General features: G+C 65.8%; 161 protein-coding genes, 1 rRNA gene and 2 pseudogenes (1 of these 164 only partly in view). 89 read left to right on the forward strand and 75 right to left on the reverse strand.

Annotated features, from left to right (window positions below):
- The 11 genes from FHS96_RS17745 to FHS96_RS17795 all read right to left on the reverse strand — a co-directional run.
- Window positions 1–136: the 5' portion of a YncE family protein gene (locus FHS96_RS17745; protein WP_429594518.1), read on the reverse strand. It extends 962 nt beyond the left edge of the window; the window shows 136 of its 1098 coding nt (coding positions 1–136); its start codon is at window positions 134–136; its stop codon lies beyond the left edge, outside the window.
- Window positions 137–168: 32 nt separating this feature from the next.
- The gene (gene qhpC, locus FHS96_RS17750; protein ID WP_429594520.1) at window positions 169–498 is read right to left on the reverse strand and encodes a quinohemoprotein amine dehydrogenase subunit gamma; all 330 of its coding nucleotides are present in this window, start codon (window positions 496–498) and stop codon (window positions 169–171) included.
- On the reverse strand, window positions 495–1946 hold the full coding sequence (gene peaB, locus FHS96_RS17755; RefSeq protein ID WP_429594523.1) for a quinohemoprotein amine dehydrogenase maturation protein: 1452 nt from the start codon (window positions 1944–1946) through the stop codon (window positions 495–497). The genes qhpC and peaB overlap by 4 nt, the downstream gene beginning before the upstream one ends.
- Window positions 1943–3790 carry a quinohemoprotein amine dehydrogenase subunit alpha gene (gene peaA / locus FHS96_RS17760; RefSeq protein ID WP_429594526.1) on the reverse strand — a complete coding sequence of 616 codons (1848 nt, stop codon included), beginning with the start codon at window positions 3788–3790 and terminating at the stop codon, window positions 1943–1945. The genes peaB and peaA overlap by 4 nt, the downstream gene beginning before the upstream one ends.
- 141 nt (window positions 3791–3931) lie before the next feature.
- Complete coding sequence (locus FHS96_RS17765) at window positions 3932–4453, reverse strand: cytochrome C (RefSeq protein WP_429594529.1); 522 nt, start codon at window positions 4451–4453, stop codon at window positions 3932–3934.
- Between the two features lie 28 nt (window positions 4454–4481).
- Window positions 4482–5027: a methylamine dehydrogenase light chain gene (locus FHS96_RS17770; protein ID WP_429594532.1), complete on the reverse strand. Its 546-nt coding sequence runs from the start codon at window positions 5025–5027 to the stop codon at window positions 4482–4484.
- A gap of 24 nt (window positions 5028–5051) precedes the next feature.
- Window positions 5052–5654, reverse strand: coding sequence for a thioredoxin domain-containing protein (locus FHS96_RS17775; protein WP_429594535.1), 603 nt, complete (start codon window positions 5652–5654; stop codon window positions 5052–5054).
- A complete protein-coding gene (locus tag FHS96_RS17780) occupies window positions 5651–6205 on the reverse strand; it encodes a MauE/DoxX family redox-associated membrane protein (protein ID WP_429594538.1) in 555 nt (184 codons plus the stop codon). Before FHS96_RS17780 ends, FHS96_RS17775 begins: the two co-directional genes overlap by 4 nt.
- A 2-nt stretch (window positions 6206–6207) precedes the next feature.
- Entirely contained in the window at window positions 6208–7395 is a 1188-nt protein-coding gene (locus FHS96_RS17785) for an amine dehydrogenase large subunit (protein WP_429594541.1), read from the reverse strand.
- A gap of 172 nt (window positions 7396–7567) precedes the next feature.
- Window positions 7568–8218, reverse strand: coding sequence for a TetR/AcrR family transcriptional regulator (locus FHS96_RS17790; protein ID WP_429594544.1), 651 nt, complete (start codon window positions 8216–8218; stop codon window positions 7568–7570).
- Window positions 8219–8738: 520 nt separating this feature from the next.
- Window positions 8739–10541, reverse strand: coding sequence for an amidohydrolase (locus tag FHS96_RS17795; protein ID WP_429594547.1), 1803 nt, complete (start codon window positions 10539–10541; stop codon window positions 8739–8741).
- A gap of 446 nt (window positions 10542–10987) precedes the next feature.
- Here FHS96_RS17795 and FHS96_RS17800 point away from each other — a divergent pair, with 446 nt between their 5' ends.
- The gene (locus FHS96_RS17800) at window positions 10988–11407 is read left to right on the forward strand and encodes a YybH family protein (protein ID WP_429594550.1); all 420 of its coding nucleotides are present in this window, start codon (window positions 10988–10990) and stop codon (window positions 11405–11407) included.
- A gap of 207 nt (window positions 11408–11614) precedes the next feature.
- Here the strand turns inward: FHS96_RS17800 and FHS96_RS17805 are convergent, their stop codons facing one another.
- The 6 genes from FHS96_RS17805 to FHS96_RS17830 all read right to left on the reverse strand — a co-directional run bounded on the left by FHS96_RS17805 (window position 11615) and on the right by FHS96_RS17830 (window position 17721).
- Window positions 11615–12505 (reverse strand): LysR family transcriptional regulator, encoded by an 891-nt coding sequence (locus FHS96_RS17805; RefSeq protein ID WP_429594553.1) that lies wholly within the window; start codon window positions 12503–12505, stop codon window positions 11615–11617.
- Window positions 12506–13472: 967 nt separating this feature from the next.
- Window positions 13473–13943 (reverse strand): hypothetical protein, encoded by a 471-nt coding sequence (locus FHS96_RS17810; protein WP_429594949.1) that lies wholly within the window; start codon window positions 13941–13943, stop codon window positions 13473–13475.
- Window positions 13850–14152: a hypothetical protein gene (locus FHS96_RS17815; protein WP_429594556.1), complete on the reverse strand. Its 303-nt coding sequence runs from the start codon at window positions 14150–14152 to the stop codon at window positions 13850–13852. The genes FHS96_RS17810 and FHS96_RS17815 overlap by 94 nt, the downstream gene beginning before the upstream one ends.
- A 347-nt stretch (window positions 14153–14499) precedes the next feature.
- Entirely contained in the window at window positions 14500–15132 is a 633-nt protein-coding gene (gene leuD / locus FHS96_RS17820; protein WP_429594559.1) for a 3-isopropylmalate dehydratase small subunit, read from the reverse strand.
- Window positions 15129–16538, reverse strand: a complete 1410-nt coding sequence (locus FHS96_RS17825) for a 3-isopropylmalate dehydratase large subunit (RefSeq protein ID WP_429594561.1) — start codon at window positions 16536–16538, stop codon at window positions 15129–15131. Before FHS96_RS17825 ends, leuD begins: the two co-directional genes overlap by 4 nt.
- 1 nt (window position 16539) lies before the next feature.
- Window positions 16540–17721 carry a CaiB/BaiF CoA transferase family protein gene (locus tag FHS96_RS17830; RefSeq protein ID WP_429594564.1) on the reverse strand — a complete coding sequence of 394 codons (1182 nt, stop codon included), beginning with the start codon at window positions 17719–17721 and terminating at the stop codon, window positions 16540–16542.
- A gap of 94 nt (window positions 17722–17815) precedes the next feature.
- Here FHS96_RS17830 and FHS96_RS17835 point away from each other — a divergent pair, with 94 nt between their 5' ends.
- Genes FHS96_RS17835 through FHS96_RS17850 form a run of 4 tightly spaced genes read left to right on the forward strand, consistent with a single transcriptional unit; the run spans window position 17816 to window position 21313 of the window.
- Window positions 17816–18784: a hydroxymethylglutaryl-CoA lyase gene (locus tag FHS96_RS17835; protein ID WP_429594567.1), complete on the forward strand. Its 969-nt coding sequence runs from the start codon at window positions 17816–17818 to the stop codon at window positions 18782–18784.
- On the forward strand, window positions 18781–19461 hold the full coding sequence (locus tag FHS96_RS17840) for an isochorismatase family protein (protein WP_429594570.1): 681 nt from the start codon (window positions 18781–18783) through the stop codon (window positions 19459–19461). The genes FHS96_RS17835 and FHS96_RS17840 overlap by 4 nt, the downstream gene beginning before the upstream one ends.
- Complete coding sequence (locus FHS96_RS17845) at window positions 19461–20387, forward strand: polysaccharide deacetylase family protein (RefSeq protein WP_429594573.1); 927 nt, start codon at window positions 19461–19463, stop codon at window positions 20385–20387. The genes FHS96_RS17840 and FHS96_RS17845 overlap by 1 nt, the downstream gene beginning before the upstream one ends.
- Window positions 20387–21313, forward strand: a complete 927-nt coding sequence (locus FHS96_RS17850; protein ID WP_429594575.1) for a polysaccharide deacetylase family protein — start codon at window positions 20387–20389, stop codon at window positions 21311–21313. The genes FHS96_RS17845 and FHS96_RS17850 overlap by 1 nt, the downstream gene beginning before the upstream one ends.
- Before the next feature lie 86 nt (window positions 21314–21399).
- On the opposite strand, the gene FHS96_RS17855 is transcribed toward FHS96_RS17850, so the two are convergent.
- The 3 genes from FHS96_RS17855 to FHS96_RS17865 are packed head-to-tail and all read right to left on the reverse strand — an operon-like array spanning window position 21400 to window position 24844.
- A complete protein-coding gene (locus FHS96_RS17855; protein ID WP_429594578.1) occupies window positions 21400–22866 on the reverse strand; it encodes an aldehyde dehydrogenase in 1467 nt (488 codons plus the stop codon).
- Window positions 22866–23639, reverse strand: coding sequence for a maleate cis-trans isomerase family protein (locus tag FHS96_RS17860; protein ID WP_429594581.1), 774 nt, complete (start codon window positions 23637–23639; stop codon window positions 22866–22868). The genes FHS96_RS17855 and FHS96_RS17860 overlap by 1 nt, the downstream gene beginning before the upstream one ends.
- Window positions 23639–24844, reverse strand: a complete 1206-nt coding sequence (locus FHS96_RS17865; protein ID WP_429594584.1) for an FAD-dependent oxidoreductase — start codon at window positions 24842–24844, stop codon at window positions 23639–23641. The genes FHS96_RS17860 and FHS96_RS17865 overlap by 1 nt, the downstream gene beginning before the upstream one ends.
- A 205-nt stretch (window positions 24845–25049) precedes the next feature.
- Here FHS96_RS17865 and FHS96_RS17870 point away from each other — a divergent pair, with 205 nt between their 5' ends.
- The 3 genes from FHS96_RS17870 to FHS96_RS17880 all read left to right on the forward strand — a co-directional run bounded on the left by FHS96_RS17870 (window position 25050) and on the right by FHS96_RS17880 (window position 28406).
- Window positions 25050–26237 (forward strand): class I SAM-dependent methyltransferase, encoded by a 1188-nt coding sequence (locus FHS96_RS17870; RefSeq protein WP_429594587.1) that lies wholly within the window; start codon window positions 25050–25052, stop codon window positions 26235–26237.
- Between the two features lie 76 nt (window positions 26238–26313).
- Window positions 26314–27627, forward strand: a complete 1314-nt coding sequence (locus FHS96_RS17875; RefSeq protein WP_429594590.1) for an MFS transporter — start codon at window positions 26314–26316, stop codon at window positions 27625–27627.
- 8 nt (window positions 27628–27635) lie between these two features.
- A complete protein-coding gene (locus tag FHS96_RS17880) occupies window positions 27636–28406 on the forward strand; it encodes an IclR family transcriptional regulator (protein WP_429594593.1) in 771 nt (256 codons plus the stop codon).
- 69 nt (window positions 28407–28475) lie between these two features.
- On the opposite strand, the gene FHS96_RS17885 is transcribed toward FHS96_RS17880, so the two are convergent.
- The gene (locus tag FHS96_RS17885; protein WP_429594596.1) at window positions 28476–29432 is read right to left on the reverse strand and encodes an alpha/beta fold hydrolase; all 957 of its coding nucleotides are present in this window, start codon (window positions 29430–29432) and stop codon (window positions 28476–28478) included.
- A 231-nt stretch (window positions 29433–29663) separates the two neighbouring features.
- Here FHS96_RS17885 and FHS96_RS17890 point away from each other — a divergent pair, with 231 nt between their 5' ends.
- The 7 genes from FHS96_RS17890 to FHS96_RS17920 all read left to right on the forward strand — a co-directional run bounded on the left by FHS96_RS17890 (window position 29664) and on the right by FHS96_RS17920 (window position 38323).
- Window positions 29664–31079 (forward strand): FAD-dependent oxidoreductase, encoded by a 1416-nt coding sequence (locus tag FHS96_RS17890; RefSeq protein WP_429594599.1) that lies wholly within the window; start codon window positions 29664–29666, stop codon window positions 31077–31079.
- Window positions 31079–31900 carry an alpha/beta fold hydrolase gene (locus tag FHS96_RS17895; protein WP_429594601.1) on the forward strand — a complete coding sequence of 274 codons (822 nt, stop codon included), beginning with the start codon at window positions 31079–31081 and terminating at the stop codon, window positions 31898–31900. Before FHS96_RS17890 ends, FHS96_RS17895 begins: the two co-directional genes overlap by 1 nt.
- Window positions 31897–32490 carry a glutathione S-transferase family protein gene (locus FHS96_RS17900; protein WP_429594604.1) on the forward strand — a complete coding sequence of 198 codons (594 nt, stop codon included), beginning with the start codon at window positions 31897–31899 and terminating at the stop codon, window positions 32488–32490. Before FHS96_RS17895 ends, FHS96_RS17900 begins: the two co-directional genes overlap by 4 nt.
- Window positions 32491–32730: 240 nt before the next feature.
- Window positions 32731–35076, forward strand: a complete 2346-nt coding sequence (locus FHS96_RS17905) for a TonB-dependent receptor (RefSeq protein WP_429594607.1) — start codon at window positions 32731–32733, stop codon at window positions 35074–35076.
- A 79-nt stretch (window positions 35077–35155) separates the two neighbouring features.
- On the forward strand, window positions 35156–35455 hold the full coding sequence (locus FHS96_RS17910) for a hypothetical protein (RefSeq protein WP_429594610.1): 300 nt from the start codon (window positions 35156–35158) through the stop codon (window positions 35453–35455).
- 28 nt (window positions 35456–35483) lie between these two features.
- Window positions 35484–37460 carry an oxidoreductase gene (locus FHS96_RS17915; RefSeq protein ID WP_429594613.1) on the forward strand — a complete coding sequence of 659 codons (1977 nt, stop codon included), beginning with the start codon at window positions 35484–35486 and terminating at the stop codon, window positions 37458–37460.
- 11 nt (window positions 37461–37471) lie between these two features.
- Window positions 37472–38323 carry an SDR family NAD(P)-dependent oxidoreductase gene (locus tag FHS96_RS17920; protein WP_429594615.1) on the forward strand — a complete coding sequence of 284 codons (852 nt, stop codon included), beginning with the start codon at window positions 37472–37474 and terminating at the stop codon, window positions 38321–38323.
- Window positions 38324–38382: 59 nt separating this feature from the next.
- Here FHS96_RS17920 and FHS96_RS17925 read toward each other — a convergent pair whose 3' ends face one another.
- Window positions 38383–38781: a GlcG/HbpS family heme-binding protein gene (locus FHS96_RS17925; protein WP_429594618.1), complete on the reverse strand. Its 399-nt coding sequence runs from the start codon at window positions 38779–38781 to the stop codon at window positions 38383–38385.
- A 74-nt stretch (window positions 38782–38855) separates the two neighbouring features.
- On the opposite strand from FHS96_RS17925, the gene FHS96_RS17930 reads away from it, so the two are divergent.
- The 4 genes from FHS96_RS17930 to FHS96_RS17945 all read left to right on the forward strand — a co-directional run bounded on the left by FHS96_RS17930 (window position 38856) and on the right by FHS96_RS17945 (window position 42130).
- Window positions 38856–39617 (forward strand): GntR family transcriptional regulator, encoded by a 762-nt coding sequence (locus tag FHS96_RS17930; RefSeq protein WP_429594621.1) that lies wholly within the window; start codon window positions 38856–38858, stop codon window positions 39615–39617.
- Window positions 39618–39738: 121 nt separating this feature from the next.
- On the forward strand, window positions 39739–40674 hold the full coding sequence (locus FHS96_RS17935; RefSeq protein ID WP_429594623.1) for a VOC family protein: 936 nt from the start codon (window positions 39739–39741) through the stop codon (window positions 40672–40674).
- Window positions 40671–41810: a class I SAM-dependent methyltransferase gene (locus FHS96_RS17940; protein WP_429594625.1), complete on the forward strand. Its 1140-nt coding sequence runs from the start codon at window positions 40671–40673 to the stop codon at window positions 41808–41810. The genes FHS96_RS17935 and FHS96_RS17940 overlap by 4 nt, the downstream gene beginning before the upstream one ends.
- A complete protein-coding gene (locus FHS96_RS17945) occupies window positions 41807–42130 on the forward strand; it encodes a hypothetical protein (RefSeq protein WP_429594627.1) in 324 nt (107 codons plus the stop codon). The genes FHS96_RS17940 and FHS96_RS17945 overlap by 4 nt, the downstream gene beginning before the upstream one ends.
- A 61-nt stretch (window positions 42131–42191) precedes the next feature.
- Here FHS96_RS17945 and FHS96_RS17950 read toward each other — a convergent pair whose 3' ends face one another.
- The gene (locus tag FHS96_RS17950) at window positions 42192–43241 is read right to left on the reverse strand and encodes a LacI family DNA-binding transcriptional regulator (RefSeq protein WP_429594630.1); all 1050 of its coding nucleotides are present in this window, start codon (window positions 43239–43241) and stop codon (window positions 42192–42194) included.
- Between the two features lie 216 nt (window positions 43242–43457).
- Here FHS96_RS17950 and FHS96_RS17955 point away from each other — a divergent pair, with 216 nt between their 5' ends.
- Window positions 43458–44462, forward strand: coding sequence for a glycoside hydrolase family 43 protein (locus FHS96_RS17955; protein WP_429594633.1), 1005 nt, complete (start codon window positions 43458–43460; stop codon window positions 44460–44462).
- Window positions 44463–44507: 45 nt separating this feature from the next.
- Here the strand turns inward: FHS96_RS17955 and FHS96_RS17960 are convergent, their stop codons facing one another.
- Together FHS96_RS17960 and FHS96_RS17965 are read right to left on the reverse strand one after the other, a co-directional pair.
- Complete coding sequence (locus FHS96_RS17960; protein ID WP_429594636.1) at window positions 44508–46055, reverse strand: glycoside hydrolase family 43 protein; 1548 nt, start codon at window positions 46053–46055, stop codon at window positions 44508–44510.
- Window positions 46055–47701 (reverse strand): glycoside hydrolase family 43 protein, encoded by a 1647-nt coding sequence (locus FHS96_RS17965; RefSeq protein ID WP_429594951.1) that lies wholly within the window; start codon window positions 47699–47701, stop codon window positions 46055–46057. Before FHS96_RS17965 ends, FHS96_RS17960 begins: the two co-directional genes overlap by 1 nt.
- Before the next feature lie 166 nt (window positions 47702–47867).
- Here FHS96_RS17965 and FHS96_RS17970 point away from each other — a divergent pair, with 166 nt between their 5' ends.
- On the forward strand, window positions 47868–49790 hold the full coding sequence (locus FHS96_RS17970; protein ID WP_429594639.1) for an NPCBM/NEW2 domain-containing protein: 1923 nt from the start codon (window positions 47868–47870) through the stop codon (window positions 49788–49790).
- Here FHS96_RS17970 and FHS96_RS17975 read toward each other — a convergent pair.
- Together FHS96_RS17975 and FHS96_RS17980 are read right to left on the reverse strand one after the other, a co-directional pair.
- Entirely contained in the window at window positions 49787–50791 is a 1005-nt protein-coding gene (locus tag FHS96_RS17975; protein WP_429594642.1) for a cupin-like domain-containing protein, read from the reverse strand. The two genes, FHS96_RS17970 and FHS96_RS17975, sit on opposite strands and share 4 nt — an antisense overlap.
- Window positions 50788–51483, reverse strand: a complete 696-nt coding sequence (locus tag FHS96_RS17980; RefSeq protein WP_429594645.1) for a SapC family protein — start codon at window positions 51481–51483, stop codon at window positions 50788–50790. The genes FHS96_RS17975 and FHS96_RS17980 overlap by 4 nt, the downstream gene beginning before the upstream one ends.
- Before the next feature lie 257 nt (window positions 51484–51740).
- Between FHS96_RS17980 and FHS96_RS17985 the strand changes: the two genes are divergently transcribed.
- The 5 genes from FHS96_RS17985 (at window position 51741) to FHS96_RS18005 (ending at window position 62574) form a co-directional block, all read left to right on the forward strand.
- Window positions 51741–53714 (forward strand): sialate O-acetylesterase, encoded by a 1974-nt coding sequence (locus FHS96_RS17985; protein ID WP_429594647.1) that lies wholly within the window; start codon window positions 51741–51743, stop codon window positions 53712–53714.
- Window positions 53715–53797: 83 nt separating this feature from the next.
- Complete coding sequence (locus FHS96_RS17990; protein WP_429594650.1) at window positions 53798–56326, forward strand: glycoside hydrolase family 9 protein; 2529 nt, start codon at window positions 53798–53800, stop codon at window positions 56324–56326.
- 291 nt (window positions 56327–56617) lie between these two features.
- A complete protein-coding gene (locus tag FHS96_RS17995) occupies window positions 56618–59593 on the forward strand; it encodes a TonB-dependent receptor (RefSeq protein WP_429594652.1) in 2976 nt (991 codons plus the stop codon).
- 67 nt (window positions 59594–59660) lie between these two features.
- A complete protein-coding gene (locus tag FHS96_RS18000; protein WP_429594654.1) occupies window positions 59661–61208 on the forward strand; it encodes a tryptophan halogenase family protein in 1548 nt (515 codons plus the stop codon).
- A 391-nt stretch (window positions 61209–61599) separates the two neighbouring features.
- A complete protein-coding gene (locus FHS96_RS18005) occupies window positions 61600–62574 on the forward strand; it encodes an alpha/beta hydrolase (protein WP_429594657.1) in 975 nt (324 codons plus the stop codon).
- A gap of 95 nt (window positions 62575–62669) precedes the next feature.
- Here the strand turns inward: FHS96_RS18005 and FHS96_RS18010 are convergent, their stop codons facing one another.
- Window positions 62670–64802 carry an alpha-N-arabinofuranosidase gene (locus FHS96_RS18010; RefSeq protein ID WP_429594659.1) on the reverse strand — a complete coding sequence of 711 codons (2133 nt, stop codon included), beginning with the start codon at window positions 64800–64802 and terminating at the stop codon, window positions 62670–62672.
- 9 nt (window positions 64803–64811) lie between these two features.
- On the reverse strand, window positions 64812–67721 hold the full coding sequence (locus FHS96_RS18015; RefSeq protein ID WP_429594662.1) for a TonB-dependent receptor domain-containing protein: 2910 nt from the start codon (window positions 67719–67721) through the stop codon (window positions 64812–64814).
- Window positions 67722–68223: 502 nt separating this feature from the next.
- Here FHS96_RS18015 and FHS96_RS18020 point away from each other — a divergent pair.
- Complete coding sequence (locus FHS96_RS18020; RefSeq protein ID WP_429594664.1) at window positions 68224–69474, forward strand: MFS transporter; 1251 nt, start codon at window positions 68224–68226, stop codon at window positions 69472–69474.
- A complete protein-coding gene (locus FHS96_RS18025; protein ID WP_429594666.1) occupies window positions 69471–71081 on the forward strand; it encodes a glycoside hydrolase family 43 protein in 1611 nt (536 codons plus the stop codon). Before FHS96_RS18020 ends, FHS96_RS18025 begins: the two co-directional genes overlap by 4 nt.
- Window positions 71082–71255: 174 nt before the next feature.
- Here FHS96_RS18025 and FHS96_RS18030 read toward each other — a convergent pair whose 3' ends face one another.
- Window positions 71256–72212 carry an alpha/beta hydrolase gene (locus tag FHS96_RS18030; RefSeq protein ID WP_429594669.1) on the reverse strand — a complete coding sequence of 319 codons (957 nt, stop codon included), beginning with the start codon at window positions 72210–72212 and terminating at the stop codon, window positions 71256–71258.
- Window positions 72213–72625: 413 nt separating this feature from the next.
- On the opposite strand from FHS96_RS18030, the gene FHS96_RS18035 reads away from it, so the two are divergent.
- Entirely contained in the window at window positions 72626–74398 is a 1773-nt protein-coding gene (locus tag FHS96_RS18035; protein ID WP_429594671.1) for a CocE/NonD family hydrolase, read from the forward strand.
- Window positions 74399–74431: 33 nt separating this feature from the next.
- The gene (locus FHS96_RS18040) at window positions 74432–77134 is read left to right on the forward strand and encodes a TonB-dependent receptor domain-containing protein (protein ID WP_429594674.1); all 2703 of its coding nucleotides are present in this window, start codon (window positions 74432–74434) and stop codon (window positions 77132–77134) included.
- 17 nt (window positions 77135–77151) lie between these two features.
- On the opposite strand, the gene FHS96_RS18045 is transcribed toward FHS96_RS18040, so the two are convergent.
- Complete coding sequence (locus FHS96_RS18045; protein WP_429594677.1) at window positions 77152–77634, reverse strand: MarR family winged helix-turn-helix transcriptional regulator; 483 nt, start codon at window positions 77632–77634, stop codon at window positions 77152–77154.
- A gap of 110 nt (window positions 77635–77744) precedes the next feature.
- On the opposite strand from FHS96_RS18045, the gene FHS96_RS18050 reads away from it, so the two are divergent.
- From FHS96_RS18050 to FHS96_RS18100, 11 genes are all read left to right on the forward strand, one after another.
- Window positions 77745–78236, forward strand: a complete 492-nt coding sequence (locus tag FHS96_RS18050; protein ID WP_429594679.1) for a TRAP transporter small permease — start codon at window positions 77745–77747, stop codon at window positions 78234–78236.
- On the forward strand, window positions 78233–79537 hold the full coding sequence (locus FHS96_RS18055) for a TRAP transporter large permease (RefSeq protein ID WP_429594682.1): 1305 nt from the start codon (window positions 78233–78235) through the stop codon (window positions 79535–79537). Before FHS96_RS18050 ends, FHS96_RS18055 begins: the two co-directional genes overlap by 4 nt.
- Entirely contained in the window at window positions 79534–80601 is a 1068-nt protein-coding gene (dctP, locus tag FHS96_RS18060) for a TRAP transporter substrate-binding protein DctP (protein ID WP_429594685.1), read from the forward strand. Before FHS96_RS18055 ends, dctP begins: the two co-directional genes overlap by 4 nt.
- A complete protein-coding gene (locus FHS96_RS18065) occupies window positions 80598–81851 on the forward strand; it encodes a CaiB/BaiF CoA transferase family protein (RefSeq protein ID WP_429594688.1) in 1254 nt (417 codons plus the stop codon). The genes dctP and FHS96_RS18065 overlap by 4 nt, the downstream gene beginning before the upstream one ends.
- Window positions 81851–84163, forward strand: coding sequence for a 2-hydroxyacyl-CoA dehydratase (locus FHS96_RS18070; protein ID WP_429594691.1), 2313 nt, complete (start codon window positions 81851–81853; stop codon window positions 84161–84163). The genes FHS96_RS18065 and FHS96_RS18070 overlap by 1 nt, the downstream gene beginning before the upstream one ends.
- On the forward strand, window positions 84160–85353 hold the full coding sequence (locus FHS96_RS18075) for a CaiB/BaiF CoA transferase family protein (RefSeq protein WP_429594694.1): 1194 nt from the start codon (window positions 84160–84162) through the stop codon (window positions 85351–85353). Before FHS96_RS18070 ends, FHS96_RS18075 begins: the two co-directional genes overlap by 4 nt.
- Window positions 85350–86531, forward strand: a complete 1182-nt coding sequence (locus FHS96_RS18080; RefSeq protein ID WP_429594696.1) for a CaiB/BaiF CoA transferase family protein — start codon at window positions 85350–85352, stop codon at window positions 86529–86531. Before FHS96_RS18075 ends, FHS96_RS18080 begins: the two co-directional genes overlap by 4 nt.
- Window positions 86528–87709 (forward strand): CapA family protein, encoded by a 1182-nt coding sequence (locus FHS96_RS18085; RefSeq protein WP_429594699.1) that lies wholly within the window; start codon window positions 86528–86530, stop codon window positions 87707–87709. Before FHS96_RS18080 ends, FHS96_RS18085 begins: the two co-directional genes overlap by 4 nt.
- 438 nt (window positions 87710–88147) lie before the next feature.
- A complete protein-coding gene (locus FHS96_RS18090) occupies window positions 88148–89359 on the forward strand; it encodes a zinc-dependent alcohol dehydrogenase (RefSeq protein WP_429594702.1) in 1212 nt (403 codons plus the stop codon).
- A gap of 2 nt (window positions 89360–89361) precedes the next feature.
- A complete protein-coding gene (locus tag FHS96_RS18095) occupies window positions 89362–91122 on the forward strand; it encodes a thiamine pyrophosphate-dependent enzyme (RefSeq protein WP_429594705.1) in 1761 nt (586 codons plus the stop codon).
- Window positions 91123–91241: 119 nt separating this feature from the next.
- The gene (locus FHS96_RS18100; RefSeq protein WP_429594954.1) at window positions 91242–93587 is read left to right on the forward strand and encodes a membrane-bound PQQ-dependent dehydrogenase, glucose/quinate/shikimate family; all 2346 of its coding nucleotides are present in this window, start codon (window positions 91242–91244) and stop codon (window positions 93585–93587) included.
- Window positions 93588–93611: 24 nt separating this feature from the next.
- Here the strand turns inward: FHS96_RS18100 and FHS96_RS18105 are convergent, their stop codons facing one another.
- Window positions 93612–93851: a hypothetical protein gene (locus tag FHS96_RS18105; protein ID WP_429594968.1), complete on the reverse strand. Its 240-nt coding sequence runs from the start codon at window positions 93849–93851 to the stop codon at window positions 93612–93614.
- On the opposite strand from FHS96_RS18105, the pseudogene FHS96_RS18110 reads away from it, so the two are divergent.
- The 8 genes and pseudogenes from FHS96_RS18110 to FHS96_RS18145 form a co-directional block, all read left to right on the forward strand.
- Window positions 93772–93951, forward strand: a pseudogene (locus tag FHS96_RS18110) (hypothetical protein); the annotation flags it as partial. The gene FHS96_RS18105 and the pseudogene FHS96_RS18110 overlap by 80 nt on opposite strands.
- 28 nt (window positions 93952–93979) lie before the next feature.
- Complete coding sequence (locus FHS96_RS18115) at window positions 93980–96574, forward strand: glycosyl hydrolase 115 family protein (protein ID WP_429594708.1); 2595 nt, start codon at window positions 93980–93982, stop codon at window positions 96572–96574.
- Between the two features lie 312 nt (window positions 96575–96886).
- Window positions 96887–98503, forward strand: a complete 1617-nt coding sequence (locus tag FHS96_RS18120) for a GMC family oxidoreductase (RefSeq protein ID WP_429594711.1) — start codon at window positions 96887–96889, stop codon at window positions 98501–98503.
- A gap of 87 nt (window positions 98504–98590) precedes the next feature.
- On the forward strand, window positions 98591–99340 hold the full coding sequence (locus tag FHS96_RS18125) for a (2Fe-2S)-binding protein (RefSeq protein ID WP_429594714.1): 750 nt from the start codon (window positions 98591–98593) through the stop codon (window positions 99338–99340).
- On the forward strand, window positions 99340–100356 hold the full coding sequence (locus FHS96_RS18130; protein WP_429594717.1) for an FAD binding domain-containing protein: 1017 nt from the start codon (window positions 99340–99342) through the stop codon (window positions 100354–100356). Before FHS96_RS18125 ends, FHS96_RS18130 begins: the two co-directional genes overlap by 1 nt.
- Complete coding sequence (locus tag FHS96_RS18135) at window positions 100356–102527, forward strand: xanthine dehydrogenase family protein molybdopterin-binding subunit (RefSeq protein ID WP_429594720.1); 2172 nt, start codon at window positions 100356–100358, stop codon at window positions 102525–102527. Before FHS96_RS18130 ends, FHS96_RS18135 begins: the two co-directional genes overlap by 1 nt.
- Window positions 102528–102579: 52 nt before the next feature.
- The gene (locus FHS96_RS18140; protein ID WP_429594956.1) at window positions 102580–103569 is read left to right on the forward strand and encodes an AraC family transcriptional regulator; all 990 of its coding nucleotides are present in this window, start codon (window positions 102580–102582) and stop codon (window positions 103567–103569) included.
- Between the two features lie 251 nt (window positions 103570–103820).
- Window positions 103821–104687 carry an alpha/beta hydrolase gene (locus FHS96_RS18145; RefSeq protein WP_429594723.1) on the forward strand — a complete coding sequence of 289 codons (867 nt, stop codon included), beginning with the start codon at window positions 103821–103823 and terminating at the stop codon, window positions 104685–104687.
- 92 nt (window positions 104688–104779) lie between these two features.
- Here the strand turns inward: FHS96_RS18145 and FHS96_RS18150 are convergent, their stop codons facing one another.
- From FHS96_RS18150 to FHS96_RS18175, 6 genes are all read right to left on the reverse strand, one after another.
- Window positions 104780–106183 carry a glycoside hydrolase family 43 protein gene (locus FHS96_RS18150; protein WP_429594726.1) on the reverse strand — a complete coding sequence of 468 codons (1404 nt, stop codon included), beginning with the start codon at window positions 106181–106183 and terminating at the stop codon, window positions 104780–104782.
- The gene (locus tag FHS96_RS18155; protein ID WP_429594728.1) at window positions 106183–109122 is read right to left on the reverse strand and encodes a glycoside hydrolase family 31 protein; all 2940 of its coding nucleotides are present in this window, start codon (window positions 109120–109122) and stop codon (window positions 106183–106185) included. Before FHS96_RS18155 ends, FHS96_RS18150 begins: the two co-directional genes overlap by 1 nt.
- Window positions 109123–109231: 109 nt before the next feature.
- On the reverse strand, window positions 109232–110692 hold the full coding sequence (locus FHS96_RS18160) for a DUF1593 domain-containing protein (RefSeq protein WP_429594731.1): 1461 nt from the start codon (window positions 110690–110692) through the stop codon (window positions 109232–109234).
- A gap of 51 nt (window positions 110693–110743) precedes the next feature.
- Window positions 110744–112348, reverse strand: coding sequence for an alpha-N-arabinofuranosidase (locus tag FHS96_RS18165; protein WP_488168727.1), 1605 nt, complete (start codon window positions 112346–112348; stop codon window positions 110744–110746).
- Window positions 112349–112563: 215 nt separating this feature from the next.
- Window positions 112564–113352 (reverse strand): SDR family oxidoreductase, encoded by a 789-nt coding sequence (locus tag FHS96_RS18170; protein ID WP_429594736.1) that lies wholly within the window; start codon window positions 113350–113352, stop codon window positions 112564–112566.
- Complete coding sequence (locus FHS96_RS18175; RefSeq protein ID WP_429594739.1) at window positions 113349–113678, reverse strand: nuclear transport factor 2 family protein; 330 nt, start codon at window positions 113676–113678, stop codon at window positions 113349–113351. Before FHS96_RS18175 ends, FHS96_RS18170 begins: the two co-directional genes overlap by 4 nt.
- A gap of 96 nt (window positions 113679–113774) precedes the next feature.
- Between FHS96_RS18175 and FHS96_RS18180 the strand changes: the two genes are divergently transcribed.
- A complete protein-coding gene (locus FHS96_RS18180) occupies window positions 113775–114686 on the forward strand; it encodes a LysR family transcriptional regulator (RefSeq protein WP_429594742.1) in 912 nt (303 codons plus the stop codon).
- Window positions 114687–114811: 125 nt separating this feature from the next.
- On the opposite strand, the gene FHS96_RS18185 is transcribed toward FHS96_RS18180, so the two are convergent.
- From FHS96_RS18185 to tssB, 6 genes are all read right to left on the reverse strand, one after another.
- The gene (locus FHS96_RS18185; protein ID WP_429594745.1) at window positions 114812–115342 is read right to left on the reverse strand and encodes a VOC family protein; all 531 of its coding nucleotides are present in this window, start codon (window positions 115340–115342) and stop codon (window positions 114812–114814) included.
- 113 nt (window positions 115343–115455) lie between these two features.
- The gene (locus tag FHS96_RS18190) at window positions 115456–115854 is read right to left on the reverse strand and encodes a DoxX family protein (RefSeq protein ID WP_429594747.1); all 399 of its coding nucleotides are present in this window, start codon (window positions 115852–115854) and stop codon (window positions 115456–115458) included.
- A gap of 45 nt (window positions 115855–115899) precedes the next feature.
- Window positions 115900–116655, reverse strand: a complete 756-nt coding sequence (locus FHS96_RS18195) for a hypothetical protein (RefSeq protein ID WP_429594750.1) — start codon at window positions 116653–116655, stop codon at window positions 115900–115902.
- A gap of 65 nt (window positions 116656–116720) precedes the next feature.
- Window positions 116721–117203: an Hcp family type VI secretion system effector gene (locus FHS96_RS18200; RefSeq protein WP_429594753.1), complete on the reverse strand. Its 483-nt coding sequence runs from the start codon at window positions 117201–117203 to the stop codon at window positions 116721–116723.
- A 34-nt stretch (window positions 117204–117237) separates the two neighbouring features.
- Window positions 117238–118731 carry a type VI secretion system contractile sheath large subunit gene (gene tssC, locus FHS96_RS18205; protein WP_429594756.1) on the reverse strand — a complete coding sequence of 498 codons (1494 nt, stop codon included), beginning with the start codon at window positions 118729–118731 and terminating at the stop codon, window positions 117238–117240.
- A 14-nt stretch (window positions 118732–118745) separates the two neighbouring features.
- A complete protein-coding gene (gene tssB, locus FHS96_RS18210) occupies window positions 118746–119294 on the reverse strand; it encodes a type VI secretion system contractile sheath small subunit (protein ID WP_429594759.1) in 549 nt (182 codons plus the stop codon).
- Between the two features lie 170 nt (window positions 119295–119464).
- Between tssB and FHS96_RS18215 the strand changes: the two genes are divergently transcribed.
- Window positions 119465–120553, forward strand: a complete 1089-nt coding sequence (locus FHS96_RS18215) for a peptidoglycan DD-metalloendopeptidase family protein (protein WP_429594762.1) — start codon at window positions 119465–119467, stop codon at window positions 120551–120553.
- A 107-nt stretch (window positions 120554–120660) separates the two neighbouring features.
- Here the strand turns inward: FHS96_RS18215 and FHS96_RS18220 are convergent, their stop codons facing one another.
- Entirely contained in the window at window positions 120661–121659 is a 999-nt protein-coding gene (locus tag FHS96_RS18220; protein ID WP_429594767.1) for a type VI secretion system protein TssA, read from the reverse strand.
- Window positions 121660–121728: 69 nt separating this feature from the next.
- Here FHS96_RS18220 and FHS96_RS18225 point away from each other — a divergent pair, with 69 nt between their 5' ends.
- The 3 genes from FHS96_RS18225 to tagH are packed head-to-tail and all read left to right on the forward strand — an operon-like array spanning window position 121729 to window position 125614.
- Window positions 121729–123720, forward strand: a complete 1992-nt coding sequence (locus FHS96_RS18225; protein ID WP_429594769.1) for a type VI secretion system Vgr family protein — start codon at window positions 121729–121731, stop codon at window positions 123718–123720.
- Window positions 123717–124265: a DUF6931 family protein gene (locus FHS96_RS18230; protein ID WP_429594772.1), complete on the forward strand. Its 549-nt coding sequence runs from the start codon at window positions 123717–123719 to the stop codon at window positions 124263–124265. Before FHS96_RS18225 ends, FHS96_RS18230 begins: the two co-directional genes overlap by 4 nt.
- The gene (gene tagH / locus FHS96_RS18235) at window positions 124262–125614 is read left to right on the forward strand and encodes a type VI secretion system-associated FHA domain protein TagH (protein WP_429594775.1); all 1353 of its coding nucleotides are present in this window, start codon (window positions 124262–124264) and stop codon (window positions 125612–125614) included. Before FHS96_RS18230 ends, tagH begins: the two co-directional genes overlap by 4 nt.
- A gap of 87 nt (window positions 125615–125701) precedes the next feature.
- On the opposite strand, the gene FHS96_RS18240 is transcribed toward tagH, so the two are convergent.
- The 15 genes from FHS96_RS18240 to FHS96_RS18310 all read right to left on the reverse strand — a co-directional run bounded on the left by FHS96_RS18240 (window position 125702) and on the right by FHS96_RS18310 (window position 145361).
- Window positions 125702–126220, reverse strand: a complete 519-nt coding sequence (locus FHS96_RS18240; protein ID WP_429594778.1) for a DUF1097 domain-containing protein — start codon at window positions 126218–126220, stop codon at window positions 125702–125704.
- Window positions 126221–126260: 40 nt separating this feature from the next.
- Window positions 126261–127004: an SDR family NAD(P)-dependent oxidoreductase gene (locus tag FHS96_RS18245; RefSeq protein WP_429594781.1), complete on the reverse strand. Its 744-nt coding sequence runs from the start codon at window positions 127002–127004 to the stop codon at window positions 126261–126263.
- Window positions 127005–127015: 11 nt separating this feature from the next.
- Window positions 127016–127753 carry an SDR family oxidoreductase gene (locus tag FHS96_RS18250; RefSeq protein ID WP_429594784.1) on the reverse strand — a complete coding sequence of 246 codons (738 nt, stop codon included), beginning with the start codon at window positions 127751–127753 and terminating at the stop codon, window positions 127016–127018.
- A gap of 90 nt (window positions 127754–127843) precedes the next feature.
- Window positions 127844–128767, reverse strand: coding sequence for a helix-turn-helix domain-containing protein (locus FHS96_RS18255; protein WP_429594787.1), 924 nt, complete (start codon window positions 128765–128767; stop codon window positions 127844–127846).
- 99 nt (window positions 128768–128866) lie between these two features.
- On the reverse strand, window positions 128867–129631 hold the full coding sequence (locus FHS96_RS18260) for a PP2C family protein-serine/threonine phosphatase (protein WP_429594791.1): 765 nt from the start codon (window positions 129629–129631) through the stop codon (window positions 128867–128869).
- The gene (gene tagF, locus FHS96_RS18265; RefSeq protein WP_429594794.1) at window positions 129631–130215 is read right to left on the reverse strand and encodes a type VI secretion system-associated protein TagF; all 585 of its coding nucleotides are present in this window, start codon (window positions 130213–130215) and stop codon (window positions 129631–129633) included. Before tagF ends, FHS96_RS18260 begins: the two co-directional genes overlap by 1 nt.
- Window positions 130185–133634, reverse strand: coding sequence for a type VI secretion system membrane subunit TssM (gene tssM / locus FHS96_RS18270; RefSeq protein WP_429594797.1), 3450 nt, complete (start codon window positions 133632–133634; stop codon window positions 130185–130187). The genes tagF and tssM overlap by 31 nt, the downstream gene beginning before the upstream one ends.
- Window positions 133631–134971 (reverse strand): type IVB secretion system protein IcmH/DotU, encoded by a 1341-nt coding sequence (gene icmH / locus FHS96_RS18275; RefSeq protein ID WP_429594800.1) that lies wholly within the window; start codon window positions 134969–134971, stop codon window positions 133631–133633. The genes tssM and icmH overlap by 4 nt, the downstream gene beginning before the upstream one ends.
- Window positions 134947–136290 (reverse strand): type VI secretion system baseplate subunit TssK, encoded by a 1344-nt coding sequence (gene tssK, locus FHS96_RS18280; RefSeq protein WP_429594802.1) that lies wholly within the window; start codon window positions 136288–136290, stop codon window positions 134947–134949. The genes icmH and tssK overlap by 25 nt, the downstream gene beginning before the upstream one ends.
- Before the next feature lie 14 nt (window positions 136291–136304).
- Complete coding sequence (locus tag FHS96_RS18285; protein WP_429594805.1) at window positions 136305–138641, reverse strand: serine/threonine-protein kinase; 2337 nt, start codon at window positions 138639–138641, stop codon at window positions 136305–136307.
- Window positions 138638–141265, reverse strand: a complete 2628-nt coding sequence (tssH, locus tag FHS96_RS18290) for a type VI secretion system ATPase TssH (RefSeq protein WP_429594808.1) — start codon at window positions 141263–141265, stop codon at window positions 138638–138640. Before tssH ends, FHS96_RS18285 begins: the two co-directional genes overlap by 4 nt.
- On the reverse strand, window positions 141262–142305 hold the full coding sequence (gene tssG / locus FHS96_RS18295) for a type VI secretion system baseplate subunit TssG (RefSeq protein WP_429594811.1): 1044 nt from the start codon (window positions 142303–142305) through the stop codon (window positions 141262–141264). The genes tssH and tssG overlap by 4 nt, the downstream gene beginning before the upstream one ends.
- Window positions 142269–144116 (reverse strand): type VI secretion system baseplate subunit TssF, encoded by a 1848-nt coding sequence (tssF, locus tag FHS96_RS18300; RefSeq protein WP_429594813.1) that lies wholly within the window; start codon window positions 144114–144116, stop codon window positions 142269–142271. Before tssF ends, tssG begins: the two co-directional genes overlap by 37 nt.
- Window positions 144116–144646, reverse strand: a complete 531-nt coding sequence (tssE, locus tag FHS96_RS18305) for a type VI secretion system baseplate subunit TssE (protein ID WP_429594816.1) — start codon at window positions 144644–144646, stop codon at window positions 144116–144118. The genes tssF and tssE overlap by 1 nt, the downstream gene beginning before the upstream one ends.
- Before the next feature lie 79 nt (window positions 144647–144725).
- A complete protein-coding gene (locus FHS96_RS18310; RefSeq protein ID WP_429594818.1) occupies window positions 144726–145361 on the reverse strand; it encodes a LysE family translocator in 636 nt (211 codons plus the stop codon).
- 299 nt (window positions 145362–145660) lie between these two features.
- Between FHS96_RS18310 and FHS96_RS18315 the strand changes: the two genes are divergently transcribed.
- The 4 genes from FHS96_RS18315 to FHS96_RS18330 all read left to right on the forward strand — a co-directional run bounded on the left by FHS96_RS18315 (window position 145661) and on the right by FHS96_RS18330 (window position 151308).
- On the forward strand, window positions 145661–146980 hold the full coding sequence (locus tag FHS96_RS18315) for a glycosyltransferase (protein ID WP_429594819.1): 1320 nt from the start codon (window positions 145661–145663) through the stop codon (window positions 146978–146980).
- 95 nt (window positions 146981–147075) lie between these two features.
- Window positions 147076–147834, forward strand: coding sequence for a response regulator (locus tag FHS96_RS18320; protein ID WP_429594822.1), 759 nt, complete (start codon window positions 147076–147078; stop codon window positions 147832–147834).
- On the forward strand, window positions 147809–148858 hold the full coding sequence (locus FHS96_RS18325) for a cytochrome-c peroxidase (RefSeq protein ID WP_429594824.1): 1050 nt from the start codon (window positions 147809–147811) through the stop codon (window positions 148856–148858). Before FHS96_RS18320 ends, FHS96_RS18325 begins: the two co-directional genes overlap by 26 nt.
- Window positions 148855–151308 carry a DAHL domain-containing protein gene (locus FHS96_RS18330; RefSeq protein WP_429594827.1) on the forward strand — a complete coding sequence of 818 codons (2454 nt, stop codon included), beginning with the start codon at window positions 148855–148857 and terminating at the stop codon, window positions 151306–151308. Before FHS96_RS18325 ends, FHS96_RS18330 begins: the two co-directional genes overlap by 4 nt.
- Before the next feature lie 921 nt (window positions 151309–152229).
- On the opposite strand, the gene FHS96_RS18335 is transcribed toward FHS96_RS18330, so the two are convergent.
- The 3 genes from FHS96_RS18335 to FHS96_RS18345 form a co-directional block, all read right to left on the reverse strand.
- Entirely contained in the window at window positions 152230–152544 is a 315-nt protein-coding gene (locus FHS96_RS18335; protein WP_429594830.1) for a DUF6678 family protein, read from the reverse strand.
- 8 nt (window positions 152545–152552) lie between these two features.
- Window positions 152553–153304, reverse strand: a protein-coding gene (locus tag FHS96_RS18340; RefSeq protein ID WP_429594833.1) for an IS5 family transposase whose coding sequence is annotated in 2 segments (ribosomal slippage) — window positions 152553–152966 and window positions 152969–153304 — 750 coding nt in all. Because the reading frame shifts where the segments join, the coding sequence is not laid out codon by codon here.
- Window positions 153305–153588: 284 nt separating this feature from the next.
- Window positions 153589–153900, reverse strand: coding sequence for a hypothetical protein (locus FHS96_RS18345; protein ID WP_429594836.1), 312 nt, complete (start codon window positions 153898–153900; stop codon window positions 153589–153591).
- A 1310-nt stretch (window positions 153901–155210) separates the two neighbouring features.
- On the opposite strand from FHS96_RS18345, the gene FHS96_RS18350 reads away from it, so the two are divergent.
- The 3 genes and pseudogenes from FHS96_RS18350 (at window position 155211) to FHS96_RS18360 (ending at window position 159119) form a co-directional block, all read left to right on the forward strand.
- Window positions 155211–157454: an acyl-CoA dehydrogenase gene (locus FHS96_RS18350; protein WP_429594839.1), complete on the forward strand. Its 2244-nt coding sequence runs from the start codon at window positions 155211–155213 to the stop codon at window positions 157452–157454.
- A gap of 13 nt (window positions 157455–157467) precedes the next feature.
- Window positions 157468–158229 (forward strand): annotated as a pseudogene (locus FHS96_RS18355) (histidine phosphatase family protein).
- Window positions 158226–159119 carry an NAD(P)H-hydrate dehydratase gene (locus FHS96_RS18360; RefSeq protein WP_429594841.1) on the forward strand — a complete coding sequence of 298 codons (894 nt, stop codon included), beginning with the start codon at window positions 158226–158228 and terminating at the stop codon, window positions 159117–159119. The pseudogene FHS96_RS18355 and the gene FHS96_RS18360 overlap by 4 nt, the downstream one beginning before the upstream one ends.
- A gap of 47 nt (window positions 159120–159166) precedes the next feature.
- On the opposite strand, the gene FHS96_RS18365 is transcribed toward FHS96_RS18360, so the two are convergent.
- The gene (locus FHS96_RS18365; protein ID WP_429594844.1) at window positions 159167–159559 is read right to left on the reverse strand and encodes a hypothetical protein; all 393 of its coding nucleotides are present in this window, start codon (window positions 159557–159559) and stop codon (window positions 159167–159169) included.
- 37 nt (window positions 159560–159596) lie between these two features.
- On the opposite strand from FHS96_RS18365, the gene FHS96_RS18370 reads away from it, so the two are divergent.
- Window positions 159597–159836: a DUF3072 domain-containing protein gene (locus tag FHS96_RS18370; protein ID WP_429594959.1), complete on the forward strand. Its 240-nt coding sequence runs from the start codon at window positions 159597–159599 to the stop codon at window positions 159834–159836.
- A gap of 145 nt (window positions 159837–159981) precedes the next feature.
- On the opposite strand, the gene FHS96_RS18375 is transcribed toward FHS96_RS18370, so the two are convergent.
- The 3 genes from FHS96_RS18375 to FHS96_RS18385 are packed head-to-tail and all read right to left on the reverse strand — an operon-like array spanning window position 159982 to window position 164247.
- On the reverse strand, window positions 159982–161049 hold the full coding sequence (locus FHS96_RS18375; RefSeq protein WP_429594847.1) for a lipocalin-like domain-containing protein: 1068 nt from the start codon (window positions 161047–161049) through the stop codon (window positions 159982–159984).
- On the reverse strand, window positions 161049–163577 hold the full coding sequence (locus FHS96_RS18380; protein WP_429594850.1) for an FtsX-like permease family protein: 2529 nt from the start codon (window positions 163575–163577) through the stop codon (window positions 161049–161051). The genes FHS96_RS18375 and FHS96_RS18380 overlap by 1 nt, the downstream gene beginning before the upstream one ends.
- The gene (locus FHS96_RS18385) at window positions 163567–164247 is read right to left on the reverse strand and encodes an ABC transporter ATP-binding protein (protein ID WP_429594852.1); all 681 of its coding nucleotides are present in this window, start codon (window positions 164245–164247) and stop codon (window positions 163567–163569) included. The genes FHS96_RS18380 and FHS96_RS18385 overlap by 11 nt, the downstream gene beginning before the upstream one ends.
- Window positions 164248–164465: 218 nt before the next feature.
- Between FHS96_RS18385 and FHS96_RS18390 the strand changes: the two genes are divergently transcribed.
- Entirely contained in the window at window positions 164466–166100 is a 1635-nt protein-coding gene (locus FHS96_RS18390) for an FMN-binding glutamate synthase family protein (protein ID WP_429594962.1), read from the forward strand.
- A gap of 99 nt (window positions 166101–166199) precedes the next feature.
- Here the strand turns inward: FHS96_RS18390 and FHS96_RS18395 are convergent, their stop codons facing one another.
- From FHS96_RS18395 to pdxA, 5 genes are all read right to left on the reverse strand, one after another.
- Window positions 166200–166826: a carbonic anhydrase gene (locus tag FHS96_RS18395; RefSeq protein WP_429594855.1), complete on the reverse strand. Its 627-nt coding sequence runs from the start codon at window positions 166824–166826 to the stop codon at window positions 166200–166202.
- Between the two features lie 157 nt (window positions 166827–166983).
- The gene (locus FHS96_RS18400) at window positions 166984–168117 is read right to left on the reverse strand and encodes an iron-containing alcohol dehydrogenase (RefSeq protein WP_429594858.1); all 1134 of its coding nucleotides are present in this window, start codon (window positions 168115–168117) and stop codon (window positions 166984–166986) included.
- Window positions 168114–170501 carry an SUMF1/EgtB/PvdO family nonheme iron enzyme gene (locus FHS96_RS18405; protein WP_429594861.1) on the reverse strand — a complete coding sequence of 796 codons (2388 nt, stop codon included), beginning with the start codon at window positions 170499–170501 and terminating at the stop codon, window positions 168114–168116. The genes FHS96_RS18400 and FHS96_RS18405 overlap by 4 nt, the downstream gene beginning before the upstream one ends.
- A complete protein-coding gene (locus FHS96_RS18410) occupies window positions 170498–171442 on the reverse strand; it encodes a dihydrodipicolinate synthase family protein (protein WP_429594864.1) in 945 nt (314 codons plus the stop codon). Before FHS96_RS18410 ends, FHS96_RS18405 begins: the two co-directional genes overlap by 4 nt.
- Window positions 171439–172443 carry a 4-hydroxythreonine-4-phosphate dehydrogenase PdxA gene (pdxA, locus tag FHS96_RS18415; RefSeq protein ID WP_429594867.1) on the reverse strand — a complete coding sequence of 335 codons (1005 nt, stop codon included), beginning with the start codon at window positions 172441–172443 and terminating at the stop codon, window positions 171439–171441. Before pdxA ends, FHS96_RS18410 begins: the two co-directional genes overlap by 4 nt.
- Before the next feature lie 205 nt (window positions 172444–172648).
- Here pdxA and FHS96_RS18420 point away from each other — a divergent pair, with 205 nt between their 5' ends.
- Genes FHS96_RS18420 through FHS96_RS18445 form a run of 6 tightly spaced genes read left to right on the forward strand, consistent with a single transcriptional unit; the run spans window position 172649 to window position 180395 of the window.
- Entirely contained in the window at window positions 172649–173728 is a 1080-nt protein-coding gene (locus FHS96_RS18420) for a four-carbon acid sugar kinase family protein (RefSeq protein WP_429594870.1), read from the forward strand.
- On the forward strand, window positions 173725–175080 hold the full coding sequence (locus tag FHS96_RS18425; protein ID WP_429594873.1) for an Nramp family divalent metal transporter: 1356 nt from the start codon (window positions 173725–173727) through the stop codon (window positions 175078–175080). Before FHS96_RS18420 ends, FHS96_RS18425 begins: the two co-directional genes overlap by 4 nt.
- Window positions 175077–177026 carry an MGH1-like glycoside hydrolase domain-containing protein gene (locus FHS96_RS18430; protein WP_429594876.1) on the forward strand — a complete coding sequence of 650 codons (1950 nt, stop codon included), beginning with the start codon at window positions 175077–175079 and terminating at the stop codon, window positions 177024–177026. The genes FHS96_RS18425 and FHS96_RS18430 overlap by 4 nt, the downstream gene beginning before the upstream one ends.
- Window positions 177023–178006: a pectinesterase family protein gene (locus FHS96_RS18435; RefSeq protein WP_429594879.1), complete on the forward strand. Its 984-nt coding sequence runs from the start codon at window positions 177023–177025 to the stop codon at window positions 178004–178006. The genes FHS96_RS18430 and FHS96_RS18435 overlap by 4 nt, the downstream gene beginning before the upstream one ends.
- Window positions 178003–179427, forward strand: a complete 1425-nt coding sequence (locus FHS96_RS18440) for a glycoside hydrolase family 28 protein (protein WP_429594882.1) — start codon at window positions 178003–178005, stop codon at window positions 179425–179427. The genes FHS96_RS18435 and FHS96_RS18440 overlap by 4 nt, the downstream gene beginning before the upstream one ends.
- The gene (locus FHS96_RS18445; RefSeq protein ID WP_429594885.1) at window positions 179424–180395 is read left to right on the forward strand and encodes a pectinesterase family protein; all 972 of its coding nucleotides are present in this window, start codon (window positions 179424–179426) and stop codon (window positions 180393–180395) included. The genes FHS96_RS18440 and FHS96_RS18445 overlap by 4 nt, the downstream gene beginning before the upstream one ends.
- Window positions 180396–180434: 39 nt before the next feature.
- On the opposite strand, the gene FHS96_RS18450 is transcribed toward FHS96_RS18445, so the two are convergent.
- Together FHS96_RS18450 and FHS96_RS18455 are read right to left on the reverse strand one after the other, a co-directional pair.
- Window positions 180435–182042: a rhamnogalacturonidase gene (locus FHS96_RS18450; protein ID WP_429594888.1), complete on the reverse strand. Its 1608-nt coding sequence runs from the start codon at window positions 182040–182042 to the stop codon at window positions 180435–180437.
- Window positions 182042–183622 carry an apiosidase-like domain-containing protein gene (locus FHS96_RS18455; protein ID WP_429594891.1) on the reverse strand — a complete coding sequence of 527 codons (1581 nt, stop codon included), beginning with the start codon at window positions 183620–183622 and terminating at the stop codon, window positions 182042–182044. The genes FHS96_RS18450 and FHS96_RS18455 overlap by 1 nt, the downstream gene beginning before the upstream one ends.
- A 467-nt stretch (window positions 183623–184089) precedes the next feature.
- Here FHS96_RS18455 and FHS96_RS18460 point away from each other — a divergent pair, with 467 nt between their 5' ends.
- The 20 genes from FHS96_RS18460 to FHS96_RS18555 all read left to right on the forward strand — a co-directional run bounded on the left by FHS96_RS18460 (window position 184090) and on the right by FHS96_RS18555 (window position 207459).
- Window positions 184090–184866: a FadR/GntR family transcriptional regulator gene (locus FHS96_RS18460; protein ID WP_429594893.1), complete on the forward strand. Its 777-nt coding sequence runs from the start codon at window positions 184090–184092 to the stop codon at window positions 184864–184866.
- Window positions 184867–185118: 252 nt separating this feature from the next.
- A complete protein-coding gene (locus FHS96_RS18465) occupies window positions 185119–186021 on the forward strand; it encodes a LysR family transcriptional regulator (protein WP_429594896.1) in 903 nt (300 codons plus the stop codon).
- A gap of 103 nt (window positions 186022–186124) precedes the next feature.
- Window positions 186125–187021, forward strand: a complete 897-nt coding sequence (locus tag FHS96_RS18470; RefSeq protein ID WP_429594899.1) for a LysR family transcriptional regulator — start codon at window positions 186125–186127, stop codon at window positions 187019–187021.
- A 76-nt stretch (window positions 187022–187097) separates the two neighbouring features.
- Window positions 187098–188330, forward strand: a complete 1233-nt coding sequence (locus FHS96_RS18475) for an amidohydrolase family protein (protein WP_429594902.1) — start codon at window positions 187098–187100, stop codon at window positions 188328–188330.
- Between the two features lie 15 nt (window positions 188331–188345).
- Window positions 188346–189851, forward strand: coding sequence for a bifunctional 3-(3-hydroxy-phenyl)propionate/3-hydroxycinnamic acid hydroxylase (locus FHS96_RS18480; RefSeq protein WP_429594905.1), 1506 nt, complete (start codon window positions 188346–188348; stop codon window positions 189849–189851).
- Window positions 189848–190279: a GlcG/HbpS family heme-binding protein gene (locus FHS96_RS18485; protein ID WP_429594908.1), complete on the forward strand. Its 432-nt coding sequence runs from the start codon at window positions 189848–189850 to the stop codon at window positions 190277–190279. The genes FHS96_RS18480 and FHS96_RS18485 overlap by 4 nt, the downstream gene beginning before the upstream one ends.
- Window positions 190276–191184 carry a VOC family protein gene (locus FHS96_RS18490; protein WP_429594911.1) on the forward strand — a complete coding sequence of 303 codons (909 nt, stop codon included), beginning with the start codon at window positions 190276–190278 and terminating at the stop codon, window positions 191182–191184. Before FHS96_RS18485 ends, FHS96_RS18490 begins: the two co-directional genes overlap by 4 nt.
- Window positions 191184–192017: a fumarylacetoacetate hydrolase family protein gene (locus tag FHS96_RS18495; protein ID WP_429594914.1), complete on the forward strand. Its 834-nt coding sequence runs from the start codon at window positions 191184–191186 to the stop codon at window positions 192015–192017. Before FHS96_RS18490 ends, FHS96_RS18495 begins: the two co-directional genes overlap by 1 nt.
- A 35-nt stretch (window positions 192018–192052) precedes the next feature.
- Window positions 192053–194374 carry a TonB-dependent receptor gene (locus tag FHS96_RS18500; protein WP_429594917.1) on the forward strand — a complete coding sequence of 774 codons (2322 nt, stop codon included), beginning with the start codon at window positions 192053–192055 and terminating at the stop codon, window positions 194372–194374.
- 36 nt (window positions 194375–194410) lie between these two features.
- Window positions 194411–195400 carry an MBL fold metallo-hydrolase gene (locus FHS96_RS18505; RefSeq protein ID WP_429594920.1) on the forward strand — a complete coding sequence of 330 codons (990 nt, stop codon included), beginning with the start codon at window positions 194411–194413 and terminating at the stop codon, window positions 195398–195400.
- Window positions 195391–196242: an alpha/beta hydrolase gene (locus FHS96_RS18510; RefSeq protein ID WP_429594923.1), complete on the forward strand. Its 852-nt coding sequence runs from the start codon at window positions 195391–195393 to the stop codon at window positions 196240–196242. The genes FHS96_RS18505 and FHS96_RS18510 overlap by 10 nt, the downstream gene beginning before the upstream one ends.
- Before the next feature lie 15 nt (window positions 196243–196257).
- Window positions 196258–197577 (forward strand): glycoside hydrolase family 1 protein, encoded by a 1320-nt coding sequence (locus FHS96_RS18515; RefSeq protein ID WP_429594925.1) that lies wholly within the window; start codon window positions 196258–196260, stop codon window positions 197575–197577.
- A gap of 2 nt (window positions 197578–197579) precedes the next feature.
- Complete coding sequence (locus FHS96_RS18520) at window positions 197580–198005, forward strand: hypothetical protein (protein WP_429594928.1); 426 nt, start codon at window positions 197580–197582, stop codon at window positions 198003–198005.
- Entirely contained in the window at window positions 198002–198931 is a 930-nt protein-coding gene (locus FHS96_RS18525) for an alpha/beta hydrolase (RefSeq protein ID WP_429594931.1), read from the forward strand. The genes FHS96_RS18520 and FHS96_RS18525 overlap by 4 nt, the downstream gene beginning before the upstream one ends.
- A gap of 15 nt (window positions 198932–198946) precedes the next feature.
- Window positions 198947–202270, forward strand: coding sequence for a glycosyl hydrolase (locus tag FHS96_RS18530; protein ID WP_429594934.1), 3324 nt, complete (start codon window positions 198947–198949; stop codon window positions 202268–202270).
- Between the two features lie 84 nt (window positions 202271–202354).
- A complete protein-coding gene (locus FHS96_RS18535; protein WP_429594937.1) occupies window positions 202355–203197 on the forward strand; it encodes a MipA/OmpV family protein in 843 nt (280 codons plus the stop codon).
- Between the two features lie 3 nt (window positions 203198–203200).
- Entirely contained in the window at window positions 203201–203620 is a 420-nt protein-coding gene (locus tag FHS96_RS18540; RefSeq protein ID WP_429594940.1) for a hypothetical protein, read from the forward strand.
- Window positions 203621–204172, forward strand: coding sequence for an RNA polymerase sigma factor (locus tag FHS96_RS18545; protein WP_429594943.1), 552 nt, complete (start codon window positions 203621–203623; stop codon window positions 204170–204172). It abuts the gene before it with no gap.
- A 40-nt stretch (window positions 204173–204212) separates the two neighbouring features.
- Window positions 204213–205163, forward strand: a complete 951-nt coding sequence (locus FHS96_RS18550) for a FecR family protein (protein ID WP_429594946.1) — start codon at window positions 204213–204215, stop codon at window positions 205161–205163.
- Between the two features lie 4 nt (window positions 205164–205167).
- Window positions 205168–207459: a TonB-dependent receptor gene (locus FHS96_RS18555; RefSeq protein ID WP_429594965.1), complete on the forward strand. Its 2292-nt coding sequence runs from the start codon at window positions 205168–205170 to the stop codon at window positions 207457–207459.
- Window positions 207460–207674: 215 nt separating this feature from the next.
- Here FHS96_RS18555 and rrf read toward each other — a convergent pair.
- Window positions 207675–207789, reverse strand: a 5S ribosomal RNA gene (gene rrf / locus FHS96_RS18560).
- Between the last annotated feature and the right edge of the window lie 124 nt (window positions 207790–207913).

The following is a 207913-nucleotide window of genomic DNA, read 5'->3' on the forward strand; positions in this document are numbered from 1 at the left end:
GCTTGCCCGTCGCCTCGTCGAACAGGATCAGCACATTGGGATAGCCGCCCATATACATGGTGCCGGCCTGCGCCGACACAGGCAGCAGCGACAAGCAGGCGGCCAGCGCCGCGCGCATCATCCTCTTCACCCGCATCCTCCCCCGCGGCCGGCCCGTTTCTGCTACGATCATGGGAACACCAGATCGAGGTTACGCCAGTCCTTGGTGGCGACGGCGCAGTTGCTCGCCCAGTCCGGCGAATAATTGACATGATCGGGCACCTGCACCGGCCAGAAGCAGGTGACGTAGCAATCATAGATGTCGCGCTCGACCGGCTGGCACAGCCCCGCGGTGCCGCCGCCGGCATCGACTTCCCAGCCCGGCGAGAAAGCGAGCGAGCAGCCCATCGGCACGTGCGGGCGCGGTTGCTGCTGCAGCGCGACGACATTCTCCTCCAGCATCGCCGCCGCTTCGTCGATCTGCGCCGCCTTTTTGTTGAGCGGTTTGAGGTGCTTCATGACAACGCCTTTCGTTCCGCAAAGCGTTCGAGAAATGCGGGGTTCTTCACCGCCAGCTCGCCGTAAATGTTGAGGCAGCGGTCGGTCCAATCGCGGATCCAGTCGCAATAATGCAGGTTGGCGTGGCCGGTATCGCCATAGCGCACGAACGCCTCATGATGGCATCCGCCCGCGCACAGCGGCCGCACCCAGCAGCTCTGGCATTCATATTTCGCGTCGACATGGCCGCGCGCGAGGAAATCGCCCTGCTTCTCGCGATCGATGCCCGAGGAGATATGCCCCATCGTGTGCGTGTCGGCATCGGTGAAGCGATGGCAGGGCGAGAGATCGCCCGACGGGCTGACCCCGAGCAGGCCGAGCCCGGCGCCGCAGGGATGCGATTTGTGGACGCCCTGGATCAGTTCGCTGATCGTCTCGCTGACGTTGGAGAAGCCGTGGCTGCGCCCCTGCAGCGCATGCGCCAGCCATTCGTCGGCCAGCGCGTGGAACTGCGCGAGCACGCCGTCCATCCCCTCGGCGCCGATCGTATAGGCGCGCTCGTCCGCGCTGGTAACAGGCGCGAAGCCGACCTCATGGAAGCCGAGATCATCCTTCAGGTGGCGATAGATGCGGATCACATCGGTCACGCCGTCGGTCAGCGTGACGCGCGCGGTGATCGCCCGCGTCCGGTGATTGGCGATCAGCGCGCGCAGCCGCGGCTCGATGACGGCATAGCTGCCGCGACCGTTCTTGTAGACGCGGCGCTTGTCCTGCAGGTCGGGCGGGCCATCCATGCTGACGGTGACGCCGATCGCATTGTCCGAAAGGAAGGCAATGATCTCCGCCGTCAGCAATGTCGCGTTGGTGGTGAGGCTGAAGCCGATCGTCTTGCCCGCGGCCGCCGCCTTTTCCGTCGCATAGGCGACGACCTGCTTCAGCAGCGGGAAGTTCATCAATGTCTCGCCGCCGAAGAAGGTGATGTGCACACCCTTGCGGCCGGCGGATTGATCGAGCAGGAAATCGACCGAGGCCATCGCGGTCTCGATCGACATATATTTCTTCTTGCCCTGCGGCGTCGCGATCTTGTCCGCGCCGAACTCATAGCAATAGGTGCAGGCGAGATTGCACTGGTTGGTGATGTTGAGCACCAGCGCCTGCAGCGGGAAATCCTTGGGCGGGTTCGACGGGCGCGGCGCATGGCGCTGGTCGTCGGAGACGATCACACCGGCGAAGCGCAGTTCGCGGATCAGCTCGTCGGCGTCCGCCTCCGCCATGCCCTGCGTAACGAGATGGCCGGTCAGCGCGGCATGGCCCGCCGCCCCTTCCTCCAGCCGGTCGAGCAGGCAGCGCGAGGCATCGTCGAGCTGGAAGATCGCGCCGGCGGAGACGAGATAGATGAAGTCCGCGTCGCCGACTGCGAAGGGATGATATTCCGCCGGCCGATAGCCGATCGCGGTCATGACCGTCATTGCGACACCTCCGGCTGATCCCAGCGCTGATAGGCAGGCACGGTGACGACCAGATAGGACCGGCCGGTCAGCGGCTGGCCGAACTTGTCCTTCTCCGCCTTCGCGGTCGCGACCACCCAGACCTCGCCATAATTGTTGCGGCCGAAGCGGCGATCGGGGTTGGGCCCGTCGGACGCCGGCGTGAACAGCGCATTGGGCCCAAGCGCGCCGACGAAATCCTTGTCGTCATCATTATAGACCGACATGAATTCATCGATCTTCCACGTCACGTCGACCGGCCCGATCTTCACATCGTCGGGCGTGCCCGGCTTGCCGTCCACGCCATTGTCATAGCCCAGCGCCTCGAACTGGCCATATCCCTTGGGATGCTTGCCGCCGCCCAGCCGCGCGAGGCCGGTTTCGGGCACGACCTTCAGATAGTCGATCTTCGCATAGACCGGCAGCGCCTGCGCCAATGTGGCGCCACGGATGCCGACATCGTGACGACCGGGAACGGCATCCGTCGCGACATCCGCGGTGACGACCGCCTCGCCGGCGGATGCGGAGACGATCTTCGTCACCGTCACGCCCTCACCCAGGCTGATCTCGGCGGGCTTGAGGTCGGCGGGCAGGTTGACGCCGACGATGCGCACCTGCGCGCCCTTCGCGCCGGCCTTCAACAGCACCGGGCCGACGCCGAGGATCGCGGGTTCGGCGCCCGCGCGGGTCAGCGCCACGTCGAAGCCGAACTCATGATATTCGCCCCAGAACCAGCGCCCCTCGCCGCTCTTCTGGTCGGGCGCGAACCACATCGTCTCGCGCGTTTCGCGGTTGGGATCGTCGGGCGCCGTGCCAGCGGCAGGCCCCTTCGACCGGCCACGCCACGAATAGCCGCCATAGACGAGGCCGGTGCCGGTGCGCGTCAGCGTCTCACCGGTCGACAGCGACCGCAAGGTCGCGCCGGTGGTGAACGCGTCGGCCGACTTGCCCGGCGCCACCACCAGTTCACCGACATAATCGCCGCGCGCGGGCAGATGCGCCGACACCAGCCATTTGCCCGCAAGATACGGCGTACGGATGCGCGGGCGCCAATTGCCCCACTCTACCGTGTGGAGCGGCGCCGCCTTCTGCATATACTCAAGCGCGAGCGCGCCGTTGGTGACGGGCGGCGTGCCCGGCGCGGGCGGCGCGGCGCCCGGCTGGGGTTCGGCGGGGCGGCGATATTGCGCCTCCGCCTGCGAATAGAGCGCGACGTGCAGATCCTGCAGCAGCTTCCATTCGGTCTTGGATCGGCGCCACGACATCGGCTGCGCGAAGGCGTGGCAGGCGGCGCAGGCCTGGCGGACGGTGTCGTTGGGGATCAGCGCCTCGTCGACGATGCGCCGTTCGGGCAGGTACATGACCGGCTTGGCTTCTTCGGGCGAAAGCCCGTGCCAGGTCGAAAGATATTTCACGACCGCGCGCGATTCATCGGGCGTGATCTCGAGCGCGTTCAACCGCACCATTCGCTTGATCGCTTGCGACCAGCCTTCGGGCGTGGTGCGCGACCAGGAGATGCGCGACATATTGCCCTTCTCGTCCTGCTGGTGGCAGGCGCCGCATTTCTCGATCGTCAGCCGATCGGTAACGGGAATGCCATCCTCGGTCTCGACCGCGGCCTTGTCCTCCCCCGCCGGCGTCGCCGCCGGCTTGCCGGCCTGCGCCATCACCATCGAGGCCGAGAACAGGCCGAGCACGGCAAGCCGCCAGCCCGATCGCCCGAATGGCTTCATCAGGAAGCGGAAAGGATCACGCGCACCGGTTCGCGGCGGCGTGCTGCATTCGCAATAGGTGTCGGCGCAATCAAGTATGGCTGGCTTATTCATGCCCGGGATTTCCCCCTTCTCGCCGGCGCGCTGTGGCTCGTCCTGGCGATGCTGCGGAATGAAGGTTGGACAAACGTCAAGGATCGGTCAAGCAGAATTGTGCGCTGCGAAATAAGAGTTTTTGCAACGCATCATTACGATTCAACGAGGCGGTTCGGGATAGAGCGCGCGCAGCGTAGCGGGCGCCCGGCAGTTGCGGATCGCCGCCTCGACATGGCGCGTGCGCTCGGCCTTGAGCGACACGGATGACAGCGCCAAACGCCGCTCACGCGCCACCTCTTCGGCGGTAAAGGGACGCGCGTCCCCCGGGGTGCTTGCCCCGCCCAGCCCGAACACCACGAAGTTGACGAGATCGGCGAGTTGCTGGTTGTCGGTGATGCGGCTGTGCGCGATGTTGGGCAGCCGCAGCAGATAGGCGCGCGTCGCCGGGGTACACATGAAATAGCCGACGCGGTCGCGCAGTTGCGGCAGTTGCGCCGGCGCGGATACGCCCTGCACGCCGTGGCAGCCGCCGCATTGCTCGACATAGTCGGAACGCGCGAGCACCGGATCGGTGATCGCGGCGGGCAGCGGCCGCGCGTCCGGCCGCCCCGCCACGGCACCCGCCGCCACGGTCAACACGCCGAGCGCGAGCAGCGCGCACCGCCATCGCCGCCTCAACACCGTGCCGCCGCCGCCACGCCGCGCACGTTCAGCCGGCCGCGCCGACCAGCACGGCGGTGGAGCAATGATATTCCATGCTCGACGTGCCGAAGCACCAGATCACGTCATTGTTGAGCTGCGGGTTGTAGAGCTGGGTCTCGCGATCGGTATTGTCGCACGGGCACTGGCCGCAGGGCGGTTTGCCGCAGCAATCGCGATAGGCGATCAGATAGGCCTTGCCGTCCGCCGGGTTGATGCAGGTGCCGACCCACGAAACGGGTGACGGCTCCGCCCCCGCGGGGCAGCTATGGATGCCGCCGCCGCAGCAGGTGCACAGCGCGCCATCGATCGCGCAATAGCGCCAATAATCGCACTTCGTATCGTCGGTGATCTGCGCCTTCCGCGCGAAGGCGGTCTTGCCCTCGGGCGAGCGATCGGGCTTGGCGGCCTGCGCGCGGCTGACCGGCAGCAGCGGAAAGGCGGGTGCCGCGACCAGCGCCGCACCGAGGCGGGAGAGGATGCCGCGCCGCGAGGTGCGCCCCGCAAACTTGCGGAGGAATGTTTCGCCGATGGCATCCGCGTCGAAATGCTTCATGTGACTGCCCCCTCTCGAACCGGTTCAGGCCGCCTCAGCCTTCAGCGTCGCCAGATAATCCTGCACGGATCTCACCCCCATCTCGTGCGCGACGACGAGGCTCTCCAGATGCTCGCGGCTGTTGACGAGCCCCTTGGAAAGGATCGTGCCATCGGCATCGAGCAGCACCGCGAAGGGCAGCTTGGCCACGCCGAACGCCTGCCCCGCCTCCGGCCCGTTGACGAACGGATAGGCCTCCAGCCCCTGCTGCGCGACCAGCGCCTTCTGCGCGGCGACCTCATCGTCGCCGACGAAGGTCAGCGCGACCCGCTCATCGCGGGCGAAGGATTTCGCCATCGGGATCATCGCCTTGCACAGCGGGCACGCCGCCGACACGAACATCAGCAAGCGCAGCCCCGCACCCGTAGCCGGGCCGCCGACCAGCGCGTGCGATCCATCGAGCATGTGCGCGGCGATCGGCTTGGACTGGTCCCCCACGGCCAATCCGCCGGCGGTGGTCAGCGCGCCCGCGGGGGCGACGCGCATGTGCAGCACGCCCACCTGCCGCGCGAGCGCCAGCAGCGCCACGCCCATCGCCAGGATGATGATCCAGGAGATGATCTGGGACACGATCAGTGCAGTCATCATCGTGCTTGTCTCCGAAAGGCGGCAGCGGTGGGCGATCGCGTGAGTGCGCCGATCGCGCCGAACAGCAGGTGGCACAGGAAGAAGGCGATGCCGCCGGCGGCCGCGACCGCCCATTGCGCGGCGGAGAGGCCCGGTGCGGGCAGCAGCGCCGCCGGCAGCAGCAGCGCCGCGAAGGTCAGGTTGCGCGCGACCAGCGGCCAGCCCAGCGACTGGTGCAGCCCGGAAAGCCCGCAGCCGCAATCGATATGCGATCGCCCGCGCCGGATGTTGACCGCCATCGCCGCCGCGAAGCCCGTCAGCAGCAGGATCGCGGCCAGCGCCGGAACCCGCCCGAGCCCGGCGATCAGCGCCGCGCCGACCGCCAGTTCGGCATAGGGCAGGATCGACGCCACGACGGGCACCAGCGGCGACGGCAGCACGCGATAATTGGCGACCACCGCCGCCAGCAGCGGGCGATGGCGCAGCTTCGTCCAGCCCGCGACGAGGAAGATCAGGCCGATGCCGATCGCGGCGGCAAGGCCGCATATCGCAAGGCCGGCCGCGCCATCCATGCTCAATTGGCGGTGGCGACGGTGATCAGCCCGCCGCCGGCGTTTTCGATCTTGTGCTTCTCTTCCCAGCTCGTCGCGTCGATGACGATGCCGTTCTTCTTCTCGTCATTGGCGACGATCATCGGCTTGTCGGTCTGCGTCACCTCGATATTGGTGATCGCTTCTTCCAGCGGCAGCCGCTTGACCACCTTCTGCGTCGTCAGGTCGACTTCCCAGATCTCGGTGCCGGGCGCCTTGTGAGACCAATATTCGCCCATGTGCATCAGCACGAACAGCCGGCCGGTGGCGCGGTGCAGCGCCATCACCTGGCGGCCGCCGGGCAGCCAGTTGATCTCCAGCGGCTTGGTCTCGCCCGGGCGGATGCCCGCCGCCGCCTGGATCGAGAAGGGCTTGGCGACCACCACCGTCTCGCCGACCGTCGCGGTGTAGATGAGGCCGGTATAGCTCAGCATCACCGCGCGCTTCTTCGTCGGATCATAGATGTAATTGTCGAAGATCGGATCGTCGGTGGCGGAGAAGAAGGGTTCGGTGCGGCTGATCTGCGGCGTCGCGCCGGCGACCTTCACCGTCGCCAGCGACCCGTCCGAACAGAGCGCGGAAAAGCCGACACCCGGGTTCGGGATCATGCTCGCGCAGCCGGGCAGTTCGATATTCTTGAAGAATTTGCGCTTTGCCAGATCGACCACATTCACCGACGAGGCCGGATCGAGATTATAGACGAAGCCCCATTTGCCATCGTCGCTGACGATGAAGTTGTTCTTGCGCATGCCGATGAGGATGCGGCCCGGGATCGCAATCTCCGACACCAGCTTCATGTCGCGGCTGTCATAGACCGAGACCATATCCTGCCGCGTGCCGCGATTGGCCTTCGACCAGATCGATTCCGCGACATAATAATATTTGCCGGCGGGATCGATCGCAAAGTCGGTGAGCCGGCGCGTCACCACCATGCCCTTCATCTTGCCGCTTTCGGTGTCGAAGATGCTGGTGCCCTCCATGTCCCAGCCGCCGTCGACATAGAACCAGTTGGGGTTGGGCGCCGCCAGCGGCATGACATCCGAGGTTTCGGAGTCGCTGATCGGGTTGGGATCGGTCGCGGGTGCGGGCGCCGGAGCAGCGTGGGCTGCGCCGGCGGCAAGCACGGCCGCGGCGCTGGCGGACAAGATCCGGGCAAGGAAAGCGCTCTTCATCCGCTGATCCCCCTTTTTGCGATGCAGGCCGAATATCGGTCCGGCCGCCGGCGGTCCGCACGATGATTTCGTCCGCATCCCGCCCCGGTGAAAGATTTGACACACGTCCAGGATTGGTCAAGGGGCATCCGCCCCATTTGAGCAACTATTTTTGTGCGCCGCAGCGTGGGTATCAGTCGGCGGGCATGGCCAGCCGCGCAATATCCTCCGACGTGACCGTCATCGCCAGCTCGAGCAGCGATTTGATCGCGAGCGAAGTGAACGCGCCCATCTTGTGCGCCCACGGCTTGGCATGGCCGAGGAAGGGCGTGGATCCCTCCATCGACGCGCTGATGTAAAGCGCCACCGTGTGGACCTCGTCCGCGCTCAGCGCCGGATTCAGTTGCGCGACATATTCTCCGATCACGTCGTGCACACGCTGGTAGAAGGTCCGCACGCGGTCGGCGACGAACTCGTCATGATTGGCGAGCGCCCAGAGTTCGGTGAACAGGTGCGTCGTCCGCTTGGACTGGATATCGTCGAGGCACATGATGATGATGCGGCGCAGCCTTTCCCCGGCATCCAGCCCAGGCTTGCGAACGGTTTCGTCCATCACCCGCGCATAGCCCTCGACCAGTTCGTCGAGCAGCACCTGGATGAGCATTTCCTTGCGGGGGAAATGATAGCTGACATTGCCGACCTTCATGTCGCAACGCGCGGCGATCCGCCGGATCGTGAACGCGGTCGCGCCCTCGTCCACAAGCACGGAAAGGGCCGCCTTGAGGATCGCATCGACCGTTTCGGTGCCGCGCACGTAGACGCCGGGCCGCGGGACAGCGCTCATCTCGTTCATCGGAACAACCTTATCCTGCTCTCCTGCCCGCTGGCCCTAGCCGCCTGCGCCGCTGGTCTCAACCCTTCGCACCTCGTCGGAGGCAAGCATCGCCGCCTGCGCGACGAATAGCGAGCCATAATCATCGAATTCGGGGCACGCCGATCGGGGCTGAACCAAGCCAATCGGATGGGAAATCGCTGGATTACGGCAAATGACGGCGACTGATCAGACCGCAGATTAGGCGTGCCGTATCGTCAGCTCCAAGAAATGCTTTTACGCATTGCAACATATCGAACGGATGCCGCGGACATAAACCGGAAACAATCCTGATCGTGACCTACTGAACTTTCGCGGGTTCCAAGCATACGCGCGAAGCCCCGCTGTCCCCACCCCGAGCCATTTTAAGGGCGTGGACCGCCGGCAACCCTGCGCGAGTATCGAGGAGCGAGTGGTCAACAAACCCGCTGCACGCGCTGTCTCAATCTTTTTGGTCACCGCCGGAACGGAAACAGCCACGCCGCAGGATTGGTCATTTCTCCCCGTGGTAGCTGCCGAACGCCTTGACAGGCGACCAGCCCGGCAAGATTGTCGGCAGCTTCGGCGACATTGCTTCATAATCCTGGGCGCCAAAGACGACCTTGCCGTTCACAACCGTCAAGACCGATGTTACGGATTTGATCTGCTCTTCCGGCACGGAGAAATAATCGCGGTCAAGCAATGCGAAGTCCGCAAGATAGCCAGGGGCAAGGATGCCGAGTTCCGTGTCGGCGTTCATAAACCACGCGGCGCCCCTGGTGAAGAGTTTAAGGGCTTCGACACGGGACAGGCGGTTGTCCTTGGCGAGAATTTCGGACCCGGAGACCGATTTCCCGGTCACCATCCAGCTGATACCGATCCAGGGATCGAACGTGGCCGCCCGGAAGGCATCGGTGGACATGGCCAATGGGATGCCACTATCGACCAGCATGCGCAGACGCGGCGTGAGCAGGGCTTCCTTACGGCTGTGGCTCTTGATGAATGCATCGCCGTGCAGCGCCATCTTGGCGTCCAGAGCGATGCCACCGCCCAGCCTTTTGACCCGAGCAATGTTTTCGGGACTGATCGTCTCGGCATGTTCGAGGCTCCACCGCAGGCCGTCGAGCGGGCTAGCGGCGTTCAGCTTCTCCAGCGCATCGAGGAACGGGGTGATGTTTTCGTTGTAGCTGATGTGCATGCGAAACGGGATCCGCCGTTTTACCAGCTTGGCCACATCCTCTTCAACAAGGCGGCGCATCTTATCGGGCTCGATGACGATCGCCGGCCGGTCGAAATTCTCATGATCGTGGGTTTCCGCCTGCAGCACCTCGCCGGCTCCCCGATACTCGTGCCCATGCGCAAGGGCGGGATAAAGATTGTGGCCGGGGCTGATCGGCGCGATCCTGGTGATCGCGTCGAGCTGAGCGTCCACCATGTTCACCGGGCCGCCTTCGCCGAGTTGCAGAACGACGAAGGGCAGGCGGACGTTGAGACGATTGCCTCGCGCCAGCCCGTCGATCATCCGCTCCGCCTTGGGGTAGCCCCACCGGCTGCCATTGTCGACAACCGAGGTGATGCCGAACCGGTTCAGACCATGGATGCTGTAGACCAACGAACTGACCTCTTCGTCCGGCGTCAGTTGCGGGACCATCGTCTCCAGCGCGACGAAGGTCCATGTGTTGCCGTAGACGATACCGGTGGGCTTTCCGCGACTGTCCTTCTCAAACTTGGTGTCCGGCAGCGCGGGGAAGCGGTCCGTTCCAACGCCCAGTGCCTCCAGTGCGCGCTTGTTCAGAAAGGCGCGATTATAGGCATATTGCACGATCAACGGACGGTTCGGTACGGCTTTGCCAAGCTCGGCCAACGTCGGAAAGCGGTTTTCCTTGAATTGATAGGGTGACCAGCCGCCGATGACTTTGACCCACTGACCATCCGGAGTGCGAGCGGCCTGTTCGCTGAGCATGCTCAGGGCCCGGCTGAGCGTCGGTACGCCATCCCACCTTATGTTGTAGTTGTAGCCGCTGTCATTCAGCACGTGCGAATGAGCGTCGATGACGCCCGGGATCAGGATGCGGCTGTGCGCATCGATCACCACGGTCCTGGCATTTTTAAGTGCGAGAACGTCGGCGTCCGAGCCCACCAGATAGATCCGGCCGTTCTTCACGGCCAATGCCGAAGCATCCGGCTGCGCCAGATTACCCGTATGGATTCTGGCATTGAAGACCACCAGATCAGCGGCCGATTCTTCCGAAGACTGGGCCCGGGCCGCAGAAAACGCCGAAATGGCCGCCAGAGCCACGAATATTTTCTTGATCATGTGATGCCCCAATCTGCTTTCATATTCGCGATCAGCGGCTGAGGATTTGCTCAGCAGGCGCCGGCTCTGCGATCATAGTGTTCGAGTTAGTGCCACCCCGATCTGGTGCCCGATAGTTCGTCAGACCGGGACAAGGTGTCGCAGAAGCGGGAACAGCAGGTTCGGATCCATCATGCATCGATCGCGGATGTTGCTGCTCGCCACGGGTCGCAATCAGCGCGTGCCTGCCGAAGCTTCGGCAACATCGAATTGCAATGGCCCATCAGAGCCACGGCCGGCGGCAGCGCATGCTTCGCTCCTTTGGGCATCGGCATTCCCGCTGCAATGCCGCGTTCCGGAAACTGCAACACAGTTCCACGGAAACCCAGACTACTCCCTACGGCGGGAGGCAATAGGATTCCGACGCAGCTATTCGATCGAAACGGAGGACCACAGTTATGATAGGATTGGAAAATTCAACCGGGATGGCATCGGCGGAGGCGGCTATCGAGAAAGTACTGGCAGCTTACGAAACGGCGTTGAACGCCTCCGATACAAGTACCGTGCTCAGCCTATTTGCGCCCGATGGCGTTTTCATGGCACCGAACAACGCCTCTGCAGTCGGTGCCACGGCGATCCGGCAAGCGTATATGGGCATTTTCCAGGCAATCACCTTCGATACCGAGCTGACGGTGCAGGAGATCGTGCAGATCGCACCCGATTGGGCGTTTGTCCGGACGAACTCGAACGGGCATGTGACCATCAGTGCGATCAACCAGCGTGTCCCCGACGCCAACCATGAACTGTTCGTGTTCCAGAAAGATAGCAACGGCATCTGGAAGATTGCGCGATACTCGTTCGCGACGACGCTGCCACTGCCTCACTAAGCTTAAGGTTCGCGCACCTCGGGATCATTGCCGCGCGTGACGTCATCAGAGCACCAAGGCAACGGTCACGGGGCCGCTTCGGGAAATCCCACACTCTGACTATCAGCCGGATCTCGGATGATGTGCAGCGAGGACCGCATCCGCGCTTCATGGCGATGAGGTCAAGCGCTCTCCGGACGCATCTGACCGCGCGGCTGACCGATGGCCTCACGCTTCGGCGGGCAACGAATCTCCCGCCCCGTAGAGCTCGATCAGCATTTCAGTGAGAATTCTCACTTTTCTTGCGGGATGCGGGCTCGGCGGCCTGACGACGAAGATACCGGCGGGCGGAATCGGAAAGCGCGTCATGATCGGCACCAGCGCTCCGGATCGGATATGCTCCTCGGCGAAGTGGCTTGGCAGATATGCGATCCCTATGCCTTCGAGCGCCGCGGAGACATGCGATATGCCATTGTCCGCTTTGAAGCGACCGTTGGGACGGATCTTCACGATCTTGTCGCCGTCCATGAATTGCCATGTCTCGGTGCCCTGCATGATCGCATCATGATTCAGGACCTCCTCCGGTGTTTCGGGGGCGCCGTGAGCCTCGATATAGGCCGGACTGGCAACGAGCGTGCCATAGGTCGGCCCGACACGCCTGGCGATCATGATCGAATCTTGAAGGAAGCCACACCGGATCGCGCAGTCAAAACCTTCCGCAACCAGGTCCACGAACCGGTCCGTATAGCTGGCATGGATGTTAAGCTCCGGATGGAGCCGGGCCATCTTCGCCAGGACGGGAGCAAAATGTGAGGGGCCGAAGGTGAGCGGGGCTGCAACACGCAACCGGCCACGAAGATTTCCCAAGGGAAGAACCATTTCCCTGGCATTGTCGATCTCGCTGCAGGCACGCGCCGCGTAGTCGCGAAATGTCGCGCCAGCCTCGGTCAGTGCAACGCCGCGGGTGGTTCGCGCCAGCAACTGGATACCCAGATCCTTTTCGAGGCGAGCGAGCTGCCTGCTGACGATCGACTTCGAGACACCAAGCCGGCGCGCCGCCGGCGTGACGCCCAGTGCATCGGCCACCTCCACGAAGGTGCGCAGTTCCTCGATGTCCATCCAGCACTCCCATTCTGCAACACAGAATGTGGTTGCAGAAGCCCGCCTCAGCCCAAATTGCAATGGCATCGTCCGCGAAGACGGGGTCAAGCGGTCGGCGGACTTCACCGTTCGGTGTCCAACACGGGAAAGATAGATCGTCGCGCCTTCGCACAAAGACGCCAAATCCCTTAACCTGCCCGAATGCGCTGCCACCTTCTCGGCGAGCGGCATTATTAGCGCACTGCAACCGCAATCCGTCCCAACGCGTCGACTTCAATCCACTCTACTACCGCACCAACGCCTCCGGAGAATGCCTCGAGGGAGCAGGCCTTGCGGGAGGGCCAGGTCAACCGTTGCGAGCGTCCGCGCCAAGTTTCGAGGACACAATCGGAAATAGCTATGCCGAAGGCATCAATGTGCGTGGCGATGGTAAGTTTAGTTTTATGTCCCCGACACTTCTGAAGTTCATGATGGACCGAACTACCGCTGAAATTGTCGAACGATGTGCGTTAGGGGGGTGTTGAGGGCGCGTTGGGGGTGCGTACGGGGGGTGCTGGCCGCCCTTCCGCCCCTACTGGCTTGTCGTCGCGCTCACCGACCTCGCCCGGAGTTGACAGGAAAGCTGTGGCCGCTCCCCGGCGCCCCCGGTTGGAACCGACGATTCACGGCAGCCGGGGGAGCAGCCATGCGATGGCGCCGGGTACCATCGGCGATATCAGCCCGCGCGCCCGGTCGGCAACAAGGAGATTGCGATGATGACGACCATGACCAAGCCGGTTGCCGGGATCTCCGGAATGATCGGCCGCAAGAGGCTGGCGCACCCGCGGCCCACCGCAACGCCAGGCACCGGGGAACACGTGGTGGCGGCGGTCGGCGGCCACCACCTGTCTCTCACCCCCTCGGGCGCAGGATCAGGCACGTTTCGCTGTAACCTTTGTCACCTTCGCGCGCCCCTGGCCCCTCCCGCAAGTGGAAGGGGGACCGGTCAACAGTCCAGCGTGGTCTCGCGTTCCCAGCTCGTCAGGTGGCGGACATAGTCGTTCCACTCGCCAAACTTGAGCTTGAGGTAGCTCGGCACGAGCGGCCCCAGCGCGTTCTTCAGGTCCGAGGCTTCCAGTGCGCGGAGCGCGTCGAGCAGGTTGAGTGGCAAAGTCTTTACGCCGGTGACGGTATGACCCTCCGTATACATGTTGATGTCGAGCCGAGGGCCGGGATCGCGCTGCTGCTCGATGCCGTCGAGACCGGCCGCGAGGACGGTGGCGCCCATCAGATAGGGGTTGGCGGCACCATCGGCGAGGCGGAGTTCGAAGCGGTCGCCCTCGGGCACGCGCACCATGTGGGTGCGGTTGTTGCCCGTCCACGTCACCGATTGCGGCGCCCAGGTCGCGCCCGAGGTGGTGCGCGGCGCGTTGATCCGCTTGTAGCTGTTGACGGTGGGGTTGAGGAACGCCGCCAGCGCATCCGCTTCGCGAACAGGTCCGGATCGGCCGGGGTCATGTCCAGCCAGGTCGCGAAGCCGGCGAACCCCGCCCCGGCCTTCTGCATGCCGCCGATCGCCTGTGCGGGCACCAGCTTCGCGCGCTGGTTGCCGAAGAGATCGGTGAACGAAATCAGGAAATATTTGATCCCCAGCTTACGCGCTGCCGCTTCAAGGTCCTGCGCCATCGAATGTCCTCCCGATCAGCGCGCCGACCCGCGATAGAGCAGCGGACGTTGCTGGTTGGCCCGGAGGCAGAGTCCGGTTTCGGGCGGTGCATCGGGCGGCCCAGACGGCGAGGTGTGGCGCATAGCCGACATCCATGTGCGAAGATCGCGCGGAGGAATTCGCGACCAACTGCATCAGTCAGCATCGAATGAACCGTGACCGAACCAAGTTCGGGTTATCGCTATTCCCAGGAAATGATAGTGCGCAATCCGCGAAAGAATCGAAGCCGAAGTTGCTGCGCTCGGCCTCGACATCATCGGCCCACTGCGCCCTGACAGGTGACAGGGTACCATTCGACCGCCTGCGCCTATTCCGATCGTTCGAGATAGACCCAGGGCCGCCGCTCCTCATCGGCGTGGCGGAAGGCTTCGATCTCGGCGCGTCGCTTGAAGGTCAGTTCGATCGCATCCTTGCCTTCGAGCAGCATCTCACGCGATTCGTCTTCCAGCGCGAAATTCCAGCGCTCTGCGCCGAAGGCCACCAAGCCCTTTTCGAGATCGACCTCGACCGTCGCCGCTTCATCCGCGTCCACTCCGGCGGCGATCGCTTCCACCACCGCGCGCGGAAGTTCGACGGGCACGATGCCGTTGCGGATGCAGTTGCCGCGGAAGATCGGGTTGAAGCTGGGGGCGATGATCGCGCGGAAGCCTTTTTCGGCGAGCGCCCAGGCGGCATGCTCGCGGCTCGATCCGCAGCCGAAATTCGCACCGCCGAGCAGGATCGCGGCATCGCGATAGCGCGGCTGGTTCATCACGAAATCGGGATTGGGATCGCGCCCGCCGACGGTGCTGTAGCGCCAGCCAGCGAACAGCCCGTCCGCCAGCCCCTTCTTGGAGACCGACTTCATCTCCCGCGAGGGGATGATCGCATCGGTATCGATATTGTCGCGGACCAGAGGCAGCGCGACGGCGGCGAGGCGGATGAAAGGTTGCGCGCTCATGCTGCCCCCAGGCGGCGGGGATCGGCGATCATGCCCGCGATCGCGGAGGCGGCGACCGTTTCGGGCGATGCGAGATGCGAGCGCGTCTCGGGGCCCTGCCGGCTCTCGAAATTGCGGTTGGTGGAGGTGACGACGCGCTGGCGGTGGCCGAAGCTCTCTCCGCCGGCGAAGAAGCACATCGAGCAGCCCGCCTCACGCCATTCGAAACCGGCGTCGAGGAACACGCGGTCAATCCCTTCGGCTTCCGCCGCCGCCTTGACGCGGGTAGAGCCGGGCACGCAGATCGCCTTCACATGCGGTGCCACATGCCGACCCTTGAGCACCGCGGCGGCGCGGCGCAGATCCGACAGGCGGGCATTGGTGCAGGATCCGATGAACGCCGCGTCGATCGGCAGCGCTTCGAGCGGCTGCCCCGCTTCGAGCCCCATATAGGCCAGCGCGCGATCATAGGCGGCGCGGGTGTCACGCGAACCGGTCGCCTCGAACGCGGGCACGGCCTGGCCGATCGGCACCGCGTGTTGCGGGCTGGTGCCCCAGGTGACCATCGGCGCGACATCGGCAGCGTCGACGACATGGTCGACATCGAACACGGCATCCTCGTCCGACCGCAGCGCGCGCCAGTCCCCAAGCGCGGTATCCCAGTCGGCGCCTTTGGGCGCATAGGCGCGGCCCTGCAGATAGGCGAACACCGTCTCGTCCGGCGCGATGATCGCCGAAAAGGCGGCCATCTCGGTCGCCATGTTGCACAATGTCAGCCGGCCCTCGACGTCGAGAGCGCGCACCGCTTCGCCGGCATATTCGAGGATGCAACCGTTTGCGCCGGCGGCGCCGAAGCGCGCGAGCATGTGGAGTGCGAGATCCTTGGGCGTCACTCCGAGCCCGAGCCGGCCCTCGACCGCGATCCGCATCGTCCGCGGCTTGCGCACGCGCAAGGTGGAGGTGGCGAGCGCATGTTCAGCCTCGGTCGAACCGATCCCCCAGGCGAGCGCGCCCATCGCGCCCTGCGTGCAGGTGTGGCTGTCCGGGCAGACCAGGCTGACGCCGGGCAGCACGATCGCCTGTTCGGGCGAGATCACATGGACGATTCCCTGGCCGATATCGCCGATGTCGAACAAGGTCAGCCCGGCCGCCTGCGCGGCCTTGCGGGTCGCAGTGATGAACTGGGTGCCGGTCGGCATGATCGTGCGATCGCTGCGGCCGGGCAGCGTGTCGACGATATGGTCCATCGTCACGAAGGTCTGCGCCGGGGCCATCACCGGCCGCCCCGCCTCGGCCAGGCTTTCCAGCGCGACGCTGCCGGTGCGCTCATGCAGCATCACCCGGTCGATCAGCAGCAGCGCCACGCCGTCGCCCAGATCGGCGATGGCGTGCGCATTCCAGATCTTGTCGAACAGCGTCAGGCCCATCTCAGCCGATGCTCCCCGCCGCGCGCATCTCTGCCATCCGCTCGGGCGTGAAGCCGAGTTCGGTGAGCAGCGCATCGCCATCCGCGCCGATCTGGGGAATGTCCCGCTGCAAGTCTAGCCGCTGGCCGTCGATCTCCACCGGCAGGCCGGGAAGTCGGGTCGGCGTGCCGTCGGGAAGGTTGAGGTCGAGCAGGCCGCCGGCGTTGAGGTGGGAATCGTCGAACAGATCCTCGGGCCGGGTGATCGGCGCGAAGGGCAGGCCGATCGTCTCCAGCTTCGCGACGAGATCCTCACGACGCATGGTGGCGAACAGCGCGCGCACCTGCGGCAGGATGATGTCGCGGGCCAGCACGCGCTGGTTGTTCTTCGCATAATCGGCATTGTCGCCGAGTTCGGTCAGCCCGAACGCGGTGCAGAAGGCCGCCCATTGCTGGTCGCTGACGACGCCGACAAACAACTGCTCGTCGGGCAGCATCGTATCGAACACGTCGTAGATCGCCCAGGCGGAGATGCGGACGGGCATCGGCGCCGCCGCCTTGCCGGTCACCGCCTGCTGCGCCATGTGCTGGCCGACAAGGAAGGCGGTTGTCTCGTAGAGCGAACAAAGCACCTCTCCGCCCTTGCCGGTGCGGTGGCGCCGTTCCACCGCGGCGAGGATGCCGATCACGCCGAACATGCCGCCCGTGATGTCGATCACCGAAGCGCCCGCACGCAGCGGCCGGCCCGGGGGGCCGGTCATATAGGCGAGGCCGCCCATCATCTGCGTCACCTCGTCCAGCGCGGTGCGCTTTTCATAGGGGCCCGAGAGGAAGCCCTTGGCGGAGCAATAGATGAGGCCCGGATTAGCCTCGGCCAGCGTCTCGTAGGAGAGGCCGAGCTTGGCGAGCGTGCCGGGGCGGAAATTCTCGATCAGGATATCCGCTTCCTCCGCCAGCCGGCGCGCGACGGCGAGGCCGTCCGCGGACTTGAGGTCGAGGCAGATGCTGCGCTTGTTGCGGTTGAACATCGGGAAATAGCCGGCGCCGGAGCCCAGCAGTCGGCGGGTCTGGTCCCCGCCGACCGGCTCCACCTTGATCACTTCGGCGCCAAGATCGCCAAGAATCACGCCGACCGCAGGGCCCATCACCATATGGGTAAATTCCACGACTTTCAGGCCGGCGAGCGGCAACGCGTCCTTGTCCATCTTGATTCCGTTTATGGCCCCACGCCTTGTATGGCGCGACTTATTTGATATAGAAATAGGACAAATAAGGCAACAGAGTCGGAATGCACAGCAGATGAGCGCCATGGACGGCATCGACATCCTCGTCAGCGAGGTCGGCCCGCGGGACGGGCTGCAGAGCATCACCCCGATCATGCCCATCGAGGCGAAGAAGGCGTGGATCACCGCCGAAGCCGCGGCCGGCGTGCGCGAGATCGAGGTGGGCAGCTTCGTGCCCGCCAAGATCCTGCCGCAGCTTGCCGACACGCGTGAAGTCGTGGCGCACGCCCTCAAGATTCCCGGCCTGACGGTGGCCGTGCTCGTGCCCAATGCCCGCGGTGCCGAAGCGGCGCTGGAAGCGGGCGCGCACAAGATCACCCTGCCCCTCTCGGTATCGGAGACGCATTCGCTGCGCAACCTGCGCCGCACCCATGTGCAGGTGCTGGAGGAAGCGCGCAGCATCGCCGGCATGATCGCCGCGCTGCCCGCCGAGCGCCGTCCGCATTTTGAGGGCAGCCTTTCCACCGCCTTCGGCTGCACATTGGAAGGTGCGATCCCGGATGCGCAGATCGCGCGCCTCGCCGAAGGGCTGATGGCGGCGGGCTGCGACGAGGTTGGCCTTTCCGACACCACGGGCTATGCCGATCCGGCAGCGGTCAAGCGGCTGATCGCGCTGGTGCGCGGCACGGTTGGCGATGGGGCGCTCACCGGCATCCATCTGCACAACACCCGCGGGCTCGGCCTTGCCAACGCGCTCGCAGCACTCGAATGCGGGTTGACGACGCTGGACAGTTCGCTGGGCGGCCTCGGTGGCTGCCCGTTCGCGCCCGGCGCATCGGGCAATATCGTCACCGAGGATCTGGTGTTCATGCTGGAGGCGATGGGCCTCCGCACGGGCATCGACATCGAGCGGCTGGTGGCGGTGCGGGAAATCCTGGCGGCTGCGGTGCCCGGCGAGCCGCTCTACGGCTTCATTCCGGACGCGGGGGTTCCGCTGGGGTTCAACAGGGCGGCGGACGGCCAGCCGATCAAGGAGGTAGCATGACGATCATCGGCACGAAGATGGTGTGTGAGGACAAGACGGCACGCCAGCTCTTCGAAGAGGTGATGGCCAACCCCGCGCGGCGCAAGTTCGGCTTCGGCGAGAAGCTGGCGATCGTGAATGTCGACTTCCAGCAGGCCTACACCCGGATCGACATGTTCAAGACGGCTTATGAGACCGATCCGCGCCAGATCGAATATACCAACACCCTCTCGCGCCTCGCCCGCGCCAAGGGCATGCCGGTGATCTGGAGCCATGTCGCCTACAAGGACGATGCCGGCGACGCCGGCGTGTGGGGCACGCGCACCAACACCGAGGATTCGCTGCAGAACATCAAATATGGCAGCGAGCGCCACGCCTTCGATCCGCGCTGCGAGATCGACGCGAACGACCTGCAATACACCAAGCGCATGCCCTCCGCCTTCTTCGAGACGCCGCTCAATTCCTATCTGCGCTGGCACAAGGTGGATACGGTCGTGGTGACCGGCGGCAGCACCTCCGGCTGCGTGCGCGCGACCGCGGTGGATGCGCTTGCCTATGGCTTCCGCGCGATCGTGCCGATCGAGACCTGTGCGGACAAGCATGAGAGCTATCACTTCGCCAACCTCACCGACCTCCAGCTCAAATATGCCGATGTCGAGCCGGTGCAGACCGTGATCGACTGGCTGGAGGCGCGTTGATGCGCGAGGGGGAGGCCGATCCCGGCCTGTACGACTTCCGCCCCTATCGCGACCGCGCGAAGATCGCTTGGCCGGAAGGCAAGACGGTTGCGGTCTGGGTATCGCCCAACATCGAATTCTATGAACTCGATCCGCCGGCGAACCCGCACCGCAAGAGCTGGGCGAAGCCGCACCCGGACGTCGTCGGCTACAGCCACCGCGACTATGGCAACCGCGTCGGCCATCAGCGTCTCGTCGATGCGATGGAGCGGCACGGCTTCAAGGGATCGGTGTCGCTGTCGATCGCGATGTGCCAGCACCATCCCGAGATCGTCGAGCAAGTGAACGCGCTGGGCTGGGAATTCTTCAGCCATGGCGCCTACAACACCCGCTATTCCTATGGGATGGACGAGGCGCAGGAGCGCGCGCTGATCGAGGATTCGATTCAGACGGTGCGCGCCGCGACCGGGCAGACGATCAGGGGCTGGCTCGCCCCCGCCCTCACCCACACGCCGCGCACCCTGGACCTGATCGCGGAATATGGCCTGACCTATACCTGCGATCTCTATCATGACGACCAGCCGGGGCCGGTGCATGTGAAGACCGGCAAGCTGATCTCGATGCCCTACAGCCTCGAGGTCAACGATCATTACGGCTTCTCGGTCTACAATATGAGCCCGCGCGCCTATGCCGAGACTTTGATCCGTCAGTTCGAGCGGCTTGCGGCCGAGGGCGAGGCCTCCGGCACGGTGATGTGCATTCCGCTGCACGCCTATCTGGTCGGCCAGCCGCACCGCATCGCGCCGTTCGAGGAGGTGCTGCGCCACATCGCCGCCGACGGCCGCGCGTGGATCACCCGCTCCGGCGACATCGCCGAGCATTATCTCGCCAATTGCTACGATGCGGCGGCGGCCGATGCGGCCCGCTATGCCAGGGAGGCCCGCTGATGGCGCTTGATCCCGCCTATCTCGACTATCCGAAACGCCACCACGGCATGGACCATGATCATTATCGCTGGTCCAACCTGTTCGAGCGGCCGCCGGTCACCTGGCCGAACGGCAAGCGCGTCGCGCTGTGGATTCTGGTCAACCTCGAATGGTTTCCGATCACGCCGGAAGACAAGCCGTTCCGTGCGCCAGGCCACATGCAGACCGCCTATCCGGACTATCGCCATTACACCGCGCGCGAATATGGCACGCGGGTGGGCTTCTATCGCCTGCTCGACGCCTTCGCCAAGGTCGGCGCGCGGGTATCGGTCGCGGTCAACGCGGCGATCGCCGAGCGCTATCCCTCGATCATCGCCGACATCGTCGCGGGCGGGCATGAGATCGTCGCCCATTCGACCGACATGAACGCGACCATCGCCAGCGGCATCGACGAAGCGGTGGAGCGCGACCTGATCCTGCGTTCGCTGGATACGCTGGAGAAGGTTTCCGGCACGCGCCCGCGCGGCTGGCATTCGATCGCGCGCTCGCAATCGTTCAACACGCCGCGGCTGCTGGTCGAGGCGGGCCTCGACTATATGTGCGACTGGGTGAACGACGAACTGCCCTATCGCTTCGCAACCGAGGCCGGCGAGATCGTCAACCTGCCGCTCAACCATGAGCTTTCGGACCGGCAGATCCTGGTCAACCAGCAGCATTCGGTTGATGGCTATGCCGAACAGATGCGCGACGCCTATGCGCTGCTCGACAGCGAGGCGAACCGCTTCGGCGGCCGCATGCTGCCGCTGAACCTGACGCCCTACATCATCGGCCTGCCCTATCGCATCGACATCTTCGAGGTTCTGCTGACCGATCTCGCCGCAAGGTCGGGCACGTGGGTCGCACGCGGCGACGAGATCGTGGACGCGGCGCGGCCGGCGCTGGGCTGACCCAGCCGGGCATCCGCTGACGGACGAAATTAAGGCTGCGAGCGGACGCCGCGCCCGCCTGGATTACCGGGCGGGCGCGGCGAGGCTCAACCGCCGAGCTTCTTCAGTGCAATCGGCCGGCGCGGGATCGTGACCGTCTTCTGCCGCGTGTAGAAGGCCTCGCAAGCGGCACCGCCATCCGCGCCGACGCCCGAATCCTTGTAGCCGCCGAACGGTGCGCGCAGTTCGCGCATCATCGGCGTGTTGCACCACACGATGCCCGCCTCGATCCGCTCCTGCGCCTCCATGATCCGCGCGATGCTCTGCGACCAGACGTACGAGACCAGCCCGAAGCGGCTTGCGTTGGCGATGCGATAGGCTTCCTCGTCGGTGTCGAACACGATCAGCGCCGCGAACGGCCCGAAAATCTCCTCCTGGCAGACGCGCGCATCGTTGGAGGAGGCGCGGACAACGGTGGGCTCGACATAGCAGCCGCGCTCGAACTGCGGGGCGCGGCGGCCGCCGGTGAGCAGCGCGTCGCCCGATCCCGCCTCGGGCACGAAGCTCAGCACATGCTGCATGTGGCGTTGCGAGACGAGCGGGCCGATCTCGGTCGACAGATCGAGCGGATCGCCGACGCGGATCTTGCGCGTGCGCTCGACGAACGCCTCAATAAAGCGATCGGCGATGCCGCGCTGGACGAGGATGCGTGAGCCGGCGAGGCATTGCTGGCCATTGTTGGTGAAGATGCCGAGCAGCGCGCCATCGACCGCAGCCTCGAAATCGGCATCGTCGAAGATGATGTTGGCGGATTTGCCGCCCAGTTCCACCGTCGCCGGCTTCAGCAATTCGCCGGCGGTGCGCATGATCACCCGGCCGGTCGGCGTGCCGCCGGTGAAGGTGACGACATCGACGCCGGGGTTGCGGATCAGCCGGTCCCCGGTGGTGGCGCCGCGGCCGTTGACGAGGTTGACGACGCCCTCCGGCAGCCCGGCCTCGCCGAGCAGCGCGACCAGCCGGCTGATGCCCAGCGGCGCCTGTTCGGAGGGCTTGAGAACGCAGCTATTGCCGAACGCGATCGACGAGGCGATCTTCATCGATCCCAGCGCAAGCGGCGAATTCCACGGCGAGATCAGCGCCGCGACGCCCACCGGTTCGCGCCGCACGAAGGTGAGATAGTCGGGATTCTGTTCGTAGAGGTCACCGACGCTCTGGCCGATATAGTCGGCGAAGAAGCGGAAATTGTCGGCGGCGCGCAGGATCGAGCGGTTGCGGAGCTGGCTGCGCGGAATGCCGGTGTTGGCGGTCTCGATGTCCGCCAGTTCGTCGGCGGCGCCGTCGATCAGCTCAGCGCATCGCCGCAGCACCGCTTGGCGCTTGTCGACCGCCATCTTGCGCCATGCGCCATCGTCGAACGCGCGGCGCGCGGCGGCGACGGCGCGGTCCACCGTCGCGCCGTCGGCTTCGGGCAACTCGGCGATCAGGCTGTCGTCGGCGGGGTTGATCACGGGAATCGGCGCGTCGCCGGTGGTGATCGTCTCGCCGGCGACCAGCGCGGTTATAACTTCGGTCACTAGTCTCTCCCCGAAACGGCAACGCGGCAGCGCGCGCGCCAGGCTTGGCCCGGCGCCCCGGCCGGATCGATCGGATCGCCCAGGCCGAGCCGCGCGCACAGCGCGGCGGCGAGGCACAGGTTGGACGAAAGCAGCGGCACGCCGATGTCGACATCGGCAATCAGCGGCAGCGAGGGCATGCCGGTGCCGCTGAGCAGCACCGCATCGACACCGGCCAGATCGGCGTGCGCGAGCGCGGCGCCGGCATCGGCGCTGCCCAGCGCATAGATGCCGCGCGTATCGCCACCGGGGCCGAGATCCCCCGCGGTGCCGGTCGCGGCGACCTCATAGCCGCGGCCTTCCCAATAACGGACTGCGGCGGTCGCGAGTTCGGGCGGATAGGGCGAGAGCAAGGCGATGCGCCGCGCCCCGATTCGGCTCAACGCAAGGTCGATCGCGTCGGCGGCGGTGACGATCGGATAGCCATAGCGATCCTCGCAGAAGTTGAGCACCGCGCGCTCGTCCCCGCCATTGACCAGATAGGCGGAGGCGGTGCAGCCGAACCCGAACACGTCGGGGCGGAAGCTGTCGAACGCGGTGAGCTGCTCGCACAGCCCGAGCAGATAGGCGCGCAGCCGATCTGCCGGCGATGCCGCGCTGCTGGTGAGCCGCAGCACCGTCAGGCTCGTCGTCGGCGGCATCAGGATGCGCAACTCGGTCTCGACCGTGGGGTTGGCCTGCGGCGTGCCGACGCCGATCCGCCCCGCGCGGCCATAATCATAACCGCCGACCATCAATCGATCGCCGCCGCGCGGCGCAGGCCAGCGATCATCGAGCTGCGCAGCAGATGCTCGCGCGCCGCTTGCCGATCGCGTGCCGTCTTCTGCAGCGCCGCCAGCATCTCCTGCCGCTTGGCTCCGTCCCGCTCCTGCATCCGCGCGCGGTTGCGGTCCGCCTGCGCCAGCACCTCCTGCTCGGCGATCGGCCGGCGGCGGCGGGTGTAACGATCGAGCAGGTCGAGCGATGCGCCCGCGCGGATCTCGGCGAGCGTCGCGACCAGTTCGAACGCGTCATGGACGCCGCCGTTCATGCCCATGCCGCCCGAAGGCGAGTTGAGGTGCGCGGCGTCGCCCGCCAGCACCACGCGGCCGCGGCGATAATCCTCGGCGATGCGCATGTGGATGCGATAGGCACGCGTCTCCAGCACCTCATGCCCGGCGGGATCGGGCGCGATTTCCTGAAGCTTGCGCGCGATGCTTGCCGGCTGCAGCCCATCCTCGATCGTCTCGTCATGATCGGGATAGAGGCTGCAGCGCCAGAGATGCGGCAGCCGTAGCAGGCTGAAGGTGCCGCCCGCCTTCCAGACATAGTTGACGTTGGAGAGGTCGGGCAGCCGCTCATGGAAAGGGAAGCTGGTCGTCGCGAGGATCGTCGTCTCGGGATAGGTCTTGCCCTCGAACGCGATCCCAGCCTCGCGCCGGACGACGCTGCGCGCGCCGTCCGCACCGATCAGGAAGCGTGCGGTGAAGGCCTGCGGTTCGGCATCTTCGGACGCGTCGGCGGGCCGCGCGAGCAATGTCACACCATCCTCATCCTGCCGGAGGCCGGTGGCGCGCATGCCCAGCAGCACGCGGCCGTTGCGATCCTGCGCCAGCCGGTCGAGCAGCAGGGCGCACAGTTTCGACTGTTCGCATTGCAGCCGGAACGGATGGTCGGTGTCCCCCGCAATCGCGGAGAGATCGAACTCGGCGCGTTCGCCGGTCTCATGCATGCGGATCTGCCAGGTCGGGCTGCGCAGCCCTTGCGCGACGAGCGGCTGGGCCAGCCCGAAGCGGTCTAGCAGGTCGAGCGTCGGCGGGTGGAAGGTAGACGCGCGCAGGTCTGTCGCCAACACCGCCTCTTCGGCAATCAGCGTCCAGGCTATGCCATGCTGGCCGAGCAGGAAGGCAGCCGTCAGCCCCACCGGCCCCGCGCCCACGACGATGACTTCGCTGTCCATGTCCACCCATCGGTAAGAAACGATTTATTTGTACTATCTCTAATAGTAATCGGCCCATGCAAGCGGATTTTGCACGGGACCAGAAACCTTCGGGATAAGCGCATTGGGCGATTGCTGGCGGGCGATCCGGGTGATACGCTCCGATTCGGAACACTGTTCTGCATTTCAGAACAGCCGAGAATGGTCGTCCAACGAGAGGGTCGCAATGCAAGATCGCACCATCCCCAATTCGACGATCGCGGACATCGAGGCGGTCACCCATGCCACGCATGACGAGGTCGCGCGCCAGCGCTTCTGCAGCGTGCTGCGTCGCCATGCGATCCAGGATTTCGCCAACGCGCTGGAGAGCGACTATCGCGGCCGCGTCGCGCCGAAGCTGCCAGCGGCGCCCGAAAGCTGGCGCGAGATCGACCGCGCGATGGAGAAGGAAGCGAGCTACCGCTTCTATTCCACGCTGCGCTATAACGCCCAGGAGATGTGCTTCCTTTCGGTGCAGCCCGAGGTGGAACGCGGCCTTCCCGAGCTGGTCGCCGTCGCGCGCGACGCCGCGGAACGCAATCCGGCCGGCGGCTCGCTGACGCTTGATCCCGCGTTCGAGGTGCCCGCCTATGTCTCCACGCTCGACGTCCATCTGACGCCGGGCTGCTTCCACAGCGAATTCACCGCGGATGATGTCGCGCAGGGCGCGGTGGTCAATCTCGGCGCACGCGTCTTCACGGCGCAGCAGAGCCACCGTTCATGGGGCGGGGTCGCCCGCGTCATCAGCCGCTGGATCAAGGCGACCTATCCCGACGTCCGCCCGCTGCGCATGCTCGATATCGGCACGACCTCGGGCAAGAATCTGCTGCCCTATGTTGAGGCATTCGGGGGCGTCGAGGCACATGGCATCGATGTCGGCGCGCCGCTGCTGCGCTATGGCCATGCCGTGGCCGAGCATCATGGCCTGCCGGTGCACTTCAGCCAGCAGAATGCCGAGCGGACGAATTTCCCGGACGGCCATTTCGACCTGATCGTCTCCAGCTTCTTCTTCCACGAGATCCCGGTGTGGGCGACGAAGAAGGTGCTGGCCGAGTGCCAGCGACTGCTGAAGCCGGGCGGGCTGATGGTGCACCAGGAACTGCCCGCGCACGATCTGGTCGACGCCTGGGAGAATTATTTCTGGAACTGGGACACGCGGAACAACAATGAACCGGCCTACACCGCGTTCCGCAGCCAGGATCCGATCGAGCTGATGGCCAATGCCGGCTTCGACCGGGCGGCGAGCTTCGCGCACATTCTGCCGGACATCAACGCCTATCCCGATCGCGCGTCCGCCTTCGCGTGGGACGAGCCGGGCCGGCCGCGCCACGGCAAGGGCGGCTGGTATGTGTTCGGCAGCCGCAAGCCCGCCTGAGCCGGCAGCACCATCACCACACTGACATTCTGAAACACCCGGCGGGGCAGGGCCCGCCGCATCGGGGGATTGCGACGTGATACTCGACAGACATGGCGCCGGCTACCGCTGGTACGTCGTCATCCTCCTGCTGCTGATCTTCATCCTTTCCTATTTCGACCGCTTCATCCTCAGCCTGCTGGTTGAGCCGATCAAGGAAGCGCTGAAGCTCAGCGATTTTCAGATCGGGCTGTTGCTGGGACCGGCCTTTTCGCTGTTCCACATTATTGTCGCGATCCCGCTAGGCTGGTACGCCGACCGCTCCAACCGCAAATATCTGCTTATCGCGGGCATCCTGCTGTGGTGCACGATGACGGCGGGCAGCGGCCTCGTCGCGACCTTCCTGCCCCTGTTTCTGATGAGGCTCGGCCTCGGCCTCGGCGAAGCGGTGGTCAGCCCCTGCTCCGTCTCGATGATCAGCGATTATTTCGATCGCAAGGAAAGGCCGCGCGCGATCAGCGTCTATATGGCTGGCCCCTATCTGGGTGCGGGCCTGGCCTTCCTGCTCGGCGGCTTCCTCGTTCGCGAGCTTCAGGAACTCGGCCATGTCACCTGGCCGCTGTTCGGCACGCTGGCACCCTGGCAGGCAACCTTCGTGCTCGTGGGCATCCCCGGCTTCATCTTCGCCGGGCTGATGATGACGGTGCGTGAACCGCAGCGGCAGGAAAAGACCGCCATCGGTCGCAACGGATGGTACGCCTTCCAATATATCTTCGCGCGCTGGCGCGGTTTCGGCTCGCTGTTCGTCGGCTCAACCTGCAATTTTGCGCTGAGTGCGCTGACCCTGTGGAACGTGCCATTGTTCTCGCGCGTGTGGGGCTGGGGCGTGGCCGAAACCGGCCTTGTCACCGGCGCATTCTATTTCACCGCGGGGCCGATCGGCACCGCGGTCGCGGTGTGGGCGCACAAACAACTGGGTCCGAAGCATGTCGATGCCTCGATGCGCGTGCTGCTGCTCGGCCTGCTGATCTGCGTGCCAGCAAGCGCGCTCTACCCGGTGATGCCGACGCCGGAGATCGCGGTGATCTTTATGTTCATCGCCTTCATCGGCAAGTCGGTGGCGACCGCGGGCGGCCCCGCATCGATGGCATTGATCACGCCGGGCGAAATCCGCACCCAGTCGATGGCGATCTTCAACACCGTCATCTCGCTGATCGGCCCATTGCTCGGCCCACCGATCATCGGTGCGGCCACCGACCTTTCGGGCGATCCCAAAAATATCGGCATCGTACTCACCGGCTACGTGATCCTGCTTGGCGCACCGGCGATTTTGATTACATGGCGCGGACTGACATATTATCGCCAGGCGGCGCATGATCTGGACGCATCGCTCGCATCGTCGAAGGGTTGAGTAGCAGTATGGACAAGACGATCGTGAAGGGCATGTCGGTGCTCGAGGCGCTGATCGCAGCGCCCGAGCCGATGGGCGTGTCCGAACTGGCGCGCCAGGTGGGGCTGACCAAGAGCAATATTCACCGCTATCTGCAGACCTTCGTCGGCCTCGGCTATGTCTCCAGCATGGACGGCCGTTATTCGGCGACGCTCAAGGTATGGCAGCAGGGCTCCAAGGTGATCGAAAGGCTCGACATTCGCCGCTCGATCCGCCCGATCATGGACCGGCTGGCGCGCGCCACGTTGGAAACCGTCCACCTCGCCATCTCGGCCGGACCCGACGTGATCTATGTCGACAAGTCCGAGGGCGTCCATTCGGTGCGCGCCTTTTCCGAGATCGGCGAACGCGCACCGACGCATTGTTCGGCGACCGGCAAGGTCTTCCTCGCCTATCACCCGACCGCGATGCAGGAAACGCTGGCCAAGTCGCTGCGCTATTATACGCCGCGCACCATCGTCGACCCCGATGCGCTGATCGCCGCCGCGGAGGAGGTTCGCGCCTCCGGCATCGCGATCAACCGCGGCGAATGGGAAGTCGCGGTCGGCGGCATCGCCGCGCCGGTGTGGGGGCCCGACGACCAGATCATCGCCGCAATGGGGCTGACCTTGCCGCTCGTCCGCTTCACCGAAGATGGGGCCGCAACCTTGATCGCGCAGATCCGCGCGGCGGCGGCGGAAGCCTCCCGCTCGCTGGGTGCGTCGACGCGGCTGATTGCGGAGGATCGCCTCGTCGCGTGACGATGTAAGAAACTTCCCTCTCCCCAAGGGGAGGGGGGCAATTCGGCGCCCTTCTCTAGCCGCAACCCGTTACCGCTTCACCGCCTCCCGTAGGAACTCCGCGGCGATATCCGACCAGCGCGCGGGCTCGACCATCAGCATATGCGCCGAACCGTCGGAGAATTTCTCGTATCGGAAGTTCGGTTTCATTGCCCCCGTCCGCTCGTCGATCGCGTTAAGGGCATCCTTGCCGTCGGACAGCACCAGCAGCGGCGCTTCGATCCGCTTGAGGTCGCCGGCCATGTCATTGGCATAGACCGCTTCGTGCGCCACGTCCGACGCACCGGCGAGAAACATATTCAGGGTCGACCAGTTGATCGTCGCGAGGTTGCGCGGATAGGCGCCCTGCGCCTTGAACAGCTTGTCGTAATAGGCGCTGAGATGGCTGCCGTCGGGCTTCAGCGAGAGATCCGGGTGCGGCAGCGCGCGGCGCTGGGCGCGCTCGGCATCGTTGTAATTGGGCGCACCGTGGAGGATCACGCCGGTTACCCGGTCGCCATGGCGCGCAGCGAAGGCGGCAACGATGGCGGCACCGGTGTGGTGACCTGCGAACGCCGCCTTGCGGATGTGCAGCGCGTCGAGCACCGGCAGCATGTTCTCGGCATAGGCGGCGATCGTCGGCTTGCCCGCCGGCGCATCGGACATGCCATAGCCCGGCGTGTCGATCGCCAATGTGCGAATGCCGCGCGCCGCGAGGCAGGGCTGGATGTCGGCGAATTCGATGATCGACCATGGCGTCTGGTGGATCAGCACCAGCACAGGCCCGTCCTCGGGCCCCATAAGCCGATAATGCACCTGCCCCATCGGCGTGGCGGCATAGCCCTTGCCGCCCTTGAGCACGCCCAGCCCGTCCCACCGCGAATCCTGCGGAGAGGGCGGCACGCAACGCTCGGCGCGCACAGTCGGCGGCTCGGCCGCATCCTCAGCGGCGGCGGGGCCCGCCAGCACCATCGCCATCAAACCGGCCGCGACCGTCACTTTGAACATTTCACCACCCCATGTTCTATTATTCGGAACAACGTTCCAATATGCAGCGTGATTGTGATGGGGTACCGAGTCAATGCTTATCGAATGTCGACCAGAGAAACGGGGATTTCCGGCACGCACTGCGTCAATCGCTGCGTCGCAAATACCCGCTTGACGACCAGTAAAACCCGGCGCTAGCCTCAATTATAGAACACCGTTCTGAATATTAGAACACAGGGAGTCGCGGGGGTCATGTGGGATGTCATCATCGTCGGCGGGGGCTCGTCAGGCTTGCCGGCTGCGATCTTCGCGGCCGAGCGTGGCGGGCGCGTCCTGCTGATCGATGCAGCCGCCGAATTGGGCGGCACCCTGTGGGTCGCGACCGGCCAGATGAGCGCGGCAGGCACGCGGCTGCAGCAGGCGCGCGGCATCACCGACAGCGCCGACGCCCATTTCGAGGACGTCATGCGGATCAGCCGCGGCACCGCCAATCCCGGCCTCGTCCGCCTGGCGATCGACAATGCCGCCGACACCTTCGACTGGCTGATGGATGCCGGCTTCGAACCGCTGCCAGAGCATCCGGTGACCGGCTTCGGTCATGAGCCCTATCGCGAGAAGCGCTATTACTGGGGCGCCGAGGGCGGCATCACCGTCAAGAATGTTCTCGTCCCCCGCGTCGAGGCGCTAGTGGCCGCGGGCCGGATCACGCTGAAGCTGCAGCATGAGGTGACCGCGCTGCGCAGCGATGCCGACGCGCGGGTGATCGGCGTCACGGTGCGTGACGCCGATGGCGCGAGCCATGACTTCGACGGCCGCAACACCGTGCTGGCGACCGGGGGCTACGCCGCGAACGCCGAGATGTTCGAACGGCTGAGCGGCTATCCGCTCTACAACGCCGCGCCCTACCCCTTCTCTCAGGGTGCCGGGCTGGTGCTTGGCGAGGCGGCGGGCGGCTATCTGCGCGGCCAGGAGAACGTCTTCAATAATTTCGGCACGCTCTACAACAGCGATACGTTCCCGGCGCGGTCGCTTGGCGTGGTCGAGACCTTTCCCGAGCGGCGCGAGCCTTGGGAAATCTACGTCAACGCGAACGGCCAGCGCTTCATCCGCGAGGATATCCGGAGCGTGGACGCGCGCGAGATGGCGCTGATGGACCAGCCCGACCGCCGCTACTGGATCGTCTTCGACCGGGCGATCCTCGACACGGCGCCGCCGATCATCGTCGGCTGGAGCCGCGAGGACATGGCGCGCGCCTTCGCCGAAGATGGCCCCGCTTTCTCCAGCGCGCCGACGATCGAGGCGCTCGCCGAGCGCGCAGGCATCGACGCCGCCGGCCTCGCCCGCGCGGTCGCAGGGTTCAATTATGGTGTGCTGACCGGCAACGATTTTCTCGGCCGCGTGCACGCGCCGCAATCGATCGGCACCGGCCCGTTCTACGCCATCCGCATGCAGGGTAGCTCGATTTCGAGCGCGGTGGGCCTCGCGGTAGACGACGACCTGCGCGTCGTCCGCCGCGACGGCCAGCCGATCGGCAATCTCTATGCGATCGGCGAACTGCTTGGATCGGGACAGACGATGGGCAAGGCGGCGTGCGGTGGCATGATGGTGACGCCGGCGATGACCTTCGGTCGCCTGCTCGGCCAGCGCCTGCCGGTGGAGAACGCCTGATGCTGCCTTCGGTCAACCTGCTCGCCGGCGAGCGCCGCGGCTATCTTTCCGGCCCGTGCGGCCAGGTCCATTATCGCGACCTCGGTGAGGGGCCGGCGATCGTGCTGGTCCACCAGGCGCCATGGGGATCGATCCAGTACCGCAAGGCCGCGCCCGAACTCGCCGCCGCCGGCTATCGCGTGATCGTGCCCGACCTGCCCGGCCACGGCATGTCCGATCCGCCCGCGGCTGGCGGTGCCAGCGTACCGCTCTATGCCGATGCGGTGGCGGCCGTGATCGATGCGCTTGGTCTCGGCACGGTCGCGATCGTCGGCCATCACGGCGGCGCGCTGGTCGCGGCGCGGGTGGCGGCGACCTATCCCGGCACGGTCCGCGCGCTCGCGACCGACAACATGCCATATTACACCGCCGAGCAGCGCGCCGCGCGCGCCGCCTCCCTCAACGATGTGCAGGAGATCAAGGCGGACGGCAGCCACTTCACCGATCGCTGGGCCGCGGTGCGCCGCATCGCCGATCCGACGTGGAGCGACGAGACCGTGCATGTCGGCATCGTCGCCTATTTCGCCAATGGTCCGTGGAAGGAGGACGGCCATCGCGCCGCCCCGGCCTATGATCTGGAGCCCGATCTCGACCGGATCGCGTGCCCGGCCCTGATCCTCGCAAGCCACAAGGATCCGCTGTTTCCGATGGGTCGCAAACTCGTCGAGCGGCGGCCGCGCTGGGCCTATGCCGAATATCCGGGCGGTGCCGGCATGGTCTTCGAACGCGCGGGCGAATGGGCAGCGCCCATCCTTCATTTCCTCAAGGGTCTTCCGAAATGACGATCACGATCTACGGCCGCCCCGGTTCGCGCGCACGCCGGCCCTTGTGGGTGGCGCGGGAACTCGGGCTGCAGGTGAGCAACATCGAGCCGGCGCCGGGCGACATCAAGCAGCCGCCCTATCTGGCGATCAATCCCAACGGCAAGGTGCCGGCGCTGATCGACGGGGAACTGACCTTGTTCGAATCGTTCGCGCAGAGCCTCTATCTCGCCAAGAAATATGGCACCAGCACGCTCTATCCGAGCGCGGTCGAGGATGAGGCGCGGGTCTGGCAGTGGACCTTCTGGGGCCTCAACGAACTTGAAAAGCCGCTGACCACCTGCCTGTTCGAACGCGTCATCAAGCCGGAGGCGGAGCGCAACGCCGCGCTGGCCGATGCCGCCGAGCGCGATCTGCAGGCGCCGCTGGCAGTGCTGGAACAGGCGCTCGGTGGTCGCGACTGGCTGCTCGGCAGCGATTTTTCGGTCGCCGACATCAATGTCGCTGCGGTCGCCGCGCTCACGCGGTCGACCCGCGTCGACCTGTCAGCTTTTCCCGATGTGGCCGCCTGGCTGGAGCGTGCCGTGGCGCGCCCGGCGTACAATGGCTGAGTGTTGCACAACGATCACAAACCCCGCCGGGATCGGGCGAAAACGATAAAAGTCACGTGACATCGGCGGGAATTATGTCATACTCCTATAACAAATAATAAATTGCCGTTCGCAGGGCATCCCGCTGGTCAAATGCCGGGGGGATTGAGTGGGGTTTTGTCCGGATTTCGCCGGGCAGAACGCGAGTTGGGCAGGGATCGGCCGGCGCAGGACCGGCCGCGAAGGATTGGAAAGGACGACATGTTGACCAGAGCAAAGCTGGGGACGCTCGCGGGGTTGAGCTTGTATGCGTTGGCTGCGGGGGCGGCACAGGCGCAGGACACGGCACCCGCTGCCGACGCCGTCGAGACACCGCAGGAAGGCGTCGGCGACATCGTCGTCACCGCGCAGCGCCGCGAACAGCGGCTGCAGGACGTGCCGATCGCGGTCAGCGCCTTTTCCTCCGCAGACATGCAGACGCGCCAGATCAGCCGCACGATCGACCTGCTGAACTATGTTCCCAACCTGATCGGCCACAACAATACCTCGGTCGGCACTGCGAACAGCTATTCGATGCGTGGTCTCAACAACAATGAGACCATCTCGACCTTCGACCTGCCGGTCGGCACCTATGTCGACGAAGTCTATATGTCGCGGCAGAGCGCCAACAATTTCGCCTTCTTCGATGTCGAGCGGATCGAAGTGCTTCGCGGGCCGCAGGGCACCTTGTTCGGCCGCAACACCACCGGCGGCGCGATCAACGTGATCATGAAGAAGCCGGGCGAGAATTTCGGCGGGTTCGCCGAGGTCGGCTATGGCCGTTTCGATCGCGTCACCGCCCGCGCGTCCGTCGATCTGCCGATCGTGCCCGGCAAGGTGCTGAGCAAGATCCAGGGCTATTACGTCAACGACGACGGCTACGTGAAGAACCGCGTCACCGGCGATCGCCTGAACGACGAGAAGAGCTATGGCTTCCGCGGCGCGCTGCGCGTGTTCGGCGGCGATACCGTGACGTGGGACGGCACGGTCGATTACAATTACCAGAGCTACGCCAACTTCCCGAACTTCTACGATCCGGCCACCAAGGATCGCGTCAGCTACACCCGGCTGCGCAAGGGCCAGACCGTGTCCGACGTGTTCGGCGGCCGTTCCTACCTGTCGTCCGGCCTGTCGGACAACACGCTGGGCAATGTCGCCGAGAGCTGGTCGTTCACCTCGAACCTGCAGATCGACGCGGCCGACGATCTGACGGTGAACATCATCACCGGCTATCGCCACATCTATAACGAATATCTGACCGACAGCGCGATGAGCCTCAACAGCGCGGCCACGGTCTATACCTTGCCGGCGGATGTCGTCACGGTGGTGCCGGGTTCCACCTCGGTGCTGGCCAATGACAGCTGGCATGGCCAGTTCAGCCAGGAAATCAAGGCGACCGGCAAGGCGTTCGACAACAAGCTGACCTACACCGGCGGCCTCTATTACATCCGCGAAGACAACAAGACCAACTTCGCAAACCTCGCGATTACCGCGGCCGGCGCGCCCACGCTGTTCGCCGATCGCACGATGTCCAACAACACCGATGCGATCGCCGCCTATTTCCAGGCCGATTACGAGGCGATCGAGGGCCTGACCCTGACCGCGGGCATCCGCTATACTGAGGAATATAAGGACATCGCCTTCCAGGCGAACGACAGCCCGCTGCCGCCGGTCGGCCTCAACCAGCCGTTCAACACCGACGACATCATCGCCGCCGGCCTGCCGATCAAGCAGACCGCCAAGGTGTGGACGCCGCGTTTCGCGATCAACTACAAGATGGCGCCGGACGTGTCGGTGTTCGCATCGGCCACCAAGGGCTTCAAGTCGGGCGGCTGGGTCTCCCGCTCCTACAACGCGGCGGGCATGTTCCCCTTCTCGCGTGAGACGATCTGGTCATTCGAAGGCGGCCTGCGTTCCGAATGGTTCGACCGCAAGCTGCGCGTCAATCTGACGGGCTTCTACTTCAACGACATGGACAACCAGCTTCCCGCGGGCCGCGAGAACCCGCTGGTGCCGGGCCAGATCATCTACGTTACCCGCAACTTCGCCGACCTGCGCAACTATGGCCTCGAATCCGAGATCACGCTGGCGCCGGTCCGCGGGCTCAACATCTACTGGACCGCGGGTCTCCAGCACGCGCGTTTCAAGAACATCGATCCGTCGGTGATCGCGCAGGCGGCGAACTGCCGCAACGGCGTGGCTTCGGCCTGCAACCAGGGCATCGTCACCGCCGCCGGCGAGATCGCGCTGCCCTCGCGCGTGGCACCGTTCAACTCGACGGTAGGCGCCAACTACACCGCGGAGTTCGGCGATTTCCGCCTGACACCGTCGGTGAGCTGGGCCTATACCGATGGCAGCTGGCCATCGGCGCAGAACGACGCGCGCGGCTATCAGGAAGCGCATGGCCTGTGGAACGGCGGCATCTCGCTGCGCAACGTAGCGCAGGGCTGGACGCTGTCGGCGGAGTGCACCAACTGCTTCGACCGCCGCTTCGTGTCTTCCTTCCTGATCTTCCCGTATCTCAACGAGCCGGGTCGCTGGACAGTGCGCGCGCGCTACGACTTCTGATTTGCCAATCCCGGGCGGCGGGGCGCACAAGCGCCCGGCCGCCTTTTCCATTTTCCGCGATCCATCCAGGAACATCGCCATGGCCGAACTTCCCAGCGCCGATCAGGTAAAACTGCCGCGCAGTAGCAAGGGCCGCCGCCCGAACTTCTTCGAGGATCCGGCGATCGACCAGGTGATGACCTTCTTCCTCGAACTGATGACCGAGGTGGCGGTGATGCGCGAACGGCTCGACACCGTCGAGCGACTGCTCGAAACCAGGTCCAGCATCACCCGCGCCGATATCGAGGCCTATCGCGCCGACGAGACGGTGGAGGCGGAACGCCTTGCCTGGCGCAACGCCTATGTCCAGCGGGTCATGCGGATGCACGCGCCCGAGTGACACGCGCCGACCCGCGAGCAGCCCAGCGATGACCGCCTATCCCAACCTCTTCTCTCCGTTCATGGTGGGCAGGCGGACGCTGAAGAACCGCGTTGTCCATGCTTCCATGTCGACGCATTATGCCGATCGCGGCCGCGTCACGCCGCGGCTGATCGACTATTATGTCAACCGCGCGCGCGGCGGCACGGCGATGCTCGTGACCGAGCCGATGGCGATGCTGAGCCATCACAAGCTGCCGACGCGCCCCGCGGTGCTTTCCGGCATCAACGAGGGCGAACTCACCCGCTGGGCCGATCTGGTCGGCGCCGAGGGCGGGCTGATGCTCGGCCAGATCCAGGACAATGGCCGCGGCTTCCGCGCCGGCTTCCGCAACCCGGATGCGATCGGCCCCTCCGCGCTGCCCGACGATCTGAGCTGGACGGTGCCGCACGCGCTTTCCGCCGACGAGATCCGCCGGATGATCGACGAATTCGCCTTCTGCGCCACGCGGCTGCAGGCGGCGGGCTTCGCCGGCGTCGAGATCTCCGCTGGCCATGGCCACCTCTTCCACCAGTTCCTGGCCGCGCGCTCTAACGTGCGCGACGACGACTATGGCGGCGACCTCCCCCGCCGCACCCGCCTGCTGACCGACCTGATGCTGGCGCTGCGCGACGCGTGCGGCGACGATTTCATCATCGGCGTCAAGCTGCCCGCCGAGGATGGCATGGAAGGCGGCATCGACCTCGACATCGCGGCGCAGATCACCGATCGCGTCCACGCCACCGGGGTGATGGATTATCTCACCTATTGCTGGGGCGCGCACGGCCACACGCTCTACGAGCATCTGCCCGACCTGCACGGGCCGCGCACGCCCTTCGTCGATCGCATCGCCGCGCTCGGCAAGCATGCGCCGGGCGTGCCGCTGGGCGCGCTCGGGCTGATCACCGATCCCAATGAGGGCGAACGCATCGTCCGTGACGGGCTGGGCGACCTCGTGATGATGGGCCGGCCGCTGGTGACCGACCCGGCCTGGGCGGTGAAGGCCGAGCAGGGCCGCGAGGCGCAGATCCGCTATTGCGTGTCGTGCAACACCTGCTGGCACATGATCAACATCGGCCGCGGACTCCACTGCGACAACAATCCCCGCGTCGGCGCGCCCGACGAGGCGGACTGGCGCCCCGAGCCGGTGGCGGCGCCCAAGCGCGTCGTCGTGGTCGGCGGCGGCATCGCTGGCATGGAGGCGGCCTGGGTCGCCGCCGCGCGCGGCCACACGGTAACGCTGTTTTCCGCCGGCGACGAGGCGGGCGGCAAGACGCGGCTCCACGCCCTGCTCCCCGGTGGCGAGAATCTCAGCAGCATCTATGATTATCAGCGGCTGTCGGCGGAGCGCGCCGGCGCGGTCTTCCACTGGGGCACCACTGCCGGTGCCGACGACATTCTCGCGCTCGCGCCCGACCATGTCGTGCTCGCGACCGGCGCGACGCCGGGCTGGCCGGACTATCTGCCCGCCGAATATCGTGGCGAGGGCTTTTTCCCCGACCTCCGCCAGGCGATGGCCGATCTCACCCGGCTGACCGCGCGACAGGCGGGCACCGCGGTGATCCATGACGCCGATCATGGCGCCTTCACCTATGCCGCGGCCGAACTGCTCAAGACGCGCTACGACCGCGTCATCATCCTGACCGAGCGGGAGCGGATCGCCAGCGACGAGGCGATGGTGACGCGGCAGGGCGTCTATGCCCGCCTCTACGCCAAGGACATCGAGATCGTCACCTCGGTCCGCCCCCTCGCCTCCTCGCGCTTCGAGGAGGGCGAGGTCGCCTATGCCAATATCTTCAGCGGCCGCGAGACGGTGATCGCCGACGTCGCGCTGTTCACCTATGCCACCGCGCGCATCCCCGACGATGCGCTCGCCGCGCCGCTGCGCGCGGCGGGGATCGACGTCCGCACCATCGGCGATGCGCACGCGCCGCGCACTGTGCTGGTCGCGACCGCCGAGGGCTATCGCACCGCCATGGAATTCTGAGGGAGAAACCAATGTATCCGGATCTCGCGGGCAAGGTCGCCATCGTCACCGGCGCCGGCCGCCACGGCGGCCTAGGCGCCGCCATCGCGCGCAAGCTGGCGGAAGACGGCGTCCATGTCGTCCTCCACGATCTCGGCCAGACCAAGGGTGCGATGGCGCCCGAACATGGCGTGGGCCAGGCGAGCGAGCTCGAACAGATCGCCGACGAACTGCGCACCCTCCATCCGAACATCGCCACCTTCGCCGCCGACATGCGCGTCGAGGCCGAGGTCGAGGCGCTGGTCGCCTTCGCGGTCGAGCGGTTCGGCAAGCTCGACATCCTCGTCAACAATGCCGGCGTCGGCTTCCTGTTCGGCCCCTTCGTCGACCAGACGCAGGAGATGTGGGACACGGTGCTGGACGTGAACCTGCGCGGCTCCTTCTTCGCGATGAAGCATGCGATCCGCCAGATGCTCAAGCAGGACGAACTGCCGGACTGGGGCCGCGGCCGCATCGTTTCGATCGGCAGCCGCGGGTCGAAGTCGGGTTCGGCGCTGACTTCTTCCTACATCGCCTCGAAGCACGGCCTCGTCGGCCTGACCCGCTCGGTCGCGATCGAGATGGGGCCACAGCAGATCACCGTGAACGCGGTCTGCCCGAACCATGTCACCACGGGCCTGGGATCGTGGCAGAACGAGTATATGGCAGGCATGCGCGGCCAGACGCTTGACGAATATATGGCAGCGATGCGCGGCCGCATTCCGCTGGGCCGCGTCGGCACGCCCGAGGACACCGCAAATGCCTGCGCCTTCCTGTGCTCGGGCCAGGCGCGGTATATCACCGGCGAGGCGATGAACGTGTCCGGCGGCGAGGAAATGCACTGAATCGATGATCTATTTTCCTCCCCGGCGCGCAGCGTCGGGGAGGACAAAAAAGCGACTTATCACCCCAACGCAGCAATCCCCGCCTCGGCGATCGCCACATCCTGCTCGGCATTCCCCCCGGAAATCCCGATCCCGCCGATGCACACACCATCCCACCGGATCGGCAGCCCGCCCGGCATCGGCAGATAATCGGTCAGCCGCAGCAGTTCCGGCTCCTCCTTCAGCCGGCTGGTCAGCACCCCGCTCGGCGCGCGCATCAGTGCGGCGGTGCGAGCCTTGGCGGTGGCGACCGCGGGGGTCATCACGCCGGCGCCGTCGGCGCGCTCCAGCCGGAACAGATAGCCGCCATCATCGACGATCGCGATCGTCGCTACGATGCCGATCTCCTGCGCCTTGGCGCGCGCCGCCGCCAGCATGGCATCCAGTTCGGCACCGCCGAGCACAGCCTTGGTCTTCATCTTCCTTTTCCTCCGTCTTCGATCATGATTAAGGGACGATATCGCGCCACACCGGGCGTCGAGGGGAGCAGGGCTTGACCAAACGCAGCGAAGAGATGGCATCGGTCGACCGGTTCCAGGCCACGCCGCTGTATCACCAGATCTTCATGCAACTGCGCGAGGAGATCATCAGCGGCAGCCGTGCCTTCGGATCGCGCATGCCGACCGAGGAGGAACTGTCCGACAGCTTCGGCGTCTCGCGCATCACCGCGCGGCGCGCGCTGGCCGAACTGGCCGAAACCAACCTCGTCGCCCGCAAGCGCCGCGTGGGCACCCACGTCACCTACCAGTCGCCCGCGAAGCCGATCCAGGGCAGCATCGACCAGGCGGTCGAATCGCTGATCAGCTTCGGCCGCAACACGCAGGTGAAGATCCATGATTTCGAGACCGTGCCGGCGCGCCCGCCCGTCACCGACGCGCTCGACATCGCCGCGGGCACGCCGGTGCTGCGCGTCACCCGCGTCCGCTGGCTCGACGATGCGCCGCTCAGCTACATGGTCAGCCATGTGCCCGATGCGCTGGCCGGGGCGATGACGCCCGCGGCGCTGAAATCCACGCCGATGCTGAGCCTGCTTGAACAGGGCGGCGCCAAGATCGGCGCGGCGAGCCAGACCATCTCCGCCTCGCTGGCCGACGCACAGCTTTCGAACCTGCTGGAGGTCGATATCGGATCGCCGATCCTGCGCGTCAGCCGCACCGTTATGGATGTCGACAAGCGGCCGATCCAGCATGTGCTCGCCCATTTCCGGCCCGATCGCTACCAGATTAAGCTCGACCTCCAGTCGGCCTATTCCTGACTGCTGCGACGTGACTCTCTGGCTGAAACCCGGCATGGACGCTTCCTGCCACGCCGCGCTCATTTGATTTAGAAATAAGTGTAATTGGCGCTAAGCTGCCCTTCATGGACGAGAGGGCGAGATGAGCGACTGGACCTCACATGGCGATCCGCTGCTGACGCGGTTCCGGTTCGCGACGATCGGCGCGCCCAATATTGGCGTGATCGAGGATCAATATTGCAACTGGCTCGGCTATCATGTCCGCGAACGCGGCACGGTCGATGCAGATCTCGCCGCCAGTTGGGGCACCCCGGCCTCCGCCGGCCGCCCGTACATCGTGATGAGCACCGAGGGCGCCTCGACCGACTATATCCGCGCTGTGCAGGTGGGCGCCGTGCCGGGCTATCGGCCGCTCACCACCTTTGGTTGGGCGGCGTTCGAAATCATCGTCGATGATGTTCATGAGGTGCACGCGCGGCTGCGCCAGTCGGGGTTCGAGATTCTCGCCGAGCCCAAGCCGCTGCAATTCATGCCGTCGATCGTCGCGATGCAGGCGGCGGGGCCTGCCGGCGAATGCCTTTATTTCACGATGGAGAGCGGCGATCGCGCGACCTCGATCCTGCCCAGTCCACGCTCGTTGATCGACCGGCCTTTCATCCTCGTCGTCGCCGGCTCCGATTTCGATTCGCTGCGCAACTGGTATTGCGACCTGTTCGATCTCAAACGCCGGCCGCTGCGCGACAGCAAGATCCAGCTCGTGCAGGATGCACAGCGGCTGGACCATGACCATGTAATTCGCATGACCACCGCGGGCCTGCGCGAGCATGGCTATTTGTTCGAGTTTGACGAATATCCGACCGGGCCGGGGCTGATTGCGGCGTCGCGTCCGCGCATACAAGGAGACTTGCCGCCGGGCTGCGCGATGGCGAGCATCGCCACCGTCGCGCTCGATCGCGTCGCCGACCAGGCGATCACGCCACCGGTGCGGCGCGACGGCATCGGCTATGAAGGCCGCCGCGCCTGCACCGTGCTGGGGCCGGCCGGCGAACTGGTGGAATTCATCGAGGAGGCTGAATGATGAATGTGCGCGACGTCCAGCACCCGATGCTGCCGCAGGCGACCGAGGAGGAACTGAGCCGGCAGCGCGCGGTGGTGTCGCTGCGCAAGCTGCTCAACGCACGGGTGCGATCGCAGAATGTCCGCCGCTTCGCCGAGGAAGGCGCCCCCGCCTTCGCCGCGCGCCATGGCCGCCAGCCGCAATCGCCCGACGAGATCGAACAGGCGCTGTTCGAGTCGGTCGGCTACCGGATGTGGAGCGCAGCCAACCGCGCCGCCCAGGAAATGATCTGGGTCTCGGTGGGCGAGCCGATCTTCCGCGATCGTGACCGGATGCAGGCCGCAGCCGCAGCGCTGGCCGGCGCCGCCGACCGCAAGGGATCGCTGACGCTTCACGCCGATTATGATCCATCGCCCGAGATCGCGAGCACCGACGTCCACCTCCAGCCCGGCGGCTATGCGCGGGACGACAGCCCGGAGGATATCGTCGCCGGCGCCTTCTACGAGACCGGCGGCAACGTCTTCTCGTTCGGGCAGGGCGCGGGCAAGAGCGACAGCAAGGCCGGCGTGATCTTCCGCCTGCTCGAGGAGCGCTTCGGCGGCTTCACCCCCGGCCGGGTGCTCGATCTCGGCTGTTCGGCGGGCGCCGCCTCGGCCGCCTATGCCGATCGCTTCCAAGATGCCGAGGTTCACGCGGTCGACATCGGCGCGGGCATGCTGCGCTATGCCCATGCCCGCGCCGAGGCGCTGGGGGTCGCGGTGCATTTCCATCAGATGGACGCGGCCGAGTTGCGCTTCCCGCACGATCATTTCGACCTCGTCGTCTCGCACAACATGCTGCACGAGATCGGCGCCAACAAACGCCGGCGCGCGATGGCCGAGGCGCTGCGCGTCGTCCGCCCCGGCGGGCTGGTGATCTTCCAGGATGTCGACACCCGCTTCGCACCGACCGACGTCCATCGCGTCGAGAAGAATTGGGACACCAGCTTCAACGGCGAACTGTTCTGGAAGACCTACAACGATGCCGACCTGCTGGCGGACATGCGTGCCGCCGGCTTCGCCGAGGGCAGCATCGAGGAGCATAATGTGTCGGCGGTGAGCAATCTCAACCGCTGGTATGTGATCAGCGGCGGCAAGCCTGTGGGTGGCGCCAAGTGACGACCGCCGCCGACGCCATTTCCGCGGTGATCGCCGGCCAGCGCGGCGACCGCCCGTTCAGCCTCGACAGCCAGGAGGCCGAACAGGTGCTCAGCGTCGCGCTGGCGCTGATGGTCGAACTCGCCGCTTCCAACGACCGCATCGACCGGCTGGAACGCGAGGTCGCATCCCTCCGCGGCGTGCCGCTCGACGAACTGCGCAATGCCCCGCTCGATGGGGCTGCCCGCAGCGAACGGCAGGAGGCACTCGATGCGATGCAACTTCGCGTGATGCGCATCTTCCTCGATCCACGGGGCAAGACGGAGCGCGGCGGCGCCTGACAGGGCACCCTTCACGGGAGAGAAAGGGGGCGGGGAGCGCCACCTGTCCCCTCACGCTGCATTACGCCCCGCGGTCCCGCTCCGAAGGCGGAGGCGCGACAGATTGGCGCAGGACAAGCTCGTGATCCAGAATGATCTCACGACGTTGTCGGGGCGTGCCCCCCTGCGCGATGCCCGCAACCAGCAGCGAGAGCGCTTCGGCCGCCAGCTTGTGCACAGGCTGGCGCACCGTGGTCAGCGGCGGCCAGAGCATGACGGCAGCTGGGGTATCATCAAAACCGACCACCGTGAGTTCGCGCGGCACATCGAGTTGACGCCGATGCGCAACTGACACGGTTGCCGCCGCCATATCGTCATTGCTGGCGAAGATTGCCGTTGGCGGCTTGGCATGATCCAGCAACTGTTCCCCTGCGACCAGCCCCGACGCGTAGCTGAAATCGCCCTGCGCAACCCTGATGTCGACGTCGCCCACTTCCCGTACCGCGTCGTAGAAGCCGGCCATCCGTTCGGCGCTTGCCGCCTGATCGGGATTGCCCAGGATGAAGCCGACACGGCGGTGGCCCTGATCGAGCAGCAGCCGCGACATTTCGTAAGCGGCGCGGCGATCGTCGACGCGGACGCAAAGCGCGTCCGTCACCCTGTAAGCGCCGACCGCCGCGATCGGGAGACCAGCGGCGTGCACTATGTCCAGAACGCCCTGCGCCTCACCTAGCGGGGGAGCAAGCAGCGCACCCGATATGCCCGAGGCAATCAGATTCTCGAGCGCCTCGCGCGACGGTGGGCGCCCAGCTTCGCCTTTCAACAGGATGAGGCGCGCGCCGTGTGTGGACGCCTCCTCGAACACACCCGTCAGGAAATCGCTCATAAACGCGGCGCTCGGGTTCGAATAAACGATCCCGATGCGCAGTTCGGTCGAAGTAACGAGGCTTCGCGCAGCGACGTTGGGGGTGTAGGCGAGCGCGTCGATAGCCCTCTGCACCGCCTCGCGCGTTCGCGGTCTGACACCTTCATGGCCATTGATGACCCTTGATACGGTCATTGGCGACACGCCCGCGCGCGCTGCAACATCGATGATGGTCGCGCCCCGCTCGGCTCGAACCGGCTTGTTCACTCGCAATCCCTGCCTCGAAGCTTCTGCCAAGCCACGTACGTCAATTGGGGCTTCGGCGCAAAGCTCTCGTCGTGCGGGGATGCGAGACGCGAGCCTGCCAGGATGTGAGGACGGCAAAATTGTCCACCCAGCCCCTCGACGTGGCGCCTTTTGTCGGAGTAGAACAGCTCAGGGCTCGCGAATGATAACGCACGAGCAACCAACAGGAGTCAGGGCATGCGGAAGGCGTCTTTCGGTTCATTGGCAATGGGCAGTCTCCTCATGCTGATGTCGACGCAGAGCCTGGCGCAGTCCGGCACCCCGGGATCGAACCCGCTGATCCGCGACAAATTCACGGCCGACCCCGCCCCGCTCGTCGTCGGCGACCGCCTTTATCTCTATGTCGGGCACGACGAAGCGCAGCGCGACGAGATGTTCAACATGCGCGAGTGGCTTGTCTACTCCACGACCGATATGAAGACCTGGACGGACCATGGTGCGATCATGAAAGTCTCGGACTTCAAGTGGGCCAAGAAGGATGCCTGGGCATCTCAGGTCATCGAACGTAATGGCAAGTTCTGGTTCTATGCCGCCGTCGAGCACGACAACTCTCAGCCGGGCAAGGCAATCGCCGTTGCCGTCTCCGACAAGCCGACGGGCCCATTCGTCGATGCGAAAGGTTCCGCGCTCATCACGAACGCCATGACCCCGAAAGGTCCGCACAGCTGGGAGGATATCGATCCGACCGTGTTCACTGACAAGGATGGGACGACATGGATCGCGTGGGGCAATCGCAACTGTTATATTGCCAAGCTCAAACCAAACATGATCGAAATCGACGGCGCTATTCGCGAAATCACGCCGCCCCATTTCGAAGAGGGGCCATGGATACACAAAAGAGGCTCGCTCTATTATCTCACCTATGCCTCATTGGACAGAACTGCGCATCGCGATGAGCGCATCTCTTATTCCACCGCGCCGTCGATCCAGGGACCTTGGACGTATCGCGGCGAGCTGACCGGATCGGGAAAGTATAGTTTTACGATCCACCCCGGCATCGCCGAGTTCAAGGGCCAATGGTATATCTTCCTGCACAATGCGGCCCTGGCCATCGGCGACCAGAATGGCGCGATCGGCCGCCGGGCCGTGACCGTCGAGCATCTCCGCTATAACGCGGACGGAACGATGAAGCCGGTCATCCAGACGGAAGCCGGGGTGACCGCCCCTCCGGCGGCTGAGTGAAAAGGGTGCGGCGGGCCGGCCAGCGCAGTCTGGACCGCCCGGATGTCAATAGCGAGAAAGGCTGAACCCGTTGATGTCGAGATAGCCGCCCTTCCCCTGCGCGCGGTAACAGGAAATGGCGAACTGAACGCCCTGAAAGGTTCCGGTTCTCCAGTCGTAGATAAGCGGGACTTCGGCGCCGAGCGGCACGAACCGTTTGCCATCCTCACTGTAGGACAGCACGGCCTTCTTTGCGGGGAAATCCATGTCCGTACGGAGCCAGATCCGATCGGCTCGAACAGACTGCCTCTCCACCTGGACATCCACCTTCGGCCCATCCGTGGCGGCCTCGGTTACACGCATCGTCAGCGCGCGGCCTCCATCCGGCAGCCCAAGCACGGAGATCTGGCCACTATATTTGCCGAATGTACCAAAGCCGCAGACGTCCCCTGACCGGATAGCCGAGGCGTCGACCTCGACCTCACCACGTGCCCGCGGCGCCTGCCCCTTCTGGACCAGCGTGTTGCGCGCCCACCAAAGCTGATCGCCCGGCGCGGCCCTCAATCGAAGCCAGCCGGGGCGTTCCGTCAGCGACCATAGTTCCGGCATGGGATTGTGGTTCCACTGCCATTGCCGTCCGAGGACGGCCCCGCCGAACTCATCGGAGGCGGGCGGCTCCACGAAGCCGCGCCCCGCAACCGGTATCGGGGCGCGATCCGGCACGCGTCCGGGCGCCTCGGGTGTTCCCCAGACCGGCCAGTCATCCCGCCAGAAGATCGGACTGATATTGGTCACGCGGCCGATGGCACCGGCGTCAAGCATCACAAAGCCGTAATAGTCCCCGTTCGGAAGATCGACGATCGCGCCTTGATGGCCGCCGGTGGTATCGTCGATCTGCGGGCGCACTTCCCACGGGCCGGTGAGCGCTCTGGCTCGGGAGACCGTCAGCGCCAGCTTGCCCGGCAGCGCATTGAACAGATAGTACCATCCACCGCGCTTGACGATCTTGGTACCTTCCGCGCCCTTGTTGTAATGAATGACGCGGGAGCCGACGATCCGGCCCACGCCCTCGTCCAGCGTGTACAGCGTGACGGTGCCGTCGGAGCCGATCGAGGACGCCAGGTAGGCCTGCCCGTCATCATCGAAGAACAACGCCGGATCGAACGCTTCGCGATCCAGTTCCTTATAGGTCCAGGGACCTTTGGGGTCGGCGGCGCTGTAGATGCGGGTCTTCTGGCCGACGGGCGTGACGGCGACGTAGAATGTGCCGTCGCGATAGCGCAGGCTCGGTGCGTAGATCCCGCGGCGATACGCGCCGCCCTGCTGCAGATCATATTGCGGGCGGCCGTCCAGGCGCTCGACGAGGTGCGAGACGATGTCCCAATTCACCAGGTCGCGGGAATGGAGCATCGTCAATCCGGGCGCGTTGGCGAAGGTGGTGCTGACGAAGTAGAATTCCTTGCCGACACGGATGATGTCGGGGTCCGGATAGTCCGCGTTGAGCGGCGGATTGCGATAGGTTCCATCACCCTGGTCGGACCGCCAGACCTGAGCCGAAGCGGCGCTTGCCCCGATGATCGCGACGGCGGCGCAGACAGCCAGCCGGCTGCGCATCACTGAAACCACGCGTACGGACCGACGACGGTGCCCACGAAGCCGGTCGCGACCTTGGTCGAGAGAAACCCGACGTCGAGATTCTCGTGCAGAACGCGCCTGCCTGCCGGGGTGACATAGTCGAACGCCATACGCCCCCCGTCCGCGCGGATGGTCAGGGTCAGCGGAGCGCTTCCCTCCAACGGTGCCGAAGCGATGAGCTTTTCGTCGCCTTTCTCTGTCGTGTAGAGCGCGACCACGTCCTTCCCGCCAATGCGTGTGACGCCGAAGAAGAGGAAGTTCAGGTCGCTTTGCATTGCGGCCAGCCCCGCGCGTTCGCCATCGCGGGACGGCCTGAAGCTGACCGTCGTGCTCATTGTCGCACGATGATGTTGCTGCCTGCGCCCGACGAATGCCGGAGTTCCGCTCAGATCGCCAATCGGCGCGCCGCGCCCGAGAACAAGATCGCCCCGGTCGAGATGATAGACAGGCGATCGGGGCGTTCGCACGCCAACCCACTGCATCGCGAGCCTATCACCGTCAAACTCGTCCGCGTAACTGAAGTCGCCTGTCGTAGGCAGTGCGGACGGGGGCTGGAACGGCAGCTTGGGCGCCGCCACCGCAAACGGTATTGATGCGCCGGCCGGGAGAATAACGGGCCAGCCATCCTTCCAGCGTACCGGCAGCAGGAAAGTCTCGCGACCGATATTGTAATAGTCTCCCTCGTACGGCCTCACCGCCAGGAACGTCGCCCACCATTCCCCCGCCTGGGTTTTGATGAGCGTCGCATGGCCTGCGGAGGTGACAGGGTCGGCACGCGAGGGATCGAGATCGCGCTGTGTGAGGATCGGATTGCCGGCATAGGGGACGAACGGCCCCTTGAGGCTGCGCGACCTGAACACCACCTGCGAATGATTGACGCTGGTGCCCCCCTCGGCGGCGGTCAGATAATACCAGCCTTTCTCGAGGAATATATGCGGACCCTCGATCCAGACGGGTTTCTTGCTGATATCGACGCCGCCGTTGATGAGTTGGGTGCTGTCGCCGATCATCCTGCCCGTGCGCCAGTCAAACTCCTGGATCCAGATTGCCCGATGGCCGGGATAGCGGGGCGGCTCCGACGGCGCACGATTGTTGACGATATAAGCCCTGCCGTTTTCCCAATAGATCGAAGGATCGATCCCCTCGAACGGCAACCAGATCGGATCGGACCATGGGCCGGCTGGATTCCGCGCGGTGATGACGAAATTGCCTCGGCACTCGACGCAGGTGTTGACGATGTAAAAGACACCGTCGTGATACGAAATATCTGGTGCGAACACCGCCTGCGACGTTCGCAGGCCGGTGAAATCGAGTTGGCCGGGCCGATCGATCGCATTGCCGATCTGACGCCAGTTCACGAGATCACGGGACGTGAAGATGGGCAGCCCGGGGAAGTGCGCGAATGACGACAGAACGAGGTAGTAATCGTCCCCCACCCGGGTGACGGACGGGTCAGGATAATAGCCCGAGAGGATCGGATTTCGGTACTGCCCGCTCTTCACATCCACCTGCTCAATCGCGCGCCCCTCATAGGTAAAGCGGCTGAAGCGGGGCGGGTCGGCTGCTGCCGCCGCTGATCCTGTCGCGAGACCGGTCAGTATCAACGCAAGCCTGCGAATGCTCATATCCATCTCTCTCCCATCCCTCCGGCCGCTGACTGCCCTTGGCCTGACAACCGGCGTTCCCTGCCGTCGCGCAGACGCGAGCGCCGCGATGGAGCCGTTCTCAGTCAATTCGCGCTGGACAAGCCAGTTCTACTCCGACAATTGATAACGTCAACAGGAGGGCACAGTGAAAACTGTTTCGAAGAGCGTCTGGCTGGCTGCGTCCGCGCTGCTTTTGATCGCGGCGAACGATCCCCCTCCGACGCGCGACACCCCGCTGCAACCGACCGGTCGCTGGAGCGCCAATGAAAAGGGCGAGGCGTCGTTGCCGCCGATGGGCTGGAACAGCTGGAATGCCTTCAACAGCGACGTCGATGAAGAGAAAGTGATGGCGTCTGCCAAGCTGCTGATCGACAGCGGCCTGGCGCGCCTCGGCTATCGATATGTCAACATCGATGACGGTTGGTGGTTGCGCCGCCGACAGCCGGACGGCCGGATGGTTATCCGAACGGACCGCTTTCCCTCTGCAAAAGCCGGCCCGAACCAGCGCACGAGCTTTCGTCCGCTCACCGACCGGCTTCACGCGCTGGGCCTGAAGGCCGGCATCTATTCGGATATCGGCCGGAACAGCTGCGGACAGATCTACACCCCATCCTTCGCCAATCAGCCGGAGGGGACGATAGCGGAACGCGAGGTCGGCCTCTACGGCCATGTCGATCAGGACATCGGTCTGTATTTCGCAGAATGGGGGTTCGATTACATCAAGGTCGACGCCTGCGGGATCCGGGGTCTTGGGCGCGATGCCGATCATGTCAGGAAGGGAGATTATCGGGAACTCACGCCGCTGATCGACATGGCAGCGTTGAGCCGGACGGACATTCCGGCCGTTCGCCGCCTGTACGACGACGTCGCCGAAGCGCTAGAACGCCACAATCCCGATGGCGCATACCTTTTCTCCTTGTGCCTGTGGGGTTCGGCCGATGTCCGATCATGGGCGAAGGATGTCGGCAACGCGTCCCGCACCAGCGACGACATCACCGCGAGCTGGACGCGGATGCTGACCAATTTCGACAGCAGCGTCACGCGCGCGCTCTACGCGCACCCCGGCTCGTGGAATGACCCCGATATGCTGTTCGTCGGTTCGGGAGACTTCGACGCCAACCATATGACTGAAGCGCAATCGCACTTTGCGCTGTGGGCGATCACGAACGCGCCGCTTCTGATCGGCATGGATCTGCGCAAGGCAACGCCGGAGCAACTGGCGCTCCTCGGCAATCAGAGCATCGTCGCGCTCAACCAGGATCCGGCGGGCAACCAGGCAGTGCCGGTCTATCTCTCGGATGACGCGCAGATCCTGGTCAAGACGCTCTCGAACGGTGACAAGGCGGTCGCGCTGTTCAACCGCGGAGCCGCGCCTCTCGAGATGGTTCTTACCGCCGACCATCTGAAGATGCGGGGCGATCAGGACATTGCGGTCACCGACCTGTGGACCGGTGCACGCAGCGGCTTCACCAAGGAAATCAAGCTTGCGGTCGCGCCGCGCGAGACGCTGATGTTCAGGGTTCGCGGCACCCCCAGCCTGTCCGACGGCATGTATCTCTCTGAAATGCCGGGAAACGTGAATCCCGCTGAGGACGGCGTCACCGTTCCGCAGGCCGATCCCACGATCTACCGGTCGGTCATTCCCTGGACGGGAACGCGCGGCCCCGGCGAGCAGCCGCAATATGGCGGCTGGGGTGGCGCTCAGGCGGATCGGAGCCCCTATGGCGAACCACTGCGGATCGCGGGGAAGCGGTTCGACACCGGCATCGGCGTTCTCGCGAATTCGCGGCTGGAGGTTCGCAACCGCGGCTTTAGCCGGTTCACCGCCACAATCGGGGTCGACGATGCCGCCATGACGGCTGATCGCGCCGTGACATTCCTGGTGTATGGCGACGGTCGTCTGCTCGCCCGCTCCCCGACACTTCGCCGGGGAGACAAGCCGATCGAAATCGCGGCGGAATTGCGTGGCGCCGCGCTCGTCGAACTCGTCGCCGACGCGAACGGCCCCTTGCGCGAAGCTCTGCCGGTCGTGTGGGGCAGCGCCCGCTTCGAAGGCAAAGGCCGCTAGCGACCGCGCAGCATCTGCAGGACCCAAGCGCGGATGCGGCCGTAATTTCCCCCGGCGAGGGGGCCAAGCACGCCGTGCTGCTCCGAAGGCAGGTGCGCCAGAGGGTGCCCCTGGGGACGGAAGACGTAATGATCGAACCAGGCGCGCCAGGCAGCGCGCTCCTGCGCAGGGCGTTCGGCCATCGTGATCATGGCAAGCATCATCGCGGTCATGGGTGCATCGGGGCCGGCACTGAACGCGTCCCACCAGTAGTTCACAAGGCAGTTCACGGTGCCTTCCGCATCGACCTGGTGCCACCACAGTTTGGGAATGTATACCGCATCACCGGGCATGAGCGTGGCGCCCACCGCCAGTGCATGCGCTCGTGCCACGCGCGGGTAACGCGCATCGTCGAGCGCCGCGTCCGCAGCCAGCGCGACCGGCTGTCCCGCCATCGTATGGTCGACCGGCCCGACGTAAAGATCACCGATCGCTGCAGGCGGATAGAGGGTGAACCGGCGGCGGCCGGCGACGCAGCAGGCGAGATTGTCGAAGGCATCATAATGACAGGCGATGCCGGACGCATTGCCGATCCAGACGCGTGGCGTCACGCTGCTGGCGACAAGCGGCATCGGGTGCGCTTCGGCAAAGCCCGGAAAATAGCTGTCGGTTGGGAGCGACCCGGCATAGACCGTCGGTGCATCCGGATCACCGGCGGCTTCGGATATGCGCCGAAACGCGTCTGCGAGACCGATCGTCTCGCGCTTGAAATTGAAGTGCCGCAAATCACCCGTGTAACGATAACGACCTGCGTTCTCCCCTTCCCCGACGAAAACCTCCGCGAGCCGCGCTGACGCGAAGCGCAGCAGGAACGTCAGCAGATCGGGCCCTTCGAGACGGGTGACCGGCCAGTGGCGACAGGCTCCCCGCAGCACCACTGGTTCGCATCGGCTGACGACAAGCGCGTGGAAGGCCTCAGCGTCCGCTATCGCCGTAGCCGAAACCTCTGGCAGGGGCGTCATCGCACAGGCAGCGCCAGGCGGGCGTTGCGGCGTTGTGCCAGACGCGGGAACTGCCGGATCGAGCCCGCCAGGGCATGAGCGATTTGGAGATGGCCTGTACGAAACAGGCTGAGAACCTGATCATCCTCAAGATCGGCCAATGCATCGAGGCTGATGGTATAAAGCCCCGCCAGCGTCAGTTTCTCGCCATCATCGAAGTTCAAGGAGATGTCGATCGGCTGGACGAGCTTCATTGCCAGGATCGACGCGATGAACGCATCCGTCTGCTGCAGTTCAACATGCAGGGTCTGAACGATGGCAGACATACGCTGCAGGGCGGCCCCCGGCGCGCCGTCCGCCGCGAACAGTGGTTCGGCAGCCTGATCGGCGAAACGAGGGTCGTTTTGATCGATCGCGAGACCATCATCCGTCAGGTAGAAACCACGTCGCTCGAGATCGAGCGGGCGGAAGCTGGCTGAAAGTTCTTCGCGCGTCACCAAAGCTGGCTCGTCCGGCTTCAATCCCAGCAACGCCGCCATGTAGAACGCTCCGGTGTCCGGATGCTTGGTCAGCATGACGGGGCACAAAGCCACCGCTGCCGCGACCTCGCCGGCGACGATCTGCACGAACGATGGAATATATGCCGCCAGCGCCTCCCCCATGCGCAGTGCGCCATGTCGCTTCGGATCTGGCAGTTCCACCGTCATTGCCATGCGGAATCCTCTCACATCTTTTCTATGTCCCGCGGCCGGCATTGAAACCGATCCGCGTCACAGGCTCGACTTGCTGATCAGGCCTGGCGGGGTAGGGCAAGGCGTATGCCCTGCCGCGCACGGTGCCACAAACCGACAGTGCCATCCCGTTCTGCAGTCTTCAACATCATTGGCAAATTTACCTTTCTGGACGCTTGCACGAGAAAGCGATTCGGTGATAGCGCTATCAACATAATAGATAATGATGGGTGAGGAGCATGGAACGCCTAAGGCGAAACCTGCGTCATGCGCGAAAGCTGTTGCCGGCATGGGCAGTGATCGGCGTGGCCGGAACCGGCTTTGCCGAGCCACCCCGTGTCCAGCTACCGATGAGCGATCATGCCGTCGTCCAACGTGAGCGCCCGATCGCCGTCAGTGGCACCGCGTTGCCAAATGAGCGGCTTTCGATCAAGTTGGCTGGACGTCAGAGCGTCGTGGTTGCCGACAAGCAGGGACATTGGCGCACCGATCTTCGGCCGCTACCGGCGGGCGGCCCCTATCGCCTCGAAGTAACCGCGGCGACTGGCGAGACCACGACGCTCGACGATCTGCTCGTCGGGGACGTGTGGCTGTGCTCTGGACAGTCGAACATGGAATATCCGCTCAAGGCTGCCCTCAACGGCAGTCTTTTGGTCGAGAATGCCGCGGATCCACACATCAGGCTTTTGAGCATGGCGCAACGCGTCGCGTACGCGCCGGAAACACCGGCCGCAGCGCAGCCGGGCTGGATGGTCGCAAGCCCGGAGAGTGCGGCGGAGTTCTCGGCGGCATGCTTTCTCATGGCCAAGGCGCTCAAGACCGAGCAACACGTGCCAGTCGGTGCGATCGATTCGAGCTGGGGCGGCACCCGGATCCGCCCCTGGATCCCGGCGCAGCAGGCCCGCCGACTGCCGGGCGCCGCTGACGATATCGCATTGCTTTCGCTGTACAACCGCGATCCCGCCGCGGCGATCAACCGCTTTGCGGATCGCTGGGGCACCTGGTGGCGCGGTGCAAGCGGCGATGCGCGGGGTAGCGAGCCCTGGAATGCCCCCGACCGACGCAATTGGCGCGCCGTCCCCCGGATATCGGCCTGGGAGGATTGGGGATTATCGGAAACGGCCGCGTTGAATGGCATGGTCTGGTTCCGGCAGGCGTTCGATCTCGCAGATCCTCCCTCGGGCCCTGCCGTGCTGGACCTGGGCGGTATCGACGAGCTGGACATCGCTTGGGTCAACGGGATTCCCGTCGGCTCCAGTTTCGGGTGGGGGACGCAGCGGCAATACAACGTGCCCGCCTCTGCCCTGCGCGCGGGAAGGAACGACATCATCGTGGCGGTCAGCGATAGCTGGGGCACGGGCGGCATGCTGGGGCCAGCGGCGCAGATGCAGGTCCGAGCCTCCGGTGGCAGACCGATTCCGCTCGCTTCGGGTTGGCGCTTCTCGTTGGAAAAGCCGCTTGCCGAGCCTGTCCCGCGGATGCCGTGGGAGAGCCATGCCGGCCTGTCGACGCTGTACAACGGCATGGTGGCGCCGCTGGGAAACGCGCCCATCAAGGGGGTCGCCTGGTATCAAGGGGAGTCCGACGCGGGCATCGCCGGTTATGACGACCGCCTCAAAGCGTTGATGGCGGGGTGGCGTCAGCAATTCGGGGATCCGGCGCTTCCATTCATCATCATCGGACTGGCGAATTACGGAGAGCTCGCATCGGCCCCGGGTGAGAGTGGCTGGGCGACCGTTCGCGACGAACAGCGACGTGTCGCCATGCAGGACGAGCATGCCGCGATCGTCACCACCGTCGATATCGGCGAACAGACGGACATTCATCCCGCCAACAAGAATGAACTGGCGAAAAGGATGGCCCGCGCAGCTACGGCTCTCGCTTATGGAGGCAATCTCCCGGCGTCGGGCCCGCTGGCGACCCAGGCGAAGTCTGACGGCGATGACGTGCTCGTCTCCTTCGCGGGCGTCACAGGCCAGTTGCGAGCGTCCAGCGCGGCCGGACCCATCGGCTTCGAGTTGTGCAACGCCAACCTCTGTCGCTTCGCACAGGCCAGCATCGACGGAAGCAGCGTGCGCCTCAGGGGCGATGGCGCGGCCGTGGACCGGGTCCGATATGCCTGGGCGGACGCACCGATCGCAAACCTCTTCGACGATGCCGCGCTTACGCCGGCACCGTTTCAGATCATGATCGAAAAGCCGAGTGCGCGGTGATGCCGTCCTCATCCCATTGCTAGGCCAAGATGTTGTTACAGCACACAGCGTTCGACCGATCAGGCCCGTTGCGGAGAATAGTCGTGCAGAGTTCATTTTCGACGATCGTGCTGGCTTTGGCGCTGGCGCTCTCCGCCAACCCCGTACGAGCGCAGGAGGACGTGAAGCCCGACGTCATTACCCTGAATGCGAAGGAATATTACGAGGCCCCTGCGACGAACCTGCTGGTCTTCAGCAATCGCGCCGACGGCCTCTTCGCCGATGCCAAGATCAGCGGCGTCGAAATCATCCAGCGCGACCAGCGCATCGCGACCAATGGCGATGTCCGACTATCCGCAACTCCCGGGCAGTGGGATCCGATGGCGCGCATGGTCGCACGACGGGTGGACCGGTCGACTGGGGTGATCGAAGTCGATCTCGAATATCCCACAGAAGGTTTTCGCTACACCATCCGCTCCGAGCCTGCCGGAGCGGCGGCGGTCCGCATCACTCTGTCCCTGCCGGCGGCCCTGCCGCCCGCGCTCGTCGGCAAGGCGGGGTTCACCCTGGAATTCCTGCCAGCGGCCTATTTCCACCAAGGCTATCTGGCCGACGATGCCACCGGCATCTTTCCGCTGCACCCGACCAGCGACATGACAGCGGCGGCGCAGCGCAACGCAGCGAGCGGTCGCAGCGACGGCGCGGGTGCCGAGCCGCTCCCGATGGCAACCGCACGGCGCTTCGTCCTCGCGCCATCGGACCCTGCGCGACGCATCATGGTAAGCTCTGCGGGCGATCCGATCGGGCTCTATGACGGCCGCGCGCAGGCCCAGAATGGCTGGTTCGTGCTCCGCGGGTTGCTGCCGGGCGGCCGCAGCGGACGCGTGCTCGACTGGACCGTCAGCCTCACCGCGGCGCCTGACTGGCGGCGTGAACCTGTCATCGGCCATTCCCAGATCGGCTACACGCCGGACCAGGCAAAGGTCGCCACGATCGAGGTCGGCCAGCAGGATGACGGCGCGGGCGTGGTGAAACTGTTGCGCGTGGCCCCGGATGGCAGCGAGAGCGTCGCGACGTCCGCCTCGCCGACGCTGTGGGGATCCTATCTGAGATATCGATACTATGCGTTCGATTTCTCCCGGATCCGTCAGCCCGGCCTTTATCTGCTCGAATATCGCGGCAAGCGAACAGCACCGTTTCGCATCGATCCGACCGTCTATGCCGAAGCATGGCATGCTTCGCTCGGCATCTTCCTGCCGGTGCAGATGGACCATATGGCGGTGAACGAGGCCTATCGCGTGTGGCACGGCGATGCTCATCGCGATGATGCCCGCCAAGCGCCCGTCAATCACGAGCATATCGATCTCTATCGCCAGGGCCCCACCACCGACACGCGCTTCGCCCCCGGCGAGCATATCCCTGGTCTGAACGTCGGAGGCTGGCTGGACGCCGGCGACTTCGACATCCGCACGCAAACCCAATATGCCGTGGTGCGCTCGCTCGTCAGAAGCTGGGAACAGTTCGGGCTGAGGCGGGACACAACCAGCATCGATCCGGCAACCCGACGTGTTGAGATTCATGTGCCGGACGGCACGCCCGACATTCTGCAGCAGATCCGGCATGGTGCCGTGCAGCTGGTGGCGCAGTTCGATGCGGTCGGGCACGCCATTCACGGAATTGTCGAGCCGGACGTCGGCCAGTACACCCATCTAGGTGATGCCGCGAGCAAGACCGACGGGCTGATCTACGACCCCGCTGTGGAGCCCGGATCCTCCCTGGCGGATCGCAGCGCGACACCCGATGACAGGTGGGCCTTCACCAGCAAGTCGTCCGCGCTCAATTACGGCTCGATCGCCGCGCTTGCGGCGGCGTCGCGTGCGCTCAGGGGAACGGACGATCCGTTCGCAGCCCGCTGTCTCGAAATTGCCCTGCGCATCTGGTCGGATGAGGAAGGCCGCCGCCCCGACATGTTCCGGCATGGAAACACGACCGGCGGCCCTCTGCAAGCCGAACGGCTGGGTGCTGCCGTCGAGCTGCTCGCAGCGACGCGCGATGCGCGATTTGCGCGAGCGATCGATGGCCTGCTGCCTGCGATCGAGAAACTGTTCGATCGCGAAGCGGTCACGGCGCTCGACGCGATTCCATTCATGCCGCCACGCTATCGCGACGCGCTCAAGCCGCTGGCGCGCAAATGGGCGGCAGCAGCGGCAGCAACCGCCGCCGCCAACCCCTATCGCGTTCCCATCACGGAAGGCGGATGGGCCGGCAACGGCGCGGTGATCGATTTCGGAATCACCGCGTATCGGCTCCATCGCGCCTTTCCCGACATCGTGCCTTCGCGACATGTGCTGGATGCCATGGCCTATCTCCACGGCAACCATCCCGGCTCGGACCTGTCGTTTGTTTCCGGCGTCGGCACTCGGTCCAAGGAGGTCGCCTATGGCAGCAATCGTGCGGATTTCAGCTTCATTGCAGGCGGTGTGGTGCCCGGCGTTCTGATCCTCAAGCCCGACTTCCCCGAGAACCACGAGGATTGGCCCTTCTTCTGGGGCGAAAATGAATATGTGGTGGATCTGGGAGCGGCCTATGTCGAACTGGCGAACTCAGCGTCGGCGGTATCTGCGGCTCCCTGAACCAGGTGGCCCGCCAGAACCTCGGCGCGCCGGCTTCGCCTTGCACTAGTCGACATCGGCGGGACGTGGCTATCGCGACATTGAAGCATGCACTCAATGGTTCGCAGGCGCCATGGACATTCACCAGGATGCGGTCGCGTTTTAGATAAAACAGTTCATTACCCCTACAAATAGTTTTGCGCTTATGCACATCGATGTTAGCTTGCAGTTGCCGATCAAAGAATCGGATCGAAAAATGCGGGTGCACGCAGCAACTTGCTGCCGATGCGCTTTGCGAGGGATGGGAGAGTGATGATGTGGGCACTCCGACTAAACACTGATGGTAGCGGTACCAGCACTATCCGCCGTTTATTGGTTAGCGGTGTCAGCGTACTGGCTTTTTCGGCTTCCGCACCAGCCTATGCGCAGCAGGAAGGCAGCAGTTCTGGTGGCGGTACCACTTCGGAGCAGACGCAGGGCGGCGCCGACGGGGCCGCGTCGGCGGACCAGCGGCAGGCGGAAGACATCATCGTTACAGGTTTGCGGGGATCGCTCCAGCGCAACCTCGATATCAAACGCACATCACCAGGTGTCGTCGATGTCATCTCATCGGAAGATATCGGCAAATTTCCCGACTCCAACGTCGCCGCTTCCTTGCAGCGCCTTCCGGGCGTCTCGATCAATCGATCCGGATCACGCGGTGAGCCCCAGGGTATCACCGTGCGCGGGTTCGGCGGTGACTTCAACGAAACCCTGATCGACGGCCGCCGACTCTCGACGGCCACCGGAGGGCGATCGATCGACTTCACGACGGTCGGTTCGGACTTCATCGGGCAACTCGCGGTCTTCAAGACGCCCGACGTCACGCTCTCCAGCAGTTCCATCGGCGCCACCGTCAACATTTCCTATCCGAAGCCCTTCGACCGCCCCGGTACGCGCATTGCGGCTACCGCTGCCGGATCGATCCAGGACGATGCCGGGAAAGTCGTGCCGACCGTGGGTGCGCTGATCAGCCACACCTTTGCTGACGACACGATGGGTATATTGGCCGATGTCATCTATACCCGGCGAGACACGCAGACCAACCGGGTGTTTGTCTCTGGCTGGCAGGGCGGTCTTTATGCGCCCTGCCAACTTGCCGGCAGCACGGCCGCGAGTTGTTCGCCGACCAGCGACGCTACAGCGCCAGCATGGGCCAGCCCGGCAAACCGCCGCTCCGTGACGGGGTGGTACCAGCAGCAATATGGTGCAGACCAGCGCTACACCAAGGACGAGCGCATCGACGGCCGCATCGCGCTGCAATGGCAGGCTTCCGACGATGTGCTGCTGACGATCGACGACAATTATTCGCGTCAGACGGTGAGAACGGACATCGCGGGTTTCGGCGTGTGGTTCAACCAAGGCGATCTGCGCAATGTGCAGCTCGACGAGAACGGCACGACCGTCGATTTCACGCAAGCGGGCACCCCGACGGACTTTGTCGCCGGTACAGACAGTTCGCTGCTGGAAACCAATCAAGTCGGCGTCAATCTGAAGTGGGACGCGACGAGCAACCTCAAGTTCGAACTGGATGGCAACTATTCCAAGAGCCGTCTCAATCCGGACGATCGGGTCTCCAGCGAGAACGGCGATATTGGCTATGGCGGTGATCTGGGCACGACGCTCGGCGTTCGTGTTACCGGCAACAGCAAGAACAGCTTCCCGGTCTTCACGACCTATGGTCCAAATGGCGATGAGTCGCGTTGGATCGATCCTTCGATCATCGGTTCGCACGTCACGGTGCGGCAGGCCCAGAAGAACAGCGACGAGATCAAGCAGCTGCGCTTCAACGCCGCTTGGGAGCAGGACAACCTGACGATCAAAGCCGGCGCCATGTACATGGAAGACCGGTTCAAGATCCAGAACCGCAACACGTTCGTCAACAATTACTGGCAGGCTTATGCCGGCTACGGGTTGCCATCGGGGCGCACAACCGGCGTACCGATCCCGACGAGCCTGTACCAGGGCACAATCAAGACGGACAATTGGATACCCGGTTTCTCCGGATCATTGCCATCGCCGCTAATCGTCTATGATGCGCGCGCCTACCAAGAGTATCTGGAGGGCCTGGGCAATCCGCAGACGCAGAACATCCCGGGGTTCAACGAAGGTTGCTGTACTCCCCCGTTTGCGGGCATGTTCGATCTCGCGCTCGACCCCGGATCCGTGCAGGACATCCGGGAAAAGACCTGGGCCGCCTACATGCGGGTCGATTTCAATACTGAGATTGCCGGTATGCCGTTCCGGTTCAATGCCGGTCTGCGCCAGGAGAATACCAGGATTTCGTCGAGCGGTCTCGGTCGCCTGCCGCTTTCGATCACGCCGAGCACGGCAGATCCGACGCTGCTGACGGTGTTGTTCGGCGATACGCAGCAGATCACGACGCGCAGCAGCTATTCCTATCTTCTGCCCAGCATCGACATGAAGCTGGAGGTGACGGACAAGCTGCATCTTCGTTTCGATGCGTCGCGCACCCTCACCCGTCCAGCACTGAACACGTTGACGCCGGTGCTGAATGTCGGCTCGGGCCAGCGGATCGGTGCGCTGACCGCAACCGGCGGCAACCCCGCGCTGCGGCCATATCTTGCGGATAATTTCGATGCTGCCGTGGAATGGTACTATCAGCGCAACTCCTATCTTGCGGTCAACTTCTTCCTGAAAAATGTCTCCAATTTCATCGTTGCCGGCACACAGCGGCAGTCGATCAACGATGTCGTCGATCCGAGTACCGGCCAGCCGGCCGTGTTCACCGTCTCTCAGCGGGTCAATGGCCCCGAGGCGACCGTTCGCGGCGTCGAGATCGCGCTTCAGCATGTGTTCGGCGACAGCGGCTTCGGCTTCAATGCGAACGCGACATTCGTGAACACCAACAAGCCCTATGACGAGACGGACCTCTCGACGAGCGGCTTCGCGGTGACCGGCCTCGCCAACTCGGCCAATTTCGTGGGCTTCTACGACAAGAACGGCTTCCAGGCGCGCGCCGCCCTCAACTGGCGGGACAAGTATCTCTCCCAGTTCGGTCAAGCCCAGAACAATTCCGCCTTCGGAGCTGAGCCGACGTTTGTGAACTCCGCGCTGCAAGTCGATTTCAGCACAAGCTACGACTTCAATGAACATTACAGCGTTTTTCTTGAGGTTCTGAACATCACCAATGAGACGCAGAGCACACATGGCCGGTTCTCCAACCAGCTGCTCGACGTCTATGCCTATGGCAGGCGCCTGACTGCCGGCGCGCGCGTGCGCTTCTAGCCTCCCCTCTGCCGGGGAAGTCGGCTAGCCTGGCTTCCCCGGATTTTTTAGTCGGTTGGACACGCTCATGGTCGCTCCCGTTCGCAGCATCGTCATCGTCGGCGGGGGCACCGCCGGCTGGCTCACCGCGGGGGTTATCGCCGCCCGACACCGGAGCCGGATCGAAGCGGGCGAATTCTCGGTCACGCTTATCGAATCTCCAAACGTGCCGATCATCGGCGTTGGCGAGGGAACCTGGCCGACCCTTCGGACGACCCTGTCGAAGATCGGCGTTTCGGAAACGGATTTCTTCCGGGAATGCGATGCCGCATTCAAGCAGGGCGCCAAGTTCGCCCGTTGGACGACGGGTGCGCCGGCCGATGCCTATTACCACCCGCTGATGCTCCCGCAGAACTTCAGTCAGATCAATCTCGCGCCGCACTGGCTTGCAGCAGATGATGGCAAGAGCTTCTGCGACGCGGTCTGCCCGCAGGGGCTCATCTGTGACGATGGGCTCGCGCCCAAGACGATTGCCACGCCCGAGTTCGACGCAGTGGCGAATTATGCCTATCACCTCGATGCAGGAAAGTTCGCCGATTTCCTGCGCCGTCACTGTTGCGGAACTCTCGGCGTTCAGCATGTGCTCGCAGATGTCCGGGAGGTGCTCCAGACCGAGACCTGCGACATCGCCCACCTTGTGACAGAGCAGGCCGGGACAATCGGCGGCGATCTCTTCGTCGACTGCACCGGGTTCAGGGCGCTGCTGATCGGGCAGACGATGGGCGTCGGTTTCAAGCCGCTCGGTGACACGCTGTTTTGCGATACCGCTCTTGCCGTGCAGGTGCCGTACGCCGATCCGCACGCGCCGATCGCGTCCCACACCATTTCCACCGCTCAATCGGCCGGATGGATCTGGGACATCGGCCTTCCGACGCGCCGCGGCACTGGCTATGTCTATTCCAGCGCGCATATCGACGATGAGGCGGCCGAACGTGAGTTGCGCGCCTATCTCGGTTCGGCGGCCGACGGCCTCGACGTGCGCAAGATCCCCATCCATGCCGGCCACCGCGAGACGTTCTGGCGCGGCAACTGTGTGGCTGTGGGCCTGGCCGCAGGCTTTCTCGAGCCGCTCGAGGCATCTGCGATCGTGCTCATCGAACTGTCCGCAAAGCTCATTGCCGAACAGATGCCAGCTTGCCGCGAGGTGATGGACGTGATCGCTTCGCGCTTCAACGCGACGACCCATTATCGTTGGGGGCGGATCATCGATTTTCTGAAGCTGCATTATGCCTTGAGCCAGCGGCAAGACAGCGACTTCTGGCAGGACAATCAGCGCGAGGAAACGTGGCCGGACCGCCTGCGCGAGCTGATGCTTCTCTGGCGCCATCATTCGCCATGGTTCCACGACGAGTTCGATCGGGTCGAGGAAGTCTTTCCGCCCGCCAGCTATCAGTACGTGCTTTACGGGATGAACTTCCGAACTGAAGTCGATCGAACGGCGCTCGCGCAGGATGCCCGTGTGGCGGTCAAGGCCATGAACGACAACGCCGCTCAGGCCCAACGGCTGCTGGGGCGCCTGCCGCGTCACAGGGATCTAATCAACAAGATCGTGACCCATGGCCTGCAGGCTATCTGACCGGAATCGCTGATCCGGTCAGCAAGCGCGCAAGCATGAGATCTGGAAGTGGGCTGCATGGTGTCCTGCAAAGACCCGTGCCTCCTGCAGGGACGCTTCGCGGTAGCCGCCGAAGCGGTGCCGACGCTTTCCGCATCAAGCCGCTGGCGGCCGGCGGCGAACGCTTCGAACGACAGGGAGACGATCTTCATGAGGAAGGATTGGGCAGTGATGGCAGACGCCTCCAGCGCGAGCAGGACGTTTTTGTCCGGCCTCGTTTCGCGCAAGTCCGGCAATGGGGGGCGGAGCCTTACCGCGGCGTGCGCCGCGATTGCGGTAATGGGCCTTTCCAGCGTCGTATCCCAGCCGGCAGCGGCGCAGGTCACGACCTGCCGTTCCGGGCGCCAAGCCGGTGCGGATCGAGCGCATCAAGGTTCATTCGGCGGCCATCGAAGGCAGTCTTGAAGGTGAAAATCCCGATCGCGACGTCCTGGTGGTCCTTCCTCCGAGCTATGGCACCAACACCAATCTCCGTTATCCCGTGATCTACGCGCTGCACGGCTATTCGGTCGGGGCCGAGCAGTGGAGCAAAGAGATCCATGTGGCGCTGTCGGTGGAAGGCGCCTTCGCGAAAGGATCGAAAGAGGCGATCATCGTTCTGCCAGACAGCAAGACGGTCCACAACGGATCGATGTATTCTCGCTCGATAACGACGGGCGACTTCGAAATGTTCGTGGCGCGCGATCTTATTCGATATGTGGATTCACATTACCGCACGATTGCGCGCCGGGAGAGCCGCGGTCTCGTCGGCCATTCGATGGGCGGTTACGGCGCGGCACGGATCGGCATGAACCACCCGGATGTCTTTGGCGCGCTGTATCTGATGAGCCCATGCTGCCTTGCGCCCCGACTGGCGCAGCCAGCGAATGCCGAGACGGAGGCGGCACTAGCGGCCGTCAAGTCGCTGGACGATGCGAAGAAGCTTCCCTGGGGGTTGCGCGCGACGCTTGCGGCTGCCGCAGCATGGTCGCCCAATCCGGAAGCGCCGCCGCTTTATCTCGATCTGCCGGTCAAGAACGGCGATGTCGATCGCGATGTCGAGGCGCGCTGGGCAGCGAATGCGCCCCTGGCGTTCGTCGACCAGCATATCGCAGACCTGCGGCAATATCGCGCAATTGCCATGGATGTCGGCGACAAGGACGGCTTGAAGGCGGATACAGAGAAGCTTCACGCGGTTCTGACGCGCTACAAGATATCGAATACGCTGCAGATTTATGCCGGAGACCATACCAGCCACATCGGCGTGCGGTTCCAGGATAAGGTGCTGCCCTTCTTCAGCCAGAACCTGGACTTCGGAAACGCAGCAAATTCTCGCGCCAACCGATAGCACCGCTCAAAGCCGGTTCGTTATTGACGAACCGGCTTTGGGCCTGACTGCGGCGCTACATCGGCGTCCTGCTCATGCGTGTCGGCACATCGGCTTCACTGGCCGATCGGCAACTCATAGATGGCGACCGAAATGGGCGGGACAAAGATCTGGCTCCCGGCGCGGACCTTGCTCTCGCTTATCGACACACCCGCCGGTTTTCCGACCTTGTTCTGCGCCGCGAGCGATTTACCACTGAGCAACCATCTCACGCCACGTCCGGAAAGCGTGATGTTGGCGGTCGACAGGTCGAGCCGCTGCGTATCGAAGGTCGCATTGACGACGCCGAGCCGTAGCGACTTGCCGTCGGGCGAGATGCCCGCGATCACATCCAGGGGGTAGGTCGCGCTGCCGGCGCGAACCTTGGGATGAGCATAGCCGACAGGGTACTTCGGTTCGGGCTGAGGCGATTGGCCTTCGATCGCGACCGGCACGGTGCCCGTACCAAAATGCTCACCATAGAGTTTAAAGACGAGCCCCGTACTGTTCAGGGTAGATGCTGTCGGCGTGATGTCCATCGTCGATGCTCCAGTGGTGAAAGCCGACATCTTGAGAAAGTTGGTGTGCCGCAACATCTCCTGAAGCACCATGGCATATGCCAGGGACGACTTGAGGTTGATGTCCTTGACCATATAGGCGTATTCGTCGATCGCCAGGAAGATCTTGGATGATTGCAGATTCGGGAATCGTTTCTGGTAGATCGCCCATTCTTCCGCCTCCATGCGAACATGGTTGGATGGCGAACGAGCGAACTCCATCAGTTCGTCTGAAGGCGGCGCATCGGGCCGAACCTCCGCGCGATCATACCAGTGCTCGGTGATCCCCTCGAAATCGCCCCAGGCTTTGGCGAAAAAGCCTCCCGTCCAATCCTCTTCGGTTCCAAACTTGGGCTGGATACTTTCAAGCGTCGCATTTTCCTGCACGCCCTTCGGGTGCAATTGATCAGGCATCGCGCCCGAGGCGATCAAGGTGATCGACGGATCCTTGGCCCGCATCGCTGCCGCGAATTCGCGGTGCTTGATCATGTAATAATCGAGGCTGGTCTTTCCGATCTGCCACCAGCCATAGGGCTCGTTGCCGATGTTCCACCACCGAACACCGTAGGGCTCCGGATGTCCATTCGCGGCACGCTTCGCGCCCCACGCGCTCGTTGCCGCGCCGTTGAGATATTCGACTTCCTCGGCCGCAGAATTGGCATCACCCAGCCCGGCATTGACGGTGACATAGGGCTCGACGCCGAGAAGCCGGGTCAATTCCATCCACTCGTCCATGCCCAGGTCGTTCGTCTGCATGGCGCTCCATGCATGATCGAACATCGGCGCGCGCCGGTCCCGCGGGCCGATCGCCTGGTGCCAATCCCAGTTGGACAGGAAATTGCCCCCGGGCAGCCGCCAGAAGCCGGAGTTCAGCGAGCGTGCGAGCGCCGTCGTATCGGCACGCCAGCCGTTGATATTGTCAGACGGCATCAAGGAGATCGCGCCGACCTTGAACCGCCCCTGTCCCTTGCCGGTGATCTCAAGCCGCGCGTTGAGCGAATTCTGCGTCGGTTTGAAGGAGAAGGCCGCCTGTTGCCAGGATGACTGAGGCGCTGCCAGCACGACCGATTGCCGATCCGCCGTGCCGCTGCCCCAGATCAGCGTGACCGTCACTGTCGCGCCGGCGTCGCCACTGAGCCAGAGATGACCGGTATAGGTCTTGCCGCGGGCCACGCCGATGCCGTCCTGGCCGAAACCGCGCAGCGTTTCGCCAGCAACAGCGACGCTGGCGCTTTGCACGCCGACGAATGGCGCATCGCGATCCATCATCACGGCGTCATCGCCGCCGATAGGCCGCCATTTGCGATAGCTGACACCCGGACGCCCCTCCGCATTCAGGGGCGGCGGCACATCATGCTGGGCAGTAACCACAGGGTAATAGAATTTCCGATCGTCGAGCATCTCGGCCCACAGCGTGCGCGCGACCAAGCCGCCGATCGGCTCGATGAACATGCCATATTGATGCGCCGTCACCGCGTCCGACCGGCGCACGGTGTCGACATGAACCTTCACTGGGCCGGCCGGGGGCGCCGCGTCGGCAGCGCTCGTGCCGAGCATCATCGCCAGTAGTGCAGTACCGGTTCCACGCTTCATGATCCCCTCCCCTGTTCGTTGAAAGGCCGGTGCTGGACGAGCAGTCACTTCATCCAGCACCGACGCGGTTCAGAACTTGAAACGGACGCCTGCCCGGTAGGTGCGACCGAGTTGATCATAAAGCGCGGGATTGCTGAAGATGGTCGAACGCGCCGGATCGCGGTCGAACAGATTATCCACCTTGAAATAGGCCGTCACCTGCTCGGTGAGATTATAGGTGCCGCCGATGTCGAGATAGAATGCGCCTGGCATGAAGTTGTTGTCGATCGTCGGGCGGTTGGCCGTGGACGCCGGGCAGTCGCCGGGCTGGCAAACGACATATTGGTTGCCGAACGTGCCGTCGGTGAACCAACGTTCCTGCACGAGCAGCGAAAAGTCGTCATTCTCATAGCTCTGGACCGCCAGCCACTTCCAGTCGGGCGTGTTTCCGTTGTTCACACCGGCCGAGTCGAGGGGAATCGTGCCCGGCAAGCCGGTGTCCGTCACGAACTTGCGGACATGGGTCGCCAGCACCCGCACCGTGAAGTTACCCGGCAGCCCCAGCGGCCGCTGCCAGCGATAGCTTGCCTCGATGTCGAAGCCTTCGGTGTCGATCTCAGCCAGGTTGAAGGCCTGAACGTTGATGAAGTTCGGCCCGCCGGTATTGTTGAGATTGAAGGCGTTGCAGGTTTCCGGAAGGACGTTCTGGAAGCAAAGCTGCACGATGTCCGCCGGCGCGATGCTGGAGATGACATCCTTGATCTTGAGTGTGTAGTAGTCGAACGACAGGCTGAGACCCGGCATCCACGACGGGCTGACCAGCGCGATACCCGCCGTCGTGTTCCGCGCCAGTTCCGGGGTAAGGTTGGTGTTGCCGATCGTGTTCTGGATGACCAGAACGTTGGTGTTGCGGAACGGATCGAAGAAGTTCGGCAGCGTCGTCGTGACCGGCGCCGCGAAGAGTTCGGACAGGTTCGGTGCGCGCACGTCACGCGATGTCACGCCGCGGATGCGGAGGCCGTCAATCGGTAGGTCCCAGGTGCCGCCGACCTTCCAGGCCCAGACCGTGCCGGAAGTCGTGTAATCGGTCACGCGAACCGCGCCATTGATGTTCGCGCGTCCCAAGCTGTCCGAGTTCAGGATCGGCAGATTGGCTTCGAAGAACGCCTCCTTCACGCTGTAAGCGCCGCGGCCGTTCTTGTAATTGCCCGCATACCAGTTGTTGCCCCCGGGGATCAGCAGGGGATCCTCGGGATAATCGGTGTTTGCCGGTGTCGCCGCGAAGCCCGCGCCATACGGGTCCGCCCGCACGGTGTAGAATTCGTGACGATACTCGCCACCGAACGCGATCGACAGCGGTCCGGCCCATAGATCCACGGGCGCTCCGGAGAAGTTGACGCTGACCACGTCCTGCGTCTGGCGCGTTCTCTGATACGGCCCGTTATCGGGCATGATGTAGCGCAGCGCCGCTTCCGATGGATTGCCGCCAAAGATGTTGAGCGGCTGGCAGCCATTGGCACGGGCGGTGGCGCTGCGGCAAACGATGGCTCCGTCCAGCGTCACTGCGTCGATCGCCTGGTTGAACCGGTTGCTCAGCAGGATGTTGTCGACGTCGATATCGGTGTAGTTGGTGCCGTGCTGGTAATAGGCATCGTAGTTCCAGTCGGTGCCGGCCAAAGCGAACTCACCCTTGGCGCCGACGACCCCGCGATACTGGCGGCGGTCGGTATGTACCCTGGTGTTCCCGAGCGCCGCGTTGCTCGTGCCGAACTGGAAGCTCGTGATGCCCGCGGTCGCGCACGCTGCCTGCACCGAACCGGGAACGAACGGGTTAGAGCATTGCATTGTCAGGTTCGGCCGGTTCTGGCCGTTCACGGGCTGGTTGCTGGTTTTCACCTGGCCGAAGTTGAACGACACATAAAGCTCGTTCTTGTCGGCAAAATCGAAGCCCACGCGGCCGTAGCCGTTCAAACGCTCGATGCTCGACTTCAACGATCGACCGGCATCCACGTTACCGGAAAGGTCGCCGCCAAGGCAGAAGCCGGGGAAGCAGCCTGAGACGGTGCCGGACGCATTCCGCGACGGTACCCCATTCGATCCGTACTGGAATTGGAACGGGCTGCCGTTCTGGTCGAAGGCGATGCCCTGGAGGGGGCCGGCGGTGATCAGGCCGTATTTCGCAAAGGTGATCGACTGCGCGAAGTCGCGGACGATATATTGCGGCGAGCCATCATTCAGAACGCCGCGATTGATGAGCGTCGTCTGGCGGAACCAGTCTCTGCCGCCTGCGAGTTCGGTGCCAAATTCGCCCCCACCAACGCCATCCTCGTTATCATATTCGCCGCTGACGACCACGTGCAGCCGATTGTCGAGGAAGCTCTTGCCGGCCGCGAGCTGAACCAGCACTTGTTCATCGTCGCCATAACGGGTGATGCCGCCCTGGACGTTGCCCTTGATGCCTTCAAAACGCGTGTCAGTGATGAAGTTCACCACACCGCCGACCGCGTCTGATCCGTAGGAGGCCGATGCGCCGCCATTGACGACGTCGACGCGACGGACGAGCAACTGCGGAAACAGGCTGATGTCGGGCACGCCGGTGACGTTGGCGCCCACGATGCGCTGGCCGTCGAGCAGCGTCAGAGTTCGAATGGCGCCCACGCCGCGGAGCGAGAAGGAACTCAACCCCTGCTGGCCGCTCGACGTGCTGAAGGTGTTGACCGATGTGCCGGACGACCCTTGGAGCGACGGCAACTGAGCGATCGTCGTGAAGATGTTCGGCTGCGCATTGGCGGCGATGTCCGCTTCGCCGATCACGGTGGTCGGTGTCGGCGCGTCGAAGCCGCCCGCGGCAATACGCGTACCCGTGACGACGATATCGCGCTCGGCAGCCTGCGTCGGGCTTGTCTGTGCAACGCTCTGGTCGGCAACGGCCGGCGACTGGGCAGGCGCGGCGGGGTCCGCCGGTTCCGCCTCCTGCGCATGGGCAACGGCCGGAAGCATACATGCGATGACCGCCGCGAGGCTGGCCGACCGGCTCAGCGAACGCAATTGGTGACGGACTGAATTCTTTCCTGACATTTCCCTCTCCCTGTTCCCCTAGCGAGGCCGTGCCCTTTCGGCACTGCTCTCAAATCAACTGTCACTCTTAGCGAAGAAACTACTGCATGAATCGGGTTGAATCCCGGTAGTTCTATAAAATGTTGCAGACTTGACGTTACCGATACTTTACAAATCCTTTGATGCGCTCAATTAAATTTACGCTTATGGATATTCTCTTGAGATGGACTGGCACCAGCGCGATGCACAAAATTTTCAGTCACCGCATGATGATAACGTTATCATTCTCTGCATATGCAGCAAACGGGGCCTTGTCAATACTCTGACAAATAGGTAGCGTTCGACGACGGCCATCTCCTGTCGGTCAAGCGGCCGCTCTTCTTCATCCTGCGCCTGCGCGATAGGGTACCATTCCCTATCCGCTCTGATCACGTTACCGGAGGCAATGTTGCGCACCGTTGGCATTCCTGGCCTCAGATGGACCATCATCGCCCTCTTCGTTGGCGCGATGATCATCAACTATCTCTCCCGCTCGGTGCTGGGCGTGGCCGCACCCGTCATCCTGACGGAGCAGGGCATCAGCAGCGAACAATATGGGTGGATAACCGGCGCCTTTCAGATCGGCGTCATGTTCCAGCCGCTCATCGGCTATGTGCTTGACGGCGCTGGTCTGCGGATCGGCTTCGCGCTCTGCGTCACGATCTGGTCGCTCATCACGATGGCGCACGTCTTCGCGCAGGGCTGGTTCGGCTTCGCCGCATTGCGCGGCGCGCTTGGCCTGGCCGAAGGTTCGGCACAGCCCGCCGGCCAGAAGCTGATTGCCGAATGGTTCCCGGCGAAGGAGCGCGGCGCCGCCGGTGGCATCTACAACATCGGCGCCTCCTTCGGCGCAGTTTTCGCGCCGCCGCTGGTGGCGTGGGCGGTGCTGACGCAGAGCTGGCGACTCGCGTTCCTCGTCGCGGGCGGCCTCGGCCTCGTGTGGGTGGTGGTTTGGCTGTGGTGGTACGAAACGCCGACGCGTCATCGCGCCATCCGTGCCGCGGAGCAGCAGCACATCCTCGATGGGCAGGAAGCGCGACTCGCGGCCACCGCGGAGCGCCCCTCCATCTTGACAATGCTGAAGCGGCGGGATCTTTGGGGCATCGCCCTCCCCCGCATGCTGGCGGATCCGACGTGGGGCATGCTTTCCTTCTGGATGCCCCTCTACCTCGCGCGGGAGCGCGGCTTCGATCTGACGCAGATCGCGCTCTTTGCGTGGCTGCCGTTTCTGGCAGCGGATGTCGGTTGCCTGTTCGGCCCGGCCGTCGTCGCCTTCCTCCAGCGTCGCGGCATCCATCTTGTCGACGCCAGGCGCGGCGCATTCACCCTGGGCGCCGTGATGATGACCGGAATGGCGCTGGTCGGCTGGGTGACCAACCCCTATGTCGCGATCGCCCTGCTGTGCCTCGGCGGCTTTGCGCACCAGACGCTGTCGGTCACGGTCATCACCATGGCGTCGGACCTGTTTCGGCGAAACGAGGTGGCGACTGCCACGGGCTTCGCCGGACTGGCGGGCAATCTCGGCGTCCTCGTCTTCTCACTGCTGATCGGCGGGCTCGTCGACAGCGTCGGCTATGAGCCGTTCTTCATCCTGCTCGGCGTCTTCGATCTCGTCGGCGCCGCCATCCTCTGGACATTGGTTCGCAAGCCAGCATGACGCACATCCACAATCCGATCCTCCGTGGCTTCAATCCCGATCCGTCCATCGTCAGGGTGGGTGAGGATATCTTCATCGCAACATCCACCTTCGAATGGTATCCCGGCGTACAGATCCATCATTCCCGGGATCTGTTGCATTGGCGTCTCGCCGCGCGGCCGCTGAACCGCGCGGCGCAGTTGGACATGCGGGGCAATCCGGATTCGTGCGGCGTCTGGGCGCCCGACCTGAGCTATGCGGACGGGCGCTTCTGGTTGATCTACACCGATGTGAAGCGGTACGGCCAGACCACCGTCGATGGCGCCACGGGCGCCTCCCTGCGCGACTTCCACAATTATCTGGTGACGTGCGAACAGATCGATGGCGTGTGGTCGGATCCCGTCTATCTCAACAGCAGCGGTTTCGACCCCGCCTTGTTCCACGATGACGACGGTCGCTCATGGCTGCTGAACATGTCGTGGGATCATCGACCAGGTCGGAACCGCTTCGCAGGCATCGTGATCCAGGAAATCGATCGGGCGTCAGGCCGGCTGGTCGGCACGCCGCAGCAAATCTTCTCGGGCACCGCGCGCGGGTTTACCGAGGGACCTCACCTCTACAAGCGCGACGGCTGGTATCATCTGCTCGTGGCGGAGGGTGGCACGAACTGGGACCATGCGGTGGTGATGGCGCGCTCGCGATCACTGTTCGGTCCGTATGAGATCCACCCCGATGGGGCGGTGCTGACCGCCGCGGGACGGCGCGACGGCGGGCTAACGCGCGCCGGTCACGGCGATCTCGTCGAACTCGCGGATGGCACGACCTGGATGGCTTATCTTTGCGGTCGCCCGCTGCCCGGGCGAGAGCGCTGCGTGCTCGGACGCGAGACGGCCATTCAGCCGATGCGCTGGGGCGAAGATGGGTGGTTGCGGACGGTGGACGGCAGCGGCGATCCCGCGATGACGGCACCTGCGCCGTCGCTACCGCTCCAGCCTTGGCCCGAGCAAGAATGGGATGGATGCTTCGATAACGGAACGCTGCCGGACGCGTTCCAGTGGCTGCGTACCCCACGGCCCGAGACGCTGTTCAGCCTGTCGGCGCGTCCGGGCCATCTCCGCCTGTTCGGTCGCGAAACGATCGGGAGCGCCTTCGAACAGGCGCTCGTGGCCCGACGGCAGACGGAGATGCGCTTTACTGCGACGACCAGCGTAGATTTCGCTTCGACAAGCTTCCAGCAGGCGGCGGGACTAGTCTGCTACTACAACAGCACCAAATTCTATTATCTCAATGTCACGTTCGATGAAGGTGTCCGTCAGCTACATGTGCTGGCCGCGCGGCCCGACAGCAGCGGCTGCACCAATGTGGTCGCCGTCACCGCGCTTCCCGATGGCCCCATCGAATTGCGTGTGGATGTCGACGAGGATGTGCTTCGCTTCGCATGGCGGACCGAAGTGGAAGGCACCTGGACAATGCTCCCCGAGGTCTTAGACGCCAGCATCCTGTCGGACGAGGCGACTCTGCCCGGACTGCCAAATTTTACGGGCACGTTCGTGGGGATGGCCTGCCAGGATCTCGCGGGTGCGGGCGCGTTCGCAGACTTTGCGTGGTTCCGCTACCAGGGCCGCTGAGGTCACCGCGCTTTCACACGGGTCGGTAGTCCCGAGCATGGGGATCGTTATTGCGTTTCCATGCAGCCGCGCGCCGTGCCTCTCGTCGCCCCAACCGCTGCTACGGATGGAGCCGAACGCGGCGCCGCCGATCCGGGGGGCTCGCCGCCCGGACCGCCGACGCCGCGGGCATGATCAGCTTGCCGGCGCCAGAAAACCATGCGTGCCGATCCAGTGCGAGAATGCCTCGAACCAATCCGTGCTGGTGGTCTTCTTCTGATACATCCCGAAGCCGTGACCGCCTTTCTCGTAGTAGTGAAACTCGACAGGCCGCTTCGCCGTCTTCCAGCTCTCGATCAATCCGAAACCGCTGTTCGCGAACAGAGGATCGTCGGCGGCAAGTGCAACAAACATCGGTGGGGCGTCTGCAGGCACCGTAACGGGTGCAAGCGGGCCATAGATGTTGGCAATGAATGCGGGCCTCGCCTCTTTGCCAGCCAGGGTCGTCGCCATCGTCAACATCGCGCCGGCCGAGAATCCGATCATGCCGATACGGTCAGGGTCGATCCGCCATTTGCCTGCGTTGCGCCGGACCAGCGCAAACGCTGCCCGCGCATCGGCGATTTGCGGCGCGAGCCCCTTGATTGCATCGTCTGCGTTCATCCTCGGTCGCTGTGCGGCGGTCTTGAACATGTCCTGCATCGACCGTTCGAAGGCAGCCATGTCATTGGGCGTCTGGTTGAGACGGTATTTCAGGACAAATGCTGCGACACCTTTCTGGGCGAGCGCTTTGGCGACGTCCCACCCCTCATTCTGCATCGACAATGTTCGAAACCCGCCTCCTGGTGCCACGATCACGGCGGCGCCCGTGGCCTTCCCCGGATCCGGGAGGAAGGGCGTCAATGTAGCGACAGTCACGTTGCGCGCGAACAGGCTGCCATATTGGCTGTGCCAGGATTCTTGGGCCTTGGCATCGGGCAACGCCCCGGTGCCAAGCTCAACCGCGGCCGGCTGGTCGGGGATGGGTATGGGCGCCATCTTATCGTCTTGCGCGAGAGCCGGGCTGGATAATGCCAACGCCACGGCGCTGCTGAGCAAGATGGTGCGGTTGACCAGCCGGGCGAGATCGTGATTTCGAGGTGTGAAGCGCATATCCCTCTCCAACATTATTATGATAACGCTATCATATTATCGAATCGAACAGCTATGAGAAGTAGCAGAATCGCTCACGGAACGGATTTTTCTCCAGCAGTTCAATAATCCCCGTGATGCGTCCGCCGCCGCTGTCAGCCGGCGGACCACGGCGGACCGGAAATGCGCAATCGCTGCCTTCACCGCAGCGCAATGTCGGCCGCAACCTCAAGCCAGCCGTGCACCGCAGCATGCGCCGCATTGTGTGCGCACGGGCGTGCGACCGCGCGGGATTGTGGTGCCCCCTTCATCGACATCGCCCGCAAACGGTCCAATAAGTTTTTGAACATAACAGTTGAATATCACCACTGATTAGGTTTACACCCATTTCAGCGGCGCAAGAGACGCCGTTCGGAGATGGAGAGGAGAGCATCGTGGCGACCCGTCGCTTGCCGTCCGTGCGGCTGCGCATTGCTGCATCCGTTGCTGCCGCCGGGCTCACGATCACGCCGGTGGTCGGTCAGACGGACCGCATGACAGCCGTCGCCGACGATCCGGCGGTTGTCCGCATTTCTTTCTATCTGCCTGTGCGCGACGGAACGCGGCTTGCGGTGAACCTGTACCGCCCCGCCGAGCGCGGCATCATTCGCGACGGCCGTTTTCCGGTGGTGTTCGCCTTCACCCCCTATCGCGCGCGCTACCGCAAGGATGGGCAGGTTGTGGACCTGATCGACTCGACCACCTTCGGCCTGCGCCAGTTGGTGCATGCCGGCTATGTCGTCGCCACAGCCGATGTGCGGGGCAAAGGCGCGTCCTTCGGTTCACGGCGCGGTTTCCTCGACCAGACCGAGGCGCGCGACGGCTACGACATCGTCCAGTGGCTCGCGGCCCAGCCCTTTACTACCGGTAAGGTGGGCATCACCGGCTGCTCCTATCTGGGAGGGAGCGCAATGCTCGTCGCCGGCACCCGGCCGCCGGCGCTCAGAGCGGTGTTCGCGGCAGCAACCGACCTCGACAAATATGCCTTCGTCCGCAACGGCGGCATCACGGCCCAATTCAACACGCGCCCGGACGAACCGCTCGACGTAGACCTCGCCAGCGTGCCGGTCGATGCCGACACCGATGGCAGCCTGCTGAAAACGGCGGTCTCGGAACATGCGCGCAACACGCCGATGGCGCCGCTGTGGGCGGGCATGCCCTATCGCGACAGCATTTCGCCGCTCACCGGAACGCGTTTCTGGGAAGAGGTTGGCCCGTACACGCATCTGGCGGCGCTGCGCAGCCCGCAACTTGCCTGGTATCTGTGGAGCAACTGGAACGACGAGCCCACCGAGCAGATCATCAAGGCGGCGGCCAATCTGAACGCGAAGATGATCGTCGGCCCGGGCAGCCATTGCGAGCCGCCCAAGGTGTTCGACATCGTCGGCGAGCAGCGCCGTTTCTTCGACCATTATCTGAAGGGCATCGATAACGGCATCGACCGCGAGCCTCGCTACGCCTGGTGGCGCGAGCAGGGCGAGGGCGGAGCGATGGTCCATCGCGCGACGCTCCCCGGCGTCGGGGTGAAGCGCACCACGCTCTATCTGTCACCGACCGTCAACGACGCCCCGGCGGCGGTCGATCGCGGCAGCCTTGCGGTTGGTGCGAACGCCGCAAAGGCACTGCCCTTCGCCGCAGACTATGGCGTTGCCACCAAGGACTATTTCCAGTTCTGGCCGAGCCCGCTCGACGGCAAGGGCGTGACCTTCACCAGCCGCCCGCTCGCTACCGATGCCACGATCGAAGGCTATCCGGTGCTCACCGTCCGCGCCGCTGCCGATCGGCCCCAGGCCAATCTGTTCGGCTATCTCGAAGAGGTGGACGCCGCCGGCAAGGTGACGATGCTGGCGTTCGGCCGCCTCGCCTTCAGCCACCGCAAGACCGGCAAGGCGCCCTACGATCATCTCGGGCTGCCCTATCATTCCGGCCGCAAGGCCGATGTCGCGCCGGTCACGCCCGGCCAGCGGGTCGAGCTTTCCTTCGCGCTGTCCCCCCGCGCCTACACGATCGCTGCAGGCCATCGCCTGCGCGTCACGCTGACCGCTGCCGATCCGCGCCAGCGCAACCTCGCCGAGATCCGCGACGGCCTCGCCCGCACCCTTACCGTCTACGCCGGGCCCGCCTCGCACATCGACATTCCCTTCACGACACCCGTCCGCTTTCGCTGAGGCCCTCGCCCCCGCGCACCAAGGAGCCGCATCATGTCCAAGCTTCGTCAGCGCCCTCTGCTTCTCGCCACCGCCGCCACGCTCGCCTGGAGCAGTGGTGCTGCCGCACAGACCACGCCCGAAACGGCACAGGATGCGGCTGCAGCCGCCGGCCCGGTCACCATCGGCGCACAGGACGCGCTGGAAAAGGATATCATCGTCACCGGCAGCCGCATCCGCGGTGCTGCGCCTGTCGGTTCGACCGTGATCGCCGTCGATCGCCGCGCGATCGAAGCCTCCGGCGCGGTCACCACCGATCGCCTGCTCAAAGAGATCCCGCAGGTCTTCGACCTCGGCACCTCGGAGAATTCGCGTGGCCAGTCGGGCGGCAACAGCAACATCACTTTCGGCAATGCGATCAACATCCGCGGCATCGGCCCCTATGCGACGCTGACGATCCTCGACGGGCACCGGGTGGTGAACAACAGCCGCTCGGTTGACCCCTCGATCATCCCGTCTCTCGGCCTCGAACGCGTCGAGGTGGTCGCCGATGGGGCCTCGGCGGTCTACGGCTCGGACGCGATCGCCGGCGTGGTCAACCTGATCCCGCGCCGCAGCCTCGACGGTTTCGAGACGATCGCCCGGATGGGTGTGGCGAAGAATTTCCACGAGAGCCAGTTCGGCATTGCCGGCGGCAAGACCGGCGACTGGGGTCAGGTCATGGTCGCCTATGAGCATGTCTTCCGCAGCAACCTGTCGGGCGACGACCGTGACTTCTTCACCAGCGACCAGCGCCGGTTCGGCGGTCGCGATTTCCGATCCAACCAGTGCAATCCCGGCACGCTCGTGGTCGGGGGCGTCAACTACGCCATTCCAGCCGGCGGCATCACGCCGGCCAATGCCGCGGCGCTCACGCCGGGGACAACCAACCTTTGCGAAGGCTTTCGCGGCCAGGACCTGTTCCCGGAAACCCGCTACGACAGCGTCAACGGTACTTTCACCGTGCACCTGACAGACTGGCTCGATGCGTTCGGCGATGGATATTTCTCCAAGCGCCGCTTCCGCCGCCTCAACGGCTATACTGGCGCAACCGTGACCATTCCGTCGACCAATGCCTTCTTCGTGCGGCCGGCGGGCACCACCGGTGCGGAGACGGTGCAGATCCGGCTCGACGACTTGCCCAACAACGAGAGTTACGGCTTCACCCGCAGTTGGCAGGGCGCCGGCGGCCTGAGGGCGCGGTTCGGCGGGTGGGAAGTTCAGGGCCAACTGATCTATGGCCGTTCGAACGACAGTTCATTCACGCCGAACGGCATCAACACGCCGGCGCTCAATGCCGCGCTGGCAAGCAGCAATCCGACCACCGCCTTCGATCCCTACGGCCAGGGCAGGACGTCCGCGGCGGTGCTCGCCGCGATCAACGACCAGGTGTTCGACGCCCCGACGCTCAACCGCTTCACCGGAGCGGAAGCAACCGTCAACGGGACGTTGTTCGATTTGCCCGGCGGCGGGGTGAAGCTGGCGGCAGGCTATGAGCGGCAGGAACTGGAGGTATCGCTCGGCATCCGCCGCGGTGCACCGACCACCCCCCTCACCTTCCGCAACTTCAGCCGCAAGGTCGAATCCGGCTATGCCGAGCTATTCGTGCCGCTGTTTGGGGCCGACAACGCGATCCCGCTGCTTCAGCGGCTCGAAGTCAGCGCGGCGATCCGGCACGACAAGTATAGCGACGTCGGATCGACCACAAATCCCAAGATCGGCGCCAACTGGTCGCCCGCCCGTGGCCTCGTGTTCCGCGGCAGCTACGGCACCTCGTTCCGCGCGCCGCTGTTCTCCCAGATCTACGGCAACAGCTCGAACATCTTCGTTCAGCCTTATGCCGATCCAGCACTCGGCGGCACGATTGTGCAGGGCGCGGCGCTTTCGGGCGGCAACACGGCGCTCAGGCCGGAGGAAGCGAAAACCTGGTCAGCGGGCGTCGATTGGGATCCCTTGCCCAATGCGCGGATCAGCCTGACCTATTGGAACGTCAACTATACGGGCCAGGTCGACAGCTATCTGGGCGACCTCGCGATCCTCAGCCGCGAAGGGCAGTTCGAAGGTACTGGCGTGATCCTTCGCGGCGCGGAAGCGGCGGCCCGGGTGCAGCAGCTACTGGCGCAGGGCATCACGGTGGCCCGCGGCGTTCTGCCCGCCAATCCCGTCCTCTTCATCGATGGCCGGACGCAGAATCTGGGGCGTTCCAACACCAGCGGCATCGACCTGGTGGCGAGCTACACGCTGGAAACCATCAACGCCGGCATCTTTTCGCTCAACGCAAACGCAACTTACCTCACCCGATACCGCGCAGCGATCACGCCCACCGGCACGCTCGTCGATCGTCGCAACACGGTCTTCAACCCGCTGAAGTTCAAGGGCCGCGGAAGCCTGAACTGGCAATATGAGGGGGTAAACACCCGCCTCACCGTTACCCATGTCGGCGGATACGACAACAACACGCTACCGAACGGAGGCATTCAGAAAGTCGACAGCTACACCGTCGTCGACCTGGGTCTGACCTTCAACGTCGGCGATCCGCACGCCACGCGGTTCTTCGACGGCGGCCTCAGCATCTCGTTCGACGCGCTCAACCTGCTGGACAGGAAGCCGCCCTTCCTCGATTTCGCCCCGACCGTGAACGGCAGCGGTGGCTATGACGCCACGGTCGCCAATCCGATCGGTCGCGAGATCGCAGTCACCGTTCGCAAGCGGTTCTGATGCAGACCAGCGACGTTTTAACCGCGGAAGCAGGCCTTGTAGACGCGGTCGAGGATGCCGTTGAGCAGGATCCGGTCGGCCTCGCCGAGGGCGTCGAGCACGTCATGCTCGACCATTTCCAGCGCCGCGAACATCTCTTTCAGCCAGGCCTCGCCGGCTTCGGTGGTGTAGAGCGCGTGGCGGCGCCGGTCGACGGGCGAGCGGCGGCGTTCGGCCCAGCCGCGCGCCTCAAGTTCGTCGACCACCATCACCGCGAGCGACTTGTCGAGCCCGACCTCGCGCGCGAGCATGATCTGCGACAAGCCCGGATTGGCCGAGATGATCGCAAGCGCGGAGAACAGCCCCTGACGGAGCTGATATTTGTCAGTCACCTTGGCAAATTCGCGCGACAGCTGGTTCTGGATCCGCCTGAGGCGGAAGCCGACGAAGTCGCCGAGGCGGCCAAGGTCCAGATCCCCCTCGGTTTGGCTCTGCACAGGGGCAATCGAAGCGTCATCCATGCCGTTCCGCCTAGCGCATGGACGGCCTGAATGGAAACGCCCAGACGATCGGTCTCGACGATGGTTGAAGAAAGCAATCAAATGCGGCCGGCTGCCGTCAGGGGCATGCCGTGACCCCCGATACTGCGCAGGAACCCCCTCCACCGGCTCGCCCGCTGCTGACGCGCGGGATGCTGGCGATCGGGTCGGCCGGACTGCTGTCGGCGATGGCAACGGATGCGCTTGCGGTGGCAGGGCGGCATGCCGGCGTTCGCCTGCTCGGCGCAATCGAGATCGTTCAGGCGTGCATCGTGCTGATCGCGACCAGCGCCATCGTGCTGGCGACACTGGTGGACGGCCATGCCCGCGTCCATATCCTGCTCGAGCGGCTCGCGTCCGGCCGTGCAAACCGGCTGCTCCGCGTCGCCGATGCGCTCAGCGCGCTGGTCTTCCTGGGCCTGGCGATCGGGTCCGCATGGCTGGCATCCGACCTCTGGGATGCCTTCGAGTGGACCGAAATACTGCATCTACCGCTCCGCTGGCTTCGGCTTGCCTGGATCCTGGGCGCGCTGGCGGCGGCAATCATGTTCGCCCGGCGTGCGGTGACGAGGCGTGCCGCATGATCTCTCCCGAATGGGTCGGCCTCGCCGGCATCCTCGTCCTGCTGGGGTTGCTTGGCCTCGGCGTGCCGATCGGCGTCGGGCTGGCGCTGGTCGGTGGCGTTGGACTGGCGCTGCTGCTGTCGCCGGAGGCGGCGCTGATCAAGGCCGGTGTCATCGCCTTCGACACCATCTCCCGCTACGAACTCGGCGTGCTGCCATTGTTCGTGCTGATGGCGCACCTGTGCTTCGCCGCGGGCGCGAGCCGGGACTTCTTCGATGCGGCGGCGCGGTTCGTCGGGCATCGTCGCGGCGGCCTGGCAATGGCCTCGATTGGCGGCTGCGCGGGCTTCGGCGCGATAAGCGGCTCGAGCCTCGCGACCGTCGCCACCATTACCTCGGTCGCGCTGCCTGAGATGCGCAAGGCGGGCTATGCGCCCTCCTTCGCCACCGGCGCGCTGGCAGCAGGTGGCACGCTCGGTTCGCTGATTCCTCCGTCTGGCGCGCTGATCGTGTTCGGCATCGTCGCGGAACAGTCAATCGGCAAGCTGTTCGCCGCCGCGATCGTGCCGGGGCTCACCCAGGCGCTGTTCTACATCGGCATGATCGCCATCCTCTGCCGCCTGCATCCGCAGCTCGGCCCGCCGGCCGCGCGTGCACCGTGGCGGGAGCGCTGGTCATCGCTGCGCTCGATCCTGGACGTAGCGCTGCTGATCCTGTTCGTGATCGGGGGATTGTTCGTCGGCTGGTTCACGCCGACCGAAGCTGCGTCGGTCGGCTGCGTGACGGCGCTGTTGCTGTGCTGGCGGCGCGGACGCTTGCGCTGGCAAGCGGTTGCGGCGGCGCTGGAAACGACGCTGCGGACAACCGGCATGATCTACATCGTCGTGATTGGCGCCTTGCTGTTCGCCACCTTCATCAGCGCGACGGGTATCGCGGCCATGCTGTCCAACATGGTGATCCAGCTCGACGCCGGCCCCACGGTGGCGATCGTGGCGATGGCACTCGCGCTGCTGCTGCTCGGCTCGTTCCTCGATGGATTGGCGCTGATGCTGCTGACCACCCCGATCTTCCTGCCGATCATCGATCAGCTGGGGCTGAGCCCGATCTGGTTCGGCATCTTCCTCGTCCGCACGATGGAGATCGGCTTTGTCCACCCGCCGCTCGGCCTCAACGTGTATGTCATCCAGGGCATGGCAGGAGACATTCCGCTGGGTACGATATTTCGCGGCATCGTGCCGTTCCTGCTGGCGGATTTCCTGCATCTGGCACTGCTGATCGCGGTGCCTGCGCTGGCGCTGTGGCTACCGGGGGTGCTGGCATGATCGCCCGTCTGTTTGCCGCGATATTGATCGCGCTGCTCGCGAGCTGTGGTCCTGCCGCCGAGCCTGATGGCAGCACGGTGCTGACCTATGCCAGCCCCTATCCGCCGACCCATCCTTTTAGCCGGGCCGACATCCGCTGGATGGACCATATCCGGCAGGCATCGGGCGGTCGGTTGCGGATCAAGCCATACTGGGCGGGCGCGCTGCTTTCCAGCGACCAGAGCATGGCCGAGATCCGTCACGGCCTCGCCGATATCGGCCTGATCACGCCGATCTATACGCGGGGTGGTGCGCATGCCCAGCGCGCGCAGGCGGGTTTCTATGGCGGCGTGCGTTCGATGGCGGAGCAGATTGCGGTCTACCAGTGCATCGCAGCCCGCTTCCCCGCGCTGCGGGCCGAGGTTGACGGCCTGCGCGTGCTGGCCGTGCAGCCCGGCAATTTCCCCGGCATCCTCACCCGCACCCGGCCCGTGCGCAGCCTTGCCGACCTTGAGGGGCTGCGGCTGCGCGCGCCGGCCGAAAATCTGGAGGTGCTGCGCGCGCTTGGGGCCGATCCTGTCGATATGCCGATGAACGACGTCTATTCCGCGCTCGCCAAGGGCGTGATCGACGGCGTCATCGCCCCCGCCGATACGCTGCGGAGCCTTCACTTCGCGGAGGTCGCCCGCTTCTTCACCACGCTGCGGGTCAGCCGCGGAGCCTATCCGGCGCGTGCCATGTCCGAGCGGCGCTGGCGCGCGTTGCCGCCGGCGCAGCAGCGCCTGCTCGCCGACAGCGAGCGGGTGTGGGAGGCCGCACTCATCGACGAGATCGACAAGGCGGAGCAGGCCGGCATCGCGTTCGGCAAGGCGCAGGGGGTGACCTTCCTGCCGATCGCACCTGCCGACCAGCAACGCTTCGACATCCTGTACAACCGGAACGCGGCCCAGATCGCCATCACGCTGCGCCGGTTCGGACAGGACGGCACCCCGATTTTTCTTGAGGCGCAGCGGCTGATCACGGCCGCCGGCGCGGGCAGCCTGCCCGCCTGCGCCTCCCCTCCCTCGGACCAGGGTACCCCATGATCAATCCAGAACTCTCCCCGCCGCGGCCCCTGGAGGGCCTTCGCGTCATCGATCTGACCCGTGCGCTTGCCGGCCCCTACGCGACCTTGCTCCTCGCTGGTCTCGGTGCCGTGGTGATCAAGGTCGAAGACCCGCGCGGCGGCGATCTGGCGCGCGAGAACAGCCCCTATGTCGGCCGCGACGGCGTTACCATCGAGCGCGCGCATGCCGACGACGTGTCGATATCCCACCTCTCCCGCGCGCGGGGCAAGCAGGGCGTGTCGCTGAACTTGAAGGCACCGGGTGCGCGGCAGCTGTTCCAAGACCTGTGCCGCAACGCCGACATCGTCGTCGAGAACTTCACCGCCGGTACCGCCGACCGCCTGGGCGTCGGCTACGCGACCGCGCGCGAGGCAAATCCGGCGATCCTCTATTGCTCGCTCTCCGGCTTCGGTGCCGACGCTCCCGAAGGCGGCAAGGCGATGGACGTGATCATCCAGGCCTTGTCGGGCGCGATGTATACCAGCGGCGATCCCGATGCGCCGCCGGTCCGCATGGGCATCCCGATCGCCGACATGCTGGCGCCGGTGTTCGCCGTGATCGGCATCCTCGCCGCGCTCGAGCAGCGCCATCGCACTGGCCAAGGCCAGCATATCGACGTGTCGATGCTCGGCGCGCTCACCTCCTTCGTCGCGATCGAGAACTGGGCGGCGCTGGCGGCCGCCGGCATGCCGGCGCGCACCGGCCTGACCGTCCAGCGGCTGTCGCCCTTCGGCGTGTTCGAATGCGCCGACGGCTATGTCGCCTTGGTCGCCGTGCACGAAAAGCTGGCGCGCGGCCTATTCCAGGCGATGGGCGCTCCCGAGCTTGGCGACGATCCGCGTTTCGCGAGCCGGGACGCGCGCGTCGCCAACGCCGTCGCACTGGAGGCGAAGATCGCCGCCTGGTCGAGGACATTGCCCCTTGCCGAGGCAGTGCGACTGCTCGAAGCCCAGGGCGTACCGGTTGCCCCGGTGCGGCATCCCGAGGAAGCACTGACCGATCCGCGGGTGATGGCACGGGCGGAGACCATGGCCATCGCCCATCCGCGCTACCCACATCAGGCGGACCTGCGCACCTCGGGCATTCCGATCCGCTTCTCCGAAGCACGAACCGGCTTTGACGAGACGCTGCCCATCGCCATCGGCGAGCATAACCGGCAGATCTATGGCGATCTGCTCGGCTATGATACCGCGCAGCTGGCGCAACTCGCCAGGCAGGGTGTGATCTGATGGACGCACGTACAGCCCTGGACAGGATCGCAAAGGCTTATGCCGATCCGGACGCCGTCGCCGCACGGTTGCAGGCAGAAGGTGCGCCGGTGGTGCGGACGATCGGCAGCGACGCCCCCGTCGCGTGGTTGCGTGCTGCAGGCATGCACCCGGTCCGGCTGGTGCCGGCGCCGGGCGCCGCGCCACGCGGACGGAGGCTGATGAAGCGGCTGCTCGATCCCGCGCTCACCGAAACGCCGCTGCTGATCACGCGCGCCGATACCGAGCAGGCACAGCTCTTCGCCGCTCTGCGGGAGCGACGGCGGCTCGGCCAGCCCGCACCGCGGCACCTGCACCTCTTGGATCTGGTCCATCAGGGGCGACCGGCGTCGGCGCGCTACAACGCCGTTCGCCTCGCGCAAACCAATGCGTGGCTGGTGTCAATCGGCGGCCGCACCGTGACCGACGCTCTGCTGGAGCGGGTGGCCGAGGAAGAGGCGGCCGTGATCGCGCTGCTCCGACAGGCGGGCGCCCTCTGCCGCGCCGATCCGCCGCGGCTTCGCGGTTCTCAGATGCTGCAGATGATCGGCTGCGCCGCCATTCTTCCGCCGGGTGAACTGACCCCGCTGCTCGACGCCGTGATCGCCGGGGCTGACGCGCTGCCGGCACTCCACGGCCGCCGCGCGTTCGTCGCCGGCAGCCCGCAGGAGAATGACGCGCTCTATCGGCAACTCGAAGCCGAGGGCTTCGTCCTTGTCGGCGACGATCAGGATTGGGGCGACCGCCGGCTTGGCGAAACGCCGCTCACCGGCATGGCGCCGTTCTCCGCCCGCAAGCCATCGGAAGAGGCAGCGGCGACGGCAGCAGCAGCGGCGGCCAGTCGCGCCAAGTTGGTTCTACACCTCTCGATTGAGGGGGACGAGGCGGCTCCCTGGCAGGTCTCTGCACTGGCCCGCGCCGTCGATCAGGGGATTGTGGTGGAGCCGCGTCGTATCCGACTGAGCGCGCCACGGCCCCCTCGGCAAAAGCCGGCGGCGGCGAAGACGGCAGCACCGCCGTCGCACAGCCGGAAATCGCTTGAATCCCTTGCCGACTTCGGCGCCTATCAGCGCAATTGGTTCCAGGAGGTGCGGCAGCAGGTTGCGGCCGGCACGCCTTTCGCGATGGTCAATGCCAACGCGCCGCAGGAAATCCTGCGCGCACTCGACATACCGTTCGTCGTCAACCAGTGGTGGGCGTCGATCGTCGCCGCCAAGCAGCAGACCCGCCGCTATCGCGAATTGCTGCGCGACCACGACTATCCGACCGACGTCGAGGCCTATAGCGCGCAGGGGCTTGCCGCTGCTTTTGATCATGATGCGGATCAGTCGCCTTGGGGCGGTCTGCCCAGGCCCGATTTCGTCCATGCCGTGGTGTCCAGCGACGCGACCACAGGCATCTTCGATGCTTGGGCGCAGGAAACCGGCGCTCGCCTGTTCCTGTATGAACGCACCGTCGACCCCCGCCCCACCATCGTGACGCGCTGGTGGGAGGAACTGCCCGACCGATGGGAAGAGGTGCTCGAACCCGAACGTATCGACCTGCTTGTGGCGGAACTGGCGGATGTGATCGCGACGATCGAGGCGACCACCGGCCGCCGCTTCTCGCAGGAGCGCTTCCTTGAGGTCATGGAACGCGTCAACGAGCAGGAAGATTATTACCGTCGCACCCGCGATCTGATCGCGCGGACGGTGCCCGCGCCGATCAGCATCGTCGATTCCATGCCCGCGACGATGGTGCCGCAATGGCATCGGGGCACCGTCTGGGCACGGGATGCGGCGAAAGCCTTCTACAGCGAGGTCGCGGACCGCGTTGCCGCCGGCCACGGCGTGGTCGCTCAAGAGCGGGTCCGCCTGATGTGGGTCGGCCGCGGGCTGTGGAGCGATATGGCCTTCTATCAGCGGTGGGAGGAGAGCCATGGCGCGGTCTTCGTCTGGTCGATGTATCTGGCGCTTGCGGCGGACGGCTACATCCGCCGCTTCGACCGGGGCCGAGATCCGATGAGGGCGCTGGCCGCGCGCTTCCTGACGATGGGTGACGAACTGCGGATGCCGAGTTGGGCCGGCCCCTGGCACGTCCACGAAGCGGAGACGAATCAGGTCGATGGCGCGGTGGCACTGTCCGATGCGGATCCCTTCGCGCTTGAGGCATTGAAGGCCGCAGCCATCCCAGTCCTTGAACTGGGCGTCGACAATTTCGCGCTGGATCCGGAAGCCACCGAGGCCCTGGAAGCGCGCATCACCGCCTTTATCGAAGGGCCGGCGACCGACCGTGCAGGGGCGCGACGCGCATGACGCGTCCGCTTTCCGGCCTCCGCATTCTCGATTTCACGCGCTATCTGCCGGGCGCCTATACCGGTTGGATCGCGGGTGACATGGGCGCCGATGTCATCCGGGTCGAGAATCCGCGCGAACTCGCCAAGCATGCGCGCATGTTCGGCGACCCCGACGACCCGGAGGCGGCACGACTGCGGCGTGCCCGCCCGTCCTATTGGCGAAACCGCCGCTCAATCGTGCTCGAGCCCGGCAACCCCCACGGCAAGGCATTGCGTGATGCGCTGATCGCCTCGGCCGACATTCTCGTGGAGGATTATCGGCCCGGCACGATGACGAAGATGGGGCTTGGCTATGCTGCGGTGGCAGCGATCAACCCGCGGCTCATCTACTGCTCGGTTTCTTTCGCCGGGCAAACCGGGCCGCTCGCCGGTCGTGCCGGACATGATCCGGCGGCGCTGGCGCTGGCGGGGGTCCTGTCGCGGCTGAACGGCCTTGCCGAGCCGACGTTGCCGGGCGTGCAGGTTGCTGACGTCCTCGCCGGCGCCCATGCCGCGATCGCGGTGATGGTGGCGCTCCAGCAACGCGCCCACACCGGTGTCGGCACGCATGTCGATGTCGCGATGTCCGACGCGTCGATGCCGCTGCTGGCGGTCGCGCTGGGTCGCGCGGAGGCGCCGGAGGAAATTCCGCCACCGGATGGACACTGGCACCCCAAGGGCGGTGTCTGGCGCTGCGCCGACGGCGAATGGTTGTGCACCACCGACATGGAGCCCCGTTACTGGCAACGCTTTTGCGCCGCCGTGGGCCGGCCGGACTATGCCGCGCTCCAGTTCCAACCCGCCGCTCATCCCGCGATCCGCGCGGATCTGGAAAAGCTGTTCGCCACCCGGCCACGGGCGGACTGGATCGCGCTGCTGCAAGCGGCCGACACGCAGGCGATGCCGGTGCTCGCACCGGCAGAGGCGCTGCGGCACCCGCATGCGGCGGCGCGGGGCATGCACCTTCGCCTGCCGGTCGGGCATGACCGCGTCGACCAGATCGGCACGCCGTTCCGCCTGTCCGACCTGCCCCAGCCCGAGCATCGTCCCGCCGGACTGCCGGGTGCCGAGCGCGATGCGATCCTCGCCGAACTCGGCTTCGATGCGGCAGCACGCAACGCGTTCTCCGCCGCTGGCGTTTTCGGCGACACCCCGGGAGACCCCGCATGAACGCACTCGACGGGCTCAACGTGGTCGATCTCAGCCACGCCATTGCCGGACCGACCTGCACCAACATGCTGGCCGAACTGGGTGCCGACGTGATCAAGATCGAGCCGCCCCAGGGTGACGGCTTTCGCCACTACACCGAACATGGCGGAGCGCCCCTGCTCAGCATTCCCTTTGCATCGATCAATGCCGGCAAACGGTCCGTTGTGCTGGACCTGAAGACGCCCGCTGGCATCGGGCTGCTGTGGCAACTGGTCGAACGTGCCGACATACTGGTCGAGAATTTCCGGCCCGGCGTGCTCGCGCGGCTCGGCATGGATTTCGCGGCGCTGCACGCCCGGAACCCGCGGCTGATCCTCGTTTCAATCACAGGCTTCGGACAGTCCGGGCCGCTCGCGAATCGTGGCGCCTACGACCACATCGCCCAGGCAATGTCAGGTTTCGCCATGCTCAACGCCACCGCCGAAGGCCCGCAGAAGATCGGGATCCCGATCATCGACGGCTTCACCGGCTATCTCGCCACGATCGGCCTGTTGGCCGCGTTGCGGCGCCGAGACCATGGCGGCGTGGGTGAGCATGTCGACGTTGCGATGCTCGATGCGGCGCTGAAGCTGGTCAACACCACAGTCTCCGTCCACTCCTACACCGGTCGAACGCCCGGCGGCACGGGCAACCGGGGCTTCAGACTGGTCGCGACCTCCGAATTCTATCCGACCGCGGAGGGGTGGATCGCGCTCGGTGCCAACAACCAGCCGCAGGTCGAGGCGCTGCTCCGCGTGCTCGGGCATCCGGAAATGATCGACGATCCTCGCTTCTCCAGCCACGAGGCGCGGGTGGAGCATTATGGTGTCGTACGGCAATGGCTCACCGAAACATTGGCCAATTGGCGCGCGGCCGATCTCGAAGCCCGGCTGGCGGACGCTCGGGTGCCAGTCGCGATGCTTCGCACCGTGGGTGAAATCGCGCAGCACCCGCATGTCCGGCAGCGCGGGACGCTGCACCCGGTGACGCTGCCGGATTGGGATCGGCCGCTCGACGTCGTGGGGCCAGGCTTCAGCGTGGAGATGCAAGCGCAGCCGAAGGTGCCGGTACTGGGCGCCGATACCGACGAGGTGCTCGCCGAACTCGGCCTGACGGCGTCAGACCTGGCGACGCTGCGTCAGGCGGGAGTCATCCAATGAACCCGCTCGACCTCGTCTTCCTCGGCGACATCATCCTCGATCTGCCGGAACCGGACCATTGGCTGGGCGGGGTGGCCCCGGTCACGCGTGCGGCGGGCCTCGCCATCGCGCATCTCGAGGTGCCGCACACCCGCCGCGGCGAGGAACTGGAAGGCGACGTCCCGGCGCCCGGTGCGGATCCGGCCCATCTCGCCGCACTCGCCCGCGCCGGCATTGGCATGGTCTCGCTGGCCGGCAATCATATCGCGGATCGCGGCGCGATCGGCATCGCGGACACGATTGCGGAACTCGATCGCCTCGGCATCGCCCATGCCGGTGCCGGGGCGAACCTCGCCGCCGCGCTGAAGCCTGCGATGGTCGAACGCGATGGCCGGCGCATCGCGTTGCTCAGCTACAATTGCGTCGGACCGGAGATCGCCTGGGCGACCGAGACGAAAGCGGGCTGCGCCTATGTGAACGTCCTGCCTGACGATGGCGGCCCATCTCGTCCGCAGGCCAATCTCGTGGTTGCCGAACCTGCCTCCGTGGCGGCGATGCAGGCAGCCATCCGCGCTGCGGCGGCTGAGGCGGATATCGTGCTCGTCGCCCTGCACAAGGGGATCACCCATCGGCCGGCGCAACTTGCACCCTATGAGCGTCCAGTCGCCCAGGCGGCCATCGATGCCGGCGCACATGCCGTTCTTGGCCACCACGCGCACATCGCGCGCGGCATCGAACTCTATGGCGGTCGCCCGATCTTTCACGGCCTGGGCAATGGCGTGGTCGTCACCCACGCCTTGAGCCCGGCACAGGATCACCCCGCACGCGCCGCCTGGGTTGAGCGCAGGAAGCAGATGTTTGGCTTCGAGCCCGACCCCGCCTACACGGTCGCTCCCTTTCATCCGGAAGCCGTCAACGGGATGATCGGTCGCCTGCGGATCAAGCCGGATGGCGCGCTCGAAACGGCGTTCCTGCCGATGTGGAGCGCCCCCCCCGGCCGCCCGGAGGTTGCGCAAGTCGACCGCGCGTCCGATGTCGCCACTTATGTGGCGGCAATCGGCAGAAAGGCAGGCCTGCCGCCGCTTCGGTTCAGCTGGCAGGAACAGTGGGTTCAAGCCAATCCGCCTGTTGAGCATCTTGAAACAACAATCGCGCGAAAGAGCGTTCGACCCAGCGCAGATAGATCGCCGACGTCGTGATTGATGCGTGACCGAGCAGCACCTCGGACCCAGGAGACGCGTGATCACCTGGTACCGGCAGAATTCGAACAACGCCGTCTGATCAAATTGATTCCGCGGCGGCTAAATCTGAGCAGACCGACGATCAAGCCTTCGCTGAGCAGAATTTTTCCAAAGTTCGACGGTTGTCATTGCTCCTCGTCAGCCTTTGTGGCGCACCGCGAGCGTCTCGCCTAGCCCTGATCGAAGAAAATCCCCATAGCAAATGTGGCTAAGCCCACTCCTAACTTTGTGATCATGGCATCTAATAGCCTCATATCAAAAGCACTACTCTTCTACTGATTCCGAGATTTATATAACTTATGTAAGAAATAGCCGAAACATCATATGGGAACGAGGGACTTGATCCGCAGTTTCGACTGAACGACCGACTGAGTGGTCCTGCTCCGGAGACGTAATATGAAGGCAGTGGTATGGCGCGGCGTCGGCGACATCAGGATCGAGGAGGTTGCCGAGCCGCGGATCGAGCAGCCGACCGACGCAATCGTGCGCCTGACCACATCCGCGATCTGCGGTACCGACCTGCACTTCGCCCGTGGCACTTTCAGCGGCATGAAAGCCGGCCGCATCCTGGGTCACGAGGGTGTCGGCGTCATCGAAGAGCTCGGCGACATGGTGCGCAACTTCGAGATGGGGGATCGGGTGGTCATCCCCTCGACGATCGCCTGCGGCAGTTGCTCCTACTGCCGAGCGGGTCATCATGCGCAGTGCGATAATGCCAATCCCGGCGGCAAGCGTGCGGGCACCGCCTTCTTCGGCGGGCCGGAAGCCGCTGGCGGTTTCGACGGATTGCAGGCCGAGAAGGCGCGCATTCCCTTCGCCCATGTGGGCCTGGTCAAGCTGCCGGACGAGGTGACCGACGACCAGGCGATCATGATTTCAGATATCTTCCCAACCGCCTGGTTCGGGGCGGACCTCGCCGACATCGAGGAAGGGCACACGGTGGCCGTGTTCGGCTGCGGACCGGTGGGTCAGTTCGCCATCGCGTCCGCCAGGTTGATGGGCGCCGGACGCATCATCGCGGTCGACAGCCGCCAGGACCGGCTGGCGATCGCAAGGCAGCAGGGCGCGGAAATCGTGAACTTCGAAAAGGAGGATCCGGTCGCCACGATCGTGGCGCTTACAGGCGGGATCGGCGTCGACCGGGCGATCGACGCAGTCGGGGTCGAAGCCGAACGTGCGCATGGCGGTCCCGCTGCCGAAGAGGCACAGAAGAACGCCGAACAGTTCGAGCAGGAGCGCGAAGCGACGGCGCCCGAGCATCGCGACACGCCCCCCTTCGTGCCCGGCGATGCGCCGAGCCAGGCACTGCGCTGGGCAGTAGAGGCGCTCGCCAAGGCCGGCACTCTGTCGATCATCGGCGTCTATCCGCCCACCGTCGAAAGCTTCCCGATCGGCCAGGCGATGAACAAGAACCTCACCATTCGAATGGGGAACTGCAATCACCGCAGATATATTCCGCACCTCATCGATCTCGTTCGTGCGGGCGTCGTCGATCCGGCCACCCTGCTCACCGAGGACACCGCGCTGACGGGCGCGATCGCCGCCTACGAGCAGTTCGATGCGCGAAAGCCGGGCTGGCTCAAGGTCGCGCTCGACCCGGCGGCCTGACGATGCCACGCAACGGCGCGGACATTCTGATCGACACGCTGGTAGCCTTCGGCGTCGATACCATATTCGGGCTGCCGGGCGACGGCATCAACGGAATCATGGAGGCGATCCGAACGTCCGGGGATCGCGTGCGATTCATTCAGGTGCGCCATGAGGAATCTGCGGCGTTCGCGGCCGCGGCGCACGGCAAGGTCACGGGCAGGCTCGGCTGCTGTCTGGCCACGACCGGTCCCGGGGGCATCCACCTGCTCAACGGTCTGTACGATGCCAAGCTGGACCGGGCTCCCGTAATCGCGCTGACAGGCTCGCCCTATCACGACCTCACCGACAGCTACACCCAGCAGGACATCGATCATGCCAAGGTGTTCATGGACGTGGCGGCTTATTCGGCGCGGGTGATGGGCGCGCGGCACATGGAAAATGCGGTCAGTCTTGCCTGTCGGCATGCGCTGGCCCAACACGGTGTCGCCCATCTCAGCATTCCGGTCGACGTGCAGGAGGAATCGGAGTCAGCGGATACGCCATCCGATCGCAACGTTCGCGGCCATGCCTCGCTCGTACCCGCCGATGGGATCGCCTTGGCGCCGGAAACGGAGCTTGTGCGTGCCGCCGAACTGCTCAACACCGGCGGAAGCGTCGCCATCCTTGCCGGGCAAGGAGCGCTCGGGGCAGTTGAGGAACTGACCCGCACCGCGGAACTGCTGGGTGCGCCGATCGTGAAGGCGCTGCTTGCCAAATGGCTTGTCGCCGACGACCATCCGCTGACCACCGGCGGCATCGGGCTGCTGGGCACGCGCGCCAGCCAGGACGTATTTGAACGCTGCGACACCCTGCTGATCGTTGGTTCGACTTTTCCCTACATCGAATATTATCCGAAACCTGGGCAGGCTCGCGGTGTTCAGATCGACCGGGATCCGACCCGGATCGGCCTTCGCTTCCCGATCGAGGTCGGCCTGGCTGGGGATGCCCGTGCCACCTTGAAGGCGCTCAACGACCGTCTTGAGCAAAGGGCGGATCGCAGCTTCCTTGCCTTCGCGCAGGACCAGGCGCAGCACTGGCGCACCTTGATCCGCGCCACCGTTGAACGGAATGTGACGCCGATGCCGCCCGGCCGGATTGTCCGCGACATGGGCGACCGCCTCGATGACGATGCGATCGTCGTCTGGGATTCGGGCCACAATACCGGGCTGATGGCCCGCTACGTCATGGCGAAGACCAGGCAGACCTACGCAGGGTCTGGCCTTTCAGCCTCGATGGCCTGCGGCATTCCCTATGCGATCGCCGCCGCCCTCGCATTTCCCGGCCGGCAGGTCGTCGCCTTCGTCGGCGATGGTGGTCTTTCCATGCTCATGGGAGAACTCGCGACGATCACCCGCTACCGGCTGCCGATCAAGATCGTCGTGATCAAGAACGGCCTGCTTGGCCAGATCAAATGGGAACAGATGATGTTCCTCGGCAATGTCGAATATGAGTGCGACCTGACTGATATCGACTTTGCGAAGGTTGCGGAGGCGTGCGGCATCCGCGCCTGGCGCGTGGAGGCTCCCGCCGATTGCGCGCAGGTCGTCGAGGAAGCGCTGGCGCATCCCGGTGCCGCGCTGATCGAGGCGATCGTCGACGCCAACGAACCGCTGCTGCCGCCCAAGCGGATCGAGACATATGCGAAGAACCTGGAGAAGGCGCTGAAGCAGGGCACGCCGGGCGCAGACGACATTCGCGCTGCGCTTGCGCGCGAGCCTTCGCGGACGATGCTGCAGGACTGAACCCGCTTTCCAACTGCCGACCGCCTGTTTGGAGAAGCTCCTTGGCCCGAACATTCACAGATGGCGATGCCCTCGCCGGTACCCGCCAAGAACATGGTCACCCGCGCAGCATTGCAGCGATGGTGGTGGGTGGGCTGATCACCCTGATCGGCCTGGTTCTTGCAGTCGGCGGCGCCCTGCTCGTGTCGCTGGGCGGATCAGCGTATTATGTACTCGCAGGGATTGCGATGATCGTCGCCGGATGGCTGTTGTTCAAGCAACGGCTGCTTGGCGCGTGGCTATATGGCGCGATCGTGCTGCTCACCATCATCTGGGCGTTCTGGGAGGTCGGCACCAATGGCTGGGCGCTGGTCCCGCGGGTCGTCGCCCCCCTCGTGTTGCTGATCGCCGTCCTCCTCGTCGCGCCTTTTCTGTCGAGAGCCGCCAACCGATGGCAAATCGCCCTTGGCGCGGTCGCAGCCGTCATCGGCATGGCGGGGTTGACCGGTGTCACGATCGGCAGCGCAAGTCGCGAACGGCCGCTCGCGGCGCTTCCGTCGGTCGGGCCCGGCATGGCAGATCCCGCTCAGATGCAGACGGGCGCGGACTGGCCGGCCTATGGCGGTTCTTATGCCGCGCGACGCTACTCACCGCTCGCGCAGATCACGCCTGCCAATGTCGGCACGCTGGAACAGGCATGGCTCTACCACACGGGCGACCTACCCACTGCAGAGGCCGAAGGCACTTATGGCGCGGAGAACACGCCTTTGAAGGTCGGCGACACGCTGTATGTATGCACGCCCAAGAGCATCGTCATCGCGCTCGATCCTGTCAGCGGGCGGCAACGCTGGCGCTTCGATCCCCAGGTGCCGGATTCAGCGATCCCCTATACTGCGGCCTGTCGCGGCGTCAGCTACTACGCTGTGCCGGACGCCGGAACGACGCAGCCGTGCGCCAGCCGAATCATCTGGGGCACGCTCGATGCGCGGATCTTCGCGATCGACGCCCGCACAGGTCGCCCCTGCGAGGGCTTCGGCAGGCACGGCCGCATCGATGCGAAGATCGGCATGGGCGAGACGCCCGCGGGTTTCGTGTCGATCAACTCGCCGCCGACCATCGTGCGGGGAGTGGTGGTCACCGGGCACCAGGTTCTGGACGGACAGGATCGTTGGGCGCCCTCTGGCGTGATCCAGGGGTTCGACGCGATCACGGGGCAGCTGCGCTGGGCGTGGGACATGATGCATCCGGATTGGTCCGGCTATCCGCCCGCCGGCGACACCTGGGCGCGGGGAACGCCCAACATGTGGACGATCGCGAGCGGCGACGAGCAGCTCGGGTTGGTCTACCTGCCGATGGGCAATGCGGCGGCGGACTATTACAGCGCGCTGCGCCGACCGCAGGAGAACTTTTTTGCGACGTCACTCGTGGCCCTCGACGTCACTACCGGCAAGCCGCGCTGGCGCTTCCAGGCGGTGCGGAAGGATGTATGGGACTATGACTTCGGCGCGCAGGCGACACTGGTCGACTATCGCGGGGCGCCGGCGCTGGTTCTGCCGAGCAAGCAGGGTGACATCTACATTCTTGACCGCCGCAGCGGCCGGCCGTTGACGCCTGTCGCGACAATTCGCGCGCCGGGCGGCGGCGTGGAGCCCCAGGAGCGTTCGCCCTACCAGATCGTCTCAGAGTGGCACACGCTGCGCAAACCGGATCTCACGGAGCGGGATATGTGGGGCATGTCCCCGATCGATCAGATGATCTGTCGCATCCAATTCAAGAGGGCGAGCTACAAGGGCTTCTTCACGCCGCCAGAAAGCGAGCGCCGCTCGATCGAATATCCCGGTTATAACGGCGGCACCGACTGGGGCGGAGTCGCGGTCGACCCGCGCCGCGGCGTGATCGTGGCGAACTACAACGACATGCCCAACTATAACCGCCTCGTGCCGCGCGCCGAAGCGAACAGGCGTGGTTGGGCACCACGCAACCAGACCCGTGGTGACATCGGCGGAGCGGAGGGCGCGGGAGATCCGCAGGCGCACACGCCCTATGCGATCGACGTCAACGCCGGCTGGCGGATGAAGTTTACAGGCATGTTGTGCAAGCAACCGCCCTATGGCGGTATCAGGGCTATCGACATCGCGACAGGCCGGACGATCTGGGATCGCGCCTTCGGCACGGCCCGCTCCAACGGCCCGTTCGGCATTCCCTCGATGCTGCCGTTGACGATCGGCACGCCCAACAATGGCGGCGCCGTTGTAACGGCGGGAGGACTCATCTTCATTGCCGCAGCCACTGACAACCTCATTCGCGCGATCGATCTGTCGACCGGCGAGACGGTCTGGACGAAGAAGCTGCCGGGAGGAGGCCAGGCCACACCCATGGTGTACGAGGCGGACGGGCGTGAATATCTCGTGATCTACGCTGGCGGCCATCATTTCATGGAAACGCCGATCAGCGACGAGGTGATCGCCTATGCATTGCCAAGGTAGGAGCAAGCGCCAGCCGCAACACCATCATTGCGGGGAAGACACCGCTGAACCGTCACGGGCAAGGATCATCCCGCTATCATCCAGCTGGGCAAGCAGCACCCGGACCAGTGGTTCGGCGCTCGCGGGGTTCTGACCGGTGATCAGCCGCCTCTCTTCCACGATCCGTGCGTCGAACGGCGCGACGCTGCTCCGAAAGATCGGCGAGCGAACCGTCAGCGGCCTGTGGGACCTCATCGGCAGGCTCGACGACATCTCCCAGCCCATCGAATGCGCCAATCTTCAGTTCTTACGGCTAGGACCTGGGTTGATCGAAAACTGCTCTATGCGGCGCAAGGACTTCACATCGGCAGTATCCTCAATATGATAGCGCTCCCATAACGAGAGGATAGATAATGCGACCACGGGGCCCGAAGCTGGATCGCCGCACGCTGCTGGGCAGTGCCGCAATCGCCGTAGGCGGCGGCTGGCGCCTGGTCGAAGGCCTGCCGCCGGCAGAAGCGCGCTCCCCCGAGCCGGCCGCGTCGTTCGGCATCGTGGCCGACGGGCGGCCGGCGCAGCTCCTCATCGACGCCGAGGCCGACAGTGCCGTCCGCCATGTCGCCGACCGCTTCGCTGAAGATATGACGCGTGTGAGTGGCCAGGCGCCCGAGCGCCCGGTCGATATCGGCACCGCCCGGGGCCCGCTCGTCATTATCGGCGTACTCGGGAAGAGCGAGGTCATCGATCGGCTGGTCACCGAGCGACGCATCGCCGTATCCGACCTAACCGGCGAATGGGAAGCATATCGCCATGTCATCATCGAGCGACCATTTGCAGGGGTTCCGCGCGCCTTGCTTGTTGTCGGCTCGGATCGTCGGGGAGCGGTGTTCGGCACCTACGACCTGTCCGAACGGATCGGGGTCTCGCCCTGGCACTGGTTCGCGGACGCGCCGGTCGCGCGAAGACGAAGCGTGTTCGTGCCGATCGACGCGCGCCGCGAACAGCCCAAGGTTCGCTATCGTGGTTTCTTCATCAACGATGAGGATCCTTGCTTCAGCGGTTGGGCCAGGAAGAAGTTCGGCGGCATCAACGCCGCAATGTATGCGCATGTCTTCGAACTGTTGCTGCGGATGAAGGGCAATTATCTGTGGCCGGCGATGTGGGCCCCGAAGGCGTTCAACGTTGACGATCCCGGTAACATGGTCCTTGCCGATGCGATGGGCGTGGTGATGGGCACGTCTCATCACGAACCGCTTACGCGGGCACAGGATGAGTGGCATCGCAATACCGCTGACGGCGTCACCGGCGGCAAATGGGACTATGCGAGCAATGGCGAAAACCTCCGCCACTTCTGGCGCGGGGGCCTAGAGCGGATGATGTCGAAGGGCGACGGGCGCGGCTATGAAAGCGTGTTGACTGTCGGGATGCGCGGCGATGGCGACGAGGCGATGGCCGAGGGCACAGCGACCGGACTGCTCGAAAGGATCGTCGCAGACCAGCGCGCGATCATCGCCGACGTCACCGGCCGCCCCGCCGATCAGACGCCACAGGTGTGGGCGCTCTACAAGGAAGTGCAGGACTATTACGATCATGGGATGCGCGTTCCCGACGATGTAACCCTGTTGTTCTCCGACGATAATTGGGGCCAGATCCGACGCCTCCCGGTTGATGTGACGCCGCGCAGCGGTGGATATGGTGTCTATTATCATTTCGATTATGTCGGCGTGCCCCGCAATTATAAATGGATCAACACGAACCAGATCGAAAAGGTGTGGCAACAGATGGACCTTGCCTATCGGCGAGGCGCACGCACCATCTGGATCGCCAATGTCGGTGACATCAAGCCGATGGAGTTCCCCTTAAGCTTCTTCATGCGACAGGCATGGAATCCCGATGCGATGACGCCGGCGATGCTGGCGACCTATCCCGCACGCTGGGCGACGGCGATCTTCGGGCCGGCGGAAGGCGAGCGCATCGGTGAGCTGCTGACGACCTATGGCCGCTATGCGGCGCGTCGCAAGCCCGAGCTGATTGACCAGGACAGCTTCCCGCTCGGCCGCGAGACCGGGCACGGTCCGCTGGACGGCGGTGCGTTCGGCGCAATCATTGCGGAGTGGGATGCGCTGGAGCGGCGGATGCTCGACGTGCGCGGGCGTCTTGGCGCCGACCAGCACGATGCGTTTTTCCAGCTCGTCGAACATCCGATCTCGGCGCTCGCCAACCTCTATCGCCTCTATTATGCCGCGGCGTGGAACAAGCGGCTGGCCTCCAGCAACGATCCTCGCGCCAACGGCTTCGCCGATCAGGTGGAGGCTACCTTCCGTCGGGATGGCGAGCTGACGCAACGCTATCACAGCATTGCCGGCGGCAAATGGGACGGGATGATGGCGCAGGTCCATATGAACTATGTGATCTGGAACGATCCGGTGCGACAAGCGATGCCGAGCATCACCCGGGTCGGCGGCGATGTGCCCGCGGCCGAGCGCAATCGCGCCGCGGAATTTGCCCCCCTCCCGCCTCCGCCGTCGGGCGTTCGCGTCATCGAGGCGACAGCGTTCAGCCGGACCCGCGACGCCGCCGGGCTGGCGTGGACCGCGATACCGCATCTCGGACTCAGCCAGGGCGCACTGGTGGCTTTGCCGCAGGGGCGTCCCGCGACCGAGATCTCTGACGGGGTGCGTGCGGAATATGATGTTACCGTCGAGCAGGCCGGGACCGCGACGGTAGAGCTCCACCTCGTGCCCACGATCAACACGACCGGCCTCAAGCCCCTGCGCATCGGGATATCCGTGGACGATCACGCGGCGCAGATACTGACATCGATGCTGGAGCCGACAGGCGGCGCGCAGGACAATCCGGCCAAGATGCGCTGGGCCGATGCCGTGCGGAACAATGTCGTCGTGCTGCGGACCGAGCTGGGCGAGATTGGGCGTGGCAGGCATGTGATCAAGCTGTGGCGGATCGACGATAATGTCATTCCGCAGCGTATCGTGCTCAGGACAGCCTAGGGCGACCTCCCGGCGATCGGGACCAAGCGGGCAGCGCCCCATGCCCGCTGGTCAGCCCCGGCTGCGGGCATTCCATCTCGTCGCACCACGAAAGGCCCATCTATTACGCAATGCGCGCATTGGAATATCCAATGCGCTTCACTTGCGCATCCGACGCGCATATCTGGAAACCGTGAGTATCGGACGGCGCATACCGTCGACAACAAACGGAGAAAGACGTGGCAACTGCTGCCGACAGGATCGCGCATTCCGACCGCTTTCCATCGAAGCGCAAGGAGACATCCTCCGCTATGCCGACGCGATCATGATCGCATGAGCGCGCTGCCCGATACCGCCGACTATGTCGTGATCGGCGCCGGCTCCGCAGGCTGTGTGGTTGCCAACCGGCTGAGCGCCGATCCGTCCACGCGGGTGGTGGTGTTGGAAGCGGGAGGCCGCAACGCCGGGCTGCTCGCCACGATGCCCGCCGGCATGGCGACACTGATGCGGGCGGCGAACCCCAGCAACTGGGCATTCGAAAGCGAGCCGGTGGAGGCGTTGGGCGGGCGGCGGATGTTCGTGCCCCGCGGCAAGGGGTGGGGCGGATCCTCGTCGATCAACGGCATGCTCTATGTTCGCGGCAATCGCGCGGATTACGATCAATGGCGGCAGATGGGTCTGGCCGGCTGGGGCTACGACGATGTGCTCCCACTGTTCCGCCGCATGGAGGACTTTGGCGGCGAGGCTGACGCGTGGCATGGCAAGGGCGGGGAACTGCCGGTGCGCTACGGCACCTCGCGCGACCCGATCTATCGCGCCTTCATCGCGGCGGCGAAGGCGGCAGGCCATCCCGAGACGGACGATTTCAACGGCCGCGATCAGGAAGGCGTCGGCCGTTACCAGGTCAACATCGAGGGCGGAAGCCGTGCAGGCGCCAGACGCGCCTTTCTCCTGCCGGCGCTGAAGCGACCCAACCTGACGGCGGGTACGGAACTGCACGTCACGCGCATCGTGGTGGAGGACGGCCGCGCCGTCGCGGTGGAATATGTACGCGGCAAGGATCGCATGCCCCGCCGCATCGCCGCCAACCGAGAGATCGTGCTGTGTGCGGGGACGATGCAGTCGCCGCAGCTGCTCGGCCTGTCCGGGATAGGGCATCCCGAGGATCTGCGCGCGCTCGGACTGGCAGTCGTTGCGGCGCTGCCTGGAGTGGGGCGCAACCTGCAGGACCATGTCGATATCGCCGTCACCTATCGCTCGCGCCTACCCTTGTTGTGGAGCCGGACGAAAGGCTGGCGCGCGGGTGCTATCGGCCTGCGCTATCTGCTGTCACGCAGCGGGCTCGGAGCCAGCAACTCGCTGGAAGCGGGTGGCTTCCTGCGCACCCGGCCGGAACTGGACCGGCCCGACGTGCAGATCCAGTTCATTCCCGGCGCGATGGTGAATCATGGGCAGAAGGGCATGCAGCCGTTCGACGGCTTCTCGATCGACATGATCGCGCTGCACCCCGAGAGCCGTGGCACCGTGCGGCTGCGTTCAGCCGATCCGTTCGCCCCGCCCGAAATTCGCCCGAACCACCTTGCCACCCCCGGCGATGTCGCGACCTTGCGCGCCGCCGTCCGCCTCGCACGGGCGATCGGCGAACAGCCTGCGCTGGCACCGTGGCGGATCGAGGAGGAAGAACCGGGGGCTGATGCGGTAAGCGACGCCGCGATCGACGCATGGCTGGTCGATCGCGCCGCAACGATCTTCCACCCCGTCGGTACCTGCCGGATGGGCACATCGGACGATCCCGGCGCCGTGGTGGACGCGGCGCTGCGCGTACGCGGGGTGACCGGGCTGCGCGTCGCCGATGCCTCGATCATGCCGACCATCGTCACCGGCAACACCAATGCCGCCTCGATGATGATCGGCGAGAAGGCCGCCGATCTCATGATGGGGCGTGCTTGACCCAGAACAAGCATCGATGAGCCGACGTGGCACTTCCGGCGGGGGCCGCTGACGTAACGCCCGGACATCGCCTGCCACGAACGCTCCGTGCTTGTGATCGAGACCTTCACGAACGAATCCCGGACGTTCGCGAAATTATACCGCGCCGGACCCGTGTTAGGGTACGGCGATGGAGATTCGCGCATGACAGATTATGCAGACGACAAGGATCAGGCGGCAGCGATCGAGTCCCGCCAGACTGTATCGCGGCGCGGCACTTTGAAAGGTGGAGCAGCGCTTGCCCTGCTGCCCCTCACGCCGGAAGGGCGGGCGGACGCGCAGCCTGCGACACCGGCGACCTCAGGCGTGGTAGTGGAGAACGCCCACTCTGTTCTTCTCAGCACATCCGTGAACGGCAAACCCGTCGAACTCAGGGTCGACGCCCGCAGCTCCCTGCTCGATCTCCTGCGTGAGAGGCTGGCGCTCACCGGCGCCAAGAAGGGGTGCGATCATGGTCAATGCGGCGCGTGCACCGTCCATCTCGATGGACGGCGCGTCGCCTCATGCCTCACCCTCGCCGCAAAGACGCAGGGCCGAGAGGTCATGACGATCGAAGGCCTTTCGAACGGAGAGCAGCTCCATCCGATGCAGCAGGCCTTTATCGATCATGACGCGCTCCAGTGCGGCTATTGCACACCGGGCCAGATCATGGCCGCCGTCGCCCTGGTGAACGAAGGCAATGCAACGTCCCGGCAGCGGATTCGCGAATATATGAGCGGCAACATCTGCCGCTGCGGCGCCTATGTCGGGATCGTCGCAGCGATCGAGGATGCCGCATCGAAGATGCGGAGGGCCTGATGCAGCCGTTCACATACATGATGCCCAGGACCGTCGACGAGGCGATCGCCGCATTCGGCAAGGCCGGGCCCGATGCCAGCTACATCGCGGGAGGCACATCGCTCTACGACGTGATGAAGCTCGACATCGTCCGGCCGCGTCACCTGATCGACGTCAGCGCGATCGAGGGGCTCGACGCGATCGAGACGCGCGGTGATCAGTTGCGTTTCGGCGCGCTCGCGCGGATGAGCACGGTGGCGACCGACAAGACACTCGTCCGCGACTATCCGGTGCTCGCGGAATCGCTGTGGAAGGCGGCGTCGCAGCAGCTCCGCAACATGGCGACGGTCGGTGGCAACCTGCTTCAGCGCACGCGCTGTCTCTACTTCCGCAACGGCACGGGCAATCCGTCGTCCGTCGGCCTCTATCCCTGCAACAAGCGACAGCCTGGCAGCGGCTGCGCCGCGATCGGCGGGCTCGATCGCGGGCAAGCGGTGTTGGGTCAAAGCGACGCCTGCACCGCGGTCAGTCCGGGCGACTGGCCGGTCGCGCTGACCGCGCTGGATGCCCATGTCGAACTCGCCGGGCCCGATGGGTCACGCACCTTGCCCATTGCCGAGCTTTATCGCCTGCCAGGCAATACGCCGCATCTGGAGTTCACGCTTCGGCCCGGAGAGATCATCGTCGCGATCGTCGTGCCCCGGACGCCCGCGGGGCGGCAATCGACCTACCACAAGGTTCGCGACCGGGAGAGCTATGCTTTCGCACTCGCGTCGGCCGCGGTGGCGCTGTACATGGACGGCGATCGCGTCCGCCGCGCGCATGTCGCGCTTGGCGGTGTCGGTACCCGGCCGTGGCGGGCCCGCGCGGCCGAACAACTGCTCGTCGGGCAGCGATTGACGCCGGCGAGTGCGCTCACCGCTGGCCGCGCCGCTCTGGAAGGTGCGCGAGCGGGCAAACATAATGGTTTCAAGATCGACCTTGGCGCACGCACCGTAGCAGACGCCTTGACGATCGCCGCGGAAAGGAACGCCTGATGCCGTCCGCCCCCTTTTCCGAACGGGCGCGCTTCGATGCGCGCGATAAGGTGCTCGGCCGCACCCAGTTCACCGCCGATATCCAATTGCCGGCCATGCTTTTCGCCATGACCGTGGCTTCAACCATCGCGAAGGGCCGCGTGACGTCCGTCGCGACCGATGAGGCGATGAAGATCCCCGGCGTATTCAGGGTCCTCACGGCGGAGGATTTCCGCGCCCCGACACCCCCGCCCAAAGGCGCAACCGGCATGGCGGCCGCGCCTGCGGTCCCGACGATCGTGCCTGACATCGCCTATCGCGGCGCGCCTGTCGCGCTGGTCCTCGCGGAGTCGATCGAGGCTGCGGTTCAGGGCGCGGAGGAGGTCCGCGCCGTCTACGCGCCATCGCCCTCCTTCTCGCCCCTCATCACCAGCGAAGGCGCTGCAAGAGAACCGTCCGAACCTGTACAGGCGGGCAACGCCACCGAGGCCATGGCGCGAGCGACCACCGTCGTCGAAGCCGAATATGAATGCCCCGCCCAGCACCACAATCCGATCGAGATGCTGTCCACCATGGCGGTCTGGTCCGGGGGCCGTCTGACCATCTATGAGGCGACGCAGGGCGCCCAGGTGGTCAAGGCAAACGTCGCCAAGTCGCTGGCGCTCGATCCGGCGATCATCGACGTGAAATCCAGCTATGTCGGCGGCGGCTTCGGCCAGAAGGGCACCCCGCAACGGCAAACCGCGCTGGTCGCGCGCGCTGCGATGCTGACGGGGCGTCCGGTCAAGCTGGTAATGCCGCGCGGTCAGGTCTTCCACAACGCCAGTTTCCGGCCGCTCAGCCGCCACAAGATCAAGATCGGCGCCGACGCCGGCGGCCAGATGGTCGCGATCGAATATGACGCCGACCATCAGCAGTCGCGAGGCGGCCAATTCCCGCCGCACTATCATGAGTCCCAACCGCAGATGTATGGCGTTGCGAACTATGATGGGACGACCGCCAACGTCCGTATCGACACCCAGGCGCCAGGTTACATGCGCGCGCCTCACCCCCATCCAGCGTCCTTCGCGTTTGAAGGCGTCGTCGACGAATTGGCCTATAAGCTGGGCAAGGACCCGGTGGCGTTTCGCCTGGCGCACGATGCCAAGCTCGATCCAATTTCGGGGCACCCGCTCTCATCCCGGTTCCTGAACGAGTGCATCGCGCAAGGCGCCGAGCGCTTCGGCTGGAGCCGGCGCAGCCATGCGCCCGGTTCGATGGTGCTGGCCAATGGCACGCAGGTCGGGCTTGGGGTCGCGTGCGGCGCCTATCCGGCCATCACCTCCGCGAATATCGCCAAGCTGCGCGTCTCGGCAGACGGCAGCACGCGCTTCGCCGTTTCCGCGCACGAGATGGGCCAGGGAATCCGAACCGTGATCGCGCAGTCGCTTTTGCGCCAGCTCGACATCGATCCCGCCCGGCTCGACCTGCAGATCGGCGACACGGCTCTCGTGCCGCAACATCTGACGGCCGGGTCCTGGGGCACCGCGAGCGTCCTTCCCGCCATCGATGCGGTTGCTGCCAAGATGAAGGCTGCCATCGACGAACTGCTGGCGGGACGACAGATCGACGGCAATCTGCACAGGAAGCTCGCAACGGTCCGACGGCCCTATATCGAGGTGGAGGTCAGTACGCTGGCGCCGGGGCAGGAGGACCGCGCGCTGCTGGGGTTGCGCGCGGCGGGCTACGCGCTTGCCGGGCCCGAATATCCATCCTTCACGACCTTCAGCTACATCGCCCACTTCGCCGAGGTGCATGTCGAACCGCGGACCCGGCGGGTTCGGGTTCCAAAGGTCGTCAGCGTCGCGGATTGTGGCCGGGTGGTCTCGCTGCGAACCGCAGCGAGCCAGGTCCGTGGCGGCGTGGTATGGGCGATCGGGTCGGCGCTGCGTGAGGAGACCGAAGTCGATCCGCGCTTTGGCGGCTGGCTCAACAATGACCTTGCGGATTATGTCGTGCCGGTGAACGCCGATATCGGTGAGCTCGATGTGAGCTTCATCGATCGGCCGGACCCGCTATTGAACGCTACCGGTTCGAAGGGGCTGGGAGAAGTCGCGATGGTCGGAGCCGCGGGCGCTGTCGCCAATGCCATCTATCATGCGACCGGCCGCCGACCGCGCCGCATGCCGATCAGGATCGAGCATCTTCTTTAGATGTCTCCGCCGCAGGCACCGACGCGCCGCGATCGAGATTGACGGACTGCCCATGGACCCACTCTCAGACGTGCTATCGCTCCTGAAGCCCCAGGCTCATGTGTCTTCGGGGTTCGACGCCGGCGGCGCGTGGGCCGTTCAGTTCGGCGACCAGCACAAGATGATCAAATGCTATGCCGTCGTATCGGGCGGCTGCTGGCTGAGCGTCGAGGGCGTCGATGACCCGGTCTGGCTTGGCGGCGGAGACTGCTTCGTCCTACCCACCGGCCGGCCTTTTCGCCTGGGCAGCAATCTCGACGGACCGGCCGTGCCGGCGGCCGATATCTTCCCGCCGGCACGGCGGGGCGGGGTCGTGACGATCGGCGACGGCGACGGCCTGTCCCTGGTCGGGAGCCGCTTTGGCGTCTCGGGCAGCCAGGCCGAGATGCTGCTGAGCTTCCTGCCGCCGATCATCCACATCCGCGAGCAGCCCGCCCAGGAAGCACTGCGCTGGTGCGTCAAGCAGATGATGTATGAACTTCGGAACGGAGAGCCCGGCAACGCGCTCGCTGTCCGGCACCTCGCCCACCTGATGCTGGTGCAGGCGCTCCGCGTGCCCCTCTCGGCAGCCGACGGCGATCGGCGGGGCTGGTTCTTCGCGCTCGCCGACCGGCAGCTTGGCGCAGCCCTGATGGCCATCCACGATGATCCGGCGCGGCCGTGGACGCTGCAGGCGCTCGGGGCGATCGCAGGCATGTCGCGCTCCACCTTCGCCGTCCGGTTCAAGGAGCAGCTTGGCCAACCCGCCATGCATTATCTCGCGCGGTGGCGGATGCTGTTGGCCTGCGAGCGGCTCGAGCAGACGAACGATCCCGTTGCAGCGGTTGCGACATCGCTGGGCTATGAGTCCGAGAGCGCATTCAGCACCGCCTTCAAGCGCCTGATCGGATGCGCACCCCGTCAGTTTGGCCGTGCAGCGAAAGAGGAACATCCCTCCCCTCCCCAACGCTCGCCCTTCCTCTCGCCGATCGGCTCGATGCCGGCCGACCAAACGGCGATGTGAGCGAGACGGCCGGAGGCGCGTGATGCTGCTTGCGGCACCGCGCTTCGGATTCGTCGTTCGCGCTTCTGCCCGGCTTCGTTATGGTCGAGGCGATGCTTCGTGAGTGCAGAGCCAACGCCGGAGTATAGATGAGGACGATCATTCTCGCGGCGCTGCTCTTTGCGCTTGCCGCCGCGCCCGCAACCGCCCCGGCCGAGCGCGGGCCGGTCAACCGCGGGCTGACTGACCGTGGGGCGACTGGGCGCCAAGTCGTGCAGGACGCCTTGTTGCAGCACGGACGCCTTGAGGGGCCGTTCGAACTCCACTCCCGCATCTACCCCGGTACGGTGCGCCGTTACTGGGTCTATGTGCCGAAGGCTTATGATCCGGCGCGGCCGCCCAACCTGCTGCTGTTCCAAGATGGCCAGCGCGCGGTAAACCCGAGCGGTTCGCTCAAGGTCCCGGCCGTCCTCGACCAGCTCATCGCGGAACGGGCCATTCCGGCCACGCTGGGCATATTCGTGACCCCTGGCAATCGCTCCGAGCATTATCCCGCCGACCTCGGCATGCAAAACCCGGATCATCGGGCCGAGGAATATGACGCGCTCTCCGACAACTATGCGCGCATGACGCTGGAGGAGCTGCTGCCTGCGATCGCGCGGAGGTGGCGGTTCACGGACGACCCGAAACGGCGCGTGATCGGCGGCACCTCCAGCGGCGCGATTGCGTCATGGACGGTGGCATGGCGTCATCCGGATGCGTTCGGGAACATCATCAGTTTCATCGGCAGCTATACGTCGATCGGGCTCGCGCTCGGCCCCGACGGTTCACCCCTCACCTATGGCGGTGACACCTATCCCGGCCTCATCCGCAAAAGCGCGATCCGCCCCTTGCGGATCTTCCTGCAGGACGGCAGCAGCGATCTCGACAACGAGCATGGGAACTGGTTCCTGGCGAACCAGCAGATGCTGAAAGCGCTCCAATGGGCAAACAAGCGCGCTGACGAAGAGGGGCGCCCCGGCCCGCGATACGATGTCAAGCACGCCTGGACCGACGGAAGCCACTCGGACGCCGATGGCGGCGCGATCCTGCCCGACGTGCTGCGGTGGATCTGGCGGGATCAGCAACCAGGCAGCTAGGCATAAGTCCGCTTGCCGGGCGCTACACGATCCACGCCGGGGAACTGACGTTTACCGGCCAAGCGAACATCAATGCAATCCGATCCGCAGTCTCATCGCGCAAAGCGCCAATAGTCGAAATCGAATAGCGGGCGATCGCCGTTGCCCTTGAAGATCAGATATAGGTCGCGGGTACCGATTGCGCCACGGATCGAGGTCGCGCGCTCCTGCCACTGGCCGGTCGAGCCGGTTGCGCCGACCTGAAGCGTTCCGATCACCGGGCCATCGATGCGATCCAGACGAAGTTCCACCGCCGAACCTTCGGCGCCGTTAGCGACGGACGCAACGAAGCGGCGTGCGCCGGCAGTCCCGAAATCCACGCCCGCCACCTTGATGTAGCTGCGGTCCAGCACGCGCGTCACGTAGATCCCCGTGCGCGCATCGCGTGCGGTGGTGACGCCGGGCGCCCAGTCATAGTGGCGATCGCGATCGCGCCTGATCCGCGATGTCCAGGCGATCGTTTCCGCCTCTACCCGCTTGTAGGGGTCGAGCGGCTCGATCTGGGGTGCGCCAGCCACATCCCACCAGTGGAGGTTCGGGATGGTGCCATCCGCATTGTAGGCGAACTTCGCGACGGTTACCGCGCGCCGCTCATGATGGATCGGCGTCATTGCAAAGTTCAGCTCATAGTTGAAGCCGAACAGGTAAGAGCCGCCCTTATAGTCGATGATGCCGGGATGGTTGCCGGTGGCGCGGGCGTCATGGTCCATGATCGGACCCTTGTAGGTCCAGGGCCCGGTCGGCTTGTCACTCATCGCATAGCCGATCCCTTCGGAACAGCAGGTCGAGGCGAACGCCATATAGTACCGCTTGTCGCGTTTGTAGAACCACGGCCCCTCCTGATAATCGAGCACGCGATCAACCTTGGTGATCGGGCCCGAATAGGAGGTCATGTCCTTGTTGAGCTTCACATACCAGAGGTCAGGATTGCCCCAGTAGAGATAGGCCTGCCCGTCGTCATCGATCCAGACCGTCGGATCGATGAAGCCGTCGCTTGCAGCGATCAGCGGCTTGCCGAGCACATCGATGAACGGCCCTTCCGGCCTGTCGGCGACGGCAACCGCTATGACGTTCTTCGGCGAACCGGCCACGCTGATCGGTGCATACAGGTAGAATTTACCGTTGCGCGCGATCACCTGTGGCGCCCATGCATCGTTGGTCTGCACAGCCCATGGGAAAGTCTTGAGCGATGCGACGGTGCCGCGATCCGTCCAGTTGACCATGTCGGTCGAGCTGTAGAGCAGCCAGTCGAGCATCTTGAAGCCTGAGGCGTCATCCTCGTCGTGGCTGGTGTACAGATAGACGACGCCATCATGCACCAGAGGCGCCGGATCAGCGGTGAAGCGGGTCTGGATGATCGGCGGGCCAGCCTGCGCGAAAGCCGGGCAGGCTGCCAGGATGGAGAGCGCAGGGAGCCACCGGCGGCTCGCCGGAAACAGACGCCGCAACCGCTTCATCAGAACTGCACCTTCATGGCTTTGCCGCTGTATGAAATGACCTTGGTCGCGGGCAGCATGTCCATGCCGCCACGGCCGACGCCGTTCATGAGCACGAGCTTGAGCTCGCGGCGCGGCGTCATTCCGGGGAAGCTGCCCTGACGTGCTTCCACATTCAGCGTCTTCGTCGCGTCGTTCCACACCAGGTCATAGGTGGCGCGAGCGCCTTTTTCATAAGCATAGGTCTCGTTGTCGTCCTCGTAGAGGGTGAAGCGGGCGTCGGCACCGGGGTAGATGCGAATTTCATAGGCGGCACCCGGATCCTGCGTCGCATATTGGACGTTGGGCCCCATCGGCAGGATCGATCCCGCGCGCACATAGAGCGGAATCAGATCGAGCGCCGCCTGGCGGGTTACGCGGCGACCGCCCTCGAAACGCTCGTTGGTCCAGAAGTCATACCAGCCGGCACCTGCCGGCAGATAGGTTTCCATGCTCTCGTCGAGCGCGGGCTTCGGCCCCGCGATCGCCTGTCGCTCACTGGGCCGAAGCCAGGCGAGGCGGAGCATGCGATGGCCGTCGACCTGATAATAGTCGATGCCGACCTTGATCGCCTGTCCCTTGCGCAGCGCCACGACGGCGCCCTTGTAACGGGCGGATCCAGGCGCCCAGTCCTCCACGACGGTCTTGCCGTCCAGCTTCAGGCGGAAGCCGTCATTGCCCTCCAGCCCAATCTCATACTCACCATCTTCGGGGGCGGTGATCGTGCCCTCCCACTTGGCGGAGAAATGCTGAAGACTTGCAAGACCCGCTGGCACCTCCGCCAGCGGCGGATCGGGCCACGTGTGATCGATCTTCAGATCAACCGACCCGCTCTTGCGCGTGTCGAAATTCTCGCCTTCGAAATATTGAACGGCAAGACCCGGCTCGCCATCCGGGGTGCGCAGATATTCCGTCGGGATCGTCGCGGCCGGCGGCGGCAGGATGTTGTACATCGCGCGGGTCACCGGATGAACGAGGATCGAGGGGCCGAACATGAAGCTGTCGTCGATCGTGTCGGTTGCGCGATCGTCCGGGAAGTCCATCATCAACGGCCGCATCAGCGTGTAGCCGTCGGACGTCACCTTGGCGCTCAGGCTGTAGATATAGGGAAGCATGCGATAGCGAAGCTGCGTAGACTTGAGCAGCGAGGCGTAGACATCGCGGTCCGTCGTTCTGAACAGATAGGGCTCGCGTTCGACGTTGGTGCCGTGAATGCGCATGATGGGATTGAACGCCGAAAATTGCAGCCAGCGCGCATAGAGCTCGCGCCAGGCCGGGTTCTTCTCGCCGCCGGGAAAGTCCGCGACGAAGAAACCGCCGGTATCCTGCGTCCAATAGGGGTTGCCGGTCACCGTCACGTTCACGCCGTCCGCCACCTGCTGCTTCAGCGTCTTCCAGCTGGCGAAGATGTCGCCGCTCCACGATGCCGCCGCCGTCCGCTGCGCGCCTGCCCAGCCGGACCGGGTCAGCGTGAACACGCGCTTGTCGCTGGTCGCCCGCTGCCCGTCATAGGTGCCCTGCGTGGTCAGCAGCGAATAGGGATTGAGGTAGCGGGTGAAGTCACCCAACGCGTTCTTGTCCAGCGCCTTCGTGTCGCGGATATTGTCCTGCGCGTTCCACATCGCGCTCGACACCTCGATTTCGGTCCCGTCCATCCACAGCGCGTCGACGCCTTTGTCGAGAAGGCCGGACTTGATGTGCTTGAAGTAGATCTTGCGGCCGAGCGGGCTATAGGCGTCATAGACGCGCGCTTTCTTCGAGATCCAGTGCAGCGGCGCGAAGCGCAGGCCGTGGCTGTCGAGTTCCTTGGCGAGGGCGGTGTCGTTGCCGACCGACGGCCAGATCGACACCATCAGCTTCATGTTGAGATCATGCACTTCGCGAACCATGCCGGCGGGATCGGGGTAGCGTGTCGGCTCCCAGATCATCCCGCTCCAGCTGCCGTCCTTGTCCGATCCCCAATATTGCCAATCCTGGACGATATAATCGAGCGGGAAGCCGTCTCTGCGGAAGGCGCGGGCGACGTCGAGCAGTTGCGCCTGCGTCTTGTAACGCTCCTTGCTCATGAACAGGCCGAACGCCTGCTTGGGGAACATCGGCGCTTGGCCGGTCAGGTCGCGATAGGCCCCGACCACCGCATCCGGCGTCTCGCCCGCCATGAAGTAATAATCCACGCCGCCCGGCGCACTTTCGGCCCACATCGACGCACCGTTCGCATCGTCCTTGAATTTCATCTGAGAATAGCTGTCCCACATCACGCCATAGCGGCGCGAGGACATCAGCACCGGAATGATGATGCCGACGTTGGTCTGGACGAGCAGCAGGTCCTTGCCGCGGCGATTGCTCGTCTCGGTGCCGTTGAAACCCAGGCCATAGATCGCCTCGTCCGGGCGTAGGGTGAAGCGGTTGCTCGCCTCCAGCGTCGGCGCGCCGGATATCGTCAGCTTCCTCAGCGTCTGCGGCGCTGCGGAATTTTCCTCGGTATAAAGCTGCCCCGAAGCGTCGAAGAAGCGCAAGGCACCGCTCGCCTTGCTGACATCGACCCGCAACCGGGCGGTCTTGATCGTCAATGTGTCGGCAGTTTGCGAAAGTGCAAATGCCACGGACTGCGGCTTGGCGATGACGGCCAGGCTGGGTGCGGTCCAGTAATTCTCACCCAGATTGGCATTAACCCGCAGGGTTGCCGGGCCGTAGAAGATCAGGTTCTTGGTGACGCCGCCCACGCGAATCTGCACGCCTTGGGCGAGGCGGATGAAGGCAAAGCCGCGCGCAGCGGCCGGGATGACGCCTTGCAGGTGACCGCGGGCATCAAGCCCGGTCGAAGCGACACTTCGTGCCGGCTCCGATGCCACCGCTGCAATCGGCGCCGTGCCGAGCCCCAGCAGCGCCGCCGACAGCCACAGACGATATTTTCCAGGCATTGCGCCCCTCCATTATACGCACCGGGCCGCGTTCCGCCCAGTGGTTACGTTAACATTCTATCCCCGGGGCGACGCGGCGTTCCGCCTGCAGACGAACCGGGACCTGCCATCAAGGCTCGATGGTGACGATCACCCGGGCATATCGTGTGAGCGGCGGAGAGCCCTTATCTGACACTGCGACGATGAAATGCGCGTCACGGGGGGCATCGACCTTCGGTGCGGTAAAATCGACCGTGTGTATATTGGGCGAAATGCTGGACGCGATCGCGCTGCTCCAGCCGCCGACTTCCGGATAGTGAAACCAGTAGTAGCTCAGGCTGTCCCCATCAGGATCGGTCGACGCGACGGCGCTCAGCACGAAACGCTGCCCGCTTTTTACCGTCATGTGCGCGGGGCCGGCAAGCGTCACGACCGGCGGATGGTTCGCGTCCTTGTAGGCCCTGGTGGTCCAATCCATTCGCGCAGCGAAGTCGTTCTGAAAATCGGGCCGCCAGCGCCACAGCGTCGCGCGAAAATCCTTGTAGGACCGATCGCCGGGCGCGACGGCCCTGCCCACATGGTTGCGAACCAGCGGCGTCACATTGTCGGTCGCGTTCGTCCAGATCGGCCGTGTTTCGGCTTCGATCGGCACGCCGCCGGTGAAACCGGACGGATCGGTCGTCTGCCGGGGAGGCGTGTAGAGTTCATAGCGTCCACCCCATCCGCCCCAGTCCGGGCGCTCAGGATTGCCGAGGCCGTTGGGGATCAGCGAGAGATAGGCGGGCGTATCCCCTTCCATGCCATAGGCAACATCGGGATAGGCCGCGCCGAGCGGGCCATGGCCCTGCTGGATATGGTCGCGCAGCCAATCGTTCGAGATTATGTCGTTGTCCGCGCCATCGATCCGCGCATGGATACCCGTCCACGTGCCCGAACCATAGCCACCCGGGCTTACGACATAGAAGAGATCGGGGAAGGTCTTGCGGATCCAGGCCCCGCTGTCGTCCTGATCGGAGATGGTATAGACCCGCAACTTGGCGACCAGACGCTTGAGGTCTTCCGGCGATCGGCTTGCCTTTAGGCTATGGAGCGCTTGGGCCAGGGTGTTGGCGCCACCCCATATCGATACCCACAGCGGGCGGGGATCGTTCCGTTCGAGCGCCTCGATGATGAGGCGCGAACCGGCCGTATCGCGCCCCGTGCCGACCATCGCCATGCCATAGCCCGGCTGCCCGTCTCGCACCAGGGATGTCAGCCTTGCCGCGTGCGGATACCCCGGCTCGTGCAGCGCCAGATTGGGCTGCACCTTGCCATAGGCATCGATGATCCGCCGGATGGAATCCGGATGGATCGATGTCTTCATATGGGTGGAAGTCGTTGCGACCAGCCCCTCCATGTCGATCTGGTTGGCATAGAGGAACAGGCGGATGAAGGATTGGCTATCGTCAGGGTCCGCCTCGATGTCGCTCAGCACGATGAGGCGCTGCCTTGCCGCCGGCGATGCGACGGAAGGCTGGGCGGGAGAGGCCGCCGGCGCAGCGACGGGAACGATCGCCGCAGCGACTGCGGCCAATGCGACGACAGCTTTCATGCGATCCGATCTAGGTTCGTGCGGTCGTTCGTTCGACCTGGGATGGGGCCGTCATTCCGTCACGCTCAGCACCGTCACCGACTTGGGCGGCAGCGTCACCTTCAGGCGCCCGCCGATCACCCTGGCCGAAATCGGCTGCGGTTTGACGGTATCGGGCTTGTCATAGCTATTGACCGCATCGACCCGCGCAGCGGTCAGCATCGTGCCTGACGCGTTGCGCGCCCGGATGCCCGCCAGCGCCGCATCGATGTCGACCGGCTTGCTGGGATCGACGTTGGTGAGCGCGATCCACAGCTTCCCGTCGGTATCGCGTGCCGCGATCGCATCGATGCGTGGCACGCTGACGTCGCCGAATTTGTAGGTGCCGGCATCGAAGCTGATCGGCAACCGCGTCGCGTCCTGGAATGGCACATACATCTTGAAGAGGTGATAGGTGGGCGTCAGCACCATCTTCGGGCCGTCCGTCAGGATCATCGCCTGCAGCACGTTCACCATCTGGGCGATCGCGGTCATGCGCACCCGATCGGCATGGCGGGTGAACATGTTGAGGTTAATCGACGCTATGATGGCGTCGCGGATAGAGTTCTGCTGATGCAGGAACCCGTCCTTGCTGCCGGGCAGCTTGGCGAGCCACACGCCCCATTCGTCGATGACGAGCGGGACTTTCTTTTCCGGATCATATTTGTCCATCACCGCCGAATGGGTGCGGATCATATCCTCCATCTTCAGCGTGTCCTTGACGAGCATGGCATATTCGCGCTCGCCAAAGTCGATGCTCGAAAAAGGCGGGGGCCAGCTGATCCAGGTATAATGATGCATCGAAAGCCCCTCGATGCTCCAGCTCCAGTCATGGCTCTTCCACGCCTTCATCACCGCTTCGGTGTAGGCCGTGTCCATTCCTCCCGGACCGACGGCGATCCTCTGCATCGGATCCGACCCGGCGACCGATCCGCCGGCGGGGTTGTCAGTGCCCTGCTGCTCCAGGTTGAGATTGCGCGTGAACCGGGCGTACCGCTTCATCTCGTCGACATAATAGTCGGAGCTATAGGCGCCCCCGCAGCTCCAGCTCTCGTTGCCGAGACCCAGAAACTTGACCCGGTATTGCTTGGGGTGGCCGTTGGCGGCGCGTTCCGCGCCCGCTGTGGTGCCGGCGTCCGCGGTCATATAGGCGAGCCAGTCAGCGGCTTCCTTGACGCTGCCTGAGCCCATATTGACGGAGATATAGGCTTCGGTCCCGATCTGATCGACAAAATCGAAGAATTCGTCGGTGCCGAAGTCGTTCTTTTCTAGCGCGTTCCCCCAGCTGCCGTTCACCGTCACAGCCCGCCTGGCATGCGGCCCAACGCCGTCGCGCCAGTGATATTCATCGGCAAAACAACCGCCTGGCCAGCGGACACTCGGCACCTTCAAGGCTTTGAGAGCCTGCACGACGTCGCTCCGGATGCCCCGGACATTGGGTATCGGGGAATTCTCGCCCACCCAGACGCCGCCATATATCCCGGTTCCGAGGTTTTCGGCAAACTGGCCGAAAATATCGCGACTGATTTCTGGCCCGGTGCCATCGGCCGTGATGGTGATGGCCACGGGCGCCGACTGGGCGACGGCCGCGGCGGGGGTCAAAGCACAAGCCACCGCCACTATGGAGCTTAACCTCACCGCCCGATCCCTCCCGCGATTCCGCTATTGTTGGCCGAAGCATCCGTACGGCATTACTCAGACAATTTCCACCGCCGCGGTCGTGAGATATTCTCAAAATCGGTCGCGTCGATGAGCACGTGGTGGCGCGGATCGAGATCGGGCCAATCCTCTAACCACGCCGCTCGCCGGATCAGGACATCGGGGCGGTCCTGCCCGGCCGCCCCCCGACACCCTCAGACGGTATGGATGGTCCCGCCGTCGATCACGAACTCGGCGCCATGGATCGCGGCGGCCCGGTCGGAGGCGAGATAGGCGATGAGGTCGGCAACCTCTTCGGGCTCGGCGCCCCGCCCGATCGAGATCCCGCCCAAGGCATCGAGCACGGACTGGCGCGCGTCCTCGACCGTGCCGCCATTGGCCGCCCGTAGCATTTCGAGAAAGTCGCCGGTTGCCTCCGTCATGATCCAGCCGGGCGAGACGGAATTGACCCGCACGCCCTTGGGTCCAAGCTCCTTCGAGATCGACTTGCTGTAGGTTCTCAGCGCGGCCTTTGCGGCGGCATAGCCGGTCGTGGATTCGGGCAGAGGCAGGACGGACTGGATCGAGGTGGTGTGCACCACGGTGCCCGCGCCCCGCCCAAGCATCTGCGGGATCAGCAGGCGATCGAGCCGGACCGTCGCCAGCAGGTTGAGGTTCAACTCGGCGAGCCAATGGTCATCGGTCAGCGCGGCGAAGCCACCGGCCGGCGAAGCCGAACCACCGATGACATGGGCGAGAATGTCGATGCCGCCCAGCCGCTCGAGCGCTGCCTTGGCCAGCGCTTCACCGCCCGCCGCGGTCGTCAGGTCCGCCTCCAGATATTCCACGCCGTCGATCGGATCCCTGATCGTGCGGGCGGCGGTGACGACACGGGCTCCACCGGCCAGGAAGCGTTCGACCGTGGCGCGGCCCAGCCCCTTGGTGCCACCGCTGACGAGCACGCGCTTGCCGGCGAACTCGGTGGGATCGGCCTTGATGCTCATACCGTGGTCTCCAGAATCTTGATGGCACCATCCGCCAGCGTGAAGCGATAGGTGAAGCGGAGCGGGCTGCCCGGGAAGTCACCATGGGCGGGACCTTCGACGACGACATCGCCGCCTTCTTCCCGAACAGTATCGGGCACGAAGATCGCCTTCACCGGGATCACTTCTTCTTCGAAAAGCTGACGAATCGCCGCCTGCCCCTCGAAATGCTTGCCATTGTCGATGAAAACGGCGTCGCGCAGGAAGGGCTTCAGCATCCCGTCAATATCGAGACGGGCGTTCGCCTCAACAAAGTCGGCAATCGGCTTGGGTAGGTCCATTGACATGTTCATCTCCTCGACGGTGACGAGGCATAATTAGCGATGGACTTTTCGCCTGATAATCGAGACAAATCGACATATGGTGTCACGGAGATCGGGATAATGACGCGCCACTCCCTCCTCGAACTTGAGGCGGTTCTCGCCATCGTTCGGTGCGGCTCGTTTCGGGCGGCAGCGCTCGATCTCGGGATGTCGACCACCGCCATCAGCAACGCGGTGGGAAAGCTCGAACGGGAGCTTGCGGTGCGGCTGTTCAATCGCACCACGCGCAGCGTCTCGCTCACCTACGCGGGGCGGATCTTCGTCGCACAGATCAAACCTGCGCTGGAGGACATCCAGAAAGCAATGAACACGGCGCGCTCCCAGCAGGAGACACCGTCCGGCACCCTGCGCATCAATGCCTTCGCAACGGCGGCGCGCGAGATCATGGCGCCGCTGGTGCTGAGCTATCTGCAGCGCTATCCGCAGGTTCATATCGACCTTGTCACCGAGGGGCGGCTTGTCGACGTCATAGCGGCGGGCTTCGATCTGGGCGTGCGCAGCGCTGATCTGGTGCCCAGCGACGCGATAGCCATCCCGCTGGGACAGCAGCGACGTATGGCAATTGCCGCATCTCCCGCATTTTTCGAGAGCAGGCCTATCCCCCAAGTGCCCCAGGAACTGCTGACCTACCCCTGCATTCGCGTGCGGCTTCCAAACGGCGCATTGTTTCGCTGGCGGTTCGAGAAAGACGGCGAAGAATTGCAACTCGACGTCGAGGGCCCGATGACCCTCGACGAAGCCTCGCTGGCCCGGATCGCAGTCTCCAGCGGCGTAGGGATTGGCTATTTCATGGAAACCGATGTGCGCGAAGACATCGCGGCGGGGCGGCTCGTGCGTATTCTCGAAGACTGGACGCCGCCGCTTGTGCCTCTGTGCCTTTATTATTCCAATCGGCGCAATTCTTCCGCCGCCTTCCAGGCCTTTATCGCGCTCGCGCGGGACTTCGCCGCCGGACGGCTTGCACAAGCTTGAACCTGTTAGTGCGCGCACCGCAAGATCGATCGACCGATTGTGCTCCCCCCGAACATGCACTGTCGAGCCTTTCGAAAGCGTCAGCATCGCCGCCTCGATGAACGGGGTGTTTTGGGCCGCTTTGCTCAGTCCTCGTCTTGCCGCCTGCGCAGATCCGTCTGGTCAAGATAGGCTATGCGGTCGGGTGATGTTATGAATTCCATCGTCGTGCCCCATGGCATGCGGCAGTAGCACAGCTTGTTTCCAGGGCCTTTTTCGGTTGCATAGCGAATGGCGCGCGGCACGGTGAGGGGCGTGCCTCCGGCCTTCCGGAAGCGCTCGACCGAGGCGTCGATATCGTCCATGTAGAGCGCGAAATGCGTGATGCCGAAGTCGTTTGCGCGGATCGGCTGGGCCTGCTCGGGACAGTGCATTTCGAAGATCTCGATATCGGGCCCCATACCGATCTTGACCATCGCCTGCGTATGAACGACCGTTCCGGGAAGAGCGCCGATGGCTTGCTCGAATTCGGTGCCTGCCGCAGCGGATCCGTCCAACGTTCTGGAAAACGAACATCTCAGGGGCGAGTGTTCATCCTTTTGGGAAAACCGACAGTTTGGAAGCGACAGGATCGAACGGCGGCGTGCCGACGCCCTCCCTGCGGACAGTTCGGCCACGACCGCTGCGTGTGGGGTCCTTCGTCCGATCCTGTCGCTTCCTGCTCGCGAGTGGTGGCGCGAGCATCTCCGGCGGCGGCGTGGGGGTGATTGGCCGCACCGGATATCGATCTTCAGGCGAGTGATGCCGTCGGTTCCTCCGTTGCGATCAGCCGCCGCAGGCGGGGATCGGCAAGATACAGCCCGATCCAGGCGACGACGCCCAGCAACAGGCAGATCAGTTGCGGCGGTGAGCCGATTTCACCGAGCCGGAAATGGATGGCGATCGCTCCACCCAGAAAGCCGGTGACCAGCACAGCGCCGAGCGGCGCCGTCGCCGGGATCGCGAGCAGGATCGCACAGCTCAGGGTGACGAACGCCAGCCGCTGTCCCGCATCCGCGGCGAAGCCGGCATGCGCCATCGTCTCGACGAGAAACGGCGGCGACAGGAATTGCAGCACGCCATCGAACGCGAGCAATCCGGCAACGACCAGCACCATTGTCCGCCCGGCAACGGGCGCAAATCCACGCATGATCAGAATATCCTTATTGATCGTCGAGGCGATCGAGCGCCTGGGTCAGACAGACGCGATCGTCTTCACGACCCTCGCAATCTGGGGAAATGTAAGGTTTCGCGCGCCAGTATCATGATCCCCACCAAGGTGAGAAAGGATGACGTGGCACTTGCGACCATCTTTCGAGGCACCCGTTCTGAAGGCGCTTTTCGAAGCGCCCGGTTGCGACCGGCCCGCGGTCGCCGCGTCGTACGTTTCCTTGTGCGACCAATAGGCTTCGAGGCTGCGGGTCATATCCTTCAGCTCTTCCCACCATCCGCCGGCATCGGTCGGCGTGCTGTTGTCCGCCAGGTCGGCGGCAGCGTCGCTGGCGAAGGCATCATAGCCCCCCATAGCTATGCTGGTGAGGCTCGACGTCATCGGTCCGATGAAGTCTCCTGCAAACCACGTACCGACATTCGAGATGATCTTCTTCTTCGCATCGTAGATCTTGTAGGATTCCGCCTTTTCCGACCCACGTGTCACGCTCATGAAGATGCGAAACGCCGTATCGCTGACGCCTTGATCGCCATTGAACATCGAATCGATCGATGGCGGCGCTTCTTCGACATAGACTTGCTCGGTACTGCTTTCGAGCGCCGAGACGAGCTCTCCGAATGTGTCGGCAGAAAGGACGATCGGGTATTTGCCCGCCCCCTTTTCACCGAGGATATAGCCTCTGGATGCGCGCATGGCAGGCAGCAAGCTATTGCCCTGCACCGCGAACGCCATCGAGCCGAGGCTCTGTACCGGGTGGCTCTTCATCCGCATGATCTTCATGATGCACCCCGTCTCCACGGCCGGGCGACGCACCGCAGGAGTGCGCCGCCCACCTTTCATCCGACTTACGCCGCGGCGTTCTTCGGGATGTTCCACTTGAACGAGTCGCTGCCGTCCGAAGAACCCGTGTCGCCCTGGCCCTGATACTTGAAATCGACTTCGGCGAAGTTGAGCGTGATCACCTCGGTCACCTGCTCGGATCCGGCGTTGCCGCCGAACTGGACGTTGGCGATGAACACCTTCTTCATCGTGATCACGACATATTCAAGCGGCTTTTCACCCGCCTTGCGCACCGTGATCACCGCTTCCGGCACATGCTTGCCGCTCGCGCACGCCTTCAGCAGCGAAGTGCTGGCGAGGTCGACATATTTGGTGACGGCGATGTCGTTGAAGTTCGCTTTGCCGGTGCCGGCGCCGCCGCCCATGTGCGCGGTGCCCATATTGCTCATGCCCCAGGTCCAGCCGATGATATCGATTTCGTTGGTGTGGGTCTGGTCTTCGGACTCGCCGTTGATGCCCTGGAGCTTCAGGAAAATATCGACTGCCATTTACTTGTCCTTTTTCGGAAATTGGGAAAGTTGATCAGTTCGCCGCCTTGGGCAGCCGCGAAACCATGCTCAGCGACACATCCATGCCCTCGAGCTGGTAGTGCGGGATCATCCGGAAGACGCCGCGATAGTAGCCGGGATTTTCCGGATCGGGGATCACCTCGATCGAGGCGCCCTTCAGCGGCTTGCGCGCCTTGTCCTGCTCCGTCGAGAAGTCCGGCTGCAGGTCGACATATTGCATGATCCAGCTCGTCAGGTCGCGCTGGAGCACCGGCGCCTCGCGCGTGCTGCCTACCCAGTCGCGCACGATGCACTTGAGGTAGTGCGCAAAGCGGCAGCTCGCGAAGATATAGGGCAGCCGCGCCGACAGATTGGCGCTCGCGGTCGCGTCCGGATCCTCATAGGCCTTGGGCGCGTGCAGGGTCTGCGCGCCGATAAAGGTCGCATGGTCGGTGTTCTTGCGATGGACCAGCGCCATCAGCCCGGCCTTTGAGAGTTCCGCCTCACGCCGGTCCGAGATCGCGATCTCGGTCGGGCACTTCACGTCGACGCCGCCCTCGTCGGTCGGGAAGATCGAGGTCGGCAGATCCTCGACGGTGCCGCCCGATTCCACGCCCCGGATGCGCGTGCACCAGCCATAGGTCTTGAACGCTTCGGTGATCCGCACCGCCAGCGCGTAGGACGCGTTCAGCCACAGATAATTGTCGTGCGAGCCCTCGGCGTCCTCCTCGAACGCGAAGTCCTCCACCGGCTCGCTGTTCGCGCCATACAGCCGCCGGCCCAGGAAACGCGGCAGGGTCAGCGCCATATAGCGGCTGTCGTTGGAATCGCGGAACGAGCGCCACGCCATGTAATCGGTCGCGTCGAACTGCTTGGCGAGGTCGCGCGGATTGGCGAGCTGGTGCCAGCCATCCATGCCGATCAGCTGCGGCGCGGCGGCCGCGATGAAGGGCGCGTGTGCGGCGGCGCCGATCTTTGACAGGCCCTTGAGAATGTCGATGTCGGGGCCGCTATGGTCGAAATAATAGTCGCAGGTGATCGCGCCGAACGGCTGACCGCCCAGCTGACCGAATTCCGCCTCGTAGATCCGCTTGAACAGCGGGCTCTGATCCCATGCCGCGTCGCGATACTGACGCAGCATCTTGCGCGTCTCGTCCTTCGAAATGTTGAGGACGCGGATCTTGAGGTCACGGCCGGTCGAGGTGTTGCCGACAAGATACCAGAGCCCGCGCCACGCCGCTTCCAGCTTCTGGAATTCCGGGTGGTGCAGGATCAGGTTGACCTGCTCGCTGAGCTTGCGGTCGATCGCCGCCTTCAGCGCGTCAACCGTCGTGAAAACGTCGTCGCCGATGATCGTTGCATCGGCCAACGCGCGCTGGGCGAGCGTCTTGACTGCTTCCTCGATGCGCGCCTGCTTCTGTTCGGTCGCCGGCTTGAACTCGCGCTGGAGGAGGCGGGTGAATTCGTCGCCGTCGAAAGCCTCGACGGTGCCGGCGGTGGGCGCCTGCTGCTGAACTGTTTGTTCCATGTCGCTTCCTTTGTTCAGGCTGCCGGCGCTTCGCCGTCATCGGCGGGTTGCGTGTCGCCATCGGTCGGGCTGGGCCGCGCCGCGGCGAGGCTCTGCATCAGCGCGGGATCCTTCAGGATCTTGTCGAGCAGTTCCTGCGCGCCCTCGCGCCCGTCCATGTAGAGCATCAGGTCGTTGAGCTGTTCGCGCGCCTCAAGCAGCTTCGCCAGCGCGGGCACGTTGCGGGCGATCTGGCCCGGCTCGAAGTCCTCGAGCTTGCGGAAGCTGAGGTCGACGCTGAGTTGCCCCTCGCCCGTCAGCGTGTTGCCGACGTTGAGCGTGGTGCGCGGCGCGATGCGCTCCATCCGCTCCTCGAAATTGTCCATGTCGAATTCGATGAAGTCGCGGGCATCGACCGGCTTCTTCTCGACCTCCGACTTGCCCGAAAGGTCGGACATCACGCCCATGACGAACGGGATCTCGACCTTCTGGCGTGATCCATAGGTCTCTACATCATATTCGATGTGCACGCGCGGCGCCCGGTTCTCCTTGATGAACCGCTGCCCACTCTTCTTTGCAGCCATGTCATGTCCTCGATCTCGTGGCGGAAATCCGCGGCTCTGGCGCAGCGGCCAGGTCGGTTTTCGGCGGCATCGGTTGCAGCCGCGTTTTGGGACGCAGCAACTGCATTACCATTGTCACGCAGCCGCGATCGGCGCTGGCCACGCCACGCACGTCGCGGCTAGCGGGGCGCATGCAGGAGCCGCCTGGCATCTTTCGCGGCGAGGGGATCCCCCCGCCGCCGCTCACCTATGATCCGCACGGCTGGATCATCGGCAGCGTGGCGGACGACGCGCGTCCCGCTGGATCGCGCGGCATCGTCGCCCCGCTCGCCATCGTGGCGGCGATGGGCGCGATCGCCGGCGCCGCCTGGATCGCCGCGCCCGTTGCGGCCCCGCCACAGCCGCCCCCGCCCCGTATCGCCGCCAAGGCCGCACCGCCTGCACCCGCGCCGCCCGCCATCCCCCGCAGCCAGCCGCCGCCGTCGCCCACCGACATCAGCATCATCCGCGGCGAGGTCGACCGCACCAGCTTCTATTCGTCGGCGGTGGCAGCGGGGCTTCGCGACACGCTCATCCCCGAATTCGCGCGGGCGATGGCGCACGACTTCGATTTCCAGCGCGAAGTGGCACCGGGCGACGTCTTTGAGGCCGCCTATCGCACCCCGGAGAACGCGCCACCCGAACTGCTTTATGTCGCGCTGACTACGCGGCAACGGTCGGTCACGCTCTACCGCTTTCGCGCGCCCGGCATGGCCGAGCCCGGCTGGTTCGACGGCAATGGCGGAAGCGCCACACGGTCGCTGCTGCGCACCCCCGTCGACGGCGCACGCGTCAGCTCGTCCTTTGGACCGCGCGTCCACCCGATCCTCGGCTACACCCGGCTCCACAAGGGGACCGACTTCGCCGTGCCGGTGGGGACGGCGGTCTATGCCTCGGGCACCGGCGTGGTCAGCTTTGCCGGCGCCGCGCGCGGCTATGGCAATTATCTGCGCATCCGCCACGCCGACGGCGTAGAAACCGCCTATGCACATCTGTCAGGGTTCGCCGAGGGCATCGCACCGGGCGCGCCGGTGCAGCAAGGCGATCTCATCGCCCGTTCGGGCAATAGCGGTCTCTCGTCGGGGCCTCACCTCCACTACGAAGTCTATGTAGAAGGCGTGCCGACCGACCCGATTACGATGGCGACGGCATCCGGCGGCGGCCTCGCGGGCGGCCAGCGCGTCGCCTTCCGGCAGGCGCGCGACCGGATCGATCGACTCCGCGCCACCCGCGGCGGGTGACGGCGTCTGGTTGCAATTGCAACATGAAGCCGCAGATCCGCCGCCAAGCTGCAATCCGCGCTTTCTAGCCCGCCGACATGAGCCGTCAGTGCCCAGCCGTCGCCTGTTTACTCGCCGCGCCCGCGCAGGATGCGCGTCGCGTCCTCGACCGAGCCCGGCGCGAGATCCTGAAGGATCGACACGAAATCGAGCGTCACCCAGCCGCGCGCCCGATCGAGCAGCAGCGGCACCGGGCTGGAGGGTTCATGCTCGCGGTAATAGCGCGATATCAGGTCGAGGTGCCGCAGCACATCGTCGCGCCCGCGGATCGCCCCGGTCGCGCGCGGCGCATTGTCCGGCGCCTCCGCACCCTCTCCTGCATCGGCGGCGATCGTCTCGTCCTCGGCGTGCAGTCCCGGCAGCAGCGCCACGATCGCAGCGCGCGCGCCGGCGACAAGATCGGTCAGCGCGCGGAAATTGGTGCCCGTGCCGCCGCCCGCTTCGGCGACCAGCACCGCGTCGGCACGCCGGATGCCGTCCCCGATCGCATCGAGCGCCTCGACAATCGCCAGCCACGCATCAGGCTCCACGCCCGCGATCGCGAGGCGGAACTGGCCATGCCCCTCCGCCGCCTCCCCCTCCTTGTGGAATCGCATCAGATCGGCGATCGCGAAGCGACCGAGGCGGGGATGCGCGAACACCGCCGCCTGTTCCAGCGGCATCAGCATCTCGCCGCGGCTGACCAGCGTATCGCACGCACCACGCCGGCTTTCGAACCCATAGTCCTCGATCGCGGGGTGCATCACCGCCCAGCATTGCTCAAGCAGCCCAGCGAGCAGTTGTGCGCCTTCGGCCACGATCTCCAGCGCCCCAGAGCGCGCACCCGCGCGGCACAGATAGACCGGCAGCCAGATGTCGCGCGTCCGTTGCGCCTGTTCGCGGATCGCGGCGATGATCGTGCGCCAGTCGATGTCGCGCTCGGCGTCGGCGATGCCGCTCGCGTCGATCGAGACCGACGCCTCGAACGCCTGTTCGATCAACTGCCGCTGCGGATCATAGGCGAGGTCGGGCCCACCCGGCGCGCCGTCCGCGAACGGCTTGCAGCTATCATCGGAGATCCTGTCCATGGCTGACCCTTGCATCCTTGCTGTCGATCCGTTGCGCCCGCCGCCCGTTGCGGCGGAGGTGTTGTCGCGATGAACGGATCGGTCGAACGGCAGGCAGCGATAGACATCGATCTCGGCGCAGGCGAGATTAAACTCATTTCAGTTGAAACAGATGAACGATTGAGCGAGACATTCCTGATCGTCGCCGAGGTCGTGACTCAGAAGGAGATCGATCTCGTCCCGAATGTGGGCAAGCCTGCTCGCTTCGATATTTTCGAATCGAGCCGCCTCGTCCGACATTTTCATGGCCTTCTCGCAGAGATCGATCATGTCATGGAGGATGGCGCCGGCTTTCACTATCGCCTCGTCTTCAGGCCATGGACATATTTCCTGCAGTTCAACCGCGCCTATCGCATCTTCGAGGCGAAGTCGGCGGTGGACATCATCAAGGAGGTGCTGAGCGCGCACGGCGTGCGCACCGACTATAGCCGGCTGCGCGCCACCTACCGGCCGCGTCCTTATTGCATGCAGTATCAGGAAAGCGACCTGCAGTTCCTCTCGCGGATCATGGAGCAGGACGGCATCTACTATTTCTTCCGCCACGAAGCGGGCGATCATGTGCTGGTGCTGTGCGACAGCCGCGCGGCTCACCAGCCCGCCCCCGGCTATACCGCGCTGCGCTTCCCGCGCGCGATGCTGGGCGAAGCCGGATCCCCGGAAATGATCTGGGATTGGCACGAACATTATGTCGCCTCGGCCGAGCGCGATATCGTGCTGCAAGCGCATGATCCGGCGTCGGCGCGCGTGCTGGACGCGACCAGCACCGGCGCGGCGCGCAACAAGGCGGAAACGGCGGAAGTGCATGCGCATGTTGGGGGCTTCGACCAGGCGTCGCTCGGCACGCATTGGGCAAAAGTGCGGCTGGAGGCGACGCAGGCCGCGCGGCACCGCTTCCGCGGCCGCGGCGACGCGCTGGGGATCGGCTGCGGCAACCTGCTCAAACTCAGCGACGATACGGGTCGACGTGGCGTCAATGCCGAGTTCCTGCTGACCGCGGTCAGGCACCACATTCCCGTCGAACCGCTGCGCTCGGGCGCCACCCAGCCCGCGCGCTCGGTCGAGATCGAAGCGGTGCTCGCCAGCACGCCCTATCGGGCTCCACAACGCACCGCGAAGCCGGTCGCGGCGGGGCCGGAAACCGCGATCGTCGTCGAAGGCGGCGCCGACGACAGCAATGCAGATCCGCAAGGCCGGGTGCGCGTCGAATTCCACTGGGCGGCGCGATCGAAGGCACGCGCGCCCCGGCGCTCTTGCTGGCTGCGCGTCTCACACCCGTCGGCAGGCGCCGATTTCGGCCATTTCGTCCTGCCCCGCAACCGTCAGGAGGTCGTGGTGTCGTTCCTCGAAGGCGATCCCGATCGCCCGCTGATCACCGGCCGAGTCTATAATGGCGATCATCGCCATCCCTATGGCCTGCCCGAAAAGCGCACGCGATCTGTCTGGCGATCGCGAACCATCGGCCGCGCGGGGAGCTATGCCGGGGCCGAGAAGCAGCCCTCCGGCCCGGCCTTCAACGAACTCAGCTTCGAGGACAAGGGCGGCGCCGAGGAGGTCTATCTGCGCGCGCAACGCGACCGCCGCACCGAGGTGATGCTCGACGACGACCTGACCGTGCAACGCGATCGCTCCGCGCGGATCGGCCGCGACCGCAAGACGGCGGTGCGCGGCGACGACCAGCTCACTGTCGAACGCGGCGACATGCGCGTCACGGCACAGCGCGGCTCGGTGGTGATCGAGGCTACGCGCAAGCTGGTTCTGAAAGTCGGCATGAACGCGATCGTCATCGACAAGGCGGGCATCAGCATCGCCGGTATGACCGTCACCAGCATCGGTGTCACCTCGAACATGATGCTTGGTGCCAAGGCCGAGGTGCAGGGCGCGGTCATGGCGCGGCTGACCGGGGCGGTCGCACTGCTCACCCCCGGACCGGGTGCGGGTGTCCAGGCCGCGCAGCAGATCGCCAAGGGCATGGCCTCCGCACAACTTGCCGCGGGCGGGCCGCTGCCGGGGATCAAGCCATGACCGCCTGGCCGCGTGTCCTGTGGAGCGAGGCGGGACAGATCACCGCCCGCCTCGACTGGCCGGTCACCCGTGACGCGGCGCTGCCGCCCGAGACCTTCTACGCCGCGTTGCGTGCGGAGGCGATGCTGGCAGAGGCGGTGCTGTATCTGGCGCAGGCCCTGTCCCGCCGCGATGCCATCGCCTGGTCGGTGGAGGCGATCGAACGGCAGGGCAGCGCGCCCGTGCAGCCGGTGCTGGCTGCCGCGCGTGCATGGCTCGACGATCCGTCGGACGCGCGGCGCAACGACGCCGACCAGCTCGCGCGGGAAGCGACGCCCGGCAGCGCCGAGCATCATCTCGCCACCGCGATCCATTTCTCCGGGGGGTCGATCCTGCCGCCCGGCGAACCGGCTGTGCTGCCGCCACTGGACGCCTGCGGCCGCTTTGCGGGTGCCGCAATCATCGCCGCCGCCACCCGCACGGCCGATTTTGACGAAGCGCTGCGCGCTGCACTCGATGAGGGCGAGCGGTTTGCGCGCGGAGAACGGGACGAGAGCTGGACATGATCTTGACGCTTCACATCGCCGAGCAGCGCGAGGCGGGGCCGGAACCGGCGATGGCAACGCTCCGGCTCGACCGCCACGGCGCGATCATTGGCCGTTCGGCGCACGCCGATTGGCCCCTGCCCGATCCGCGCAACTACATCTCGTCGCGCCATTGCGAGATCAGCTTTCGCGACGGCACCTATCTGCTGACCGACCGGAGCACCAACGGCACCTTCATCAACGGCGCGAGCGATCGCCTCGCGGCGCCGCATCCCATCGCCGCCGGCGACGAGATATTGATCGGCCATTTCCTGGTCCGCGTCACGCTCGACGCCGGCGAAGCGATGGCCAAGGTAGCGCCACCCCCCACCGCTGCGCCCGCCGCAACGGCGGATGCAGCGCTCGACTGGCCGTCCTGGTCGACGCCGGCAACCGAGCCGGACGAATGGGCGCCGGTGATGCCGGCCGCGCAGGCAGCGGCAATTGGCGTCTGGGGCGACATCCCCGTCGCGCGGGCGCCCGAGGAACTCGCCTGGGGAACCCCCGCCGCGCCCGCGATCAGCGGTGCCGGGGCGCTCTCCGGGCATTGGGCACCGCCACAGCCCCGCGCGGCCGAACCGGTGCGTCCCGCCCCGGTCGCGCCGGTCCCGCCGGCGGACGACATCTGGGCGCGGTTGGCCGAGGGGCATCAGGTGGACTGGGGTCTGGAGGCGCCCCCGGCAAAAACCCCAGAGCCGGAAGCAGCGCAATCTGCCTCCCCCCTTCCGGATTCCGCCGACGACGTCTGGGCCGCCTTCCTTCGCGGCGCACAGCTTGCTCCCGGCGAAGTCGGCATTCCCGCCGAAGCGGCGGCTGAACTCGCCGGAACCGCGTTGCGGCTGCTGCTTGCCGGGCTGCTGCCGCTGGTCGAGGCGCGGTCGCGCGCCAAGGCGCAGATGGGTGCCGTCAACACGATCCTCGAGTTCGACGGCAACAATCCGCTGAAGTTCGTCCGGTCGCCCACGCGTGCGCTCGCGCTGCTGCTCAACCCGCCGCAGCCCGGCTTCATGACCACCGCGCGCGCCGTCGACAGCGCCTATCGCGACCTGCAGGCACATCAGATGGCGACACTGATGGCGATGCAGGGCGCACTACGCGCGACACTCGACGATTTCTCCCCCGTCGCGATCCGCAGCCGCATGCGCGCGCACCGCGGCGGCCGCGCCGCGTTCTTGCCGATCCTCGAAGATGCGCGCGCCTGGCGCGCCTATGAGGAGGAATTCGACGGGGTTACGGCCGGATCGAGCGAAGCCTTCATAGACATGTTCGCCAAGGAATTTCGCGCAGCCTATGAGCGGATTTCGCAAGCGGGGGATGGCGCAGGCACCTGATCGGGCCACCGCCAGCCGGACAATCCCCGCCCCGTGGATCTGCGGGGACCATGGTTGGTGGCCCCCGCGTCCCCGACATGCTTCGTCCTATCGCGGACGAGTGACAGCTTCGATCTGCTGCGAGACCCAGCCGGCGATGAAGCCCAGGGCGACAGCGGCGGCCAAGACCACGACCGTACCGGGGCTCGGCTCACGGTGCGCGGCGAAGACCGTGATCAGGCCGATGAAATAGGCCAGCAGATTGTTGAACGCCGGCAGGCCGCGCGTGGCGATGACGGTGCACGCGACGGCGAACACCACGGCTGGCAGGGCGGCGCCGCCGAGGCTTGGACCCAGCGTTTCGACGGCGATCATCGCCAGCGATCCGAGCGCAAGGCCCAGCACGACGCAGGTGAAGCTTTGCAGTCCGGCGACCGGATTTGGGCGGGTGAAATACGCCACCCACCCCATGAACATGATCCACGGCGCCCACCCCAGCGACAATGTGGCGAACGCCGCAACGGCGGCCGTCAGCGCGGCGGTGCCGGTAAGAATGATATAGCGGCCGGCCGCATTCTTGGCCGGATAGACAATCTGCGCCGTTGCGGCGTCGGTATGTGTCGGCATGCTGTCAGCTCCCATCGTCGGCTTGCAGGCTGGGGCGTCGTCAGACCCTGAAGCCGGCGGTCACCTCGAGGTGGTGCCCGGTCACGAGGCGGGCGGCATCGGACAGGAGGAAAGCGACCGATCCGACCAGATCTTCCGCCCGCGGCAATCGCCCCATCGGTGAAGCGGCAAAGAAGGTTTGCCGCGCTTCGTCATCCATCCGGGTGAAGATCCCCGATCCTTCCACCGCACCGGGCGAAAGCGAGTTCGCGGTGACGCCGCGCGGTCCCAGTTCCAGCGCCAGGACCTCGATCATGGTGCGGACCGCGGCCTTGGTCGCGGCATAGGCGCCTGAGTTCGGCGGCGGATAGCGCGCGATGGTCGATCCGGTGGCGATCACCCGGCCACCGTCCACCACATGCCGCGCAGCCTGTTGCAGCGTGAAGAAGGTGCCCTTCACATTGATGTCGACCACCCGGTCGAGATCCTCCTCGCTCATCTCCGCGAACGGCGCCTCGACATTCTCGATGCCCGCATTCGCAATGACCGCGTGGAGTTCGCCGAGCTGCGATCTCACGTCCGTGAACAGGCGCTCCACGTCCGCGCGGGTACGACTGTTTGCCTTGATGACAACCGCGTCGGCGCCCAGCCGCGTCAGCCGTCCGCGGGTTGCCTCTGCCGCATCCTCATCACCGGAATAGCTGAGCGCCAGCCGGTATCCGAGACCGGCCAGGTGCTCCGCAACCGCGCGCCCGATACCCTTGGTACCGCCGGTGACCAGGACGATCTTGCCGTTTCCGTCCATCTGCATCCTCCTCAGATCATGCCGCCGTTGACGCGGAGCACCTGGCCATTGACCCACCCGCCGTCAGGGCCGAGCAGGAAGGCGACGGCTCCGACGATGTCGCCGGGTTCGCCCAGCCGACCCAACGGGATCAGCTTGGTCGTGCCTTCGATCTCCGCATCGCTCTTGCCGTCGAGGAACAGCTTGGTCCCCACGGGGCCCGGCGCGACGAGATTGACGGTGATCCCGCGCGGCGCGAGCTCCTTGACCAGGACGCGGCTCATCGCTTCCACACCCGCCTTCGTGGCGCCATAGACGCCGTAGCTCGGCGGTGAGAGCCCGATCACGCTGGACGAGAAACTCACGATCCGGCCGCCTTCACGGATCCGCCTGCCGCCCTCGCGGAGGCAGTTGAAAACACCCTTCAGGTTGATCGCGACATGCCGGTCGAAGGTTTCATCGTCGGTCTCGACGATCCTGGTCAAATGCATGATGCCGGCGTTGTTGACGATCGCGTCGACGCCGCCGAAGGCCTGTTCGGTCGCGTCGAACAGCTGAGTGACCTGGGCAGGATCGCTGACATCGGCCTTGACCGCGATGACGCTGCCGCCGGCAGCTTCAATCCGCTGTGCCAGTTCGATCGCGGGCTTCTCATTGCCCGAGAAATTGATCGTGACCGCCCAACCATCTCCAGCCAGTCGCTCGGCGACTGCGGCACCGATGCCCTGGGATGATCCGGTTACGATGACCGATCGGGTCGACATTGCCATGTGCAACTCCCTGTGCGTTGAAATCGCACGGGGGACGCACGCTGCGCGCCTCTGTTCCGCTCATGCCCAGCATGAGCAACTTCACCGAAATTAATGACGATCCGACCGAATTCTGGCTTCCGCCCGATAGATGCGGGGTGTTGCTCCCACCTGCCGATGGAACGCGCTCGAGAAGGATCCAGCGCTCGTATATCCGCAATGCCGGCCGATTTCGGCGACCGTCAGGTCGGTGGTCCTGAGCATCCGGCGCGCTGCCTCTATTCGAATTGTCGTCAGGTAGGCGAAGGGTGTCATTCCCAGGCGCTCGCGAAAGCGCCGCACGAAATGGTGCACGCTGATGCAGGCCTCCCTGGCCAGCGCGGCCAGCGTCAGTTCCTCGCCGAAGTGGCTGGACATATAGTCCAGCACCCTCGCCAGCTGGCGATCGCCGAACGCTTCGGGAGCCCTGCGATCGCTTTCGGGCTCCCACCAACCGGCATGTCTCGCCAGCAAATGCGCCGCCAGGAAGCGTGTTGCCTGTTCTTCGTAGATGCCGGGCATTTGCTCGTGCATCGCACCGAGAATCTCGACCGCCAGCGCCGCAACGGTCGGATCCCGCAACACCAATGCGGACAGCGGCTGGTCAGAGTAACGGGTTCCGATCCGCCGATATTCCTCCGCGACCTCGCCGATGATGGCGCTGGACAAGTACAGGTGGGCCGTCTCGAACCGGTTGTCCGCGTCCAGCGCCTGCCACGACATGCGTGTCGTCTCGCCCGGCCGGGTGAGACCGGCATTTCCGCTCTCGTACAGGGCGGTATGCCAGCGGCCCTGCTTGAAGACCTGGATCATGCTGCGCCCGCGCGTGGCTACGACCAGGGTGACATCGCCGGTGGCGTGCGTCTCGAAAACGTCGGATTTTCCCAGACCCCGATGATGATCGAGCAGCAATCCCCGCCAGGCAAGGTCCCGACTGCTGGCGATCAGATGGTTCGGCTTCGCCGACGCGCAATCGAGACTGAGGGGACTGAACATCGCGCTCCTTCGGCGGGCGGGATCCGGGCGAATCGCCAGATCACGGGCATAGGCCTACCGTCCGCATTTTGGAAAGTTCGCGGCTCCTGCCCGCCGCTGTCAGTCCGCGGCTGCGTTCAACGGCTCCATCTGGGTCAGCGTCGTCGGTTCGCATGCAACGATGATGAGCGTGACATTATCGGGTGCACCGCGTTGCAGCGCGAGTTCCAGAAGGCGCTCGGCGGCATCCTCGGGGCGGCGGCGTGCCAGCAACGCTGCGATCTCAGCCTCGCTCACCATGCGCGTCAGCCCGTCGCTGCAGAGCAGGAAAACATCATCCGCCTGCACCGCGTCGCTGCGCCGGTCGAGCACGACGTGATCGTGCACACCGACCGCGCGGGTCAGGACATGCCCCAGCGGGTGACGTCGCGCATCTTCCTCGCTCAGTAGCCCCTGATCGACGAATTGCTGAACCTGTGAATGATCGGTGGTGAGTTGGCTGAGCCGGTCTGCGCGCAGCAGATAGACCCTGCTGTCTCCCACCCAGCGCACGCTGAAACGGCCGTCGCTGACCAGCAGGGCGACCAGCGTCGAACCGCTGAGCCGACCCGCGTTCCGCCCGGCCATCACGATCTGCGTATTGGCGGCATCGATCGCACGGACCAGCGCCGCGTCCCCGGCGCCATGGCCTTCAGGCAGCGCTACCGACCGCAGACCTTCGGCGATCGTCGCCGACGCCCATTTGCCGCCGCGATGGCCGCCCATGCCATCGGCGACCGCCCATAGGCCGTCATGCACCCGATCGACGAACGCATCCTCATTGACGGAACGAACGCATCCGACATGGGTCAGCACCGCATGCTCGAACCGCAGCGCTGCGGCCATCACTTTGTCTCCTCAACATCCAGCATTTCGGTAATCAGCCGCCGTCCGGGCGAGGTGGGTGTCAGCGCTCGCGCCGACACCCCTTCCCGCGGCGTGGTCCAAAGCCGCGGCGGCGGCGGTTCGGCCGCGGGTGACATCCAGGGCGACGGCTCGATCGCGTCGAGCGCCGTTTTCAACTGATCGGCGTTCCAAAGTTCGTCGATCGCCTGCCGGCAGCACGCTTCCACCGCCCCGGCGAACGCCTCCATCTCATCAGCCGCCGGCGGCCCCATCGCCCGCGCACCGGCCACCAGCAGGAAGGCGCGATTGGCGCGATCACGGCTCGGCAAAATGGCGCCTACATGCCACTGCCGGTCGATCAGGCCGGGATCGAAGCAGAAGCGCCACGGCGACGCTGCGCTGTGGCGGGCGCCGAACGCCGCTCCCATCCGAACACGCGCTTCATCCAGGCCGGCGCTGCACCATGCATCCCACGCCGCAGCTACACGCGGGACCGCGCGGCGGACGAAATCACCGTGCGCCGGCAGCTTGCCGACAAGATAGGGTGCGGCCGTCACAGCCGCACCGGGCAGCGCAGCGACCACAGCCCGCCCCGCCCGAACGGATTGGTCCGACCCGGCAGCTGTATGCGGAAGGTCGCGAAGGCCTTGCCCTGGCCGAAGGTCGCACGGATCGCGGTTTCACCCGCATTCTCCTTCTGCGCGCCGTCCATCAGCCGGAAAAGCGCCCACGCGCCCTCTGCATCGCGCCGGAACACCTCCTTCTTGCCCGAGAACAGCACCACGCTCGCCGTGGGCAATCCATCGATCGTCCAGGTCACGGGCCGGGCGCCGCTCGATCCGCGTTCGAAGCGATGCGTCACGCCGCCCGAGGTGAAGACAGCGGCATCGACCCCGCCGCCGAGGATGACGTCCGAGATATTGATCGTAAGACCGCCGCTCAGGAGATCGCGGATGCTGCCGGACTGCTGGAACCGCTCCGCGCTGGCGGGATCGAACCGTCCCGCCACCGGATCGTCGGCGCGCCATCGCCAGACCGGCCCGGCGGTGTCGAGCAGCGGGGCGAGCCTGGTCACGAATGAGTCGATCTGCCCGCTCGCACCAAAGACGCGGACCATCTCCGGCCCCGGGGCGTCGTTGGCGGCGACACCGAAAAACGGATAGCGATCGTCGACCACCGCACGACAGGCCGGCAGCAGCGTCGCTGCGTAGTCGTCGGCGATTGCGCCCTGTGCCGATTGCGCCGCGGCCCCGCGACCCGCCCGGCTCGCCTCCGACACGAAGGGCTGGAGCTGGGGCGGCGCCACCGCCCCGCTGGTCACGACATCGCCGACCGCGCCCGCAAGCTGCCCCTGCACTGCGCCCCCGCCCGCCGCTCCCACCGCGTCGGCGGCTGAGCGCGCGGAGGCGGCGCGGCGCACCGCGTCGACGAAGGCATCGATGGGGGCCGGGCTGCGGCCATCGCCGACGAACTCTGCGATCGGCCGAAAATGCGCCTGGATCGTCTGGCCCGCATCGAACCCACCGCCGGATACCTGCCTTGCCAGCCGCGCCGCGACCGCGACACGACCGCCAACCGGCAGCTTCACGCCCTTCGCGGGCATCGCGAGATCGGCATTCTTGCGGATCTCGAGCAACAGCAGCTTGAGGGCGGAAGGCGTCTTGCTGAACGCACCGAGCGCTGCCGGATCGGCAAAATAGTTTCCTGGTTGCGGCAATGTCGCAACTTTATCCCACGCCGCAACATAATCCCGTGCATAGAGTGCGGCGACGCCGTCGCGCAGCCCGGTGAGCCCCTGTCGCGTCGCCTGGCTGTCGGCATCGCGGCCGAATACCCAGAGGTCACTGCGCATATCCTGCTGAACGGTCTGCAGACCGCGCTGATAGCCAAGCCGATAGCCCTCCCGCGTAAACAGCCAGGGCACCTCCAGCGCGGCGACCGCCTCCCCGTTGGCGAAGGCAAGCGCATCGCCCGCGCTGAGCACGGTCGCGGCCGTCCAGTCCGGCTTGTTCACCGCGCCGGCCCGCTGTCGCAAAATCGCATACGCCCGGTCGCTGAGCGACAGGGTTTGTAGGGCCGCGCGGCTGCGCGCAATCAGCGCGCCATCCAGCGGCGCCCGGCCTTCGCGCCATACCTGCCCCAGCCGCGGATCGGCCAGCATCGCGTCGACATGCTCGGCAAGCTGCCGGCGGACATCGGCGCGGTCTCCGCCAGGCAGCGTCGAACGCTCCCAATCGTCGAGCAGATAGGCGCGGATCGCGCGGGCATCGCGCGGCCCCTGCCCGCCCAGCATCAGATAGACTTTCAGCGGTTCATAGAGTTGAAGCGGCTGACCGGCATCCTGCTGCAGCCGTCGTTCGAGCTGGAGCAGCAGCCGCGGCAGCAGGATCCGCTGCGTCGTCTCGAGATACGCTTGCTGGGCAGCGGCAGCATGGCCGGCCTGGAACAGCCCCCAGCGCATCATCAGTGGTGGTCCGCCCGCCCGCTGATCTGCAAACCCCTGCGGCAAGCCGCGTAACGCGCGCAACACCGTCAGCGCCTGTTCGAGATCGGGATCGCCACTGCGCACCTCAACAAGGTCGATGCCCGCCGCCCGAACCTCCTGCGTGGCGGCCTGCGCGCCGCCGAGCAGGTCGGTCTGCAGCGCGCGATTGCGCGCATAGCTGGTGCCGAGCAGCCCCAGGCCGGTCACCGCCAGCACCGCCAGCGCCACGGCACCGGCAACCAGCGTGCCACGCCGTCGCGCGATGAAGGCGGCGTCGGGGCGGAGCAGCCCCGGCTCGGCAAGGATCACTTCGGTGAACAGCCGGTTTATGAAATAGGCCCGCCCGGCACCAGGCGCGGGCGGCGGCACCGGCGCCTGCCCGGCATAGGTCGCAGCGATCGATCCCAGCATCCGGTCGAGCGGTGTGCCATGCTGGACGCCGCTGGTGAAATAGATGCCGCGAACGATTCCGAACGGGCGCGGATCAGCGGTCGGCGCGAGCGCGCCTTCGACGAAGCGGTGCAGACGTGCGCGAAGCGCATCCAGCTGCGCGGGGAAGCCGAGGATCAGCGCCCGTCGTGCCGGATCGGGCTCCTCCTGCAGCCGCTTCGCAGTGCGCGCGCCGATTTCCATCGCCAGCTGATCGACCTGCTCGAGCAGCGCGGCGGCGCTGGTCGGCATGTCCCCAGCCGACAGCGGCAGTGTCGCGCCGAGCACGGCCCGCCGGCCATCGACGTTGAGATCGTCGAAAAACGCCTCGAAGCCGGCAAGCAGATCTGCCTTGGTCAGCATCAGGTAGATCGGCACCCGCGCCTGGATCGCGGTGCGGATTTCCTCCAGCCGGTGGCGGACCGCACGCGCATGCGCATCGATCGAAGCCAGCGTGCCACCGGCGAGCTCGTCGACGCCGATCGCCACCAGCACGCCATTGACAGGCTGCGCAGGGCGGAACCGAGCCAAGTGCGCAAGGAAGCTGCGCCAGCCCGCGGCATCGACCGCCTCGTCCGAATCCTGGGTCGTATAGCGGCCGGCGGTGTCGATCAGCACCGCCTCGTCGGCGAACCAGAAATCGAGACTGCGCGTACCGCCGACGCCACCCAATGCCCGGTCGGTCCGCGGAAAACGCAGGCCGGACTGGGCGAGCGCAGTGGTCTTGCCCGCGCCCGGCGGACCGACGATGACATACCAGGGACGGCTGTAGAGATAGCCGCGCCGTCCACCCGCCGCCTTTCGAAGCTGGGCGAGGGCTTCACGCATCCGGTCTGCAACGGCATCGTTTTCCTCGTCGGCAGGATCCGCCAGTTCGGCCGCGATGGCATCGGCAGCGCGCGTGGCGCGTCTCATCCGCCACCAAGCTGCCGCTCCCCACAGTGCCGCGACCACGAGCACGAGCAAAAGCCGCACCCAAATGGGCCGCAGTCCCAGCAGCAGGAAGGGGAGCAGCACCGCAAGGATCAGCGCGACGGTGATCGCCACCAGCGCCGAAAGCGTCCACCAGCTTCGCAATATCTTCATCATCGTGCCGTTTCCTGGACGAGGACGATCTCGACCCGCCGGTTGAGCGCCTTGCCGGCCGGGCCGTTGTTGGCGGTGATCGGCCGGCTCGCGCCGAACCCTTCGATCGTCACCCGGTCCGGCGCGCTCAACCGCGACCGGATCAGCGCGCCCGCTGCCTCGGCGCGCGCCTTGGAAAGCGCGACATTGTCGGGGAAGGTCAGGGTCGCGACCGCGTCGGAATCGGCATGACCTTCCACCCGGACGCGACCGGGCTCGGCTTCGATGGCTGTGCCGATGCGCTCGAACAGCGGGCGGGCGCGTGCCTCCAGCGCATCCGACCCCGACGCGAACAGGCCGCCGACCGTGGTGCGGACGCGCACGCTGGTCGCGTCCTGCTCCACAGTCACCAGACGCTGGGCGATTTCGGGTGCGAGGAAGCGCCGCAACCGATCGCCGGCTTCATTGTCCGGCGCAGCGACCGGCGCGGCATTGCGTGACAGCCGCAGCGGCTGGTCGGGATTGACGCCGGTCAGCGCGTCCAAAGCCGGCTGGCCGGTCTGCGCTAGGATCAGCCGCAGCACCAGCAGCGCGAGGATCAGCAACAGCACGCCCCCGGCGCTGCCGAGCAGCAGCGGCGGCCACGCGCCGATGCGCCGCATCGGCGTCGGCGTACCGCGCCACTGCGGGGAAAGCTCGGTCTGCGACAATCCGCGCACGTGCGGCAGCGCCGCATAGGCCCGCGTCATCACGTCGTGAAGCTGGCGGCGGCCGTCCGGCGCCACGCGATAGCGGCCCTCGAAACCCGCCGCGAGGCACGCATGATAGAGTTCTATCAGCGCCGCGCACTCTGCGGGCCGATGCAGCATCTCGTCGAGCAGCAGCCAGAAGCGGTCACCGCCGATATTCTCGCCGAACGCGCGAACGATCAGGCTGCGCCGCGCCCATTCGACCCCCTCCCCGGCTCGCCCCGGCAGGTTCTGCGCGATGTCGTCCGCGGTGGCGAGGACGCCATAGCGCGCGCGCCGCCGCGTCTCGGCGTCGATCGGCAGCGCCGAGAGCGCGGCATCGAAGGCATCGCCGAGCTTGATCGCGATCCGGTGCAGATCAGGCAGTGGCAGGCGCACGCGGCCCGCGCGCATGCCCGCCATCAGCGCCAGCAACGCTGTCGCGGCGGATAGCATCGGGTTGCGCACCGCTTCGGGCGGTGGCGGCCGCGGCACATCATCCTCGCGCAGGCCTGCACGCGGCGCGTGTGGAGGTTCCGCGGCAGGTCTGCCGACCGGTGCCGCGGGACGCAGCATCGTCCGCCCGCCCGACTCGTTCGGCCCATCGCTCACCGCGCGGCGCCCTTCACCCACCACAGTTCCATGCGCAGTTCGGGCCACTCGCCTGCGACGTGCAGGCCGAGCGCGGGCGCAGTGGCGAAGTCGGACCAGTCGGCGGCGGACCGGTCGAGCTCGAAATAGACATAGCCGGGCAGTGCGCGGAGCTGCGGCGGCGGGGTCGGCATCGCGCTCAGCGGCACGCCGGCCAGCGCGGAATCGACGATCTGGCGCATCTTCTGGACCGCGCCGATCTTGGCGACGGCGGGGAAACGACTGCGGATCTCCTCGGCCGGCACCCGCGCCCCGACCGCCAGATAGGCGCGGCCAGCCATGAACTGCTTGTGGTCGGCGATGCGCGCGGCATAGGCGCCGGGGCCCGCCTGCTGCAGCGGCAGTTGCAGCGCCGAACGATCATAGACCGCCGACAGCGCCGCCTGCAGCGCCTCGACCACCGCCTCGAACACCGGCTGCAGCGCCTCATGGTCATAGGGCGGCAGCGCTGGCGCACGCCGATCCGCGCGGGTCAAGGTCGCCAACTCGCCGGCCATGCCGAGGAACGCCTCGTACAGCCGCTCCGGGTGGACGTGCGGCAGCGCGGCAAGATGGCCGAGTTGCGCCACCCAGCGGTTGAGCGCCTGGAGCATCAGGAAGCTTGCGAGGCTTTCCGATCCGGCGTCGACCGCCTCCACCGCGCGGACGGCCAGTTCCTCCACGCGCTGTTCGGCACGACCGATGATGTCGGCGAGAAAACCCGTGAGCCGCGGGCTCGCCCGCACGTCGAGGCAGGGCGGGATGTAGCGATCGTCGAACGCAATCATCCCGTTGCGGACCTCGCGGACCCGCGCGAGGCCCAGCAGGATGCGTCCCTGCGTCTGGTCGCGCGTGGCACCGAAGCGCAGGTTGGGCCGCGCGATCTCGATCGGCTCGCGCGCGCGCTCTTCGGAGAAGCCGTCGGCGACCTCCTCGTCGTCGACGCGGAAGCGCGCGCCCTGGACCTGGTGATCGCCCGTCGTGCGAAACAGCACCGCGCCGTCCTGCATCGCCGGCAGGGTAAGATGAACGATCGTATCGCGGGTATCGCCGCCGACCTCGACGGGGGTCGGCGGCGGCAGGTCCTGCGGGAAGGCGAAAGGCGTTCCGTCCGGCAGCACGCCCGAGGCGCGTTCGACAGCGAACTGGCCGAGCGCGGCGAGATCTGCATCGAGCTTCAGCTCCAGCAGTCCCCAGGCATAGGGCCTCAGTGGCCGAACCCGTGCGACCGTCGCGGCTTCGATGTGCCGATCCTGCTGCTGAAAATGCTGGGGGCGCAGGAACATGCCCTCGCGCCACGCGACGCGGCCATTCTGTGTCATGGGATCAATCCGTCTTAATGGTATCGGCTGCGGTCTTCGCGCTTGCCGTTCTCGTCGCGCGCCGCATCCTTCGCGCAGCTGTCCGTTGCGAGCCGCCTCCAGCGGCGATAGCGGCCGCCCTTGCCCTCGATCCGGCCATCGTACCGGCGCAGCGCCACCTCGCCCGACTGCCCCGCCTGCACCGAACATTCGGCGAAGACGCGGGCGACGCAGGCCGAAAGCGGCGCCCGGCCGAGCTGGCGCCATTTGCCGTCATGCCGCCAGCAGGCCTCGCCCTCCTCCGCCTTCGCGGCCGGTTCGGGCGTTGCTGTCGGGATTGGCGTGGCCACCACCGCCCGCCGCGCGGCCGGCAGCTTCGCCACGCGGGCCGGCGCCACCGGTCGCGCCGGATCGGCGATCGTATCCGCCACGGTGAACCAGGCAACGCGGGTCGACCATTGCTGTGCGGAGGCCGTGCGCTCTAGCGCCTGCAGGAATGCCTGGCCGGGCAGCATCCCGCCGCCGCGCGTCGCCCCCAGATCGGGCGCGCCATTGGCCTCGATCATCGCCACGCCATTGGCTCCGAGCATCGGCTCGCACAACGTTACCCGCACGCGGCCATCGGGCAGGCGACCGACGCGGTCGGGTTGGCTGCGCGCCAGTGCTTCGAGCTCGACACGGCTCCGGCTGATCACGCGCGCCTGCCCCGTCGGCTGGATCGCCAGCAGCGCGAAGTCGCGGCTCGGATCGGGCGGTGCCAACGTGATCACCGGCCGTGCCTGCGATCCGGCCGGACAACCCGGCGCGTCCCCGCTCCGCTCGAAGCTGGGCTGTTCCGGCAGCAGCGGCGGCGGGCCGTCCCCCTCGATCGCACGGAACCGGCGCAGCCCGTCCACTGCGGCGCATTGGCGCGGATCGAGTGGCTGGATGCCGCTGCCATCGGGCGCGCCCGGCAGCGCGCCGGCCCCGGCCTTCGCAAAAGCCGCGGATGCCGCCGCCGCCGGGTCCGCCGCGACGCCACTCAGCGCCGGCGCGGCACCATCCCCGCCCGACCAGCTCAACCACGAACAGGCGACATCCGGATAGGCGAGCGCAACATGGCTGCTCCCCGCAGCCTGGACCGGCGCCGCGACCACCGGGCTCGCTTCGGGCTCAGGCGTACCCTTGTCGCCACGCGTGGCGCCCCAGGCGAGCAGCCCCAGCGCAAGGGGGGCCGCCAGCAGCGGTGCCCGGCGATGCCAGCGCCGCGCCGGCTTGCGCGGGGCGACAGGAAGCCGGGGGGGAGCGGTGGGGCTTGGCGGGGGAGAAACCGGTGCGAACAGGGTCTTTTCGGGGGGAGCCGGTGTGGCGGCCGGCGGAATGGTTGGCTGCCGTGCGCCGAACCCCAGTCGTCGCCGCCAGTCGGTGGTCGGCGGGCTCACAGCGAGCCCGGTCACGTCGATGGCGTCGAGAGCCTTCAGCACATCGTGCATCGATCGCGTCCGCCGCTTGGGATCGGGGGCGAGCATACCGCCCAGCATCGGCCGCAGCGGATCGGGAATGCCAGCAAGACTGGGCACGTTGCGCCGGCGATCGACCGCCTCCGCCAGCGAATTGCCCATGTCCGCCGCCTCGCCGCGCGCATAAGCGAGCAGCACCAGCGCCACGCTGTAGACGTCGGTCCAAGGCCCGATATCGCGACCGAAATTGCCGAACTGCTCGGGCGCGACATAGCCGATCTTGCCGGCGAACCCGTCGCCGATCACGGTCTCGCTGCCGATCGCCAGGCTCTTGGCGATACCGAAATCGATGATCTTCGCAGCCCCGATGCCGGCGTCCGGGATCAGGATATTGTCAGGCGAGATGTCGCGGTGGATCGCACCTGAGTCGTTCGCCACCGCGAGCGCCTGCGCCATGCGCCGCCCCAACGTCACGACGTCTGCGAGCGATGCCGGCTTGCGGACCAGCAGCGACGACAGCGGCCGGCCATCGATGAAGTCGGTGACGATATAGGTCGCATCATAGGCGGGGTCGCGCGCCAGCACGCGATACTGGACGATTGTCGGATGCGACAGCTGCGTCAGGATCCGCGCTTCCTTCCGGAACATCGTCTGGACGCGCGGATCGCTGGCGAGATGACGATGGACGACCTTGATCGCGACGCGCTCGTCGGTCTCGACGTTCACGCCCGCGAACACCTGCCCCATCCCGCCGCGGGCCACCGGCCGCTCGACGCGGTAGATGCCGTTGAGCACTACGCCGACCGTGATCGGGCGTGCCTCGCCATCGCCCGCCGCGCCGGGATAGGAGCCGCCCGAAAGCGAGCCCTGGGGCAACGAGCCGGTGCCGGGCCGCAGCTCGGTTGCCGGCGCCTCATCATCCTCGCCCGTCATTCCGCCGCATCCAGCATCGGCGCAGGCGCCGGACGGCCGATGCGATAGGCGAAGCGATCCTCGTCGACGCTGACGCGCAGCGCGATGATCGCATCGCCCTCGGCCTGATGCGTCAGGAACAGCCTGGCGATATCGGGCAGCAACTGGTTGGTCAGGATCGCATCGATGATCCGTCCGCCCGATGCAGGCTCGGTGCAGCGCGCCACAACGAAGTCGATGACGCTGTCGTCATAGTCCAGTGCCACGTCATGGGTGTCGGCGACCCGCCGGCGAATGCGCTCCAACTTCAACCGCACGACCCGATCGAGCATCTCGCGCGACAATGGTCGATAGGGCAGCACGATCAGCCGGCCGAGCAGCGCCGGCGGGAATGTCTGGAGCAGCGCCGGGCGAACGGCGCCGGCCAGTTCCTCGGGCTCACGCGCGATCTCGCCATTGCCGGTCAGCGTCGCGATCACGTCGGTGCCGACATTCGAGGTGAGCAGGATCAGCGTGTTGCGGAAGTCGATGTGGCGACCTTCCGAATCCTCCATATAGCCCTTGTCGAACACCTGGAAGAACATCTCGTGGACGTCGGGATGCGCCTTCTCGACCTCGTCGAGCAGCACCACCGAATAAGGCCGCCGCCTGACCGCCTCGGTCAGCACGCCGCCCTGGCCGTAGCCGACATAGCCCGCCGGCGCGCCCTTCAGGGTCGAGACGGTATGCGCCTCCTGAAACTCGCTCATGTTGATGACGATCAGGCTGTTCTCGTCCGAATGGAGCAGTTCGGCGAGCGCATGCGCGGTTTCGGTCTTGCCGACGCCCGAGGGGCCGCACAGCATGAAAACGCCGACCGGTTTCTCGGGATCGTCGAGCCCGGCACGACTGGTCTGGATGCGCCGCGCAATCATCTCCAGCGCACCATCCTGCCCGACCACGCGCTGGCGGAGCCGATCCGCGATTGCGAGCGTGGCACCAATGTCGTCCTTCACCATCCGGCCAACCGGGATGCCCGTCCAGTCCTGCACGACGGCGGCGATGGCCGCTGCATCGACCTCCCCAAAGACCAGGGGCGCGTCACCCTGAAGCGCGCGAAGCGCGGCAATCGCGGCGTCGAACGCGGCGCCTGCGTCGCTTCCGCTGTCCTCGATCCGCGCCGCGCGCACCGCCGCGATCAGCCTTTTCTCCTCGGCCCAGCGCGTCTCGAGGACGGCGAGTGCTGCCGCTTCGACGTCCCGCTCCGCCTCCAGGTCAGCGATTGTCGCGCCATCCGAATAGCGCCCGGCCACCTCGCGCCGTGCGGCCTCGAGTTCGACATCGAGCAGTTCGATGCGGCGGCGGCGATCCTCGACAGCGGCCGGCGCTCCATGGTGGGAAACAGCCACACGCGCCGCTGCCGTGTCGAGCAGGCTCACCGCCTTGTCGGGAAGCTGGCGCGCATGGATGTAACGCTGCGACAGGTGGACGGCGGCTTCCACCGCTTCGCTCAGGATCAGAACGTCATGGTGCGCCTCCATCACCGGCCGAACCGATCGCAGCATCGCGATCGCGGTCTCGATATCGGGCTCTCCGACATGGATCGGCTGGAAGCGACGGGTAAGCGCCGGATCCTTCTCGAAAAACTGACGATACTCGGCCCAGGTCGTCGCCGCGATCGTGCGCAGCCGGCCGCGCGCAAGCGCCGGCTTCAGCAGATTGGCGGCGTCACCGGTACCGGCCTGCCCGCCTGCGCCGATCAGCGTATGCGCCTCGTCAACGAACAGGATGATCGGCTGCGCCGCCGTTTCCACTTCGTCGATCACCTGGCGAAGCCGCTTCTCGAACTCCCCCTTCACGCCCGCCCCGGCGGAAAGCAGTCCGATGTCGAGCGCACGCAGTGCGACGTTCGCCAGTGGCGGCGGTACGTCGCCATCGGCGATGCGCCGGGCGAGCCCCTCGACCACGGCGGTTTTGCCGACCCCGGCCTCACCGGTGAGGATCGGGTTGTTCTGGCGCCGGCGCAGCAGGATATCGATCATCTGCCGGATCTCGGCATCGCGGCCGATCACCGCATCGATCTCCCCCTGCCTGGCCTTGGCGGTCAGATCGATCGAGAAGCGCTCCAGCGCCTCCCCTGTCGGGGCCTGCGGCACGGCGTCTCCGGTCATCGCGGCCGGAATGCCCTGCTCGCTCGACACGGAGACGATCGTTTCCAACTGCTGCTCCAGCCGCTCGGCGACGATCGCGCGGAATGCGGAGGAGATGGCGAACAGCGCGTTGCGCAACGTTGGCGTGGTCAGCATCGCCAGCAGCAGGTGTCCGGTGCGAACGCGCCCCTCGCCGAACCGCAGCGACGCGATCAGCCAGCCCTTTTCGATCGCTTCCTCAATCTGCGGCGAGAAATCGCTGATCGCAGTCGCACCGCGTGGCAGCATGTCCATCGCGCGCACGAGATCGGCCGCCAGCACGGTCTCCGAAACGCCGAAATGCGCGCGGATCAACGCGACGTCATTCTGCTGGTCCTGCAGCAGCAGCTGCAGCCAGTGGACGAGTTCGACATAGGGATTGCCGCGCATCCGGCAGAAGGCGGTTGCGCTTTCGATTGACTTGAGCGCGGTGGGGTTGAGCCGCCCGAACAGGGCGGACCGGCTGATGCCCGTCATTGCTGTATCTCCTGCATGGCCGAGGCGCCCGATCGGGGACGACCGCGTAATCTGGTGTCAGTGCGGATGCGCGAGGCGCCCTGATCCGGCGCGAGCCAACTCGTCCATCCGAGCGCACCGCGGCCGCCGAGCCGCGCGGGCGGTACCAGCGCCTCCGGCAATGCCAGCTCGATTTCCCATTCGAGATGCGGCGGTGCGAATGCCGTCAACGCCTCACAGAGCGCGGCTGAGCGCTGCCCCCCCGGCAACAGCGCCTCATAATCTCGCAGGCTACCGAGTGTGATGGTGACGCGGAACGCGGCATCCGCCATCGCGACACGTCCGCCGGCGACGGCGTCCTGCCCGAGCATCGCGAAGCCCTGCCCGAGCCGGGTCCGGTCCTCGGCTTCGATCGACCGCCAGCGCGGCACATATTCAGTCAGGCGAACCGGCGCGCGCAGCAGGTGAGTTAGGGCGTCCTCCAGCGCCACCGCGCTGCGCCGGCCGACGTAGAGCGCGGCGTAGCGCAGCCTGGCGGCCGCTGGCAGCGCCGCATCCGCGCGCACGCCGATCGTGGCACCGGTCAGCTCGCCGAGCATTGCAGTCAAGCGGTCGTCCGCCGGACGGTCCGCGCTAACATGTGGCGCCGCCGCGGCCCAAGCGCGATAGAAAAACTGCAGCATCCGGCCAGCGAGCAGGTCGAGAAAATCCCCGAACGGGCGGCTGGCGGCGTAGCGCTGCTCATAAGCGGCGAATTCGGTGAGGTGCAGCGGCATCGGCCCCATTGGGCCGGTGAGCCCCAGCCAATGGCCATCGACCCGCCCCTGCCCGGCTTCAACGCCGACCGCCTCCACCGACGCCGCCGGGAAGGCCATTGCCGGCGGTTGCCGCAACGTGACGAGATCCTGCGCCGGCAGCCGCGCCTCGCCAATGCGCGGCTGGCCCGGCGCTCGTGCTTCGGCGCCGCGCAGCAGCGCGAACGGCGCATAGCGCGCCGCCGCACCGGCTGCGCGCGCGAGGAAGCTCAGATGGGGCGGCGTCGGCTCAGGCGCGCTGGCCATTGCACGATCCTCCCTTCATGAACGCTCTCGAACGCGGTCTGGGTAAAGCTGTTGACCGCGGCGAACTCAGCGAGAAATCGCTCCACGACCGCGCCGAACAGGAACATGCGCGCACCATCGAAGCTCGCATCGTCCAACCGGATGAGGACGCCCTCGCCGCTGACGAACCCGCTGGCGGCGCCTGGCGCCCGCCGCATCACCGGCCGGGCATGGATCGCGAGCACGCCATCGATCTGTCGCCGATGCGCCGCATCTTCTGGCCGTGCATAGAGCGCGAGATGCTCGCGCAGCGCGGAGGCGTCGCCATCCGTGCCGATCAATGCGCTGTAATTGGGCGTCAAATGCGCGATCACGCGCCAGGCGGCATCGCCGATCGCCAGTGGTGGGCGGGGCCGGGTGGGCGGCACGATCGCCCGCACCGCGCGCACGGGCACGCCGTGGACATGGAAATCGGTGTCGCCACCGAGCCGCAACCGCATCGGCAGCTCCCGGTTGGTCACCAGCGCCCGCACGCCCAGCTCACGCACGCCGTCCAGCGCCTGCGGATCGCCTGGCGCCGTCAGCCCGATCCAGCTCTCGGTGCCAAGATAGTCGGTGCGGCGGCGCGCCCGCTGCTCGCGCGTGGACAAGCGGCGATGGCGCAACCGTATGCTGTAGGACAGCGCATGATCCCAGTCGTGGAGCAGGCCGGCACGATCGTGCAGCGGCGCCACGGGGCGGCCATCCACGGCATCCTCGCCATGCGCCGTTACAGCAAGGATGCGGAACAGTTCGAAGTCAAGCGGCCGCGCACGATCGGCGACGACGTGCCATTCATGATCGAAACCGCTGACCGCGACACGATCGAGCTGCTTTTCGAACAGATTGATCGCCGGCGCTGCGAAAAGCCGGAAATTGCCGGCATGAACAGCACCCGCCAATGCCGGCACCGTGCGACGGAAGAACAGCACCACGTCGCAACGATCGGTGCAGCCGGCGAAGGCTTTCACCAGCCCTTCCAGCGCGACGAAGTGGAAGCGCTGCGGCATCGCGAAATATTCTGCAAGCAGTCGATAGCCGCGGAACGATGGCAGGTTCGCGGGCAGCAGCGCGTCCTCATCGTCGAAGCCGATCTGCGCCGGCAGCGGCAGCGCCACCCGCGCCGGCCCGTCCGGCCGACCTGCAGACACCGCAACGCAATCGCCGATGAACTGCCTATACAATTCCCCCGGCACGATCTCGGCGCCGTCCAGATGGATGGGCAGCGATGCGAGCACGAGATCCGCCAGATTGGTGCCCGCCTGCGCCTCAATGCGCAGCCGCAACCCCGCGCGCGCATCGGCGGGAATATCCGCCGCCAGGCCTGCGAGGCTTGCCGGCGTGGGCAGATATTCCGCCTCGACGATCCTGAACGGCCAGAGCGTGACCGGTTGCGCGGTACGGAACACAACCCGCGTGGCCCCTTCGTCCCCTGCCACCGCCTCCAGCTGTGTCCCGCGGTTGATCGAGACCCCCTCGGCTAGCGCTGCCTCACCGTCCCTGGGTTCGAACGCCACCACGCACATCGACGGCGTCGGCGCGACATAATGTGGCTGCAGCGCCGAGAGCAGATACTGGGTAAAATCCGGAAACTGGTCGTCCAGCTTCAGCCTGACGCGTGCGCCGAGGAAGGCGACGCCCTCCAGCAGCCGCTCGACGTGCGGATCGGGTTCGCCGGGCGCATCGAGGCCCAACCGCCCGGCAACCGCTGCATGCTCGATGCCGAACGCACGCGCGGCTTCGCGCAGATAAACCAACTCATCGTTATAGGCACGGAGCAGCCGGGGATCCATCACGCCCCCGACAAGGCGACGGCCCCGGTGTCGATCTCGACATCGGTGCGGACCTCGATATCCATCGCCGCAAGCGCGGCGCTGATATCTCCCCGGATGATGAACGATACGACATTGGGCCGGGCGTCTTCCTGCGCCGGATCGACGGTGACGCTGTCAGCGGCAATCCGCGGTTCGAACAGCTGGACCGCGCGCCGCATCTCGTGCGCGCGATCGTCGATCGCCTGGCGGTGGAGCAGCTTGCCGGAGAGGTCGCCGAGGCCATAGTTGAGAACCGAACTGGTGACCGCCGCGCAACCGTCGAGGCTCTGCGCCGCGGCGAGGTTGGTGGTGTTGAGCAGCCAATGCAGTTCGCGCAGCACGGTGGCGCGCAACGCCGCCTCGTTGAAGCGCTCCATGCGCGGCGCGCTGTAGACTCGCAGGTTGGAGCGATCGAGCGCGGCGCCGGCACCCGCCGCTTCGCCGCCCCCATCGAGCACGGTGCCCGCGGCGAGCTTGTCGAACAGGGTGGGATTGAAGCGGCTGGCCATGGCGTGGATGTCGGCGGCGCGGGCTGCACGACGATTTCGCCAAGCCCGCGCTGTGTTACGATTGTCGTAACGCGCGCCGTCAGGCGAGCACGCCGCTCGCGAGGCTCACATGGAAGCCGAGCAGGATGAGGACCATGCCGGTAACCCGATCGAGCCCGGTCATCACTTGCGGACGCTGCAGCGCCGGACGGATCAGTCCTGTCGCCACCGCGAGGAGGATGAACCAACTCGTGGCGATCGCGACATGCGTCAGGGCGAGGGTAAGGGCCGAACCGCTCGCGTCGTCCCCCGCCGGTACGAATTGCGGCAGCAATGTCAGGTAGAACAGCCCGACCTTGGGGTTTAGGATGTTGGTCATGAAACCACGCCCCGCCGCTTGGCCGAGCGTTGGCGCACCACGCGCAACAGCGCCCGCCGCGGAAAAAGCGCGGCGCGGGGCGAGCAGCAGATTGACGCCGAGCCAGCCGAGATAGGCAGCCCCTGCCCATTTGAGCGCAAGAAACAGCATCGGTAACGCGGCGAACAGCGTGCCGACGCCGAATGCCGCGGCACTTCCCCAGCACAGACAGCCAAGGCCGATGCCGAAAGCTGCGGCGGCACCATGTCTCGGCCCCTCCGCCGCGGCGGTGCGCAAGACCATCGCCGTGTCGAGGCCGGGCGCCATGGTGAGGATCGTCGCCGTTCCGAGGAAGGCGAGAAGCGTGTCGGAATTCATCTGAGGCTTGTTCCAGTCTGCAGCCGAGGGCCGATCACCGGACGTGTGCCGGTGGCCCGCTGCATGTTGTTCGCGGCGGGCCATTTGACGGGCGCAGGTTGCGGAATGGCTTCAGGCCGTGCGCATGACTGTTTCATTCGTAGCCCGGACGGCACCTGCGGAACATGACAAACGTAACCGTCACCATGATCGATGGCACGGAACTGTAGCGGCACCGACCTATCACGCCGGCACAATCGCGGCACCGATCTCGATGACCCGAGCGATGACGCGCGTCCCTTCAAGATGAGTATGCGTAAATGAAGATCGTCATCGCGGCCACGCCCGCCACAGGTCATGTAAATCCCGTGCTGGGCGCTGCCCGGACGCTGGTCGATCAAGGACATGAGGTTCATGTCTTTACCGGTCAGGCCTTCCGCGCGCGCGTGGAGAGCGTCGGCGCGCGGCTGCATCCGTTGCCGGCGTCCGCCGATTTCGACGCGCTCGATCTCGACGGCAGCTTTCCCGGTCGCGCCGGGCTGACCGGCATGGATGTCTTCAATTTCGACTTCAAGCACATCTTCTTCGGCAATCTTGCCGCACAATATCGGGGACTTCAGGCGCTGATCGCCGAGATCGGACCCGACGCGATCATCGCCGACGCCTTCTTCTTCGGGATCGTGCCGCTGATGCTGCAGCCCCGCGAGCGCCGCCCCATCGTCGCCATCTGCGGCGTCACGTTCCTCGGCCTGCCCCGCGCCGACGGGTTGCCGCATGGTCCAGGCCTGCCTTTTGTCGATGCTGGAGCACGGCCAGGACAAGCGGCGGAGATGCGCGCGGGTGCCGAAGCAGCCATGCGCCCCGTCCAGGAACTATATGAGGCGGCGTTGCGCGACGTCGGCGTCGAACCGGTCGGCCTGGCGCTTGGCGTGACCACCAGTCATTCCGACATATTCTGGCAGGGCGGCGTACCCGAGCTCGAATATCCGCAATCGAACCTGCCCCCTCATCTGAGCTTCGCCGGGCTGTGGCCGGCGACGCCCGCGCCGGTGCCCCCGCCGGAATGGGCCGAAGATCTCGACGGTGCGCGCCACGTCGTATTCGTCACGCAGGGCACGGTAGCCAATGGCGATCTCGACAAGCTGGTCCTGTCGACGATGCGCGCGCTCGCCGATCGCGACGATGTGCTGGTGGTTGGCACCGCCGGCGGCCGCGATCCGGGTGCGCTGGCTGCCGGCATCCCCGCCAACGCGCGCCTCGCCACCTATCTGCCGCTCGACTGGCTGCTGCCGCGCATCGATGCGATGGTCACCAATGGCGGCTTTGGCACGGTCATCCAGGCGCTCGCCGCGGGTGTGCCGCTGGTCGTCGCGGGTGCCACGGAGGACAAGCCGGAAGTGGCGGCGCGCGTTGCCCGCTCGGGTGCCGGCATCGACCTGAAGACCGAACGTCCCGACGATGCGATGCTGCGCTCGGCAGTTGACGCGTTGCTCTATACGCCGGGCCACAGCGCCGCCGCGGCGGGCCTAAAGCATGCCTTTGCGCGCCTCGATGCCAGCCGGATCATCACCGGGCAATTGCTCCGGGCGGTTACGGCGCGGCGCGATGCGGACATGCAGGAGCCCGTCGCGGCCGAATAAATCACGCTTTATCCGACAGTATAGGTGCTTCGGGCTGGCAAGAGGCTCAGCTTTGCCTATCTACCCATTCGAATCCAGCAGCGAGAATTAAAGTCATGGCGAGCGTACCCACCGCGCCAGAACCCGGCAGCTTGCAGTTCGGCCGAGTCCTCGTGATCGATGACGATCCGGCAATGCGCGAGATGATCTCGACCTTCCTCAGCCGTCACAATGCTTCGGCAGTGGGGTTGGGCGATCCGGACCATGTCGTGCAGCAGATCGATGGCGGCGGTTTCAATCTGGTGATCCTCGACGTCCAGCTCGGCGATAAGGACGGGTTCGACGTTCTGCGCCGGATCCGTGAACGATCCGACATTCCCGTGATCATCATCACCGGGCAGCGGCAGGATGAGATTGATCGCATCATCGGCCTGGAACTGGGCGCCGACGATTATCTGACCAAGCCGTTCAGCCTGCACGAGCTACTGGCACGTGCCCGCGCGACCCTGCGCAGGCAGGAAGTGGGCCGGCAATCGCAGCGGCTGCCCGTGCAGCGCGGCGGCTATCGATTCAACGGCTGGACCGTCCATCGCAAAACGAGGTCGCTGACCGACGCCGCGGCGCAGGATGTACCGCTGACCAAGGGCGAATACGCGTTGTTGATCGCCTTCCTCGACGCGCCCAATCGCGTGCTGTCGCGCGAGCATCTGTTGCAGGCGACGCGGACGCATGAGGATATTTACGATCGGAGCATTGATGTGCAAGTGCTGCGCCTCAGGCGCAAACTGGAGCGCGATCCTGCAAATCCGGCATTGATCCGTACCGAGCGGGGCGTGGGCTATATCTTCGATGCCGTGGTCGAACAATTCTTCTGAGACGGATCGCCGTGGCGGCCGGCTGGCAGCCTTGCTGCCCTTCCGCCGCCGCCCGGCGCGGCCGGGAGCTACGCCGCGCGACATCCGGTTTGGCCTGCCCTTGTTGCTCGTCGGCTGCGCCTTGCTCTCGGCCGTCCCGCTCCTGTATCAGCCAGATCGGGTCCAGCCTGAGCCACTTGCCGCGACGGCGCATTGGAGCGAGGAGCCGATCCAACCCATACTGACGCTTCCCGCGGGTGACCCCAAGCGTGTCGCGCTCGGACGAGACCTGTTCAACGATGGCCGGCTCTCGGGCTCGGGCAAGCTGCCCTGCGCGGCCTGCCACGATGTCGCCGCCAACGGATCATTGCCGGGGCGCGGCAGCATGAGCCTCGACAATCCGACGGTGTTCAACGCCGGCCTGAGCTTCCGGCTCGGCTGGCAGGGTCGTGACAAGACGCTTGAGGATCAGGCGCTGGCGACGTTGAAATCGCCTGCCATCGCGCATGGCGTGCCGCTGGAGCGGATGATCGCACGGCTGCACCGCGATACCGAACTGATGGCACGCGCTCGCTCCATCTACGGACGCGATCTCGATCAGGTTGCGGTGGTCGACGCGATTGCCACCTATGAACGGTCGCTGGTCACCCCCGGCAGCCGTTTCGATCGCTGGCTGACCGGCGACCGGTCCGCGCTTAGCGCACAAGAGGCGCGCGGCTATTCGCGGTTCAAGCAGCTCGGCTGCATTTCCTGCCATCAGGGCCGCAACGTCGGCGGCAACCTGCTCCAGCGCCACGGCATCTTCCGGCCGCTGGCCTCGCCTAATCCGCGCGTGCTGCGCGTACCCAGCCTGCGCAATGTCGGCGTCACCCCGCCCTATTTCCACGACGGCAGCGCGCCGACGCTGGAAATCGCGGTCACCCGAATGGCGGCGTCACAGCTCGACGTCGATCTCAGTCAGGAGGATGCGCGCGACATCGCCGCTTTCCTTCGGTCGCTGACCGGCACCTACCAAGGCCGTGAGCTCAGGCGCATCCGGCAATGAAGCTGTTCGATCGCATTGCCGTCGCGCTGCTCGTCGCGCTGTTGAGCTGGCTCATGTTCATGGGTTCCAGCACATCCGATCCCGCCGCACTGGAAGCGCGCGGCGCGCTGGACGCGATGCTGTCGCACGAGGATGCCCTGCGTCGCGACGTGCTCAGCGCGCGCGCCGGCCTGCTCAACAATTACGATCCGATCGCCGCTGACATCGCCGGCATGAACCGCGCCGCATCCATCGTCGACCACAGCCTCGCGGGCACCGGCGCGGAAAAACTGGGCACGGAGCTCGTCGAGCGCGCGCGCCGGCAGGAGGTGCTTGCCAACCGGTTCACCTCGATCGACGCACTGCTCCACAATTCTCTGGCCTATCTCCGCACCTATAGCCGCGACCTGGCGATCCAGAGCGCCGCCACACCGCTCCGGCCCTCGATCGACCGGCTCTCCAGCGCGATGCTCAACCTCACATTGGTCAATTCATCCGCCGCGAAGGCCGAGGTCGCCGGTTCGCTGGACGCGTTGGCCCGCCAATGTCGCTCGTTGCGGTGCCCGGCGGACGTCGATCGCCTGCTGGCGCATGGCAGGCTGCTCAACGCGCTGTTGCCGGAGATCGGCGAAACCGTGGAAGCAGTGATCCGCAACGACGAGCGTCTGCCAGACGCGATCCGCGCGGCGCTGCTCGATCGTCAGGCGAATGCGGATGTATCCGCACGCCGCTATCGCGTGCTGCTCTATCTCGCGTCGCTTCTCCTCCTGTATCTGCTGGTCCGCTGGGGCCTCGCGATGCGCGCCCATGCCGCCGCCCTTGGGCGCCAGGCTGCGCTGGAACATGCCATCGCCAGCCTGTCACGCACGCTGCTCGCGACCCCGGTGGACGATCTCGATCGGCGCATCGTGCCGACGCTGGGCGACCTCGCGGCCGCGATCGGCGCGGATGAGGCGCTGCTGCGGACCGCCCAGTCCGAAAGGATCCGCGCATGGCCGGAAGCGGAAGCTGCGCTCGCGCGCCTCTGGCCGGTGTTCCTCGAACATCTCCCCGCCGAAGCGCATGACAACAAGCATCGCGTTCTGCGCATTTCGCGCACGCGGCCGATGCCGGGCAATCCGGTGTGGCGCGCCTTCGCCGCCACCGGGCTGCAATCCTGCCTGTGCATCGTCCAGCGCGCGCAGAGCGGCAGCCGCCAGACAGCCAGCCTGCTCTGCTTCGGTTTCCAAACCGAGAGCGGCTGGGATGCAAAGGACGCCGCGATCCTGGGTGCAGTGCTCGACTCGATCATGCTCGCATCGGATCGGGCGACGGCCGCAAAAGAAAGAAGGCGCCTCCAGACGCGACTGGCCCATGCCAGCCGCATGGAGGCGGTGGGCGCATTTGCCAGCGGCATCGCGCATAATTTCAACAATCTGCTGGGCGCGATCACCGGCCATGCCGAAATGGCGTTGGACGTCGTCCAGCCGTGCTCGACGCTGAAGCCGCATCTCGAGCAGATCGAGCTTTCGGCAGCCCGCGGGCGCGATCTGGTCAAGGCGCTGCTCGGCTATGGCCGGCGATCGCAGGGCAACCGGGCGCCCACCGATCTCGACGCACTGGTGCGCGAGACCTGCCAGCTTGCGCAGGCGGCGATCGGCAACGCCCACGAGATCGAGGTGAGCGGCAGCCTCACCGGAGCCCCCGTGGTCACCGATGCGACACAGCTCCAGCAGACGCTCCTCAACCTGTGCAGCAACGCCGCCGACGCCAGCCCGCCCGGCACCCCGATCCGCGTCCGCTGCGGACGCATTGAGGTTCGTGAAGGGGTGGAGGCGCCCGACGAGCTCGAACAGGGCGGCTACGCGACCATCGCTGTGGTCGATGACGGCATCGGCATGTCGCCGGAGGTGATCCGCCAGGCGTTCGAACCTTTCTTCACCACCCGCCCCTCGGGAACCGGGCTTGGCCTGTCGACCGCGCGCGAGATAGCGCGCGAGCATGGCGGGACGTTGACATTAGCGAGCGCGCCCGGCGCCGGGACAACTGCGACGATATGGATCCCTCTCATGACGACAGCGCCGGCGACGGACATCGTCCCGCGCGACGCCGATGCGGCGCTGCCCGTGGACGGCGCGGGCCGGGTCGTGCTGCTGCTCGCGCCCACCGACGCCGAGCGACTAAGCGCCGAGGACCTACTGGCGGCACTCGGCTATGAGCCGGTCGGCTTCACCGATGGATGGGCTGCGGTTGCGGCTCTCGAGGCGGCGCCGTCGCGCTTCGACGTGGTGCTGGCGATGGGGATGGCGGATGACAATGGCATAAGCTGGCTGTTCGAGCGCGCGCGCAGCCGCCACCCGGGCGCCCCGCGCCTGCTCGCCTGCCATGCGCCCCACGGTCAGAATGTCGACCTCCTCTCTCGCACTGGCGCGACCAATGTCGTCAACCTGCCGCTCGAAGCCCGTGGCGTGGCGGCAGCACTGGCGGGTTGAATCCGTCTTCGAGGATCGGCCACGAAGCCATTTGCAGTCGCGCGATGACTCCCGTGACTGCCGCGGCACATTTCCCGCGTGTTTCGTCCGCTTTGCGCCGAATCTCGTCGTCGCGGTCGCCAGGGCCGCGGCTCGAAACCGGCCGGCGCCTGGCGGCCGCCAGCTGCGCCCACTGCTCGCCGGGGCGAGTGCGTGAGCTGCCGAACCGATTCGTAGGTTGAACGGCCGGGTTAGGGCGCATAGCCGACCGGCTGGTTTGCGCGACCCCAATGGCGGGCTTCGGTAAGAGCTGCCCCTCACAAGAACGACGCTGAACGTCTTGAGCTGGCCGAAAGCAGCCGAGCTATGAAGATCGGCATCTCAGCCCAGATCCGTCCGTTACGTACTAAGCCATGTTCGCCGCCAACTTGGAAGCGCGCGCTGTAGCAAGCTCCAGAACCTGCGTTTGAGCCGCTTGGAAAGCCAGCGCATTTATCGTGAATAGAGGCAGCTTGATCGTTGCGCTCGCCTCGCTGAGACGCGTTTCGCCGACCAGGTGCAGTGCCACAGGATGATCTCGCATTTCAGATGCGTGATCATCACACCCCCAATGATCTCATTCAAGAATTATCCCGCATCTCAGATGCGCGATAGTCTTGATCTCAGGAGGATTTTGAGGGCACCCCGGCATTCGCGCGGCTTGTAATCCGATCAGTCGAGGTGCAGATAACGTGAGATCATGTCCCATCAAGCAGTTCGCCTGCTCCTGATGGCTATTTGATCCCCATTTCGGATTAAACCATGAACATTGCATTTATGTGTGATCATCATCGGCCAATGAGAGGCCCGCGCTCACGCGCGCCAAATTCCTATCGGAACTTGATAATGCGGTTATTTCGAGCATCATAGGGTCCAGACTCGATCAGACCGCCAGGGCGGCCATCACAGGAACGCGGCGGCTTGCCCGTCTTTGACATAGCCGAACACGCGAAAGCCCTCCGGCAACTCCTCGCCGGGCACATGCACCTTCCTCAGAGCTGAACGAACAAGTTCCCGCTGGTCTGGACCGTTGACGTGGATGTCGACAGAGAGGATCGACTCATATCCACCCTCTCTGAAGTGGTAGAACCACTCCCGATCTGGCGACGAGCGATGCCCATCTATGGACAGCGTGGTCCAGGACGGCGGCGGCGCGATGGCGTACATTGCAAGCCGCAGTTCGTCCCACTTTGTGTTGTTCATTGCCGGATTGAGCATGCTGGACCTCAAAGCCAGAACGAGATCATGGTAGCCAGCGCTACCGCAGACAGAAAGTTGTTTGCGAGCTTGTCGTAGCGGGTGGCGACACGACGGAAGTCCTTGAGACGACAGAAGGCATTCTCAATAAGGTGGCGCCCGCGGTAGCGCTGCTTGTCGTAACGTATGGCGCGCTTGCGGTTGCGGCGGCCGGGAATGACGGGCGTGGCGCCGGCATCGCGAGCTATGCGGCGTAGCTCGTCGGCGTCGTAGCCCTTGTCGCCGAGCAGGTAGCGCATACGTCCGGCGCGTTCGAGGAGTGCAGGCGCTGCCGTCATGTCGCTGACGTTGCCCGGCGTAAGCATCAGCGCATAAGGGCGGCCGATGACGTCGGTGAGCGCGTGAACCTTCGTCGTCCAGCCGCCGCGAGAGCGGCCGATCGCCTGTACCGCACGCCCCCCTTTGCTCCGAACGCCGCGCGTTGAGCCTTGATGTAGGTGCTGTCGATGGCGGTGCTTCTCGTGACCACGCCAGCATTCACCAGCGCGTCCAGTAGCTTGAGCCAGAAGCCGCGCCGCGACCAGCGGTTGAACCGGTTGTAGACCGTTGTCGATGGCCCATAGTCGGCTGGGCAGTCGCACCAACGGCAGCCCACCTTCAGCACGTGCAAAATGCCCGATATAACCCGGCGATCATCGACACGCCGGGCGCCGGGCTGGTTCCTCGGCAGATGCGGCTCGATCGCCGCCCACGCCTCGTCCGACAGCCAAAACAATGCCATGCCCCACCTCCCGTGATCCACACGTCATGTGAATCAGGAAAACCGCTATACCTCAACCGGCTGATTGAGTTTGGAGCCTAAGCAGAGATCGAACAAACCGGAACAAATGCCGTCCGTCGACGGCTCACCGAATTCACCATGATATCTTTAGAATACCTGGCACCATTTATCGAATAAAGAGCAGCTCCGCTAGATATAGTACTGGCCCGATCTATTTGACTACCCCAGCGAGAGTCTGTGCATCAAGCAGCGAGAGAGGAAAACTTTTTGCTGCGTCGCCATGATTACTCAATCTCATCCAAGGCCGCATCGATCATGCGCTGCCATATGGTTTCCGCCATCGCTTCGGGCGTCGGCTGCAGCCCCTCGATCGTTCGCGCGCCCGCACTGATCATCGGCGCGGTGGGCTCTCGCAGGGCCGCAAGAAATGCGCGCGCAAGGGCGCGATGCTCGACGGGCGTTTCCTGCGACGCATAGCTTGCATGCCGGTTCCGAACATGGGGTTGCATCGGACTGTCCCCGCCAATCCCTCTCCCCTCCTCAAGATGACAACCGATCAGTCGTGTTGCTCGTTCCACGAATCCATTCCCGGCCATTCCTCTCTCCTTGGGATCACTTCCGCGCAGTCGCACCGGCCGCCCAATGTCCTGCAGGCGTCCTAGACTGATTCCTCAGGATCACGTTCTAATTCACTGTCACTGCTCGTTGATTTTGTATCAACTCTCAAGATTGGTTACGCGCCCCGAACCGTTCATCATCAAACAAGCAAGCCAGCTAGGAGGGTTCAAACCCACCGTCTTCAACCTGCGTTGATAGTTCCATAACGGAGCGATCAACTGCTACCACACCCACGGCGACATCTGGCTGATGCGCACGAACATGAACGGCGGCGGCCGCGCTAACGGCAGTTCGATGCCTCGCCGCTGGACGGCGACAGATGCATGCCGCGGCGCGCATCGCTCCCGCTGCTCGGCGGTGACGCCGTTTGGTCCGACTATGGCCGGCGAGATACCAGTGCGGCAAGCCGCGCCCGATAGCCGTCAGCCATGGTCATATGCACTCGGCGTGCGCAGCTATCCTCGCTCTGTTCGGCCATGCGCTCGCACGTGTCGATGCGTTTGCCGAGATAGGATGCTTCAGAGACGGGCAGCGATGGCCTGTCCATATTCGAGATGGAAAGACTCTGCAGCCGACGCCGCTCGCTCTGTGTCACACCAGGCTCGAGAGTTTCGCTTGCCGGCGATTGCCGGGCGGTTATGCGATAGATCATGGGTCTCGTCCCGAATGCGGGCCTTGAACTTCTGGCCTCGAACTGTGAGATGACGGGCATTCTGGTCGACCTGCCTGACGGCATATGAACGCGTGATCGGTTCAAAAGTTTTGCTCGCAGGCGAAACATGCGACGGCGTAACCGTGACATCTGCGGTTTGCTCAACCGAGCAACATCGGCCCCTCAGCAGCTGTTCACCTTGGAATCATTGGCGCATTTCCAGTTCGAAGAGCAAGCCGGCCCGCGCGCGGACAATCGCGTTCTGCCGCGGATCAGGAGCGGCAGCATGTGCAGCATCGAGTCGCCGTTCGAAGCAGCTTGTATCGGCAGGCGAACCCCTCCCTGATGAGAGGGTTGTGTCGCGGTGTATCCCCCTTCCGCGATCCATAAGAGAACCAATCCAGCATGAGGCGGCCGTGCGCCGTGGAGGCTGCGGCAAAATTCAGCTTACGGGCAAACGGGCTCGCCATGACTCTCGCTCGGCATCCGGCTGAACGCGCCGCGCCGATCCCTCATCGCATCTTCTTGAAACAGTTCCGGCTGCTTGCACCGGGATCGACGCTTCAAGGCGCAATCGTCATCGCCGATTGAACCGCTCGCGCACCGGCTGCGTTTGCCATGGTGAGGAGAGTGATCATGGCAGCAGCCGCTTTGCGCCGCGAACTTGTTTCGCGCCCCCTTTTCCATCTTGTTGCAGAGGCGATGCCGGCGCTGTCCGCGACCGAAAGCGAAGCGATCGAGGCCGGCGAACCGTGGCTGGATGCGGCGCTGTTCACCGGCAATCCGGACTGGTCGGCGCTGCTCGCGATACCGCCCGCGGCGCTGACGCCGGAGGAGAAGGCATTTCTCGCCGGACCGGTTGAGACGCTGTGCGCAATGATCGACGACTGGACGATCAACACTGTCACGCACGACCTGCCGCCCGAGGCGTGGGACTATCTCCGACGCGCGCGCTTCTTCGGGATGATCATTCCCAAACGCTATGGCGGCCTCGGCTTTTCGGCCTTCGGACACAGCGAGGTGGTGCGCAAGATCGCGTCGCATTCGGTGTCTGCCGCGGTTACCGCGATGGTGCCCAACTCGCTGGGGCCGGGTGAGTTGATCCTGGCGTTCGGCACCGATGCCCAGCGCGATCATTGGCTGCCGCGGCTTGCCGACGGGCGCGAAATTCCCTGCTTCGGACTGACCAGCCCGCAGGCCGGTTCGGACGCGGCAGGCATGGAGGACGAGGGGATCGTCTCCCGCGGCCGATGGCAGGGTGAGGAAGTGCTCGGTATCCGCCTCAACTGGCAGAAGCGCTACATCACGTTGGGCCCTGTCGCGACGGTCCTCGGCCTGGCGTTCAAGCTGCGCGATCCCGACCACCTGCTGGGCGAAGAGGAAGAGATCGGCATCACCGTGGCGCTCGTGCCCACCGACCTGCCCGGCGTGGAGATCGGCCGGCGGCATTGGCCGTCGATGCAGAGCTTCCAGAACGGTCCCACGGCTGGCCACGACGTCTTCGTGCCGCTGGATCATATCATCGGCGGGCCCGAGCGCGCGGGCGAGGGCTGGAAGATGCTGATGAGCGCCCTGGCCGCCGGACGCGGCATATCGCTGCCATCGATGTCGGCAGCCTCAGCCGCCTTCTGCGCGCACGTCACCGGCGCCTATGCGCGGGTTCGCCAGCAGTTCGGCCTGCCGATCGGCAGCTTCGAGGGCATTCAGGAACGTCTCGCGCGTATTGCCGGCAATGCCTATCTTCTCGACGCCGCGCGGCGGTTGACCTGCGCGGGGCTCGACCAGGGCAAGCATCCCGCGGTCATCGCCTCGATCATGAAACTCCACGCGACCGAGCGGATGCGGGTGGTGGTCAACGACGCCATGGATGTCCACGCCGGCAAGGCGGTGATCGACGGCCCCTCTAACTATATGGCGAGCCAATATCGGGCACTGCCGGTCGGCATCACGGTGGAAGGCGCCAACATCCTCACGCGCAGCCTGATGGTATTCGGGCAGGGCGCGATCCGCTCGCACCCCTATCTGCTTCGCGAGATCCGCGCCGTCGGCGACAGCGATCAGGGCCGCGCGCTCGTCGCGTTCGACGATGCGCTATGGCGCCATGTCGGCCATTTCGTGCGCACCGCGGTGCGCGCCTTCTGGCGCAACTGGACCGGCGGCCTGCTCGCGCCGGCGCCCGATGCCGGCCGCGCACGTCGTTTCTACCGGCAGATGTCGCGCTATTCGGCGGCGTTCGCCCTCGTCTCCGATATTGCCTTCCTGACGTTGGGCGGGGCGCTCAAGCGCCGCGAACTGCTCTCGGCGCGACTGGGCGACATCCTGTCCGAACTCTATCTGCTCGCCGCCGCGCTCAAACGGTGGGAGGATGAAGGGCGCCGGAACGAGGACTGGCCGCTTCTCGCCTGGTGCATGGAGAGCGGCTTTGCGACGATCGAGCAGCGGTTCGATGAGATTCTCGCCAACCTGCCTTACGCACCGGTACGCCGGACGCTTCGCTTCTTCATCATGCCTTGGGGCCGCCGCCGTCGTGGCCCTTCCGACCGACACGTCCGGCAGGTCGCGACCCTTCTCACCGTGCCGTCCGCGGCTCGCGACCGTCTCGTCGGCGACCTCTATCTCAGGCGCGATTCGTCCGTCGGCCATCTCACCCGAACGTTCGCGATGGTCGCCGACATCCAGCCAATTCATGACCGGTTGCGCAAGGCGGGTCAGCGTGACTGGCGCAGGGCTCGTGCCGCAGGCCTGATCAGCGCGGATGAGGCCGCGCAGCTCGAGGCCGTGGAGCATGCGGTCGAGCAGGTGGTCGCGGTCGACGATTTCGCGCCGCACGACCTCGGCGGTGTCCGCGCCGCGGCGCCATGGCCCCAGGCCGCAGAATGAGGCCCGTGCGGAGATGACCACAGCCCATCCGCCTTGGCCGAAGCGCCTGTGGATCGTGCGCCACGGCGAAAGCGCGGGCAATGTCGCGCGCGATCAGGCGCATGCCGACGCGCTCGATCGCATCGCGATCGATGGCCGCGACGTCGATGTGCCGCTGAGCTCGCTCGGCGAGGATCAGGCACGCGCGCTCGGACGCTGGTTTCGTGATGCCGACGAACGGGGCCGTCCCGAAATCCTGCTGGCCTCGCCCTATCGCCGCGCGATGCAGACGGCGAAGCTGTTCCGGGCCGAAGGCGGTGCCGACGCCGATGAACCGATCTGATTGCGCGAGAAGGAATTCGGCATCCTCGACGGGCTGACCACGCCTGGCGTTGCGAAGCTCGAACCACAGCAGGCGATGTTCCGCCGAACGCTGGGCAAATTCTATCATCGGCCGCCCGGCGGGGAGAGCTGGTGTGACGTCATCTTCAGGCTCCGCGCCGTCATGGACACGATCTCGCTGCATTATGCCGGGCGCAATGTGATGATTTTCGCGCATCAGGTGGTGGTGCTTTGCTTCCGCTACGTCATCGAGAATCTCGACGAGGATCGCATCCTCGCCATCGACCGTGAAGGCGATGTGGCGAACTGCGCGATCACCGAATATCGTTTCGATCCCGCTGCTGGCCGGCGCGGCGGGCTTGTGCTCGAACGTTACAACATGACTGCGCCGGTCGTGGCCGACAATGTCGCGGTGACGCGCGCGGCCGACCGTCCGGCCGCGGTAGGCGGATGACGACCGCCGCCGCTCTGGACGCCGAGTGGCGGGCTGCGCATCCGCTGCCGCCGCATGACGGCCCCGTCGACAAGAACAGCCGCGGGACCGTGCTGCTCGTGGGCGGGGCGCGCTTCGTGCCGGGCGCCCTTGCGCTGACCGGGGAGGCCGCGCTGCGGGCGGGCGCCGGCAAGCTGCAGATGGCCACGGTCGAGCCGGTCGCACTGGCGCTGGGCGTCCTCGTGCCCGAGGCAGCGATGACTGCCCTGCCGATGCGCGACGATGGCGAGATCGCTGCTGCCGCGGTCGATATCTTGCGCGACCGCATCCCGCGATGCGATGTGCTCCTGCTCGGACCCGGCATGAGCCGGTCCGACGAAACGTCGGCGCTTGTCGACGGTCTTCTCGGCCTGCGACCGCCGGCGGTCCTGCTCGACGCGGCGGCGCTCACTTGCTGTAACGTCGCTACGTTGCGTCGGTTTGCTGGGGATATGCCGCTGATCCTGACGCCGCATCATGGCGAAATGGCACGGCTTGTCGGCGTCGCACGCGCCGACATCGCACGCGACCCCGCTGCCATGGTCACACGCGTCGCGCGCGAAAGCGGCGCCATCGTCGTGCTCAAGGGTGCCGAGACCTTTATCGCCGCTCCCGACGGCGAGATGCTCGTGTTCGGCGGAGGCTGCCCCGGCCTCGCGACCAGCGGCTCGGGCGACGTGCTCGCCGGCATCATCGGCGGCCTTGTCGCGCGCGGGGCGGAGCCTTTGACTGCGGCCGCTTGGGGCGTCGCCGCGCATGGCGCCGCCGGAAACGACGCCGCGCACCGGATCGGCAGGTTCGGCTTTCTTGCGCGGGACCTCCTGCCACGCCTGCCCGCCGTGCTGCACGATGCGGCGTTCTGCGGGACGTAGCGGCCGACCAGGCGTGGAAATCGATCGGAACCCCAGTTCAGCTCAGTTCATGAGATATCGCCGCCCTTGTGATCGCCGAAACCATGTCGCCGCATCAGCTTGCGGTCCGCATTCGCCTTGTCCTGAGCCTCCTTGAGAATGGCAGGATCTTCCGGCTTGTCGCGCACCGCGCCCCTGCCCGGTGCCGCAGTTTGCTGCGCCGTGCGGCCATCGCTTGTTGCGATCTCGGTCTCCGGCGCCTGCCCGCCGCGCTTCTCTTCCATGTCACTCTCCTTGGTTTTGCGCCATCCAGTGGGGCAACGCTGCGGACAGGGGTGTGGATCCAGGGTGACGCAGCGCGCGATCAGCGGCGGTGTGGCGGCGCCAGTAGATTTGCCCTGGTTACGTCCGATGGCCTGATCTTCGGCGAACTCTTTGCGGGAACTTCCCGGCCTCTCCACCGGTTATCGGAACATATATCGAACGCGAGGTGACATGATGTCCGCTGCACTGCCAAATCCCAAACTCGAAGCGCACCCCGGATCCAACACGGAGAAGGATCCGGACGAATGGGTTTCGGGCGACGAGCCGATGACCGGCGCGCAATCTTCCTATTTGACGACGCTGTGCGAGGAGGCGGGTGTCCAGGCACCTCCTGCCGGGCTGAGCAAGGCTGAGGCGTCCAAAATGATCGACGAGCTCAAGGCGCAGGTCGGTCTGGACAAGGATGCGCGCTGAAAGAGGTAACTTACCGCGAGCGATTGCTCGTCAAAATCGATGCCGACCGTCGCCTTTTCGACGACGTTCAGGTCCGCGCGATTTTGGATCATGACGAGCTTCGGGCGCCTATCGCCGTCGATGGCCGCGCCGGATGCGCTCACGTTCACATCTTCAGAGGCCGGTCATAGCCGGTGAGTTCCAGATACCCCCTGCCGCCGCGGGTCTGCACCGCGCCCTCCCAATAGACCGGGAGCCCGGTGCGGCGGCCGTCGAGTTCCTGGGCCGGGAACAGCGGCCGCAACGGGAAGCGGGAAACGCCCCCGGGCAGGCGCACCGCAAGCTCCTGAGCGACGGGATAGACGGCGCCCGTCGCCGGGCTGCGCCACCGCCCAGTCGTCCGGAACGCCACATCTCCCGGTGCCAGGACGATGACGCGGCCATCCGGACTGCGCATCGATCCCCCCGCCCAGAGCGTCGATCCGTCGCGGCGCCGGATGCGAAACGCCATCAACGCGCGGCCATCGTCGAAATTGAGGCCGGTCCAGTCCCACCCCTGCGCATCGCTGGCGAGAAAGTTGGACGACCATTCGCGATCGAGCCATGCCTCGCCGGTTACCCGTGCCGGTTTGCCATTACGGGTGATTTCGCCGGCAACGCGCAGATGCGGTATGGAATAATAATGGCTCGCGTCCCCGATCGCCGGCCCCTTTCGACTATAGCCCCCCGCCCCCTGAAGAAGCGCCGGCTGGGTCGGTTTGAAGATGAGGGCCAGTGAGAAATCCCGGGCGCGTACCGCCGTGCCCCAGCGCCCGTCAGACATGCGATGAAGCCGCCAGTCGCGCAGGCGAACATCGGCATCGCCGGTGCGCGCCCGGGCCAGTCCGAAGCCCTGGCGGGCGGCGCGCTCGTCATGCAAAAGCGCGCCGACACGCGGATCCGACAGCCCGGCATGTGCGAAAAGCAGCTGCGTCGCCGCAAAGCGGCTGGGATTGGATCGATCGACAGGCGGCCGCGTCCGGAAGAAGGTCACCTGGAAGCCAAGCCGCTCACCCGTCGCCGTCTTCAGCCACCCGGTGACGTACCACCATTCGGTGCGAAAGGCGGGATGCGCCCCATGATCACGGGGAAATCGCAGGATGACCCCAGGTCGCACGGCGGGATAATCGAGTGGCGCCGGCGCGGCGGCCAGGCTTGCAACCGCGACTATGGGGATTGCCGCAAGCCGCCGCATCACCAATCCTCCCGCACCGACTGCACGGCCTTCCGGGCGGTCGCGCGCCGGCTGGCGAGGGCAGCGGTCACTGCCGCAGCCAAGGTCAACGCAGCCAGGACCGCCGCCAGCGTCGCGAAGGGGATGCGCGTCGTCATCGTCCAGTTGAACGATTGCGGGTTGATCACGTGGATGAGGACCTGCGCGAGCAGCAGCCCCAGTGCGATGCCCGCCAACCCGCCGGTACCGCCTACGATCGCTCCTTCGGTCGCCAGCATGCGGCTGAGCTGGCCGCGGGTGAGACCCAGATGGCGCAGCATGCCGAACTCGCGCTCTCGCGCGATGGTCTGGGCAGACATGGTCGCCGCTACGCCTGCAAGGCCGACAAGGATCGCCACCGCTTCGAGCAGATAGGTGATCGCAAAGCTCTGATCGAACAGATCCAATGCGAAGCGCCGAAGCGCAGCCGGACGGCTGATCTCGACCTGCCCGCGCAGCGCGTGCGGCAGACGCGCGAGGATCCGACGGGCAACCTCGTCCGGGTCACTGCCGGGCTGCACCTCGATCTGCGCCTCGTCGCGGCGCAAGTCTGCGGTCAGCCGTTGATAATCCGCCTCGTCGATCACCACCGCGCCGGCCTGCCGGGCATAGTCGCGCCAGATCCCCGCCACGAACATGCGCGCACCACCAGCGATCGGCAACACGATCGTCTCCCCCTGTCGCCAGCCGTACAAGCGGTGGGCGGGCTCCGACACCCACACCGGCATCGCACCGGCAGGAACGGGCGCCGCCGGCCCGATCAGTTGCAACTGCGCGTTTCGCCCCCGCTCGGTCGGCCGTGCGATCAGCATCAGCGGCGGCTGGTCAGCGGCGAGCGTGAGCGGAACCTGGCGGCTGAAGCGCGCGATCGTCACACCCGGCGTTGCGGCGAGGCGCAGGCGTACGGCCGGATCGAAGCCGGCGCCGGGCATCGCCCGCATATAGAGATCTCCGCTCAGGACGTCGCCGAGCCAGTCGTCGACGGCGCCGCGGAAGCTGGTGACCATCGTTGCCATCGCGATCATCAGCGCCGTCGACGCGACGATACCGGACAGCGCCGTCGCGGCCTCGTTCGGTGCGCCATGAAGATGCCTGACCGCCAGGGCTCGCCAAACCGCGCGGACGGGACGGCGCGCCGCGGGGGCAAGCAGCAGCCGTGTGAACCATGGAACCCCGGCGACACCACCGGCCAGCAGCAGCCCCATGCCGACAAAGCCGAACAGCGGAAGCCCCGCCACCGCCGGCAGCAGCGAGACGCCGCCACCGGCGAGCAACAGCACCGCCGCGGGCCACCAGGCGACGGGCTGCCTCGGATCGAGCATGTCGCCCATATTGCGGAGCGCCGCGGCCGGCGTCACGCGCGCGGCAAGACGCGCCGGCAGCGCGCTGCCGGCGCAGGCCGCAATCAGACCGAGCGCAAAAAACCCGGCCGCAGCCATCGGCTGGAAATCGATGGCGACCGATGATGCGCGAAAATAGCCAGCGCCCAGATCGCCCCCGAACCAGTGCAACGCGGACCAGGCCAGTGCGTAGCCGGCCAGCAGACCACCCGTCGCACCGGCGAGGCCGATCGCCAGCCCCTCGACCGCCAGCGCGGCGATGACGCTCTGCCGCGGCAGGCCAAGCGTTCGGGCAAGCGCGAATGCGCGTTGCCGACGCACCACCGATAGCGATTGGGCAGAATAGACAAGGAAGCCACCCGTCAGCAGCGCCACCAGCGCGAGCATGTCAAGGTTGACGCGATAGGATCGTGACAGCGCGTCGCCCTGGACGCTGTCCGCGTCGGCAGTTGCGATGACGGCGTCGGCCGGCAACAGCGCACGCAATGCCGCTTGCGCTTTCGATCGATCGGCAACGAGAAGATCGAGACGATCCAGCCGCCCCAGCCGCGCGAAGTGCCATTGCGCGGCAGCGATGTCGATGACGCCGACCGACGCGCTTTCGCCGACACCGGGCAGGGATCCGGCCACGCGCACCACGCGTGTACGGCCGTTCGCGATGAGCGACACCGTATCGCCGACGGCCGCGCCGGTTGCGGACATCGCTGCCCGGGAGAGATAGACCGCGTCCTCGTCGAATGCCGCGTCGTCGTCCGCTCCGGGACCCTGGCTGCGCACCCCGACGAGCGCGGGGGTGATGGCCGCGGCACGAATGACGTCCAGCCCGAGCAGCGTGAGCCGCGCGCGCCCGATCCGGGCGTCGAGACGGACGACGGGGCTCACATCCTGCACGCCATCCATCCGGGCAACCCGGGGATAGATGTTCTCGTCAAAGCCAAGCGGGCTCGCGGCACGCACCGAGAGTTCGGCAGATCCGTTCACCCCGCGTACCGCCGCGCCGAACGATGCGAGCGCGGATCCGTTGACGAGATGGACGGCAAAGCCGAGCGCCACGCCGACCGCGATCGCCACCGACGTCAGCAGATATCGCGCCGGGTGGAAACGCCATTCGCCGAGGATCAGCCAGCGCAGCGCCAGCCGCGCATCCCAGAGGCCCACCCTAGCGGCCACGCCGTTCGACTAGGCCGACCGGCGTAAGCGTCAGGACCCGGTCGGCGATCGCCGCCGTGGCTTCGGAATGGGTGACGATCACGCCTGCCGCTCCCCCTTCCCTCACCGCGCGCGCAAAAAGGTCGAGGATGCGCCTGGCGGTTTCGGGGTCGAGATTGCCGGTCGGTTCATCCGCGAGGATCAGCGCCGGTCGGTGGACAAGCGCGCGCGCAATCGCAACGCGTTGCAATTCGCCGCCCGACAGATCCCGCGCATAGCTTTCGCCGCGGTCGCCCAGACCGACCGCCGCGAGCATTTCCGCGGCCCTTGCCTCGACGGATCGCGCGTCCGGCGAAACCAGCGCCAGGGGAAGCGCGACATTCTGCCGGAGCGTCAGATAGGGCAGGATATGGAAGGCCTGGAAGACGAAGCCTATGCGCTCACGGCGAAGGCGCGTGCGCGCGCTTTCGTTGAGCGCCTCCAGCTCGGTGCCTTCGAGGCTCACCCGTCCCGCATCGGCATCGTCCAGCCCGGCCAGGATGTTGAGCAGCGTCGACTTGCCGACGCCGGATTCGCCGATGATCGCGACGAGTTCGCCAGCGGCAACCTCGAGATCGAGGTGCTCGAACAGCAGACGCCCGTCCGACACGGTCTTGGCGAGCGACCGGACGGACAGAAGGCAAGAGCGCATCGACATAGCCCGCTGTGAGGGAGTGCGAAGCGGTTCGCAATAAAAAGAGCGTCAGTATCTTCCCTGGCCACGGATCCCGTGGTGGCGAGGAAGCCGCGCACCTCGCATGTTCGCACATCCTGTGCTCCCTCACCGCGAGTGCGGCGAGATTTCTGCAAGGCCGGCAACATGGCCATGCTCGCAAGCTTGGGCTAATCCGTCCGCCATCGGTCTGGGCCATGTGCCTGGATGTGTATGTATGGCGTGGAGGTCAGGTTCTGTTCACTCGTTTCACGGCGCTGGGCCTCAGCCTCGTCACAGCCCTCGTCTCGGCCTATTATCTGCCGAACGTCTGGGCGATCCCGTTCTTCGTGGGGAGCGTGATCCTCGCGCTGCTCGGCCTTTACGATCTCGCGCAGCCGCTGCACTCCGTGCGCCGGAACTATCCCATCATCGGTCGCCTGCGGTGGTTCTTCGAGGACATCCGGCCCGAGATCCGCCAGTACCTGATCGAGGCCGATGATGAGGAGAATCCCTTCTCCCGCAGCCAGCGCGCTCTCGTCTATTCACGCGCGAAGAATGAGGGCAGCGAACGGGCGTTCGGCACGCAGCGTGACGTCTACGAGAATGGCTACGAGTTCATCGCGCATTCGACGCGCCCGGCCCCCAAGAGCGATCCGGCCGGCTTTCGCGTCTCGATCGGCGGCGAGGATTGCGCCCAGCCCTATCTTGCATCCGTATTCAATATCAGCGCGATGAGCTTCGGCTCGCTCAGCGCAAACGCGATCCGTGCCCTCAACAAGGGAGCCCGGATGGGCGGTTTCGCGCATGATACCGGTGAAGGCAGCATCAGTCCCTACCACCGCGAACATGGCGGGGACCTGATCTGGGAGATCGGCAGCGGCTATTTCGGTTGCCGCACCGCAGACGGCAATTTCGACCCCGTCCGCTTCGGGGAACAAGCCGTAGACCCGCAGGTCAAGATGATCGAGATCAAGCTCAGCCAGGGCGCGAAGCCAGGGCATGGCGGCATTCTGCCCGCCGCGAAGGTCACACCCGAGATCGCCGCGACGCGCGGCGTACCGATGGGGGAGGACTGCGTTTCCCCCTCCCGCCATCGCGCTTTTTCAACTCCCGTGGAGATGATGCACTTCATCGCCGAATTGCGCCGGCTGTCCAAAGGCAAGCCCGTCGGTTTCAAACTCTGCGTGGGTCATCCCTGGGAGTTCATGGCCATGGTCAAGGCGATGCGCCAGACCAGCATCTTCCCGGATTATATCGTGGTGGATGGCGCCGAAGGCGGCACGGGTGCGGCTCCACTCGAATTCGCCGACCATATCGGCGTGCCTATGCGGGAAGGCTTGTTGTTCGTCCACAACACGCTGGTCGGCGCGGGAATTCGGAACCGGATCAAGCTCGGGGCGGCAGGCAAGATCGTCAGCGCCTTCGACATGGCCGCCGTGATGGCTCTTGGTGCGGATTGGGTGAACGCAGGCCGCGGCTTCATGTTTGCAATCGGCTGCATCCAGTCGCTCGCCTGCAACACCAACCGCTGTCCGGTCGGCGTGGCCACGCAGGATCCGATGCGCCAGCGCGCGCTGGTGGTCGAGGACAAGGCTGAACGGGTGTTTAATTTCCACCGCAATACGCTCGGCGCGTTGGCGGAGATGATCGCAGCCGCCGGCCTGGAGCATCCGCGCGGCATCAGCCCGCATCATCTCGTCCGCCGCGTCAGCGAGACCGAGGTTCGCCTCTTTTCGCAGCTCCACACCTTCCTTGAGGAGGGTGAACTGCTGCGAGATCCGAACCAACGGGATTTTTATGGAAATGCCTGGCAGTTGGCGCGCGCCGACAGCTTTGAACTCGCGGCCTAGCCCTCCCGGCTGATTGCGGCCTTGATCTCGTCAAGGACCGCAATCCCGGTCTCGCGGTCGGGAAAGCCATCAATGGCTTTGCCCGACCGACACATCATCTCAGAGCCAGCGCACGCGGCCGGTCGCGAGCTCGTAAACGGCGCCCACGACTTTCAATTCACCGCGTTCCTGCGGCTCGATCAGCATCGGCTCCGAGAACTTCTGCAGCCGCTCGACCATGCGCCGGACATTCTCCTCGACCGCCGTATCAACCAACGATGCCGCGCTGGGGTTGCGCTGCGCCGCCAGGACAGCCGGCACGATCGGCTCGATCATGCGAGCGATGCTTCCGGGGAACCGCGCGTCCTTCGTCACGACGTCCGCAGCAGCGGAAACGGCGCCGCATTTGTCATGGCCGAGAACGACGATGAGCGGCACCTTCAGCACGGCCACGGAATATTCGATCGACCCCATGCCGGCGGTGTCGACATTGTTGCCGGCGGTGCGGACGATGAAAAGCTCGCCAAGACCAGCACCGAACAACTGCTCGGGACCCACGCGGGAATCCGAGCATCCCACCAGGGTCGCGAACGGCTGCTGCCCCTCGGCGAGCGCCAGCCGCCGCTCGCGCGAGAGATCGGAGGGCAACGGCCGGTCGGCGACAAACGCGTCGTTGCCGCTGACGAGCCGGGCCAATGCCTCGTCCGGGGTCGGCTGGCTGACAGAAGTGCTGACGGACGTTGCCACGTAATATTCTCCTCTTGAGGTACAGCGTTGGCCTCGAACGTGGCTATCCTTGGTCAGAAACGCGTGGCTCGTTTGTGACTTTTGATGTCTGTGCTGCTGAAAGACATGATTGCGCGGCAGGATGGTTGCGCCGCGGCCGACACACGGTCTTCCGCCGTCAGATCACCGCCCGATACATGTGCAGGATATCCTCCCGCGTGACGATGCGGGGATTGTGATCGAGCAGGCGGCGAATGGCGGCGGCTTCGCTCGCCATCGCTTCGAGGTCTCCGTCCGCGACCTGCTCGCTGGTCAGCCGCATATCGATGCCGAGATCGCGGCAGAAGCGGTGGGCGACCTCGAACACCGCATTTGCGCCGGCCGCCTCCAGCTCGAGCAAGGAGAGGATCTCGTTCGTGCGCTCGGGGATGGTGCCTGCGTTGAACGCCAGCGTATGCGGGAAGATGATGGCGTTTGCGCGGCCATGCGCGATGCCATGGCGGGTGCTGAGAGGATAGGCGATGGCGTGGCCGGCGGTGGTGTTGACCGGGCCCAGGCAATAGCCGCCATAGAGCGCGGCGAGCGCCATGCCGGTGCGTGCCTCCAGATCACCGCCATCCTTCACGGCGCGGTGGAGGTAGCGGCCGATCAGGCGGATGCCCTCGCGCGCATAAAGATCGATCACCGGATGCGCGCGCGCGCTGGTGAAGGATTCCACGCAATGCGCCAGCGCATCGATACCGGTCTCCGCGGTGAGTTGCGGCGGCAAGGTCGCTGTCATGTGCGGATCGAGCGCGATCAGATCGGCCAGCATCTCGAGGCTCTCGACCGCCAGCTTGGCGCCGGTCTCGGCATCGGTGACGAGCGCTCGGGTGCCCGCCTCGCTGCCGGTGCCAGCGGTTGTCGGCACCTGCGCCAGCATCACTGCGCGCGCCGGGGTCCGGCCGACGCCGACGATCTCGTCCGGGCGCAGTGCCGATCCGACCAGCACCGCGACCAGCTTGGCGAGGTCCATCGCACTGCCGCCGCCGAAGCCGACGACCAGATCAGGCGCGAATTCGTTCGCCAGCACACGCGCCGCCGCAAGCATGTGGGTATCGGGCTCGCCGGGCAGGTCGGCAAAACAGTCGACGCGGCACCCCAGCGCCAGACTGTCGACACGCGTGGCATTGAACGGGTCGGCGATCACGAATGCGCGCTGAATGCCGCGCGCGGCTGCCGCCCGCCCCACCTCGGCGGCGGTACCGGGACCGATGTGGATCGCGGCGGGCGATCCGATGACGATGGGTCGAAGCAGCAGCCCTTCGGTCACTGCCACGGCTCCGGCGGCACCGCGCCGGGATAGCCCTGTCCCGGCAATACGGCATCCTTGAAAACCGCGTCGGTCAGCGGCTTGCCATCGATCGACCAGGTCTGCGCACGGCCCTCCGCATCCTGGCCGTTCCAGTGCGAGATGCTGCGGCGGTTGCCGTTGGGCCACCAGCGCGTCCACACGAAGCGGCCGTCAGGCTGATAATCGCGCTGCGAGATCAGTTTGCCCTGGGGATCATATTCCTTCTCGGTGCCGCTCGGGCGGCCGAGCGTGTAGCTCACCTCCCACTGCAGCTTGCCGTCCGGATAATACCAGCTCTGCGCGCCATCCATCACCAGCGCGCCATTGCTGCCGCGCCCGCCCTGCCAGCGGCCGCGCAACGCACCACCGGGATAGCGTTCCTCATAGCTCTTGCGTGCGGTGATCGCGGTGACATCATTGGCCTGCATCGTCGTTTCCGACGGCGCGGCGTCCGCCGGCGCGTCGAGCCACGCCTCGTTGAAGGCGAAGGCGACCGACGGGTGGGTAACCGAGGTGACGACGTGGATCACCCCATCCGGCCCCTGCGCCGCGGCGACATAGCCGACGGTGCCCCCCTCCATCGCCTTGCCGCGATCGGCGCGCTCGTGCGGCCGGGTGCCGGGCAGCGACTTGAAGGTCCAGGTCGCGCCATCGTCGTTCGACACGGCGACATAGGAACCGCGCTGCGGCACCGGCTTCACGATCGGCTTGGCGCGCACATAGTCGCCAATCATCAGCAGCCGGCCGCTCTGCAGGCGCAGCACCATCGGCCGCTGCCCCGAGCCCAGTGCCGGAAAGGGCAGCTTGGATCGCGTATAGGTCTTGCCGCCATCGGTGGAGGTGGACAGCGGCATGAAGCCGTCGATGTCGGTGTTCTTGCCGCCGAAGCCGAGGATGCGGCCGTCCTTCGCCTCGACGAAGGTCGTGTGCCGGCCGAAGCTGCGGCCGCCGGTGTCGCGCCACGTCTTGCCGTCATCCTCGCTCGCCCACAGCATCGCCTGGTTGTCGCTGCTCGCGGTGATGCTTTCCTGCGTGCCGGCATCGCTGGAGAGCAGCAACCGGCCCTTGCTGTCGCGGAATGCGCTGTTGATCGGCTGGCGGTTATGCGGCCCCACCCTGCCCCGAACCTCGGCGAAGCGGATGTCGGACCAGGTTGCACCATTGTCGGTGCTCGTTATCTGCTGGAAGGGAAAGCCCTTTGGCCCCCATTCCTGATTGCCGAGATAGGGCGATCCCCAGAAGAAGCGCACCGTTTCGCCATCGCGCATCAACAGCGGCGCATGATCGTTGAGCCCGACCATGTCGATGAAGGGCGAAGGCGGATCCCATTGATCGGCACCATGGCGCAATCGCGTCGCGATGATCTGGGTGCCGGCCTCATATTCGTGATAGCTGGTATAGATCGCGATCAGCACATCGCCATTGGGCATCACGGCGATGCCGGGGCTGTGCTGATGGTTGCGATAGAAGGCGTCCCAGCCCGACTGGTCGGTCGTCTTGCCGCCGGTGTCGTCGAACGGCGTCGGCAGATAGGCACGCCGGCGGAAATAGGGCTTGGCTGGATCGGGGCCCATCTTCGCGGTCGACACGTCCTGCCGAATGCCGACGGCGTTCAGCGGCGGGGTGGGTGCGAGCATGTTGGCGCGTGGTGCCGGCCCTTCCACAAGCCGGAAGCCGATCGAATGGGCGCCGCCCGATTCCGGCGCGGCGACAAAGGGCGCGGTCGAGGGCGGCATCGCCAGCCGCGCCTCAGGCTTGAGGTAATCGATCTCGATTGCAGGATCGCTCTTTGCGCGTGTCGGGTTGAACCCGATGCGGCCGCCGCGCACGACGCGAAGCGGGCCTGTCGCGGCGCCCGTCGGATCGGTCTGGTCCGCCGCCGGATAAGGCGCGAAGCGATCGGCGGTCCATTCCAGCGGACCGCTCGCGATGCCTTCCAGCTTCGCATAACGCGCGTCGCCACCCGCCACGAGGCGCGCGGCATATTCCCATTCCGCCTCGGTCGGCAGGCGATAATTGCGCCCGGTCTGTTTGGAGAGCCATGCCGCATAGGCTTGCGCATCGTCCCAGCTGATCCCCGCGACATAGGGCGCGAGGTCATCGGTGATCGGCGTATCGGGGCGGAAGCGGCGCCAATCCTCGATCGTCACTTCATGCGCGGCGATCTTGAACGGACGGCTGATCGTGACCTTGTGCTGCGGCCGCTCGTTGAACCAGTCGCGCGAGGCGCTGGCGTCCGCGCCCATCAGGAAGGATCCGGCCGGAATCTCGACCATTGCTGGCGCATCGCCCGGTGCAGCGATGGCGGCGGTCGGCAGCGTGAGTGCAGCGCCGGCGAGCAGGGCGGGGCGAAGAACGGTCATGCGATATTTTCCCGGAGAGTTTGATCGTTCAGCATATTCTGGCTCACCATCACGTCGCGCAGTTCGGCCTGCTGGATGATGTCGAGCGATTGCAGCGGCGGGCGGACATTGGCCCAGGCGGGATCGCCCTGGATCAAGGCATGCGCCGCCTTGAGCGCGGCGATCTGCGGCCAGCGCTGGAACAGGCTGCGCGTATCGCCGATGTGGCGCTCCAGCGCCCGCGTTGCCTCCACGCCCTCGCCGCGCATGATGCGGCCGTGCAGCTCGGCGAGCAGCGGCGCGATCAAATTGGAGGTGGCGGTAATGCAGCCCGCTCCGCCGGCGCGGAGCAGCGGGCCGAGGAGATGATCGGCGCCCGCCAGCACCGCGAAATCGGGAAACGCGTCGACCAGCGCGATCATGCGATCGAGATCGCCGCCCGAGTCCTTTAGGCCGACGATCACGCCAGGATAGCGATCGAGCAGCGCCATGATCAGTTCGGCAGTGATCGGCACGCCCGTCATCTGCGGGATATGGTAGAGGAGCACGCGAAGACCGTCCGCCGCGGTGGCGTCGATCACGCGGCTGTAAAAATCGACCAGCCCGGCCAATGTCGGATCGGGATAATAGAAGGGCGGCAGCAGCAGCACCGTCTCGACGCCGCAGGCGCGGGCGTGGCGGGTCAACTCCACCGCCTCGCCGATCGCGCAGGCGCTGGTGCCGGGCAGCAGGCGGTTCGCAGGCACGCCGGCGGCGATCGCCGCTTCCAGCACCGCGCGGCGCTCGGCCTGCGACAGGCTGTTCGCCTCCCCGGTGGTGCCGAGCAGCGCGACACCATCACACCCCTGCTCGATCAGCGACCGCGCATGGCCGGCGGTACGGCCGAGATCGAGGCCGCCATGCGCGTCGATCGCGGTGAAGGCGGCGCAATAGACGCCGGCGACGGCGGGACCCGCGCTCATGCCGCCTGCTCCACCGGCGCCGCGGCATCGCGCGGCGCCAGCCGGCGAGCATAGCCGATCGCGGCAAGCATGTTGACGTGCGAGGCGCGACCGGTGCCGGCGATATCGAACGCGGTGCCATGATCGACCGAGGTGCGGTCGACCGGCAGCCCCAGCGAGACGTTCACCGTCGTGTCGAACGCGATCAGCTTGGTCGGGATGTGCCCCTGATCATGATATTGCGCGACGACCAGGTCGAACTCGCCCTGTGAGGCGCGATAGAACACGGTATCCGGCGAAATCGGCCCGGTCACTTCGATGCCGGCGGCGCGCGCCTCGGCGACGGCGGGCGCGATCGCGATATCATCCTCATTGCCGAACAGGCCGTTCTCGCCGCAATGCGGGTTGAGCCCGGCGACGGCGATGCGCGGCGCTGACAGCCCCAACCGGCGGAGATGCTGCCAGCCGGCCTCGATCGTCGCCCTGATGCGCGGCGGCTGCACGCGCCCGATCGCATCCTTCAGCGAGACATGGGTGGAGACGTGGATGGTGGAAAGCCGCTCCGAGGCGAGGAGCATGAACGCCGCCTTCTGACCGGTAAGGTGCGCGAGCAGCCCGGTATGGCCGTCATGATGATGGCCCGCGGCGTTGAGCGACGCCTTGTTGATCGGTGCGGTGACGAGGCAGCTGCCATCCTCGCCGATCAAGTCGACCGCGCGAGCGATGTTGCGATAGGCGGCATCCCCCGCCACCGGATCGAGCCGGCCGAACGCGACCGGCGCGGCAAGCGGCACATCCGCCAGTCGCACGGAGCCGGGCTCGCCGCGATCGCTGAAGCGCAGTCCGGTATCGGTCAGCCGCGCCGCCTGCTCCATGACCGCGCGATCGCCAACGACGGTGATGCTCGGCCACTCCGTTTCATCGAGATCGCGAAGCGCGCGGCAGACGATTTCCGGCCCCACGCCGGCGGGATCGCCGCTCGATATCGTGATGGCCCGCGCTGCCGGCCCTTCTCGCACCATGAATCCGCTCCGCGTCGCTGTTCTTGCCCGCAGCGAGTCTCATCGATTGGTTAGCTTGTCAATCGAGTTGTCATGTCGGATGCTTCAATTAGAGCGGGCATAGTCGGAAAAGCGTTAAGCGCGTTGACGATGCAAAGATAACATGTGTAGACAAGCTTCACGCCAACCGACGCAAAGATCGTGGGCAACCCACAGGGAGAGAGTGATGGCACGCGCCCCGATCGTGATGATTGCGGATGACCTGACCGGCGCGCTGGACAGCGCCGCCCCCTTCCGCACTGCCGGCCTTTCGACCATCGTTGCGCTCGATGTCGGTGCGATCGCCGAGGCGTTGGCGACCGATGCGGATATCATCGTGATCGACAGCGACACGCGGCATCGCGCGCCTGCCGAGGTCGGCGCACGCATGGCCGGGATCTGGGCTGCGCTCGCAGTAGCACAGCCGCGGCTGGTGATGGTCAAGGTTGATTCGCGGCTCAAGGGCCCGATCGCGGCGATGATCGCCGCTCTTCTCGAACATTCCGGCAGAACCCGCGCACTGGTCTGCCCGGCCGCACCCGATCAATACCGCATCGTGCGGGGCGGGCAGGTGACCGGTAAGGGCGTCGCCGCACCGATCTCGGTCGCGGCGCGCCTGGATGGCCCGCCTGCCGACATCGCCGATGGCGAGGATATGCAGGATATGCGTGCGCTCGCGCGGCGCTTGCTGGCCGCCGGTAACGCGGTGCTCGGCGTCGGCGCGCGTGGCATGGCGCAAGGATTGGCCGCCGAACTTGCTGTCGAAGCCGGCATTGCCCCGCGGCCGGCGGCAACGCCGTTGCAGCCGCTGCTGCTGGTGGTCGGCTCACGCGACCCGATCGCGCTGGCGCAGGTAGAGGCGCTGCTCGACCGGCCCGGCATCGTCGATTGCCCGGCGCCCGGCGGCTATGTCGGCCGCCGCCTGCCCGAAGCGCCGGTGATGCTGCTGCGTGCGACCGACGATGGTGCGGTGCACGAGCCCACCGCCTGCGCGGCGCGGCTGGCGCGCGGCGTCGCACCGCTCGTCGCGCGCAACCGGCCGGCAACGCTGTTCCTTTCCGGCGGGGACACCGCGCATGCCACATTGCGCGCGCTCGGCATCGACCTGCTGGTGCCCGAAGGTGAGGTGCTGCCCGGCGCACCGATCTGCCGGCCGCCCGACAGCGATATGCATATCGTCACCAAGTCCGGGGGGTTCGGCGCCGCCGACGCGCTGGTCGCGATCGTCGCGGCCGCGTCGCCGGCGCAGCGGGGCGTCGCAGCATGAGCGCCACCAGCGCCCTTCCCGTGGACACAAACGTCACGGCGCCTCCGCCGGCTGCGCGCGCACCACGCTTCCGCTTCGTGCGCGGCTTCGGCCCCGGGCTGGTGCTGGCGATGACCTTCCTCGGCACCGGGGATCTCATCAGTTCCAGCGTGTCCGGCGCGAATTACGGCTATGCGCTGATGTGGACGCTGCTCGTCGCACTCGGCGCGCGCTATTTCATGATTTCCGCCATCGCCAAGTACAAGCTGCAGAACCGCTTCGGCGACCAGTCGCTGATGGCTGGCTATCGTCGCATCTGGAAGGGGTTCCCCGCCTTCTTTGCGGTGATGATGCTGATCTACGGCGTGATCGTGCAGGCTGCCTTCCTGCGCGCGGGCACCGTCGGCCTCTATGAGCTGGCCGGACGGCGCGGCGGCGAGTGGGGCCATTTCTGGTGGGGGCTGCCGATCGTGCTGGTCACCGCGATCGTGCTGACCCGCGGCAGCGCCTTCCGCTTCCTCGAATGGAGCGCGCGCATTGCCTCGATCGTCATCATCGGTTCCTTCGCCTTCGCGCTGATCCGCATCGGCCGCATCGACATCGTCGCGCTGGTGCAGGGGCTGACCTTCGCGGTGCCGGCGGACAATGGCCCGTTCGACGCGCTGTTCATCGCGGTCGCGACGATCGGCACGATCGGCGGCTCGGCGGCCAACCTGCTTTACCCCTATTTCATGGCCGAGCGCGGCTGGAACGAGCCGAAGCATCGCCCGGTGCAGCAGTTCGACCTGCTCACCGGCATGCTGCCGTTGCTGATCATCAACCTGCTGATCTGGATCGTCGCTGCCGAGACCGTGCGTGACAGCGGCATCACGGTTTCCAGCGAGGCGGGCCTCGCGGCGATGATGCATCATGCGGTCGGCCCGATCGGCCCCTCCTTGCTGTGGATCGCCTTCGCGCTGAAGGCGGTGACGAGCTTTCCCGCACAGGCGCATGGCTTCGCGCGGATGATGTTCGATGGCCTGCACCTCGCCACGTCACGCGGGCAGCGTTTCGCGCGCGTCGAGGAGGATCCCTGGTTCCGCCGCGCGATGGTGGCCTTCCTGATCGTCGTGCCGCTGCTGATCACCATGCCGGGCGCGCCCGACCTCGTTCATATCAGCATCTTCGGCACCAGCGTGGTCACCGCACTCACATTGCCGCCGATCCTGCTCGGCATATTGATGCTCACCTCCAGCAAGCGCTTCATGCTGGCGGACTATGTCAATCGCTGGTGGGAGAAGCTGATCCTGTGCGTGATCGCGGCGATCGGCATCTGGTCCCTCTATGCCATCCTTGCCGGCCTCGCCGACGCGATCGCACGGGTTTCGGCATGATCGAGACAGGACGGCGAGCGTTTCTGGCGGGCATGGCAGCGGCGGTTGCGGCGCCCGCGCTGGGCGCGACACGCACGCGGCTGCCGGAGTGGGAGGACCTCGCACACCATCTCGGCGACGCGCGCGAGCGGGCATGGCTTACCGCGCAGGCGCCGCTGTTCGACTGCCCCGATGCCGGCTTCAGCGAAATCTATTATTTCCGCTGGCGCAGCTATTTCCACAGCCTAAAGCGCTCATCCGATGGCTGGGTGGTGTGGGAGTTTCCGTACCACGTCACCTGGGCGGGGCTGCACAACACCATCGTCGATGCCGCCGCGCACCATGTCTATGACGGCCGCTGGCTGCGTGACCCGACGCCGATGCACGATTATCTGCGGTTCTGGCTCACCAATCGCGATGCGCCGCTGCGCGGCTTCAGTTGCTGGATGGCGAGCGCCGCGCGGGCGCTGGATCAGGTCCATCCCGAGGCCGGCGCGGCGCGCGCGCTGATCCAGCCGCTGATCCACAATTATCATGCGTGGGAGGATGTCTTCCGCCGCCCGTCCGGCCTTTACACGCAGCTTGCGGTCAATGACGGGATGGAGGAAGCGGCGAGCGGTCCGCAGGGGCTCCGCCCGACGCTCAACGCCTATCAATTTGGCGACGCGCGCGCGATCGCTGCGATCAGCCGCGCGATCGGCGCCGGTGATATCGCCGCGCGCTATGACGATCGCGCCGCAGCGCTCAAGGCGCTGGTGCAGGACAAATTGTGGAACCCGGAAACGCGCTTCTTCGACACGGTGCTGGAGGCGGACGGTCGCTTTTCCGGCGAGCGCGAACTGGTCGGCTATATCCCCTGGTATTTCGACTTGCCCGATGCGCGCTTCGCAAGCGCCTGGGCGCAGCTCAAGGATCCCGCCGGCTTCCGCGCGCCCTATGGCCCCACCACATTGGAGCGGCGGAGCCCGCGCTTCGAACTGGTCGAGGATGATTCGCGCTGGAACGGGTCATCCTGGCCCTATGCGACCAGCCAGACATTGGTGGCGCTCGCCAACCTGCTCGACAGCGGCCATCCCGCTCCCATTGGCGTCGTCGATTATTTCGAGACGCTGCTGACCTATGCCCGCTCGCATTACCGCACCGTCGATGGCGTGCGGCAGCCGTGGATCGGGGAAAGCATACAGCCGATCAACGGTCACTGGACCAGCGAAACCGCCGGCTACAATCATTCGACCTTCCCCGATCTGGTGATCAGCGGACTGGTCGGGCTGCGCCCGGCGAGCGACGGGCGGGTCCGGGTGAAGCCACTGGTGCCGCCGGGCACGTGGGACTATTTCGCGCTGCGCGACGTGCGCTATCGCGGCCATGACGTGTCGATCATCTGGGATCGCACCGGCGCACGTTATGGAGAGGCCGGCTTGCGGCTGCTGGTCGGTGGCAAGCTGCTCGCCCGCCGCGCCACACTGGGGCCACTCACCGCCGATCTGCCGGGGCGGACCCCCGCTGTCTCTGCACCGGTCGCGCCGCTGCGGGATGAGATCGGACCGGGGCCGGTCGACCGCGTCACTGTCACCGCTTCCTTCTACAAGGCCGAACCGCCGGGCGCGGTATTGGGCGAGGAGGATGCGGACGGCATCTGGGATTTCTACAGCTCGGGCCTGGATACCGACTGGCTGCAACTCACCTTCCCGAAGCCGATCCGCATCGGCGCGTTGTGGTGGGATGGCTATGAGGATGAGAAACGCCACAAGGCGCCGACCGCGGCCGCGGTCACGCTGTGGCGCGACGGCGAATGGCGCACGGCCGAACAGGCGGTGGCGGATCCGGTGAAGCCGACAACCGGGCGCAACCGCATCGCATTTGCGCCGGTGGAGACCGATCGCGTCCGGCTGCTCCTGACCAGCCAGAAGCCCGGCCGGCACGGTGTCGGCGCCGCAGTGGTACGGGTGCAGTGGGAAGAGGCATGAGGCGTTGGACCATGGGGCTGGCGGCGCTGCTGTTGGTGGCGAGCCCGCAGCTTGCTGTCGCCGGACGGCCGCTGACCGTCTCCACGACCGCGAAGGGCGCCTATCGCAGCGTGCAGGAGGCGGTCGACGCGCTGCCGGCGGCGGGCGGCACGATCCGCATCGCGCCGGGAACCTATCGTGGCAAGGTGAACATTCGCCGGGCGCATGTGCGGCTGATCGGCACCGGCGCCGAACCCGGCGATGTGGTGATCGTCGCCGGCGAGAGTGCGGCGACCAGCGGCTCGATCTATGCCTCAAGCACCGCCCATGTCTCGGGCGACGATTTCCGCGCGCACAACCTCAGCTTCGTCAATGATTGGGAGAGCGATCCGGCGCACGGATCGTCGCAGGCCGTGGCGCTCGCGGTTTCAGGCGATCGTGCGGTGTTCGATGATGTCCGCGTGCTCGGCGGACAAGACACGCTCTATCTCGCGGCACCGCCGGGGCGGACGACCCGCCAGCTCTTCCGCAACTGCCGGATCGAGGGTCATGTCGATTTCATCTTCGGCAATGGCCGCACCTTCTTCGACAATTGCGCGATCCATGGCGTCGATCACAATACGGTGATGTACACCGCGCCCAGCCGCAACGCGCCGGGCGAGCGCGGCGGCTTCGTGTTCAATCGCTGCCGCTTCACCGCCGGCCGCGCGCCCGCCGGCGTCTATTTCGGCCGGCCGTGGCGCCCCTATGCGACGATGGTGCTGATCGACAGCCGCGTCGAGGCGGAGATGGCGCCCGGCGGCTGGCGTGAGTGGAAGCCGGGGCTCACCAACGATGCCCGCACCGTGACCTTCGCCGAATATCGTACCGACTATGCCGCCGGCGCACCGCCGCGATCGAACATGCGCACGCTGAGCGCGGAAGAGGCGGCGCGCTACACGCTCGACGCCTTCTTCGAAGGCGACACCGGCTGGACCCTCAAGGAGGAACCCGACGCGTGACTGGATTTCCATCGTTCGACCGACGCACCCTGCTTGGCGGCGCCGCCGGGCTGACCGCCGCCGCCTGGATGGCCGGCCCGTGCGCGGCCGCCGCCGAGGAGGATGACTGGGCCCCGGCCGAACGGATCCTCGCGCGGATCAAGCCGCCGCGTTTCCCCCGGCGCCAGTTCGACATCCGCCGTTATGGCGCCGACCAGGCGGACAAGACGAAGACCAGCGCGGCGATCAAGGCCGCGATCAAGGCCTGTTCGGCGGGGGGCGGCGGCCGCGTGCTCGTTCCAGCGGGCACCTGGCCCACCGGCGGCATCCGCCTGTTGAGCAAGGTCGACCTCCACGTCGCCGAGGGCGCGACCTTGCGCTTCTCCACCGCGCCGCAAGATTATCTGCCGATGGTGCTGACCCGTTTCGAGGGCGTGGAGTGCATGAACTATGCGCCCTTGATCTACGCGCTGGACGCGACCGACGTCGCCATCACCGGCCCCGGCACATTGGATGGCGCCGCCGACAGGTCCAACTGGTGGGGTTGGATCTATACCGACGACCAGAAGATCAAGGCCGGCCGCCGCGAGGCGCTGGAGCGGCTGACGCGCATGGCCGAACAGGGCGCACCGCCGGCCGAGCGGCTGATGGGCCCCGGCGCCTATCTGCGGCCGAGCTTCATCCAGCCCTATCGCTGCCGCAACGTGCTGATCGACGGGCCGAAGGTGATCGCCTCGCCGATGTGGCTGATCCATCCGGTGCTGTGCACCAACGTCACCATTCGTGGCGTCACCCTCAACTCGCTGGGCCCCAACAGCGACGGATGCGATCCCGAAAGCTGCCGCGACGTGCTGATCGAGCAGTGCGACTTCACCACAGGCGATGACTGCATCGCGATCAAGAGCGGCCGCAACCATGATGGCCGCCGGGTCAATGTACCGAGCGAGAACATCGTCGTGCAGCAATGCCGCATGCGTGACGGACATGGCGGCGTCTCGCTGGGCAGCGAGGCCTCGGGCGGTATCCGCAACGTCTATGTCCGCGATTGTCGCATGGGCGGATCGGATCTGCTGCGCGCGCTGCGGCTCAAGAGCAATTCGTGGCGCGGCGGCTATATCGAGAATGTGCTGTTCCGCGACGTGGTGGTCGACGGCGTCGGCGAAGGCGTGCTGGAGATCAGCCTGCTCTACAGCGAGCGCGGCATGAAACCCAATGAGGGTCCCTTCCCGCCGCGGCGCGTGGGCGGGGTGACGATGCGGAACGTTCGCAGCGGATCGAGCCTCTACGCGCTCGACATCCGGGGTTATGCCGAACTGCCGATCGACGCGGTGCGAATCGTCGACTGCACGTTCGAGAAGGTGAAGCAGGGCAACCGCCTGGAACATGCGCAAGTGCAGGCGCAGGGCGTGACCATCAACAGCGAAACCTGGTCGCCCGCATGATCAGGATGCGATGGCTGGCGGCGTTGCTCCTGTTGTGCTGCGGCGTCACCGCGGCGCACGCGGAGACGGTTCGCGTCTCGCCCACCGCGCACGGCGCGCATCGCAGCGTCGGCGCCGCGATCGAGGCGCTGCCGCCGATGGGCGGCACCGTGCGGATCGATCCGGGCACCTATCGCGAGAAATTGTGGATCACCAAGCCCAACGTCCATCTCGTCGGCACCGGCGACACGCCGGAAGCGGTGGAACTCGTCTATGGCGACAGCTCGATCAATGTCGGCAACACCTATGCGACGCCGAGCGTCTATGTCGCGGCCAACGGCTTCCGCGCAGACAATCTGACGATCAGCAATGACTGGTCGCGCGATCCGGCGCATCCCAATGCGCAGGCGGTTGCGCTGGCAGTTTCGGGAGACCGCGCGGTGTTCACCCGCGTCCGCATTCTCTCCACCCAGGACACGCTCTACCTTGTCCACCCGCAGAACGAGGTCGCCCGCCACGTCTTTCGCGACTGCTATGTCGAGGGGCATGTCGATTTCGTGTTCGGCAACGCCAAGGCCTATTTCGAGCGCTGCCAGCTCCACGGCCTCAAGCGCGACAATGTGTTCTATACCGCACAGAGCCGCAATTCGCCCGACGAGGACAGCGCGTTCGTCTTCAAGGATTGCCGCCTGACCGCCGAGACCGACAGCGGCATCTTCCTCGGCCGCGCCTGGCGCCCTTATGCGCGGGTCATCTGGCTCGACACGCGGATGGACGCGGCTGTCGATCCCGCGGGCTGGCGCGAATGGTATCCGGACCGCTCGAAGACGCTCGATACCGCCTATTATGCGGAATATCGCTCGACCGGGCCGGGTGCGTCACCGGCGACCCGCGATCGGCGGAGTCACCAGTTCACCGAAGCCGAGGCGGCCGGGTGGACGCTGGAGGCGTTCTTCAAGGGTGATGTGGGCTGGATTGAGGCGGAATAGATATCCCCTCCTCTGAAGGGGAGGGGAAAAGCAACCGCCTCACACCAACCGCGTCAGCCCCCTCGTCTCAACCCCTTCGCATTCCACCTGCCGCACCGCCCGCGCGGGTTCCACCCCCGTGCGCATGCCGTCGATCACTGCGCCGCGCACCTTTTCCAGCACCACCGCCGGCCGTGCGTCGGGCTTGTCGGTTTCGAACGTGACCGACGACAGCCGCAAATTGGTAGCGTGACGCGCCCACAGGCCGTGGGCGGGCAAGGTCTTGAGGAAGCTGACTTCGAGGCTCGACTCCCGCCGCTCGGGCGGGACCAGCGCGGCGTCGGCTTCGGTGCCGCCGCCGGCGCTGCGGATGTTGACATTGTCGAAGCTGACGTCGTCGATCCAGCCATCGGTGATGCCCGCCACGCCGCACGGAAAGCGCGCGTCCGCACCTGAAGCGAAGATGTCGCTGAACGCCACGCGCCGGCACGCGCCGACCGTCGTTCCCTTGGGCGCACGCATCCGTGCGGCCTGGCGGACGAACAGCGGATGGTTGAGCGGTTCGTGCAGGCTGATGTTGGAGACGGTCACGTCCTCCAGCACGCCGCCATCGACCACGCCCATCAATATGCCTCGGCTATGTTCGCAGCGGCAGTTGGTGATCAGGATGTTGCGGAAACCGCCATTGCTCTCGGTGCCCAGCTTGATCCGGCCGATGATGCGATCCCAGCGAAATTCGCGGCGGAAGCTGCCGTCGAGCAACGTACCGACGTCGAAACCGCTCGTCCGACAGCCGGTTATGGTGATGTTCTCGCACAGGATCTTGCGGTTCAGCGCATAGCTGGCCTTGATCACGATCGCATCGTCGAACGGCGCATTGACCACGCAGTTGGAGACAATCACGTCGCGGCAGCAATCGATGTCGATGCCGTCGCGATTGGTGTCGACGGTGATCCCGTCGAGCACCGCGTTGGTCACGCCGAGCAGGTGGACCGAGAAATGACCGCCCTGCAGCACGGTGAAATCGGCCAGCCGCACGTTGCGGCAATCCTTGATGCCGACGGCGCGAATGCCCTGTCCTTCCATCTTCTTCTGGTTCGGATAGGTCAGTCGCGCCTCGCGCGGGCTCAGGCCGCGCTCGGCGGGGGAGCGATAATCCGGCAGGCCATGCCAGAAGGCGCCGGCATCGTCACGGCGCAAGCCCTTGCCGAAGATCCGCCCCTGTCCGCCGATCGCGATATTCTCGGCGTCGTCGGCATAGATCAGGCTGCAGTGGAACTGGGTGATGCCGAAATCCTGGAACTGCTCGACGAAATCGCTCTCGGGCAGGTCATAGCTGCCGCGATGCACGTCCGGATCGGCGGCTTCCAGCAGGCAGCCGCGGCCAAGCAGCAAGGTGACATTGCTCAGCAGACGGATCGAGAAGGAGAGATAATGGCCCGGCGGCAGCAGCACCGTGCCGCCGCCGGCGCGACTGGCATCGCGGATCGCGGCGTTGATCGCATCGGTGTCGAGCGTCTTGCCGTCACCGCGCGCACCGAAATCGCGGACATTATAGATGCCGTCGCGCGGGCGCGCGACGACGGCCGCGCGCACCGGGGCTTGGGTGGCGGCGACGAGCGCGCCGGCAACGGCGCCGACGGCGGAACGGCGGGAAATCAGCATCATCAGACCCTCGTCAGGCGCACCGCGATCCACTTCCGGCCAGGCAGCGCCAGGCTCGGGCGGGTGGGATCATGGTGGGTATAGTGATCGCGCACGGCCATCTTGAACACGCCATCGACCGGCGTGACCGTCATGTTCCAGGTATCGATGATATCGACGCGATAGGTGCGGAACGGATCGTCGTCGCGGCCAGGCAGCACCACGTCCCACGCGGCGGGCGCGGCGTCACCGAAATAGCGCAGATAATATTCGAAGGGCTTACCGCCGAGATGATGCTCGTACCAGGTCTCGATCGGCTCGATCCCCGGTGTTGGCGCCGTCTCCAATATCTTGCGCAGGAAGGCGAGGCGCGGCGCGCTGCTGCCCTGCAAGGTCCCGCCCTGCCCCAGCCAGGACTGGTCGGTGCGGCCCGGTGCCGAATAGGTTTCGCTGTGCCCGACATAGGTGCCGGCGATCGTGCCCCACCAGAAACGCGTGACCAGTTCCTCGCCCGACAATTGTCCCCAGCGGCGCTGCGAATTGCCCTCGTACAGCACCTCGTCGAAGATCACCGCCTTCTGCGCGAAATTGCGGTGCGGCTGCGCGCGGGCATCGTCGAGTACGGCGCTGCCGTTCTGGATGCTGGCATGAGTGATCCACGGCTTGCGATGATCGTAATAGTCATTGATCTGGTGGATCGAGCGCAGCCGGTCATGTGGGTCAGACGCCTGCAGCACCTGGAACAGATGATCCCAGTCCGCCATCGTCTTGGTTTTGACGCCGTCATACTCATTGCCCATCGACCACCAGACATTGCGCCACGCGCCGAACCGCGCGGCGACGTAGCGCAGGTAGCGCTCATCGTCTGCGCGCGTCATGTCCGAGAAGCGGCGCGACTTGTTATAAGGGTGGTAGAGGATGACGTCCGCTTCGATGCCGAGCGCGCGCAGCTTCGCCACCCGATCTTCAAAGCGCCGGAAATATGCGGGGTCCGGGCGATGCGGATCCCAGTCCGCGGGGCCGCTGCCGGTGGTGACGAATGGATCCTTCGCAACCGATTCCACATTGGGGAACACGCACATGCGGATCTTGTTGAACGGCGAAGCCTTCAACGTCGCCAGCGTCTCGGCGCATTTCTCGTCCGACTGCTGCGCCCAACTGTAACAGGTGGTGCCGATCTGGCGGAACGGCGTGCCATCGGCATAGGCGAAATGATAGCCGTCCGGCGTGATCCGCACCGGGCCATGATTGTCAGGCCCCGGCAATATGCAGCGGAACTGGCCCGAACGCCCGTCGAGCGCCTCGACATTGCTGGCGCTCCGCCAGGTCCATACGCCCATCGACAGCGGGCTGAAGCGGATGCGGTAGACGCCCTCGCCATCGTAGAAGCCGGGAATGACGAGATCCTGGTTGCCACACACGAACCGCGCCGACAGGGTGACATCGTCGATCGGATTGCCTTGCGCCGGCCCAGCCAGCTCGATCTCGAAAATATCCCAGCGCTCGATCCGCGGCAGCCCCTTGGTTGCCGCGGCAGCCGGTGCCGCAAGCGCGGCACCCGCGATCATCGAGGCTCCGAGCATGTTGCGACGCGACAGATCCATGGCCCCCTCCATCGCTTCGCGCGATTCAAATTGCGGCATCTTCGTTGCTTGGCTGAACATGTTTGTCAACCTGGCAATCCGCCAACGTAAGCTGCCTGCACTCCAAATTGCTATTATATTCAGTGTTTTACCATAAATCCGTTATCGTTCGACGCGTATGCACCGCACAAAACCTTAGCCGCTTCACTTTACCTCTTGATCAACCTGTAATAGCGGATTATGCATAGGTCATACGACATACAAATCGGGACGCAAGCAAGTCCCGCGAGAGGATGAGCCACGATCTCGTTTGCCAAATCAATTTAGCGCGTTCAGCGCCGCGAGCCGCCCTCCACCTGCCCCGCGGCGACGCGCAACCGAGCCTCCCCCTGCGCCAGCGGCCCAGCACCGCTGGCGTCCTTTTTTTTACAAGTTCAGACAGACGATGCTGATTGTCTTCCCAAGGCCACGAGGGTTACAACTTCATCATGAGGACGGACCCAAGCGACGAAACGACCGCATGGCTCGCGCGGCCGGCGCACGAGAGCAATGAGCCGCAGGGGCGCGGCGGCACCTTGTCCGACATGGTTTACGAGAAACTGTTCGAATGGATTTCGAGCGGCCACTATGTCCAGGAATCCAAGCTCCCCAGCGAATATGAGCTTGCCAAGTCGTTCGAGGTGTCGCGCCCGGTCGTCCGCGATGCGCTGCGGCGATTGCGCGATGACGGCATCATCTATTCGCGGCAGGGCGCCGGCAGCTTCGTGCGCAGCCAGGCGGACACCCGCGAAACGGCCTCGGTGTTCCGCCCGGCCGAGACGATCGCTGACATCCAGCGCTGTTTCGAATTTCGCGAGACCATCGAAACCGCCACTGCGATGCTCGCCGCGCGCCGGCGCAACGCCGCGATGATCGAGCAGCTCGAGACGATCCTGACACGGCTGGAAGGGGCCACCGCGAGCAACACGCATCGCGAGGATATCGATTTCGAATTCCACCTGGCGATCGCAGCGGCCGCGAACAACCAGTATTTCTCCACGGTGCTGCTCGGCCTGCGTGATCAGATCGCGGTGGGCATGCACCTCCATGGCATGGCGCTGCTCAGCCCGACCGGTCGGCTTTCAGAATCGCTCGAGGAACATGACCGCATCGTCGACGCGATCCGCCGCGGCGACGGCGAGGCCGCCGCGGCCGAAATGCGCGGCCACATCAAGAATTCGCGCGACCGCCTGTTTGGCGGCGGGTTGCTCGACCTAAGCCTCTAGATCGAAGCCGCCGCCCTGTATTGAACGGCGGCAAACCGACTGAACCGATCGATGGCCGCCGTCAGGCATGGCGAGCGTCTGTGACGGCGGACGGGGATGGCGCGTTTCTTCGAGCCATTCCTCGATAGATCAGCCCGCAGCGGCACGCACGCGCGTTTTGAGCAATTGCTGCTCCCAAGCATTGCCGGTCTCCGCCGCGATGCGGTAGCGCCGGTCCGAGCCAAGCCGTGTCGCAGAAACAGGAACGTCGCAATGGATATCGAAGAGCTTCAGACCTTCGTGGAAGTTGCCGATGCCGGCGGCATCTCACCCGCCGCGCTGCGCCTCGGCATCTCCAAGTCGATCGTCAGCCGGCGGCTGGCGCGGCTGGAGGCCGAACTCGGCGTCCAGCTTCTCGCGCGCACCACGCGGGGCGCGGCGCTGACCGAGGCCGGCATGACCTTTCGCGACTATGCCGCAAGGGCCTGCATCGAGATCGATGTCGCGCGCGAGACCATATTGCCCGCCGGAGAGTTGCGCGGCCGGCTGCGCGTCGCCGCACCGCTGACCTTCGGCCCGACCCATTTCGCGACGGTGCTCGCCGAAATGGCACGCCGCCATCCCCTGCTCCACATCCACACCTGCTACACCGATCGCTTCGTCGATATCGTGTCCGAGGGTTATGATTGCGGCATCCGGGTCGGCTATCTGCAGGACAGCAATCTGATCGCGCGGCGCATCGGGCCGCTCTACGGCAAGCTGGTTGCCAGCCCGAGCTATATCAGCGCGCATGGCACGCCCGAAACGCCGGATGAACTCGGCGCGCATGAGGCGCTGATGCAGGGTACCGAGGCGTGGCAACTGACGGACGGCGACCGGATCGTCACCGTCCGCCCGCAGGGCCGCTTCAAGGCGGACAACGGCACCGCTCTGGTCGCGGCCGCCATCGCCGGCCTCGGCATCGCCTATGTCCCCGATGGCTTGACGCAGGAGCATCTTGCCTCGGGGGCGCTCGTCCAGGTGATGCCCAACCATCCGCCGCCGCCCGCCGGCATCTTCATCGTCCGCCCGCCCGGCCAGCACCCCGCGCGCAAGATCAGGGTGCTCACGGATCTGCTGATCGAATGCTTCGCGGAGACGACGGATCCTGCGGGGACCGACCCCGAACCGCGTTGAGCCTGCGTCGAAGGCTATCCACTATTCGTCCACCGATGACGCGGGATCTCCAAGCGGACGCACCGGGATGGCGGCGACCGTGCGGTTCCGATAAGGGTTCGCCATGATCGACCCTCGCGCCCTTCGCGTCTTTCTGGCGGTGTGCCGGGCGGGGTCGATCAGCGGCGGCGCGCGGGTGCTCAATCTGTCGCAGCCCTCCGTCTCGAACGCGATCGCGCAGCTCGAGCAGTCGCTCGGCAGCAGCCTGTTCGCGCGATCGCGCACCGGCATCAATCTGACGATCGAGGGCGAGGTGCTGCTGCGCCGCGCCGATGCTTTGGATTCGCTGCTGCGCGACGCCGAGGAGGAGGTGCGGCTCGCGCGGCAGGGCATGCTCGGGCCGCTCCGCGTCGGCGGCACGCCGGGCGCGCTCGTCAGCCTGCTGCCCGATGCGGTGCGGCGGCTGGAGGACAAGGTCGGTCAGTTCACCTTGCACGCCGTCGAGCGCCCCGACCATGACCTGGGCGAGATGCTGCACAAGGGCGACATCGAGCTCGCCTTCGTCACCACCGGCATCGAGGAACCGCCCGAGGATATCGAGGAGCATACCTTCTCGCGCGATCCCTTCGCGCTGATCGTCGGGCGCGCCAACGATCATCTGCCGGCCGAACTGTCGTTGCGCGAGGTCGCCGCCAAGCGCTGGGTGCTGCCCGAGGCACGCGGCGCGTTCCGCCGCCAGATCGACGCGCTGTTCCTCGCCAGCGACACCTCGGTGCCGCAGGACAGCATCCGTTGCGACTCGCTGCTCACCACCAAGGCGATCGTGCGCGGCAGCAGCCGAATGACAATATTGCCGATGAAGGTCGCCGCCGCCGAACTCTCGATCGGCGTGCTCCGCGCGATCGCGATCACGGAAGCGGTCTTCCCGCGCAGCATCGGCATTCGCAAGGTGAAGGGCCGACGGCTGTCGCACCTCGGGCAGGCGCTGCTGGACATCGTGATCCATAGCTCCAAGCTATGATGTCACCAAAAATCATTATTTTTCTTATGGTCTGAGCGGGCGCATACAGGCTGCACAGACATAGGGAGAGAATGTCGTGCGGCAGCTGATCCGCAACATCCGGATTTTCGATGGCACGGGCGCCGCGCCGTTCGCGGGTGCCGTGATCGTCGAGGGGAACCGCGTCGCCGCCGTGCTGGCCGACGATGCCGGCGTGACCGCCGAGAGCGAGATCGACGGCAATGGCGGCACCTTGATGCCCGGCATGATCGATGCCCACACCCACCTCACCTGGGGCTCCTCGGTCGAGAAGATCTATCACCAGTTCATCCTGCCGCCCGAGGAACTGAAGGTTGCGGCTTGGCGCAACGCCCGCGTGCTGCTCGACCATGGCTTCACCAGCCTCTATTCGGCGGGCGCGCTCGGCGACGGGATCGAACCCGAACTCGCCCGCGCCATCGCCGCCGGCGAAACCCCCGGCCCGCGGCTGGTGCCCTCCACATTGGAACGCAGCCCCGAAGGCGAGGAAGGCGTCGAGACCGGCGACATCTTCAACGGCCGCGGGCCGGATGCGATGCGCGCCTTCATGGCCTATTGCCGGGACGAGGGCGTCAAGTCGGTCAAGCTGGTCATCTCGGGCGAGGATGCGTTGAAGCCCGGATCGTCCGGCGACATCCTCTATACCGATGCCGAGATCCAGGCGGCTGGCGAGGCCGCGAAGGATGCCGGCCTCTGGATCGCCGCGCACACTTACTCGCCGCGCGCAATCTCCCTCGCGCTGGAGGCCGGCGCGCGCATCCTCTACCACTGCTCCTTCGCCGATGAGGCCGCGATCGACGCGATGGCGGCGAAGAAGGACGCGTTCTTCTACGCCCCCGGCCCCGGTGTTTCGGTCGCGGCGATCGAAGCGACACCGCCCCCGCATATCGACATGAGCGCGATGAAGGCGAGCGCGGCCGAACGGCTGGCACTCGAGGCGAAGCTGGTGCCCGAATTGCGGCGGCGCGGCGTGCGCGTGCTGATCGGCGGCGATTATGGCTTCCCGTTCAACCCGCATGGGCGCAACGCCCGCGATCTCCAGCACTTCGTGACCCATTATGGCTTCACCCCCGCCGAGGCTTTGAACGCTGCAACGATGCTGGGTGCCGAGCTGATGGGCATGGGTGACGAACTGGGTCAGGTGAAGCCCGGCTATATCGCCGATCTGCTGCTGATCGACGGGGACCCCACGCAGGACGTCGCCATCCTGCAGGATGCCGCGCGGATCCGCATGATCATGCAGGGCGGCCGCCTGCACAAGGCACCGACGCCCCAACTCGTTACCGCCTGACCGGAAAGACGCATCATGTTCGACGTTGCGATCATCGGCTGCGGGCCGGTAGGGGCCCTTGCGGCCAATTTCCTGGGCAAAGCCGGCTTCTCGGTGCTGATGCTCGAGAAGGAGGCCGCGCCCTATCCGCTGCCCCGCGCGGTGCATCTCGATCATGAGATGATGCGGCTGTTCCAGTCCGCGGGCGTGATCGATCGCGTCGCCGGCGACATGCGCGATACCGAAGGGCACCTCCATGTCGGTGCCGACCATGGCGTGATCCGTTACATGGGCACCGTCGGGCGGCCGCGACCCTATAGCTGGTCCAACGATTATTTCTTCTACCAGCCCGAACTCGAAGCGCATCTGCGCGACGCGCTCGGCGCCTACGCCAATGTCGAACTGAGGTTCGGCGCGGCGTTCGAGGGGCTGGCGCAGGATGGCGAGGGCGTGACCCTCGACCTGGCCGACGGCACCCACGCCCGCGCCCGCTATGTCATCGCCTGCGATGGCGCGCGCAGCACGGTGCGAAAGTCGCTGGGGATCGCGCTCGACGATCTCAATTTCGAGGAGCCTTGGCTCGTCGTCGATGCCGAGGTCGATGGGCCGGTGCGCTTCCCCGAACTGTGGGGCGTGCCCGAGGCCGCCAACCTGCAGACGCTGTCGGTGATGATGTGCAATCCGCACCGTCCGGCAACGATCGTGCCGGGACGCGGCAATCATCGCCGTTGGGAATTCATGCTGCTGCCGGGTGAGGATGACCAAGCGATGATGGCGCCGGAAACGGTCGCGGCGCTGGTCGCCCCCTATCTCGAGGGCGTGCCGCATCGGGTCGTCCGCGCCGCGACCTACCGCTTCCACGGCCTCATTGCGCATGAATGGCGCAAGGGCCGGGTGTTCCTGGCCGGCGACGCCGCGCACCAGACCCCACCCTTCTTCGGCCAGGGCATGTGCCACGGCTTCCGCGACGTCGCCAACCTCGCCTGGAAGCTGGATCTGGTGTTGCGGGGCAAGGCGCCGGAAGCGCTGCTCGACACCTACAAGCCGGAACGCGACCCGCATGTTCGCGCGGTCATCGCCGCGGCGGTGAATGCGGGCCGCTATATCTGCCAGCTCGATCCCGACGCTGCCGCCGCCCGCGACCTGCGCATGCGCGAGGAAGCCAAGGCCGCGCAGCACGGAACCGCTGCCGATCTCATCCCCCCGATCGGCGGCGGCCTTATTGCCAGCGGCACGCCGGGCGCCGGCGAGCGCTTCATCCAGCCCCGCGTCGGCGGCCGATTGCTCGACGATGTGACCGGCGGCGGCTGGCGGCTGTTCACCCGCGAGCCCATCGATGAGGCAGGCGACGTCACCGTCGTCGCGCTCGACGATCTCGCCGATGGCGGCGCCGTATCGGGCTGGCTCTCCGCGCGCGCGGGCGAAGCGGTGATGGTTCGCCCCGACCATTATGTGTTCGGCACCGGCCCCGCCGCGGCGCTGATCGCACACCGCGACGCGCTGATCGCCGGCACGCCCGTCGACCGGGAGATCGCGGCATGACGCTGTCGCTCAGCCAGGCACGCGCCATCGTCGACCACGCGTTGGCGCACGCCCGCGGCGAAGGACTGCAGCCGCTCGCCATCGCAGTGCTTGATGCCGGCGCGCACCCGATCGCCTTCGTCCGCGAGGATGGCGCCAGCCTGTTCCGCTTCGACATCGCCCGCGCCAAGGCCACCGGCGCGCTCGGCATGGGCGCGGACACGCGGGTCATCGCGGTGCGCGCCGCCGCCAACCCGGTGTTCTTCCAGAGCGTCGCGGCGGTCGTAGGTGGCGACATCGCCTTCTCGCCCGGTGGCGTGCTCGTCCGCGATGAGCAAGGCGCCCTGCTCGGCGCGGTCGGGATCAGCGGCGACACCGGCGAACGCGACGAGGCGTGCGCCGCAGCCGGCATCGCCGGCGCCGGGCTTTTTCACGGAGTGCAATCATGAAGCTGCGCAGCATCGAGCTGGCGCTGCCCCATGCGGGCGAAGCCGCCGCCTTCCTGACCGACATCTGGGGCATGCTGCCCGCCACGCAGGCGGGCGACACATATTATCTGCGCGGGTCCGGTCCCTTCCCCTATCTGGTCGCGCTTCAGGAAGCGGTGGCGCCGCATGTCCGCTCCACCACCTTCGTCTGTTCGGCGGAGCGGCTGGACCGGCTGCGGCGCTCGGTCAGCGACGCTGGGCTGGTCGCCACGCCCACCGTCTCCGCGGATCCCGGCGGCGGCCACGGCATCATCGTCGAACTGGCCGAAGGCGAGCTGCTGCGCTTCCTGGCTGACGCTGAGGACAGCAACCCCGTCGAGGGGCGCGACCTGCCGGTGAAGCTTACCCATGTCGTGTTCAATTCGGTCGATGCCGAGGCGACCGGCGCGCTCGTCGAGCGCGCGCTCGGCTTTCGCGTCTCGGATCGTACCAAGGGCATGGTGTTCGTCCGCTGCAACGACTCCCACCACAGCACCGCCTTCGCGCGCGCCGGCATCGCCTCGCTCAACCATATCGCGTTCGAGATGGAAGATATGGATGCGGTGATGCGCGGCATCGGCCGGCTGCGCGATCATGGCCTGGCGCCCGCCTGGGGGCCCGGCCGCCACGGCCCCGGCGCCAATGTGTTCGCTTATTTCATCGCCCCCTTCGGCCCCGTCATCGAATTCTCGACTGCGGTCGAGAAGGTGCCCGAGGATTATGAGGCGGGCTCACCCGAGGACTGGATCTGGCCTGAAGGCCGGATCGACCAGTGGGGGATGTCGGACAAGGATTTTGCCGGCCTGCGCCAGGCCGAGGAACGGTTCCGCCACCGGCGGGACTGGCAACCGCAGCCGCTTGGGCTGCCCAGCGAGGAAAACGCCTGATGCGCTATGTGAGCTTCCGCCGCCCCGATGGCACGCCCAGCTTCGGGCGCCTGGACGGCGAGCAGATCGTCGAACTGGCCACCCCCGGCGGCGCCGTTAGTCTGAAGGCCGCGTTGATCGACGGGAGCCTCGCCGGGCTCACCGATGGCACGCGCTTCGCCCGCGCCGACGTGGTGCTGCTGCCGGTGATCCCCGATCCCGCCAAGATCCTGTGCGTCGGCCTCAACTATGCCGAGCATGTCAAGGAAACCGGGCGCGAGCAGAAGGCGCATCCGGCGATCTTCGTGCGCTATCCCGACAGTCTCGTCGCTGATGGCCAGCCGATGGTGAAGCCCGCGGTCACCGAGCGCTTCGACTATGAGGGCGAACTGGCGGTGATCATCGGCAAGCGTGCGCACAAGGTCGCGCGTGCCGATGCGATGGCACATGTCGCCGGCTATGCCGCATTCAACGACGGCTCCGCGCGCGATTGGCAGCGCCACAACATCCAGTTCACCCCCGGCAAGACCTTTCCCGGCACCGGCGGCTTCGGCCCCGCGCTGGTAACGCCCGACGAGGTCGGAGACGTCACCGCGCTCTGCGTACGCACCCGGCTGAACGACGAACTGGTTCAGGACCAACCGGTCTCCGACATGATCTGGGATATCGCGACCGTCATCGAATATATCTCCGCCTTCACGCCGCTCGCGCCCGGCGACGTGATCGCCACCGGCACGCCCGGCGGCGTCGGCGATAAGCGCACGCCGCCGCTCTACATGAAGGCCGGCGACAAGGTCGAAGTCGATATCGGCCTCGTCGGCACGCTCACCAACCGCATCATCGACGAACAATAATCCAAAGCGAAAGCAAGTTTTGGGGAGGATAGACAATGACTGGATTGGTTCTGATCAGCGCGCTTGCCGGAGCAAGCGCGATCGCCCTCGCCGCTCCAGCCGCCGCGCAGGAGAGCACGGCGCCGCAGGCGGCACCCGAAGTCACCGAGGATGTCGGCGCCGATATCGTCGTCACCGCCACCCGCCGGGCCGAGCGCCTGCAGGACGTGCCTATCGCGGTGTCGGCAATCGGCGGCGAGCAGCTCGCCGAGAGCGGCTTCCAGCGGCTGACCGACATTCAATATCAATTCTCGGGCGTGCAGTTCGGCACCTCGCCCAATGACAGCGGCTTCCGCCTGCGCGGCGTCGGCACTGCAGGCGGGTTCAGCAGTTCGTCCGAACAGAATGTCGGCACCGTCGTCGACAATGTCGTCATCCCGTTCGGCAACCCGATCAACAGCCTGGGCGATCTCGAGCGCGTGGAGGTGCTGAAGGGGCCGCAGGGCACGCAGTTCGGCAAGAACGCCTCGTCCGGCGTGGTCAACATCACCACGAAGAAGCCGACCTTCGACAAGGTCGGCGGCAAGATCTTCGGTTCCTATGCCGAGCTGAACGAGGTCAACGTCAACGGCAATCTCAACCTGCCGCTCAGCGCGAACACCGCGCTCGGCCTGTTCGGCTTCTACCGGCGCAACGATGGCTTCCTGCGCAACGTCGTCCTCGACAAGGATTGGGGCGGCGAGGAAAGCTATGGCGCGCGCGGCAAGCTGTATTTCGAGCCGAGCGATGCGCTCAGCATCTACCTCATCGCCGATTATTCGAAGATCGATCGCACCGGCCCCGGCCAGATCTGGTCGCTGGCGCGGCTGCCCAGCTTCGCCAACCCGCTGATGGCTGCACGCTTCGGCAATCTCGGCGCACTCGGCATCACGCCGGGGTTCGACAACGCCAAATCCGCCGAGGAATACGAGGGCTATACCAGCGAGCAGAATTATGGCGCCTCGCTTGAAGTGAACCTCGCGCTCGGCGACTATAACTTCACATCGATCTCGGCGTGGCGCCGGCTCGACGAAGGCCCGCAGGTCTTCGCGATCGATGGCAGCAGCGTTCCCGTCTTCACCGCGCAGCAGGATGGCGTCGACCAGACCTTCCTGTCGCAGGAACTCCGCATCACCTCGCCCTCGGGCAGCGCGCTCGAATTCACCGCGGGCGTCTACGGCTCGCGGCGCAAGGTGGGCGACGACAATGATCTCAGCCGCGCACAGTTGCGCCCGGCCGCGCCGTTCAATCCGTTCATCGTCAGCATTTCGGCGGGCCAGAGCAACACCCAGACCCGCTCCGACTCGCTGGCCGCCTTCTTCGACGGCAAGTTCAACGTCAGCGAGCAATTGGCGGTGATCGGAGGCCTGCGCTATCAATATGACTGGGTGAAATCGTCGAGCTTCTCGATCATCGATCCCGCTTTCCCGCCCAATCCGCCGGGCCCGCCGGTGCCGGGGCAGGTCAATTTCTACACGGCCCGCCCGCTCGCCACCGGCTCGACGAGCAAGGGCGACTGGTCCGGCCGCGGCGGCTTCCAGTTCAAGCCGAGCCGCGACCTGATGATCTACGGCACGATCGCGCGCGGCTATCTCGGGCCCACGGTCACCTTCTCCGGCCTGACCGGCGCCAAGGTGGATGTGGGGCCGCAGACGGTGCGCGACATCACCGTCGGCGTGAAATCGCAATTGTTCGATCGCGCCGTCACGCTCAACGCCAACATCTTCTTCGACACCTACAAGAACCTGCAGACCTCGGTGTTCAACGGGCTGGAATTCCTGACGGAGAATGCCGGCGGCTTCAAAGCCAATGGCTTCGAGGTCGAGACGTCATGGCGGGTTTCGCCCGAATTCTCGCTCAACGGCTCCTTCACCTATTCGGACACCAAGTTCACCGATTATGTGACCGCCTGCCCCGATGTCGTGAAGGCCGGCTTCACCTGCTATCTCGACGGCACCACCAGCCTGGTGCAGGCCGCGGGCGAGCCGCTGTCGGGCGCGCCGAAATATAGCGCGACCGCCGGAGCGGATGTGCGCCTTCCGATCAACGACAGCCTGACCTTCGACTGGTCGGCGAACTTCTACTATCGCAGCCGCGTCCAATACGCCGCTGTGCAGGCCTATGCCGACCAGCCGGGCTATGGAACGATCGGCCTCAACGCCGGCATCGGCCATCCGGACGGCAATTGGCGCATCGGCGTCTTCGCCCGCAACCTGCTCGACCAGCGTTTCCATTCGGCGGTCATCGGCCTGCCCTTCAGCGATCCAGGCGGCCGCGTGAACTGGCTGAGCCGCGAGGGCCGGCGCACGCTGGGCGTATCGGCGGAAATGCGCTTCTAACGGCAGCGTGGTGCGGACGGCGAGGAGAGCGAGCAGATGATCTCGACGCACATTGCCCTGCCGGCGATGGTGGCAGGCCTGATCGCAGGCAGCGCCGCCCCCGCAGCCGCGGCGCCGGCCTGCCCGGCGCTGCGTTGGACGACCTTGGGCACCGCGGGCGGCCCGGTGCCCACCGCCGACCGCGCCGAGCCTTCCAACCTGCTGATCCTCGGCGACCGGCAGGTGCTGGTCGATGCCGGCGACGGCACGGTCAACCAATTGTCGCGCATCGGCATGGACCTGCGGCTGATCCGCACGGTGTTCATCAGCCATCTGCATCTCGACCACAGCGGCGGGCTCGCCGCGGTGATCGGGCTGCGCTGGATGAACCAGTTCCCCGGCCAATTGACGGTCTATGGCCCACCCGGCACCAGCCAACTGGTCGACGGCATCGTCGCCTCGATGGCGCCGCCGAGCCGGATCGGCTTCGGCCTGGGCACCTTGCCGCCCCCGCCCGCGGGCTCGGTCCGCGCGATCGAACTGCGCGACGGCGCGCGCATCACGCTGGATGGCGGCGCGATCGTCGAGGCCGCCGCCAACAGCCATTACGATCACGACGGCAAGCCCGATCCCGCCAACATCTCGCTCAGCTACCGCTTCACGCTGGGCAACCGCAGCATCACCTATAGCGGCGATACCGGACCCAGCGAGGCGGTGACGAGGCTGGCGGAGGGCAGCAACATGCTGGTGAGCGAGGTGATCGATCTCGACCGGCTGCTCGCGGAGATCCGCCAGCGCCGCATCGATGCCTCGCCCGAAATGCTGGCATCGATGCGCGAGCATCTGTCGACCCACCATCTGCTCCCGGCGGATATCGGTAAGCTCGCAGCGCAGGCGAAGGTCGGTCGCGTCGTCCTCACCCACTTCGCCGTGCCGGGGTTGCTCAGCGAGTCCGAACCGACGCTGCGCGCCGGCATCGGCGGCCGCTATGCCGGGCCGGTCGATCTTGCGCGCGACCTTTCAAGCTTCGATGTGGGGTGCAGATGATGCGCGATGCGATCGCCGCGATGGGCCGCGCGCTCGGGCCAGCCATCCTCGAACAATGCCGGGCGCTATTCGATGCGGAGCAGGCGGCGTTGCGCGACGCCCTGCCCGTCACCGCCGCGGACATCCCCTATGGCCCTGATCCGCGCCAACGGCTGGACCTTTACGCGCCGGCCGAACCGGCCAGCGCCGCGCCGATCCTCGTCTTCGTCCATGGCGGCGGCTTCCTGAAGGGGGACAAGGGCGGCGGCGCCGACTGGGCCAACGCCAATGTCGGCCGGATGGCGGCGGCGGCCGGCTTCCTCGGCGTCGTCGTCACCTATCGCCTCGCGCCCGATCATATGTGGCCGGCGGGGACGGAGGATGTCGCGGCGGTGGTCGGCTGGCTGAAGGCCAATGCCGCCGCGCATGGCGGCGATCCCGACCGGATCGTGCTGGCGGGCACGTCGGCGGGCGCGGTGCACGTCGCCGGCGCGCTCAAGCGGGTGGAAGGCGGCATTCGCGGCGCGATCCTGCTCTCCGGTCTCTACGGCTACACCCCGATCGATGAGCGCGATGCGCTCTATTATGGCGACCCCGCGCTCTATTCGGACCGGATGCCGCTGGAAGCGTTGGCGGCGACCGGGCTGCCGCTGTTCCTGGCCTCGGCCGAATTCGACCCGCCGCGTTTCCAGGCCGAGTTCCTGTCCTTGATGCAGGAACGGCTGGCGCGGCACGACGCCATGCCGCGCGCGATGATCCTGTCGGGTCACAATCATTATTCGATGCCGATGCATCTGGGCACCGCCGACCGGCGGCTGGCCGACGAGATCTGCGCCTTCGTGCGCGCCACCACCGAACGATAAAAGGGAGAGAGACGGATGCTGGACCGCAGGACGATGCTGGCGAGCGGGATCGCGACCGGTGCCGCGATGATGGCGGCGCCCGCGCTCGCCGCGCGCAAGCCCCCCGCAGACCCTGCCTTCCCCAAGGGCTTCCTGTGGGGCGCCGCCACCGCGCCGCACCAGATCGAGGGCAATAATCTCGCCAGCGATCTGTGGTTCCTGGAGAACCAGCAGCCGACCATCTTCGCCACCCCCTCGGGCGATGCCTGCAACAGCTTCGATCTCTGGGAAACCGACCTCGATCTGGCGAAGGCGATGGGGCTAAACGCCTATCGGTTCGGCATCGAATGGGCGCGTATCGAGCCCGAGAAGGGCCGCTTCTCGCAAGCGATGCTCGATCATTACAAGGCGGTGATCGAAGGTTGCCGCGCGCGCGGCCTCAGCCCGATCGTCACCTACAGCCATTTCACCGCGCCACGCTGGTTCAGCGCGCAGGGCGGCTGGACCAATGCCGAATCCGCTGAACTCTTCGCGCGCTATTGCGACACGGCGACGCGCGCGCTGGGCGCCGGCATCGCGCAGGCGATCACCTTCAACGAACCCAATATCCTGCTGCTGCTGAAACCGATGCTGCCCCCACAGGTTTGGGAGATCCAGAAGGCGACCCTTGAGACCGCGGCTAAGCGGCTGGGTGTGCCGAAGTTCGTCAGCGCGAATGTCGCGGACATCGCCGATCTGCCCGCGCTTCAACGGGGGCTGCTTGCCGCGCATCAGGCTGGCAAGGCGGCGATCAAGGCGGCGCGCGGCGATCTTCCGGTCGGCATCTCGCTGGCGATGATGGACGATCAGGCGGTGGGCAACACCGCGATGCGCGATCGCATGCGCGCCGAACTCTACGGCGCCTGGCTGGAGGTCGCGAAGCGGGACGATTTCATCGGCGTGCAGAATTACGAGCGCGCGCTGTGGAGCGAGAAGGGCCGCCAGCCTGCCCCCGCCGGTTCGGCGGTGAACTGGAGCGGCACGGAGGTCTGGGCGCCTTCGCTCGCCGGCGCGGTCCGCTACGCGCATGAACGGACGCGCATGCCGGTGCTGGTCTCCGAACATGGTGTCGGCACCGATGACGATGCCGTCCGCGCCGCCTTCATCCCTGCGGCGCTCGCCGAACTGAAAAAAGCGATCGACGATGGCGTGCCGGTGACCGGCTACTGCCACTGGTCGCTGCTCGACAATTTCGAATGGATCTTCGGCTACAAGCCACGCTTCGGGCTGCACAGCGTCGATCCCAAGACCTTCGCGCGAACGGCCAAGCCCAGTGCCGGTATCTACGGCGCGATCGCGCGCCGCAACGCGCTGTGACGGTGGCGGCGATCCCGCGCCAGACGGTCATGCGGGAGGCGGCGACCAGCTTCGCGATCAACGCAATGCTGAGCCTCGCCTTCTTCGCGCTGCTCTACGGTCTGACCCCGCGCCTGCTCGCATGGGGCGCGCCGGATCGGCTGGCGCTGGATTTCGTACCGCAGTCGATCGCGGTCGCGCTGATGAGCGCGCTGGTGCCATGCCTCATCCTCCGTCGGCGGCTGCGGCTGCCGATCGGCATCCAGCCGATCGTGCTGCGCGCCTCGCTGTTCGCGCTGCTCGGCGGCCTCGTCGGTGCGGCGATGGCAGCGCTGTGCGCATCGCTTCCGCCGATCGGCTGGACAACGGCGCTGCTGCTCAAGCTCGGCTATGGCGGCACGCTCGGCGCCGCGATCACGACCGTCTGCATCGGGAGGTTGACGGCATGAGACTGGCGATCACCGCGGCGCTTGCGCTGCTGCTGGGCGCGCCCGCGATCGGGCAGGCGCCGCGCGTCGAACCCATTTCCGCGCCCGACCTCGGGCCGGCGATCCCGCTCTATCCGGACAACAAGCCGGCGAAGCCTGGCGCGGACGAGCAATGGTCGCATATGTCCGGCCAGATCGGCGAGAACCGGTTCGACAACATCATGGTCCGCAACGTCGTCCGGCCGACGATCACCCCCTATCTGCCCGCGGCCGGCAAGGGCAGCGGTGCAGCGGTCATCGTCGCCCCCGGCGGTGCCTTCCTGTCGTTGTCGATGACCGGCGAGGGGCGCGACATCGCCCAATGGCTCGCGGATCATGGCATCGCCGCCTTCGTGTTGAAATACCGCCTCAATCCCACCCCGCGGGACGATGGCGCGTTCATGGCGGTGATGGCCGGGCGATTTGGCGCGGCCGCGAAGGGAGAGGCCGGGCCCGAAGTGCGCGAACCGCGCGCGACCGAGGACGCGTTGAAGGCACTGGCGATGGTTCGTGCCAATGCTACCCGCTACGGCATCGATCCGGCACGCGTCGGCATGATCGGCTTTTCCGCCGGCGCGATGACCGCGCTCAACGCCACGCTTGAAGGCAAGGGCGCTGCCCGCCCCGCCTTCCTCGGCTATATCTATGGTCCGATGCTGCCGGTTGCGGTGCCGGCCGACGCACCGCCGATGTTCGCGGCGATCGCCATGGACGACGGGCTTTTCGCCAAACAGGGCTTCGGCATCGTCGATGCGTGGCGCAAGGCCGGCCGGCCGGTCGAACTCCATGCCTATGAACGCGGCGACCATGGCTTCGGTGCGGGCCGCCCCGGCACGACCACCACGGGCATGCTGCCGCAATTCCTCGCATGGCTGGAGGCGCGCAACCTCCTCGCCGGCCGTCCCTGACAATCGGAAACCAACATGACCGCACGGACCTTGCGCCTCGCCGCGCTGCTTGCCTGCACCGCGATCGCGATGCCCGCCCATGCCGACGAACTTGCCGATGGCTTCCGCAGCCCGCCCGCCACGGCGCGTCCGCGCGTGTGGTGGCACTGGATGAACGGCAACGTCACCAAGGACGGGATCGAGAAGGATCTCGACTGGCTGGCGCGGATCGGCGTGGCCGGCGTTCAGAATTTCGATGCCAATCTCCAGACGCCGCAGATCGTGCCTGAGCGGCTGACCTACATGACCGATGGCTGGAAGGATGCGTTCCGCCATGCCGTTCATGTAGCCGATGCCAAGGGGCTGGAATTCGCCATCGCCGCCTCGCCCGGCTGGAGCGAGACCGGCGGCCCCTGGGTGAAGCCGCGGGATGCGATGAAGAAACTGGTCTGGGCGCAGGCCGATCTGCGCGGCGGCCTGCGCTACTCCGGTGCCTTGCCCGCGCCGCCCGCGACCACCGGCCCGTTCCAGAGCGTGGCATTCAGCGATCCGCTGGCGGGGGGAGAGAAAGGCCCCGAGCAGCCGCGCTTCTACCAGGACGCGCGCATCCTCGCCTATCCGCTTGCCAGGCAGGCGCTGCCGCAGCCCGTCGCCAGCCAGGCCGGCGGCGCATCGCTCGATGCCGCCGCGCTCGCCGATGACGATCTCGAAACCACCGTTCCGGTGGCGAAGGGCGACGCCGCCAACCCCGGCGCGCTGATCCTCGACTATGGCAAGCCCGTCACCATCCGTTCGGCCAGCCTGTTCATCCCCCACGCACGCCCGCCTTTCGGCGATCCGGCCTATCTGCCCGCGCTTGAGGCGGAGACCGCGGAGGGCTGGGCGCGGATCGGCCGCATCCCGCTCAACGAGGCGGCGACGACGATCGCCTTCGCCCCCGTCACCGCGCGCCGCTTCCGCCTGCTGCTCGCCGCCAACGACGCGGCCAAGTCACCGGGGCTGGGCGATGGTGCACCGGGCGCGATCAGCATCGATGTGTTCGCGCGGCCCGAAACGCCGACGCTCGCCATCGGCGACTTCCGCCTCTTCGCCGAACCGCGGATCGACCAGTTTGAGGCCAAGGCGGGGTTCGCCCTGCTGCCCGACTATAACGCCCTGCCGACCGCGGATGCACCGGCGATCGATCCCGCGAAGGTCATCGACCTCACCGACCGGCTGCGGCCCGACGGCACGCTCGACTGGACAGCGCCGAAGGGCAGCGACTGGCGTATCCTGCGGCTCGGTTCTTCGCTGACCGGCAAGACCAACCATCCCGCCACGCCCGAGGCGACCGGTCTTGAGGTCGACAAATATGATGCCGGCGCGGTGCGCCGCTACCTCGAAACCTATCTGGCGATGTATCGCGACACGGTGGGCGCCGACTGGATCGGCAAGAAGGGCATCCGCGCGCTGCTGACCGACAGCATCGAAGTGGGTGCCTCCAACTGGACGCCGGAGATCGTCGCCCAGTTCAAGGCGCGCCGCGGCTATGATCCGACGCCTTGGCTGCCCGCGCTGACCGGCACGGTGATCGGCTCGGCCGCGCGCAGTGATGCCTTCCTCCACGACTATCGCCAGACCTTGGCCGACCTGCTGGCCGACGCGCATTACGGAACCGTCGCGAAGGTGGCGCATGAGCAAGGCCTGATCGTTTATGGCGAGGCGCTGGAAAATGGCCGGCCGGTGCTGGGCGACGATCTGGCGATGCGCGCGCATGCCGACGTGCCGATGGCGGCGCTGTGGACCTTCAACCGCGGCGCGGCACCACGCCCCACCCTGCTGGGCGACATGAAGGGCGCGGCGTCGGTCGCGCACATCTATGGCCAGAACATCGTCTCGGCGGAATCGATGACCTCCGCCTTCGCGCCCTGGGCCTTCGCGCCGGCGGACCTCAAGCGCGTGATCGATCTGGAGTTCGTCTCGGGCATCAACCGCCCGATCGTCCACACCTCGGTCCACCAGCCAGTGGACGACAAGCTGCCGGGGCTCAGCCTCATGATCTTCGGCCAATATTTCAACCGCCACGAAAGCTGGGCGGAGATGGCGAAGCCATGGGTCGACTATATGGCGCGCACCGGCTTCCTGCTGCAGCAGGGCCGCGATCATGCCGACATCGCGTGGTTCTATGGCGAGGACCGGCCGATCACCTCGCTGTTCGAACAGGGCGTTCCGGCGGGCATCCCGACGCGCTACGCCTATGATTTCGTCAATGCCGATATCCTCGCCAACCGGCTGACGGTGGAGCACGGCGAACTCGTCGCGTCCGGCGGCGCGCGCTACAAGGCGCTCTATCTCGGCGGCACCAGCAACGTGATGACCCTGGCGACGCTCCGCCGCATCGCCGCTCTCGTCGAGGCGGGTGTCACCGTAATCGGCAATCGCCCCACCCGCTCCCCGGCGCTGCAGGATGATCCCGTCGCATTCGGCGCGCTCGCCGACCGGCTGTGGAGTGGCGCCGCCATCGGAAAGGGCCGCGTGATCGCCGGCACCGATCCCGAAGCCGCGCTCGCCGGCATCGGGCTGGCCCCCGATGTCGCGATCACCGGCGGCACGCCGACGGACTATGCGTTCGTCCACCGCAAGCTGGCCGATGGAGATCTCTATTTCGTCCGCCACGGCGCCGCGAAGACCGAGACGATCGAGGCGCGCTTCCGCGTGACCGGTCGCGCACCCGAGATCTGGCGCGCCATCGACGGCACCGCCCGCCCCCTATCCTACCGGATCGAAGGCAAGCACAGCGTCATCCCGCTCGACGTCGGCCGCGAGGACGCCTTCTTCATCCTCTTCCGCAAGCCCGCGACCGATCCGCAACGCACCGTCGCAGCCCCCCGCGAAACCCCGATCGCCACCCTCTCCGCCCCCTGGACGGTCCGCTTCCAGCCCGGTCGCGGCGCCCCCGCCGAACGCATGATGCAAGGCCTCACGCCGCTGGAAAAGGATGCCGATCCCGCGATCCGCTATTTCTCAGGCATCGCGACCTATGCCAGCAGCTTCACCCTGCCCGCCGGCACCCGGCCGGGCGCGCCGCTCGCGATCGATCTCGGCCGCATCGGCGATGTCGCGGAGGTATGGATCAACGGCAAGCGTGCCGGCACCACCTGGTTCGCGCCCTACCGCGTCGCGATCGGCGATCTGGTGAAGCCGGGGCGCAACCTGATCGAGGTGAAGGTGGCCAATCTCTGGGTCAACCGATTGATCGGCGACGCCCAGCCCGGCGCGCAGAAGCAGACCTTCGCCAGCGCCCCCACCTATCGGCCGGACGCGCCGCTGAGGCCATCCGGACTGTTCGGGCCAGTGCGGATCATCGCGATGGATCGCTGAGCCAATTTTTTTTCGCAGCGCCACTGAGGTGGCGCTGCATCCACATCGTCTGCGCCGGACTGCCAACGCCTGCCGGAGACGATGATGATCCGATATTTGCTGCCTGTGGTTGCGACCGCGCTGATGGGCTCGCGTGCCACAGCCCAGACGACACTCGACACCACCGCACCGACCGCCGTGGCGAATTCACCTGCGAACAAGGAAGAGGATGACGGAAAGGTCTCGGGGCTGATCGCGCTCGGCGGCGGCGTCATCCCAGCTTATGAGGGCGCCAGCAAGTATCAGGCGACGCCGTTCGGCCTCGCCGCGGTGCGCTATCGCGGCGTCGAGTTCAACCTCGCCGGCCCTGAGCTGAAAGCGGATTTCGGCGGCGGCGGCAGCTTCCTGTTCGGCCCGGTTGTCGGGCTTTCCAATTCCCGTTCGCGCAGCGATGCCGATGGGCGGGTCAAGCTGCTCGATACGATCGGCAACAGCGCCAGCTTCGGCGGCTTCGTCGGCTATCGCTTCGGCGGCAACGAAGCCGGCCAGGGCCGTTTCGTCGTCTCGCTGCAGGCGACCAAGGACAGCAAAAAAGAGAAGGGCATCACCGTCGACGCTGGCCTGAGCTATGCTGCGATCCGCTCACAGCGCCTGTTCGCCACCTTCGATATCTCCGCGCGCTTCAACGACAAGAAATATACGCGCACCTTCTTCGGCGTGACCGAGGCAGAATCCGTTGCCTCCGGCCTCGACGCCTATCGCCCGGGCGGCGGGATCAGCCGTGTCTCGGCGGGGGTGACCGCAGGCTATCAATTGTCGCGCCACTGGGGCGTGATCGCGCGCGCGGGCGGTGGCACCTTCACCGGCGACGCGGCGGACAGCCCGATCGTGAAGGATGGCTCCAAAAGCTTCGGGCAGGCGCTGCTCGGCATCTCCTACGCCTTCTAAACGATGCCGCCCCTCCCCTCCGCCCTCTCGCCGCTGGAAATCGAGGTCGTCCGCATCGGCCTGTCGCCGCGCGAGCGGCCGGCGATCCTCGCGATGGCGGTCGCCGGGCCGCTCCGGCGGTTGCTCCACCATCTGTTCGGCGCATCGACGGCGCGGCCGCTGGCCGACGCGCGGCTGGAAGCCTTGCGGGCGATGGCGGCTGCGATCGGACGCGGGCACGCGCCGGGTGACGAACTGGTGGCGGCGTTTACCGCGGCGGGCTGGACCGCAGTCACCATCGATCATATCCGCGCCATCGCCAACGGCACGGCGCGTCCATCGCCGCGCGCCTGGCGACGAGAACGGCGGCCGTTTGCGGTGACCGCGCGGCGTGGCAAGCTGGCGCTGGTATCGCCACCGGCACTGGCGGCGAACGACATCTAGATGACCAGGACGATGCTGATCGAACAGGACGATTGGTCCCACGCCTACGGCCTTCATCGTGCCGGCCTGCTGCGCCTGCTGATGGCGCGCACCGCGATCCGCAGCGAGGCGGAGGACCTGCTGCAGGAACTGTGGATCAAGCTGCAGCAGAACCCACCCGGGGATGTGCAGGACGCGCGCGCCTATCTGTTCCGCATGGCGCAGAACCTGGTAAAGGACCGCCTGCGCACGCGCCAGCGCCGCATGGAACGGGATCGTCGCTGGGCAGACGAGGTCACCGACTTCGCCGCCGCGACCCTCGATGCGGTCGACCGGCGCAAGACGGCGGAAGAAGAAATGCTCGACCGCGAGGAGGTCGCGACATTGGCGTCGGCAATCGCCAACCTGCCCGATGGCGCGCGTCGTGCGTTCGAACTGCATAAGCTGCAGGGCCTCAGCCACGCCGATGTCGCGAACCGGCTCGGGATCAGCAAGAGCGGCGTGGAAAAGCATATGGCCGTTGCGATGAAGAATCTGAAACGCACGCTGCTGGATTGGGGGACGTCGCAATGACGCTGCCGGCTGCGAACAGGGATGGGGAAAGGCGCTGGCCATGACGATACGGTCACATGAAGGCGACGCGATCATGGATGAGGCACTGGCATGGCAGGCAGCGCTTGCCCGCGATGATGCCGACTGGGACGGCTATATCGCCTGGCTGGAGGCCGATCAGCGCCACCAAGAAGCCTATGATGCGATAGATCTGATCGATGCCGCCGTGGATGCGCATCGCAGCGAGGTTCGCGACGTGCTGGAAGCACCGGCTGCAGTGCGAACCGCACGCTTCTGGCTGCCCCGCCTGGCGTGGGTGATCGGAGGCGGCATCGCCGCCGCGCTTGCCTTCCTGCTGGTGCTGCCAGTGCCGTGGGCAACACAGGAGCTGCGTAGCTACGCCGCGGAAGAGCACGCGCGCACCGTGCAACTGGCAAACGGCACCACCGTCACGCTTTCGCCCGCGAGCAGCATCCTCGTCCATGACGAGCAGGCGACGCGGATCGAACTCGCACAAGGCGAGGCCTATTTCGAGGTGCGCCACGATCCGTCGCGCACGCTGACCATCTCCGCCGGGCCCTACGAGGTGACCGATATCGGCACGCGCTTCTCGATCAACCACACGAACGCTGCTTTCCGCGTGGCAGTGTCCGAGGGTGTCGTCAGCATCGCCTCGCCACGGATGGAGACGGTGCGCGTGGTCGCCGGCCAACAACTCGTTTCGGCCGGAGAGACGCCGCGCCTTTCGGCGGTTGCCACCGACGATGTCGGAAGCTGGCGGTCGGGTCGACTGTCCTACAGCAACGCTCCGCTCTCGCTTGTTGCGGCGGACATATCGCGGTACGCGAACGCGCCTGTCATCATCGATCCTTCGCTGGAGAATGCCCATTTTTCGGGGAGCCTGGTTATCGGCGACGGATCGAAACTCGTGGACGACCTCGCGACGATCATCGGCGCGCGGGTCGTGCGCACGGAAGGCGGCGTTCGGCTCGGCGCTGCTGCTGGCCGCTGACGCGATCGGCGGCGCCACCCCCGCCGCCGCGCGCGAAGCGAGCCACGCGATCGACATTCCGGCGGGGTCGCTGGAAGGTGCGCTGGCCCGCTTTTCCGAGCAGACCGGGCTTTCGATCGGCGTCGCCGGCGCCATGCCGCGCATCATCACGCGCCGCGTCTCCGGCCGGATGAGCGCCGATGCGGCGCTGCGCCGGCTGCTCAAGGGCAGCGGGTTACGTGCCCGCCGGGTCGGCGCGACCTACCGCATCGAACGTGCGCCGCGCAGCGCGCCGCCGCCCCTGGCCCCGCCGCCCGAGCCTTCGCTGTCTGACCTGGCGGCGCCCGACATCATCGTGACTTCGCAGAAGCGTCCTGAATCGCTGGCCACGGTGCCGATGTCGATCTCGGTCATTGCGCTCGCGCCGTTCGGCGACGGACCCGCCACACCGTCGAGCCACGACGTCAGCCTCGGCGCCGAAGGGCTTGCCGAAACCAATCTCGGGCCTGGCCGCAACCGCCAGTTCATCCGCGGCGTCGCCGACAGCCCGTTCATCGGCAAGAGCCAGTCGACCGTCGCCGTGCAGATCGACGATACCCGCGCCACCTTCGACGCGCCGAATCCCGATATGCATCTGATCGATGTCGAGCGCGTCGAGATCCTCAAGGGACCGCAGGGGCCGCTCTATGGATCGGGTGCGCTGGGCGGCATCTACCACATCGTCACCCGCCGCCCCGACCTCGACCAGGCTTCGTCGACGCTGCGGCTGTCGAGCGAGGGCGTGCAGCATGGCGGCGTCACCGGCAGCGTCGAGGCGGTGGCGAACATGCCGCTCGTCGACGGCCGTCTGGCATTGCGAGCGGTCGGCTATCGCATCGTCAAGGCGGGCTGGATCGACAATGAGGATGGCCGCACCGACAGCAATTCCACCCGCGTCGCCGGCATGCGGCTGGCGCTGCGCTGGCTACCCACTGAGGACTGGACCGTCGATCTTGGCGTTGCGCAGCAGGATATCGATGCGCGCGACAGCCAATATGTGCTGAGCGGCAATGACGCACTGATCCGCGCCAACCGCATCGCCGAGCCCACCGACAATGATTTCGGCATGGCGCATGCCACGATCGAGGGCCGGCTGGGCGGCCTGCGGCTGGTGTCAGCCACCAGCATCGTCGGCCAGGGGTTCGACACGACGCTCGACGCCAGCGCCGCATCCGCCAGCTTCGGACTGATGGGCGCCGCGCGCTTCGCGGATCGTCGGACCTATTCGCTGTTCAACCAGGAACTGCGCCTTTCCCCGGCCGATGGCGGCCGCTGGCTGGTCGGTCTGTCCGTACTCGGGGCGCGGACCAAGGGCACCGCGACCATCGCCGACGAGGCCGGTACATCGCGGGTCGTCGATACGATTGACCGCCGGACCGTGGAATATGCCGCTTTCGGAGAGGCATCCTGGCACCTGCTCGGCCGGCTCGACGCCACCGTGGGCGCGCGTGTCTTCCGCTCGGTCTCGCGCGACATGGCGGCGGAACCAGAAGGCGAACGTATCCGGCTGCGCACCAAGACCTTGGTGTCGCCCAGCGCCTCCCTATCGCTGCCGCTGGCGAATGAGGGTATTCTCTACCTTCGCTATGCGCGTGCCAAGCGGCCTGGCGGTCTCGCGCCTTCCGAGGGTGAGGGTGTGGGCAGCTATGATGCAGACAGGATCAATACGGTTGATCTCGGCATCCGCAAGGCCAGCACGGACGGGCGGCTGGCGCTGTCGGGCAGCGGCTATTTCACCTGGTGGGATCGCGTCCAATCGGACTATCTGCTGCCCAATGGGTTGATCTCCACGCGCAACGCCGGATCGGCGCGGATCATCGGCATCGAGGCGGCGCTCGACTGGCGGCTAGGCGAAGGGCTCAGCCTTTCAGCGGGCGCCGCGGTCCAGCACAGCCGCCTGCTGCGCGGGGAGGATGGCGCGGCGCTCGACAATCGCCGACTTCCCATCGCGCCGGATGTCACCGGGCGGATCGAGGTGGCACAGGCGATCAGCGCCGCCGGCTGGCGCGGCGAGGCGGCGGTGCAGGCAAATTATATCGGCACCGCACGCCTGAGCTTCGACAGCGATCTCGATCGCCAGATGGGCGACTATGCGGTCGTCGGGGCGCGGCTCAGCGCGTCACGCGGGCCATGGAGGTTGGGGGCGACACTCGACAACGCGCTCGATCTTTCCGGCGACAGCTTCGCGTTCGGCAATCCCTTCTCGATCCGCGAGGGACCGCAATATACGCCGCTGCGGCCAAGAACGTTCATGCTGTCGATCGCGCGGCGGTGGTGAGCCGGCCGACCGCCACGTGAGAGATCGGGTGCGACGGAGATCGCCGAGCGCGAAAGCCGCGCGGCCGCTGTGCCTCTGATGCTGGATGCCGCAGGGCATTTGGCGACAAACGAAAACGGCCGCCGATCGTGCGATCGGCGGCCGTTTCGAGCCTCTGGACGAGGCGAGTGGGTGAATGGGTTCTGGTGCACCGTTGTGATTGCGCTGGCTTCAAAGCCTGGCGACGACCTACTCTTCCATCGCTTAAGCGATAGTACCATCGGCGCAGTCTGGTTTCACGTCCGAGTTCGGGATGGGATCGGGTGGGTCACAGACGCTATGGCCACCAAGCTATGGAGCCAGCGCAATGTTTTGGTGTGGGGTTAAGATCGATGTTGAAGGCTGTGAGCATAACCTGACAGCCCAGGGCTGTCGTTGATGGTGAGACTCTCAAGCGCGAATAGAGCAATTAGGA

Source organism: Sphingomonas zeicaulis, assembly GCF_050433225.1.
Classification (GTDB): domain Bacteria; phylum Pseudomonadota; class Alphaproteobacteria; order Sphingomonadales; family Sphingomonadaceae; genus Sphingomonas_D; species Sphingomonas_D zeicaulis.

Bases quoted from the DNA above. Each gene is read 5' to 3' on its own strand.
- qhpC (WP_429594520.1), bottom strand. From the start codon at position 498: ATGAAGCACCTCAAACCGCTCAACAAAAAGGCGGCGCAGATCGACGAA.
- peaB (WP_429594523.1), bottom strand. From the start codon at position 1,946: ATGACGGTCATGACCGCGATCGGCTATCGGCCGGCGGAATATCATCCC.
- peaA (WP_429594526.1), bottom strand. From the start codon at position 3,790: ATGAATAAGCCAGCCATACTTGATTGCGCCGACACCTATTGCGAATGC.
- FHS96_RS17770 (WP_429594532.1), bottom strand. From the start codon at position 5,027: ATGAAGCATTTCGACGCGGATGCCATCGGCGAAACATTCCTCCGCAAG.
- FHS96_RS17775 (WP_429594535.1), bottom strand. From the start codon at position 5,654: ATGATGACTGCACTGATCGTGTCCCAGATCATCTCCTGGATCATCATC.
- FHS96_RS17780 (WP_429594538.1), bottom strand. From the start codon at position 6,205: ATGGATGGCGCGGCCGGCCTTGCGATATGCGGCCTTGCCGCCGCGATC.
- FHS96_RS17785 (WP_429594541.1), bottom strand. From the start codon at position 7,395: ATGAAGAGCGCTTTCCTTGCCCGGATCTTGTCCGCCAGCGCCGCGGCC.
- FHS96_RS17790 (WP_429594544.1), bottom strand. From the start codon at position 8,218: ATGAGCGCTGTCCCGCGGCCCGGCGTCTACGTGCGCGGCACCGAAACG.
- FHS96_RS17795 (WP_429594547.1), bottom strand. From the start codon at position 10,541: ATGATCAAGAAAATATTCGTGGCTCTGGCGGCCATTTCGGCGTTTTCT.
- FHS96_RS17805 (WP_429594553.1), bottom strand. From the start codon at position 12,505: ATGGACATCGAGGAACTGCGCACCTTCGTGGAGGTGGCCGATGCACTG.
- FHS96_RS17815 (WP_429594556.1), bottom strand. From the start codon at position 14,152: ATGGCGCAGGACCTTGAAGCGGCAGCGCGTAAGCTGGGGATCAAATAT.
- leuD (WP_429594559.1), bottom strand. From the start codon at position 15,132: ATGAGCGCGCAACCTTTCATCCGCCTCGCCGCCGTCGCGCTGCCTCTG.
- FHS96_RS17825 (WP_429594561.1), bottom strand. From the start codon at position 16,538: ATGGGCCTGACGCTGTTCGACAAGATCTGGAATGCGCACGCCATCGCC.
- FHS96_RS17830 (WP_429594564.1), bottom strand. From the start codon at position 17,721: ATGGACAAGGACGCGTTGCCGCTCGCCGGCCTGAAAGTCGTGGAATTT.
- FHS96_RS17835 (WP_429594567.1), top strand. From the start codon at position 17,816: ATGAGCGCCATGGACGGCATCGACATCCTCGTCAGCGAGGTCGGCCCG.
- FHS96_RS17840 (WP_429594570.1), top strand. From the start codon at position 18,781: ATGACGATCATCGGCACGAAGATGGTGTGTGAGGACAAGACGGCACGC.
- FHS96_RS17845 (WP_429594573.1), top strand. From the start codon at position 19,461: ATGCGCGAGGGGGAGGCCGATCCCGGCCTGTACGACTTCCGCCCCTAT.
- FHS96_RS17850 (WP_429594575.1), top strand. From the start codon at position 20,387: ATGGCGCTTGATCCCGCCTATCTCGACTATCCGAAACGCCACCACGGC.
- FHS96_RS17860 (WP_429594581.1), bottom strand. From the start codon at position 23,639: ATGGTCGGCGGTTATGATTATGGCCGCGCGGGGCGGATCGGCGTCGGC.
- FHS96_RS17865 (WP_429594584.1), bottom strand. From the start codon at position 24,844: ATGGACAGCGAAGTCATCGTCGTGGGCGCGGGGCCGGTGGGGCTGACG.
- FHS96_RS17870 (WP_429594587.1), top strand. From the start codon at position 25,050: ATGCAAGATCGCACCATCCCCAATTCGACGATCGCGGACATCGAGGCG.
- FHS96_RS17880 (WP_429594593.1), top strand. From the start codon at position 27,636: ATGGACAAGACGATCGTGAAGGGCATGTCGGTGCTCGAGGCGCTGATC.
- FHS96_RS17885 (WP_429594596.1), bottom strand. From the start codon at position 29,432: ATGTTCAAAGTGACGGTCGCGGCCGGTTTGATGGCGATGGTGCTGGCG.
- FHS96_RS17890 (WP_429594599.1), top strand. From the start codon at position 29,664: ATGTGGGATGTCATCATCGTCGGCGGGGGCTCGTCAGGCTTGCCGGCT.
- FHS96_RS17895 (WP_429594601.1), top strand. From the start codon at position 31,079: ATGCTGCCTTCGGTCAACCTGCTCGCCGGCGAGCGCCGCGGCTATCTT.
- FHS96_RS17900 (WP_429594604.1), top strand. From the start codon at position 31,897: ATGACGATCACGATCTACGGCCGCCCCGGTTCGCGCGCACGCCGGCCC.
- FHS96_RS17905 (WP_429594607.1), top strand. From the start codon at position 32,731: ATGTTGACCAGAGCAAAGCTGGGGACGCTCGCGGGGTTGAGCTTGTAT.
- FHS96_RS17910 (WP_429594610.1), top strand. From the start codon at position 35,156: ATGGCCGAACTTCCCAGCGCCGATCAGGTAAAACTGCCGCGCAGTAGC.
- FHS96_RS17915 (WP_429594613.1), top strand. From the start codon at position 35,484: ATGACCGCCTATCCCAACCTCTTCTCTCCGTTCATGGTGGGCAGGCGG.
- FHS96_RS17920 (WP_429594615.1), top strand. From the start codon at position 37,472: ATGTATCCGGATCTCGCGGGCAAGGTCGCCATCGTCACCGGCGCCGGC.
- FHS96_RS17925 (WP_429594618.1), bottom strand. From the start codon at position 38,781: ATGAAGACCAAGGCTGTGCTCGGCGGTGCCGAACTGGATGCCATGCTG.
- FHS96_RS17935 (WP_429594623.1), top strand. From the start codon at position 39,739: ATGAGCGACTGGACCTCACATGGCGATCCGCTGCTGACGCGGTTCCGG.
- FHS96_RS17940 (WP_429594625.1), top strand. From the start codon at position 40,671: ATGATGAATGTGCGCGACGTCCAGCACCCGATGCTGCCGCAGGCGACC.
- FHS96_RS17955 (WP_429594633.1), top strand. From the start codon at position 43,458: ATGCGGAAGGCGTCTTTCGGTTCATTGGCAATGGGCAGTCTCCTCATG.
- FHS96_RS17960 (WP_429594636.1), bottom strand. From the start codon at position 46,055: ATGCGCAGCCGGCTGGCTGTCTGCGCCGCCGTCGCGATCATCGGGGCA.
- FHS96_RS17965 (WP_429594951.1), bottom strand. From the start codon at position 47,701: ATGAGCATTCGCAGGCTTGCGTTGATACTGACCGGTCTCGCGACAGGA.
- FHS96_RS17975 (WP_429594642.1), bottom strand. From the start codon at position 50,791: ATGACGCCCCTGCCAGAGGTTTCGGCTACGGCGATAGCGGACGCTGAG.
- FHS96_RS17980 (WP_429594645.1), bottom strand. From the start codon at position 51,483: ATGGCAATGACGGTGGAACTGCCAGATCCGAAGCGACATGGCGCACTG.
- FHS96_RS17985 (WP_429594647.1), top strand. From the start codon at position 51,741: ATGGAACGCCTAAGGCGAAACCTGCGTCATGCGCGAAAGCTGTTGCCG.
- FHS96_RS17995 (WP_429594652.1), top strand. From the start codon at position 56,618: ATGATGTGGGCACTCCGACTAAACACTGATGGTAGCGGTACCAGCACT.
- FHS96_RS18000 (WP_429594654.1), top strand. From the start codon at position 59,661: ATGGTCGCTCCCGTTCGCAGCATCGTCATCGTCGGCGGGGGCACCGCC.
- FHS96_RS18015 (WP_429594662.1), bottom strand. From the start codon at position 67,721: ATGCTTCCGGCCGTTGCCCATGCGCAGGAGGCGGAACCGGCGGACCCC.
- FHS96_RS18020 (WP_429594664.1), top strand. From the start codon at position 68,224: ATGTTGCGCACCGTTGGCATTCCTGGCCTCAGATGGACCATCATCGCC.
- FHS96_RS18025 (WP_429594666.1), top strand. From the start codon at position 69,471: ATGACGCACATCCACAATCCGATCCTCCGTGGCTTCAATCCCGATCCG.
- FHS96_RS18030 (WP_429594669.1), bottom strand. From the start codon at position 72,212: ATGCGCTTCACACCTCGAAATCACGATCTCGCCCGGCTGGTCAACCGC.
- FHS96_RS18040 (WP_429594674.1), top strand. From the start codon at position 74,432: ATGTCCAAGCTTCGTCAGCGCCCTCTGCTTCTCGCCACCGCCGCCACG.
- FHS96_RS18045 (WP_429594677.1), bottom strand. From the start codon at position 77,634: ATGGATGACGCTTCGATTGCCCCTGTGCAGAGCCAAACCGAGGGGGAT.
- FHS96_RS18055 (WP_429594682.1), top strand. From the start codon at position 78,233: ATGATCTCTCCCGAATGGGTCGGCCTCGCCGGCATCCTCGTCCTGCTG.
- dctP (WP_429594685.1), top strand. From the start codon at position 79,534: ATGATCGCCCGTCTGTTTGCCGCGATATTGATCGCGCTGCTCGCGAGC.
- FHS96_RS18065 (WP_429594688.1), top strand. From the start codon at position 80,598: ATGATCAATCCAGAACTCTCCCCGCCGCGGCCCCTGGAGGGCCTTCGC.
- FHS96_RS18070 (WP_429594691.1), top strand. From the start codon at position 81,851: ATGGACGCACGTACAGCCCTGGACAGGATCGCAAAGGCTTATGCCGAT.
- FHS96_RS18075 (WP_429594694.1), top strand. From the start codon at position 84,160: ATGACGCGTCCGCTTTCCGGCCTCCGCATTCTCGATTTCACGCGCTAT.
- FHS96_RS18080 (WP_429594696.1), top strand. From the start codon at position 85,350: ATGAACGCACTCGACGGGCTCAACGTGGTCGATCTCAGCCACGCCATT.
- FHS96_RS18085 (WP_429594699.1), top strand. From the start codon at position 86,528: ATGAACCCGCTCGACCTCGTCTTCCTCGGCGACATCATCCTCGATCTG.
- FHS96_RS18090 (WP_429594702.1), top strand. From the start codon at position 88,148: ATGAAGGCAGTGGTATGGCGCGGCGTCGGCGACATCAGGATCGAGGAG.
- FHS96_RS18095 (WP_429594705.1), top strand. From the start codon at position 89,362: ATGCCACGCAACGGCGCGGACATTCTGATCGACACGCTGGTAGCCTTC.
- FHS96_RS18100 (WP_429594954.1), top strand. From the start codon at position 91,242: ATGGTGGTGGGTGGGCTGATCACCCTGATCGGCCTGGTTCTTGCAGTC.
- FHS96_RS18105 (WP_429594968.1), bottom strand. From the start codon at position 93,851: ATGGGCTGGGAGATGTCGTCGAGCCTGCCGATGAGGTCCCACAGGCCG.
- FHS96_RS18115 (WP_429594708.1), top strand. From the start codon at position 93,980: ATGCGACCACGGGGCCCGAAGCTGGATCGCCGCACGCTGCTGGGCAGT.
- FHS96_RS18120 (WP_429594711.1), top strand. From the start codon at position 96,887: ATGAGCGCGCTGCCCGATACCGCCGACTATGTCGTGATCGGCGCCGGC.
- FHS96_RS18130 (WP_429594717.1), top strand. From the start codon at position 99,340: ATGCAGCCGTTCACATACATGATGCCCAGGACCGTCGACGAGGCGATC.
- FHS96_RS18135 (WP_429594720.1), top strand. From the start codon at position 100,356: ATGCCGTCCGCCCCCTTTTCCGAACGGGCGCGCTTCGATGCGCGCGAT.
- FHS96_RS18140 (WP_429594956.1), top strand. From the start codon at position 102,580: ATGGACCCACTCTCAGACGTGCTATCGCTCCTGAAGCCCCAGGCTCAT.
- FHS96_RS18150 (WP_429594726.1), bottom strand. From the start codon at position 106,183: ATGAAGCGGTTGCGGCGTCTGTTTCCGGCGAGCCGCCGGTGGCTCCCT.
- FHS96_RS18155 (WP_429594728.1), bottom strand. From the start codon at position 109,122: ATGCCTGGAAAATATCGTCTGTGGCTGTCGGCGGCGCTGCTGGGGCTC.
- FHS96_RS18160 (WP_429594731.1), bottom strand. From the start codon at position 110,692: ATGAAAGCTGTCGTCGCATTGGCCGCAGTCGCTGCGGCGATCGTTCCC.
- FHS96_RS18170 (WP_429594736.1), bottom strand. From the start codon at position 113,352: ATGAGCATCAAGGCCGATCCCACCGAGTTCGCCGGCAAGCGCGTGCTC.
- FHS96_RS18175 (WP_429594739.1), bottom strand. From the start codon at position 113,678: ATGTCAATGGACCTACCCAAGCCGATTGCCGACTTTGTTGAGGCGAAC.
- FHS96_RS18180 (WP_429594742.1), top strand. From the start codon at position 113,775: ATGACGCGCCACTCCCTCCTCGAACTTGAGGCGGTTCTCGCCATCGTT.
- FHS96_RS18190 (WP_429594747.1), bottom strand. From the start codon at position 115,854: ATGCGTGGATTTGCGCCCGTTGCCGGGCGGACAATGGTGCTGGTCGTT.
- FHS96_RS18195 (WP_429594750.1), bottom strand. From the start codon at position 116,655: ATGAAGATCATGCGGATGAAGAGCCACCCGGTACAGAGCCTCGGCTCG.
- FHS96_RS18200 (WP_429594753.1), bottom strand. From the start codon at position 117,203: ATGGCAGTCGATATTTTCCTGAAGCTCCAGGGCATCAACGGCGAGTCC.
- tssC (WP_429594756.1), bottom strand. From the start codon at position 118,731: ATGGAACAAACAGTTCAGCAGCAGGCGCCCACCGCCGGCACCGTCGAG.
- tssB (WP_429594759.1), bottom strand. From the start codon at position 119,294: ATGGCTGCAAAGAAGAGTGGGCAGCGGTTCATCAAGGAGAACCGGGCG.
- FHS96_RS18215 (WP_429594762.1), top strand. From the start codon at position 119,465: ATGCAGGAGCCGCCTGGCATCTTTCGCGGCGAGGGGATCCCCCCGCCG.
- FHS96_RS18220 (WP_429594767.1), bottom strand. From the start codon at position 121,659: ATGGACAGGATCTCCGATGATAGCTGCAAGCCGTTCGCGGACGGCGCG.
- FHS96_RS18225 (WP_429594769.1), top strand. From the start codon at position 121,729: ATGAACGGATCGGTCGAACGGCAGGCAGCGATAGACATCGATCTCGGC.
- FHS96_RS18230 (WP_429594772.1), top strand. From the start codon at position 123,717: ATGACCGCCTGGCCGCGTGTCCTGTGGAGCGAGGCGGGACAGATCACC.
- tagH (WP_429594775.1), top strand. From the start codon at position 124,262: ATGATCTTGACGCTTCACATCGCCGAGCAGCGCGAGGCGGGGCCGGAA.
- FHS96_RS18240 (WP_429594778.1), bottom strand. From the start codon at position 126,220: ATGCCGACACATACCGACGCCGCAACGGCGCAGATTGTCTATCCGGCC.
- FHS96_RS18245 (WP_429594781.1), bottom strand. From the start codon at position 127,004: ATGGACGGAAACGGCAAGATCGTCCTGGTCACCGGCGGTACCAAGGGT.
- FHS96_RS18250 (WP_429594784.1), bottom strand. From the start codon at position 127,753: ATGGCAATGTCGACCCGATCGGTCATCGTAACCGGATCATCCCAGGGC.
- FHS96_RS18255 (WP_429594787.1), bottom strand. From the start codon at position 128,767: ATGTTCAGTCCCCTCAGTCTCGATTGCGCGTCGGCGAAGCCGAACCAT.
- FHS96_RS18260 (WP_429594791.1), bottom strand. From the start codon at position 129,631: ATGGCCGCAGCGCTGCGGTTCGAGCATGCGGTGCTGACCCATGTCGGA.
- tssM (WP_429594797.1), bottom strand. From the start codon at position 133,634: ATGATGAAGATATTGCGAAGCTGGTGGACGCTTTCGGCGCTGGTGGCG.
- tssK (WP_429594802.1), bottom strand. From the start codon at position 136,290: ATGACACAGAATGGCCGCGTCGCGTGGCGCGAGGGCATGTTCCTGCGC.
- FHS96_RS18285 (WP_429594805.1), bottom strand. From the start codon at position 138,641: ATGACGGGCGAGGATGATGAGGCGCCGGCAACCGAGCTGCGGCCCGGC.
- tssH (WP_429594808.1), bottom strand. From the start codon at position 141,265: ATGACGGGCATCAGCCGGTCCGCCCTGTTCGGGCGGCTCAACCCCACC.
- tssG (WP_429594811.1), bottom strand. From the start codon at position 142,305: ATGGCCAGCGCGCCTGAGCCGACGCCGCCCCATCTGAGCTTCCTCGCG.
- tssF (WP_429594813.1), bottom strand. From the start codon at position 144,116: ATGGATCCCCGGCTGCTCCGTGCCTATAACGATGAGTTGGTTTATCTG.
- tssE (WP_429594816.1), bottom strand. From the start codon at position 144,646: ATGGCCAGCCGCTTCAATCCCACCCTGTTCGACAAGCTCGCCGCGGGC.
- FHS96_RS18310 (WP_429594818.1), bottom strand. From the start codon at position 145,361: ATGAATTCCGACACGCTTCTCGCCTTCCTCGGAACGGCGACGATCCTC.
- FHS96_RS18315 (WP_429594819.1), top strand. From the start codon at position 145,661: ATGAAGATCGTCATCGCGGCCACGCCCGCCACAGGTCATGTAAATCCC.
- FHS96_RS18320 (WP_429594822.1), top strand. From the start codon at position 147,076: ATGGCGAGCGTACCCACCGCGCCAGAACCCGGCAGCTTGCAGTTCGGC.
- FHS96_RS18325 (WP_429594824.1), top strand. From the start codon at position 147,809: ATGCCGTGGTCGAACAATTCTTCTGAGACGGATCGCCGTGGCGGCCGG.
- FHS96_RS18330 (WP_429594827.1), top strand. From the start codon at position 148,855: ATGAAGCTGTTCGATCGCATTGCCGTCGCGCTGCTCGTCGCGCTGTTG.
- FHS96_RS18335 (WP_429594830.1), bottom strand. From the start codon at position 152,544: ATGCTCAATCCGGCAATGAACAACACAAAGTGGGACGAACTGCGGCTT.
- FHS96_RS18345 (WP_429594836.1), bottom strand. From the start codon at position 153,900: ATGGCCGGGAATGGATTCGTGGAACGAGCAACACGACTGATCGGTTGT.
- FHS96_RS18350 (WP_429594839.1), top strand. From the start codon at position 155,211: ATGGCAGCAGCCGCTTTGCGCCGCGAACTTGTTTCGCGCCCCCTTTTC.
- FHS96_RS18360 (WP_429594841.1), top strand. From the start codon at position 158,226: ATGACGACCGCCGCCGCTCTGGACGCCGAGTGGCGGGCTGCGCATCCG.
- FHS96_RS18370 (WP_429594959.1), top strand. From the start codon at position 159,597: ATGTCCGCTGCACTGCCAAATCCCAAACTCGAAGCGCACCCCGGATCC.
- FHS96_RS18375 (WP_429594847.1), bottom strand. From the start codon at position 161,049: ATGCGGCGGCTTGCGGCAATCCCCATAGTCGCGGTTGCAAGCCTGGCC.
- FHS96_RS18385 (WP_429594852.1), bottom strand. From the start codon at position 164,247: ATGCGCTCTTGCCTTCTGTCCGTCCGGTCGCTCGCCAAGACCGTGTCG.
- FHS96_RS18390 (WP_429594962.1), top strand. From the start codon at position 164,466: ATGTGCCTGGATGTGTATGTATGGCGTGGAGGTCAGGTTCTGTTCACT.
- FHS96_RS18405 (WP_429594861.1), bottom strand. From the start codon at position 170,501: ATGACCGTTCTTCGCCCCGCCCTGCTCGCCGGCGCTGCACTCACGCTG.
- FHS96_RS18410 (WP_429594864.1), bottom strand. From the start codon at position 171,442: ATGAGCGCGGGTCCCGCCGTCGCCGGCGTCTATTGCGCCGCCTTCACC.
- pdxA (WP_429594867.1), bottom strand. From the start codon at position 172,443: ATGGTGCGAGAAGGGCCGGCAGCGCGGGCCATCACGATATCGAGCGGC.
- FHS96_RS18420 (WP_429594870.1), top strand. From the start codon at position 172,649: ATGGCACGCGCCCCGATCGTGATGATTGCGGATGACCTGACCGGCGCG.
- FHS96_RS18425 (WP_429594873.1), top strand. From the start codon at position 173,725: ATGAGCGCCACCAGCGCCCTTCCCGTGGACACAAACGTCACGGCGCCT.
- FHS96_RS18430 (WP_429594876.1), top strand. From the start codon at position 175,077: ATGATCGAGACAGGACGGCGAGCGTTTCTGGCGGGCATGGCAGCGGCG.
- FHS96_RS18435 (WP_429594879.1), top strand. From the start codon at position 177,023: ATGAGGCGTTGGACCATGGGGCTGGCGGCGCTGCTGTTGGTGGCGAGC.
- FHS96_RS18445 (WP_429594885.1), top strand. From the start codon at position 179,424: ATGATCAGGATGCGATGGCTGGCGGCGTTGCTCCTGTTGTGCTGCGGC.
- FHS96_RS18450 (WP_429594888.1), bottom strand. From the start codon at position 182,042: ATGATGCTGATTTCCCGCCGTTCCGCCGTCGGCGCCGTTGCCGGCGCG.
- FHS96_RS18455 (WP_429594891.1), bottom strand. From the start codon at position 183,622: ATGGATCTGTCGCGTCGCAACATGCTCGGAGCCTCGATGATCGCGGGT.
- FHS96_RS18460 (WP_429594893.1), top strand. From the start codon at position 184,090: ATGAGGACGGACCCAAGCGACGAAACGACCGCATGGCTCGCGCGGCCG.
- FHS96_RS18465 (WP_429594896.1), top strand. From the start codon at position 185,119: ATGGATATCGAAGAGCTTCAGACCTTCGTGGAAGTTGCCGATGCCGGC.
- FHS96_RS18470 (WP_429594899.1), top strand. From the start codon at position 186,125: ATGATCGACCCTCGCGCCCTTCGCGTCTTTCTGGCGGTGTGCCGGGCG.
- FHS96_RS18480 (WP_429594905.1), top strand. From the start codon at position 188,346: ATGTTCGACGTTGCGATCATCGGCTGCGGGCCGGTAGGGGCCCTTGCG.
- FHS96_RS18485 (WP_429594908.1), top strand. From the start codon at position 189,848: ATGACGCTGTCGCTCAGCCAGGCACGCGCCATCGTCGACCACGCGTTG.
- FHS96_RS18490 (WP_429594911.1), top strand. From the start codon at position 190,276: ATGAAGCTGCGCAGCATCGAGCTGGCGCTGCCCCATGCGGGCGAAGCC.
- FHS96_RS18495 (WP_429594914.1), top strand. From the start codon at position 191,184: ATGCGCTATGTGAGCTTCCGCCGCCCCGATGGCACGCCCAGCTTCGGG.
- FHS96_RS18500 (WP_429594917.1), top strand. From the start codon at position 192,053: ATGACTGGATTGGTTCTGATCAGCGCGCTTGCCGGAGCAAGCGCGATC.
- FHS96_RS18505 (WP_429594920.1), top strand. From the start codon at position 194,411: ATGATCTCGACGCACATTGCCCTGCCGGCGATGGTGGCAGGCCTGATC.
- FHS96_RS18515 (WP_429594925.1), top strand. From the start codon at position 196,258: ATGCTGGACCGCAGGACGATGCTGGCGAGCGGGATCGCGACCGGTGCC.
- FHS96_RS18525 (WP_429594931.1), top strand. From the start codon at position 198,002: ATGAGACTGGCGATCACCGCGGCGCTTGCGCTGCTGCTGGGCGCGCCC.
- FHS96_RS18530 (WP_429594934.1), top strand. From the start codon at position 198,947: ATGACCGCACGGACCTTGCGCCTCGCCGCGCTGCTTGCCTGCACCGCG.
- FHS96_RS18535 (WP_429594937.1), top strand. From the start codon at position 202,355: ATGATCCGATATTTGCTGCCTGTGGTTGCGACCGCGCTGATGGGCTCG.
- FHS96_RS18540 (WP_429594940.1), top strand. From the start codon at position 203,201: ATGCCGCCCCTCCCCTCCGCCCTCTCGCCGCTGGAAATCGAGGTCGTC.
- FHS96_RS18545 (WP_429594943.1), top strand. From the start codon at position 203,621: ATGACCAGGACGATGCTGATCGAACAGGACGATTGGTCCCACGCCTAC.
- FHS96_RS18550 (WP_429594946.1), top strand. From the start codon at position 204,213: ATGACGATACGGTCACATGAAGGCGACGCGATCATGGATGAGGCACTG.